General features: G+C 63.3%; 196 protein-coding genes, 3 tRNA genes and 6 pseudogenes (1 of these 205 cut by a window edge). 99 read left to right on the top strand and 106 right to left on the bottom strand.

The genetic code is table 11. The annotated features are described in order from the left end of the window. The first annotated feature begins 241 nt into the window (after positions 1-241). Both EA472_RS04970 and EA472_RS04975 read left to right on the top strand, forming a co-directional pair. Entirely contained in the window at positions 242-559 is a 318-nt protein-coding gene (locus EA472_RS04970; protein ID WP_124190417.1) for a glutathione S-transferase N-terminal domain-containing protein, read from the top strand. Continuing rightward, positions 559-1,074 (top strand): redoxin domain-containing protein, encoded by a 516-nt coding sequence (locus tag EA472_RS04975; protein ID WP_124190418.1) that lies wholly within the window; start codon positions 559-561, stop codon positions 1,072-1,074. The genes EA472_RS04970 and EA472_RS04975 overlap by 1 nt, the downstream gene beginning before the upstream one ends. A 71-nt stretch (positions 1,075-1,145) precedes the next feature. On the opposite strand, the gene EA472_RS04980 is transcribed toward EA472_RS04975, so the two are convergent. Further along, positions 1,146-1,700 carry a hypothetical protein gene (locus EA472_RS04980; protein WP_124190419.1) on the bottom strand — a complete coding sequence of 185 codons (555 nt, stop codon included), beginning with the start codon at positions 1,698-1,700 and terminating at the stop codon, positions 1,146-1,148. A gap of 129 nt (positions 1,701-1,829) precedes the next feature. Here EA472_RS04980 and EA472_RS04985 point away from each other — a divergent pair, with 129 nt between their 5' ends. After that, entirely contained in the window at positions 1,830-2,423 is a 594-nt protein-coding gene (locus tag EA472_RS04985) for an L-threonylcarbamoyladenylate synthase (RefSeq protein ID WP_124190420.1), read from the top strand. Between the two features lie 134 nt (positions 2,424-2,557). Here EA472_RS04985 and EA472_RS22950 read toward each other — a convergent pair. Continuing rightward, positions 2,558-3,540 (bottom strand): annotated as a pseudogene (locus EA472_RS22950) (restriction endonuclease); the annotation flags it as partial. A gap of 438 nt (positions 3,541-3,978) precedes the next feature. Between EA472_RS22950 and EA472_RS05000 the strand changes: the two are divergent. Next, the gene (locus tag EA472_RS05000) at positions 3,979-4,968 is read left to right on the top strand and encodes a hypothetical protein (RefSeq protein WP_124190423.1); all 990 of its coding nucleotides are present in this window, start codon (positions 3,979-3,981) and stop codon (positions 4,966-4,968) included. A gap of 528 nt (positions 4,969-5,496) precedes the next feature. Further along, positions 5,497-7,434 (top strand): MEDS domain-containing protein, encoded by a 1,938-nt coding sequence (locus tag EA472_RS05005; RefSeq protein WP_124190424.1) that lies wholly within the window; start codon positions 5,497-5,499, stop codon positions 7,432-7,434. A gap of 60 nt (positions 7,435-7,494) precedes the next feature. Here the strand turns inward: EA472_RS05005 and EA472_RS05010 are convergent, their stop codons facing one another. The 8 genes from EA472_RS05010 to EA472_RS05050 form a co-directional block, all read right to left on the bottom strand. Further along, the gene (locus EA472_RS05010) at positions 7,495-8,391 is read right to left on the bottom strand and encodes an alpha/beta fold hydrolase (protein ID WP_124190425.1); all 897 of its coding nucleotides are present in this window, start codon (positions 8,389-8,391) and stop codon (positions 7,495-7,497) included. 72 nt (positions 8,392-8,463) lie between these two features. Next, entirely contained in the window at positions 8,464-9,171 is a 708-nt protein-coding gene (locus tag EA472_RS05015) for a sensor domain-containing protein (RefSeq protein WP_124190426.1), read from the bottom strand. Between the two features lie 377 nt (positions 9,172-9,548). After that, positions 9,549-10,910, bottom strand: a complete 1,362-nt coding sequence (locus EA472_RS05025; RefSeq protein WP_124190427.1) for an aminotransferase class III-fold pyridoxal phosphate-dependent enzyme — start codon at positions 10,908-10,910, stop codon at positions 9,549-9,551. Positions 10,911-11,089: 179 nt separating this feature from the next. Further along, positions 11,090-12,751, bottom strand: coding sequence for a BCCT family transporter (locus EA472_RS05030; RefSeq protein WP_124190428.1), 1,662 nt, complete (start codon positions 12,749-12,751; stop codon positions 11,090-11,092). 534 nt (positions 12,752-13,285) lie between these two features. Next, positions 13,286-13,933: a hypothetical protein gene (locus tag EA472_RS05035; RefSeq protein ID WP_124190429.1), complete on the bottom strand. Its 648-nt coding sequence runs from the start codon at positions 13,931-13,933 to the stop codon at positions 13,286-13,288. 283 nt (positions 13,934-14,216) lie between these two features. Next, on the bottom strand, positions 14,217-15,497 hold the full coding sequence (locus tag EA472_RS05040; RefSeq protein ID WP_124190430.1) for an amidohydrolase: 1,281 nt from the start codon (positions 15,495-15,497) through the stop codon (positions 14,217-14,219). A gap of 244 nt (positions 15,498-15,741) precedes the next feature. Continuing rightward, positions 15,742-16,131, bottom strand: a complete 390-nt coding sequence (locus EA472_RS05045) for a Rid family detoxifying hydrolase (protein WP_124190431.1) — start codon at positions 16,129-16,131, stop codon at positions 15,742-15,744. 14 nt (positions 16,132-16,145) lie between these two features. Next, entirely contained in the window at positions 16,146-17,510 is a 1,365-nt protein-coding gene (locus EA472_RS05050) for an aspartate aminotransferase family protein (RefSeq protein WP_124190432.1), read from the bottom strand. Positions 17,511-17,712: 202 nt separating this feature from the next. On the opposite strand from EA472_RS05050, the gene EA472_RS05055 reads away from it, so the two are divergent. Both EA472_RS05055 and EA472_RS05060 read left to right on the top strand, forming a co-directional pair. Next, the gene (locus EA472_RS05055) at positions 17,713-18,564 is read left to right on the top strand and encodes a proline dehydrogenase family protein (protein WP_124190433.1); all 852 of its coding nucleotides are present in this window, start codon (positions 17,713-17,715) and stop codon (positions 18,562-18,564) included. A 101-nt stretch (positions 18,565-18,665) separates the two neighbouring features. Beyond that, a complete protein-coding gene (locus EA472_RS05060) occupies positions 18,666-19,376 on the top strand; it encodes a DUF502 domain-containing protein (RefSeq protein WP_124190434.1) in 711 nt (236 codons plus the stop codon). A gap of 139 nt (positions 19,377-19,515) precedes the next feature. Here EA472_RS05060 and EA472_RS05065 read toward each other — a convergent pair whose 3' ends face one another. The 4 genes from EA472_RS05065 to EA472_RS05080 all read right to left on the bottom strand — a co-directional run bounded on the left by EA472_RS05065 (position 19,516) and on the right by EA472_RS05080 (position 24,492). Further along, the gene (locus EA472_RS05065; protein ID WP_124190435.1) at positions 19,516-20,445 is read right to left on the bottom strand and encodes a branched-chain amino acid transaminase; all 930 of its coding nucleotides are present in this window, start codon (positions 20,443-20,445) and stop codon (positions 19,516-19,518) included. A gap of 78 nt (positions 20,446-20,523) precedes the next feature. Continuing rightward, positions 20,524-22,560: a copper resistance CopC/CopD family protein gene (locus EA472_RS05070; RefSeq protein ID WP_124190436.1), complete on the bottom strand. Its 2,037-nt coding sequence runs from the start codon at positions 22,558-22,560 to the stop codon at positions 20,524-20,526. 3 nt (positions 22,561-22,563) lie between these two features. Further along, complete coding sequence (locus EA472_RS05075) at positions 22,564-23,817, bottom strand: hypothetical protein (protein ID WP_124190437.1); 1,254 nt, start codon at positions 23,815-23,817, stop codon at positions 22,564-22,566. 147 nt (positions 23,818-23,964) lie between these two features. Next, a complete protein-coding gene (locus EA472_RS05080; RefSeq protein WP_124190438.1) occupies positions 23,965-24,492 on the bottom strand; it encodes a winged helix-turn-helix transcriptional regulator in 528 nt (175 codons plus the stop codon). Between the two features lie 408 nt (positions 24,493-24,900). On the opposite strand from EA472_RS05080, the gene EA472_RS23215 reads away from it, so the two are divergent. Next, on the top strand, positions 24,901-25,035 hold the full coding sequence (locus tag EA472_RS23215; RefSeq protein WP_279387169.1) for a DUF7503 family protein: 135 nt from the start codon (positions 24,901-24,903) through the stop codon (positions 25,033-25,035). A 63-nt stretch (positions 25,036-25,098) separates the two neighbouring features. On the opposite strand, the gene EA472_RS05085 is transcribed toward EA472_RS23215, so the two are convergent. The 5 genes from EA472_RS05085 to glpA all read right to left on the bottom strand — a co-directional run bounded on the left by EA472_RS05085 (position 25,099) and on the right by glpA (position 33,015). Further along, entirely contained in the window at positions 25,099-27,174 is a 2,076-nt protein-coding gene (locus tag EA472_RS05085) for a hypothetical protein (protein ID WP_124190439.1), read from the bottom strand. Between the two features lie 213 nt (positions 27,175-27,387). Continuing rightward, complete coding sequence (locus EA472_RS05090) at positions 27,388-28,551, bottom strand: Cdc6/Cdc18 family protein (protein ID WP_124190440.1); 1,164 nt, start codon at positions 28,549-28,551, stop codon at positions 27,388-27,390. Then, a complete protein-coding gene (locus tag EA472_RS05095) occupies positions 28,548-29,924 on the bottom strand; it encodes an anaerobic glycerol-3-phosphate dehydrogenase subunit C (RefSeq protein WP_124190441.1) in 1,377 nt (458 codons plus the stop codon). The genes EA472_RS05090 and EA472_RS05095 overlap by 4 nt, the downstream gene beginning before the upstream one ends. A 103-nt stretch (positions 29,925-30,027) precedes the next feature. Further along, a complete protein-coding gene (glpB, locus tag EA472_RS05100; protein ID WP_124190442.1) occupies positions 30,028-31,341 on the bottom strand; it encodes a glycerol-3-phosphate dehydrogenase subunit GlpB in 1,314 nt (437 codons plus the stop codon). Continuing rightward, positions 31,342-33,015 (bottom strand): anaerobic glycerol-3-phosphate dehydrogenase subunit GlpA, encoded by a 1,674-nt coding sequence (gene glpA / locus EA472_RS05105; RefSeq protein WP_124190443.1) that lies wholly within the window; start codon positions 33,013-33,015, stop codon positions 31,342-31,344. A 300-nt stretch (positions 33,016-33,315) separates the two neighbouring features. Between glpA and glpK the strand changes: the two genes are divergently transcribed. The 5 genes from glpK to EA472_RS05130 all read left to right on the top strand — a co-directional run bounded on the left by glpK (position 33,316) and on the right by EA472_RS05130 (position 38,783). Next, positions 33,316-34,854 (top strand): glycerol kinase GlpK, encoded by a 1,539-nt coding sequence (gene glpK / locus EA472_RS05110; RefSeq protein ID WP_124190444.1) that lies wholly within the window; start codon positions 33,316-33,318, stop codon positions 34,852-34,854. A 174-nt stretch (positions 34,855-35,028) separates the two neighbouring features. Continuing rightward, a complete protein-coding gene (locus EA472_RS05115) occupies positions 35,029-36,186 on the top strand; it encodes an MFS transporter (RefSeq protein WP_124190445.1) in 1,158 nt (385 codons plus the stop codon). Positions 36,187-36,642: 456 nt separating this feature from the next. Continuing rightward, positions 36,643-37,323 (top strand): HAD-IIB family hydrolase, encoded by a 681-nt coding sequence (locus EA472_RS05120; RefSeq protein ID WP_124190446.1) that lies wholly within the window; start codon positions 36,643-36,645, stop codon positions 37,321-37,323. Positions 37,324-37,433: 110 nt separating this feature from the next. Beyond that, the gene (locus tag EA472_RS05125) at positions 37,434-37,895 is read left to right on the top strand and encodes an ArsR/SmtB family transcription factor (RefSeq protein WP_124190447.1); all 462 of its coding nucleotides are present in this window, start codon (positions 37,434-37,436) and stop codon (positions 37,893-37,895) included. Positions 37,896-37,967: 72 nt separating this feature from the next. Further along, on the top strand, positions 37,968-38,783 hold the full coding sequence (locus tag EA472_RS05130) for a hypothetical protein (RefSeq protein ID WP_124190448.1): 816 nt from the start codon (positions 37,968-37,970) through the stop codon (positions 38,781-38,783). Between the two features lie 189 nt (positions 38,784-38,972). On the opposite strand, the gene EA472_RS05135 is transcribed toward EA472_RS05130, so the two are convergent. Beyond that, entirely contained in the window at positions 38,973-40,385 is a 1,413-nt protein-coding gene (locus EA472_RS05135) for an ATP-binding protein (RefSeq protein WP_124190449.1), read from the bottom strand. Positions 40,386-40,530: 145 nt separating this feature from the next. Between EA472_RS05135 and EA472_RS05140 the strand changes: the two genes are divergently transcribed. Both EA472_RS05140 and EA472_RS05145 read left to right on the top strand, forming a co-directional pair. Further along, entirely contained in the window at positions 40,531-40,899 is a 369-nt protein-coding gene (locus EA472_RS05140; protein WP_124190450.1) for a universal stress protein, read from the top strand. A 2-nt stretch (positions 40,900-40,901) separates the two neighbouring features. After that, on the top strand, positions 40,902-41,468 hold the full coding sequence (locus EA472_RS05145; RefSeq protein ID WP_124190451.1) for a GNAT family N-acetyltransferase: 567 nt from the start codon (positions 40,902-40,904) through the stop codon (positions 41,466-41,468). 54 nt (positions 41,469-41,522) lie between these two features. Here EA472_RS05145 and EA472_RS05150 read toward each other — a convergent pair whose 3' ends face one another. Continuing rightward, positions 41,523-41,984, bottom strand: a complete 462-nt coding sequence (locus EA472_RS05150; RefSeq protein WP_124190452.1) for a universal stress protein — start codon at positions 41,982-41,984, stop codon at positions 41,523-41,525. A gap of 98 nt (positions 41,985-42,082) precedes the next feature. On the opposite strand from EA472_RS05150, the gene EA472_RS05155 reads away from it, so the two are divergent. The 3 genes from EA472_RS05155 (at position 42,083) to aglM (ending at position 45,262) form a co-directional block, all read left to right on the top strand. Continuing rightward, entirely contained in the window at positions 42,083-42,535 is a 453-nt protein-coding gene (locus tag EA472_RS05155; RefSeq protein WP_124190453.1) for a universal stress protein, read from the top strand. A gap of 89 nt (positions 42,536-42,624) precedes the next feature. Further along, the gene (locus EA472_RS05160; RefSeq protein WP_124190454.1) at positions 42,625-43,863 is read left to right on the top strand and encodes a DHH family phosphoesterase; all 1,239 of its coding nucleotides are present in this window, start codon (positions 42,625-42,627) and stop codon (positions 43,861-43,863) included. Between the two features lie 58 nt (positions 43,864-43,921). Then, positions 43,922-45,262: a UDP-glucose 6-dehydrogenase AglM gene (aglM, locus tag EA472_RS05165; RefSeq protein ID WP_124190455.1), complete on the top strand. Its 1,341-nt coding sequence runs from the start codon at positions 43,922-43,924 to the stop codon at positions 45,260-45,262. Positions 45,263-45,500: 238 nt separating this feature from the next. Here the strand turns inward: aglM and EA472_RS22955 are convergent. Continuing rightward, positions 45,501-45,584 (bottom strand): annotated as a pseudogene (locus EA472_RS22955) (hypothetical protein); the annotation flags it as partial. Between the two features lie 147 nt (positions 45,585-45,731). Here EA472_RS22955 and aglJ point away from each other — a divergent pair. After that, positions 45,732-46,748 (top strand): S-layer glycoprotein N-glycosyltransferase AglJ, encoded by a 1,017-nt coding sequence (gene aglJ, locus EA472_RS05175; protein ID WP_124190456.1) that lies wholly within the window; start codon positions 45,732-45,734, stop codon positions 46,746-46,748. A 57-nt stretch (positions 46,749-46,805) separates the two neighbouring features. On the opposite strand, the gene EA472_RS05180 is transcribed toward aglJ, so the two are convergent. Continuing rightward, positions 46,806-47,135: a DUF5789 family protein gene (locus tag EA472_RS05180; RefSeq protein ID WP_124190457.1), complete on the bottom strand. Its 330-nt coding sequence runs from the start codon at positions 47,133-47,135 to the stop codon at positions 46,806-46,808. 87 nt (positions 47,136-47,222) lie between these two features. Here EA472_RS05180 and EA472_RS05185 point away from each other — a divergent pair, with 87 nt between their 5' ends. Continuing rightward, positions 47,223-47,432 carry a ribbon-helix-helix domain-containing protein gene (locus tag EA472_RS05185; protein ID WP_124190458.1) on the top strand — a complete coding sequence of 70 codons (210 nt, stop codon included), beginning with the start codon at positions 47,223-47,225 and terminating at the stop codon, positions 47,430-47,432. A gap of 365 nt (positions 47,433-47,797) precedes the next feature. On the opposite strand, the gene EA472_RS05190 is transcribed toward EA472_RS05185, so the two are convergent. Next, positions 47,798-48,220 carry a hypothetical protein gene (locus tag EA472_RS05190; RefSeq protein ID WP_124190459.1) on the bottom strand — a complete coding sequence of 141 codons (423 nt, stop codon included), beginning with the start codon at positions 48,218-48,220 and terminating at the stop codon, positions 47,798-47,800. Positions 48,221-48,541: 321 nt separating this feature from the next. Then, positions 48,542-48,614 (bottom strand) — tRNA-Asp (locus EA472_RS05195). Positions 48,615-48,816: 202 nt separating this feature from the next. On the opposite strand from EA472_RS05195, the gene EA472_RS05200 reads away from it, so the two are divergent. After that, positions 48,817-49,641, top strand: coding sequence for an MBL fold metallo-hydrolase (locus EA472_RS05200; protein WP_124190736.1), 825 nt, complete (start codon positions 48,817-48,819; stop codon positions 49,639-49,641). Positions 49,642-49,826: 185 nt separating this feature from the next. Here EA472_RS05200 and EA472_RS05205 read toward each other — a convergent pair whose 3' ends face one another. From EA472_RS05205 to EA472_RS05215, 3 genes are all read right to left on the bottom strand, one after another. Next, positions 49,827-50,822 carry a DUF5787 family protein gene (locus EA472_RS05205; protein ID WP_124190460.1) on the bottom strand — a complete coding sequence of 332 codons (996 nt, stop codon included), beginning with the start codon at positions 50,820-50,822 and terminating at the stop codon, positions 49,827-49,829. 38 nt (positions 50,823-50,860) lie between these two features. Further along, complete coding sequence (locus tag EA472_RS05210; RefSeq protein WP_124190461.1) at positions 50,861-51,286, bottom strand: hypothetical protein; 426 nt, start codon at positions 51,284-51,286, stop codon at positions 50,861-50,863. A gap of 154 nt (positions 51,287-51,440) precedes the next feature. Next, positions 51,441-52,367 (bottom strand): winged helix-turn-helix domain-containing protein, encoded by a 927-nt coding sequence (locus tag EA472_RS05215; RefSeq protein ID WP_124190462.1) that lies wholly within the window; start codon positions 52,365-52,367, stop codon positions 51,441-51,443. Positions 52,368-52,809: 442 nt separating this feature from the next. Between EA472_RS05215 and EA472_RS05220 the strand changes: the two are divergent. The 8 genes and pseudogenes from EA472_RS05220 (at position 52,810) to EA472_RS05255 (ending at position 60,441) form a co-directional block, all read left to right on the top strand. Beyond that, positions 52,810-54,192 (top strand): annotated as a pseudogene (locus tag EA472_RS05220) (RNA-guided endonuclease InsQ/TnpB family protein). A 187-nt stretch (positions 54,193-54,379) separates the two neighbouring features. After that, positions 54,380-55,618: a translation initiation factor IF-2 subunit gamma gene (locus EA472_RS05225; protein WP_124190463.1), complete on the top strand. Its 1,239-nt coding sequence runs from the start codon at positions 54,380-54,382 to the stop codon at positions 55,616-55,618. 22 nt (positions 55,619-55,640) lie between these two features. Beyond that, a complete protein-coding gene (locus tag EA472_RS05230; protein ID WP_124190464.1) occupies positions 55,641-56,078 on the top strand; it encodes a PIN domain-containing protein in 438 nt (145 codons plus the stop codon). After that, positions 56,079-56,648 (top strand): DNA-directed RNA polymerase, encoded by a 570-nt coding sequence (locus EA472_RS05235; RefSeq protein WP_124190465.1) that lies wholly within the window; start codon positions 56,079-56,081, stop codon positions 56,646-56,648. It abuts the gene before it with no gap. Between the two features lie 2 nt (positions 56,649-56,650). Further along, on the top strand, positions 56,651-56,848 hold the full coding sequence (spt4, locus tag EA472_RS05240) for a transcription elongation factor subunit Spt4 (RefSeq protein WP_124190466.1): 198 nt from the start codon (positions 56,651-56,653) through the stop codon (positions 56,846-56,848). 128 nt (positions 56,849-56,976) lie between these two features. After that, complete coding sequence (locus tag EA472_RS05245) at positions 56,977-57,516, top strand: GTP-dependent dephospho-CoA kinase family protein (RefSeq protein ID WP_243637790.1); 540 nt, start codon at positions 56,977-56,979, stop codon at positions 57,514-57,516. 239 nt (positions 57,517-57,755) lie between these two features. Then, the gene (locus EA472_RS05250; RefSeq protein WP_124190467.1) at positions 57,756-58,847 is read left to right on the top strand and encodes a geranylgeranyl reductase family protein; all 1,092 of its coding nucleotides are present in this window, start codon (positions 57,756-57,758) and stop codon (positions 58,845-58,847) included. 124 nt (positions 58,848-58,971) lie between these two features. After that, the gene (locus tag EA472_RS05255) at positions 58,972-60,441 is read left to right on the top strand and encodes an MATE family efflux transporter (protein ID WP_124190468.1); all 1,470 of its coding nucleotides are present in this window, start codon (positions 58,972-58,974) and stop codon (positions 60,439-60,441) included. Positions 60,442-60,532: 91 nt separating this feature from the next. On the opposite strand, the gene EA472_RS05260 is transcribed toward EA472_RS05255, so the two are convergent. The 5 genes from EA472_RS05260 to EA472_RS05280 form a co-directional block, all read right to left on the bottom strand. Beyond that, positions 60,533-60,928: a hypothetical protein gene (locus EA472_RS05260; protein ID WP_124190469.1), complete on the bottom strand. Its 396-nt coding sequence runs from the start codon at positions 60,926-60,928 to the stop codon at positions 60,533-60,535. Positions 60,929-61,117: 189 nt separating this feature from the next. Then, the gene (locus EA472_RS05265) at positions 61,118-62,641 is read right to left on the bottom strand and encodes a stage II sporulation protein M (protein ID WP_124190470.1); all 1,524 of its coding nucleotides are present in this window, start codon (positions 62,639-62,641) and stop codon (positions 61,118-61,120) included. Between the two features lie 75 nt (positions 62,642-62,716). Further along, complete coding sequence (locus EA472_RS05270) at positions 62,717-62,986, bottom strand: hypothetical protein (protein ID WP_124190471.1); 270 nt, start codon at positions 62,984-62,986, stop codon at positions 62,717-62,719. Positions 62,987-63,076: 90 nt separating this feature from the next. After that, positions 63,077-63,793 carry a hypothetical protein gene (locus EA472_RS05275; protein WP_124190472.1) on the bottom strand — a complete coding sequence of 239 codons (717 nt, stop codon included), beginning with the start codon at positions 63,791-63,793 and terminating at the stop codon, positions 63,077-63,079. 173 nt (positions 63,794-63,966) lie between these two features. Then, positions 63,967-64,518: a DoxX family protein gene (locus EA472_RS05280; protein WP_124190473.1), complete on the bottom strand. Its 552-nt coding sequence runs from the start codon at positions 64,516-64,518 to the stop codon at positions 63,967-63,969. Between the two features lie 788 nt (positions 64,519-65,306). Between EA472_RS05280 and EA472_RS05285 the strand changes: the two genes are divergently transcribed. From EA472_RS05285 to EA472_RS05300, 4 genes are all read left to right on the top strand, one after another. Next, on the top strand, positions 65,307-65,843 hold the full coding sequence (locus EA472_RS05285) for a hypothetical protein (RefSeq protein WP_124190474.1): 537 nt from the start codon (positions 65,307-65,309) through the stop codon (positions 65,841-65,843). A gap of 379 nt (positions 65,844-66,222) precedes the next feature. Continuing rightward, positions 66,223-68,526 (top strand): heavy metal translocating P-type ATPase, encoded by a 2,304-nt coding sequence (locus tag EA472_RS05290; RefSeq protein ID WP_124190475.1) that lies wholly within the window; start codon positions 66,223-66,225, stop codon positions 68,524-68,526. Between the two features lie 161 nt (positions 68,527-68,687). Further along, the gene (locus EA472_RS05295; RefSeq protein ID WP_124190476.1) at positions 68,688-69,044 is read left to right on the top strand and encodes an SHOCT domain-containing protein; all 357 of its coding nucleotides are present in this window, start codon (positions 68,688-68,690) and stop codon (positions 69,042-69,044) included. Between the two features lie 172 nt (positions 69,045-69,216). Further along, positions 69,217-69,966 (top strand): GIDE domain-containing protein, encoded by a 750-nt coding sequence (locus EA472_RS05300; RefSeq protein WP_124190477.1) that lies wholly within the window; start codon positions 69,217-69,219, stop codon positions 69,964-69,966. A gap of 44 nt (positions 69,967-70,010) precedes the next feature. On the opposite strand, the gene EA472_RS05305 is transcribed toward EA472_RS05300, so the two are convergent. From EA472_RS05305 to EA472_RS05315, 3 genes are all read right to left on the bottom strand, one after another. Beyond that, entirely contained in the window at positions 70,011-70,856 is an 846-nt protein-coding gene (locus tag EA472_RS05305; RefSeq protein ID WP_243637782.1) for a sensor histidine kinase, read from the bottom strand. A gap of 540 nt (positions 70,857-71,396) precedes the next feature. Beyond that, positions 71,397-71,624 carry a hypothetical protein gene (locus tag EA472_RS05310; protein ID WP_124190479.1) on the bottom strand — a complete coding sequence of 76 codons (228 nt, stop codon included), beginning with the start codon at positions 71,622-71,624 and terminating at the stop codon, positions 71,397-71,399. Positions 71,625-72,209: 585 nt separating this feature from the next. Continuing rightward, positions 72,210-75,368 (bottom strand): PAS domain S-box protein, encoded by a 3,159-nt coding sequence (locus EA472_RS05315; RefSeq protein WP_124190480.1) that lies wholly within the window; start codon positions 75,366-75,368, stop codon positions 72,210-72,212. A 257-nt stretch (positions 75,369-75,625) separates the two neighbouring features. On the opposite strand from EA472_RS05315, the gene EA472_RS05320 reads away from it, so the two are divergent. Beyond that, positions 75,626-76,774, top strand: a complete 1,149-nt coding sequence (locus tag EA472_RS05320) for a pentapeptide repeat-containing protein (protein WP_165874827.1) — start codon at positions 75,626-75,628, stop codon at positions 76,772-76,774. A gap of 222 nt (positions 76,775-76,996) precedes the next feature. Here the strand turns inward: EA472_RS05320 and EA472_RS23505 are convergent, their stop codons facing one another. Both EA472_RS23505 and EA472_RS05335 read right to left on the bottom strand, forming a co-directional pair. After that, entirely contained in the window at positions 76,997-77,236 is a 240-nt protein-coding gene (locus EA472_RS23505) for a DUF7511 domain-containing protein (protein WP_449289227.1), read from the bottom strand. Continuing rightward, entirely contained in the window at positions 77,205-78,479 is a 1,275-nt protein-coding gene (locus EA472_RS05335) for a GTP-binding protein (RefSeq protein WP_124190484.1), read from the bottom strand. The genes EA472_RS23505 and EA472_RS05335 overlap by 32 nt, the downstream gene beginning before the upstream one ends. Before the next feature lie 104 nt (positions 78,480-78,583). On the opposite strand from EA472_RS05335, the gene EA472_RS05340 reads away from it, so the two are divergent. Next, a complete protein-coding gene (locus EA472_RS05340; protein WP_124190485.1) occupies positions 78,584-79,849 on the top strand; it encodes an FAD/NAD(P)-binding protein in 1,266 nt (421 codons plus the stop codon). Between the two features lie 163 nt (positions 79,850-80,012). Here EA472_RS05340 and EA472_RS05345 read toward each other — a convergent pair whose 3' ends face one another. Continuing rightward, the gene (locus tag EA472_RS05345) at positions 80,013-80,711 is read right to left on the bottom strand and encodes an ATP-binding protein (protein ID WP_124190486.1); all 699 of its coding nucleotides are present in this window, start codon (positions 80,709-80,711) and stop codon (positions 80,013-80,015) included. A 131-nt stretch (positions 80,712-80,842) separates the two neighbouring features. Here EA472_RS05345 and EA472_RS05350 point away from each other — a divergent pair, with 131 nt between their 5' ends. After that, positions 80,843-81,046, top strand: coding sequence for a DUF7511 domain-containing protein (locus EA472_RS05350; protein WP_124190487.1), 204 nt, complete (start codon positions 80,843-80,845; stop codon positions 81,044-81,046). A gap of 11 nt (positions 81,047-81,057) precedes the next feature. Here the strand turns inward: EA472_RS05350 and EA472_RS05355 are convergent, their stop codons facing one another. From EA472_RS05355 to EA472_RS05380, 6 genes are all read right to left on the bottom strand, one after another. Next, positions 81,058-81,873 (bottom strand): NAD(P)/FAD-dependent oxidoreductase, encoded by an 816-nt coding sequence (locus EA472_RS05355; RefSeq protein ID WP_124190488.1) that lies wholly within the window; start codon positions 81,871-81,873, stop codon positions 81,058-81,060. Continuing rightward, positions 81,851-83,551 carry an ABC transporter ATP-binding protein gene (locus tag EA472_RS05360; protein ID WP_124190489.1) on the bottom strand — a complete coding sequence of 567 codons (1,701 nt, stop codon included), beginning with the start codon at positions 83,549-83,551 and terminating at the stop codon, positions 81,851-81,853. Before EA472_RS05360 ends, EA472_RS05355 begins: the two co-directional genes overlap by 23 nt. Then, a complete protein-coding gene (gene nikC, locus EA472_RS05365) occupies positions 83,548-84,426 on the bottom strand; it encodes a nickel transporter permease (RefSeq protein WP_124190490.1) in 879 nt (292 codons plus the stop codon). The genes EA472_RS05360 and nikC overlap by 4 nt, the downstream gene beginning before the upstream one ends. Continuing rightward, the gene (gene nikB, locus EA472_RS05370) at positions 84,423-85,364 is read right to left on the bottom strand and encodes a nickel ABC transporter permease (RefSeq protein WP_124190491.1); all 942 of its coding nucleotides are present in this window, start codon (positions 85,362-85,364) and stop codon (positions 84,423-84,425) included. The genes nikC and nikB overlap by 4 nt, the downstream gene beginning before the upstream one ends. Positions 85,365-85,368: 4 nt before the next feature. Then, positions 85,369-86,928 (bottom strand): ABC transporter substrate-binding protein, encoded by a 1,560-nt coding sequence (locus tag EA472_RS05375; RefSeq protein WP_124190492.1) that lies wholly within the window; start codon positions 86,926-86,928, stop codon positions 85,369-85,371. Between the two features lie 131 nt (positions 86,929-87,059). Continuing rightward, positions 87,060-89,300, bottom strand: a complete 2,241-nt coding sequence (locus EA472_RS05380; RefSeq protein WP_124190493.1) for a VWA domain-containing protein — start codon at positions 89,298-89,300, stop codon at positions 87,060-87,062. Between the two features lie 34 nt (positions 89,301-89,334). On the opposite strand from EA472_RS05380, the gene cobN reads away from it, so the two are divergent. The 14 genes from cobN to EA472_RS05450 all read left to right on the top strand — a co-directional run bounded on the left by cobN (position 89,335) and on the right by EA472_RS05450 (position 104,111). Next, entirely contained in the window at positions 89,335-93,282 is a 3,948-nt protein-coding gene (gene cobN, locus EA472_RS05385; RefSeq protein ID WP_124190494.1) for a cobaltochelatase subunit CobN, read from the top strand. Next, positions 93,275-94,033, top strand: a complete 759-nt coding sequence (locus EA472_RS05390; protein WP_124190495.1) for a precorrin-8X methylmutase — start codon at positions 93,275-93,277, stop codon at positions 94,031-94,033. The genes cobN and EA472_RS05390 overlap by 8 nt, the downstream gene beginning before the upstream one ends. Beyond that, a complete protein-coding gene (locus tag EA472_RS05395; protein WP_124190496.1) occupies positions 94,030-94,836 on the top strand; it encodes a cobalt-precorrin-7 (C(5))-methyltransferase in 807 nt (268 codons plus the stop codon). The genes EA472_RS05390 and EA472_RS05395 overlap by 4 nt, the downstream gene beginning before the upstream one ends. Before the next feature lie 80 nt (positions 94,837-94,916). Beyond that, entirely contained in the window at positions 94,917-95,534 is a 618-nt protein-coding gene (cbiT, locus tag EA472_RS05400) for a precorrin-6Y C5,15-methyltransferase (decarboxylating) subunit CbiT (protein ID WP_124190497.1), read from the top strand. Then, positions 95,531-96,358 (top strand): cobalt-factor II C(20)-methyltransferase, encoded by an 828-nt coding sequence (locus EA472_RS05405; RefSeq protein WP_124190498.1) that lies wholly within the window; start codon positions 95,531-95,533, stop codon positions 96,356-96,358. The genes cbiT and EA472_RS05405 overlap by 4 nt, the downstream gene beginning before the upstream one ends. Beyond that, a complete protein-coding gene (locus tag EA472_RS05410; protein WP_124190499.1) occupies positions 96,355-97,263 on the top strand; it encodes a cobalt-precorrin-4/precorrin-4 C(11)-methyltransferase in 909 nt (302 codons plus the stop codon). Before EA472_RS05405 ends, EA472_RS05410 begins: the two co-directional genes overlap by 4 nt. Continuing rightward, complete coding sequence (gene cbiG / locus EA472_RS05415) at positions 97,263-98,240, top strand: cobalt-precorrin 5A hydrolase (protein WP_124190500.1); 978 nt, start codon at positions 97,263-97,265, stop codon at positions 98,238-98,240. The genes EA472_RS05410 and cbiG overlap by 1 nt, the downstream gene beginning before the upstream one ends. Beyond that, positions 98,237-99,106, top strand: a complete 870-nt coding sequence (locus EA472_RS05420) for a precorrin-3B C(17)-methyltransferase (RefSeq protein WP_124190501.1) — start codon at positions 98,237-98,239, stop codon at positions 99,104-99,106. The genes cbiG and EA472_RS05420 overlap by 4 nt, the downstream gene beginning before the upstream one ends. Before the next feature lie 4 nt (positions 99,107-99,110). After that, a complete protein-coding gene (cobJ, locus tag EA472_RS05425; RefSeq protein WP_124190502.1) occupies positions 99,111-100,196 on the top strand; it encodes a precorrin-3B C(17)-methyltransferase in 1,086 nt (361 codons plus the stop codon). Between the two features lie 37 nt (positions 100,197-100,233). Continuing rightward, on the top strand, positions 100,234-100,500 hold the full coding sequence (locus tag EA472_RS05430; RefSeq protein WP_124190503.1) for a ferredoxin: 267 nt from the start codon (positions 100,234-100,236) through the stop codon (positions 100,498-100,500). Then, positions 100,497-101,207: a cobalamin biosynthesis protein gene (locus EA472_RS05435; RefSeq protein WP_124190504.1), complete on the top strand. Its 711-nt coding sequence runs from the start codon at positions 100,497-100,499 to the stop codon at positions 101,205-101,207. The genes EA472_RS05430 and EA472_RS05435 overlap by 4 nt, the downstream gene beginning before the upstream one ends. A gap of 53 nt (positions 101,208-101,260) precedes the next feature. After that, positions 101,261-102,481 (top strand): CbiX/SirB N-terminal domain-containing protein, encoded by a 1,221-nt coding sequence (locus tag EA472_RS05440; RefSeq protein ID WP_124190505.1) that lies wholly within the window; start codon positions 101,261-101,263, stop codon positions 102,479-102,481. 23 nt (positions 102,482-102,504) lie between these two features. Further along, positions 102,505-102,873: a DUF3209 family protein gene (locus EA472_RS05445; protein ID WP_124190506.1), complete on the top strand. Its 369-nt coding sequence runs from the start codon at positions 102,505-102,507 to the stop codon at positions 102,871-102,873. Next, positions 102,870-104,111 (top strand): outer membrane protein assembly factor BamB family protein, encoded by a 1,242-nt coding sequence (locus EA472_RS05450; protein WP_243637784.1) that lies wholly within the window; start codon positions 102,870-102,872, stop codon positions 104,109-104,111. The genes EA472_RS05445 and EA472_RS05450 overlap by 4 nt, the downstream gene beginning before the upstream one ends. A gap of 116 nt (positions 104,112-104,227) precedes the next feature. Here the strand turns inward: EA472_RS05450 and EA472_RS05455 are convergent, their stop codons facing one another. Further along, on the bottom strand, positions 104,228-105,193 hold the full coding sequence (locus EA472_RS05455; protein WP_124190507.1) for a phosphotransferase family protein: 966 nt from the start codon (positions 105,191-105,193) through the stop codon (positions 104,228-104,230). Between the two features lie 119 nt (positions 105,194-105,312). On the opposite strand from EA472_RS05455, the gene EA472_RS05460 reads away from it, so the two are divergent. From EA472_RS05460 to EA472_RS23380, 8 genes and pseudogenes are all read left to right on the top strand, one after another. Continuing rightward, complete coding sequence (locus tag EA472_RS05460; RefSeq protein WP_124190508.1) at positions 105,313-106,080, top strand: FkbM family methyltransferase; 768 nt, start codon at positions 105,313-105,315, stop codon at positions 106,078-106,080. Next, complete coding sequence (locus EA472_RS05465) at positions 106,077-106,514, top strand: DUF7475 family protein (RefSeq protein ID WP_243637785.1); 438 nt, start codon at positions 106,077-106,079, stop codon at positions 106,512-106,514. Before EA472_RS05460 ends, EA472_RS05465 begins: the two co-directional genes overlap by 4 nt. Next, on the top strand, positions 106,504-107,355 hold the full coding sequence (locus EA472_RS05470; protein WP_124190509.1) for a CDP-alcohol phosphatidyltransferase family protein: 852 nt from the start codon (positions 106,504-106,506) through the stop codon (positions 107,353-107,355). Before EA472_RS05465 ends, EA472_RS05470 begins: the two co-directional genes overlap by 11 nt. A 66-nt stretch (positions 107,356-107,421) precedes the next feature. Continuing rightward, a complete protein-coding gene (locus EA472_RS05475; RefSeq protein WP_124190510.1) occupies positions 107,422-108,492 on the top strand; it encodes a zinc-dependent alcohol dehydrogenase in 1,071 nt (356 codons plus the stop codon). A 39-nt stretch (positions 108,493-108,531) separates the two neighbouring features. Next, on the top strand, positions 108,532-108,930 hold the full coding sequence (locus EA472_RS05480) for a 6-pyruvoyl trahydropterin synthase family protein (RefSeq protein WP_124190511.1): 399 nt from the start codon (positions 108,532-108,534) through the stop codon (positions 108,928-108,930). Between the two features lie 15 nt (positions 108,931-108,945). Further along, entirely contained in the window at positions 108,946-110,100 is a 1,155-nt protein-coding gene (locus EA472_RS05485) for a glycosyltransferase family 4 protein (protein ID WP_124190512.1), read from the top strand. After that, a complete protein-coding gene (locus EA472_RS05490; protein ID WP_124190513.1) occupies positions 110,097-111,062 on the top strand; it encodes a class I SAM-dependent methyltransferase in 966 nt (321 codons plus the stop codon). The genes EA472_RS05485 and EA472_RS05490 overlap by 4 nt, the downstream gene beginning before the upstream one ends. A gap of 518 nt (positions 111,063-111,580) precedes the next feature. Further along, positions 111,581-111,865: pseudogene (locus EA472_RS23380) on the top strand (site-specific integrase); the annotation flags it as partial. 126 nt (positions 111,866-111,991) lie between these two features. On the opposite strand, the gene EA472_RS22375 reads toward EA472_RS23380, so the two are convergent. Beyond that, entirely contained in the window at positions 111,992-112,327 is a 336-nt protein-coding gene (locus tag EA472_RS22375) for a hypothetical protein (protein ID WP_165874826.1), read from the bottom strand. 347 nt (positions 112,328-112,674) lie between these two features. Between EA472_RS22375 and EA472_RS23510 the strand changes: the two are divergent. Together EA472_RS23510 and EA472_RS23385 are read left to right on the top strand one after the other, a co-directional pair. Continuing rightward, positions 112,675-112,899, top strand: a pseudogene (locus EA472_RS23510) (site-specific integrase); the annotation flags it as partial. A gap of 290 nt (positions 112,900-113,189) precedes the next feature. Further along, the gene (locus tag EA472_RS23385; protein WP_165874828.1) at positions 113,190-113,624 is read left to right on the top strand and encodes a putative iron-sulfur cluster-binding metallochaperone; all 435 of its coding nucleotides are present in this window, start codon (positions 113,190-113,192) and stop codon (positions 113,622-113,624) included. A 110-nt stretch (positions 113,625-113,734) separates the two neighbouring features. Here EA472_RS23385 and EA472_RS05520 read toward each other — a convergent pair whose 3' ends face one another. Further along, positions 113,735-114,151: a PIN domain-containing protein gene (locus EA472_RS05520; protein ID WP_124190517.1), complete on the bottom strand. Its 417-nt coding sequence runs from the start codon at positions 114,149-114,151 to the stop codon at positions 113,735-113,737. 9 nt (positions 114,152-114,160) lie between these two features. Next, positions 114,161-114,391: a hypothetical protein gene (locus tag EA472_RS05525; RefSeq protein ID WP_124190518.1), complete on the bottom strand. Its 231-nt coding sequence runs from the start codon at positions 114,389-114,391 to the stop codon at positions 114,161-114,163. 249 nt (positions 114,392-114,640) lie between these two features. Here EA472_RS05525 and EA472_RS05530 point away from each other — a divergent pair, with 249 nt between their 5' ends. The 4 genes from EA472_RS05530 to EA472_RS05545 all read left to right on the top strand — a co-directional run bounded on the left by EA472_RS05530 (position 114,641) and on the right by EA472_RS05545 (position 119,906). Continuing rightward, on the top strand, positions 114,641-115,378 hold the full coding sequence (locus EA472_RS05530; protein ID WP_243637786.1) for a DUF305 domain-containing protein: 738 nt from the start codon (positions 114,641-114,643) through the stop codon (positions 115,376-115,378). 197 nt (positions 115,379-115,575) lie between these two features. After that, on the top strand, positions 115,576-117,843 hold the full coding sequence (locus EA472_RS05535) for a heavy metal translocating P-type ATPase (RefSeq protein WP_124190519.1): 2,268 nt from the start codon (positions 115,576-115,578) through the stop codon (positions 117,841-117,843). A gap of 356 nt (positions 117,844-118,199) precedes the next feature. Further along, positions 118,200-118,556, top strand: coding sequence for an SHOCT domain-containing protein (locus tag EA472_RS05540; RefSeq protein ID WP_124190520.1), 357 nt, complete (start codon positions 118,200-118,202; stop codon positions 118,554-118,556). 336 nt (positions 118,557-118,892) lie between these two features. Then, the gene (locus tag EA472_RS05545) at positions 118,893-119,906 is read left to right on the top strand and encodes a tyrosine-type recombinase/integrase (protein WP_124190521.1); all 1,014 of its coding nucleotides are present in this window, start codon (positions 118,893-118,895) and stop codon (positions 119,904-119,906) included. A gap of 274 nt (positions 119,907-120,180) precedes the next feature. Here the strand turns inward: EA472_RS05545 and EA472_RS05550 are convergent, their stop codons facing one another. After that, a complete protein-coding gene (locus EA472_RS05550; protein ID WP_124190522.1) occupies positions 120,181-121,908 on the bottom strand; it encodes an ATP-dependent nuclease in 1,728 nt (575 codons plus the stop codon). A 513-nt stretch (positions 121,909-122,421) separates the two neighbouring features. Between EA472_RS05550 and EA472_RS05560 the strand changes: the two genes are divergently transcribed. Both EA472_RS05560 and EA472_RS05565 read left to right on the top strand, forming a co-directional pair. Next, a complete protein-coding gene (locus EA472_RS05560; protein WP_124190524.1) occupies positions 122,422-125,148 on the top strand; it encodes an N-6 DNA methylase in 2,727 nt (908 codons plus the stop codon). Beyond that, the gene (locus EA472_RS05565; protein ID WP_124190525.1) at positions 125,145-128,111 is read left to right on the top strand and encodes a type I restriction endonuclease subunit R; all 2,967 of its coding nucleotides are present in this window, start codon (positions 125,145-125,147) and stop codon (positions 128,109-128,111) included. The genes EA472_RS05560 and EA472_RS05565 overlap by 4 nt, the downstream gene beginning before the upstream one ends. Before the next feature lie 27 nt (positions 128,112-128,138). On the opposite strand, the gene EA472_RS05570 is transcribed toward EA472_RS05565, so the two are convergent. Beyond that, positions 128,139-129,572, bottom strand: coding sequence for a GmrSD restriction endonuclease domain-containing protein (locus EA472_RS05570; protein ID WP_124190526.1), 1,434 nt, complete (start codon positions 129,570-129,572; stop codon positions 128,139-128,141). Between the two features lie 281 nt (positions 129,573-129,853). On the opposite strand from EA472_RS05570, the gene EA472_RS05575 reads away from it, so the two are divergent. After that, positions 129,854-130,351 (top strand): hypothetical protein, encoded by a 498-nt coding sequence (locus EA472_RS05575; RefSeq protein ID WP_124190527.1) that lies wholly within the window; start codon positions 129,854-129,856, stop codon positions 130,349-130,351. Positions 130,352-130,604: 253 nt separating this feature from the next. Here EA472_RS05575 and EA472_RS23390 read toward each other — a convergent pair whose 3' ends face one another. The 3 genes from EA472_RS23390 to EA472_RS05590 form a co-directional block, all read right to left on the bottom strand. Further along, positions 130,605-131,735, bottom strand: coding sequence for a tyrosine-type recombinase/integrase (locus tag EA472_RS23390; protein WP_165874829.1), 1,131 nt, complete (start codon positions 131,733-131,735; stop codon positions 130,605-130,607). After that, positions 131,732-132,628: a tyrosine-type recombinase/integrase gene (locus EA472_RS05585; protein WP_124190528.1), complete on the bottom strand. Its 897-nt coding sequence runs from the start codon at positions 132,626-132,628 to the stop codon at positions 131,732-131,734. Before EA472_RS05585 ends, EA472_RS23390 begins: the two co-directional genes overlap by 4 nt. 149 nt (positions 132,629-132,777) lie before the next feature. Beyond that, the gene (locus EA472_RS05590; RefSeq protein ID WP_124190529.1) at positions 132,778-133,491 is read right to left on the bottom strand and encodes a hypothetical protein; all 714 of its coding nucleotides are present in this window, start codon (positions 133,489-133,491) and stop codon (positions 132,778-132,780) included. 341 nt (positions 133,492-133,832) lie between these two features. On the opposite strand from EA472_RS05590, the gene EA472_RS05595 reads away from it, so the two are divergent. After that, complete coding sequence (locus EA472_RS05595) at positions 133,833-135,179, top strand: site-specific integrase (protein ID WP_124190530.1); 1,347 nt, start codon at positions 133,833-133,835, stop codon at positions 135,177-135,179. Between the two features lie 8 nt (positions 135,180-135,187). Here the strand turns inward: EA472_RS05595 and EA472_RS05600 are convergent, their stop codons facing one another. From EA472_RS05600 to EA472_RS23515, 3 genes are all read right to left on the bottom strand, one after another. Next, positions 135,188-135,406 (bottom strand): hypothetical protein, encoded by a 219-nt coding sequence (locus tag EA472_RS05600; RefSeq protein WP_124190531.1) that lies wholly within the window; start codon positions 135,404-135,406, stop codon positions 135,188-135,190. A 179-nt stretch (positions 135,407-135,585) separates the two neighbouring features. Further along, the gene (locus tag EA472_RS05605; RefSeq protein ID WP_124190532.1) at positions 135,586-136,236 is read right to left on the bottom strand and encodes a hypothetical protein; all 651 of its coding nucleotides are present in this window, start codon (positions 136,234-136,236) and stop codon (positions 135,586-135,588) included. Between the two features lie 245 nt (positions 136,237-136,481). Further along, positions 136,482-136,862 carry a DUF7344 domain-containing protein gene (locus EA472_RS23515; RefSeq protein WP_449289228.1) on the bottom strand — a complete coding sequence of 127 codons (381 nt, stop codon included), beginning with the start codon at positions 136,860-136,862 and terminating at the stop codon, positions 136,482-136,484. Positions 136,863-137,046: 184 nt separating this feature from the next. On the opposite strand from EA472_RS23515, the gene EA472_RS05615 reads away from it, so the two are divergent. The 4 genes from EA472_RS05615 to EA472_RS05630 all read left to right on the top strand — a co-directional run bounded on the left by EA472_RS05615 (position 137,047) and on the right by EA472_RS05630 (position 140,615). Next, complete coding sequence (locus EA472_RS05615; protein WP_124190533.1) at positions 137,047-137,283, top strand: winged helix-turn-helix transcriptional regulator; 237 nt, start codon at positions 137,047-137,049, stop codon at positions 137,281-137,283. Between the two features lie 110 nt (positions 137,284-137,393). Next, positions 137,394-137,813: a hypothetical protein gene (locus EA472_RS05620; RefSeq protein WP_124190534.1), complete on the top strand. Its 420-nt coding sequence runs from the start codon at positions 137,394-137,396 to the stop codon at positions 137,811-137,813. Between the two features lie 3 nt (positions 137,814-137,816). Beyond that, on the top strand, positions 137,817-138,770 hold the full coding sequence (locus tag EA472_RS05625) for a hypothetical protein (RefSeq protein ID WP_124190535.1): 954 nt from the start codon (positions 137,817-137,819) through the stop codon (positions 138,768-138,770). 99 nt (positions 138,771-138,869) lie between these two features. Continuing rightward, positions 138,870-140,615 carry a helicase HerA domain-containing protein gene (locus EA472_RS05630; RefSeq protein WP_124190536.1) on the top strand — a complete coding sequence of 582 codons (1,746 nt, stop codon included), beginning with the start codon at positions 138,870-138,872 and terminating at the stop codon, positions 140,613-140,615. Positions 140,616-140,617: 2 nt separating this feature from the next. On the opposite strand, the gene EA472_RS05635 is transcribed toward EA472_RS05630, so the two are convergent. The 5 genes from EA472_RS05635 to EA472_RS05655 form a co-directional block, all read right to left on the bottom strand. Next, a complete protein-coding gene (locus EA472_RS05635; RefSeq protein WP_165874830.1) occupies positions 140,618-141,565 on the bottom strand; it encodes an AAA-associated domain-containing protein in 948 nt (315 codons plus the stop codon). Between the two features lie 38 nt (positions 141,566-141,603). Then, positions 141,604-142,008, bottom strand: coding sequence for a hypothetical protein (locus EA472_RS05640; protein WP_124190538.1), 405 nt, complete (start codon positions 142,006-142,008; stop codon positions 141,604-141,606). Continuing rightward, the gene (locus EA472_RS05645; RefSeq protein ID WP_124190539.1) at positions 141,998-142,399 is read right to left on the bottom strand and encodes a hypothetical protein; all 402 of its coding nucleotides are present in this window, start codon (positions 142,397-142,399) and stop codon (positions 141,998-142,000) included. The genes EA472_RS05640 and EA472_RS05645 overlap by 11 nt, the downstream gene beginning before the upstream one ends. Next, the gene (locus EA472_RS05650) at positions 142,392-142,793 is read right to left on the bottom strand and encodes a helix-turn-helix domain-containing protein (protein ID WP_124190540.1); all 402 of its coding nucleotides are present in this window, start codon (positions 142,791-142,793) and stop codon (positions 142,392-142,394) included. The genes EA472_RS05645 and EA472_RS05650 overlap by 8 nt, the downstream gene beginning before the upstream one ends. Before the next feature lie 571 nt (positions 142,794-143,364). Continuing rightward, positions 143,365-143,472, bottom strand: a tRNA-Ile gene (locus EA472_RS05655). A 224-nt stretch (positions 143,473-143,696) separates the two neighbouring features. On the opposite strand from EA472_RS05655, the gene EA472_RS05660 reads away from it, so the two are divergent. Continuing rightward, entirely contained in the window at positions 143,697-144,005 is a 309-nt protein-coding gene (locus EA472_RS05660) for a DUF7091 family protein (protein ID WP_124190541.1), read from the top strand. A gap of 13 nt (positions 144,006-144,018) precedes the next feature. Here the strand turns inward: EA472_RS05660 and EA472_RS05665 are convergent, their stop codons facing one another. Genes EA472_RS05665 through EA472_RS05680 form a run of 4 tightly spaced genes read right to left on the bottom strand, consistent with a single transcriptional unit; the run spans position 144,019 to position 147,041 of the window. Continuing rightward, positions 144,019-144,222: a CbaC protein gene (locus tag EA472_RS05665; RefSeq protein ID WP_124190542.1), complete on the bottom strand. Its 204-nt coding sequence runs from the start codon at positions 144,220-144,222 to the stop codon at positions 144,019-144,021. Then, on the bottom strand, positions 144,222-146,030 hold the full coding sequence (locus EA472_RS05670) for a b(o/a)3-type cytochrome-c oxidase subunit 1 (protein ID WP_124190543.1): 1,809 nt from the start codon (positions 146,028-146,030) through the stop codon (positions 144,222-144,224). The genes EA472_RS05665 and EA472_RS05670 overlap by 1 nt, the downstream gene beginning before the upstream one ends. Continuing rightward, positions 146,023-146,838 (bottom strand): cytochrome c oxidase subunit II, encoded by an 816-nt coding sequence (locus EA472_RS05675; RefSeq protein WP_124190544.1) that lies wholly within the window; start codon positions 146,836-146,838, stop codon positions 146,023-146,025. Before EA472_RS05675 ends, EA472_RS05670 begins: the two co-directional genes overlap by 8 nt. Next, positions 146,835-147,041: a hypothetical protein gene (locus EA472_RS05680; RefSeq protein WP_124190545.1), complete on the bottom strand. Its 207-nt coding sequence runs from the start codon at positions 147,039-147,041 to the stop codon at positions 146,835-146,837. The genes EA472_RS05675 and EA472_RS05680 overlap by 4 nt, the downstream gene beginning before the upstream one ends. A 100-nt stretch (positions 147,042-147,141) precedes the next feature. Here EA472_RS05680 and EA472_RS05685 point away from each other — a divergent pair, with 100 nt between their 5' ends. Continuing rightward, positions 147,142-147,348, top strand: a complete 207-nt coding sequence (locus tag EA472_RS05685) for a cytochrome-ba3 oxidase subunit (protein ID WP_124190546.1) — start codon at positions 147,142-147,144, stop codon at positions 147,346-147,348. A gap of 83 nt (positions 147,349-147,431) precedes the next feature. Further along, on the top strand, positions 147,432-150,068 hold the full coding sequence (locus tag EA472_RS05690; protein ID WP_124190547.1) for a heavy metal translocating P-type ATPase: 2,637 nt from the start codon (positions 147,432-147,434) through the stop codon (positions 150,066-150,068). A gap of 207 nt (positions 150,069-150,275) precedes the next feature. On the opposite strand, the gene EA472_RS05695 is transcribed toward EA472_RS05690, so the two are convergent. Continuing rightward, on the bottom strand, positions 150,276-150,509 hold the full coding sequence (locus EA472_RS05695; RefSeq protein ID WP_124190548.1) for a CDGSH iron-sulfur domain-containing protein: 234 nt from the start codon (positions 150,507-150,509) through the stop codon (positions 150,276-150,278). 186 nt (positions 150,510-150,695) lie between these two features. Between EA472_RS05695 and EA472_RS05700 the strand changes: the two genes are divergently transcribed. Beyond that, entirely contained in the window at positions 150,696-150,989 is a 294-nt protein-coding gene (locus EA472_RS05700; RefSeq protein ID WP_124190549.1) for a DUF7521 family protein, read from the top strand. A 203-nt stretch (positions 150,990-151,192) separates the two neighbouring features. Here EA472_RS05700 and EA472_RS05705 read toward each other — a convergent pair whose 3' ends face one another. From EA472_RS05705 to EA472_RS05720, 4 genes are all read right to left on the bottom strand, one after another. Beyond that, positions 151,193-154,027 (bottom strand): PAS domain S-box protein, encoded by a 2,835-nt coding sequence (locus tag EA472_RS05705; RefSeq protein ID WP_243637787.1) that lies wholly within the window; start codon positions 154,025-154,027, stop codon positions 151,193-151,195. Positions 154,028-154,148: 121 nt separating this feature from the next. Continuing rightward, positions 154,149-154,826, bottom strand: a complete 678-nt coding sequence (purQ, locus tag EA472_RS05710; protein WP_124190550.1) for a phosphoribosylformylglycinamidine synthase I — start codon at positions 154,824-154,826, stop codon at positions 154,149-154,151. Continuing rightward, entirely contained in the window at positions 154,827-155,078 is a 252-nt protein-coding gene (purS, locus tag EA472_RS05715; protein WP_124190551.1) for a phosphoribosylformylglycinamidine synthase subunit PurS, read from the bottom strand. Positions 155,079-155,154: 76 nt separating this feature from the next. Beyond that, positions 155,155-155,469, bottom strand: coding sequence for a HalOD1 output domain-containing protein (locus tag EA472_RS05720; RefSeq protein WP_124190552.1), 315 nt, complete (start codon positions 155,467-155,469; stop codon positions 155,155-155,157). Between the two features lie 394 nt (positions 155,470-155,863). On the opposite strand from EA472_RS05720, the gene EA472_RS05725 reads away from it, so the two are divergent. Together EA472_RS05725 and EA472_RS22385 are read left to right on the top strand one after the other, a co-directional pair. Continuing rightward, on the top strand, positions 155,864-156,814 hold the full coding sequence (locus EA472_RS05725; RefSeq protein ID WP_124190553.1) for a formyltetrahydrofolate deformylase: 951 nt from the start codon (positions 155,864-155,866) through the stop codon (positions 156,812-156,814). Positions 156,815-156,984: 170 nt separating this feature from the next. Then, positions 156,985-157,158, top strand: coding sequence for a DUF7556 family protein (locus EA472_RS22385; RefSeq protein WP_165874831.1), 174 nt, complete (start codon positions 156,985-156,987; stop codon positions 157,156-157,158). Positions 157,159-157,441: 283 nt separating this feature from the next. Here the strand turns inward: EA472_RS22385 and EA472_RS05730 are convergent. The 3 genes and pseudogenes from EA472_RS05730 to EA472_RS05740 all read right to left on the bottom strand — a co-directional run bounded on the left by EA472_RS05730 (position 157,442) and on the right by EA472_RS05740 (position 159,283). Next, positions 157,442-157,789, bottom strand: a pseudogene (locus EA472_RS05730) (DUF2267 domain-containing protein). 131 nt (positions 157,790-157,920) lie between these two features. Next, positions 157,921-158,127, bottom strand: a complete 207-nt coding sequence (locus tag EA472_RS05735; protein ID WP_124190554.1) for a hypothetical protein — start codon at positions 158,125-158,127, stop codon at positions 157,921-157,923. A 136-nt stretch (positions 158,128-158,263) separates the two neighbouring features. Next, complete coding sequence (locus EA472_RS05740; RefSeq protein ID WP_124190555.1) at positions 158,264-159,283, bottom strand: phosphoribosylaminoimidazolesuccinocarboxamide synthase; 1,020 nt, start codon at positions 159,281-159,283, stop codon at positions 158,264-158,266. Positions 159,284-159,478: 195 nt separating this feature from the next. On the opposite strand from EA472_RS05740, the gene EA472_RS05745 reads away from it, so the two are divergent. From EA472_RS05745 to EA472_RS05770, 6 genes are all read left to right on the top strand, one after another. Continuing rightward, positions 159,479-162,190 (top strand): methyl-accepting chemotaxis protein, encoded by a 2,712-nt coding sequence (locus EA472_RS05745; RefSeq protein ID WP_124190556.1) that lies wholly within the window; start codon positions 159,479-159,481, stop codon positions 162,188-162,190. 330 nt (positions 162,191-162,520) lie between these two features. Beyond that, positions 162,521-165,412, top strand: coding sequence for a methyl-accepting chemotaxis protein (locus EA472_RS05750; protein WP_124190557.1), 2,892 nt, complete (start codon positions 162,521-162,523; stop codon positions 165,410-165,412). Between the two features lie 230 nt (positions 165,413-165,642). Beyond that, positions 165,643-168,354, top strand: coding sequence for a methyl-accepting chemotaxis protein (locus EA472_RS05755; protein WP_124190558.1), 2,712 nt, complete (start codon positions 165,643-165,645; stop codon positions 168,352-168,354). Positions 168,355-168,465: 111 nt separating this feature from the next. Further along, positions 168,466-169,848 carry a 7,8-didemethyl-8-hydroxy-5-deazariboflavin synthase subunit CofH gene (gene cofH / locus EA472_RS05760; protein WP_124190559.1) on the top strand — a complete coding sequence of 461 codons (1,383 nt, stop codon included), beginning with the start codon at positions 168,466-168,468 and terminating at the stop codon, positions 169,846-169,848. 135 nt (positions 169,849-169,983) lie between these two features. Next, on the top strand, positions 169,984-171,927 hold the full coding sequence (locus tag EA472_RS05765; protein ID WP_124190560.1) for a hypothetical protein: 1,944 nt from the start codon (positions 169,984-169,986) through the stop codon (positions 171,925-171,927). 206 nt (positions 171,928-172,133) lie between these two features. Further along, positions 172,134-172,466 carry a VOC family protein gene (locus EA472_RS05770; RefSeq protein ID WP_124190561.1) on the top strand — a complete coding sequence of 111 codons (333 nt, stop codon included), beginning with the start codon at positions 172,134-172,136 and terminating at the stop codon, positions 172,464-172,466. 183 nt (positions 172,467-172,649) lie between these two features. Here the strand turns inward: EA472_RS05770 and EA472_RS05775 are convergent, their stop codons facing one another. Then, positions 172,650-174,836, bottom strand: a complete 2,187-nt coding sequence (locus tag EA472_RS05775) for an elongation factor EF-2 (protein WP_124190562.1) — start codon at positions 174,834-174,836, stop codon at positions 172,650-172,652. A 276-nt stretch (positions 174,837-175,112) separates the two neighbouring features. Here EA472_RS05775 and EA472_RS05780 point away from each other — a divergent pair, with 276 nt between their 5' ends. Further along, positions 175,113-175,868: a DUF5781 family protein gene (locus EA472_RS05780; protein ID WP_124190563.1), complete on the top strand. Its 756-nt coding sequence runs from the start codon at positions 175,113-175,115 to the stop codon at positions 175,866-175,868. A 47-nt stretch (positions 175,869-175,915) separates the two neighbouring features. On the opposite strand, the gene EA472_RS05785 is transcribed toward EA472_RS05780, so the two are convergent. The 9 genes from EA472_RS05785 to EA472_RS05825 form a co-directional block, all read right to left on the bottom strand. Continuing rightward, positions 175,916-176,311, bottom strand: coding sequence for a hypothetical protein (locus EA472_RS05785; RefSeq protein WP_124190564.1), 396 nt, complete (start codon positions 176,309-176,311; stop codon positions 175,916-175,918). Between the two features lie 163 nt (positions 176,312-176,474). Beyond that, positions 176,475-177,083, bottom strand: a complete 609-nt coding sequence (locus EA472_RS05790; protein ID WP_124190565.1) for a 30S ribosomal protein S7 — start codon at positions 177,081-177,083, stop codon at positions 176,475-176,477. A gap of 2 nt (positions 177,084-177,085) precedes the next feature. After that, on the bottom strand, positions 177,086-177,514 hold the full coding sequence (locus tag EA472_RS05795) for a 30S ribosomal protein S12 (protein ID WP_086887596.1): 429 nt from the start codon (positions 177,512-177,514) through the stop codon (positions 177,086-177,088). A gap of 454 nt (positions 177,515-177,968) precedes the next feature. Next, complete coding sequence (locus EA472_RS05800; protein ID WP_124190566.1) at positions 177,969-178,412, bottom strand: NusA-like transcription termination signal-binding factor; 444 nt, start codon at positions 178,410-178,412, stop codon at positions 177,969-177,971. 3 nt (positions 178,413-178,415) lie between these two features. Continuing rightward, positions 178,416-179,609, bottom strand: coding sequence for a DNA-directed RNA polymerase subunit A'' (gene rpoA2 / locus EA472_RS05805; RefSeq protein ID WP_124190567.1), 1,194 nt, complete (start codon positions 179,607-179,609; stop codon positions 178,416-178,418). After that, positions 179,602-182,523 (bottom strand): DNA-directed RNA polymerase subunit A', encoded by a 2,922-nt coding sequence (locus EA472_RS05810; protein WP_124190744.1) that lies wholly within the window; start codon positions 182,521-182,523, stop codon positions 179,602-179,604. The genes rpoA2 and EA472_RS05810 overlap by 8 nt, the downstream gene beginning before the upstream one ends. Before the next feature lie 16 nt (positions 182,524-182,539). Next, positions 182,540-184,369 (bottom strand): DNA-directed RNA polymerase subunit B, encoded by a 1,830-nt coding sequence (rpoB, locus tag EA472_RS05815; RefSeq protein WP_124190568.1) that lies wholly within the window; start codon positions 184,367-184,369, stop codon positions 182,540-182,542. A 6-nt stretch (positions 184,370-184,375) separates the two neighbouring features. Further along, positions 184,376-185,953 (bottom strand): DNA-directed RNA polymerase subunit B'', encoded by a 1,578-nt coding sequence (locus EA472_RS05820; protein WP_124190569.1) that lies wholly within the window; start codon positions 185,951-185,953, stop codon positions 184,376-184,378. Further along, positions 185,954-186,181, bottom strand: coding sequence for a DNA-directed RNA polymerase subunit H (locus tag EA472_RS05825; protein WP_124190570.1), 228 nt, complete (start codon positions 186,179-186,181; stop codon positions 185,954-185,956). 316 nt (positions 186,182-186,497) lie between these two features. Between EA472_RS05825 and EA472_RS05830 the strand changes: the two genes are divergently transcribed. Further along, positions 186,498-186,570, top strand: a tRNA-Asp gene (locus EA472_RS05830). A 482-nt stretch (positions 186,571-187,052) separates the two neighbouring features. On the opposite strand, the gene EA472_RS05835 is transcribed toward EA472_RS05830, so the two are convergent. Together EA472_RS05835 and EA472_RS05840 are read right to left on the bottom strand one after the other, a co-directional pair. Then, entirely contained in the window at positions 187,053-187,844 is a 792-nt protein-coding gene (locus EA472_RS05835; protein ID WP_124190571.1) for an SIR2 family NAD-dependent protein deacylase, read from the bottom strand. An 85-nt stretch (positions 187,845-187,929) separates the two neighbouring features. Further along, on the bottom strand, positions 187,930-188,607 hold the full coding sequence (locus tag EA472_RS05840; RefSeq protein ID WP_124190572.1) for a helix-turn-helix domain-containing protein: 678 nt from the start codon (positions 188,605-188,607) through the stop codon (positions 187,930-187,932). Between the two features lie 162 nt (positions 188,608-188,769). Here EA472_RS05840 and EA472_RS05845 point away from each other — a divergent pair, with 162 nt between their 5' ends. Both EA472_RS05845 and aspS read left to right on the top strand, forming a co-directional pair. Beyond that, entirely contained in the window at positions 188,770-190,107 is a 1,338-nt protein-coding gene (locus EA472_RS05845; protein ID WP_124190573.1) for a cytochrome P450, read from the top strand. 149 nt (positions 190,108-190,256) lie between these two features. Further along, positions 190,257-191,561 (top strand): aspartate--tRNA(Asn) ligase, encoded by a 1,305-nt coding sequence (gene aspS / locus EA472_RS05850; protein WP_124190574.1) that lies wholly within the window; start codon positions 190,257-190,259, stop codon positions 191,559-191,561. Between the two features lie 444 nt (positions 191,562-192,005). On the opposite strand, the gene EA472_RS05855 is transcribed toward aspS, so the two are convergent. The 4 genes from EA472_RS05855 to EA472_RS05870 all read right to left on the bottom strand — a co-directional run bounded on the left by EA472_RS05855 (position 192,006) and on the right by EA472_RS05870 (position 196,435). Next, a complete protein-coding gene (locus EA472_RS05855) occupies positions 192,006-192,833 on the bottom strand; it encodes an alpha/beta fold hydrolase (protein WP_124190575.1) in 828 nt (275 codons plus the stop codon). Positions 192,834-192,944: 111 nt separating this feature from the next. Further along, positions 192,945-193,772 (bottom strand): helix-turn-helix transcriptional regulator, encoded by an 828-nt coding sequence (locus tag EA472_RS05860; RefSeq protein WP_124190576.1) that lies wholly within the window; start codon positions 193,770-193,772, stop codon positions 192,945-192,947. Positions 193,773-193,914: 142 nt separating this feature from the next. Beyond that, positions 193,915-195,228, bottom strand: coding sequence for a glutamate dehydrogenase GdhB (gdhB, locus tag EA472_RS05865; protein WP_124190577.1), 1,314 nt, complete (start codon positions 195,226-195,228; stop codon positions 193,915-193,917). Between the two features lie 28 nt (positions 195,229-195,256). Then, positions 195,257-196,435, bottom strand: a complete 1,179-nt coding sequence (locus EA472_RS05870; RefSeq protein ID WP_124190578.1) for a M24 family metallopeptidase — start codon at positions 196,433-196,435, stop codon at positions 195,257-195,259. A gap of 174 nt (positions 196,436-196,609) precedes the next feature. Here EA472_RS05870 and EA472_RS05875 point away from each other — a divergent pair, with 174 nt between their 5' ends. Beyond that, positions 196,610-197,155 (top strand): CDP-2,3-bis-(O-geranylgeranyl)-sn-glycerol synthase, encoded by a 546-nt coding sequence (locus EA472_RS05875; RefSeq protein ID WP_124190579.1) that lies wholly within the window; start codon positions 196,610-196,612, stop codon positions 197,153-197,155. A 61-nt stretch (positions 197,156-197,216) separates the two neighbouring features. On the opposite strand, the gene EA472_RS05880 is transcribed toward EA472_RS05875, so the two are convergent. Beyond that, positions 197,217-197,588: a DUF5518 domain-containing protein gene (locus tag EA472_RS05880; protein ID WP_124190580.1), complete on the bottom strand. Its 372-nt coding sequence runs from the start codon at positions 197,586-197,588 to the stop codon at positions 197,217-197,219. Positions 197,589-197,755: 167 nt separating this feature from the next. Between EA472_RS05880 and EA472_RS05885 the strand changes: the two genes are divergently transcribed. The 3 genes from EA472_RS05885 (at position 197,756) to EA472_RS05895 (ending at position 200,781) form a co-directional block, all read left to right on the top strand. Beyond that, positions 197,756-198,748 carry an NOG1 family protein gene (locus tag EA472_RS05885; RefSeq protein WP_124190581.1) on the top strand — a complete coding sequence of 331 codons (993 nt, stop codon included), beginning with the start codon at positions 197,756-197,758 and terminating at the stop codon, positions 198,746-198,748. A 3-nt stretch (positions 198,749-198,751) separates the two neighbouring features. Then, positions 198,752-199,069, top strand: coding sequence for a DUF7533 family protein (locus tag EA472_RS05890; protein WP_124190582.1), 318 nt, complete (start codon positions 198,752-198,754; stop codon positions 199,067-199,069). Positions 199,070-199,245: 176 nt separating this feature from the next. Beyond that, on the top strand, positions 199,246-200,781 hold the full coding sequence (locus EA472_RS05895; RefSeq protein WP_124190583.1) for a sensor histidine kinase: 1,536 nt from the start codon (positions 199,246-199,248) through the stop codon (positions 200,779-200,781). Positions 200,782-200,817: 36 nt separating this feature from the next. Here EA472_RS05895 and EA472_RS05900 read toward each other — a convergent pair whose 3' ends face one another. Further along, positions 200,818-202,110 (bottom strand): TIGR00341 family protein, encoded by a 1,293-nt coding sequence (locus EA472_RS05900; protein ID WP_124190584.1) that lies wholly within the window; start codon positions 202,108-202,110, stop codon positions 200,818-200,820. Between the two features lie 136 nt (positions 202,111-202,246). On the opposite strand from EA472_RS05900, the gene engB reads away from it, so the two are divergent. Next, positions 202,247-202,864 carry a GTP-binding protein EngB gene (gene engB, locus EA472_RS05905; protein WP_124190585.1) on the top strand — a complete coding sequence of 206 codons (618 nt, stop codon included), beginning with the start codon at positions 202,247-202,249 and terminating at the stop codon, positions 202,862-202,864. A 150-nt stretch (positions 202,865-203,014) separates the two neighbouring features. On the opposite strand, the gene EA472_RS05910 is transcribed toward engB, so the two are convergent. The 9 genes from EA472_RS05910 to EA472_RS05950 all read right to left on the bottom strand — a co-directional run bounded on the left by EA472_RS05910 (position 203,015) and on the right by EA472_RS05950 (position 212,603). Further along, complete coding sequence (locus EA472_RS05910) at positions 203,015-203,206, bottom strand: hypothetical protein (protein WP_243637788.1); 192 nt, start codon at positions 203,204-203,206, stop codon at positions 203,015-203,017. 66 nt (positions 203,207-203,272) lie between these two features. Continuing rightward, a complete protein-coding gene (locus EA472_RS05915) occupies positions 203,273-203,779 on the bottom strand; it encodes a GNAT family N-acetyltransferase (RefSeq protein WP_124190586.1) in 507 nt (168 codons plus the stop codon). Between the two features lie 2 nt (positions 203,780-203,781). Then, on the bottom strand, positions 203,782-204,723 hold the full coding sequence (gene ddh, locus EA472_RS05920; protein WP_124190587.1) for a D-2-hydroxyacid dehydrogenase: 942 nt from the start codon (positions 204,721-204,723) through the stop codon (positions 203,782-203,784). A gap of 250 nt (positions 204,724-204,973) precedes the next feature. Beyond that, on the bottom strand, positions 204,974-205,741 hold the full coding sequence (locus EA472_RS05925; RefSeq protein ID WP_124190588.1) for an ABC transporter permease: 768 nt from the start codon (positions 205,739-205,741) through the stop codon (positions 204,974-204,976). Then, positions 205,732-206,259, bottom strand: a complete 528-nt coding sequence (locus EA472_RS05930) for an ABC transporter permease (RefSeq protein WP_243637789.1) — start codon at positions 206,257-206,259, stop codon at positions 205,732-205,734. The genes EA472_RS05925 and EA472_RS05930 overlap by 10 nt, the downstream gene beginning before the upstream one ends. Before the next feature lie 266 nt (positions 206,260-206,525). Continuing rightward, a complete protein-coding gene (locus tag EA472_RS05935; protein WP_124190590.1) occupies positions 206,526-207,311 on the bottom strand; it encodes an ABC transporter ATP-binding protein in 786 nt (261 codons plus the stop codon). 519 nt (positions 207,312-207,830) lie between these two features. After that, complete coding sequence (locus EA472_RS05940) at positions 207,831-209,510, bottom strand: thiamine pyrophosphate-binding protein (RefSeq protein WP_124190591.1); 1,680 nt, start codon at positions 209,508-209,510, stop codon at positions 207,831-207,833. 157 nt (positions 209,511-209,667) lie between these two features. Beyond that, positions 209,668-210,609: an ABC transporter substrate-binding protein gene (locus tag EA472_RS05945; protein ID WP_165874832.1), complete on the bottom strand. Its 942-nt coding sequence runs from the start codon at positions 210,607-210,609 to the stop codon at positions 209,668-209,670. 614 nt (positions 210,610-211,223) lie between these two features. Next, a complete protein-coding gene (locus EA472_RS05950; RefSeq protein WP_124190593.1) occupies positions 211,224-212,603 on the bottom strand; it encodes an NUDIX domain-containing protein in 1,380 nt (459 codons plus the stop codon). Between the two features lie 132 nt (positions 212,604-212,735). Between EA472_RS05950 and EA472_RS05955 the strand changes: the two genes are divergently transcribed. The 4 genes from EA472_RS05955 (at position 212,736) to EA472_RS05970 (ending at position 220,526) form a co-directional block, all read left to right on the top strand. Further along, complete coding sequence (locus tag EA472_RS05955; RefSeq protein WP_124190594.1) at positions 212,736-214,793, top strand: hydantoinase/oxoprolinase family protein; 2,058 nt, start codon at positions 212,736-212,738, stop codon at positions 214,791-214,793. Then, positions 214,790-216,472: a hydantoinase B/oxoprolinase family protein gene (locus tag EA472_RS05960; protein WP_124190595.1), complete on the top strand. Its 1,683-nt coding sequence runs from the start codon at positions 214,790-214,792 to the stop codon at positions 216,470-216,472. The genes EA472_RS05955 and EA472_RS05960 overlap by 4 nt, the downstream gene beginning before the upstream one ends. A 278-nt stretch (positions 216,473-216,750) precedes the next feature. Continuing rightward, on the top strand, positions 216,751-218,037 hold the full coding sequence (locus EA472_RS05965; protein WP_124190596.1) for an urea ABC transporter substrate-binding protein: 1,287 nt from the start codon (positions 216,751-216,753) through the stop codon (positions 218,035-218,037). Positions 218,038-218,039: 2 nt separating this feature from the next. Further along, positions 218,040-220,526, top strand: a complete 2,487-nt coding sequence (locus EA472_RS05970; RefSeq protein ID WP_124190597.1) for a methyl-accepting chemotaxis protein — start codon at positions 218,040-218,042, stop codon at positions 220,524-220,526. 134 nt (positions 220,527-220,660) lie between these two features. On the opposite strand, the gene mutL is transcribed toward EA472_RS05970, so the two are convergent. Beyond that, positions 220,661-222,916 carry a DNA mismatch repair endonuclease MutL gene (gene mutL, locus EA472_RS05975; protein ID WP_124190598.1) on the bottom strand — a complete coding sequence of 752 codons (2,256 nt, stop codon included), beginning with the start codon at positions 222,914-222,916 and terminating at the stop codon, positions 220,661-220,663. 84 nt (positions 222,917-223,000) lie between these two features. Continuing rightward, entirely contained in the window at positions 223,001-223,891 is an 891-nt protein-coding gene (locus tag EA472_RS05980) for a dihydrodipicolinate synthase family protein (RefSeq protein WP_124190599.1), read from the bottom strand. Between the two features lie 166 nt (positions 223,892-224,057). On the opposite strand from EA472_RS05980, the gene EA472_RS05985 reads away from it, so the two are divergent. Further along, on the top strand, positions 224,058-224,924 hold the full coding sequence (locus EA472_RS05985; protein WP_124190600.1) for a M48 family metalloprotease: 867 nt from the start codon (positions 224,058-224,060) through the stop codon (positions 224,922-224,924). Positions 224,925-225,164: 240 nt separating this feature from the next. On the opposite strand, the gene mutS is transcribed toward EA472_RS05985, so the two are convergent. After that, the gene (gene mutS, locus EA472_RS05995; protein WP_124190601.1) at positions 225,165-227,939 is read right to left on the bottom strand and encodes a DNA mismatch repair protein MutS; all 2,775 of its coding nucleotides are present in this window, start codon (positions 227,937-227,939) and stop codon (positions 225,165-225,167) included. A 287-nt stretch (positions 227,940-228,226) separates the two neighbouring features. Here mutS and EA472_RS06000 point away from each other — a divergent pair, with 287 nt between their 5' ends. Next, positions 228,227-229,006: a universal stress protein gene (locus EA472_RS06000; protein WP_124190602.1), complete on the top strand. Its 780-nt coding sequence runs from the start codon at positions 228,227-228,229 to the stop codon at positions 229,004-229,006. Between the two features lie 72 nt (positions 229,007-229,078). Here EA472_RS06000 and EA472_RS06005 read toward each other — a convergent pair whose 3' ends face one another. Next, positions 229,079-229,801: a universal stress protein gene (locus tag EA472_RS06005; RefSeq protein WP_124190603.1), complete on the bottom strand. Its 723-nt coding sequence runs from the start codon at positions 229,799-229,801 to the stop codon at positions 229,079-229,081. Further along, positions 229,798-230,686, bottom strand: the 3' portion of a protein-coding gene (locus EA472_RS06010; RefSeq protein WP_124190604.1) for an APC family permease. The gene runs 548 nt beyond the window's last position; the window shows 889 of its 1,437 coding nt (coding positions 549-1,437); the start codon falls outside the window, past its right edge; its stop codon occupies positions 229,798-229,800. Before EA472_RS06010 ends, EA472_RS06005 begins: the two co-directional genes overlap by 4 nt.

Consider the following 230,686-nt stretch of genomic DNA (forward strand, 5'->3'; position numbering starts at 1 on the left):
GAGAAAAATCCCGACAGCGCGATCAGGACCACCACCGCGAGCGCGCCGAAGATCGTCACCGTCGACTCCTCGACCTGGAGGCCCACCACCGGAACCTCGTACGCGGCAATCACCACCTCGACGGGGAGCGAAAACGCCATCGATGGTGGTGATTGGAGTCGGACCGGTTAACCGTTTACCATCTTCGGCGGACGTCGGAGTCGACGACACGTTTACCCGGCCGTTTCCCGAACGAACGCACATGAGCGATCGTTCCGATCCGCCGATTACGTTCTACCGGCTTCAGGGCTGTCCGTACTGCGAACGCGTCACCCGGACGCTCGAGGAGTACGACCTCGCGTACCGCTCGCGGTTCGTCGAGCCGTTGCACTCCGACCGCGACGTCGTCAAGCGCGTCGCCGGCGTCCGGACGGTTCCGGTGATCGTCGACGAGACGACCGGCGTCACGATGGCCGAGAGCGCCAACATCGTCGACTACCTCGAGTCGACGTACGGCGAGAACGGAAGGCTGGAACCGGCGGCTGGCGAGCACCAAACGACGGCGGAGGGCGACGACTGATGCCCGAGTTCGACGTCGTCTCCCTCGGATCCGCGGACGCGCCCGAGGCGGGCGATCGTGCACCGGATTTCACCCGACCGCTGGTGAACCGCGAGTACTGGGAGGACCGCACGCTGTCGGAACTGGCGGGCGAGTCCGACGGCCCGACGATTCTCGTCTTCACGCCGATGATCGGCTCGTTTCTCGCGACGTACCTGTGGGAGGAACTGGCCGAGCGCGGCTGGGACGAGCGTGCGGGCCAGGTCGTCGGCGTCACGGCGGCGAACCCCTACGGAGTCAAGCGGTTTCTCGAGGACGGCGAGTATTCGTTCTCGCTCTTTGCCGACCCCGGAAACGGCGTCGCCGAGTCGTACGACCTCGCCCACGACCTCGACGGCATGGCCGGCGTCGGCGAGCCACGCGTCGCGCTCTTCGCGCTCGCGTCGGATCTGACCGTCGAGGCGTCCTGGATCGCCGACGAGTGGCCCGAGTTTCCCGACTACGACGGCCTCGAGGAAGCGTTCGACCTCTCATAGCTGCCTGATCGCGGTTCCGATACCTCGTTCCTTCGTCGAACGATCCTCCGGCCAGTGATCGGTTCGCCCGGTTAGACGTCGTCCATCGAGGCCCGTCCTCCGTCGTCGTCGAAGACGTCCGTTCCGTCCCGACCGTTCGTAAACGTCACGCGAACCGTTTCGGGGTCCCAGTCGCTCTCGACGCGGACCAGCCGCGCCTGCGGTGCCCAGTCGTCGGTCTCTCCCCGCCGCCGGATGCAGACGTAACAGTGGACGCGGGCGTCCTCGCGGACGACGTGGGTGACGCGCGCGTCGCTCGAGCGGCTCGAGGAGCCGACGACGACGCCGACCGCGAACCCCTCGTCGAAATCCGTTTCGTCGATGCGCTCTCGGTCGTCGCTCGACAGCGCGACGTCGGCCTCGGCCGCGAACTCCGCCGGCGGCTCGAACCGGTCGACGTGTTCCGCCTCCGTCGCCAGTATCGCCCGGTCCCGGCCGATCCACCCGCCGAGGGACTGCAGTTCCAGCGCTTCGTACTCGAGTCGGTCGGCGCGAAACGACGGCCGGGAACACGTCGTCGGAAGGCCCGCCGCACAGCCGGCGAGCGTCGTCGTCCCGACCGCAGCGAGGAGGGCGCGGCGGCGCATATCGAGACCGTCGTCGAGCACGAGTAAGTGTCTTGTCGTGTCTCGGTCGGGCGTGGGCGCGTCTCGTCCCGTATTGCTCCGTCGACCGTAGACGGTACGCTTTTGCCCGCGACGCCGCCACGCGTAGGTATGGAGCCGGACGACATCGATCGGGCCGCGGCGACGATCCGCGAGGGGGGGCTGGTCGTCTACCCCACCGAGACCGTCTACGGACTCGGCGCGGACGCGCTCGATCCCGACGCCGTCGAGCGCGTCTTCTCGATCAAGGGGAGGGATCGATCGAAGCCGGTTTCGCTCGCCGTTCCCCGATTCGAGGCGGCGCTCGAGGCGGGCTACGTCAGCGCGACCGAGCGAGAGCGTCGGTTCGCCGACGACTTCCTCCCCGGTCCCGTCACCCTCCTCTGTGAACGCCGGGACGTCGTCCCGGACGCCCTCACCGCTGGCCGCGACCGGGTGGGGATTCGCGTCCCCGACTGCGAACCAGCGCTCGCGTTGCTCGAGCGCGCCGGCCGACCGATCACGGCGACCAGCGCGAACGTAAGCGGCGAACCGAGCGCCCGCCGCGTCCCGGAAATCTCCGAGTCGGTTCGCGACGCCGCGACGGTGCTCGACGGCGGTGAGACGCCGGGAACCGAGAGCACCGTCGTCGACCTCTCGACGGGGACGATCCACCGCCGCGGCGCGCTGGCAACGGACATCGAGGCGTGGATCGGCGACCGGTAACTCGAGCGACGCGCGATCCGCCACGAGGCGGTTGATGCGGCGAGGATCGTTCGGTCGATCCGTTCGCACTCGGGGTTTCGACGGACGCCCTGAAGGAGGGAGGCGACTCTTCCGACGGGGCGACCGAAGTTCGGTCAGAGCCCGACGCTTCCGACGAGCAGTAACGCGAGCAGGATGGCCGCGAGAACGAACCCGATCGCCAGCGGCACGTTCTCTCTCGCCTTTTCGTGGAGCGCCATCCCCTCGTACTCCTCGCGAAACGCCTCGAGGTTCCCCTCGTCGAAGAAGTACTTCGTCTTCAGCGCGAATCGCTCGGTGACGGCACAGCCGGTACAGACCGGCTCGCCCTCGAGGCGCTCCGTGCGGACGTGGTCGCCGCAGTTGAGACTGCCGCAGTTGTCGCAGTAGGTGATTTCGGCGTCCGCCGTCCCGCAGTGGACGCACCGCCGGAAGTCGTTCGTCACGACGGCGCGCTCGCGACCCGCGGCGACGTACTCGTACCGGTAGTCGTACTCGCCGAGCGACAGCGTCGCGTCGACGCGCGGGAGGGAGACCGGATCGATCGAGCGAACGGTCACGTCGGATCGATTCGGCGTGCAGGTCTTCTCGTAGTCGACGTTGTTATCCCCGGTGTAGTGGACGGTCTCGGTGTGGATCGCCCGGAGCTTGTCGATCGCCCACTCCTTGTAGGCCGTCTCGGTCCGGCCGAACCGCGTTCGGGAGACGTCGTCGAAGCGCTCCTCGAGGTCGGGTCGACGATCTTCGAGGTCGATTCGCGGCCCGTCGTGGTTCTCGACGAGCGACCGAATCGGGCCGCTCGCGACGCGAGGGCGGTCGTCTCGTCCAGCCGGTGGACGACGCCGACCGACGTCTCGAAGGTCGCGTTCGTCCGGGCGGTCACCGTCACGACCGGCTCGAACTCGAGGGTTGCGTCGGGGTCGGGGATCGACGCCGGCTCGAGGTTGGCGACGTCCGCGATCGCGTCGACGAGGGGCGCGCTCGAGCCGTTCGTCGGATGGATGGGCCGGAACCCCTCGTCGCAGAGGATCTCGATCCGTCCGTTGTAGAGGTTCATGCCGATGTCGTCGCCGATCTCCCGGAGGTCGGCGCCGTTGATCGGTAGCGACCACCTGTTCACCGCGTTGGTCATGGACGTCCCCGTCTTCGGTTCGGAAATCGCCGTCGACAAAATATCGCGATACGTGGCGTCAAAGGCGGCGATATAGCCGTTGCGATCAACGGACGCCGGTCATCTTGTGCGCTCGTGATTTTGGGAGCCAACGTGCTTTCGCCCGTGTCAACGGAGGGCGATCCAACCGAGATGTTCTCACATCGGTGTTGCTGTTTAGGTTTTGTTTATGATATATTTATAATCCCTAATATTTTAATATGTATATTATACATTAATAGATGGAAGAAAATAAACCATCCTATGTAGATGGTAGAGCGATATGCTAAGCATAGATTCAAGCAGATGATCCAACATTATTATACATTATTGACTTAATTAAATAGGGATAAGAAATAATATAATTCCATTCGTCGAATTTACTCGATGTCTGAAGATAGAGATGTGGTGAACCGGCGAAAAGTGCTAAAAAAGAGTGCCACCAGCACGGGTATTGGCATTATTGGGTCGAGTCAGTCAGTCTTTGCGGCAAGGAACACGAAATCAAATGAGCAGAAACAGTTAGAGAAATTGGATGAGGTACAGTTAATCCTTAACGAACTTGAGGAGGAGAAATTACCTGGCATAGAAAAGTTTGAAACGATTGAATCCAACTCAAGTGATGTTGTATTAACAAAGGTTGAATTCCCTTACGGGACAATGAGAGTTGGGAAGGTTGGCAATACCATAGAAGCTGCATTTGAATTTTCTGACAGTGAAAATAGCAATATATACAGCAGTAAACCTCCTAAAAAATACCGAGAAATTCCTGGAGAAGGCGGTTGGTTGTTGTCAGATGGTGATGAGATCGTGTTCCGCCGAAATGCAACTAGACAAGAGCAAGAGGCTGCTCTTGCTGAGTCCTCTCTTGAAGAAGATGAAGTAGTAGACGTTTACGCGGAATCTGGTATTGCTGGTCTCAAAATACTTTCCGTTGACGAGTCTGGAGATGAATTCGAAGTAAAAGAGTATATTGTACATTCAGACAGTGATTCTGCCTCTATTGTCTCCACTGAAATATCATCTTTAAAAGATACGGAACTCATTGCACACAGTTCTGCTTCTTCTGATGATCTTTCTACAAATGTTACGCACAACAGCGTCCCGGATCCAAGAGATATCGCAGAAGAATTTATCGAATCAGAGAGTATCGATGATCCAGTGTACGATTGTGGCACCCAACTTACATGGTGCGTACGAAGTATCGCTGTCACTACCTCATCATGCGCTCGATGCGCACCAGGTTGTCTCGGAAGTCCGACTGGTGTTGGTGCGGCAATCTGCGTTATTTGTGTCCTTGCTACCTGTTCTCACCTTATAACTGGAGGTGTGTGTATTGCTGCTATGGACTGTTTAGATGAAAACGGACATATATAGAATCGTTACTTCTCAGGCTTATCTGGCACTCTCTAGTTCAACATCTTTTGATGGCGTCTATCTGTCAGCGCCCACTCATCAAGATACCGTCAATTTTGTTGTGTGCTATAGTAATTAAACTTCTAATTCCTCGGCTTCCTGCTCCGACTGGGTTACGAAATCTGGGAGGTCCGCGACAAGCGAGACGCCTCCGCGACGCTGCAGACGATCGGCGTCTACATCGCCGTCGCCGGCGTCTTCGTCCACGTCCTCCAGCTCGTGATGCGGTACGTCCTCTCGCAGGACTAGCGGTCAGTTCGCTACCGGCGCTCGTCCTCGAGTCACTCACCTCGCGCCGACTCCGTTCGGGTCGTGTGGGCTCCGTTCGTGCGACGGAAATCGACGTCTCCGTCGATCGTCCGCGTGATCGCGTCCTTTATCCGTGCAGATCTTATATAGTGGTTATCCGATCGCCTGCGACCCGCGAGGAGTCTCGTCGGCGGTCTACGGGTTCCGCTACAGCGGACGTTGCTATCCCCTCTTCGCACCATGAGCCATCCAATCCACCGCTCGAGTGACGAGCTGCTCGGACTCGAGGCCGGCCTCGAAGCGCTTCAGAACAGCCCGGAGTTCGGCGGGCTCGTCGAGCCGGTCTCCGAACACGAGTCCTGCGATCACCTGGCGTTCATCTACGACTCGCAGTCCGAACAGTTCGCGACCGCGATTCCGTACATCAAACACGGACTCGAACGCGGAGAACGCTGCGTCTACATCGCCGACGAGAACGATACGTCGGAAGTGCTCGACGCGCTTCGCGAGGCCGACGTCGACGTCGACGACGCACTCGAGTCGGGCGCGCTCGTCGTGTACACCGCCCAGGACTCGTACCTCCGTAACGGCGCGTTCGATCCCGACGAGATGATCGAGTTCATCTCGGAGACGATCGAGGAGGGATCGACCGAGTACGCCGGGGTTCGGATCACCGGCGAGATGACGTGGGTGTTCGGCGACGATCCGCCGCTCGCGGAACTCGTCGAGTACGAAGGAAAGCTCAACGAACTGCTTCCGGAATCGAACGGGATCGCCCTCTGTCAGTACAACCGCACGGCGTTCTCCGCGGAGATCATCCGCGACATCGTCAAGACGCACCCGCACCTGATCTACGACGGCACGGTCTGTCAGAACTTCTACTACACGCCGCCCGAGGAGTTCTTCGGTCCCGATCAGCCCGAACGCGAGATCGATCGCATGATGGGGACGCTCCTGGATCGGACGAGAGCGCGCGTCGAACTCGAGAACCACCAGCAACACCTCGAGCACCAGACCGAGATCGCGGCCGATCCGGATCGCTCGTTCGACGGGAAGCTTCAGGACCTCTTCGAACTGGGCTGCGATCGGTTCGATCTCGAGCTGGGAGGGCTGGCAAAAATCGATCCGGCGAGCAACACCCTGGAAGTCGAAGCGGTCAGCGCCGAGAACGACGCGATCCAGCCCGGTGCGGAGTTGTCCCTCTCCGAGACCTACTGTCGCGCCACCGTCGCGAGCGAGGAGACCAAGGACGTGGTCGATCCCGTCGCCGACGGCTTCGCGGATACGCAGTCGTACGCGGAGTTCGGCTTCGAGACATATCTCGGCACTCGAATCAAGCTCGAGAACGCGTCCGATCGAACGTTCTTTTTCGTCTCTCCGGAGTCTCGCGATCAGACGTTTCCGGACGCCGACCGGGCGTTCCACCACCTGATGGGGCAGTGGCTCAAATACGAACTCGAGCAGAGACATCACGAGCGAAAACTCGAGGCGTCGAACGAACGACTCGAACAGTTCGCCTACGCCGCCTCACACGACCTGCAAGAGCCGCTCCGGATGGTGACGAGCTACCTGCAACTCCTCGAGAATCGGTACGGCGACGCCTTCGACGAGGACGGCGAGGAGTTCCTCGCGTTCGCCGTCGACGGCGCCGACCGGATGCGCGAGATGATCGACGCGTTGCTCGAGTACTCGCGCGTCGATTCCACGGGCGAACCGTTCGAGCCGGTGGAACTCGACGTCGTCCTCGGAGACGTGCTCAACGATCTTCAGGTTCAAATCGACGAGACCGACGCGACGATCACGACCGAGCAACTTCCCCGCGTGATGGGCGACAGCAGCCAGCTTCGCCAGGTCCTTCAGAATCTGATTACCAACGCGATCACCTACAGCGGCGACGAACCGCCGCGGGTTCACGTCGACGTCGAACGACGGGGGCGCGAGTGGGTTCTCTCGGTGGCGGACGACGGAATCGGGATCGATCCCGACGATCACGACCGCGTGTTCACCGTTTTCGATCGGTTGCACAGCCGCGACGAGTACGAGGGGACCGGCATCGGGCTGGCGCTGTGTCGGCGAATCGTCGAACGCCACGGCGGCGAGATCCGGCTCGAGTCGGAGCCGGGCGAGGGTTCGACGTTTTCGGTCACGCTTCCGGCGGTCGACGCTCGCGATCGGTAGCCCAGTCCAGTTCGTTTTTCAACGCCATCCGCTCGGTCTTCGGCTCCCGTCGCTTTCCGATCACCCCTCGAGGTGATCGAGCAGTACCGCCGAGACGCGATCCGGGTGCTCGTGGACGACCCAGTGGGTCGCGTGGGGAAACCGCGCGAGCGTCGCGTCCTCGCAGTACTCGAGGCTCGTCGGAGCGAGTTCGGGAACGAGCGCCTGGTCGTTCTCTCCCCAGACGATCAGCGTCGGCTGGGCGACGCGCTCTCGCGGCGGCTCGTCGTAGTGTCGGGCGCGCGCCCGGTACCAGTTGATCGCCGCGGTCAGCGCACCGGGTTCCGACCAGGTGCGACGATACCGTTCGAAATCCGCCTCGTCGAACGCGCCGTCGTTCGCCGGCTCCCGCATCGAGGTCACCAGCGCGTCGAAGTCGTTTCGCGCCAGCGCCCACTCCGGAAACCGCGGGAGCTGGAAGACGAACGCGTACCAGCTCTTCGAGAGCTGTCTCGGACTCGAGCGAAGGGTTCGTTCGAACGCCGTCGGGTGTGGTACGTTGACGATTCCGAGGCGGTCAACGACTCCGGGGTGGCGAAGCGAGAGGTCCCAGGCGATCGCCCCGCCCCAGTCGTGGCCAATGACGTGGGCTGTCTCTCGACCCTCGGCCTCCACGAGCGAGGCGACGTCCGCCGAGAGCGCGGACGTGCGGTACGATCGAACGCCATCCGGCCTGTCGCTCAGGTTATACCCTCGTTGATCCGGAATCAGCACGCGGTAGCCGGCGTCGACGAACCGGCCGACGTACTCGGACCACTCGTACCAGAACTCCGGAAATCCGTGGAGCAAGACGACGAGCGGATCGGCCGAATCGCCCGCCGCGACGGCGTGGAGCGTGACGCCGTTGGCGTCGACGAACCGACGCTCGGCCGACGGGACGTCCGGAAGCGGCGCGTTTGCCTGTCTCGATTCGGTCATCTCGTTTCCCCGTACTCTTTCGTCCGAGGCGTCATAAGACAACCCAATTTCTCGAGGATCGAACGGCGCGCGTTACGCCGGTTCGGATTCACTTTCGCGTGATCCGGCTTCGCCCTCGAGCGACGTCGCTTCGTCGAGCAGGGCGACCGCGATGCGTCCCGAGACGTGCGCGAACGCGTTCATGACGTGTAAAAACAGCAGGCCAGCGACGACCCCGACCACCAGCGCGGCGAGCGCCTCGGGGAGCGTTTCGATCGACCACGCGATCGGCTCGGAGTTGACGGTGACGAACTCGACCTCGTGGGGGTACCGAAGGGGCGACGTCGCCAGCGAGAGAACGGTGGCCAGCACGAACAGGAACGCGAGCGCGACGATTCCGATCCAGGAGCGCAACACCAGAAAACTCACGCTCTGCCAGGTCGACGGCGCGTCGAGGTAGCGTTTCAGCGTCTCCCACGGACCGGTTTTCGACGAGGAGCGAGCGTCCTCGGGCCGCTGCAACTCGAGGTCCAGCAACGCGTTCGCGAGGACGCGCTCGAACCCCGCGAGAACCCGAGAACAGATGACCGCAACGAGCAAGATTGCGACGCCGACTCCGACGACCGAGAGGATCGCGCCGAAGACGAAGCCGAACACCAACAGGAAGCCGTACGCGAACCCGAGCGGGATCGCGAGCAGGAGGTACCCCAGATTCGCGTACGTCCGACGCTCGAGGACGACCCCGACGAGGTCGACCGCCGAGAAGCCGCCGGTGCGTTCTGAACTCGTCGACGGGGACATACTCGAGAGCTGTCGCCGTACTAACCTGAGTGTTGCGTTAGACGAAGTCCCTGCGCTCGCGTTCGTAACCGCCAGCCTGAACGCGGATCAATACGGTTCGCGGTTCGGTGCGGGTGGTGAAATCGTGCGTGGGTTCGACGCCGATCGGCTCGAGTTCGATCGAACCGCTCGAAACCGACGGCCGAACGTCGGCGTCGAGCGCGTAGACAGATCGAACGCGGCGGGCGATGGAGTAGGAACAGGTGCGATCGACGTAGGAACAGATTCATACGGATTGCTGTAACGATTTACCGGCGCAACCGCCGCACGGGTCGCGGTTGCGCCGGAAATGACTTACAGTAAACCGTATCAGTCGATCTGTGACCGGGCCGGCGGTATCAGGCCCGCGCCGCGGCCGACCCGGTCGCGGCGATCGCCTCGAGGAAGAGTCCGATCCCGAGTTCGATCTCGCGCTCGGTCGAGTCCAGCGGCGGCAGCAGCCGGATGGTCTTCTTTCCGCAGCCGAGCGTGAGCAGCCCCCGCTCGAGTGACTCGGCGACGACGGCGTCGCGGCGCTCGGGCGTATCGAACGTCACCGCGAGCATCAGTCCCTTCCCGCGAACGTCCTCGACGTGGTCGGGCGCGTCGTCTCGAAGCAGTTCTTTCGCCTGCTCGCCGCGGTCGGTCGCGTTCTCGAGCAGGTCGTACTCCGCGATGGCCTCGAGCGTGAACGCGCCCATCATCGAACCGAGCAGATCGCCGCCGCCGAACGTCGAGCCCAGTCTGTTCTTCTCGTCGGGGAAGACGTCCGCGTTCGAGATCGTCGCGCCGACGCGCAACGCCTTCGCGCTGGCGATGACGTCGGGTTCGATCGGGTAGTGGTCCGAGGCCCAGATCTCCCCGGTTCGGCCGACGCCGGACTGGATCTCGTCGACGACCAGCGGGATGTCGTACTCGTCGGTGACCGCACCCACCTCCTTCATGAACGCGTCGCTGGGAAATCGGTAGCCGCCGACGCCCTGGATCGGCTCGAGGACGACGAACGCGATTTCGTCGGGATCGACGTAACCGCCCTCGGGTGCGAGCGCGTTGCGTAGCCGCGAGCCGCCGTCGGCGAAGAAGCCGCAGTCGCAACTGGCCGGCTCGCACGCGCGGTCGACACAGAACGGAACCGTCTCGATTCCGGCGATCTCGGGATAGTGTCTGGTGTAGACCTCCTTGGATTTCGTCACCGACAGCGCGCCGAGCGTGCGCCCGTGGAAGCTTCCCGCGAACGCGACGCCGTACTTCGCGGGCGCGCGACGGTCGTGGCTGATCTTCATCGCGTTCTCGATCGCCTCCGCGCCGGAGTTCGAGAGGAAGACGGTGTCCATCCCGTACTGACTCGAGACCGCCGTCAGTTGCTCCATCAGGTGACTCGAACCCGGCACCGACGATTCGTCGGGCGTCGGACCGGCTCCGAAGTACATGTCCTGTCCCGCGATCTTCAGGGGGTCGACGAGGTCGAACTCCTCGAGTTTCTCGAGGATCTTCTCGTTGTTGTATCCGAGCGGGGCGGCACCGATGTGACAGGTGAAATCCAACAGGACGTTCCCGTCGACGTCGGTGACGAAGGGGCCGTCGGCCGCACGGGTGACGTCCCAGACGAACTCGTGTGAGTACTCGCTGGGAGCCGCGTTCCGCCCGTGGAACTCGACCCACTCGCGTGCGTTCGGACCGGGGAACGCGCTCACGTCGGGCTCCGCCGTATCCCTATCCATACACAGATAATGTATACGTTATACATTAAAACTTGTTATAGATGTTCGTACCGGTTCGACCGACGGCGGGGATCGGACCGGGTGCGAACGCGCTCGGAGGCCGTCTCGAGGGGTGATCGACGCGAGAGACGGGCGACGAAACCGAGGGATCGAACAGTGACGAAGCGAGGAATGGTGGGTCAGTCGTCGCCCGGTTCGGCGCTCGCTGCAGGCTCGTCGCGCCGGTCACGGCCCGATCCGATCAGCACCGTTTCGTCCTGGAGCAACACGCGGCCGCGGTTGGCGCTGAAGTTTTTGATCAGCGAGACCATCGCGAGGAAGCAGACGAACGCGAACGGTGCGCCGGTGATGATCGCCGCCTGCTGGAGCGCGCCGACGCCGTGTTCGCCGCCGAGGATCATGAGGATCGCCGCGGTCATTCCGAGGATCAGTCCCCAGAAGACGCGGTTGATGTTCGACGGCTTCGCCTTCCCGCCGGTGGTCATCATGGAGACGGCGAGCGTCGAGGAGTCCGCCGACGTGATGAAGAACGTCGTCACGAGGATCATGAACGCGAAGATCAGCAGGGTACCGATCGGGATCGAGAGCCCGAGAACGGAGAACTCGAGGGCTTCGAACAGGATAAATCCGGAAACCTCCGCGCCGGCGTCGCCGGCGAGAACGGCGCCGAAGTCGGCGACGCCGTTGTGCTGGGCCCAGACGGCGGTTCCGCCGACGAACGTGAACCACGGAATCGTCGCGGCGGAGGTCGCCACGATGCCGGTGAACGCGACTTCGCGAACGGTTCGCCCCTTCGAGATGCGGGCGATGAACAGTCCCGCGAACGGCGACCACGAGAGCGCCCACGCCCAGTAGAAGACGGTCCAGGTGTTCATCCATCCCGTTCCACCCTCTTCACCGGCGCCGGTGAAGAGGCTCATCGACACGAAGTCGGAGACCATTCCGCCGGTCGCCTGCGTGCCGAGCAGGATCAGAAACAGCGTCGGTCCGGCGACGAACGTCGCGAGCATGAGCGCGACGAACAGCACCATGTTGAAGTTCGAGAGCCGGCGGATCCCCCTGTCGACCCCGAGCACCATCGAGATCGTAAACAGGAGCGTCATGGTCGTCACGACCAGCAGGATACCGGTGTTACCGAGGTCGATTCCGAACTGGAAGTCCATGCCGGTGACGAACTGGCTCCCGATGAAGCCGAGCGAGGTGGCGACCCCGCCGATCGTCGCGAACACCGCGAGGATGTCGATGATCTTCGCGGCCGGCCCGTCGAGGTTCTCGCGCCCGAGCAGCGGCGTCAGCGCCGACGAGACACGCAGCGGGACGTTCTCGTAGTTGTACGCGAAGTAGCCGATCGCGATCCCCATTATCGTGAACACCGCGAGCTGGGGCAACGCCCAGTGGAACAGCGTCTGCTGAACCGCGATCGACATCGCTTCGCTCGAGCCGCCGCTGACGTCGAACAGCGGTGACGGGGTATCGTAGTAGAACAGGGCCTCGGTCGGACCCCAGAACACGACGCCGGCGGCGAATCCGGCGGAGTACAGCATCGCGAAAAACGAAAAGAAGCTGTACTCCGGATCCTCGTCTCCCATCTTGATCTTGCCCCACGGACCGAGGATCAAAAACAGGAGGAAGACGACGATCAGGAAGACGATCACCAGCAGCGCCCAGTTGAGGTACTCGATGACCGCGTCGTGGACGGTTTCGATGCCGCCGGCGACGTAGCCCGGATCGATGAAGAACGCGACGATCACCGTGACCGTGAGTATCGCGCCGAACGCGAAGACGACTGGATCGAGTTCCTCGAAGAACCGACCGACCGCGCCCTCCTCTTCGGCGCTCACGAGTGCTCACCCCGACGATTCGAGCGGTTCGGTAGCGTTCTACGACACCAACCCCGACTGCCGTTTGCCATGCTTCGTAATGGCATACCGAAGTCGATGTGAGGAATTGGTATAAATATTTCCTTTTCGTAACCGAGATACACAGATTGTGTTTATTAAGTTCGGTTGCTGACGGTAACACAGACTACGCTCTCTCGTTGGTTTTTCCGTCCGCGCTGGAAAGAGAAGCCGTCTCTACGGCGGAAACGCGCTCGAACCAGCTCCTACGACGTTCGGATACGTCGGACGTCGTGGCAAACGTCAGTCGATAGTGGGCGTTCGTTCAACCACATCTCGAATCGGTCGCACGAAGCGTCGAGCGCACACGAATCGAACGAAATCGGGGTCAGCTTCTGCTCGGGACGTCGTTCGACGGACACGGTCGAGAAGCGCCAAATGGAGATCCTCAAGGGCTTTACCTGGCGAAATAAGACGATACAGGAGAGCGAAAACGATAATCGAAACGGCCGGAGTCGGCGACGAGTCCGTCGAGAGTCAGTTCGTGAGTTCCTCGAGTTTCCGCTCGCGCGCCGCTGCGCTTTCCGTGACGCGGTCGGTGTACTCGTCGACCCGATCTTTGATCTCCTCGCGGGTCGCCTCCGGCGAGAATTCGTCGGACATCGTTAGCAGTCGAACGAACGCCCGAAGTTCCTCGTCGGTCAGCTGTGCGAACTCCTCGTTCTCGAGTTTCTCGATCACCTCGTCGACGTCGATCTGACCGACGGGATCGACGTTGAACTCGACGTTGACCATCCGGTAGTTCGAGCCCGCGAGACGCTGTTCAGCCTTGCCGACGCCCTCCGAGAGCATGTCCTTGAACGGCGTGTGATACCCCATCGTTCCGAGATGGAGGAAGGCGAGCATGTCCGTGATTCCCTGCGTGTAGGCGTCGCGCTCTTCGTCGTCGGGATCGAAGACCGTGTTCCGGTCGCGCTCTTCCATGTACTCGAAGAGGATGCTGAAATCGAGAATCGCGTTCCGGACACGCCGGCGGATACGGTTTCGTTTCTGTTTTTTCGAGTGGTCGGTGTAGTCCGTCTTCCGACCGAGCAGAAAGTCGCGGTCGGAGGGTGTGAGAATACCGCGCGGCCGATCGGCGTCCGCTGCGGCGCGGAGGGACTCCGGCACGTCGTCCTGGCTCATACAGGGTACACGGGTAGCACCCGAATTAACCCTTCTGATCCGGAAAACGTGACGAGGTTTGGACAGGTTCTCCGGACGTGGGCGTGTCGACGTGCCGTCGGTCGATGACTCGCAGTGGCTCCGCGGGAGCGCCCGAAGACGGACGTATCGTCGGCGGCGAAGTCGATCGCGGAGGGAACAACGAGAACGGAAAACAGCGTCGACGACGAAGCCACTCGAGAGAAAGACGTCAACCGAACGTCGTTCGAGGCCGATTCCCGCGCCAGGACGGTGACACTCCGATCTACGGCTCGCGTCGGGAACACTCGAGAACCGCGTCGCTCAGTACGGAAACGCCGATCTCGAGGCTCTCTTCGTCGACGTCGAACGTCGGGGTGTGGTGGTTGGTCGGGTGATCGGTGCCGACGAGAAGGTAGGCAGCTAGCCCGCCCGACTCGTTGACGCGCTCCATGAGGTAGGTGACGTCCTCGCTGCCGCCGAACTCGGCGGTCTCGATCACGTCGTCGACCCCGGTCGTGCCCCTCGCGACCGCGCCGACGAGGTCTCTGAGCGCGGGATCGCTGTCGACGCGGGGCGACTCGCTGATCACCCGCGGAGTGACGTCGCAGTCGTGCATCTCCGCCGCGGCGTACAGCACCCGCTCGAGTTCGGTCCGCGTGTACTCCATGAGCGCCGTCGTCTCGCCGCGAACCTCCGCCTCGAGGGTGATCTCTTCGGCGACGACGTTGCTCGCGGTGCCGCCCTCGATCCGGCCGACGTTCACCCGGGTCATTCCGTCGCTGTGGCGCGGAATCGCGTAGGCGTTCTGGATCGCGGTCGCGGCGGCCTGCATCGCGTTCGCCCCCTCGTTCGGCGCTTTTCCCGCGTGCGCGCTCGCCCCTTCGAACGTCACCGTCAGGTGTGCCATCGCCAGCGGCTTCTCGACGCCGGCGACGACGGTGCCCGTCGGGTTGCCGAGGCCGACGTGGACGGCAAGCAGGTAGTCGACGCCCTCGAGGTAGCCGCCTTCCGCCATCGCCTTCCCGCCACCCGAAATCTCTTCGGCGGGCTGGAAGAACGTCGTGAACGTGCCCGCGAACTCACTGTCTTTGACCGCCTCGATCGTCCCGAGCGCCATCGCGATGTGGGCGTCGTGACCGCAGGCGTGCATGTAGCCGTCGTGCTCCGATCGGAACCCTTCGGCTGCGGGCCGGTGGTCCGGATCGTCGGATTCGGGAAGCGAGATGCCGTCCATGTCGACCCGGAGCGCGACGTGAGGGCCCTCTCCTCGGTCGACGACCGCGACGACGCCAGTGTGACCGTCCGCGGTCCGATCGAGGACGTCCGGCCGGACGCCCGCCTCGCGTGCGCGCTCGAGCCAGGGCTCGAGTTCCTCCACGTCGGGAACCGCCATGCGGGCGTCGGTCGACAGCACCTCCCGACCGACGGCGATCTCGTCGACGCCGATCCGCTCGAGTTCGGAGACGATACGGTCGGTCGTCCGAAACTCGCGCCAGCCGGGTTCGGGGTGGCGGTGAAACGCCCGCCGAAGGTCGGTCAGCCTGCGTCGTACGTCGTGGGACATCCGTTCCGGGCTAGGGAGAGGAACCACTTAATGCTGATCGATACGCGAATACTGTGTACGCCGACGGGGCGGAGACGACGTCCGCGGTCGATTCACGGATTCCGTCCGTGACGATTCGATCCCGAACGATGCGTCGATACCCGCACTTCGAATACTGAAAATCGGCTGCCGTATCCGGGTGGTGCCGCCGCCGTCGACGATCGGCACCCGCGAACGAGCGACGGCCGTACACGGAATCCGAACGCTACCCCAGATACGCGATGGCGTCCATCTCCACGCGAACGTCCTCGGGAAGTCGCGAAACTTCGACGCAGACGCGAGCCGGCGGTTCGTCCGCGAAGTTCGCGCCGTAGGCTTCGTTGACGCGCTCGTAATCCGAGAGATCGGTCAGGTAGACGGTGACTTTGACGACGTCCGCGAGGCCGTCACCGCCGGCCTCCTCGACGACCGCGGCGACGTTCTCGAGGACGCGGTCGGTCTGGGCCTGAATGTCGCCGTCGACGGGCCCGCCGGTCTCTGGATCGACCGGCCCGTACCCGGAGACGTAGAGCGTGTCACCGGCCCGAACGCCCTGGGAGTAGGGGTTGTCGCTGCGCGGTGCGCCGTCGGTTTCGATGGGGTGTGTGTCGGTCATGAGCGAGCGGAAGTTCAAGCCGCCTCGTCGGCGTGATCGATCGCCTCGAGGACGACGTCGAGGGCGGTTTCTGCCAGTTCGTGGGTGAGCACGAGCGGCGGGAGGAACCGAAGGACGTTCCCGTGTCTGCCGGCGGTCCAGACGAGCACGCCGCGTTCGAAGCAGTACTGCTGGACCGCGTCGACGAAGTCGCCGTCCGGTTCGCCGTCTTCGTCGACGAACTCCGCGCCGATGAACAGGCCCGCGCCCCGAACCTCTCCCAGTCGCTCGCTCGGGGCCTCGCGAAGTCGCCCACGGATGTACTCGCCGAGGTCTCGCGCGTGGGCGAGAAGATCGTGTTCCTGGATGTACTCGATGGCGCGAGTGCCGGCTCGCATGCCGACGACGTGGCCGCGGTAGGTGCCGGCGTGGTCGCCCGATCCCCACGTATCGAGGTCCTCGTGGTAGATCGTCGCCGAAAGCGGGAAGCCGATCCCGCCGAGCGCTTTGGCCGAGGTCATCACGTCCGGCGTGACGCCCGCCCAGTCGGCGGCCCACCACTCGCCGGCGCGTCCAAGGCCGCTCTGGATCTCGTCGAAGACGAGCGGGAGTCCGTTGTCGTCGGCGATGTCGCGAAGTCCCTGCAGGAATCCCTCCGGAGGCGTGACGATCCCGCCCTCGCCCTGAATCGGTTCGACGACGATGCCGGCCGGATTGGCCAGCCCGCCGTACGGATCCTCGACGATCGCCTGAACCTCCTCGAGCGCGTGGTCGACGGCCGCGTCGGGCGATTTGTCTTGTCGGAACGGGTATGGATACGGGGCGTGGACGACGTCGGGCAACAGCGGGGTGTAGCGTTCTTTGAAGCCTTTGTTCGAGGTGAGACTCATCGCGCCCGATGTCGGGCCGTGGTAACCGCCCCGGAAGGCGACGAGGCCGGTGCCGCCGGTGTTGTACTTCGCGAGTTTGATCGACGCCTCGATCGCGTCGCTGCCGGTCGGCCCGCCGAAGACGACGCGGTTTTCTCCGCGGAGGCCATCGGGGGCGATCTCGTCGAGTTTCTCGATCAACTCGAGGCGAGCCTCGGTCGGGAAGTCGACCGTGTGGACGAACTTGTCGGCCTGCTCGTGGACGGCCTCGAGAACGTAGGGGTTCGCGTGGCCGACGTTGAGGACGCCGATACCGGCGAACATGTCGATGTAGGTGTTGCCGTCGGCGTCGCGGACGGTCGCGCCGCGTCCCTCTTCGAACGCGATCGGAATGTCCTCGGGGTAGGCGACCGCGCTGCTGTCGATCTCGCGTTGTTTCTCGAGCAACGACCTGGTCTTCGGTCCCGGTACGTCGTCGACGGTCGGTGCGTCCTCGTAGTGGAGTTCGTCGATCGGCGGTCCTGCCGTCATACCTAGGTCCAGGTGAAACAGATACTAATAATTTGTCCACAGTATCTATGAAGCACATATACAGATATTGAATACGGTTTGGTCGATCGGGGCCGAGGCGTAGATCGGTTCGCAGTCGGTCCGCGCTCGAGGAGCGACGAGCGATCCAATTTCGGTGAGGGAAGTACGAAACGACTTACGTTCGGCTCGTGATGTCTGGAATATGATTCCGCCGATCGCGAACCGGTTCGTCGCGGGGGAGTCCCCCGCGGTGGCGCTCGACCACGTCAGACAGATCAATCAGCGAAACGTCGGGGCGATCGTCAACCTGCTCGGCGAGCACTACGAGGAGCGGCCGCCGGTTCGCTCCGACGCGGCCGAGTACCGGGCGATCGCCGGCGACATCGCGGGTTCGAATCTCGACGCCTGTCTCTCGGTCAAACCCTCCCAGCTGGGGCTCGATATCGGCGAAGACGTCTTCCGGGAGGTGCTCGAGGACATCGTCGAGACCGCCGTCGATCGGGACGTCTTCGTCTGGATCGACATGGAAGATCACACGACCACCGACGCGACGCTCGACGCGTTCGAAGACCTCGCGCGGGAGTACGGCACCGACGGGTCCGACGGACGCCTCGGCGTCTGCGTGCAGGCGAACCTGAAACGGACCCGCGACGACATCGAACGCCTTGCGGACGTCCCCGGAAAGGTCCGGTTCGTCAAGGGCGCGTACGACGAGCCGGCCGACGTCGCCTACGACGGGTCCGACCGTGTCAACCGCGAGTACGAGGCGCTGCTCGAGTACGCGTTCGAACAGTTCGACGGCGGCATCGCGGTCGGCAGCCACGATCCGGCGATGATCGATCACGCGATCGACTGCCACGACGAGTACGGCACCGACTTCGAGATCCAGATGCTCATGGGCGTCCGCGAGGACGCCCAGTACGACCTCGCGTCCGAGTACGACGTCTGGCAGTACGTCCCCTACGGCGGCCGCTGGAAGTCGTACTTCTACCGGCGGGCGACGGAGCGAAAGGAGAACCTCCGGTTTGCCCTCCGTGCGATTTTCGGCCGGTAGGCGAAATTCGACGGCGGTGGGATAACCGCGAGCAGCCGGCGGACGAGAGCCCCGGAACCCAAAGGGAAGGGCTCATTAGTCCCTGGTGTGAGTCAGAGAACATGGCTTCGTGGAAGCGGGACTTCGCCAGCGGGCTGATCGTCCTCGGCCCGATTCTCATTACTCTCTACGTCATCTACTGGATCTACGGGCTCGTCGCCGGGGTGACCCCCGGACTCATCCTCGAGGCCGAGGCGCTCGAGCCGTTCGTTCCGGGCGACGGCGACCAGGCCCAGCAGACGCGCGAACAGCTCGCCCAGTTTCTCCGCGTCATCGTCACGCTGACGGTTTTTATTATTCTCACGCTCTCGGTCGGCTACCTCATGCGGACGACGGTCGGCGGGTTGGTCGAGCGGGTCGTCGATAACGTCGCGAACCGGGTACCGGTGATGCGGGTCGTCTACAATGCCTCGAAGATGGCCGCAGAAACCGCCTTCGGCGAACAGGAGTCGCTACAGACGCCGGTCAAACTCGAGGTCTGGGAGGGGCTCCGAATGACAGCGTTCAAAACCGGCAAAGTGACCGAGGACGGACGCCAGGTGCTGTTTCTGCCGACGTCGCCGAACATCACGACGGGATTCGTCATCGAGGTCGAATCAGATCGAATCGAGGAACTCGACGAGGACGTCGAAGACGCCCTCACTCGCGTCCTGAGCGCGGGATTCGGCGACGCGGACCGAACGCGCGGGATGGACGCCGGCGTCTCCATCGACGTCGTCGACGAGGCCACGGCCGGCAAGCGAAACGAAAAAGCGGACGCCGACGACGACTGATCGCCAGGCAGGGGAGAAACCGAGCCGGGTTCGACCCCAGTTTCGAGCGTTCGGTTGCCGACTCGGCGTCGAAGGCGACGGGCGGAAGTTACAGCGGTAGCGAGACGAAAGCCCACCGGATTTCGCCGTAGTGAGGGCGTCAGACGTAGGTGAACCACTCGTCGTACTCGTCGGTCTCGCGCTCGACGACCTCGAAAAAGCGCGACTGGACCTCCTCGGTGATCGGACCGCGCGAGCCGTCGCCGACGACGACGTTGTCGACTTTTCTGATGGGCGTCACCTCGGCGGCGGAGCCGGTAAAGAACAGTTCGTCGGCCGTGTTGAGTTCGCCCCGCGAGATCGAGACGTTGTCGTGGACCGTGTAGCCGAGGTCCTCCGCGAGCGTGATCACGGTGTCGCGGGTGATGCCGTCCAGGATCGACTCGGAGAGACCGGGCGTGTAGATCTCGCCGTCGCGAACGAGGAAGATGTTCTCGCCGGGGCCTTCCGCGACGTTCCCCTCCTTGTTGAGGACGATCGCCTCGGCGTAGCCGTTGCGTCGAGCCTCCTCGCCGGCGAGCATGCTGTTGACGTACAGACCCGTCGTCTTCGCGTTCGTCGGGATCTGGCTCGAGGCGTGCTTGCGCCACGAGGAGATCATCACGTCGATCCCCCGTTCGATGGCCTCCTCGCCGAGGTAGGCTCCCCAGGGCCAGACGGCGATCGCGGTTTTCGTCGGGCAGTTCCGCGGACTCACGCCGAGGGAGTCGTAGCCGTAGAAGGCGATCGGACGGATGTAACACGAGGGAAGTTCCTGACGACGGATGAGTTCGATCGTCGCCTCGGTGAGTTCTTCCACCGTGTGGTCGATCTCCATCTCGTAGGGCTTTGCGGACTGATAGAGCCGCTCTAGGTGCTCTTCCCAGCGGAAGATCGCGGGCCCCTGTGCCGTGTCGTAACAGCGGGCTCCTTCGAACACCCCGCTTCCGTAGTGGAGTCCGTGCGTGAGCACGTGGATCTGCGCCTCGTCCCAGTCGACGAACTCGCCGTCCATCCAGATCGTGTCGACGTCCATCTCGTCGAATCCCATGATCGAGTGTGTTGAAAGCCACCGTACTAAGTGTTCGCGATTTTCGAGCGCGACCGAGTCGAAATTTGCCAGCCGCCGTCAACCGCGTCGGCCGAATCGGAACGCCTCGAGGACGACTGCGACCGATCCGACGACGGCGACCGCGATCGCGCCGAACTGGAGTCCGATCACGAACGGCGAGTCGGTCGCACCCACCTGGTGGTCGTCGTGATCGTGATCGTCGTGATGGTCTACGTCCTCCACCGCGTGATCGCCGTGGTCGTAATCGCCGGAGGGGACAACGGTCGCGTCGAACCACTCGCTGACGAACTGCCCGTCCGGTGAGGCGGTGACTCGAAGCGCCCACGGGCCGTCGTCCGGAAGCGACTGGACCGTCGCGTACGTGCCGTCGTCGGTCTCCTCGAGTTCGAACTCGATGGTCGCGTCGCCGTTCACCGCGTCCGCGAGTACCCTGACCGTGCGATCGGAGTCGAGGAGGTCGCCGTCGCGGACCGCCGTGGCCTCGACCGCGTCGCTACCGCCGGGATCGTTCGAGAACGCAACCTCGAAGACGATCGGCTCTTCCGCCTGGAGGAGGAATCGGTCGTCTCCCTCCGCCGTCGACCGCACCTCGGCGGGGATCGCGAGCAGCGTCACCGCGACGTCGTCGCCCTCGCGTTCGATCGCAGCCGTCGACGGACCGTCGTCACCGCCGACGACGGCGGCGGTCGGCGCGGACGTCAACAGCCCGGACAGCAACAGGACGACGACGAGCACGACGACCTCGAGACGAACCGTCCGCGCGAACGTGACGATCGAACCGGTAGGGGACTCGAGTCGGCGCAGGAGGACGAACCGGGTGAGTCCGCCGAGGCCGAGCGCCAGCAGGACCAAAAGCGTCTTCGCCGAGAGCGAGCGGCCGTACAGGGTGTCGGCGAGGGCGGACGCGGAGGGGACGTGCCAGGCGGCGAGGACGAACCCCGTCGCGCCAGCGAGGGTGACCCCGGAGAGCGCGAGCAGCGAGTAGCGTCGGACAGTGGCGGCCGCCGCCGCCGTTCGTTCCTCCCGGTCGGTCGCGCGCAGGGCCGGCACCGCGACGAGCGCGAGGACGACGAGGCCCCCGACCCACAGGCCGGCACCGCCCACGTGAGCGACGTCGACGGCACCACCCTGCAGTCGATCGACGGCCGTCGCCGAGTGACTGGTCCACCCGACCGTCACCGCGACGACCGTCGCACCGAAGGCGGTAGCGGCCAGCCACGTCCGGCGAGAGAGCGCGCCGAGAACCGCCGCCGCGAGCACCCCACAGAGTGCGATCGCCGCCGCGAGCTGTACGAGCCACGTGCGACCGAGCGGCGTCTCGAGGAACAGCCCGAGCGTCTCGATCGAGAGCGGCCCGATCGACGCCGCGCGCGCGAGTCCGAGCCCCAGCGCCGACGCGAACAGGAGAACGCTCGCGCCGGCGAGGACGCGCGTCAGTCGACGGTCGACGACGCGCGTCGGACGCGCGGGTGAATCCAGCCGGCGAACGACCGGATAGACCGCGACCGCCGCGGTGATCGGTCCGCCGACGAGACCGACGAGCGCGACCAGCACCAGCCCCTTCGAGCCGACCGCGAGCATCGACAGCTCCTCGTCGGGCCCCTCGTCGTCCTCGTAGGACTCGAGAACGGCGTCCCGATCCAGCGGTTCGTCGCCGACGCTGAAGAAAAACGAGCCGGAGGTCGTGTGGCCGTCGTCGGCGAGGACCTCCCAGTCGACGGCGTACATTCCCTCGACGTCGTCCGCGTCCTCGAGCGGAACGGAGACGACCCGTGCGTCGTCCGGATCGACCGCGGCGTCACCGCTTATCACTTCGCCGTCGGGGTCGGTGACGGTTACGTCGGCGACCTGTACGCCGTCGCCGGAGAACGAGAGCGTCACCGCGTCGGGGAGTTCGTCGACCTGTTCTGCGTTTGCGGGATCGGACTCGCTCAGGTACGCGTGGGCGGCGATCGGGGTCGCGACGCTCGCGAGAGCGAGTATCGAAAGCGCCACGACGACGAGAACCAGCGAGGTGCGGATCGCTCCGGTCGCTCGCGTCGGTTTCGACGCGTCGCGGTGCGAACGACGACCGACGGGTCCGCCTTCGCGCATCGGTTATCGCGTCCGTCCGGTGTATCCGGTTCCGGAGTCGCCGACGTACTGGACGGTGTCGACGCCGTCGCCGACCTCGACCTGCTCGACGAGTTCCCGTTCGGTCATGTCGATCACGGCGACCGTGCCGTCCGCGTCAGCAGGGGTAAAGAAGTAACCGCCGCCCGAAACGCCCGACCGATGGAGGTGGTGTGCGTCGTCCGGACGGACGATGTCGCCCGCGTCGAGACGAGTCACCTCCTCGAGTTCGTCGAGGTCGACGACGACCGCCTCGGGAGTCATCGTGTTCGCGGTGAATCCGTAGAGGGTTCCGTCGGCCTCGTAGTACCGCAGCGCGTCCGGTCCGCCGTCGATCGAGATGGAGCCGATCTCCTCGTTGTCGTCGTCGGTGACGTCGAGTACGCGAATTTCGTCGCCGTCTAACACGCCCATGCGCTCCTCGTCGGGGGTGAGGTACATCCCGCCCGAGAAGTCGAGCTCGTCGACGATCTCGTTCGCGTCGGTATCGACGACGGCGGTGACGTCGCCGTACTCGAAGTACGCGAGTCCGTTTTGGGGACTGTAGGCTTTGTAGTGGGTTCCGCCCTCGTCGCCGAGTTCGATCGAGTCGGATCGTTCGTACGCCTCGAGATCGATGACGTGGACCGCGGGGTCGTTCACGTTGGTCGCGTACCCCGTCGACCCGAAGTCCTCGTGATAGAGCAGTTTCCCGTGACCCTCGCCCTCGAGTCCGGCGTCGACCGTCTCGGCGACGTCGTGGGAGTCGGTGTCGATGACGTAGAACGTCCCCTCGTCGTCGGCGTGCGCCCAGATCTCGTCGTCGTTGGGGTGGTAGATGTGGGTCGCACCCGGGCCGATGTCCACTTCCGAGACGATCTCGCGCGAGTCGGTGTCGATCACGAGCACCTGATTGAGCGAGTCGTCGATGGCGAAAATCTGTGCGTAGTCGTGCGTGATCTGCGTATCTCCCCAGTCGCGGCCGTCGATTCCGTCGGTGAGCACGTCGACGACCTCGCCTTCGTCCGGATCGACGATCGCGACGGCGTCCGGTGCGAACGCGTAGGCGAACCCCTCGCTGCCCTCGCCGTCACCGGTTTCACCGTGATCGTGATCTCCGTCGTCGCTCCCGTGATCGTCGTGCTCGTCGTTCCCGTTTCCGTTTCCCTCTCCGTTGCCGCCCAGACAGCCGGCGACGGCGATCGCGAGTCCGCCACTCACTCCCTGCACGAACCGCCGTCGTTTGACGGGATCACTCATGTGCGATATTTCCCGCTCCTCCGCGTATTTATTTCTGGTTCGATCCTCGAAAAGATGCGTGACTGGACGGATACAGACCTCGATTATCTGAGACGAAAGCGCCGACGAAATTCAGTTCACAGCGGAATCAGTGAGATCCGACGATCCTTACTGGGCTCGATGCCCGCTCTCGAGCAACTCGTCGACGAGTCTGGTGAACCGATCCAGCAACCGATCGGGAACCGTCGGCTCGACGGCCCGCAACAGCTCGGCGGTGCGCTCCGGTTGTGCGAGTCGAAGCGATACCTGATTTCGTTCGTCGTAGGATTTTTCGACGATCCCTCGTTCGACAAGTCGATCGAGGTGGTACTCGAGGGTGCTCCGAGCGACCTCGAGGTCGGCGGCGACGGTCGCGGGGTCGATCGGTTCGCGTTCGATCAGGTGGACGACGATCTCTCGCGTCGTCTCCCGGCGAAACAGCGCCAGGGCGGCGCGCTCCCACTCGTCGTACTCGGGCGGGTAGTAGTGGGTTCGTCCGTAATACTCTCGTCTGACGAGGTCGTTCGCCTCGATCAGTCGGCGGACGTGGTACTGGATCTGTCCCGGGGCGAACTCCGACTCCCTGACCAGTTCGTTGAAGTGGATGCCGGCGTTCGCCCGAACGTGTGCTTCGATCTGTCCTCGTGTATCGCTCATGGGCATCGGAGTGGGTGAGTACGCGGACCTAGCCGTTCGTCACTGATAACCGCTTGCGACCGTTCCCGGCCGATGAGAACGGGTCATATGACGGGCGGCGACGATGGAACGGCCCCGCCCGCGGCCGGCGATCTGATGATCACGCCGGCGGAGGTTCAGCTCCGACGCGTTCTGTCGATCCCAGCGTGGAATGCGTCGCCCGTATCGAGAGGCTGGGTTCCACTCGCGCGCGAGCGTGTGCCAGCTCGAGATGAAAATCAAACGGATTATTCATAGTATATCATATTTCGAGCGGGGATAATCTTGTATCCGCCCTGCTATTCACAATTATAGACCTATCTTTTGGTAAAAATACCTATGTAACTATAAGATAATTATATTACTGTTGGGAACATCCGTTGGAATGTGATGTCCGACAAAGACACCATGAAAGATTACCTCGCAAAGCACCCACGAATGATCGGCGTCCTGTTCACCCTGTTCGTCCTGCTCAGTCAGGCGGGCACGGTCGTCGCAGGAACCAACAGCCAGATGGGACCGTAAGTTCGAGGGTGAGTTAACTCAAGCAGGAAGCGACGCACTTGTTCTAATACGAATTACTCGGTATTACTCGAGAATAGCCGGGCCGATACCGTCGTTCCAGTGAAGCGTACCATCCGTGAGTATCGGTAGCTCCGTCCAAGTCAAGTATTCGTGAATCGGTCGATCCTCGACGACTGTGGCTGGCGTGACCCCTGGTGTGAGATGTCGATCCGCGACTGACTCGAGATCCGAAGCGGTCGACGTTCCAAGTTTGAACTCTTTCGTGGAGTAGGTTCGAATCCCGAAACTAAACGTGTCCTCGTCGTACCGGTCAAGTTCAATAAGCCCAGGTGCGCCACCGTCTGATTGAGCGATGTCCGCTGAACCGTCGCCAACGATGAGATACTGGTCACCAAGGGCAGTGTTCTCCTGGGCAATTTCGAGTGCTCCCCGAAGCGGGAATCCGCGATTGAGCAACCGGGCCATCGTTTCGCCCGCCTCGACCGCGTCTTCGTTCACGACGTCGCTGTACGTACTCACACCACCGAACGCACCGCGCCGAGTCAATGCGAGTCCCTGTTCGTACGAACGACACGCGTTCAGGAAGAAAACGCCGAGATCGACCGATTCGAGTTCTCTCACGTCCAGGTCGCCGTCGGAACATCGGATTCCGTCCTCGGTCGCGTGTCCGATATAATGAAGAAAGTCGTAGCCGCCGTCGGTGAGTAACGATGCAAGACGATTCGATTCGACGCCGAACTCTGAGTGAATTTCGAACGGGAGTTCGTCGCGGATACCGTAGGTATCCCCGAGAATGTCGTGCTCGTCGATCATGCGCACGTCGTTACAGACGAGGAGGATCTCGATCGATTCGTTGCGCTCATCGCGGACCAGTTGGTTTTGATACGCCTCGATTGTCGCCTTGGACGCGTTGTGCGGAACGTTCTTCCCAAACCAAGCGTGTTCGATCGATTCGTCCGTGACGTCGGGGACGACGAACGTCGATCGCTCGTCGAACGACGACGGCGATCGATAGTCGGTCGTCGATCGGACCAGGCCCGCGTTTGCAGTCTCCGGCCGAGGAAGCGTATTCGGCGTTTGGCCGCGAGCCTCGCGGACGATCCCGAGTTCGTTGACGACGAACGGCAGTACTTCGATACTGGCTGGTTCGTCCGGTACGTGCGCCGTGAGGGGCCAGCGCGGGACGTGGGGTTCGAGCAGTTCGTACGGAACGTCGAGAAAACGTTCCAGGCGAACGTCGAGGGACTCGTCGTACGTCTCGGAGAGATCGAACGGAAGCTCGTCCTCCAGGATCGAGCGCTCGAGGAGATCGTACTGAAAGATTCCTTCCGTCCTGGCGAGACAGTCGAGGAGGAAAAAGCGCTTCAACAAGTTGGCGATCTCGTCTCCGAGGGCACCATTCGATCCAAGAGGACGTTCGAACCGGGACGTCTCGAGTCGTGGTCTCTCTCCGGTTTCGATCGTTGCACCAAGAAAAAAGGCGAGCGGCGTTGCCTGATAAATCGCCAGATACTCCCTCGGTACAATTAGCTTCACGTCGCTCGACGGTCGGTCAATGTCTGATGGTACACTCAGTTCCTCACCGAGTTCGATCAACGGCGGATGGCCGCGGAGCGTCGGCCAGGTCCGCTCGGGCGACGTCGTTTTCAGTGCGGACGGGAGCATCGAGACGGCCTCTGCAATCGAGTCAACGTCGGGTAGCGTCGTTATCGTTCCTGCCGGACGGTCGTGGGGTGACCTGGCGCCGAGTTCGACCGTTTCCGTCCCATCGAACGAGATACGCACCGACGAAAGCCCGATATCGATCGTACCCGGGCAGTCGACGCGAACGTAGAGTTTGATCGGGGCGCTCAAACCGATGAACTGTGTTCCTCCCTCGAGCGAAGCCGTTTCTCCGACGTCGAAGTTCGACACTGCCTGTCCAGTCTCGTCGTGAAGTGTCGCAGCGAAGTGTTGATCGAAGAATAGTTCATTCGTCTCGATCGGTGACGACGTATCGACCGGGAACGGGAATTCGTCGCTTTCGGTCGGAGTAAGCGAAACAGGTTCGGACGTTCGGATCTGGAGGTGGCGCTGCTCGAGCGGATCGTGAACCTCGAGCCCAGCGGGGTCTGCGGTTTCTTCGAACTCGATCGTCATGTCTCCTCGTGATGAGTTAGTGATCCATTCGTGTGCACCGGTAAAAAGGGTGGCATCGGATCGAACGCTGTGTCGTCGTCACGCGGAGGCCGAGATCGACCGGGGTGAGAACTCGTAGGAACTATCGGAGGCGTCCAGAATTTCCAGTGATGAACCGAGACTCGGCGTCGAAAGTCGGACTTCGATACCTCCGGTTGGCTCCGATACTCCCTCTCAGCCGTCGTCCGTCGTGGTTGCGGACGAAAGCGACCGGAACGCGGTCGTCGGGAACCGCGGTTCGATCGCGCTCGGCCGTCGACCCGTGCCGTTGGCCGGCAGCGGCACGCGCTCGATCACTCCCCGATCGGCCAGTTCGTACAGAAACCGCTTGACGGTCCCGGCGGTCAGCGACGAACGCGACGCGATCTCGTCGGCGACCTCGCGAATGGGCCGATCGTCCGAGTCGATGGAGACGAGGTGCGAGAGAACCTGCTGGCGCGTCTCCGAGAGCGCGAGCGTCCGATCCACGTGAACGCCGTCCTCCGGAACCGCCGCCTTGGCTCGCTCGAGGTGGTCCGGTTCGATGCGGTCGGCGCCCTCCTCGCGTGCGTACGCCGTCGCCGCGAACACCGCTGCGAGCGCGTCGTGGGCGTTTCCGTCCGCCCACATGGCGAGGTTTCGGACGGACTCGTGGTCGATGACGCCCGGCGCGAGCGCGGTCGACGTCCGATCGGTGACGACGTCCACGAGTTCGTGGTGGCGGTACGGCGGCACGGAGACGGTCGTGGCGCTCCAGTCGTCGGGCGGCATCGCCCCGACCGCCACGGGCGAGACGCTGTCGTCGACGGGCTCGAGCAACTCGCAGACGCGGTCGTACGCGAGGGTCTCCGGCTCGTCGTGGTGGTCGATCGCGACGACGGCTCGGCGGTCGTGGCGGGCGAGTCGATCGCACAGCCGGTCGTGAAGTGCGCCGGTTCCGATTCCGCTTTCGGGGACCGGTTCCGGCGAGATCACGGACAGGAGCGCGCGATAGAACGCGAACGAGCTCCCGACGCGGCGGGCGTCGACGTAGACGAACCACGTCGTCGGTTCGGTGCGTTCGCCGCGGGTCGTCGTCCGAATCGACTGGCTGGACTCGCCGAACCGGTCGTTCATCGCGTCGAAGAGCGCGACGACGATGGCCGACGTTCCGGCTCCCGGCGGCCCGACCACCGCGACGGGTGACGGCAGCTCGCCGTCGAACACCGGCTCGAGCGCGTCGAGCAGCTGTTCGAGGACGGGGCCGCGGCCGACCGGCTCGGGTCGGTGGACGACCGGACTGAGGTGGTCGTGATCGACGACGACTCCCTGGTCCTTGTGTGCGGATCGTCGCCGGGCGATGCGTTCCTGGAGGTTCATTCGTCGGTCCCCGTCTCGACGAGCGCCGCCTCGAGCACCTCGAGGGTGTGGGTGATCTCGTAGCCGGTTCCGTGTTCCATCTGCATCGAGCAGGTCGGACACTCCGTGAGTCCGGCCTCGGCGTCGGCGTCGGCCATGTGCTCGAACATCTCCTCGCCGATTTTCATCGACGTCTCGTAGTTTTCGGCCTTCCAGCCGTACGTCCCCGAAATCCCCGAACAGGAGTCCCCGACGTCGTGAACGTCGACTCCGTCGATCGCGCTCATCACTTCGATCGTCTGTCCATTGAGACCCTGATTACGTGAATGACACGGTGCGTGGTAGGCGAACGAATCGAACTCGTCGTCGACGGACGTCCCCGCGAGTTCGGCCTCGAGGTCCTCGTGGACGCGGAGGTACTCCACGGCGTCCCAGGTGGTTTCGGCGACGGTCTCGGTGTCGGCGAAGTCGAACAGCTCCGGATACTCCTGTCGGATCGACATCGAACACGAGCTACAGGAGGCGACGACGTCGGCTCCGTCCTCGATGGCCGCGGCGAGTTCCGCGACGTTCGTCTCCGCGGCCCGCCGGGCGTCGTCGAGCATGCCGTTTGCGAACATCGGCGTACCGGAACACCGCTGGTCGGGGACCAGCACCTCGTAGCCGAAGTGCTCGTAGACCCGAACGAGGGCTTTGGCGACCTCGGGCGTGTTGTAGTTCGCGTAGCAGCCGTGGAAGTACGCGATGCGCTTTTCGGCGTCGTCCGCGTCACCACCGCGCTTTGCTCGCGCCTCCCGCGCTCGCTTTTTCGAGGCGGCGTTGCCGCCTCGCGTTTCCCACCACTCGCGAAACGTCTCCGTCGCGAACTCGGGGAACTCCCGTTCGCTCGTTACGCCGAGCAGCTTCTCGCCGATCCAACGGGTGATCGACAGTCCCATCACGGCGTTCGCGGTCCTGGGGAACGTCGACGCAAGCGGCGCGAGTCGACGGTAGTTTGCGAGCATCCGGTTGCGGAGGTACTCGCGCGAACGTTTGCTCATCCGCTCGTCGACGTACTCGCCTCGAGCGGTGTTGTGCATCTGTGAGAGCGGCACCGACGACGGACAGGCGCTGTCACAGCGCATGCAGTTCGAGCACTTCATCACCGACTCGTCGACGTCGCGATCGTCCTGCCGTTTGAGCCGCCACTGTTCCGGTCCCTGGAACTTCGGCCCCGGGAACTCGTCGTCGACCGCCGCGACGGGACAGTTGGTGTCGCACGTCGAACACTTGTAGCAGTTGTCCGCCCCCGGCCGGAGGTCCATCTCCTCGGCCTCCGGAAACACCTGGATCGGCTCGAACTCGTCGGTGCTCCCGTCCGGTGCGTCGTCGATCGATCGTTCTGCGTCGCTCATTGTCTCACCTGAATCAGTCGATTGCGGTCGGCGTCGGTCGGCGGCCGTCCGCGCGGGTCGGTCGATCCCGGAGCTCGTCCGCGGACCGACGAGTCGGCCTCGATCATCGGCTCACCTCCTCGGCGGCCCGGGTCCCGGCGACGTATCCCGTCGCGATCGAGACGCCCGCACCCGATTTCTCCGCCGCGAAGTCGTACCCCCCGAGGACGGCACCGGCGGCGCGCAGGTTCGAAAACTCCGGCTCCCCGTTCGGATCGAGCGGTCGGAGGTCACGATCCGGCTCGAGGCCGAAGCGCGCGTACGGCTGTTCCCCGAAGACGTCGTCGACGAACCAGTCGTAGCGGTCGTCGGCCTGTGGAACGTGACAGTCGAAGATCGGCTCGAAGACGCCATCGCGATCGGATTTGACGCCCTTTCCGACCAGTCCGCCGGTCGCGAGCACGTACTGGTCCGCGCGGTGGGGAATCTCGCTGCCGTGGCGGTCGACGACGACGTGATCGATCCGGTCGCCGTCGGACTCGGACGCGCCCCCAGCGACCAGCTCGTAGTCGATCACCGGAACGCCGGCGGTCACGCGAACGCCGTCGTCCGAGAGCGCATCGAACAGCACGTCCTCGAGTCGCATCCCCGCCAGGCTGGGCGGCCCCGTCGGCACCTCGAAGACGTCGACGCCGAGGGCGTCCGCGAGGTACGACCGGACTTCCGCCGGGCGCTCGTCGCCCAGGACGGCGGGAAAGCCGATCCGGGATTCCTCCCCGAGGCGCGCGTCGACGGCAGTCGCGAGGGCCGTCCGAGCGCCCATCCGCCGACCGCTCGTCCGGACCCGTTCGTCTTCGTCCAGGAGGTGTGCGTACCTGACGAGCTTCGCGTCGTCACGGTCGATCCCCGGAAACGAAACCGTCTCGCCCCGTGTGGAAAACGGGACGCCGGCTGCCTCGAGGTGACTCGCCGAACGCGGCGCGTCGAACGCCGGGAGCGTCTCGAAGCCGACAAACAGCGCGTCGCGCTCGTCGCTCGCCAGGCCGGCCGCGGTCGCCGCGGGGTACCTGGCGGTGGGCTTTACGGTTCCCCCGGCCGTCGGAACGAGCGCGTTCCTGTCGGTGTGGTTCCCCGCGTAGGCGTCGCCCGCGACGCCGTCGAAAAACGACAGCGCCTCGCGAACGGCGTCGACGCCGACGCGACGGTACGGGTGACTCTCGGGGAGGTTCACAAGCGCGTCGAAGGGATCGACCAGCGGTCCATCGCCGTCCGGCCCGTACCCGAGGACGTCGATCAGCCCGCTCGCGTGACGCAGCGTGCTCTGTTTGTACGTGACGAGGCGGACCCGCGCGTCGGGATCGGCGTCTTTGGCCGCGAGCGCCGCCGTCGCGCCCGCGAGTCCGCCGCCGACGACGAGCACGTCGTCCTCGATCGCCATCTATCGCCCTCCGTGGTCGAACGCGGCGTACTCGAGCGGTTCCGCCGCGTCGGCTGGATCCTCGTCCCGGTTCATCGTCGTCGCAAACAGCGCGTAGTTGAGCATCGCCTGCGAGAGCTGTTCCCCCCAGAGGGCGTGTCGCTGGCCCTTCCAGCGCTCTTGAATCAGTTCGTCGAGCGCCGCCCTGGCCGTCGGTTCGTCGTACTTCGGGTGGAGTTCGTTCGCCATCGGGCCACAGCAGAAGCCGCCCTGGCAGTTTCCCATCGACGCGCGGGTCCGTATGCGAACCGCGTTGAGATCCGAGCCGGACTGAGACACTGCGTCGCGAACTTCCGCGCGGGTGACCCCCTCGCAGGCGCAGATCACCGGATTCGCCTCGTCGGTCTCGAGCACCTCGCGCGAGCGGCTTCCGAGTCGCTGCTTGCTCCGGCGAGCGATCGGCGATCGGAGCCCGAAGTCGTCCATCCCCTCCTCGAGAATCTCGAGATTCTCGCTTCCCGGTAGCGGTTCCGTCGCGGTCGCACAGGAGGCGTTCACGCCGAGTTTCTCGCAGACGTGATCGGAGATCTCCTCGGCCATCGCCCGGTAGGTGGTGAACTTGCCGCCGACGATGCTCGTGATTCCCGCGACGCCGTCGCGCTCTGCGTGGTCCAGCAGGAAGAAATCGCGCGTGATGTCCGTCGGATCTCGCGTATCCCGCTCCGGCGGTTCGTACAGCGGTCGAACGCCCCAGAACGAGCGGATCGTTCTGGCCTCCGTGAGGATGGGAACGAGTTCCGAGAGCGTGTCGATCATCGCGTCGACCTCCCACTCCTCCTCGGGGTAGTCGTCCGGATCGGACACCTCCTCGTCGGTCGTCCCGAGGATCGCCGTCGTCTCGTGTGGGACGATGATGTCGGCGTCGCCTTTGGGCCGACAGCGGTTGATGACGGTGTCGACCTGTCGCACGTTCATGATCGTCATCACGCCCTTCGACGGACGAACCTCGACGTCGAGGTCGGCCATCGCCCCGATCCGGCCGGCCCACGCGCCGGTGGCGTTGACGACGTACTCGGCGGTGATCTCCTCGGTACTTCCCGGCGTTCGGTGGACGCGCGTTCCGGGCCCCGAGTCGTGGCGCACCTCGACGCCGTAGACGTCGTCGCCCTCGCGCAGCAGGTCGATCACCTCGGCGTGCGTTTCGATTCGCGCGCCGTGAGCGCGCGCGTCGATCGCGTTCGCCACGCAGAGTCTGAAGGGATCGACCGCGCCGTCGGGGACTTCGATCGCCCGTTTCACGTCCGTCGCGAGATACGGTTCGACCTCGCGGGCTTCCCGTCCGGAGAGAACCCGCGCGGGTATGTCGCAGGCGCGACAGCCCTCGAGTTTTTCCTCGAAGTACGCGTCGCTGTCCTCCGGGCGCTGGACGAACAGCCCGCCGGTCAGTTCGACGCAGTGGCCGGCGATCTCCCGGAGGATCTCGTTTTCCTCGATACACTCGGTCGCGCTCGCCCGATCGGAAACCGCATAGCGTCCCCCGCTGTGCAAGAGGCCGTGCATCCGGCCAGTAGTTCCGTCAGTGAGATTGCCCCGCTCGACGAGGGTGACCTCGAGGCCGCGCATCGCCAGATCCCGGGCGATTCCGCAGCCGGTCGATCCCCCGCCGACGACGAGGACGTCCGTATCGGTTGCCATCCCGTTACCGGAACCTTGGTTCCCCCATCCTTTATTTTATCGGTGATGCCCCACCACCCATAACAATTGGTCGGACGACCCCGGAACGCCTGCTCATCGCGACCGCCGACCGAAGTCGACGCAACGGTCGAGCGCTCTCCGGGCCGTTCTCGACGATTTTGCGGCGGTGGGGATCGGTCGCGCGTCCGACGGACGCGGATCGCGGGTATGCGAACGTTTATAACGATCGTCGAAACCATTTACCAGTAATATGGAACCAGCAGTAAATATAGCTCGAGGCGGCCCTCCGGGTGGGAAGCGGTGACCGACGAGACCTACGTCGGCGCGGTCGACCAGGGGACGACCGGGACGCGGTTCATCGTCTTCGACCACGGCGGCCGGGTCGTCTCGAACGCCTACGAGACGCACGAACAGCGGTATCCGGAGCCTGGGTGGGTCGAACACGATCCGCTCGAGATCTGGGAAAATACGAAAGCCGTCATCACGCGCGCGCTCGGGCAAGCCGGTATCGCCCCCGAACAGCTCGAGACCATCGGCGTGACGAACCAGCGGGAGACGACGGTGCTGTGGGACGCCGACACTGGCACCCCCGTCTACAACGCGATCGTCTGGCAGGACCGGCGAACGACCGAGCGCATCGAACGCCTGGAAGAAAACGGCGCGGTCGAGGCCATCCGATCGAAGACCGGCCTCGAGCCCGACGCCTACTTCTCCGCGACGAAAGCGGAGTGGTTGCTCGAGGAGGCCGATCCGATCAAGATGGAACGCGCCCGGCCCGCGGACGTCCGCGACCGCGCCGAGCGCGGCGAGGTCCTGTTCGGGACGATCGACAGCTGGCTGATCTACAACCTCACCGGCGAGCACGTCACGGAAGTGACTAACGCCTCGCGGACGATGCTGTACAACGTTCACGACCTCGCGTGGGACGACGAACTTCTCGAGACGTTTTCGATCCCCAGAGCGATGTTGCCCGACGTGCGCCCCTCGAGCGACGACGAGACGTACGGGACGACCGATCCCGACGGATTTCTCGGGGCGGCAGTGCCCGTCGCAGGGGCGCTCGGCGACCAGCAGGCGGCGCTGTTCGGCCAGACCTGCTTCGATCCCGGCGACGCGAAAAACACCTACGGCACCGGCTCGTTCTTCCTGATGAACACCGGCGAGGAGGCCGTCGCGTCCGACCACGGTCTGCTCACGACGATCGGTTTCCAGCGTTCGGGCGAGCCCGTTCAGTACGCCCTCGAGGGAGCGATCTTCGCCACCGGAGCCGCAATCGAGTGGCTCGAGGACGTCTCGCTGATCGACGAGCCGTCCCAGACCGCAGAACTCGCCCGGAGCGTCGACTCGACCGACGGCGTCTACGTCGTTCCGGCGTTCACCGGCCTCGGAGCGCCCCACTGGGATCAGCGCGCGCGAGGGACGATCGTCGGCATGACCCGGGGGACCCGCAAAGAGCACATCGTCCGCGCGACCCTCGAGTCGATCGCCTACCAGACCCGCGACGTCGCCGAGGCGATGGAGGCCGACTCCGGCATCGAGATGACCGCGCTGAAAGTCGACGGGGGAGCCGTCAAGAACAACTTCCTCTGTCAGCTCCAGTCGGACATCATCGGCACGCGGATCGTTCGGCCGGTCGTCGACGAGACGACCGCGCTCGGGTCCGCCTACGCCGCTGGCCTGGCCGTCGGCTACTGGGACGACCTCGAGGAGCTGCGCAGCAACTGGCGGGTCGACCGCGAGTTCGACCCCGAGATGGACGAAGACCTCGCGGACGAGCGCCACGAGCGCTGGAGTCAGGCCGTCGATCGCTCGCGCGACTGGGCTCGAGACGAACGGTGACGCGGTTTCGATCGCTTCGAGCGTCGACTCCTCGGGCTCGTCGAGATCACCGGTGGCTGTCGGCTCTCGGCGACGTTCTCGGGTCGAACCGACGCGCGCCTCGAGTCGACCTACCAGACGAACGAACGGTTCCGCTTTCGGAACGTTTGATACCGTCTGTCTGAAACCTCCACCGTGACTCGCGCCCGCCTGTTCGCCTCCCTCTGTGGCCTGGTGTTCTTTCTCAATCTCGCCAGAATTATCTTCGCGCCGCTGCTCGACGTCTTCATCGCGGAGTTCGGGATCGGTGAGGCGACCGCCGGGCTGATCGTGACGCTGGCGTGGGTCGGCAGCGCGTCGCTCCGGCTCCCGACCGGGTGGCTCCTCACGAAGGTACCGCGCCACCACATCGTTCTCGCGTCCGGCACGATTCTCGCGGTCTCGTCCGCGATCGCCGCGACCGCGACGACGGTCCCGCACCTGATGGCCGGGGCGTTCTTCATGGGCATCGCGTCGGGCGTCTACTTCGTCTCGGCGAACCCCCTGCTGAGCGAACTGTATCCCGAACGCGTCGGGCGCGCGATGGGGATCCACGGCGGCGCGAGCCAGATCGCGGCGGTGATCGCCGCCCCGCTGGTCGCGCTCACGCTGTTCGTCGACTGGCGGCTCTCGCTGTGGACGATCGCCGTCGGCGCGGCGCTGGTGACGATCTACACCTGGTTCGCCGCGAAACGAACCGAGATGCCCCGGGCTGGTGAGGCCGACCGCGACTTCGTCGCCGGCGCGCTCTCGGAGTGGCGACTCATCGTCACCGCGCTCGCGCTCGTCGGCGCGACGGTGTTCGTCTGGCAGGGCGTGTTCAACTTCTACGAGCTGTACATGCAATCGAAGGGGCTCTCCGGTCGACAGGCGTCGGCGATGCTCACGATCGTCTTCGTCGCCGGCGTCCCCTCGTTCTACGTCGGCGGCGACCTCGCCGACAGGCTCCCCCACGTCCCCTACCTGCTGGGCATCGTCGGCACGTTCTCCGTCTGTCTGTTCGCGCTGACGCTGGCCGAAGGCCTGCTCGCGATGGTCGCACTCTCCGCGATCGTCGGCTTCGTCATCCACGTGCTGTTTCCCGCGGTGGACACCTACCTGCTCGATACGCTGCCCGATTCGACGCGAGCGAGCGCCTACGCCGTGTTCAGCTCGGTCTGGATGCTCACGCAGGCGCTCGGCTCGTCCGTCCTCGGCGCGTTCATCGAGGGCGGATACACCTACGACGGCGTGTTCGCCGCCGCCGCCGCCTTCCTCGCCGCGTCGGTGGTCGTCCTCACCGCCCTCGAGCGGGCGGGGCGACTGCCGAGTTGAGCGGCGGCGAAATCCGAATCGCTCGAAGTGCAACGGGTCGGTGGCCGAAACCGTGCCGGTTGACGACGTCAGATCTCGAGTTCGATTCGCGATCGAGAACGCGAAAGCGAATCGTCCGACGACAGTCAGAGACGCGTTCGGCCCGCGGAGACCGTCAGTACGTCTCGACGTCGACTCCGGGCGGTTCGAAATCGTCGACGGTTCGCGTGAAGACGGGTTCGTCCAGTACGTCGGCCGCCGCGGCGATCTGTGCATCGTTCCATCCGATTCCGCTGTCGACACCCGCGGCGTCGTCCGCCGCCGCGAGAAGTCTACCCGCGACTCGAGCGATTTCCTCGTCGGTGTCTATCAGACGGAGCTACGAAGTTCGCACCGACGAACTGAGCGACCGTGCTGGTGAGCCGCTCACGACGAGAGATGCGACCGCTTTAGGCTGCTCGTCCCCGACGTGGGAGTATGACAGCCGATCCGCCGCTCGTGCTCGACGTCGACGGGACCCTGACCCGCCCCGACGCCTGGGGGATCGATCCGCGCATCTTCGATCCGATCCGCGAGTGGGACGGCCCGATCGTGATCGCCACGGGAAAGGCCTTCCCGTATCCGATCGCTCTCTGTCACTTCGCGGGCATCCCCGAGCTGGTCGTCGCCGAAAACGGCGGCGTCGTCTACACCGGCGACGACGTCTTCGTTACCGCCGACCGGGCGGCCGCGCGCGCCGTCGCCGAGGCCTACCGCGACGCCGGCTACTCGCTCGGCTGGGGCGACGAAGACACCGTCAACCGCTGGCGCGAGACGGAGGTCGCCGTCAGCAGGGACCAGCCCCTCGAGCCGCTTCGCGAGATCGCCGCCGACCACGGCCTCGAGGTGGTCGACACCGGCTACGCCTACCACGTCAAGGATACGACGCCGAACAAGGGCGACGGCGTCGTCCGGATCGCAGAGCACGTCGGGTTCGATCCGGGCGACGCCGTCGCCGTCGGCGACTCCGTCAACGACGTCTCGACGTTCTCGGTCGTCGGCCGCAGCTTCGCCGTCGCCAACGCGGACGACGACGCGAAAGACGCCGCCGACGAAGTGCTCGAGGACGCACACGCCGACGGCACGCTCGCGGTGCTCGAGCGCGTTCGAGGGTCGTGAGTTACTCAAGTTTGAGGGTCGTGAGTTACTCAAAATCGATTTTGAGCGACGGAAGTAGTTACGTACGCCGGGATCGAACGGGGAGGTAACGACCACCGCCGCCCCGATCCATGTCACGACTCCTCCCCACGACGTCGAACGCGTCGACCGACCGGACGGGCCAGCCGTCCCTGCTGTGTATCGACGACGACCGAACGAGCGAAGTCCTCGCCGCGCTCTCGTCGGAGACGGCCCGGACGATCTTCCGGGAACTGAACGACCGTCCGTTGACGGCGACGGCGCTGGCGGACCGCCTCGAGATGTCGATCCAGAGCGTCAGCTACCACCTCGAGAACCTCTCTGCGGTCGGCCTCATCGAGGTCGCCGACACCTGTTACTCCGAGAAAGGTCGCGAGATGGACGTCTACACCGTCTCCTCGGAGCCGCTGGTGTTGTTTCTGGGCACCGAAGACGACCAGCCCGGCCTCCGGGTGGCGTTCAAGAACCTCGCCGTTGCGGTCGGTCCCGTTTCGATACTCATCGCCCTCTGGGAGACGCTGGTCCGACTCGTCGGCTCCGACGCGAGCGGCTAACGGAGGCGGATCGTGTCGTCTCCAGATACATTCCGGAGCGTTTATGATTTCTGGCGCGGGCGTCTCGAGCGGATGGTCGATCGAATCGAGCGCCGCGAGGACGTCGACGGCTGTGCGTGCCTCGAGTGTCGGGGCGTCAGCGCGGGCGTCACGCGGCGGCGAATCGGCGACGTGCTCCTGTGGGCCGTCGGCGTGCTCCGTAACCGGCGCTCGATTCTCCTCGTCTTTCTCGCGGTCGCCGCCGTCCAGTTCGTCGGGTTCGTCGGACCGCCTGCAGTCGAAGTCACGCTCAGTTTCGTCGTCTTCACGGGCGGTCTGTTCGCCCGCAGCTACGCCGGGACGATCGTCGCGGGCGAACTCGTCGACCGACGATACGCGCCGACGACCGCGGCGGCCCACGCGCTCCGTCGGCTGCCGGCGGTGGTCGCGACGCTGCTTTTCACGTTCCTTTCGACGATGGCTCTCACCGTCGTCGGCGTGCTCGCGGGGGCCGCGGTGCTGTTCGCCGACTCGCCGGTCGTCACCGCCGCCGGAATCGTCGCGCTCGCCGTCACCGTCGTCCTCGTGATCGTCGTCCTCGTCAAGTTCATCCTCGCGCCCGAGGCGGTCGTCGTCGGCGGTTACGGACCGATCGCCGCGCTCGCCGTGAGCTGGGGACTCGTCTCGTTCCGACGGCGGACGACGATCGTGCTCGTCAGCCTCGTCGTCGCGATCGCCACCGCATTCGCGATCACCGAGATCAGCGCCGCCACGGCCACCCACCCCGTCGTCGGCTCGCCGCCGACGCGGCTGGTCGTCCTCGCGGGAAGCTCGCTCGCGACGTACCTCTCCGGCGCGATCACCGCGATCGTATTCGCACACCTCTACGTCCAGCGGATTCTCGAGTGATCGGCCGTCCGACGCGAGCGGTCGAAATCGATCGGATCGGCGCTTCCGGTCGGGCCGCATCCGGCGCAGACGACGATCGAACTCGTGGACGTGATCGGTATCGCCCCCTCGTCGTCGATCACGAGATCGCGGTCGGATTCGCGCTCGAGACGGCCGTCGCCGCTCGAGTTCGAAGGGCGCGATCCGGCGTCAGTGATCGTGGTCGTGGTCGTGATCGTGGTCGTGTCCGTGGCCGCCGTCGCTCGCCTTGCCGAGATCGCCGCCGGCGACGAGCGCGTCGTGGTCGCCCTCGATCATGTCCATGTTCTTGAGCGTGTCTCGCTCTTCGAACTCCTCGACGGCGTTCAGCAGGTCCTCCTGGGTCAGTGTCGTCCGATCCTCGGTCAGCGCCTCGAGGACGGCCTCCCGGAGCACCATCCGGAGGTCGCTGCCGGTCAGGCCCTCGGTGATCTCGGCGATGAGCTGGGGATCGAACTCCTCGATTCGCATCTGGCGGGTGATGACCCGGAGGATGTCCGTCCGCATGTCGTAGTCGGGTTTGGGAAAGTTGATGATCTCGTCGAAGCGCCGCCAGGCCGCGTCGTCGAGTTGGTCTGGATGGTTGGTCGCGCCGATCAGCAAAACGTCGTCTTCGATCAGCGAGATGTTGTCGATGCTCTTGAGCAGCGTGTTGACCGCCCGCTTCAAGGCGGCGTGTTCGTCGCTTCGGCGGGTCTTGGCGACGAAGTCGAACTCGTCGATGAACAGAATACACGGAGAAAGTCGCTTCGCCACCTCGAAGGTCTTGTCGACGTTCTTTGCGGTTTCGCCCAGGTACTGGGAGGTGATCATCGAGAGTTTGACCTCGACGAACGGCAGGTCCATGTCCCGCGCCAGCGCCTGTGCGGTCGAGGTCTTGCCGGTGCCCGGCGGGCCGACGAACAGCAGTTTCCCGATCTCGCGCAGCCCGATCTGTGCGAGGTAGTCGCGGTGTTCGATCGCCTTGGAAATTTTGTCGATCTCGGCCTCCTGTCCGTCGGTGAGCACGAGGTCGTCGAGCGTGATGTCGACCTCCTCGGGCGCGCGAACCTCGACGAGGTCGAGCATCTCCTCGTCCTCTTCGTCGTCGAAGTACTCCTCGAGCAGGCCGTCGATCCAGACGCGGTCGGCCTGGATCGGCCGGTTTCGATCGCGAGCCTCCTCGTGGTCGACGTCGAACGCGGAGCCGTACTCGTCGTGTTCGTCGAAGTGTTTCGCCAGCGTGGGATTCTCGCGCAACCGTTCGTCGTCGGCCCGCTCGACGAACCAGCGCTCGGCCATCCCCTGCTCGGCGAGCGTAACTGTTCCGGAGAACTCGTCGCGCTCGGTGAACATCAGCTCCGAGACGGCGTCCCACGGCTGATCGACGCCCGTGGCCGCCCGCGCGGCGCTGTTGGTCGCCGACAGCGGTCGACTGATTCCGGAGCGATCGGGTGCCCCCTGACCGCCGTCGCCGTCGCCGCTCGCGGTCCAGAATACCTGGCGAAACGACGGCGGTAAATCGTTCTCGTCCAGCGTCCTGTCGTCCGAATACACGCTCGTCGTGAGCAGAAACTCCACGACATCGAGCGCCGCATCACTCATTCGGTCCACGTACTCACTACACGCTCTTAACAGCGTCGTCCTGTCGTTCGCCCGACTGTCAGCGTCACCCGTCGTCCAACCACCGCGTTGGGCTCGTCCGGGTAGCGGCACAACGGTTTTCGTCCATCGGCTCACACACAGTGATATGAACGTCCTAGTGGGTCTCGGCGGCAGCGACGAATCGGACAAGACGCTCCGGCGGACGATCGAGCGAACGCAGGAGGTCGGCGACGAGTTGACGGTGGCCGTCCTCGAAAAACCCGAGACGAAACGCTCACAGGACGAGATGTACGACGTCGCAGCGCGGCTGCTCGAGAACGAACGCATCGACGCGGAGATCGTTCGCCTCGAGGGCGATCCGGGCAGCGCGTTGGTCAACTACGCCGAACAGGGCGAGTACGACCAGCTGGTGATCGGCGGCGGCACGCTGAGCCCGATGGGGAAGATTCAGCTCGGACCGATCACCGAGTTCGTCCTGTTGAACGCCCCGACGACCGTCAAACTGGTTCGATAACGATGACGAGAACGCGAACGTACCCCGACGAGTCCGTCGGTTCGTTCCCGTCACCCCCGTCGACGTTCGAGGATCGCGACGGTCGGGCCATCGAGGTCCGGGTTCCCGAGCGATTCGACGGCGACGCCCTCGAGGACGTCGTCGAGATGTACGTCGAGTTCGATCCGACCGATCGCGCCCAGGGGATTCCGCCGACCGGTCGCGAGCGGATCGAAACCTGGCTCGAGGCCATCGCCGATTACAGCGTCAACGTCGTCGCCTCCCACGGGACCGACGCGATCGGCCACGCGATGCTCGTCCCCGACGTCGACGATCCCTCGTCGCTCGAGGACGCCGCCGACGCCGAGTGGGAGCTTGCGATCTTCGTCCTGCAGGAGTACCAGCGAGCCGGCATCGGAACGGCGCTGCTCGAATACCTCCTGGGTCACGCCAGCGACGTCGGCATCCGCCGCGTCTGGCTGACCGTCGAGCGCTGGAACCAGCCGGCGATCGCCCTCTACGAGCGCGTGGGCTTCGAGACGACGGGGGCCGAGAGCTTCGAACAGGAGATGGCGATCAAACTCGAGTAGTTACGCCGGTTCGAGGCGACCTTCTCCGACGGGGGCGTTCTCCGCTCGAGGATATCAGACGGAGAGAACCGGCTGACTCGCGTAGGAGAGGACGTACTCGGCGGCTTTCTCGAGGACTTCGGCGGAGGCGGCGTCGGTGACGGACTCCCGTGGCAAGACGATGAAGTCCGCGTCGATCGCGTCGGCGGTGTCGAGAACCACGTTTCCGGGGTGGCGGGTCTTTCGGCTTTGCGAAAAGCCGTCGTCGACCGACGTCGAAAGCCCGACGTCGGCGTCGGCCGCGGCCTCGCCGACGTCGTCGAAAAACCCCTGGGTGTTCTCCGCGACTGCGTTTTCGTCGACGGTTCCGGCGTCCATCCCGCGCACGACGCCCCGTCCGAGCACGTACAGCGCGTGAACGGACGCCTCGTAGCGATCCGCGACGGCGATTGCGTACTCGACGGCGGTGGCGGACTCGTCGCTCCCGTCGACCGGCGCGAGAACGGTGTCGACGGAAAACGGCTCGCTGTCGTCCATACGAGCCAGTGTGTGGTCCGACCCAAAAAACCCTCCCCCGCCCGGCCGCGGCGGAACGATCGGGAGCGTTTAAGCCGTCCCGGACGCAATTCGGGGGCATGTTCGATACGGTCGTGGTGGCCACGGACGGCTCCGAGAGCGTCAAGCGGGCCGTCGACGTCGCGCTGGATCTGGCCGAACGCTTCGAAGCCGACGTCCACGCGCTCTCCGTCGTCGACGCGAGCGAGGTCGACGCCTCGCCCGAACAGCTCCGGGAGGAGCTCCGAACCGCTCTCGAGACCCACGCCGACGCCGCGCTGGCGACCGTAGAAGGTCGCACCGACCGGCCGGTGACGACGGCCGTCCGCGAGGGCCGACCGGCGGTCGAGATCTGCGAGTACGCACGAGACGTGGACGCGGCTCTCATCGCGACGGGAACCCGCGGACGCCACGGCGAGAACCGCCTCCTGCTCGGCAGCGTCGCGGAACGGATCGTCCGAACGTCGCCGGTGCCCGTGTTGACGGTTCGACAGCTCGCGCCGACGGGTGGGGAAGCCGCGGCCGACGCCTGATCCGCCCGCGCCGTTTCGGTCGTATAATTGAAACCGTACTGACACTCGAGATCGGCGGTTACTTCCCCCGTCGCCGCGGACGGCGGTGTATGTACGACGAACTCATCGACAGCAGCGACTTGTCGATCGCCCGCAAGTCGGTCCTGCCCGGCACCGGGTTCTTTCTTCCCGACACGCTCGAGGAGGACCTCGAAGACGAACGGACGGAAGCGGCGCTCGAGGGGGCAGACGTCGCCGTCATCGCCGATTCCGACGCGGACGGTCTGGCCTGCGTCGCGCTGATCCGGGAGGCCTACGACGACGTGTGCACCGTTCCCGAACCGGCCGTCGACGCGGGCGGGACCGACGGCGAGCGATCCGAAAACGCCGCGGCGGACGAGGTCACCGCCGTCGACGAGGCCGAAAATCCGCTCGAGGAGCCCGAGTCGACGCCTCACTCGGTCGCGCTCGTACCGGCGAGTCCCCACGACGTCGAGGACGCGCTGGCTCGCGTCGCGGAGTACGGCACGGAGGGGGTCGACCTCTACGTCTGCGACCTCTGTCCGGACAGGTACGAGTACGTCGACGACGAGCTCGACGCCGCGCTCGAGACCGCCGACCGGGTATCGTGGTACGACCACCACCAGTGGGGCGAGGACGTCGCCGACGCCGTCCGCGACGCCGGCGTCGATCTCGTGGTCGGCGACTCCGAAGAAGAGTGCAGTGCCGACGTCGTCTACCGATCGCTCGAGTACGAGTTCGATCCGATGTACGAGGAGCTGGCCGCCGTCACGCGGGATCACGACCTCTGGCTGCGCGAGGATCCCCGGAGCGACGACCTGGCGGATTACGCCTACTGGACCGATCCCGCGGAGTACGTCGAAGTCGTCCGCGAGTACGGCGTCGACCTGCCCGCGTGGGTCGAGGAGTTCATCGCCAACCGTCGCGTCGAAAAGGAGGCGCTGATCGAGCAGGCGGTCGCCCGCGCCGAGTTTCGCGAGGTCGGCGAGTACACCGTCGGCGTCACCTACGGCCGGTGCTCGCAAAACGAGGTCGCCGAAGCGATGCGCGAGAAGGGCGCCGACGCCTCGGTGATCGTCAAACCCGCCGGCTCGGCGTCGATCCGCGGCACCGACGCGTTCGAGCGCTGTCACGAGGTCGCAGGGCGGGTAAACGGCGGCGGCCACCCGAAAGCGGCCGGCTGTAAACCCGACATCTACGACGACATGCTCGACTACGCGACCCACTGGACCTCTCGCGGCGCCGTGACCAAGCGAGTCATCCTCGACGCCTTCCAGGCGGTCGTCGACGCGGCGGACGAGGACGGCGACTCGAGCGACGCCGAGTGACGGTCGGTCGCAGGACGAACCCCAAAATAACTAACGCAGACGCACCGTTGGGAGAGCCATGCAGGTTTCCATCGTCGGAAGCGGCTACGTCGGGACGACCGTCGCCGCCTGTCTCGCGGATCTCGGCCACGACGTCGTCAACGTCGAGATAGACGAGGACGTCGTCGACGCGATCAACGCGGGCGAGGCGCCGATCCACGAGTCGGGCCTCGAAGAGCGGATCGCCGAACACGCCGGCTCGAGGCTGCGGGCGACGACCGAGTACGCCGCGGTTCGCGACACCGACCTCACGTTCCTCTGTCTGCCCACGCCCACGACTGCGGCCGGCGGTCTCGACCTCGCACCCATGCGAGCCGGCGCCGAGATGCTCGGCGGCGCGCTCGCGGAGAGCGACGGCGACCACCTCGTCGTCGTCAAGAGCACCGTCCTCCCCGGAACGACGGAGGACGTGATCGGTCCGATTCTCGAGGACGAGTCCGAAATGCAGGTCGGAGGCGGGCTCGAACTCGCGATGAACCCGGAGTTTCTCCGGATGGGAACGGCCGTGCGGGACTTTCTCGAGCCCGATAAGATTGTCGTCGGCGCGACGAGCGAGGACGCCGCCGCCACGATACGGGAACTGTACGACCCGATTCTCGAGGGGGACGCGCGCGCCGAGACGGACGGCGACGGCGAATCCGATTCGATCCGACGACCGGCGCTCGTCGAGACCGGCGTCCGGGAGGCCGAACTCATCAAGTACGCCAACAACGCCTTCCTCGCGTCGAAGGTATCGCTGATCAACGAGCTCGGAAACGTCGCCAAGGAGTACGGCGCGGACGCGTACGAGGTGCTCGAGGCCGTCGGCCTGGACGACCGGATCTCCGAGAAGTTCATGCGCTCCGGGCTCGGCTGGGGCGGCTCCTGCTTCCCGAAGGACGTCGACGCGTTGCGTGCCGGGGCGCGCGAGCAGGGATACGAACCGGAGCTGCTGGACGCGGTCGTCGCCGTCAACGACGCACAGCCCCGGCGACTGGTCGACCTCCTCGAGAGCCACGTCGATCTCGAGGGAACGCGCGTCGCGGTCCTCGGGCTGGCGTTCAAACCCGGAACGGACGACGTCCGCGAGTCGCGCGCGCTCGACGTGATCGAGGCGCTCCTCGAGCGGGGCGCGCGGCCGGTCGCCTACGACCCGGTCGCGGTCGACAACGTCCGAGAGGCCCATCCCGACCTCGAGGTCGAGTACGCCGACTCGGCCGAGGGCGCGCTCGAGGGCGCGGAAGGGGCGGTCGTCGCCACCGACTGGCCCGAGTTCGAGGAGCTCTCGTTCGCGGGGATGGCCCGCCGCGTCCTCGTCGACGGTCGCCGGATCGCGGTCGACGAGGACGACCTCGAGGTGTACGAGGGGCTGACGTGGTGAGGGTACCGCCCATCCGATCCCCCGTCGTGAGTGCCGTCGTCGCAGCCATCGGTATCGTCCGCACGTTTCGTCTCGGACGACGTCGTCTCGAATGTCGTCTCGAATGTCGTCTCGAATGTCGTCTCGAATGCCTCGAGCGCCTCCTGCTGGCGTTCGCCGAGTCCGTCGTTGGACTCGATCGGGATCGCTCGACGAACGGTTCGAGTTCGTCCACCTCCTCGTTCGGTACCGTCCCGAACGTCGCCTCCCAGTCCGGCTCCCACTCGTCCGGTTGATCGACGAGATCGGTAAAACGTTCTCTTTCACGCTTTCGCGCCCGCAATCGCTCGTAGACGTCTTCCCGAAGACCGATCGTCTTCGTCCCTGTGGTTTGTGCGCATAAAGACGTTTTTCCGGCCGAATTTCACTACTGACGGCGAGGAGGTCGGCATCAGTATCCTTTTACAGTCCGGCCAACGAGTGGCTGGCGATGGACAATGGCGAAATCCGCGCGGATTCCCTCGAGCGCGGCGGGGAGGTCATCACGATGACCGAGCGGACGCGCGAGATTTCTGCGGACGAGGTCTGCGTCCTCGTTCCGACCCTCGACGAGGCGGCCACGATCGGCGACGTCATCGACGGCTTTTACGAACAGGGCTACGCGAACGTGGTCATCGTCGACGGAAACTCCGACGACGACACGCGCGAAATTGCGAGCGACCGCGGCGCGCAAGTGCTGGTTCAGTCCGGCGACGGAAAAGGCCAGGCCGTTCGCGAGGCGCTCGAGTACGTCGACGTGCCGTACGTTCTGATGGTCGACGGCGACGGCACCTACGATCCCGCCGACGCCGACCGGATGCTCGAACCGCTCTCGCGCGGCTACGAACACGTCATCGGCAATCGGTTTGCGGACATGGACGACGACGCCATGCGCGCGCTCAACGGCTTCGGAAACCGGCTGATAAACCGCTCGTTTCGGTTCATCCACGGTGCGGATTACGACGACATTCTCTCGGGCTACCGGGCGTTTACGACCGATTCGTTCGAACGGCTCTCGCTGGATTCGGATGGCTTTACGATCGAGACGGAGCTGGCCGTCGAGTGTGTAAAACACGGCGTCGACACCGCGGTCGTACCGGTCAGTTACAGCGCCCGGCCCGAAGAGTCCGAGACGAACCTCCACCCGGTCAAAGACGGCGGGACGATCATCTTCGCGCTCTACTCGCTGGCCAAGACCAACAACCCGCTGTTTTACTTCGGAAGCCTCGGCGTCTCCGGCATCGTCTCCGGCGGATTCGTCGCCGCGTACGTCCTCTGGCGATGGATCCAGTACGGAGCCGGCCACGAGATACTGGCGCTCGTCTCGGCCGCCGCGATCTTGCTCGGCGTCCAGTTACTCATGTTCGGCGTCCTCTCGGACATGCTCGTTACGCTCCACCGCGAACAGCGTCGGCGTCTCGAGCAGATCACGCGCGAGACGAACGGGCGGGACCGAGACGGCGAGTGAACGGGACGATCAGTCCCGCGCCGCTTCGGAGGACGGCAACCGGTTCGTCGCCGCCGGTCAGAACGGAAGCATCGAGCGAACCTGGCGAAAGACGCCGCCCGAGTTCTCCTTCCGGTAGGCTTCGAACGGTTCGTGCAACTCGTTCAGAAGAACCTGGCGCGATCTGAACTCGGTTTCGTCGACCTCCGCGAGCATCTCGCCGAGTGCAACGTCGTTGCCGTGGACGTCGTACGGAACGCGCTCCTGGCCGAGTTCGGTCGCGACCTCGTCTTTCGTCGCCGGAAAGGAGAGATCGGCGTCTTTGAGGCGGGCGTCGAGGGCTGCGATCCCGAACTCCACACTCCTTGGTTCGTCGTCGTCTCCGCTCGATGGTGGCCGGACTCCCATACACACCCGTTGGGAGTCCGGTATGAAAATCGCTACGACCCGCGGTCCGTCGACACGCATTTGGGTCCTGCGACGGAGTACCGACATATGACCGAGTACACGACGGTTTCGATCCCGAAGGATCTGGCCGAGCGCGTCGAGGAGACGATCGAAGGAACGAGCTTCCAGAGCACGAGCGACCTCGTGCGGTTTCTGTTGCGCAGCATCGTCATCCAGCACCAGAAAGAGGGTGAACTCACCGAAGCCGAGTTCGAAGAGATCACCGAACAGCTTCGGGGACTCGGCTACCTCGACTGAGACGGACTACCGTGACTGTGTACCGGCGCGCCCGAACCGAGTCCCCGGGTGCGCCGGAACGGCTCACTGCAGTCCGAACGTCCGCTCGTCGGGTCGTGGACGCGACCGAGGGCGACCCGAGGCTTTTCCGTCTCGAGGTACCTAGAGTCGACTGGAGGCGATCTCCGTGCCACACGTTCCGAACTTTCCATCGGAGGAGTCGGACGACGAAACCGAGTCGAACCGGGGCAGTATCATCGACCGGATCATCGACGACGGAAACTGGCCGACGCCGAGTGGCGGGTGAACGGCCGTCGGCCGACCTCCCGATCGAGTTCGCTTTTTCCCGGCCTCGCGTCACCGACGGCCCGAGGCGGCCACAGCGCTCACCCAGAAAGCGACTGCGACGGCGGTTGTGCGTCGACGATTTCGAGTGGGTGGCGCTGGCCGTCGCGGCCGAACGCGGCGAACGAATCCTCGTCGGCGGTCCAGGGTGGAACGGCGACGAAGATCACCTGCGCGAGGTCGTCCCGCTTGGTCACCTCGAGCTCCCGGACGGGGTGGGAGACGAACTGACCTTGCGCCTGCCGCGCCGGCGTCGAGAGGTCGACGCCGAAAACGGCGTTGACCGAGTTGCCGGGATCGGGAAGGAAGAAGTCGGTGAAGACTGGTGTGTCGGGCGGAAGCGCGTCTGCTCCCTCGAGTTCGCCGGCCGGTGTCACCGAGACGCCGGTCGTCACGCGATCCGGATCGGAGTCGCTGGCCAGATCGAGGAGGACGTCGACAAGCGCACGCGTGATGTAGACCATAGGGAGCGTACGCCCGGCACGTAGTTAGTGGTATGCCTCGTCTGCGTGACCAGTTCGGTCGCCGACCGAAACGACTCGAGCGAGCTGTCGGAGATCGACACCGAATTCGCCAGACGGCCCGGACGGCGGACGTCTCGAGACGGACCGTGATCGCGAAAACACACTCGAAGCGACTCGAGAAGTGTCGGAGCGGGATTCGACAACTCCCCAGAACCCGCTCGTAGAACCTCGGTATCGTTCAAATTCCTCGGTGGCGTTTCGCTGCCGTCGTCGCTCGCTCGTCGCTGTACTCCTCGCTCTCGAGTTGACGGCAGCAGAAGACGCCCGGAGCGGGATTTGAACCCGCGTCACGACCGTGACAGGGTCGTATGATGGGCCACTACACCATCCGGGCAGCAACACAGCGTTGCCCGGACTGGCTCTTAAGGGTTTTGCTCCGTGATTCCCGCGCTGGCGCTGGCCGAACCGACGCTTCGGGCCGGCCCATCGACCTCGAGTCGGTCGGCTCCGGAGTCGCCGTCGACGGGGAACACCCTTTATGTGGCGGGCCAAAAAGGGAACCGATGAGCGATGGATCGCGAGCGGAGAACGCGGCGATGCGCGTGACGCTCCTCGGCACCGGCGACACGACCGGCACGCCAACCGTCGGCTGCGACTGCGAGACGTGCGGGCTGGCGCGCGACCGCGATCTCGAGCGAACGCGATTTTCGGTTCACGTCGAAAACGAGCGGACGGACGAGTCCCTGCTGATCGACTGTAGCCCCGACTTCCGCTACCAGTTTCTGCGAGACGACGTCTCCCTGCCGGACGCCGCCGTCATCACGCACATTCACTTCGACCACCTCGACGGGCTGGGGAACGCGTTTCGGATCTTCGACTCCCTCGACGTGTACGCGGCGAACGAGACCGACCCCGCCACGGGCGAGAGCGTCGCGGAGACGGTCTCCTCGAAGTACGATTACCTCGAGGCGGTGACGGTTCGGCCGACCGAGCCGCTCGCGTCGACCGCGATCTGCGGGTTCGACGTCACGTTGGTTCCCGTCGACCATCCGCCGTTCGTCTGTTACGGGCTCGCGATCGAAGACCCGTTCTCGGGTGCGAAGCTCTCGCTGTCGGGCGATACGAGCTACGACGTGCCCGACTCGTCGCGGGAGGTGTTGGCCGATCCGGACCTCTTTCTCGCGGACGCGATCGTTCCGGCGCACCTCTGTGAGTACCATCCGCTCGGCGGTCGACACGAGGGCGACGACGGCGTTCCCCGGACGTTCGGAACGAAACACATGACTCGAGAGGGCGCGCTCGCGCTCGCGGACGATCTGAACGCCGAACGAACGCGGCTGGTCCACGTTGCGCACTTCTACCCGGCCGACGAAGCGTTCGAGGAGCCGCTCGCGCTCGACGGTGAGGAGTACGTTCTCTGATGCGGTGACACGACGGTTCGTGCGATCGCGTTGGTCGGTCTACCGAACCGGTTCCCTCGCCTGAACCGGTCGCGATCGTCACAGTCGCTCGAGCCGACGGGGACTCAGACGGATTACCGGAACGATGTACCGGTGCACCCGCCGACTGGCTCGCGGTCGCTCCGGACGGTTGGCAGCGGTCGGTATCAGCCGAACCGATCCAGCCCCGACTGCCGTCGTCGCTTCCCCGCCGGATCGGCGACCCAGGACGTCCGCCGGTCGCGCTCGGCGTCGAGGTCGATCGTCGACGCAGGGGCCGGTTCGTGGCCCGGACAGGCGGGCCCACACTCCGAATCGGCGTGGACCGCCCGCCCCGCCCAGCTGCAGTGAGGGAGCGTGGCGCCGTCGGATTCGGCCGGCTCGCAGGCGGCACACGCCGGAAAGTCGTACGTTCGCCACCCTTTTCCGTACGCGCGCTCCGCGAGCCGTCGGCGAGCGCGAACTTTCTCCCCGGCCGAGACGACGGCGATCTCGGTGCGCCCAGGTCGGTATTCGAGCGGCTCGATCCCGGGCCCGTCGACCGGCAGCGACGTCGGTTCACGGATCACCTCGATCTCCAGACCGGTCGGCTCGTCCCGGTGAACGCGCCAGACGCCAACCGCCTCGGGAATCCGGTTCAGGTGCGCCCGCGTCACGTAACTCTCCGTCGCGAGAACGACCTCGTCGACCAGCGCGAGACTCGCGTCCGTTCGTAGCTGGGCCTCGAGGTCGCCCGGCCGATCGAGGTCCGGTTTGTTCTCGATGCCGACGATACGGTCGTACCACCGCGGGTAGCGCGCGACCTGGCGGACGTACTCGCGGCCGTTTCGAAGCTCGCGCTCGAAAAAGCCGATCTCGATCGCGCGCTCGGTCGCCCGCCGGGCGTGGTCGGGGTGGCAGTCGAACGCGGTCTTCCAGTAGCGCGCCCTGCCGGTGCCGACGTCGGATTCGATCGCCGCGTCCGGAATCGCCTCGCTCGTGATCGACGTTCGGTCGCCGAAGTCGGGTCCCGGTTCGACCAGAACGACGTCGAGGATACGGCCGCCGGGATCGGCGACGCTCGCCCCGAGCTGGCGGGCGACGATTCTCCCGGAATCGCTTCCGTCGCGATCCCGCCGCTCGAGGTGGGCACACAGCTCGAGTTCGAACGCGAACTCGGACACGGTCGACCGAAGGGACGCCGGCGAGAAAAGGACCGCGGTCACCCGTCAGCGGGCGACGACGGCTGCGAATCGGCGTCGCGTTTCGGCCGTTCGAAGCGGCGACCGCTCGGGGAAGTCGTCGCGTCGGCGCTCGAGCTGTCGCCGGTAGCGGCGCTCGCTGACCGCGCAGTACCACCGTTCGAAGGGATCCCCGTCGGCCGCTCGTCGCGGCGGCGTTTTCGATTTGCCAGCGCGCGGCCCGCCGTCGGGACGCCGACGGCGACCATCACCGCGGCGACGAGCGCGGCCGCGCTGACCGTGACGACCGACCCTCCGACGAGGTCGAACGTCCAGTACGCACAGAGGCCGGCGACGAGGACGATCCCCGTGCTCGCGGCGCTGATCAGCAGTTCGGAGAGCGGATCGTCGGGAGAACCCGCGCCGTCGGCGCGGGGAGGGACGGACGTGGGTGGGTTCTGTCGCATCGGTCTTCGTTCGAACGGAGGTCGCCGTCGGGAATAAGTGTAATCTGAAAATCATTTCTGTTGGCAATCGAACTGAAACTCGTTTCAGTACGGCGAACGGGCGATCCTCTTCGGAGCAGTTGCCACCGTCGGAGAAGAGGAGGCTGCACCGACGCTACCGGTCGGTTTCGACGCTCGTCTCGAGGACGTTCAACTCGCCGTCCATCGCAACGCTGAGGCGGTCCGCGCCGACCGGGATTCGGACCTCGAGTCGGTACGGGTCGCGCTCGAGGACGCGAGTGTATCGATCGGAGACGCACCAGGGAAGCGTCCAGTACGGTCGCTCGTCCAGGTGGACGCCGCGTTCGCGATGGAAACCGACGACCTCGGAGTGATCGAGCAGTCGGAGGCCGACCGTCGAACAGAGCGCGTGGCCGCACTGGCGACACTCGTGGTCGACGCGGACACCGACGCCGAGACAGCACTCGCCGTCTTCGACGATGGTCGACCCCATCCGGCCGTTGCACTCCGGGCAGACGCCGTCGGCCGCGAGACAGTGCAGGTGTCGCACGCGGTGATCGAACGCCTCGGCGATCTCTTCGGGCGTGCGGTCGTTCAGCCCGCCGGGTGGAAACGGATACTCCCCGTGTCGCTGTCCGCAGTCGAGACACGCGATCGTGAACTGTTCGTCCCGGTACGACGCCCGCAAGGGGCCACCACAGGAGACGCACGCCCCCGTCACCTCGAACGGCTCGAGCGTCGGCGACTCGGTGAACGAGCCCGCGAGGATCGATCGGACGACCTTCTCGCCGGCGTGTCTGAACTCGTAGCCGCCCGCGCCGCCGTCGGGGGTTCCGTCGACCTTCCTGACGAAGTGGCCGGTGAGCTGCTGGAGGTGGTAGTTGAACTGCGCCGAGTCGCGCACGCCGACCGTCCGCCGAAGCTCGGAGAACGACACCGGCTGCTCTTCGGCCGCCCACAGCGCCTCGAGAATCGCGAGCCTCGTGTCGTTGCCGATCAGCGCGAACGCGTCAGCCGGATCGAGACAGTCGGTGCACTCGAGGAGGCTCCGAGAGCGATCCACGTGGTCCGTTCGGCTCATGCGCTGCCGTTGGACGGCTGCAAGGATAATCGTTCGCACAAACGCATTTTTGTAATCCTTCTGTTACTAGTGGCGAGGTAGTTGACATTTTCCGAGCGGGAAGGCGGTGACTCGTCGTTGCCCGTCTCGGGGTCGACGGAACGATCGCGGTCGAGGCCCCCGGTGCGATCGGTCGATCGCGTCGTCACCGAACGCGCCGTTGTCCGTCGGGCTCGCCGTCGCGAACCGACTGAGACGGACTGGCGACCGTCGGTACCGGTGGAATCGCCACCGGTAGGGCTCCCACCGAGGTACAGTTACGGAAGAACGAGGAGAAAGCCTCGCGCTTTAGCGCGGGGATGAATCCGACAATGCATTTCGCAACCCACCGTCGATAGCATCACTGGATATTCCACGTCACAATATCCATGCATTCAAGTAACTATCTCTACATTGGTTACGTATGGCGAAACAGGTCGTCACACGCACTTACACTGCTTCCATTCGGAATCAGCAACAGGTGACTGACGACCTCGACGCCCTTGGGTTCGCCGCCAGTAAACTCTGGAACGTCCTCAGAAATCAAAGATTTCTGATGGGCTGCACAAGAGCTCCGCTCTTGTGAGCGTCGGACGGTGGACAATCAGTCGCGTCTGGGACGAAATCGACTACATCCCAGAACACCAAGAACTCACCGCGTATCTCAAGAGCCACGAACGCTACGATGACCTGCATTCTCAGTCAAGTTCGTTCGAGACGGCGAAGCCGTCTCGTGATGCCAATGAGCTTCGCTCATTGAGCACAGCGAATCCTTCAAGAACTCGCTGAGGCGTTCAACGGCTGGTACGGCAAACGACGCAACGGAGACATACGAGCGAACCCGCCCGGCTACCGTAAGCACGGTGACGAACACCCACGAAGCACGGTCACGTTCAAAGCCGCTGGATTCAAACTCGACACCCAGTACAACCGGGTCAGACTCTCCAAAGGCTCGAATCTGAAAGAATACTGGTCGGACTTCATCCTCTGTGAGTACCAAACTCGTCCCGACGTTGACCTCTCCACCGTGGAGAACGTTCAGCAAGTCCGAGCGGTCTGGACGGGTGACGAGTGGGAACTCCACTTCGTCTGCAAAGTCGAGATAGAGGTGTCCGAGTCGCCCGGCGAGAAGACGGTGGGCGTTGACCTCGGTATCAACAACTTCGCTGCGCTCGCCTACGAAGGCGGTCACAGCGAGCTGTACCCACTCAACTGCTTGAAGCAGGACGACTACTACTTCAGTAAGCGGATTGCACAGTGTGACAACTCGGATTCCGAGCAGGCCACGCGGTTGAATCAGAAGCAATCGACTCGACGCACTCACTACTTCCACACGCTCTCCAAGCAGATTGTCCAGCGGTGTGTTGAGGAAGGTGTTGGAACGATCGTAGTGGGTGATCTCTCCGGCATCCGTGAGGACGAGGAGAACGGCGAGTCGAAGAACTGGGGCAAACACGGTAACCTCGACCTGCACTCATGGGCGTTCGATCGCTTCACTGATCTGCTCGAATACAAGGCCGAGATGGAAGGTATCACGGTTGAGCAAGTGTCTGAGCGTGATACCTCAAAATCGTGTTCGTGCTGTGGTCGGGAACGCAAAGCCAACCGTGTTGAGCGCGGGTTGTACGTGTGTGATGAGTGTAAGACGGTGGCGAACGCGGACGTGAACGGTGCTGAGAACATTCGACAGAAAGTATCTCCGAGTCCTGCCGAGGATAGGAGTAACGGCTGGTTGGCACAGCCATCGACGTTCCTGTTTGACAAGGAAACTGGTGCGTTCGCACCTCAAGAACAGGTCACGTCGTAAACCACAATATCCCAACGCGGTCGGGAATCTTCGCCCTTCAGGGCGGAGAGGATGTCAAACCAGCCCGTATGACTCGTCGCCGTGAAAGACCGCACGCGAAGACGATCCCGGGCGACTCGAGCGGGGTCAGAACAGTAGGTTTATCAATCGCACGGCGGAACTGCTATCTAAGATTACTCACCGTCTTATGGCAGACAAACAACAACCGGAGGTGAACATCGGGCTCGTCGGTCACGTCGACCACGGCAAGACGACGCTGGTGCAGGCACTGAGTGGCTCGTGGACCGACCAGCACAGCGAGGAGATGAAACGCGGTATCTCCATCCGCCTCGGCTACGCCGACGCGACGTTCCGTCACTGTCCCGGCGTGGACGAGCCCGAGTGCTACACCGTTTCAGCGGAGTGTCCCGACGGCTCCGAGAGCGAGCCGTTGCGGACAGTGTCGTTCGTCGACGCCCCTGGTCACGAGACCCTGATGGCGACGATGCTCTCGGGTGCGTCGCTGATGGACGGCGCGGTGCTGGTGATCAGCGCCAGCGAACCCGTCCCCCAGCCCCAGACCGAAGAGCATCTGATGGCGCTCGACATCATCGGTATCGACAACATCGTCATCGCCCAGAACAAAATCGACCTCGTCAGCGCCGATCAGGCCCGACAAAATTACGAGGAGATCCAGGAGTTCGTCGAGGGGACCGTCGCCGAGGACGCGCCGGTCGTCCCGATCTCGGCGGGCCAGGAGGTCAACGTCGATCTGCTGATCGGAACGATCGAGGAGGAGATTCCGACGCCGGATCGCGATCCGGACGCAGATCCGCGGATGCACGTCGCCCGCAGCTTCGACATCAACAAGCCCGGAACGACCGCCGAGAACCTCGCCGGCGGCGTGCTCGGGGGCAGCCTCGTCCAGGGCGAACTCGAGGTCGGCGACGAGATCGAGATCCGTCCCGGCCGCGAGGTCGAGGAGGGCGGCCGCTCCGAGCACGTCCCGATCGAGACGACGATCCGTTCGCTCCAGGCCGGCGGCGAGACGGTCGACAGCGTGACTCCGGGTGGGTTACTCGGCGTCGGAACCGGTCTCGACCCCTCGCTGACGAAAGGCGACGCGCTGGCCGGTCGAATCGCCGGACCGCCCGGGACGCTGCCCCCGACGTGGGAGCAGTTCACGATGGAGGTCGACCTCCTCGATCGGGTCGTCGGCACCGACGGCGGCGAAGCCGGCGAGATCGACGAGATCAGCACCGGCGAACCGCTGATGATGACGGTCGGAACGGCGACGACCGTCGGCGCGGTCACGAGCGCCCGACAGGGCGAATGTGAGGTCAACCTCAAACGGCCGGTTTCGGCCGAGCCGGGTGCGAAGATCGCGATCAACCGCCGAATCGGCGCGCGCTGGCGGCTGATCGGACTGGGAACGTTGCAGGGCTAGGTTCGATGACCGAGTACAGAGAATGAGTACGCGGGTCGCCCTCGACACGAGCGCGCTGATGATGCCGGTCGAACTCGACGTCCGGGTGTTCGACGAACTCGACCGGCTGCTCGGCGGTGCGCCTCGAGCGCCGGACGACGGGGCGGACGAACGGTCCGAAGCGGACGGGTTCGAGCCGACGACACCCCAGTCGGTCGTCGAAGAACTTCGACGCCTCTCCGAGAAGGGAGGGACGGAGGGAACCGCGGCGAACGTCGGCCACGATCTGGCGACCGAACGCTGTCTCGTCGTCGACACCGAGGCGTCGTACGCCGACGACGCGCTGGTCGAACTCGCCCGCGAGGGTACCGTCGATTACGTCGTCACGAACGATCGCCCGCTGCGCGACCGGATACTCGAGACGGATGTACCGGTAATTGCATTACGCGGGAGAAACAAGTTAGCGATCACTCGACCATAGATGTACAAACGGGTCAGATTGAAAGACACGGTGGAAGTACCGCCCGAGGAGCTCGGCGACGTCTCGCCGAACCTCGTGAAGCGACTGCTACAGGACAAACTCGAGGGGCGCATGGACGAGGAGGTCGGCAGCGTCGTCTCCGTCACCGAGGTCCACGACATCGGGGAGGGGACGGTGCTTCCGAACCGACCCGGCGTCTATTACAAGGCCGACTTCGACGCCGTCACGTTCGATCCGCAGATGCAGGAGGTCGTCGACGGCACCGTCGTCGAGGTCGTCGAGTTCGGCGCGTTCGTCGGGATCGGCCCCGTCGACGGCCTGTTACACGTCTCACAGATCAGCGACGAGTACCTCGCTTACGACGCCGAAAACCAGCAGCTGGCCTCGAACGAGTCCAGCCGGACGCTCGGAGTCGACGACGCCGTCAGAGCTCGCATCGTCACCAAGAGCATCGACGAGCGCAACCCGCGCGACTCGAAGATCGGGCTCACGGCCAAACAGCCGGGGCTCGGAAAACACGGCTGGCTCAAAGAAGATCACGAGAAACAGGAAGCGACGGCGGGTGAGTAACGATGGTTGCCGATCGTCTCGTCTGTCGAGAGTGCCACCGGGTCAACGATCCGGACAACGAAACCTGCGACGCCTGTAACTCGTCGTCGCTGACCGAGGACTGGGCCGGCTACGTCGTCATCGCCCACCCCGAAGAGAGCCGGATCGCCACCGAGATGCAGGTGACCGAACCCGGCGCGTACGCGCTCAAAGTCCGGTAGGCGGAGCATCCGTGACGCGAAACGACGATTCTCGGGGCGACCGCGAGCGCTCGCGGGAGTCGGCGCCGGAGGCCGATACGAACAGCGAGCGCAATAACGGGAGCGACCGCGTTCCCGAACCCGAGCGGCTGCTGGTTCTTCCCGACGAGCTTCGCCACGAGCTCAAAGAGCCGATGGGACCGATCGAAACCGACGCCGACAGCCTCATCGCGCGCGTCGAGGGACCGTTGATCGCGGTCGGCGACGTCGTCACCTACCACCTCCTGCAAGCGGGCCGACCGCCGGACGTCGCTGTCGTCGACGAGCGAACCGAACGCGAGGCCGTCGACGGCGAGATTCGCGAGGCGGTCACTGCCGAAACGCACGTCGAGGTCGCCAATCGGCCGGCCGAACTCTCCGAAGACGTCGTTCGGGCGCTGCTCGAGGGGCTCGCGGCCGAGGAGCCGACGACGATCCTGGTCGACGGCGAGGAGGATCTGGTCGCGCTGCCGGCGATCGCCGCCGCTCCCGACGGCGCGAGCGTCGTTTACGGCCAACCCGGCGAGGGAATGGTCCACGTCGAGGTCACCGACGACGCGCGGGCGGCTGTCCGGGCGCTGCTCGATCGTTTCGAGGGCGACCTCGAGCGGTTCTGGTCGCTGCTCGAGAAGACGCCCGCCGAGGACTGAGACGGATTACTGTCCCGATGTACCGGTGCACCCGCCGCCCGTGTCGCGGGTGGGCCGGAACTGACGGACGGTAAACCGTATGAGACGGTCTGTTGTGACGATGGGGAGAGACGACCGAAGGCGGTTGACAGCCTCGCCGAAACCGGCGGACGGATATCCGCGTGAGACGTGACGGCCGAAGGCGACGGGACGACGACCGTCCACCAGACTATTTATCGACGGACGTGAACGTGAGAGACATGTACGATTTCGTCGTCGTGGGGGTCGGGCCGACCGGGGCCCGGTTCGCACGACGGGCCGCCGAAAAGGGGTTCGACGTCCTCGCACTCGAGAAAGGGCGGATCGGCAAGCCCCTGGCCTGTTCGGGACACGTCAGCACCGACGTCTGGGAGTTCACGGGCCCGGGTGCGCGGGAGACGCTGTTTCAAAACGAGATCCACGGCGCGCGCTTTCACGTCGGCGGACCGCACAGCGACGCCTACCCCTTTTACAAGCGCGAAGTCGCCTCCAACGTGATCGACCGGGTCGGACTGGATCGCCACCTCGCTGACCTCGCCTGCGAGGCGGGCGCGGACGTCCGCGAGCGTCACACCGTCACCGAGGTGTGCGAGCGTCGTGACCGGGTCGAGGTAGTCGTCAGCGGGCCGGACGGTACGGACCGGTTCGAGGCGAGGATGCTCGCCGGCTGCGACGGCCCGCGCTCGCGGGTCCGCGACGAACTCGAGTTGCCACAGCCGGGCGAGTTGTTACACGGCGTGCTCGCGTTCTCCGACGAGGGCGATCACGCCGATTTCGTCGACGTCCACCTCACCGCACCGACGTTTTTCGCCTGGCGGATCCCCCGTGGCGAGGCGGGCGTCGAGTACGGGCTGGCGGCCCCGCCCGGCGTCCAGGTGACGAAGCACTTCGAGGAGCTGGTCGACGGCTACGAGATCGACGTCTCGCACCGGTGTTCGGGAGCGATTCCGATCGGGCCGCCGGATCGCGTGACGAGTCGGCGAACGTTTCTGCTCGGAGACGCGGCGGCCCAGACGAAACCGTTCACCGGCGGCGGGATCCTCTACGGGATGACCTGTGCCGACCACGCCGCCAGGGAGATCGATCCCGAACGACCGGCGACGCTCGCCGCGTACGAACACGCCTGGCGCGACGACCTCGAGCGCGAGATGGAACTGGGCCACCTGATCCGTCGGGCGTACTCGCTTTCCGAGCCCGTCCAGCACGTGGGACTGGGCGCGCTCTCGGGCGAAATCGGCGTCCACATGGACCGCCCAACGTCGCTCGCTTCGCCGGCGCACCTGAAGGCGCTGCTCTCGCGGCTGCGACCGTGAGCCGCTCGCAGTCGCGTCGACGCTCGCATCTAGCAGGTGCATCCGAACCCCGTCGCGTCGATAGTCGGCTACGGCGGCCGCCCAAACGACAGACGCAAGAGGGCGGTCGCACAACGACCGCGCAATGACCGGCTGGCAGTCGGCCGCGGTGTCGTCCATTGCGAGCGTGCTCGAGCGTCTGGGCGTCATCGACGCCGAGCGGTTCCGTTCGACGATGGATCTCGCGTGGCCCCGCGTGATTACGGGGTTCGCGATCATGTCCAAACAGACGGCCGACCTCGCGATGGTCGGCCTCGCCGTTGGCACCGCCGGGACCGCGGGACTCGCGTTCGCGCTCGCGTACTGGGGAGTGGTGTCGATGCTGGGGCTCGGACTGGCCGGGGGGACCGTGAGCCTCGTCTCGCAGAACTACGGCGGCGAGGAGACCGAACGCGCGTCGGTCGTCGTCACGCAGAGCGTCGTGCTCGCGGTGGCCTTCGCCGTCCCGATCGTGGTCGTCTTCCTCACGGTTCCCGATCAGTTAATCGGGCTCCTCGGTGCGGGACCCGACTCACTCGCCCACGGCAGCACGTACCTCGCGTTCGTCGCACCGGCGGTCCTGTTCGAGATGCTGAACCTGATCGCCAGTCGAACCTACACGGGCGTCGGCGACACATTTACCGAGATGGTCGCTCGAGCCGGCGGTGCCGTCCTCAACGTCCTCCTCAGCGGCGTCCTCATCTTCGGGTTCGGGATGGGTGTCGCGGGCGCGGCGATCGGCACCACCGTCTCGACCGGAATCGTGACGCTCGTTCTCGGCTGGGGAATGGTCGGACGCGCCTACGGCCACCTCGGAATGGAGGCGAGTCCCGTCCCGATCACGCGATCGGGACTGGGATTCGAGCCCTCGGTCGTCTCCCAGCTAATCGAGATTTCCGCACCCGAGATCGGTCGACGGCTCGCCCAGGGCGTCGTCGTGTTCCCGCTGCTGTGGATCGCCGCCTCGTTCGGGCCGGTGATCGTCACGGCGATCGAAGTCGGTCGCCGCGTCCGGGACCTCTCGAACAGCGTCAACTGGGGGCTCTCGCTGGCCTCGAGTTCGCTCGTCGGCCAGCACCTCGGTGCCGGCGAAGAAACGGAGGCGGGTGCCTACGGCGCGGCGATCGTTCGGCTCGCGGTGGTGGTCTACACCGCCATCGCCGTCCTCGTCGTCGTCTTCGCCGAGCCGATCGCATCGCTGTTCGTCTCCGGCCCGGAGGAAGTGTCACAGGCCGCGATCTTCGTCGCCGTCGGGGCGATCAGCGCGATCGGGATGGGAATCGACGGCACCTCCGCGGGCGTCCTCCTGGGGGCCGGCGACACCAGGCTTCCCTTCGTCGCCTCGCTCGTCGGCCGCTACGTGTTCGCGCTGCCGGCCGCCGCGCTCGGGCTGGTGACGCCGCTGGGTGTCACTGCGCTCTATCTCGCGCTGTTGCTCGAGACGTACGTCCCCGGCGGCATCAACTACTGGCTGTTCCGCCGCGGACGATGGAAGGTGGTGAGCCGACGGTACCGGCCGTCCGCCGCGTCGGCGTCTTCTCCCGAGTCCGACGGGGACGCCGGTCCGGACTCCTAGTACCGCCTCTCACGCGGCCGCTGTCCGTCGGTTCCGGCACGCCCGGAGCGGGCTACGGTCCCGCCGATACGTCGACACAGCAGCGCTCGTATCAGGAGTCCGATCCGATCACGCCGCAGGCGATCGCCGTCGGATCGACGATCTGCTCGCCGTCGACGGCGTCCGGCGCGAGTAACAGCACCGTCTCGTCGGGCATCCGTTCTTCCACCCGAACCGGACGGCCGAGTCGGTCCTCGAGATCCTCGCGGTCGTCGAGGTCGGCTTCTCGCTCGAGCAGGCTGTCAGCGTTGGCTCGCGAGAGCACGAACACGAGATCACCCGGCGGCACGTCCTCGCTCTCGGCCGTCTCGAGCAGCGTCGACAGCGAGCCGGGATCGACCCCCTCGAGCGATCGGATCGTCACGCGCTCGGTGTCCGAGCCGGCGGCGTCTTTCGACTGCGTGCGAACCCGCGAGACGAGCGCCGCGAAGTCGGTACTCGAGTCCATACGGACGCTGGAACGCGGACGGCCGTCAGGCTGCGGCCGGCGGGTTCCGGTCGTCGAAATCCCGTCCGACCCCTGACGATCGAGGCTCGCTCCGTCCCGCACGCGCGTCCGGCGCGCTCGGACGTCGGCCGCTCGCAGGGCCGTCAGTGCGAGGCGACGGCGAACGGAAGAGCGTGGCGGTCGCGGCGGTTACAGGAAAAACTGATAGTAGTACGGGCTCACGAATCCCTCGACGAAGCCGGCGATCGCGAGCAGAATTCCGACGCCGACGAGCACCCAGAACGCCCGCTCGAGCGCGTCCGCGAACTCCTCGCGGTCGAGGCGACCGCGGAACGTCCGCCAGCCGACGACGCCGAGCCAGAGTCCGAGCGCGCTGGCGACGAAGATGGCCGGAATCTCGAATATTCCGTGCGGGACGACGAACGCGAGCAGTTCCATCGGCTCGACCTCGAGGCGCGAGAGCGAGCCCATCATCACGCCGTTGAACAGTAACGACGCGAGCGCGGGGACGACGAGGGCAACGCCGCCGTAGGCCGTCGTGATCGCCACCAGCCAGTTGTTTCCGAAGAACTCGAGCGCCGCGGCCGGCGCGACGTGCCCCTCGAGTCGCGCGGCGATCGAGGTTTCGATTTCGCCGGCGACGGGATCCGCGAGCCGCCAGCCGACCCAGAACGAGCCGACCGCGAGGACGACGACGAGCGCGTGGATGCCGGGCGTCTCCCGGACGAACGCGATCATCTCGGACCAGCCGCGTCGGATCCCGTCCCGAAACTGCGTCCGAACCGATCGCTCGGGGGACGGGGGTGGCGACAATCTGTCACGGTAGCCGCCGTACAGGGCGGTCTTCAGCAGGTCCAGTGCGGGCAACAGGATCGCGACCGAGACGAGCGAGGTGAACGCGACGATCTCGACCATCACGAGCAGGCTCGAGACGACCGAAATCGCCAGAAGCGAGCCGACCGAGATGACGTAGTAGAAGCCGGCGTCGATCGGTCGCCGCCGAACGAAGCCGGCGGTGTTGACGAGCGATCGGAGGATTCCCGCGTCGTCGACGACGACCGCTACCGGCGCGAACGCGAACAGCGCCCGGACGACTGCGAGCACGGCAATCAGGGCGAGCATCAGAAGCAACGCGACCAGCACCGAGAGGATCGGCGAGGCGATGGCGAGCGCGACGGAGGCGAACAGCGCGAACGCACCGATCGCGAGTATCGCGACCCACCACAGGACGAACTCGAAGATCGCGAGGCCGAGAAACCGCAGCGAGTACCGGCGGACGCCCGCGATCCCCGCCGCCGTCCCGCGTTCGTTCCGGAGACGCGCCTCGCAGGCGGCCAGTTGGCCGGCCGAGACGACGACGTAGAGGACGAGTATCGTGAGAATCGTCGCGACGATCGTCGCGGCTGCCAGGGCGACGATCGGGAGCGTCACGACCTGCTCGACGATCGGTTCGAACTGCAGCGCCCACTCTTCGAACGCCTCGTCGCCCGCGTCCGGATCGGGCGGCGTCGTATCGATTCCCGCGAGCTGATCCGTCAGCCCCTCGAGCCGGCCGGTTGCCTCGAGGTATGCGTAGCCGATCAGCAGCCCGAAAAACAGGAACACTCGGGCGATTGCGGGGACGGCTGCGCCGAGCAGATACAGCGGGAGGAGGTCGCTCGGTCGACGACGAAGCGTCGCGACGACGGCGGAGACGGCGTCTGAAAGGACCATACCGGAGAGACGGACTAATCTCAGTTAAACGAACCTATCGGAGACGGTACGTGAGAGGCGTCTCGCTCGAGCCGGTCAGTTGAACGTTCGATCGTCGAACCGATCGCCGTCCTCCTCGTCGATTCCGCCGGAGAGCCGCGGCGTGAATCCGCCGGTGAGGATAACGGCGACGACGATCAGCGCCGCCGCGAGGACGACGTAGTCGGCGCTCGGCTCGTAGCCGGCGAGTCCGGCGCCGGTCGAGACGACGAAGATGGTCACCGCGAAGACGACCGTTGCGAGGAGACCGATGACGACGATTCCGACGACGCTCGCGAGGAGCCCCTTCAGGATGCGACGGATCATGACGTCGCGTGCGGCTTCGCGGGCGGGATACGTAGTGATTGCGTGTTCGGACGACGGAGTCGCCCGGCGGCGACCCCGCGGTCGTCGTGGTCACGACCGCATCGCCGCGAACAGCGCGCGAACCTGGCTCGGTCCGTTTTCGACCACCGCACGGGGAAGTCGTCGCCTGGAGACGGCCAGCGCGTACTCGAGCGCTCGCGTTGCCTCGTCGAAGACGCCCTCGCCGTGGCCGACGAGGACGCGCTCGGGTTCGAGGTCGGCCAGGCGGTCACGCGGCGGGTTCACCCGCCGGATCACGCCGGTTCCGAGTCGCTCGTCGCCGACGGTGTACGTGGGCGCCGTCGCGAGCGACTCGGGGACGTACAACGTGGCGTCCGCCTCGCGGTACAGCATCGCCTCCGACCACCCCGGCATCGGTTCGCATCGCCGCAGTTCCAGCCCCGCGTCACCCGTTCCCGGTCGATCGGCGAACCGTTCGACGGACGCCTCGAGTCGCGCTTCGACTCGATCCATTCCGGGCCAGTCCGGAACCGACACGGGCACGTCGTACCGTCGAGCGAACCGATCGGCGTCTCTCGCGTGCCAGTTGAAACAGACGAGAACGCCCGCAACCGTTCCGAGTTCGTCGATCCGGTCGTCGACGTCGGGTGCCCAGAGCGGATCAACGAGCCAGACGCCGTCGTCACAGCGAACGGCGTGACTGGCTCGCTTCGCCCGCTCGCCGGGGTGGGCGATCCAGCCGAACCCGTCCGCCCAGCGATCGGTCGGTTCGAATCCCGCCGCGTCGGTCCGATCGTAGATGACCATCCTCCTCGACGTTCGGACGTCACTACCAGTACAGTTTCGAAACGCGTAACGAACGCAGCTCGAACTGACGACCTACTCGGTGGGAAACAGGTGTAAAACGAAAAAGTACGGCAGGGAAACGGAGTGGTTCGCCGGGGAAACGCCTCCGCGAATCGGAGCGACCGGAGGGTCGCTCAGCCGAGGAGGTACCGAAGCTTCGGGTACCGCTCGATCAGCGTCCGGCCGCCGACCTCGAGTCGCTCGATGTGGCGGTCGAGACCGAGGATGCGTCCGGCACCGAAGGCGGCGATCGCCAGGAAGACCATCAGGTAGACGAGGTCGCTGTTGACGAACCCGAGCGGCCCGGCGACGTCCCAGCTTCCCAGGTAGAACATCGCCATCTGGATCGCGCCGCCGAGGGCGGCCAGCCGGACGAACGCGCCGACGACGAGCGCGAGGCCGATCATGACCTGCGTCGCCGGGACGACGACGTTGACCACGTCCATCAGCGCCGGATTCGCAGCCATCGCGGCGTACAGTCCCGCGACGGGTCCTTCAGCGCCCATCAGGTAACCGCTGGCGTCGAACGAACCGCCCGCGACCTTCCCGAGTCCCGCACCCAGGAACGCGAGTCCCATCGTCAATCGCAGTGCGACGACGAACCACGCGCTCAGCGCGTGGGGTTCGCCCTCGAGCGTTACGCCACCGAGGCGGCTTTCCAACCGGTTTACCGGAGTCGTTTCCATTGTCGGTCACCTCTTACGGTTAGACGTTGGACGTTCGGCCACATATACTCGGATCGTAGTTCCCATTTTCCAGGAATTGGGTCAGATTGTCGTCACGTGTGCCACCGAATGGCGTGATCGCCGTCTCGTCCCGCACCCGTCCGACGGAACCGCGGATCGAACGGCTTCGCGCGGCGATCGAAACCGCCGGCTAACGGCAGATTTCGGATCGAGTACGGCCGTCCGCGGCTCGAGTTCAGGGGCCGTCCGCGACTCGAGTTGGCGAGATCGTCGTCGCTCGATCGCGAGGGGTCGTCGATTTCACGAGCGGGTCGAACCTCGCGATCGGTCGTCGCGTACCCTACCGGAGCCGAACACCGTTTCGGAGACCGATGGAGCACCGCCGGACACGCGGACGGTGTAAGACGCCCCTTCGGACGCGATACGCGGGGAAGGACGACGATACCGCGCGAACGGTGGGCTATCGTCTTCGACCGGAGACGGGTTACGCCGCATCGAGTTGCGACAGACGAATCCTACCCGTCGCTCTCGTGAGCGGGAGACGGACGATTCGGAACCGTCCCCGTCGAAACCGGCGTGTACCGGTTGTAGCGGAAGATTTCCACGAGAACGTCGCGCGTTCGGGCGAAACGGGTGTTTCAGAGACGTGCAGTGTTGTCACCGCAGAATAGTCTACTGGGTAGCACTTTCGTTAATTACAGTAGTTCACTGATAACAAAACGTCAATCAGATGGAGGTATCGGTACTCGCCAGTTCGACGGTGACACCGTCGCACTGGGGGGAGTACCATGACAGACGACGATCGCATTTCACGACGTGCGAGCCTCAAAGGTATCGCAGCGACCGGTGCGCTGATCGGCGGCTCCGCTCTCGGTGTCAGTTCCGCAAGCGCCGGCGAAAAGAAAGAGAAGAAAGATCACGGCAAAGACAAGAAAGACCACGGCAAGTACAAAAAAGGCAAGAAAGGTAAGAAAAAGAAGGATCACGGAAAGGAGAAAGACTGTAAAAAAGAAAAGAAGAAAGAGCGGCGCAGGCGAAAGAAGGCCCGCGAGGTCGCAGATCAGGTGGCGTTCAACTTCGAGTGCTTCGATCCCGAAACGGAGTACGCGCGGTTCTACCTGCACCACGGCAAAGACACCGACCTGACGTTCACCGTCAAGGTCGTCGAGACCGGGGCGACGGGTGAGATTACGGTCGAGAACACGCTCGCCAGCGCCGAAACCTTCTGGGTCCACGCTCCCGACGGCAACGCGACGGTCAAGCTGTACTACAAGGGATACCACATCGCCACGGCCCAGAGCGACCCCGACGACCACTGCGACTAGAACCGCGAACCGGTTCGATTCGCACCTGAGGTCGGTCACATTTCGTCGCTTTCGTCGCGAGAGTCGGTCCTCTCGTCGAGATTTGCGGTCTCGAGAAAGTCGACGCCCGGAGTTCCGTTGCGGATCGCCGTTTTCGTCACGCCCCTTCGGTTTGCGATCGAGTTCCGGCCGTCCGGTAGTGCGCCCGTTCTTTCGTTCGTCGCTATCTGAACCGGTTGGTGGGTGCGTTCTCGAATCGGAGAACTCATCCCAACAGTTAGGAACCTGTTTCGCGAACGACAGACCCAACGGCCGTCACGAACCGCGTCGTCGATTCCTTCGGTTCGGGATTCCGAGGGTGAGCGAACCGAACCCGGGGACGGCTTCGACGGAGAATCTCATGTCACGGGACGCATCAACGGGAACGTCCGATTCGAACGACGTTCACGAAGCACAAACACGGCGCGAGAAGCCGACCGACCGCGATTGCCCGTGCTGTCGCGTCTGCGGGCTCACCGCCGGGGAGACCGAACGAACCGAGGTACTGTCGGGTCGACGCGACCCTCGAGCGGACGACCGCGAAGACCGGCGGTCGTCGGGCCACGACCACGGCGAGCACGTCGACCGCACCGGCGACGAAGCCCACGTCGGCCACGCCCGCGACGGTCACGACAGCGAGACCGACGTCGACCACGCGGGCCACGAGGAGCTGTTCAAACGGCGCTTTTTCGTCTGCCTCGTCCTCTCGATTCCGGTGTTGTACTACAGCGAGATGCTCCAGGCGTGGTTCGGCTACGCGGCGATCTCGTTCCCCGGAAGCGAGTTCGTCGCGCCGGTGCTCGGCGCCGCCGTCTTCGTCTACGGCGGGGTTCCGTTCCTGCGGATGGGTGCCGTCGAGGCGCGCAACCGGGAACCCGGAATGATGCTGTTGATCTCGCTTGCGATCACCGTCGCGTTCGTCTACAGCGTCGCGGCGGTCGCGTTCGACATCGGAGAGCCGCTGTTCTGGGAACTCGTCACGCTGATCGTCATCTTTCTGCTCGGGCACTGGATCGAGATGCGAAGCGTCCGACGAGCCTCGGGAGCGCTGGACGAACTCGCCGAGTTGATGCCGGATACGGCCGAGCGAATCACCGAGGTGGGCGAGACCGAAGAAGTCCGCGTCGACGACCTCGAGGCGGACGACCTCGTGCTCGTCCGACCGGGAGCGAACGTCCCCGCCGACGGCGTCGTCGAGGACGGCGAATCGAACGTCAACGAGGCGATGATCACCGGCGAATCTCGACCGGTCGAGAAAGAACCCGGCGACGAGGTGATCGGCGGGACGACCAACCGAGACGGCAGCCTCCGCGTTCGCGTCACTGCAACGGGCGAGGAGACGACGCTCTCCGGGATCGTGCGACTGGTCGAGGAGGCACAACAGAGCCGGTCTCGAACGCAGATGCTCGCCGATCGGGCCGCGGGCTGGCTGTTCTACGCCGCGATTGCGGTCGCGGTCGTCACGGCCGTCGCGTGGACCGTCGCCGCGGGATTCGGATTGACGGTCGTCGAGCGGGTCGTCACCGTCCTGGTGATCGCCTGTCCCCACGCGCTGGGACTCGCCGTCCCACTGGTCGTCGCAATCAACACGACGATGGCGGCGCAAAACGGTATGCTCATCCGTGACCGGATCGCCATGGAGGAGGCGCGCAACCTCGATACGATCGTCTTCGACAAGACGGGAACTCTCACCAAAGGCGAGCAGGGGGTCGTCGACGTCGCCACGACCGACGGCTGGGACGAAGCCGAACTTCTGTCGCTGATGGCCGCAGCCGAAGGCGACTCCGAGCACATGATCGCGGAGGCGATCCGCGACGAGGCCGACGAGCGCGGGCTCTCGGTACCGGACGTCCGCGAGTTCGAGGCCCTCGAGGGCCGGGGCGTCCGCGCAACCGTCGACGCGGAACCCGCGGCTACTCCGGACGTGAACGGGGGCCCGGCCGAAGATGGCGAAACGGTATCCGTCGGCGGTCCGAATCTGCTGCGCTACCTCGACGTCGCGCTCGATCCCGACCTCGAGGCGTTCGCGGCGGAAGCGGGTGAGCGCGGACGGGGCGTCGTCTACCTGCTTCGAAACGGCGAGGCGGTGGGCGCAGTCGCGCTCGCGGACGTGATCCGCGAGGAGAGTTACGAGGCGATCGACGCGCTCCACGAGATGAACGTCGAGGTCGCGATGCTAACCGGCGATACCGAAGACGTCGCCCGGGCCGTCTCCGCGGAACTCGAGATCGACACCTACTTCGCCGAAGTCCTTCCGGCGGACAAAGACGAGAAGATCGTCGAACTACAGGAGCAGGGCAAGCTCGTGTCGATGGTCGGCGACGGGGTGAACGACGCGCCCGCGCTGACGCGTTCCGACGTCGGAATCGCCATCGGCTCGGGAACTGACGTCGCCGTCGAGTCCGCCGACGTCGTCCTCGTCGAAAACGACCCGCGGGACGTCGCCCACCTCGTCGGACTGAGTCGGAAGAGCTACCGAAAGATGCAGGAGAACCTCGTGTGGGCGGCCGGTTACAACGTGTTCGCGCTGCCGCTGGCCGCGGGCGTCCTCGCGCCCGTCGGCGTCCTCCTCTCGCCGGCGGTCGGCGCAGTGTTGATGTCTGCGAGTACGGTTATCGTCGCGATCAACGCGCAGTTCCTGCGCCGTGCCGACGTGTCGGCGTGACCGTCTCCGGTGTGTGCGTTCGGATCGACGGCCGTCCGAGACGGCGGTGAACGATCGTCCTGTGGGAGACGCGACGGACGGATACCGAAGACCCTTTCGAGTACTCCCGCTCGCGGGGTCACGCCCACGCACTCAAATGCCGCGTCGACGTATGGTAGTGCATGGCAACCGACGACTCCCTCGTTCGAACGCTACTGATCGTCATCGTCGTACTCCTGCTCTTGCCGTTTCTGGTGATGGCGCTCGCGATGCCGTTGATGGGGATGTGGGGCGGCGGACACATGTGGAACGGTGGGACGTGGGATGCCGCCGGAGGCGGTTGGATGTGGCTTCTCACGGGGATCGTCCCGCTCGTCGTGGCCCTCGCCATCGGATACCTGCTCTACAGCGCGCTCCAGCAACCGGACGCCGGCCGAACCGATCCCGCCATCGAGGAACTTCGGACGGCGTACGCTCGAGGGGAGCTCTCCGACGAAGAGTTCGAGAAACGCCGCGAGCGACTGGAGCGAGATCGGTAGTCCGCTCGTGCGAACCGGGTCGAATCGACCGATCGGCCGGCCGGGATAGCGCTCCGAACGTCGCCGCACGACGGCTCGAACGGAGGCCAGATCGCCCCGGATGCGACCGCCGACCGGGCTTCGAGGGGAAATCGAGCGCAATCTACTCGTTGTTCGAGTGATATGATTCGGTATGGACCTCGTTTCGATACTCATCGGGCTGATCGTCGCCGGCCTCGGCGTCGCCGGCCTGGCCGTCGGAGGGTCGTCGCTTCGGCGCTGGCGGCGACTCGGCGCGGACGATCCGGTTTCGATCGCGTCGGCGATCGCCGAATCCGGAACCGTCGAGATAGAAGGCGACGTTCGCCCCCACGACTCGACGCTCGAGTCGCCTCACTTCGGGGAGGAGTGCGTCGCCTACGAGTACGCGGTCGAAAAGCGCCGAAACCGATCGAGCAAGTCGGGCTCGAGGTCGAGGTGGCGGACGATCGATTCCGGAGGGGCCTCGCGCCCGTTCGTCGTCCAGGACGAGACGGGAACGGCATACGTCGATCCCGAGGGGGCGTCGCTCTCGCTCGAGTCGGAGCGAACCCGCAAGACGAACGCCGGCGGCGAGCCCGTCCGGGACGACGGGGGCTGGAACGTCAGCGTCTCGGCGAACATCCCGGGAATCGGCAGCGCCGGCATCCGGAACCGACGCTACACCGAGAAGCGACTCGACGTGGGCGGCCACTGCTACGCCGTGGGGACGGCGGAGCGGCCGCCGGCGGGCGTCGACGCGGACGTCGCGATCGTCGGCACCGACGCGCCGACGTTCCTGATTTCGGACGCGACCGAAGCGGAGACGAGACGGCGGCTCCTGTTGCGCGGCGTGGGATACGCGCTGGTCGGCATCGCCGGCGTCGCGCTCGGGCTGGGCGTCGTCGGTACGGAACTCGTATAGCGCGCTCGAGCGGATCGGTTCGTTGTCGCACGCCTGATTCGCGGTTACTCGCAGCGGTTGGGTGCGGATTCGTTCGTCGTCTCCGCTAGGTCGGACGGGGTTTTCTCGCCGACACGCTCGACGCCGGTAATCTCGAATCGGGCACCACCTTCGTCCCCCTCGATAACGCGAATCTCCCAGCCGTGGGCCTCGACGATCTGCTTGACGATGCTTAACCCGAAGCCACTTCCCGATCCGCTGGTCGAGTAGCTGGCGTCGAACACGTCACCGCGGTCGGCGTCGGGAATGCCCGGACCATCGTCCTCGACGTAGAAGCCGTCGTCGAGTTCGCCGACCGTCACGGTTACGTCCGCTCCGGCGTGTTCGATCGCGTTGCGAAACAGATTCTCGAACACCTGACGTAATCGACTCTCGTCGGCTTCGATCACCGACCCGACCGCCGTAACGTACGTCGCTCGTTTCACCTCCACGTTCCTCCAGCACTCCCGAACGAGGGATTCGAGATCGACCGGCTCGGGATCGGTTACCGCTTTTCCTTCCCGTGCGAGGGTTAGGAGGTCATCGATCAACGTCTCGATCCGATCGAGAGATTGCTCGGCTATTTTCAGGTGGTCGCTGTCGTGGGTCTCCCGAGCTAACTGAATTCGGCCAGCGGCGACGTTCAGCGGATTTCGAAGGTCGTGAGAGACGACGCTGGCGAACTCGTCGAGTCGGTCTCGTTCCCGCTGAAGTTCCGCTTGACGGAGGCGGACCCGATCCGTCGCGAGCTGTCGATTGATCGCTCTCGCTTCGAGCAGGCCGATACCCAACCCGATGCCGGCACCAATACTGATCGACCATCGAACGGTCCCGATAAGGTGAAGCAGCCGCTCCACTTGTATCGATCGCATGAAGCTGAGATTGACCACCAGGAAAACGAGAGCCCCACCGAAACACCAGAGAGTGATCCGTCCGTACCTGGTCGGCGATAGTTCGCTCCCGACGATCCAGTAACTACCGTAGAGCAAGAAACCGATGGATAGGACGGACGTAGTAGTGGCGATTAGATACTCGAGCCGGAAACTGGCTGAACCGAACCTGATCGCGAGTATCTCCACGCACAGGCTGAGACCCAGGACGCCGCCTAACCCTGCGATCGGCCAGAGCGCTCGCGTATCGGCGGTGGTCCTGATCCGCATCTACGCGGTTATATCAGTATTCGATAATAACGGTGTCGGCCGAAATGTCTGTACGAGCGAAGTAATTATGCAGGATACGACCCACGCGTCCAGTATAACTCACCAACTGAAGTTTTCACCTGACATATTTTCCACTGTCTCTCCCTGATGCGCGCGTCTCGCGACGACCGACGCCACCCAGCGACTGGTGGCGACGGCGATATCCGACCGGTACTCGCGTGATAGTGAGATCGGCGACCGCCGCCGATCCCCTCAGCCCGCTTCGCCGTCGGATCGAGTCTCGAGTTCGAGCATGCCGACGGCGGCGACGCAGTCGGGACAGTAGGGCTTCGTGACGGCGACGTACCGTCCCTCGAGCGCGGGGCAGGGCTCGCTCGAGAGGCGGATCACCCGATCGCGCGAAACGGGGTCGCCACACCGGTCGCAGACGGAGTCGGCGAGGTCGTCGGCGCTTCCGGCGGCGTCGGTGCTGGAACTCATCAGCGTCGGCCCCGCGGCCGCGGCCGGCTTCGGTGTCGTGTGAGTCGACTCGAGTTGTGGGCTGTTCGAAGCCCACTCGAGGTGTGGACGGCTCGAAGCCGACTCGAGTTGCGGGGGACTCGAGTCGCGGTCGAACCGCCGCTGGGCCGACGCCGCGGCTGGTCGATGGCGATACTCCGCTGTCGTGCGAGACCTTTTTGTCTCGGTGGCAGGAACGTAAGCATGGCAACCGAGTCGTAAGCTTGGAAGCCACCGTCTCGGGTGTCATCACCACCCGGGGCATTTCAGTACGCATGCCCCCCGCGTCCGCTTTTGGAGCGCGATGACTTCCATTCTGATCCTCTTTCTGGGAGATAATATAATTTCTGGTGTTCGGTGAAGGAAGCTGCGTGCGGTCCGTTCGGCGTGGAGAACCGGTACTCGGTCAGCCCCGCCCGGTACGGGTTGCTATCGCTGATTCCCGGTGCGACCACGACGGTCCGGGGTCGCACCGACGATGACTGACGGCGGACCGGACGAGCCTCGGTGCCGGTTGCGGATCGCGGCTCGTCGAGACGCGTCCCGTCCCCGAAGACGAGCGCTCGCTCACCCGTCGTGTTCACTCGCCGGCGGGAGCGTGAACGAGAACGTCGATCCCTCGCCGGGCTCCGACTCGACCCGGATCTCGCCACCGTGGCGCTCGAGGATGCGTTCACAGAGGGCGAGTCCGATACCCGTCCCCGGATGTTCCTCGTGCGTGTGCAGTCGCTCGAACACCTCGAAGATACGATCCTGTTCGTCGGGGTCGATTCCGACCCCGTCGTCGTGAACCGAGATTCGCCAGTCGTTGCCGTCGCGTTCGACGGCGACGTCGATCCGCGGTGGCCGGTCGTCGCTGTACTCGATCGCGTTACTCAGGAGGTTCTGGAGGACCTGTCGCAGTTGATCGGCGTCGCCCGCTACGCGCGGCAGATCGTCGGTCGTGATCTCGGCGTCGTTCTCCTCGAGTCGTATCCGCAGATCCTCGCGAACGGCGTCGAAAACCTCGTTCAGGTCGACCGGTTCGAACGGATCTCCTCGCGTTTCGACCCGCGAATACGCGAGCAATCCGTCGATCATGTCGCGCATCCGGTCGGCACCGTCGATGGCGAACTCGAGGAATTCCTCGCCGTCGTCGTCGAGCGCGTCTCGGTATCGGTGGTCGATCAGTCGGAGATAGCTCGAGACCATCCGGAGTGGCTCCTGCATGTCGTGGCTGGCGGCGTACGCGAACTGCTCGAGGCGTTCGTTCGACTCCTCGAGGTCGTCGACCAGCTGTTCGAGCTCCCGCTGGTATCGGTGGCGTTCGATGGCCTCGGCGAGGATGTTGGCGACGCTCTGGACGAAGGTGACGTCCTGGCCGGTGAACGTCCGAGGGTCGGTGTCGTGAGTGCCGAGGATACCCCACGCCTCGTCGAACGGCCCGATGACGGTACTGATCCCGCTACGCACGTCGTGGCTCCGCAGTAGATCGGGGCCGCGAAACCGCGTTTCCGTCTCGAGGTCCTCGACCACGATCGGGTGATCGTTCGCCAGGGTGTACGCGGCCTGGGAGTCCGTTTCGACGGACGACACCGTCGCCTCGCCGACGATCCCGTCTCGCCAGCCGACGCCCTGGCGCAACGACAGCTCCCGTTCGTCGGGATCGAGATCGAGCACCTTGCAGTACTCGTTGTCGAGGACGTCCGCAACCTGCCGGGCCGCCTCGTGCATGAGTTCGTCGAGGTCGTCGGTTTCGAGCGCGAACTGTCCGAGATCGGCGACGACCTGTTGCTGGCGGGCGCGCCGTTCGAGCGCCCGCTCGCGCGCTTTCCGCTCGGAGATGTCACGGACGACGCCGGTGCGACCGATCGATCCGTCTTCGAGTTCGTACGGCCCGAACCGTCCCTCGACCGGGATCGCCCCACCACCGGCGGTTTCGAGGTCGAACTCGAGCGAGGCGTACTCCGCATTCTCTGCGACGACGTCCTCTTTTAACTCCTCGGCGCGCTCGTCGATCATCTCGTCGTGGATGAGCGTGACGGGTTCACCCAGCAATTCGTTCCGCTTGAAACCGCTCATCTCGCAGAACGCGTCGTTGACCATGACGAATCGGCCGTCGGCGTCGATCGTCGCGACGCCGTCCCAGATCGTTTCGACCGTCTGCTCGTACCGTTCCAGTTCCCGTTCGCGCTCTTTGCGCTCGGTGACGTCAGTAAAGTAGACCGACAGTCCCGTCTCGGAGGGGTAGACGTTCACTTCGGCCCAGATACCGAGCGGTTCGGAGTAGCGCTCGAACGCGATCGCCCGCTGGTTTTCCATCGCGTCCGTGTAGTTGTCGTAGAGTTCCGATCCGACGGCCTCCGGGAAAACGTCCCACAAGACCGTTCCGCGTAGTTCGCTTTCCGAGTAGCCCAGGAGGGTTTCCGCATGGGAGTTGACGTGGGTGAATCGAAACTCGTCATCGAGCGTGTAGAACGCATCGGAGAATCGATCGAATATCCGCTGGAGTTCGCGCTCGAGTTCCCGTTCGCGCCGGTGACGCTCGGTCATATCGCGCGTGACCTTCAGGTACCCGCGGTGCGTTCCGTCGTCGTCCCAGACCGCCGAAATCGTCACGTTCGCCCAGAACTGACTCCCGTCTTTTCTGACGCGCCACCCCTCGTCTTCGATCGATCCGTTTTCGGTCGCCCGTTCGAGGTTCCGGGTCGGAACTCCTGTTGCTCGATCGTCTTCGGTGTAAAAGGTCGAGAAGTGTTGGCCGAGGATCTCCGCGCGGTCGTATCCCTTGATCTCCGCCGCACCTTCGTTCCAGCTGATGACGTTTCCCTCCGGATCGAGCCGAAAGATCGCGTACTCCTCGACGGCGTCGACCAGCGACTGAAACTGTTCTTCGCTTTCACGGTGTGCGTCTTCCGATCGTTTTCGATCCGTGATATCGTAGTAGAGTTCGATCCGCCCGCCGGCGTACTGGCCCGATTCGATCGGTTTGCTCTGGTGCTCGAGCCAGCGTTCGTCACGGGTTTCGCCTGCGGTGACGCGACACTCGAACGTCTCGAAGTACCCGTTCTCTTCGTCCGTTGCCCGAACCTTCTCCGCGAACCGTTCCGGGTCGTCGAATCGGTGCTTGATGGTTTCCTCGAGTACGGTTCGTTTGTCCCGTCCGACGAGATCCTCGCGCTCGAGGCCGAGGTACTCTCCGATGGTCTCGTCGGCCCACTCGATCGTGAACTCGTCGTCGACGACGAAGACGCCGATGTTGGCCTCGTCGAGAACGGTCGCGATCGATTCGACCGACGTCCGTCCCGACTCGAGCGACGCCAACCGTTGCGTCTCCTCGGAGAGCGCTCGTGTGACGCCGATCGTTCCTCGAAACTCCCCACCTTCGACCAGCGCGTTGATCCGCAGTTCACAGGGAAACGCGCCACCGTCGGCGGTTTGGACGCCGAGTTCGAAGGGGACGATTTCCGCGTCTTCCGTTCCGATCCGGTTCTCGATTTCACGTTCGATGTGGTCGACGTCGCCATCGGTGAGAACGAGCGAGACGTGTTCGCCGAGAAGATCGTCGCGCGAATGCCCCGTCGCCTCGACGAACGCGTCGTTGGCCGCAACGAACTGTCCGTCCGAATCGAGCTGAAACACGCCGTCGTCGATCGCGTTGACGAGCGTCCGATACCGCCGGAGCGCCACGTCGTCGTCGACGTCGTCCCAAAATGCTCCGCCGGGCGCACCCGATCGCGTACTCATTACTTCCCGAAGGTCATTGACCGTGTTAAAGCACTCGCCGCTCGCACGCTGCAAGGGTCTGCGTTCGCGCCTGGAGAGTACACGGGATCTCGAAGTGGCGTTCACGTCCTTTTCGGCTCGATTTCACGTCTCCGGTGAGCGGACGTCGATTATCGTTTGCGGCGCGCAGAACGTATCGCACACTCCCCGTACCCGTAGAGCCACCGAGTGAGATGGCAATAGAGTTTAGTAATCAAACTACAATTAATCGACAATCTATGAGACAGGGACAGAAGAGCGTGGGAAAATGGTGTGATTACGAGAGGTGCAACCGCTCAACGTGGGAGGATACGGGCTTTTGTTTTTGGCACGCTGAAGTAGCGGAGAAACCGGTAGCGGACCGTGACGAATGGCCAGTCGATATTGAAGGGGCGTATCTGAACGGTGTCGATTTAGAAGGGGCCAGGCTTCCCGAAATACGTCTCTGGGGTGCGGATCTATCCGATGCCTGTTTACGCGGAGCTATCCTACATCGCGCTACTCTCCGGGGAGCTAATCTCACTAACGCAGATTTGACCGGGATCGATCTCGATTATGCTAATCTGATGGATTGTAATGCAGCGTGTGCCGATTTGACCGGAGCCGATCTCTCCTCAACCTGCCTTGCTCACGCCAACCTCGAGAACGCCGTCCTGGCTCGAGCGAAACTCAACGAGGCAGATCTCTGGGCTGCCAACCTGACGGATGCTACCCTTTCTAACGCCGTTTTATCGGGGACGAACCTCGTCGATGCAACCCTCACGGACGCCGATCTTGATGGGGCTGTGATAGCAACGGACATCGATAGAGCGGAATTTGGATACGAATGGGTCACTCCGGACAGGAAACTGACCGACGTTCTTCGACCGACTCCATACACTCCACACACGTACTGGGAATTGCCGAAGGCAAAACCGAACTCGTTTTTCTACTACTTCACGAGCAGAGAGTATCGGCAAGAAGACAGCAAATATCGTCTACTCGACGAAACACTCCTCACGTTCGGGGCGTTTGGCGAACGGAGAGAAGTAGTGACGCTGGATCGAAGCTGTATCCCCAATCCGCTCTGGGACTCGATCCTTGCGGAGTTAGAGATCGACAACTGGCCAGCGCTTGCCATCTCCAAGAAACCACTAGGCTTCGAAAAACTCAGTTCAACGGACACCAGCTTTGCGCTCTCAGAAGATCGTCGTTTCGTGAAATTAGAAAGCGGTGTCATTACCGACCGACTTCTCTCCGATCCGGATGAATTGAAACAGTTTCTAAACTCTCTGCACGAAGGAGCGAAAGAAAACGATCTCAAACGCACTATGCAAAAGAAAAAGTGTAGAGAATTATTGAACATCGGTGGAAAGAAAATCGAAGACGTAGTAATTAACAGTCTGTAAGTATCTTCGTCTCGATTTCCGGGTCGCTCGGCTTCAGATCGGGTCCGTCGAGGGCCTGTCGACGGAACTCACTCCGGAGATCGCTCGTTCGGACGAGTATTGCGAGGTTCGTCGTCTCGCCCTTCCGAGCGAGTGCATCGATCGCTTCGTAGTGGTTCGTTCGTGAAACGTTCGTTTTGACTGCCGTTTGGAAGGTCGTAGACGTCGTCGTTTCGTTGCTGATCATCGGACGTCTCTGAGCGCACAGTACGAACCTTCTCGAGCTGAGATCCACGTCGTTACCAGCGAGTCTTCGGACGCGAGCGAGTAGATCGTACACAGTTTTTCTCCCGTCTCCGTCGGTTCGACGATCGCACGGCACTCGTCCGTTGGATGCTCGGACGGCGAGGGTGGGTCCGTATCGGTCACGTGATCGGTGGTGCGTGATCGATCAATCCGCGAGTCCGATCTCTTCCTGGCCATCGTGTTCGAGGCTCTCCGTTTCGTCTTCGTCGGCTTCTTCGAGGGGTTCGAACGTCGGGAACCGATCCTCGAACGTCGTCCAGTCGGCGTCCATCTCCTCGTCGGTGAGCAGACACAGTTCGAAGTGATCCCGGATCGATTCGTGGTCCATCTCGGTACCGATAACGACCAGGCGCGTTCCGCGGTCGCCCCACTCGTCGTCCCACGTCTCCTCGAGATCCGGGTACGCTTCGAACTGCTCTTCGCGTTCCTCGGGCGGGAGGGCCGCGATCCAGCTTCCGGCGGGTGCGATTCGAATCGACCGCCCGGCGACGTTCAGCGCGAGGGCCGTCTCCTCGCGGCCGGCGAGCCAGAAGTGACCCTTGGATCGAACGACGTTCTCCGGAAACTCGTCGAGGAGGTAGGCGAACCGCTCGGGGTGAAAGGGCCGTCGCGCCTCGAAGACGAACGAGGTCACGCCGTGTTCCTCTTCGGCGGACTCGTGCGGCTGCTGGAGTTCCCGTATCCAGCCGGCCGATCGGCTCGCGTCCTCGAAGTCGAACCGTCCGGTCTCGACGACGGTCTCGGGATCGACTCGACCGTGGGTCGTCCGGACGATCTCGGCTCGAGGCTGGAGCGTCGCGAGGGTCTCTTCGACTTCGGCGAGCGTCGACTCGTCGACGAGGTCGCACTTGTTCAAAAGCAAGACGTCGCAGAACTCCACCTGTTCGACGAGCAGATCGCCGAGGTGTTTTTTCGTCCCGTCGTCGTCGAGGATCTCGTCCGATCGCATCGCCTCGTGGAACTGGTGGGCGTCGACGACCGTCACCGTCGTATCGAGGTGACAGTTCTCGAGCGGCTCGATTCCCGTCTCCTCGTAGAACTCGGTGGGATCGAGGTCCGACTGATCGAACCCGAGCGTCAGCGTCTGGGCGACCGGCAGCGGTTCGGCGACGCCCGTCGACTCGACGACGATGGCGTCGAACTCCCGTTCGCGGGTGAGCGCGTCGATCGCCTCGAGCAGGTCGCCGCGCAGCTCACAGCAGATGCAGCCGTTCGAGAGTTCGATCAGTTCCTCGTCGTCCGCCGAAATGTCGGAGGATTCGGCGACCAGGTCCGCGTCGACGTTCACCTCGCCCATGTCGTTGACGAGAACGGCGAGATCGCGGTCGTCGCTCTCGGACAGCACGTGGTTGAGCGTGGTCGTCTTTCCGGCACCGAGCGTTCCGGAGAGCACGGTCACGGGGATCGTCTGTTCGTCCATGTGATGATAACATAGGAAGATGAGCTAATATAAGTTATTATCTTATCCAAAACTCTTATTAACTATCGGAGGCTGTCTTCGGACACCCGCGCCACGGATCCCGCATGACGCCACACGACTCACCCTCGACGTTCGACTGCACCATCGTCGGCGGAGGTATCCACGGAACGTACCTTCTCCAGCGCCTCCTCGAAGACGCGCCGTTCGATCGGTCCGACGTTTGCGTCGTCGATCCGCACGACCGATTGCTGGCGTCGTTCCGGGAGAAAGCGAGAGCGTGCGGTATGGAGTCGCTCCGGTCGACGTTCGTCCACCACGTCGGTACCGAACCGTTCGACCTCGAGAGCTACGCCGAAGCGAACGATCGCGAGGACGAACTCGTTCCGACGGTCGACTATCCCTCGCGGCCGTCCCTCGATCTCTTTCTGGACTACTCGGCGTCCGTGATCGACCGGAAGGACCTCGAGTCGCTCCATCGTCGGGCCGCCGTCGACGGAATCGGTGAACGTTCCGGTGAGCGGGGACTCCGGCTCGAGACGACTGCGGGCCCCATCGAGACCGACCATTGCGTCCTGGCGATCGGCCACGGCGGTCGGTATCGCCGGCCGGACTGGGCGACCGGCCTCGACGGCGTCGAGCACGTCTGGGACGGATTCGACCCCGACGCGTCGGTCGATCGAACCATCGTCGTCGGCGGCGGGATCACGGCCGCGCAGCTCGCGTGTACGCTGAGCGAAACGCAGTCGGTGGCTCTGCTCTCACGGCACCCGCTCGAGTGGGAGGTGTCCGAAGCGGATCCGCCGTGGATCAACTGGTCGCATATCGAACGGAACCTTCACGTCCACCCGCCGGGCTCGAGGGAGCGGTACGACGTGATTTCGAACGCTCGAAACGATGCAACGGTTCCACCGTACCTCTACGACGAGTTCGAGGATCGAATCGACGAGGGCGGGCTCACGCTCGCACAGGGTGCGGTCGAGTCGGCGACGATCGAAGACGGGTCGGTTCGGCTCTCTCTGGACCACGGACTGGAGTTACTGGCCGATCGCGTCGTCCTCGCGACCGGATTCGAACCGGTGTTCGATCATCCGTTCGTCGATCGCGTCGCCGACGAACTCGAGCTGGCTCGAGGCTATCGAGGAATGCCGGTTCTCGACGACGAGACGCTCGCCTGGCATCGCGACGACGGACGATTCGTTCCGCTGTACGCCTCCGGGGCGCTGGCGCTCGGATCGGTCGGGCCGTACGCGCCGAACGTTCCGGGAGCCAGGCGGGCCGGCGATCGGATCACGGCCGCCATCCCGCGGCGTCTTCGCTCCGACGGTGACGAAACGAGCGCTCCCGTTTGCGAAACGGAAGCATCCGATTGATCCGACGCGGCGTGGCGGCGACGAACGGCCAGGTCGCCGCCGTGAACGCCTCCACCGACGATCGCGATGAGCGCGTCGGAGTCCGTCTCTACGGTCGCCGTTCTACGCTCCATCGACGGGAGAACAGTATTCGGCTCGAGGTGACCCAATTGTCACCGTCCGTTCACCCCCGTCGACGTGCCAGCACGTGTCCGTCGTGGCACCGGCAGTTACACGCGAAGAAGGCCGCGTCGTAGCCGGCCGTTTCGAACGCGTCGACGAGCGAATCGGCGTCGGCTCGCTCTTCGACTTCGACGTTGACGATCGACCGTTCGCCGCGCTCGAGCGCCTCGATGAGTATCGCTTCGACGGTCCACTCCGAAAGCGTCGGTACGTTCCCATCGGCGACCGCCGTCCGGATGGCCTCGTCCTCGTAGAAATACTCCGCGAGTTCCGGCCCGTCGAACGTCCGAAGCCGATTCCTCGCCGGCTCTCGGAACCGATTGACCACGAGGAAACACTCGACGTCGTGGTTGCTGGCACGACGCTCGTACCTCGCGACGCTCTCGAGCGTCTCCGGCGTCGCGACGACGAACGCCGCGTCCAGCCGTTCGGCTCGAGCGCCGATCGCCTCCGCGTCCGGCGGACAGTCGTCGATCGTCCACTCGAGTCCGAGCGCGCCGACGGGGCGGTCGCCGCGGTCGCCGACCAACTGCGCTGCCTCGCCGGTGACGCGCACGCGCGTTCGTTCGGCCAGTCGAGCCGCGACGAGGGCGGCGATCGTCGTCTTTCCGACGCCCGCATCGCCGACGAATGCGACGTGGCGCGTCTCAGACGTGCGCTCGCTCTCGGTGGCTCCGGTTTCCGTTGTCGTCGTGGACACAGGTGGTAGTAACTCTAAACCTTGAGATAATCAAAATTGCTATTATAGATATCTATTTTAACATCGGTCTCGAGGTGCGAGTTAGCGGTGAGACGACACCCAGCTCACACCGACGAGACCACCAGTCCGCCATGAACGAACCCACGCCTTCGACGGCAGAGACGCCAGCCGATCCGCGGACGGTGCCGAGGTCGACGCTCTGCGCGTTCGTTCGTCGTCGCGGCGGCGTCGACGTCTGTACGCTGTATCCGCCGACGGTCGTCACCCCGGACCGAAGCGACGCGTGGATCCGTGCGACCGGCGACGGGTTTCGGTCGCTCGAGGAGTGTCGATGAGTGGACGGTGGCTACGACTCGTCGGTAAACCACTCGCACATCCACGCGCGGCCGCGGTCGGCGCGCGAGCGACGTTCCTCGTGTGAAATCTCTTCGACGCCGACCGGAATCTCCTTGCCGTACCCTTCGTAGTAGCCCGCCGGAGCGATCCAGTCGTTGTAGAACGCCGGGATCAGCTCGGAGATCAGGTTCAGCGCGACTCGAGCCCCGTCGCCCGCGCTCACGAGAGCCTGATGGGGGGTCCCGGTGATCCGACCGGCGGCGTAGAGCCCCTCGACGGTCGTTCGACCCTCCGCGTCGGTAACGATCTCGCCGACGGGTCCGTCTTCCTCCCGTTCGGTTTCGACGCCCAGTTCCTCGAGGTAGTCGCTTTTCGACCACGACGCGGCGAGAACCGTCCGGGTGAGGATTCGCTCTCCGTCGACCACCACCTCGAACCCGTCCTCGCACCGTCGAACCGTCTCGACGGTCGCCGATCGGACGGTACACTCGGTCCGTGCGACGTGTTCGCTCATGAGTTCGAGGAGCTCTCGCGGCGCGATTCCACGCGGAAAGCCGAGGTAGTTCTCGACGTACGCGCACTTCTGGAGCGTCGATCGTCCGTTCTCGAGTTGCAGCGTTTGCAGGCCAGCGCGAGCGCAGAACAGACTCGCCGCACACCCGGCGGGACCGCCGCCGATCACGACGGCGTGATAGCCCTCGTCGGCCGGCGGATCGATCGCGGGCTCGTTCGCCGTTTCTCGCGCCGATTCCGGTGCGGTACAGTTCGTTTCGTTCGTCGATCGTGTGTCGGTTCCGCTCGGTTCAGTCGGATTCGTCGGTGGCATGTGTCGTGTGTGTCCGTGTGTCGGCGGTGGTGTTCGTCCGGGAGTCGGCGGACGAACCGCCGAGCGTCGCGTCGATCAGCGTTCGCGTCTCGGCGTGCGTCGGTTCGGAGAGCAGTTCGCTCGTCGGACCCTCGTCGACGACGCGACCGTCGGCGAGAACGAGCGTTCGGTCGGCCAGCCGTCGCGCGATGTCGAAGTCGTGGGTCACGACGAGCATCGACCGGCTGTTCCGTCGACCGAGTCGTTCGAATAGCGAGCAGAGGCGGTGGGTCGTCACCGTATCGAGCGCGCTCGTTGCCTCGTCGAGCACCAGCAGATCCGGCTCCAGGGCGAGCGCGCGAGCCACGGCGACCCGCTGTGCCTCGCCGCCGGACAGTTCTCGCGGATACCGGTCACCGTATCCCTCGAGACCCACGTGCTCGAGCAGTTCGCGGACCCGCTGGTCGCGACGCGATCGACTCCAGCCGGCCCCGACGAGCGGTTCGGCGACGCTCTCGGCGACGGTGCGTCGCGGATCGAGACTCGACCGAGGCGACTGGAAGACGTAGCCGACCGACGCCCGTTGTGCAGGTCGCCGCTCCGCGACCGGACCGGCGATTTCGCCGCGTATTCGAACCGTCCCCGCGGAGGGGGTCTCGAGCCCGGCGATCAGCCGGGCCGCCGTCGTCTTGCCGGCACCGGAGCGCCCGACGAGGGCGACGCACTCGTCCTCGCGAACGGAAACCGACGCGTCGACGAGCGTGTCCGTCGTCGTTTCGCGCCCGAGGAGGGCGGAGACGAACGATCCGTCGCGGTAGCGCTTGGTCGCGGTCTCGAGTTCGGCGACGATCGCGTCACCGGTGCCCGGAGCCGACGACGTTCCCCCGTCGACGGCCCGTGAAGTCGACCGACGAGCGTCGACGAGCGTCGAGGTGTAGGGATGCGCCGGGTTCGAGAACAACCGATCGGTGACGCCCCGGTCGACGAGTTCGCCCTCGCGCATGACGACGGTTCGATCGCAGCAGTGCTCGACGACGTCGAGGTCGTGGGTGATCAGGAGGACGGCGAGATCGCGTTCGGCCATCACCCGCTCGAGGGTCTCGAGCACGTGCGCCTGGGTGACCGCGTCGAGCGAACTCGTGGGCTCGTCGAGTACCAGCACGTCGGGATCGCCGGCGAGGGCGATCGCCAGCAGCGCCCGCTGATTCTGTCCGCCCGAACACTCGTGGGGATACCGATCCGCGAACGCCGGCTCGAGTCCGACGTCCTCGAGCAGGCGATTCACGCGCGATTCGTGTCGCCGCCGCCACCGCCGGCGTCTCCCGTCGACGCTCTCGGCGATCTGTTCGCCGAGGGTGTACGCGGGGTGGAGGGCGTCGTCGGCGTTCTGGAACGCGAGGCCGACCCGCCGTCGGCGGATCCGTCGGACCGTCCCGTCGTCGGCCCCGACGAGTTCCGTTCCCCCGATCCGAACGGAGCCCGACGCTTTTCCGCCGAGTCCGACGAGCGCGAGTCCGAGCGTCGACTTTCCGGCGCCGGATTCGCCCACGAGACCGACGAACTCTCCCCGCTCGAGGGACAGCGAGACGGTTCGAACGGCGACCGTCTCCCCGTAGCGGACGGTGAGGTTCTCGACGCTCACCATCGCCCGTTCGTCGCGGAGCTCGATCGACGCCGGCTCGGGAGCGGCGGCCGTCATCGGTTCACCTCCGTCGGATCCGTATCGAGCGCGTCGCGGAGCCCGTCGCCGAGCAGGTTGAACCCGACGACGATAACGGCGATCGCGATCCCCGGGGCGTTGACAAGCCACGGCGCTGATCGGAGGTAATCGGCACCGTCCGCCACCATCGCTCCCCACTCCGGCGTCGGCGGCTGCGCACCCAGTCCGAGAAAGGAGAGGCCGGCCGCGGCGAGAACGACGCCGCCGAGATCGAGCGTCGCGAGCACGACGACGGGACCGGCGACGTTCGGCACGAAGTGGGTCCGGATCAGTCGCACGCGGGAGATGCCCGCGAGCTTCGCGGCGTCGACGAACGGCTCCTCGCGGACGGACAGGACCGAACTCCTGACGACGCGGGCGTAGCTGGCCCAGCCGACGACCGCCAGCGCCAGGAGGACGTTGCGGAGACTCGGCCCGAGGATACCGGCGATGACGAGCGCCAGGACGATCCCGGGAAACGCGAGGAGGAAGTCGACGACGCGCATCAACGCCTCGTCGACGAGCCCGCCGCACAGTCCGGCAACCAGCCCGACGACGAAACCGATGACGAGCCTGACGAGGGTGATCGCCACGGCGACGGCGAGGGTGATTCTGGCGCCGTGGACGAGTCTCGTCAGGACGTCCCGACCGAGCGGATCCGTACCGAGCGGGTGAGCCGTCGACGGCGGCTGGAGCCGATTCGACAGCGCGCCGGCGTTCGGATCGCCGACCAGCGCCGGGCCGACGATCGCGACCAGCACAACGAGTGCGACGACGATACCGCCGGCCAGGCTCGCGGGATTGCGTCGCAGTGCCCTCCGGAGGTTCGATCGTCCGACGGCTTCGACGCGACTCGGATCGTCGATCGTGCTCATCTACTCGCCTCCAGGTCGATCCGCGGATCGAGGTACCGATACGAGAGGTCGACGAGGAGATTCGTCGTCACGAACAGGACGGCGGTCACCAGTACGACCCCCTGGACGACCGGATAATCCCGTGCGAAGATCGCGTCGACGAGAAGCGTCCCCAGGCCCGGGCGATCGAAGACGACCTCGACGATGACCGCACCGTTCAACACGTACGCGAACTGGAGGCCGATGACGGTGACGACAGGGATGAGGGCGCTGCGAAGCGCGTGCCGACAGACGACGACGCGTTCGCACAGTCCCTTCGATCGCGCGGTTCGGACGTACGGCTCCTCGAGCGTCTCGAGCAGCGACGCACGCAGCAGCCGGGTGACGACCGCGGCCAGTCCCGTTCCCAGCGTCACCGCCGGCAGGACGAGGTGCGAAACGCCTCCCGACCCGGAGGTCGGAACGGCGCTGAGCGGGAGTGCAACGGCGACGATCAGCAGGTATCCCAGCCAGAAGTTGGGGACCGAGACGCCAAAGAGCGCTCCGAACTGGCTGAGGTAATCGAAAGCCGTTCGACGATACACCGCGCTGACGATGCCCGCCGGAACGGAGATGAGTACCGCGACGAGCATGGCGGCGACGGCGAGTTCGATCGTCGCTGGGAGGTGAGCCGCGATCAACTCGCGAACCGTTCGGCCGTGAAAGTACGACTGACCGAGGTCGCCGGTGAGGACGCCGCTGAGCCAGTCGGCGTACTGCACGTGAAGCGGCTCGTCGAGGCCGTGTTCCGTGCGGAACTGGGCGATCTGCTCGTCGCTCGGCTGACTGTTGAGTTGCTCGCGGAGAATCGTCTCCGCGGGATCGCCCGGCGTGAGCAACACCAGCGCGTACGTGACGACGCTCACCGCGCCGAGGACGACGACCGAACTCGCGAGGCGTTTCAACAGGTACCGGTGCATGGCGTTACGTCGAGAGCGTGGTCCAGTCGGTCATGTGTGGAATCGCGTGGAGGTCGGGACCGTCGACGTCCGCGCCGGTTCCGATGACGTAGTCCTTGTAGTAGATCGGAATCGTCACCCCGTCGTCCATCACGCGCCGCTGTACCTCGCGGTACGCCTCGCGTTTAACGTCCTCGTCGAAGGCCGTGTCACCCCGTTCAATGAGTTCGTCGACCTCCTCGCCGGGGTTGACGACGCCGGTTCCCTCGCTTTCGTACTGATCGACGTTGTCTCCGCCTTCGGAGTGGTACATCACGTACACGAGGTAGTCGGCTGCGCCGTTTATCGATCCGAGCTCCACGAACGCGAGATCCGCCTCGCCGCCGGTGTACTCGGAGAAAAACGCCGCCGACTCGACCTGTTCGATAGCGACGTCGATCCCGAGGTCGTCGTACCGGCGTTGCATCTCCTGAGCGATGAGTTGTTGCTCGGACTGATCACCGTCGATGATAAATCGTAGCTCCTCCCCGTCGTACGCCGACGCCTCGAGGTACTCCCGAGCCCGGTCCGTATCCGTGTGCGCCGACAGCTCGTCGTGGGCCGACCACGGAATCGTCTTCGAGAACGGCGATCGTGCCGGTTCGCCGACCCCGTCGAGTACCTCCTCGACGAGTTCGTGTTGGTCGACCGCGTACTGCAGGGCCTTCCTGAGATCGCGATCGCTCGTCGCCTCGCGGTAGCGATTCACCATCACCATTCCGGTTCGCGGCTCGGTTTCGGTTCGAACCTCGAGGTCGTCGCTCGCGGCGAGTTCCTCGTAGCTCCCTCGCGGGAGGTCGAGGGCGACGTCGGTCTCGCCCGACTCGAGACGAAGCGATCGAGTCCGGGGATCGGTGACGCCTTCGAAGACGAGCGTCGGTTCCGGGACCGTTCCCCGGTAGTCGTCGAACCTCACCGCTTCGACGGGCCGGTCGGGGGTGACGTCTTCCGCGACGTACGGGCCGGTCCCGACCGGCTCGTCCGCCGCTGGATGTTGCAGACTCATCAGCGGATGCGCGAGGTTTCCGGGGGTCGCCGGCTCCGGCTGCGTGGTTTCGATCTCGAGTTCGTACTCGTCGACGGCCGTGAAGCTGTCCGGCGTGAGGCGGGTGAATCCGATGGGGCGGGCCTCGAGGAGCGCCGCTAACGCGTCGGCCGCGAGCGACGCGGTCAACTCGCTGCCGTCGTGAAAGCTCACGTCGTCTCGCAGTGAGAACCGCCACGTCGTCTCGTCGAGCGTCTCCCATTCACGGGCGAGTTGTGGCTCGACGGACTGCAGGTCCGCGGGAGCTGCCGTCAGCGTTTCGTGGAACGGCGTGTGGTAGGGAACGACGCCTCCGTACGCCTCCCAATCGCCGTCGGTCGGATCGCTCGCCAGACTGATTCGGACGGGCGCGTCTCCTGAGGCGTCCGACGTGAGACAACCGGCGACCGAGGCGAAGCTTACACCTGCGACTCCGGTTACCAGCTTTCGACGCGATACCGGCATCCCGGCCGGTTCGTTGCCGTGCGTTCCGTGCGTTTCGTGTGGTGTGGATCGGTTCATACGAGGAACTCCAGTGAGTTGTTCACAATATTAAACACATATTTATTAATCTTTGCTAAATTCATTTGGCAAAATGATATTGTTCACAGTTCGCATTCTCTGGCGGATGGGACGCCGGACGCCCACCCCGCTCACTCCCGGTCATGCGGAATCTGCGCCGTGATCGACCGAATCCGTTCTGCGGTCAACGCCGAAAGCGAAACGCGCTCCCCGCCGGTTTCGGCGACGATCACGTCGGAGAGTCCGTGGCGAGGATCCTCGGCCGCGTCCACCACGAGAACCTCGTCGACCGTTTCGGCGAGACGCCGGGCGGCCGCCCTCGTCGCCTCGGTCGGACTGCCCGCCGCGACGTTTCCCTTTCCGTCGGTTACGAGGAGCACGATCGCCGCGTTCGAACTCTCGTGCTCGAGGACCGAACGCGCCGTCTCGAGGCCCGCCGAAAGCGGCGTTCGGTCGCCGGTCGGGAGCTCTTTGAGGTGACGGGCCGCCAGCGAGACGCTTTTCGTCGGCGGGAGCAGGACGTCGGCGTCGTCACCCGCAAACGCCACGAACGCGATCCGGTCGCGGCTCTGGTAGCTGTCCTGCAACAGCTCGAAGACGACCCCCTTCGCCGCTCGCATCGCCGGTCGCATGGACGCGCTCGCGTCGACGACGAAGACGATCGTCGCCTGCGTCTCGCCGCTTCGAACGGATCGGCGCAGATCCGTCTCGTCGACGCGAGATCGCCCCCGCATCGCGGCCGACCGAACCGACGCCGCGGCGTCGATCGGTCCGTCTCTCGACGCGGGTTCGGTTCGGACGCGGGGTCCACGGTTGTCGACGCTCGGTGCGGCGTTCGTCCTCGAGCCGCTCGTCGATTCACCGCGGGCGCCGCGGCGACCCTCGAGCGACGGCGCGGTGGCGTCGCCGACGCCCGCTCGTCGCTGTCCCGGAAGCAACGGGGTCGCGTCGTCGTCCGTGTCGGGATCGGCGCTCGAATCGTTCGCGTCGGACGCGTCGCGCTCGTCCGATCCGTCCGTCGTCCCGGACGACCGATCGTCGAGCGATCTCGGTCGCGACGTTCCCGTGGAGCCGTCCATCGGTCTCTCTTCGCCGTCGTCTTTGGACGAGTTCGCGTCCGGTGTCCGTCCGCCGTCGTCTTCGGGCGAGTCGGCGTCCGATCTCCGTCCGCCGTCGTGACGATCCTCGGCTGCGCCGTCGTCACCGACGCCGTCGGCGCTTTCGCGCGATCGATCTCCGCCGGATTCGTCGGTCGGGTCGCCTTCGTCGGGGTCGGACCCGTCCGAGTCGACCTCGTCGGAGTCGGACCGCTCGTCGCCGTCGCGCGCCCCCCCGAACTGCTCCTCGAGGATCTCCTCGAGGTCGGGTGCGTCTTCGAACGGCGTGCTCCGAAGGCGGTGTGGGAGCGTGTAGGACGCCGCCTCGAGGACGGTGGATTCGTTCACCGTCGACCGGCCGTCGAGCGCGGCCAGCGCCCTGGCCGTTCGCACCGTGGCGACGTCGCCCCGGTGACCGTCGACGCCCGCCTCGAGACAGAGTCGAGCGACCTCGACCTTCCGCTCGCGGGGAATCGCCACCTCGGACAACCTCGTCTTGGCTTTCGCGAGCCGTTCGCGGAGGGCCCGTACGTCCTCGGCGGCGCGTTCGGCCGATACCGCGTCGCCATCGGAATCGGGATCCGACCGGCCGGACTCGAGGGCTCGATCGATGATCTCGACGCGCGAATCGAGGTCTCGAGCGCCTTCGACCGTCGCCCGGAGGGCGAACCGATCGCGGAGCTGCGGACGGAGGTCGCCCTCCTCGGGGTTCATCGTTCCGATCAGGGTGAACGACGCCGGGTGGGTGACGCTCACGCCGTCGCGTTCGACCGCGTTGATCCCGCTTGCCGCCGCGTCGAGGATGACGTCCACGAGGTGATCCTCGAGGAGGTTCACCTCGTCGACGTAGAGGATGCCGCGGTGGGCCCGCGCGAGCAATCCGGGATCGAATTCGACCTCGCCGTCGACCGCGGCCCCGACCGAAAGCGTCCCGACGACCCGGTCGCGCGTCGCACCGAGCGGCAACGGGACGAGCGGCGGCGGTCGACGCTCGACCGGCGGCTCCTCGCGATTTCGACAGTCCGCACACTGCAGGCTCGGATCGTCGGGCGCGCAGCCGTAGGGACAATCCGTAACCGTCGGCTGTTCCGGGAGGACGTCCACCAGGGACCGGACGGCCGTCGACTTGGCGGTCCCCTTCTCACCGGAGATCAGGGCCCCGTCGAGATCCTCGTCCACTGCGACGGCGAGTAACACGCGTTTGAGTTCGTCCTGACCGACGATGGCCGGAAACGGGAGCGACGATACCTTTTTGGCCCCGCGCTCTGCAACCATACTTGTGCTAATACAACAGAGGTTTAAATAATCGATGATACGCATCGGCATCTACACGGCGACCGAAAACGAACTGGGGTCGCTCGGCCGCGCGGCCGAGCGACTCGAATCCGTCGAACTGGTGGTCAGATCCGAGTCGGACCTCGACGACGAGGCGGCGATCGAGGCGTTCGTCGAGGAACTCGAGACGGCGACGGCGGCGATTTTCTGGCTCCACGGCGCCGAGGACAGCATGCCCGGCTACGAGTACGCGACGGCGAAACTGACCGAGGCGGACGTTCCGCTCGTGGTGAAGTCCACGGGGGACGCGTTCGCCGTCGAGGACACGACGATCTCCGACGCACACCGCGACCTGGCGTACGAGTACCTGGAGAGGGGCGGAACGATCAACGTCGAAAACCTGTGTCGGTTCCTGCGTTCCGAGTACGGGGACCGAACCGTCGAGTACGACGATCCGGTCGCGCTTCCGACGGAGGGGGTCTACCATCCCGATCATCCGGGGATCGCGTACGAGGAACTCCTCGAGACGTTCGATCCCGACCGCCCGACCGTCGCGGTCTGGTTCTACGAATCCCACTGGACGCACGAGAACACTCGCTACGTCGACGCGCAGGTGCGGTCGCTCGAGGCGAAGGGAGCGAACGCGTTGGCGATCTTCTGTAATCCGGTGACGGATTCGGCCGAACGCGCGGACGACGAGGCGTCGGGAGACGCCGAGTGGGTGACCGACAACTGGTTGACCGATTCGGACGGCGAGGCGATCGTCGACGCCGTCTGCTCGTCGTTCATGTTCTCGCTCTCGATGGACGAGCGCGGTCGAAGCGCGAGCGGGGAGGGAACGTCGGCCGAGGACGTGTTTCTCGACCGTCTCGGCGTCCCGGTGATCCAGACGATCACCACGATGCGGTCGCGATCGCGGTACGAAGCCAGCGACACCGGCGTCATGGGGTTCGAACTCGCCCTCTCCGTGGCGCTGCCGGAGTTCGACGGGAACGTGATCACCCACCCGATCTCCGGGAAAGAACGGACCGACGACGACGCGGGCATCGGCACCGCGCCGAAACACCACTTCCCGATCGAGGACCGGATCGATCACGCGACCAGCCTCGCGGTCAACTGGGCGCGCCTGCGGCACACGCCGAACGAGGAGAAGAAGGTGGCCGTCGTTCTCCACAACTACCCGCCGAGCGACGACGGCATCGGGACGGCGTTCGGCCTCGATTCGCCCGAATCGACCGTAAATCTGCTTTCGGAGCTGGACGCTCGCGGCTACCGGGTCGGTGACGCGGTTCCCGAGGACGGGCGGACGCTCGTCGACGAACTGACCGCACAACTGACTCTCGACGATCGCTGGGTTGCACCCGAAGACGTCCGCGATCTGGCCGTCGACGTGGTGTCGACCGACCAGTACCGGGGCTGGTTCGAAGCGGCCGACGAGCGGTTCCAGGAACGCGTCCGCGAGGAGTGGGGCGAGGTGCCCGACCGGCCGTTCGCCGTCCCCGGCGTCGAACTGGAGAACGTTCTCGTCACCGTCCAGCCGCCCCGCGGGTTCGGGATGGATCCGTCGACGGTGTACCACGACTCCGATCTGCAGCCCCCCCACGATTACTACGCGTTCTACGCCTGGCTTCGCACCGAGTTCGAGGCGGACGCCGTCGTCCACCTCGGCACGCACGGCAGCCTCGAGTGGCTGCCCGGCAAGACCGTCGGGTTGAACGGCGAGAGCGCGCCGGATGCCCTGGTGGGCGACCTGCCTAACGTCTACCCCTACATCGTGAACAACCCCGGCGAGGGAACCCAGGCGAAACGGCGCTCCTACGCGGCGATCGTCGACTACCTCACGCCGGTCATGCGAAACGCGGGCACCTACGACGAACTGGCGGAACTCGAGGAACTCGCCGACCGGTACCGTGAAGCCGGCATGGAGGACGCTCGCGCCGACGACGGTGCCCACCTCGAGGCCCTGATCCGGGAGGCGGTCGACGAACTGGATCTCGCGGTCGAACTCGGGATTTCGGGGACGATCGACGAGACGGTCGACGTCCGCGGGCCCGAGGAGGCCGGCTCGACGCTCGCCGAGGGAACGGTCGAGGGCGACGTCGTCGACGCGGACGAACTGGTCGAACGCGTCCACGAGTACCTCACGGACGTGAAGACGACGCAGATCCGCCTCGGGTTGCATACGATGTCCGAACCGCCCGAGGGCGAGCGACTGGTCGAGTATCTCGTTGCCCTCACGCGCCTCGAAAATCCGGGCGCGCCGAGCCTGCGCGAGAGCGTCGCCGGCGTACTCGGCGTCGACTACGAGGCCATGCTCGAGTCGCCGGGAGCCTACGACGAGCAGCTGGGGATGACCTACGCCGAGGCCGCGGACGCGGTGTACGAGACGAGCGTCGAGTTGATCGGGACGCTCGCGGAACGGGACTTCGACGTGCCGGTCTCCGAACGCGAGGGGGGCCGCGACGACGAAGTAAACATCAACCTGCTGATCGTCGACCTCGAGACGATCGGCGACGCGAAGGCGAAACCGGGCGCGCACGACCGGCTGCGCGAAGCGCTGGCGTTCGTCTGTCAGGAGGCACACCCCCGCGTTCGGGGTGCCGAAGACGAGATCCCGCGGACCGCGGACGCGCTCGAGGGCGAGTACGTCCCGCCCGGCGGTTCCGGAGCGCCGACGCGCGGCGGGGTCGACCTGCTCCCGACGGCGCGGAACTTCTACACGCTCGATCCGCGGAAGGTGCCCGCGAAGTCGGCCTGGCACGTCGGCAGCGAGGTCGCCGAGGGCGTCCTCGAGCGCCACCGCGACGAGCGCGCGGCGGCGGAATCGAGCGACGACGGCACGGAGCCGCGAGGAGGTGGCTACCCGGAAGAGATCGGCGTCGTCGTCTGGGGAACTCCGACGGTCCGCACCCGCGGGGAGACGATCGCCCAGGTGCTCGCGACGATGGGCGTCGAGCCGGTCTGGACCGACGCCGGTCGGATCGACGGCGTCGAGCCGATCCCGCTCGAGGAGCTGGGACGGCCACGGGTCGACGTCACCACCAGGGTTTCCGGCCTGTTCCGCGACGCCTTCCCGGCTGCGGCCGGCGTCGTTCACGACGCCGTCGACGCGGTGGTCGACCTCGACGAACCCCACGAGATGAACTACGTCAAAAAACACGTCGAGGAGGAGCAGGCGGCCCTCGAAGAAGACGGACTCGACGCGGGGGAGGCCCGGAACGCCGCGATGCACCGGGTTTTCACGACGAAACCCGGCGGCTACGGGGCCGGGACCAACAAGGCCGTCGACGAGGGCAACTGGGACGACCGCTCCGACCTCGCGAGCGTCTACGTCCAGTGGGGCGGCTACGCCATGGGCTCGCGCGGGCGCGTCTCGGCCGCCCACGGCGCGTTCGAGCGGCGGCTCTCGAGCGTCGAGGCGACGGTGAAGATCGAGGACACGATGGAACAGGACGAGTTCGACTCCTCGGACTGGTACGCCTTCCACGGCGGCTTCATCTCTGCGGTCGCCGAGGTTTCGGGAACCGAGCCCGCGTCGTACGTCGGCGACTCGTCCGATCCGGACAACGTGGACGTCTACACGAACGAAGAGAAGGTGCGCAAGGCGATGCGCGCGCGGGTGCTCAACCCCGACTGGCTCGAGTCGATGGAAGAACACGGCTACAAAGGGGCCGGAGACCTCTCGACGACGGTCGACGTGACTCTCGGTTGGGACGCGACGACGGGCGTCGTTTCGGATCGCCTCTGGGCGGAGGTCGCCGAGAAGTACGCGTTCGACGAAGCGCGCCGGGAGTGGATGCGGGAGGTGAACCCGTGGGCGCTCGAGTCGATCACCGACACGTTGCTCGAGGCGATCGACCGCGGCCTCTGGGACGCAGACGACGGGACGTCCGATCGCCTGCGGGACGTGAACCTCACCGTGGAGGGTGACCTCGAGGCGCGAACGACCAACGACGCGATCGGGGTGGGGACCGATGACTGACGGAACGGAGCCGTCCGACGACGACGCCGAGGAGAGCGGGGAGTACGCTGACCTGGGTGCGACCACCCGGAACGCGATGGAGATCGCCGAGACGAGCATGGACATCGTCCGGCAGTTCGTCCCCGACGAGACGCTCGCCGATCGAGTGCGACAGAAATCCGTCCACTCGATGGGCGACGTCGAGTTCCAGCACCTGCTCGAGTTCACGGGCGCCGACGAACGTGGCGACGACGAGGACGCGCCGGTTCGAGCCGGCGCGAGGGCGGTGCTCGAGGAGGCCACCATCGTGACCGACATCACGATGACGAAAGCCGGCATCACGAGCCGGGGCCACGACTGCGAAAAGCGCAAGGCGATCGGCCACGGCGCGGAGTTAGCGAAGAAAACGGGCATGACGCGGACCGCTGCGGCGGTGCTCGAACTCGACGAACGCGGCGTGTACGACGGGGCGATCGCGTCGATCGGGAACGCGCCCACGGCCGCCTTCGCGCTGGCGGATTGCATCGAGGACGGAACCCGCCCGGCGGTGATCGTCGCGACGCCGGTCGGCTTCGTGAAAGCGGAGGAGAGTCGCGCGCGGATCCGCGAGATCAGCGAGACCTCCGGCGTGCCCGCGATCACGAACGTCGGCCGCCGCGGCGGGAGCGGACTCGCGGCGGCCCTGACGAACGAGTTGATCCACGTCGCCTCGGACGTCCGCGCGGGGGCGGTGGCGCTCGAACCCGCCGAACGCGAGGCGGGTGAGCGATGAGCGACGGCTACGACCTCGAGAGCGGACCGGACCCGGCGACGGCCGCGGCCCGCGCGCCGGAGCCCCCAGTCGACGACGAGGCGGACGTCGCCTACGCCGTCGGAATCGGTCCCGGGAACCTCGAGTACCTCACGCCCCGCGGCGAGCGAGCGATCCGCGACGCCGACGTCGTCGTCGGCTTTTCGACCGTCGTCGAGTTCGTCGAGGACCTGACCGAGGCCGATCCGTTGACCTGTGGCTACCGCGACGAAGCCGAGGCGCTCGAGGCGTTCGGCCGGCGCGTCGCCGCCGGCGAGCGCGGAACGGCGGTCCTGATGGGCGATCCGAACCACTCGGGCTACCAGTTCGTCGGGAAGGTACGGACCGCGATCCGGCGGGAGGCGGCGCACGAGGCGGTCGATCCGCCCCTGTTACGGATCGTCCCGGGGATCTCCTCGCTCCAGGTCGCGGCGAGTCGCGCCCGCACGCCGATGGAAGACGCCGAGTTCGTCACCCTCCACAAGAGCGGCGACTGCTCGGCGGACCTCGAGAGGCTCGCGCGGGCGGCGGGCGATCGACACCTGCTCGTCCTCCCGCGTCCGTTCGATCTGATGCCCGGCGACGTCGCCGACTTTCTCCTCGATCGGGGTGCCGACGGCGACCTCGAGGCGCTCGTTCTCGAGAAACTGACGCACGACGACGAGCGGATTCACCGATTCACGCTGGCAGAGTTGGCGGAACACGCCGGGGGAAGCGGACGCGAGGAGACGCCGTTTTCAGACCTGGTCGTGCTCGCGGTTCGCACGGACGTCGACCTCGAGTGACGGCGGAAACCGATCGATACCCTCTTTTGAAACTCTCATTGGAGTAGTCCAACCCTACTTCAGCAAGTGGACTTGCCGAAATACAAACAAAATTGTTTTACCGGCGGCGGGAGACTGGCCGGACGATGTCCGCTATCGCGCTTCCACACGACGCCAAAGCGGGGCCGACCAAGCCGGAGGTGCGCTCGGTGGTGCTCGGGAAACTCGAACTCGAGCCCGCCGACCACTTCGTCGACGTCGGCTCCTGTACCGGTGCCGTGACCATCGAGGCGGCACGCCGGGCGGGACGAGTCACCGCTATCGAACGAAAAGCCGCTCGACTCGAGGTGACGGAAAAGAACCTCGCGGCCAACGACGTCCGCGCCGAGGTCGACTGCACGAACGCGGAAGCGCCCGCCGGCATTCCGGACGGCGCGGACGCGATCTTTCTGGGCGGCAGCCGGAACTTCGAATCGGTCCTCGACCGAGCCGTCGAAGTCGGCGCGGGACGGATCGTCATGAACGTCTCGCGACTCGAGGTGGCCGGGCGGGCGGTCGACGCGTTTCGAGACCGAGGCCTCCTCGAGGAGGTCCTTCAGGTACAGGTGAGTCGCGGCTACGAACTCGCCGGGGCGACCAGCTTCGACGCGAACAATCCGGTCTACGTCCTCGTCGGCTCGGCGGCGCGAGCCGACGGTGGAGAGGTGACCGGCCGGTGACGCTCTACGGCGTGGGGCTCGGTCCCGGCGACGCCGACCTCGTGACGGTTCGCGGAAAGCGCGTCCTCGAGTCGGCCGACGTGGTCTACTCGCCCGGTCGCCTCTCGAGATCGGTCGCACTCGAGCACGTCTCCGAGTCGACGATCGGGGATCTCGACTTCCCGATGACGAGCGACGAAACGACGCTTCGGCGAGCCTGGAAGGAAGCGGCTGCGGAGGTCGCTCCTCGAGCCAGAGCGGACGACGTCGCCTTCGTCACGCTCGGCGATCCGAACGTCTACTCCACCTTCGGCCACCTCCGTCGGACGCTCGAGGCGTTCCATCCGGACGTCGACGTCGAAATCGTTCCCGGCGTCAGCGCGATGACGGCGTTCGCGACCGCGCTGGGCGTCGAAATCGAGGCCGGGGCGGGACTGTCGCTTCGAGAAGCGGCCGGCGGCGAGAGCCCGACGGGTCCCGACAGGATGATCCTGTTCAAAGTAACCGATGCGCCGGCGACGCACGAGGGACTCGTCGAGGCGGGCTACGACGTTCGCTACGGACGTCGGCTGTTCATGGAACACGGCGAAACGATCGTCACGGACGATCCCGCCGACCTCGCGGACCGCGATTACTACACGCTGGCGTACGCCGAGAAGCGAGACCTCGAGATCGAGTCGGCGACGGCGGCGTTTCAAACGGACGCGCCCGCTTCGGCTGCGGCGGACGCCCCTGACGGCGAACCGACCGCGACGAGCGCAGAGCGGACCGACGGCGGCGTCGCGGATCTCGAGCGCACGGAAGCCTGCGAGGGCGGCGATTGCGGAGGACACACCGACGAATGACGAACGCGACAGACGACGAACGACACGATCCGCAGGCGGCGATCGACGCACAGGGTGATCGACGACGGACCGAGTTGGACGACCGAATCTTCGAGCACGCCGCGGGTGACGACCAGGAGGGAATTCCCTTCGTCGGCGCCGGACCCGGCGATCCCGGTCTCCTGACGGTCACCGGAAAAGAGCTGCTCGAGGGGGCCGACCTGGTCGTCCACGCCGGGTCGCTCGTCAACAGCGAGCTGCTCGAGTCCTACTGCGGCGACGCCGAGTTAGTCAATTCGATCGGCAAGGACCTCGAGGAACTCGTTCCGTTGATGCACGATGCGTACGAGGACGGCCTGTCCGTGGTTCGTCTGCACAGCGGCGATCCCGCCATCTTCGGGGCGGCGCTCGAGCAGATGGACGCCCTCGAACACGAGGGCGTTCCCACCTACTTCGTGCCGGGCGTCACGTCGGCGTTCGCGGCGAGTGCGACGCTCCGGACGCAACTGACGCTCAACGAGGTCGCCAACCACGTCGCGTTCACCCGCCCGCAGGGCAAAACCTTGAGCGAAGACGAGGATCACGTCTCCGAATTCGTCGGGATGGGCGACGTGACGACCTGCATCTACCTCGGCACGCACGCCGTCCGCGACACGATGGAGCGGCTGCTCGAGGACGGCCACGATCCGACGACGCCCGTCGCGGTGGTGTACCACGCCTCCTGGCCGGACGAAGACGTCCTCGTCGGAACGATCGACTCGATCGCCGACCAGGTCGAGGAGGCGGGCTATCGCGCCTCCGCGCTGGTCGTCGTCGGCGACGCCGTGACGGGAGCCGGATACGAGCGGTCCTACCTCTACGGCGACTGGGCGAACGGCGAACCGGAGTCGTCGGATGCGACCGAAACGGAGGCGGGTGACGACTGATGAGTACGAACGACGAGGACGCGGAGGCGGACTCGAGCGGACACTGCTCGACGCCCGACAGCGACGGAGAGGTCGCCGAGGAGATCGCGATCGTCTCCTTCGAGCGAAAGATGGAGACGGCCGAGGCGATCAGAGAGGGGATCGAGGATCGGTACGAGGCGATCGAGATCCTCGAGTACCACGGCGACGTCTTCGACGAACACTGGGGCGAGTACGACTGTTTCGTGGGCCTCATGGCTTCCGGAATCGCGATGCGCAAGACGGCACACCTGCTCGACGACAAGTGGGACGATCCCGCTATCGTCGTCGTCGACGAGGAGTTGACGTGGGCCATCCCGATCACGGGCGGCCACCACGGCGCTAACCAGGTCGCCGGCGATCTCGCCTCGCTCGGTGCGATTCCCGCGATGACCACGGCGTCGGAGGTTGCGGACAAACAGGGCGTCGAGGCCCGCGCGAAGGCGATGGACGCCCACGTCGTCAACGGCGATTCGACGGTGCAAACGAACCTCGCCGTCCTGGACGACGAACTCGGTCCGGTCGCCCGCCTCGACGGGCCGAAAGCGGTACTGGTCGGCGACGACGTGACGGTCCTCAAACGAAACGGCGCGGACGGATGCGTGATCGGGACCGGCAGCGTCTCCGGCGCGAGCGCGGACTCGTTTCTCGCCGCCTGGTGGACGGCCCTCGAGCGAACCGAATACGATCTCGACGACGTCGAGTTCGTCGCCACGGCGACCCGCAAAGAAGACGAGACGGGTCTCCTCGAGGCGGCCCGGGAGCTCGACCTGGGCGTCGTGGTCTTCGATAAGGAGACGCTGCTGGCCAACGAAGGGCCGACCCCGTCGCGATCGAAGGAGTTGATCGGGTGGCCGGGCGTCTCCGAGGCGGCGGCGATCGCCGGCGGTCGAGAGCGGGAACTTGTGCTCGAGAAGATCGGGTACGAAAACGAGGTCACGGTGGCGATCGGTCGATGAGTCCCGACGGTCACTCGAGCGCCGACGGGACGCCGGACGACCACGGCACGCTCTTCGTCGTCGGGATCGGCCCCGGCTTGCCCGACCACACGACCGCGAACGCAAAGCGGGTTATCGAGTCCGCCGACGTCGTCATCGCCTCGAGTCTCTACCAGACCTTCCTGCGGGAGGACGGAACCCTGCCGCCCGAAGACGCGGTCGACGAGAACGGCGTCGTCACTCGCGACGATGGATCCGAACAGGAGATCGTCCGTTCGACGATGGGCCGACAGATCGAGCTGGCGAGGCTCGCGTTCGATCGGGTTCGGGACGGACGGGACGTCGCCCACGTCTCCGGTGGCGACCCGTCGGTTTACGGGAAATCCGACCTCATCTTCACGATGGCCGAGGAGGAAGATGCGACCGACGTCCCGATCGAGATCGTTCCCGGTCTCACCGCCGCCCTCGGCGGCGCGGCGAACGTCGGCGCGCCGCTGTGTAACGACTTCTGTACCGTCTCGCTGTCGGACAAGTGGCGGGGCTGGGACGAGATCGAAGAGAAGCTGCGAGCGGCGGCGATCGCCGACTTCGTGATCGTCCTCTACAACTGTTGGCGCAACTACGAGGAGGCCGTCGAGATCGTTCGCCAGGAGCGGACCGACGACGCGCCGGTCGCCATCGTCAACGACGCCGGCCGCGCCGACGCCGGTCGCAACGGCGAGAGCGAGTTCCTCACCACCCTCGCCGAGGCGGCCGAGCACGACGAGAAAGTGTCCGGGATGGGAACCTCGCTCATCATCGGCACCCACGAGACGAAAACCTGGAGCAACGACGATCGAACGTACCTCGTCACCCCGCGCGGCGGGCGTGACGTCGACAACTTCTGAGCGCATGAACACCGATACCACCGAAGACGCTGAATCGAAATGCGGTGCCTCGACGACCGACTCGAAGTGCGGCGGTTCGTCGACGGACGAGACGACCGACTCGAAGTGCGGCGGTTCGTCGACGGACGAGACGACCGACTCGAAGGCGGACTCGAAGTGCGGCGGTTCGTCGACGGACGAGACGAACGAGACGAAGTGCGGAGACTCCGCTTCGTCGTCCGCAAGTTCGAGTTCACGCACCACGTCTGGTGCGTCCGAGAGCAAGCGCGACTCCGTCGAGGAGCGCGTCGGCGCGACGGTCGCCGACTTCGACGGCGACGCCGGCACGCTGATGGCCGTCGGTCTCGGCCCCGGCCACCCCGAAGGGATGACTCGTCGAGCCAGAGAGGCGTTGCTCGAGGCCGAACACATCGTCGGCTACACGACGTACGTCGAGCTGTTACCCGACGAGATCACCGACCAGGCCGAGGAGCTCTACGACACGCCGATGTGCGGAGAGGTTTCTCGAACCGAGGAGGCGATCGATCGGACGCTGGCGGGAAACGACGTCGCGATCATCGGCAGCGGTGATCCGAACGTCTACGCGCTCGCCGGACTGGCGCTCGAGATCCTCGAGTCGAAAGGAGCGACGGCGTCGATGGTCGACTTCGAGGTGATCCCGGGCGTTCCGGCCGCACAGTCCTGTGGTGCCCGGCTGGGTGCCCCGCTGGTCAACGACACGGTCTCGATCTCGCTTTCGGACCACCTGGTGGCGATGCCCGAGATCGAGTCCCGTCTGCACGCCGCGGCGAAGGAGAACTTCACGATCACGATCTACAATCCCTGGAGCCGAAAGCGCAGGGAGAACTTCGAGAAGTGCTGTGAGATCCTCCTGACTCACCGCGAGCCGACCACGCCGGTCGGTATCGTCCACGCCGCCGGTCGCGAGGACGAAGACGTGATGATCACGACGTTATCGGAACTCGAGGATCTCGGCGAGAGCGAGATCGTCGACATGACGACGACGATCGTCGTCGGCAACGAGGAAACGTACGTCTGGGACGACCGGATGGTCACCCCGCGGGGGTACGAGACGAAATACGACTACTGACCGAGCGGCAATCGACGCAATCCACTACCAGAGATCCATGCCACGATACGAAGTGACGATCGAAACGGACGCTTGCGACGGTATCTTCGCCTGTTTGACCCGCGATCCGCGGTTCGTCGAAGGGGCGGACGGTCTCGCCACGATCGACCCCGACGGCGATCCGATCTACGACGGCGACGGAACGGTAACCGACGCCGACGGGCGCGTCGTCGCGACGTTCGACGACGATCGAATCGACGACGCGAAACGAGCAGCAGCCGCCTGCCCGACGGACGCGATCCTCGTCCGGGAGGTCGGCGAATGACCGAGCGGACGTCGGAGACGTCCGTCGCGTCCGGCGGCGAACGCGAACTCGAGGTGCCGGCCGACCCGGTGGCGGCACATCCCGCGTCGGCGTACTTCTGGGGACACGTCGCCGGTAGCGGAACGGTCGCGGACGACGGCATCGAAGTCGTGACCGCCGACGAGCGATCGGCGACGGTGCTCGCGGCCATCGCCGGCGGCGAGATCGAGCACGAGGCGTCGAGCCGACCGTACGTCCACGACACCTCGATCACGCGCACCGAGGACGAGTACGCGCTCACGATCGACGCCGACGAAGGCGGGCTGCTCGGTCGGACGACCGCGCTCGGCTTGCCGGTCGACGGTCGCGGAAACTACCGGTTTACCGCGTTCGCTGAACACGAACGCGAACTCCTCCGCGGACTGTTCGAGGGCTGTGGAACGATCTGTTACAAATCGAGCAGCGAAACGGTCGGGATCTCGTTCGTCCACGAGGACGAGGCGCTCCTCTCGACCGTTCTCGACCTGCTCGCGGACGCTCCCGTCGAGGCGCCGACCGGTTCCCTCTCGGAGACGGCTTCGGGCGGGTACTGGTTCGGCGTCGACGACGACGCGGCACCCGACGTCGGGAGCTGGCTGTACGAGACGTGCGAGGAAACCGGCCTGTACGCGCCGAGCCGACGGCGAAAACTCGAGCGGAGTCTGGAACGGGCCGACGACGCCGACTGACCGAACCGACCGACCGCCAGACCGGTCGAGCCTACACGGACACGGATTCACACATGCATCACACGACCGACGCCACGCCGTCGTTCGACGACGAAGCCATCCTGCTCGTCGGCCACGGATCCCGTCGCGAACGATCGAACGAGCAAGTTCGCGAACTGGCGGCCGGCCTCGAGTCGCGCCTCGAGATACCGGTCGACGCGGCGTTTCTCGAGTTAGCGCAGCCATCGCTCGAGGACGCGTTCGACGACCTCTCGAGCGTCACGGAAACGGTCACGGTCGTTCACTGCTCGCTGTTCGCAGCGAGTCACGTCAAAAACGACGTGCCGCTCGCGATCGAACGCGCGCGGGCGCAATTCGACCTCGAGATCCACGCCGGCGCTCACCTCGGAATCCATCCCGCGATCGTCGACCTCCTCGACGATCGGGCGGCAGCCGTCGAGCGATCGCTCGGCGTCGACCGGGAGCGAGACGACGTCGCCGTCGTCCTGTGTGCCCGCGGCTCGAGCGACCCGGACGCCAACGCGGACGTCCACAAGCTCGCTCGACTGTTCTACGAAGGGCGGCCGTTCTCGCGGGTCGAGGCGTCGTTCGTCGGCGTCACCGAACCGGTACTCGAAGCGAGCTTACACGCCGTGGCCAAACATCGGCCCGACGCAGTCGTCGTCCTCCCGTACATGCTGGGTGACGGCGTCCTTACCCGGCGAGTTCGGGAGTGGACCGACGAGTTCGACGCGGACTATCCGTACGTCGATGCGGCCGCGGGCGATCCCCTGGGGACGGACTCGCGGTTGCTCGACGCGTTCGCAGACCGGTGGCAAGAAGCGCGGTCGGGGAGCGTCGAGATGTCCTGTGATACCTGCAAGTACAAGGTCGATCTGACGGGGTACGAGGAGGACGTCGGTGGCGCGCGCGCGATGCTGCGAGCGCTGTCACACCAGGGCGCACACGCAGACCGGGAGAACGTCGACGACGAACCCCACTCGCACGACGGGCCGGAAAAACACGTCGCCGTCTGCACGAACCGAACCTGTGCGAACGCGGGCTCGCCGGCCGTCCTCGAGCGGTTGCGACAGGCAACTCGCGACGGCGACCGCCGTGACGTCCGCATTACGCGGTCGTCGTGTCTCGGTCGCTGTGGCGACGGGCCGATGGTCGCCGTCTATCCCGACGGGATCTGGTACGGCGACGTCGATCAGTCGGACGCAGAACGTATCGTTTCGTCCCACCTCGAGCGGGACCGCATCGTGAGCGACATCGTCGATCGAACGCTCTAATCCAACTGATACCCAGCCTACAGATGAGCTGTTACGAACTCGAAGCACTGAAACTCGGACTGTTGAACGTCCTCGGAACCGCCGATCGAAGCGCCCGCGAACACGCCGAAACCGAACTCGAGGGACACCTCGACGGACCGATCGGCGCGCTCGCGGCGGCCGACTCCCTCGCGGAGATCGAACGTCACCTCGACGCGGCGCTGGTCGACCTGGAGGAAGACGTCGCGGCGATGAGCGCGGACGATCCCGAATACGGCTACACCCGCGGTCGGTTACTGGCCGTCAGAGACGCGGAGCGAGCCGTCCATCGACTCACCGCCCAGGGAGAAAGCATCCTCGACGGTCTCGACGATGCACACGACCTGTTGCACGAAACGTTCCCGGACGAATGACGGGCCCACAGCGCGCTTCGGAGTGGCGACGCGTCGCGCTCGGCGACGTCGAACCCGCCCGAAGCCGGCACATGTGGACGCGCTCGAGCGTCCACATCGACGGGGACCACCTCGTCGCTGGACGGTGGGATGGCACGATCGTGGCCGTCGATCGCGAGTCACTCGACCGTCGGTGGGACGTCGACCACCCCGGCCGGCCAGCCAGGATGGACTCCCTCGAGGACCTCCTCGTCGTCGCCAGCCGTGGAGAACGGGGGGCGATCGTCGCGTACGATCCGGAATCGAGCGAAACGCGGTGGAGCTACGACACCGCGTCGGACGTCGGCTCGCCGGCCAGCGACCGGCTGTTCGCTCTGCCGTACGTCGTCGCGCTCGAGACCGACGACGACCGCGGAGTGCTGTACGCGGCGGCTCGACGGTACGAGCGCGTCGACGGGAGCCGCCGGTGGCGAAGCACGATCTACGCGATCACCGCCGACGGGAGCGTTCGGTGGCGGTACGAAACCGACGCGTCGCCGATCGCCCTCGCTCTCGACGCCGACGGCGAACGGCTCGCGGTCGGCTACAACCGCTGTCCGGGCGACCACGACGTCGGACTGGTGGTTCTCGACGCCGCGTCCGGGCACCCGCGCTGGAACTGGGATCCCGGGACGGCGGGGGATCGTCGCGTCGGCGACGTCTCGTTCGGTGGCGACCACCTCGCCGTCTCGAGCCACGGCGACAAGCGCGGCTACCTCCTCGGTCCGACGGGCGAGGAACGGTGGCGAGTCGACCTCGCGACCGAAACCGAAATCGACGGCGAAACGCTGTACGCGTATCCCACCCACGTTCACGCACGTACCGACCGCGTCGCGTTCGTCACGGGGAACACTTACGCCACGGATCGGCGCGAAACCGAGCACCGCCATCCGAACGAACACCGGCTCGCGACGTTCGACAGCGACGGGGCAATGCGCTGGGAGGCGTCGCTCGGGGGGTTCGCCCACGAACTTGCTAGCACCGACGAGCGACTCGTCGTTCCGTCCGCACAGAACTTCCGCGTTCGCGATCCGGATACTCACGCCGTCCGCCGGTTCGGTCTCTCGAACGGCGAGGAAACCCGCGAGCGCTTCGACGGCGTCGCCACCGCGGTCGCGGCCAGCGACGCCACGATCGCTGCGATCGAAGAGCCGGTCGTCTATCACGACGACGGCCGCGTCTGCGGAGCGTACGCGCTCTGGACGACGTCGCTCGAGTGACCGGCCGGCCGCGAGGATTCGAGCCCGACGGCGGTCGGCCGGTGAGGCCACCGCAGACGGCGGCGGAGAGACGGTCGTGTCCGCCCCTCGTCCCGCAAACCGTGCGCGCTTTCTCGCTACTTCGACAGTTGGCGGCGAAGTTGGGTCCGGCCGCGAGCAGTCCGAGCCACGGTCGCGAGGTTGAGAATCGACTGCGCGACCCACGTCCCCTTGTACAGTGGTGCCCGATTCTCGTACCCGGACTCGAGTGGCGCGTGATCCCTGTAGCTCGAGCGAAACGTCTCCCGCAATCGCGATCGTTCGTCGGACGGGATCGAACGAGCGCTATCGACGAAGCGCACTTCCGCTCGCGCAACTGCGTACTCCGCCGGACCGACGTGGGCGTTTCCCCAGTCGAGGAGCGCGGTGATCGATCCGTCGGCCTCGACCAGGACGTTGTCGGGCTGAAAGTCGCCGTGACAGAGGACCGGGCGGGGGGCTGACGAGCAGTCCGACGGCGTTCGAACGGCCGAAGAAAGCGCGTCGACGACGGACGGCGGAGTCGGATCGCAAACGCGGAGCCGCGTCGACTGTTCCGGGGCGCGTCCGAGCCCGCCCGTTCGATCGAAATCGAGTTCGGCCGCCGACCACGCGTGTAATCGACCCAGGATCGATCCTGCGTCGGCGACGAGTCGACGCCGAGCCGCGAGGTCGCACGCCCCCTCCCGACAGACTGAGGGGGGTTCCCCGTCGGCGAACTCGTAGAGGGCCCATCGAGAGCGCGGTGCGTCCGTCTCGTCGAAGTCCTGGAGCTCTCCAGTGGGACGAGTGACGAACCGTCCCGACGCCAGTACCTCGGGGACCGGCAGCGCCGTCCGATCGGCGACGAGTCGACGGACGGCCGGCTCGACTACCTCGCCCGTCCACACGCTCGCCCCCGCGAGTTTGCAAACGGCGCGTCCCGGATCGTCGTCGAGTTCCAGGAGGTACGTCTCCGCCACCGAACCGGCGGTCGGCCGGCGCCACGTCCGGACGGTCGTCCCGAGAACCGCCGAGACGAGACGACGAACGGAGGCGGGAGCCGGATCGTCGACGTCGCTCATCCGTGTGGGAGATCGACGCCGCCCGTCCTAATCGTTGGGTTCGCGCACGTGCCGGGTCGGATGAACCGATCGGGCGGTCGGACGAAACACTCAACCCGAGCGCGGTCGACGTCCCGGCCGTGTCGGTCGCGTCAGTGAGGCGGGCCCTGTACGCCCGGCTGCGGCGGCTGTTTCTCGGCGGCTACTACCGCCTGGTCCACCAGAACTACGACCGGGAAGTACTCGCCACCCGACAACGGACGCTCGGCGGGACCGTCCGCAGCTACGAACTCTACAACCGCCACGGGCGCGACGAGATGCTCGCCGCGGTCGAGTCCCACTGCGGCCCGGAGAGCGTCGTCTACGACGTCGGCGCGAACGTCGGCGTCTACGCGCTCGCACTCGCCGCGGGTGAGCCGGATCGCCGGATCGTCGCGGTCGAACCCGCACCGACTGTCGCCGATCAGTTGACGGCGAACGTTCGGGTCAACGGCTTCGGGGACCGAATCGCGGTTCGGCGCTGCGGACTCGGGGACGAGTCGGGCGAGCGCGACTTCTACGTCTCGACGTACACGGAGCTTTCGGGGTTCGACCGCGCGAGCGCGAGCCGCTGGGAGGCGTCCGTCGCGGCGGTGGAACCGGTCCAGGTCGATCGTCTCGACGACCTCGTCGCCGAGACGTCGCCGCCGGACGTCGTCAAGATCGACGTCGAAGGCGGTGGCGCGTCCGTCCTCCGGGGCGGCCGGGACACCCTGGAGCGCCACCGGCCGACGATCGTACTGGAGCCCCACAGCGACGGGCTCGACGGTACCGAACCGACGGCCTGTCGAACCCTGCTGACGGATGCGGAGTACGAGATCACCGAGCGCGACGACTTCTGGGTGGCCGAGCCGGCGACGTCACCGTGACGGACACCGACGAACCGTTCGACCGACCCGAAGATGCTTTGGGCGCGCCGTCGAAGACGGAGCCGATGGAAATCACCGGCTGGGCGTCGACGGAGAGCGTGTCGGGCCTCGAGTGGCTCGCCGTGGCTCTCGCCGGGATCACCGGAGGTATCCACCTGGTGCTCGGATTCGCGTTCCTCCCGGATCCGATCGCGGTGGCGTTCGTCCTCGCGGGGCTCGGGTTCGCCGGCGCGCTCGCGCTCTTTCTTCTCGAGATCCGTCGACGGCTGCTCTACGCGCTGGGCGTCCCGTTCGTCGCCGCCCAGATCGCCGCCTGGCTCGCCATCGCCCGGCCGGCGGGCGTCGGCGACGTCGGACCGCTCGAAGCCGTCGACAAGGTCGTACAGGTGACGCTGATCGTCGTGCTGCTCGGATTGCTCGCCCGTGACTCCTGACGACCGATCCGCGAGCGGCGAGTTCGAGACTCGAAAACGGGTGGTTCCGAGCCGGTTCGACGCTCGGATCGGTCGGTGGCTCGAGGCGACGGCGGGGCTCGTCGCGCTCACCGCGCTCGTCGCCGGTGCGATCGCCGTCGCGTGGCATCCCGCCCGGACGGCCGCGTTCGGCGGTTCGCTCACCCTCGCGGTCGTCGTCGTGGCGATCGTAACCGGCGTCGCCATCGACCGGACGGCTCGAGGGGGCGATCCCGGTCCGCTCACGGTCGCCTCGTGGATCACGGTGACGCGCGGAGCGCTCCTCGCGTGTTTCGTCGGCGCGTTCTGGAGTACGACGGTCGTCCCGGAAAGCGGAGTCGAGACGCTGACTGAGTACGGAGAACGAACGGCTGAAACCGACGCGTGGCTGCCCGCCGTCCTCTTCGCGGCGGTCGGACTCCTCGACGCCGTCGACGGGATGGTCGCCCGGACGACCGGTGCAGTGACCGACCTCGGCGCGCGTCTCGACGCCGAACTCGACGGGCTCACGGCGCTCGCGGGCTCCGTCGCCGTGGTCGCACTGGGCGCTGCGTCGGTCGCGTTTCTGGCGGTCGGGGCCGCCCGGTACCTCTACGTCGGGAGCCTGTGGTGGCGACGTCGCCGCGAGCGCCCGGTTCGCGATCTGCCCTCGAGTCGGGTTCGAGCGCCGCTGTCGGCGGCCGTTCTGGTATCGATCTGGCTCGCCGTGTCGCCGATCACGACCGCACAGCAGTCGGTCCTCCTCACCGCCTTGGTCGCCGTGCCGTTCCTGGCGAACTTCCTGTGGGACTGGCTCGCGGTGACGGCGCGCGTCTCGCGGTGAGTTCGAGTTTCGGCGCGGGCGAGTTCACACAATACCCAAGTGTTCGCGGGTGGACGAGTCGGTCGAGTGAACAGTTACGATCGAGAGGCGGACGAGCCGGCCGCCGAGGAGCGGGCCGAGTCGCGAACGGTCACGTTCACCGGCCCCCGAACCGTCGAGGTCGAACACGGATCCGTGCCCGAACCCGGTCCGGAAGAGGTCCTCGTCGAGGCGGCCGTGTCGGCCATCAGCGCCGGCACCGAAGGGCTGCTGTACCGCGACGAGGCGCCGACCGAGCTGCCCGCGGACGAGTCGATCGACGCCCTGTCTGGGGACCTGTCCTACCCGCTCGCCTACGGCTACGCCGTCGTCGGTCGCGTCCGAGCCGTCGGTGCGGACGTCTCCGGCTCGTGGCTCGATCGTCGCGTCTTCGCGTACAATCCCCACGAGAGTCACTTCACCGCCAGACCGGCGGACCTCGTCCGGGTGCCGGACGGCGTCGGAACGGAGACCGCGGCCCTGCTCGCGAACGTGGAGTCGGCCGTCACGTTCCTGCTCGACGGCGAGCCGTTGCTCGGCGAGCGGGCGGTCGTCCTCGGTCAGGGCGTCGTCGGCCTGTTGACCACGGGACTGCTCGCCCGGACGCCCCTCGAGTCGCTCGTCACCGTCGATCGCCACGAGAGCCGGCGCAGCCTCTCCGAACGGCTCGGGGCCGACCGGTCGATCCCGCCTCTCGACGACGATGCGGCGGCGGCGCTTACGTCGGTCGGTGCCGATCGGGCGGATCTGACCTACGAACTGACCGGCAGTCCGGACGCCCTCGACGACGCGATCGCGATGACGACCTACGACGGACGGGTGATCGTCGGCTCGTGGTACGGGCGCAACTCCGTCTCGCTCGACCTCGGCGGGCGTTTCCACCGCGAACGGATCGACGTCCGCTCGAGTCAGGTGAGCACGATCGCACCTCGTCACCGGGGGCGGTTCGATCGCGATCGACGCCACGAGATCGCCTGGCGCTGGCTGGAACGCCTGGAACTGGACCCGTTGATCACCCACCGCGTTCCGGTCGACCGAGCGGGCGAGGCCTACCGCCTGCTCGACGAGCGACCGACGGAGGCGCTGCAAGTGCTGTTGACGTACGACGACGCTCGGTGAGGGCCACCGTTTATGGTCAGTTCTCCTGTAGGTAAGATCATGTACACCGTGTCGGTTTCGCGATCGTTCGTCGCCCAGCACTTCCTCACGGTTCCCGATCCCGGCCCCGAAGGCGAGCTCCACTCTCACCACTACTCCCTCGAGGTGACGGCCGGCTCGCCCGACCTCGACGCGTACGGGTACGTCGTCGACATCGACGACCTGACGGCGGCCGTCGACGACGTCACCGACGAGTTCCGCGATCGAACGCTCAACGACCAGTCCGCCTTCGACGGACTGAATCCGAGCGTAGAACACTTCGCCCGCGTCGTCGCCGACCGGCTGGCTGCGGATGCCCGGATACCGTCGGACCGGGTACGCACTCTTCGGGTCGCGATGGACGAAGACGACGTCGCACGCGTGAGCTACGAACGGGAGTTGGCCGCGGGGCCGATCTAGCGGGCGTGGTGATCCGTGCACGTCGGACTCGTCGTCTACGGCGGCCTCGAGGAAACCTCCGGCGGCTTTCGCTACGACAGGCGACTGGTTGCACACCTCGAGCGGCGAGACGACGACGTAGAGGTCGTCGCGTTGCCGTGGCGATCGTACCCGCGGCACTTGCTCGACGGGTTCTCGCCATCGATCCGAACGCGGCTCGATCGACCGTTCGACGTGCTCGTTCAGGACGAACTCTGTCACCCGTCGCTGTGGCGTCACGTCGACCGACTCGACCGGCCCGCGGCGGTCGTCTCGCTCGTCCACTTGCTTCGATCCGGCCGGTCGGAGCGATCGCGACATCGGCTCGATCCGCGGCGAATCGTGGACGCGAGCGTCGAACGTCGCTATCTCCGGGGCGTCGACGCGGCGATCTGTACGAGCCGCGATACGCGCGACCGGGTCGCCGAACTCGCCGACGTGCCGACGCTCGTCGCACCGCCCGGTGGACGCGCCGAGGGACCCGCACTAGACGACGACCGAGTCGAGACGCGTGCACGGACGATCCATCCGCTTCGGATCGCATTCCTCGGAAACGTGATTCCGAGAAAAGGGCTCCCGACGCTCCTCGAGGGGCTTCGCCGGGCAGACTGCGCCTGGAACCTCACCGTCGTCGGGAGCCTCGAGACCGATCCCGCCCACCGGGAGTCGGTGCTCTCGACGGTGCGCGAGTCCGGCCTGGACGACCGCGTCACGCTCACCGGGGAGGTGACCGACGAGGAGTTGGAGCCGATCCTCGAGCGCCAGCACGTCCTCGCAGTTCCGTCGACCTACGAGGGGTTCGGGATGGCCTACCTCGAAGCGATGGAGTACGGCGTCGTCCCGATCGCGAGCGCGGTCGGCGGAGCCGGCGAGTTCGTCGAGCACGGCCGGAACGGCTACCTCGTCGAGCCCGGCGCGGCGGGCGCGATCGCGGATATCGTCGACCGACTGGCGGCAAATCGCGACGAGCTCGCGGCGCTCGGCGCGAACGCCCTCGAGACGGCCGCGTCCCATCCGACGTGGGAGGAGTCGATGGCGTCCGTTCGGCGATTTCTCAAGGAGCAGGCCACACGGAAGCGGCGGGATCGGTCGTCCGGAACGCCGAGTGGCGGACGGCTCGAGCGTGGATCGCACAGGGGTGATCGCTCGTGAGCACGTTCCACGCATATCTCGAAGCCAGGCGACCGGTCGACGATCGGGCGCTCGACGACCGCGCGTTCGAGGCGTTCGCGGACGGACTGGCGGCGCGCTCGACGGGGACCGACGAGCCGCTTCGGATCGTCGAGGTCGGCGGCGGCGTCGGGACGATGATCGCCCGTCTCGTCGAACGGAACGCGCTGTCCGGGCCGGTCCGGTACCGGTTGATCGACCGCGACGCGGACGCCGTCGACCGGGCGCGGGAGCGACTGCCCGACTGGCTCGAGGCGGCCGGCTGTACCGTCGAGCGGACCTCGACGGGGCTGGTGGCGCGCTCGAGCCGTCCCCGATCCGGAGCGACGGACGCTCCGTTCGGGCTCGAACTCGAGGTGACCTTCGAAATCGGCGACGCCTTCGCCGCCTCGATCGATCGAGGGGCCGACGCCGTGATCGGTTCGGCGGTCTTCGACCTCGTCGACCTCGACCGGGCGCTGCCTTGGGTCGCCTCGGTACTCGAACCGGACGGGCTCCTGTACGCGCCGCTGACCTACGACGGCGCGACCGGATTCGCGCCCGTGGACCCGTTCGACGACCGCCTCGAGGAGTTCTACCACCGCCACATGGACGAGGTTCGGGACGAGCCGGGTGGAAGCCGGGCCGGCAGACGGCTCGTGGGGGCGCTCGAGGGCGACGACCTGTCCGAGGTGCTCGCGGTCGGCGGATCGGACTGGGTCCTGCGACCGCACGATCGACCGCCCTCCGTCGAGTCGGCCGAGCGAGTCGTCCTGGGCCACGTACTCGAGACGATCGACGACGCGCTCGCGGATTGTTCGGCGGACGCGATCGATCCGCGCGACCGACGCCGGTGGCTCGACCGGCGAGAAGACGAACTCGAGGCCGGCGAACTCACGGGATTCGCGCGTCACGTCGACGTGCTCGCTCGGGCCGACTCGACTGGCCGCGACGACCGGTCGTGACGGGACGCGTCTCGCTCGACTGGTTAGTATCCTAACGTTCTTTACGATTGGTTTCGAACGAGTAAGCGCGCACGAAAGTGCGCAGAGCCGGAGCGCTCTGCTTGGAGGCGGACACTCCGGCTCGAGCGACTCCCGCGTAGCGGGAGCAAATCACGATTGACACCCCCGAAATAAAGACCTGCCGACGTCCGCTCGAGCCGATCACGGACTGGTCCGGGTCTCGAGTCGATCCGCTCTCCGCTGCGTCGGATGCGGACACCACCACGACGCATGCCTACACCAGCGACTATCCACTGCGACTGCGGTACCGACCTCCGATCAGAACCGACCGACGGCAGGGTCTCCTGTCCGGACTGTGAATCAGCGTTCGCCGTGAGGATCGTCGAACTGCCTCGAGCGCACGACGACTCGAGTCCGTTCTCCGGCACGCACTCGACCCGCGGTCCGTGAGGAACGCGGTCGAGTCGGATTTTCGGTGCGCTCGAGAGACTCGCCCGCAACCGGACCGAGGAGTTTTGTTTGTACAGTGGTGTGCAAGCGAGGAAATCGACAATCTAAACGACTTCTCCGCGCGCGACATTCATCGCTTCCGAGTTAAGCGGCAAAACGAGGACGAACTTGCAACGGCGTCGATGAAGGGACAGTTAGCAACGTTGCGTGTCTTCCTCCGGTTCTGTGTGAGTATCGATGCAGTGCAAGCAGAACTCGACGGGAAAATCATCCTGCCGACTACCACAGCTGACGACGCACGCGACGAGTTACTCAGCAGGGATCGCGCTCAAAAGATCCCGGACCACCTCGAGTGCGGCGGGCTTCGCGAGCGCAGTCCGGACAACTCGTCGCGGGAACGGACCCGTCACACCGCTCACACTCGGTAGAATCGACGAGTCGGCTCATCGGGAATCACCGTCGCGGTCACTACCCGCGCTCTATTTTCGGAACCGTTCCCCGCAGTCGGTACACTCGCCGTAGTTCCCGATACGGAGGATTCGACCGTCACAGAACGGACAGCGGAGTTCCTCGCGTTTCTCGTCCCACAGTTCGTAGTTCTCTGGGGGAACAGTACCGTCACTCGACATTCCGATCGCCTTCCGTGTGTACTGATCGATGATCGAGTAGATGCCTGTTATCAGATAGTTGTAGAGAGGTGGTTCAACATCGTTATCCGCGTTCGGGAGGTAGTATAGAGTATGAATCCCTCCACACAACCTGTCGACCAACCCCCACCTCGGAAGACGACGCTCTATTGCTTCAATTGCGGTCACGAAAGCACCGTCGACGGAGACTGGGAGATTCGAAAGTACGGTAGGTGCGCTGACTACGACTGTCCCGAGTGCAAAACGACGATTACCACCCGTCCACGTACGTCGGACACCCTGACCGCAGGTAACGGAGTCTCCTGCTATTGTTCGGGGGACTAATTTTCGGCGGTCGCGTTCAGTATCACTCGTAGAGTTGACGCTCACGCGGTTTCACCTCGATTCTCGAGGGCACGGTGAACGTCGGCGGCGTCGGCCTGGTGAGCTGAATGGACAATCGGCGTTCGACTTCCGACGTCGTACAACTCGCTTGCAGGGACGAACAGCGGTTTACGCATCCGGCTCACCCCCCGGAGTGTGACGCTGTACCTACTGAGCGTTCACATGCGTGCCCTTCCTCGTTGAACCCACACCCAGTCCGACGTGGCGCGATCACTCATTTTCTGTAATCTGACGTTCCCGAGAGCGTTGTGAGCGATCGGATGGATGCCAGCGAAGCAGTTCTTGACCGCCACTATGACCAGCGATCAGAACGCGAAAAGCTACGACAGCGACGACGCTACCTCCCCGAAAATTAAGTGCATGAACTGAAGCGATTCAATGGCTACCCTACGATTTTACCAATTTGCGACCTTGCTGATCGGTGTGGCGCTATTTGCAGTTGGCGTGCTCGGCCTTACGAGCAGCCTCTCGATACAGACGATATTGATGCTACTGATCCTCACTGCGGTGTCATTGGTGTCGTTTTATTTTGGACAAACTTCTGCGTCCCAATACCGCCAGTGATCAAAACTATCCGTTATGTGTAAATGTAAACTGACCGCCCATCCGCGTCGGTACTTTATGTGCTTGCGTCCTATCGAGACGTATGCCCGAGGCGACTCGCCCGTGTCCTGAGTGTCGGAACGACGCAAAGCAAGTGTACACGGAAACGGTTCGGAATATGCTACATCCATTTACGAACCAAGAGGTCGAAGACGAACCGCAATATCGTCTCTGCCAAACGCAGGACTGTGAGGTCGTGTACTTCTCCGACGAAATCGACCAACAGTTCGAGACAGATAATGTACGGGTTCCAGTAAACTTCAAACTCAATAGTGACGAGCGTCCGTATCCGCTGTGCTACTGTTTCGGGTACGGGAAAGAGGACGTAGCTACCGAGCTCGACCAGACGGGCGAAAGTAGCGTCGTCGAGTGGATTACCGAACGGGTTCAGGCCGAAGAATGTGCCTGTCGGTGGAAGAATCCTCGGGGTGGCTGTTGTCTCAGTGACGTACGCAATGCCGTCGAAGAGTTCCAGTAACGGCCCGATATGTGAGTTCTCTGTACTGAACGGTTGGGGACTCGGTTTGCAGGCAATCACTATTCATCTCTCCGTGGGCGCTCGTGATACTGTGAGACGGATCTACCGAATTAGAGCGTGTCAAATGAGTTGATCACGTCACTTGTCGAATAGGTCTCGACCAGATTCTGTTCGTCGAAGTCAGAATCGTCGCTCCAGATGGCAGCATCGTTGGCGATCGCACACGCGAGGTACAAGACATCGTCGGGGTCGGTATCTCCGATCGCCGATTCCGCTGTCTCGATAGCCGGATAGAAGTCGTCGGCAGGGACGACCTCAATGTACTGAAACAGGAGGTCGATAAATTGTGCCACTCGATCCGGTTCGAGTCCGGATTTCTCTACGATTAGGTCTTCGTAGTTCTCTACTTCGTCGTGGACAAACGCTGGCGTCAAGAGATCCGGTTCAAGTGTAACGATGAGTTCCCGCGTTTTCGAATCAGCGATGAGTGCAGAGATGACGACGTTGGCGTCGATGACCAGCTTCATTCGTCGAGTCTACTCCGATTCTTCTTCGACGCGCTTGCGTCCACGTTCGTTGATCCTATCGGCGATTTCCTGAACGTCGCGCTCGGTGAGTTCGCTCTCGCTGGTGAGTTCGTCCATCATTTCGAGCGCCTCGATCTTCTCCTGGATGGCCTGTCGCGTGACCTCGCTCCAGTTGATCTCTGGATGCTGTTCCATTCGCTCTTTGAGGTCGTCGTCCACGTTAACCGTGATACTGGGCATACAGGAATCTATGCAGACACAGAATACTGTGTCTTCCGGTGCGTCCGTTTCCTTGCACGCAGAAGTCTCACGGCACAAAAACCAATCCGTTCGACAGTCGAACTGGATCCGCTGTTCGCGTTTTGTCCGAATCCAGGTACTGTGAACTCGAATTCCGGTAGTACCATCGCTCACGAATAGCCGATCACGACAACAGGTTGCGTATTCCAGTCCGCGTTTTACTGGATAGGTTGGTGGGATCATAGAACGATGGTGGATAACCCAACACGACGGCAGATGCTCTGTGCGACTGGTGCGGCGAGCACGGCCGGATTCGCGGGCTACGTGACCGTCGGTACACAGGACGACGAGGATCAGGACGAAGATACCGAATTCAACGCCGTGGACGTCATGTTCGTACGGATGATGATTCCCCATCACGAGGGAGCGATCCAGATGGCCGAACTCATCCCGGAGAGAACCGACCGGGAGGAATTGCTCGATCTTCGGACAGGGATCATCGAGGAGCAAGAAGCAGAGATCGATCTCATGTGTGAATTACTCAACGATGCTAACGTCGCCGGTTGTGACGAGGTGGGGAGTATGATGCCCCATGAGATGGGAGGGATGATGCGCGGCGACGGGATGGGGAACGGGATGCACGATAACGATGACGAGATGCACGACGATGAGATGGGTAACGGAATGCACGACGACGATGAGATGGGTAACGGAATGGGTCCCGACGAGATGGAGGAGATGATGCCGCGAGAGCACATGATGACCCACGACGACAGGCGTGAACTCCGTCGCGCCGAAAACGAGGAGTTCGATTGCCTGTTCGCCGAACACATGATCCGCCACCACGAAGGTGCCGTCGCAATGTCAGAACACGTCTTGGACGAAGGTGAATCCGAGCGCGTTGCCGACCTGTCGGATGATATTATCGATGCCCAGCAGGAAGAGATTGAACTGATGGAGGAGTGGCGAGACGACTGGGATTGTTGATTTACAATCCTCAACTTGGTCTCGTTCGGAGGTGTTTCTGTCCTTTCAAGGAGATAACACACCCAATAATTAGAATTCTGTGTGACGAACAACAAGAACAGCGGCCGTCAACGAATCGTTCCGTTCGTCCCTCGCGGACGTCTCTCCAGTGAAGGACCCGACGACTCCGGAGAACGGCTGCAAGGGAGGCACTACCCATGTCACAATACGATCCCGCGGACACGCCCGATTCGAATCACGTCCACGAAGAGCAATCACGCGATGAAAAGCCGACCGACCGTGATTGCCCGTGCTGTCGAGTCTGTGGACTGACCGCCGAGAGGGCCGACCGTTCTGAAAAGCCGCCGGCTCGACACGAATCTCGTGAGGAACAGCATGCGGAACACGCTCACGAGCCGTCTGACCACGCACACGAAGATCACGCTGACCACGATCACGAGGCGCACGTCGATCACGCCGGTCACGAGGAGATGTTCAAGCAGCGCTTTTTCGTCTGCCTCGTGCTCTCACTCCCGGTGTTGTACTACAGCCCAATGCTCCAGGAGTGGTTCGGCTACGCCGCCATAACGTTCCCCGGGAGTCAGTTCGTCGGGCCGGTTCTTGGTACGATCGTCTTCCTCTACGGCGGGATTCCGTTCCTGCGGATGGGTGCAGTCGAGGCGCGGAACCGCGAACCGGGGATGATGCTGTTGATCTCGCTGGCCATCACCGTCGCGTTCGTCTACAGCGTCGCGGCGGTCGCGTTCGGGATCGGTGAGCCGTTCTTCTGGGAACTCGTCACGCTGATCGTCATCTTCTTACTCGGCCACTGGATCGAGATGCGCAGCGTCCGACGCGCCTCGGGCGCGCTCGACGAGTTAGCCGAGCTGATGCCGGACACAGCCGAACGGATCACCGAGGACGGTGGGACCGAAGAAGTCCGCGTTGACGACCTCACTGAAAACGACCTCGTGCTCGTGCGACCGGGTGCGAACGTTCCCGCTGATGGCGTCGTCGAGGAGGGCGAGTCGAACGTTAACGAGGCGATGGTCACCGGCGAGTCCCGGCCGGTCAAGAAAGAACCGGGCGACGAGGTGATCGGCGGGACAACCAACCGCGACGGTAGCCTCCGGGTGCGCGTGACCGCGACGGGCGAGGAGACGACGCTTTCGGGCATCATGCGGCTGGTCGAGGAGGCCCAGCAGAGTAAATCACGGACGCAGGTGCTCGCCGATCGAGCGGCGGGCTGGCTGTTCTACGCCGCGATTGCGGTGGCAGCTGTCACTGCCGTCGGGTGGACCGTCGCTGTCGGGTTCGGATTGACAGTTGTGGAACGGGTCGTCACCGTACTCGTGATCGCCTGTCCACACGCACTGGGACTTGCCGTTCCACTGGTCGTCGCCATCAACACGACGATGGCAGCGCGCAACGGGATGCTCATCCGTGATCGGATCGCCATGGAAGAGGCACGTAACCTCGATACGATCGTCTTCGACAAGACGGGGACCCTCACGAAAGGGGAACAGGGGGTCGTCGATGTGGCCACGACTGACGACTGGGATGAAGACGAGTTGCTGGCAGTGATGGCTGCCGCCGAAGGCGACTCCGAACACATGATCGCGGAGGCGATCCGTGAGGAGGCCGATGAACGAGGGCTTTCCGTACCAAGTGTGCGAGAGTTCGAGGCGCTCGAAGGCCGCGGGGTCCGTGCGACCGTTGAAGTCGAAGCGGCGGCGACTCCCGGCGTGGACAGGGATAGCGTGCGAGACGGCGAGACGGTCCACGTCGGTGGACCCAACCTGCTACGCTACCTCGATGTTGAACCGGACACCGACCTCAAAGCGTTCGCAGACGAGGCTGGGGAACGCGGCCAGGGAGTCGTCTACCTGCTTCGAAACGGCGAGGCCGTGGGCGCAGTCGCGCTCGCGGACGTGATCCGCGACGAGAGTTTCGAGGCGATCGATGCGCTCCACGAGATGGACGTCGAGGTTGCGATGCTCACCGGCGATACGGAAGACGTCGCCCGCACCGTCTCCGAGGAACTCGACATCGACACGTACTTCGCCGAAGTCCTTCCGGAAGACAAGGACAAGAAAATCGTCGAACTCCAAGATCAGGGTAAACTGGTAGCGATGGTTGGCGACGGGGTGAACGATGCACCCGCACTGACGCGTTCTGACGTCGGCATTGCGATTGGCTCGGGGACTGACGTTGCCGTGGAATCCGCTGATGTCGTCCTCGTGGAGAACGATCCGCGAGACGTCGCACACCTCGTGCAGTTGAGCCGGAAGAGCTACCGGAAGATGCGGGAGAACCTCGTGTGGGCGGCCGGCTACAACGTGTTCGCGCTGCCGCTCGCTGCTGGCGTGTTGGCTCCGATCGGCATCCTACTTTCACCAGCTATCGGTGCCGTCCTGATGTCGGCGAGTACTGTTATCGTCGCAATCAACGCCCAACTCCTGCGAGGGGCTGATCTCACAGTATGAGTTGGCCTCCGATCAGTAGCTTACTGGCGAAGAAGACCGTTGAGAGACGGTGAGAGACGCTCACAAATTCATTAGCCGGGATGGTGTAGTACTTCCACTATACAGGCACGTATCACGACGGAATTGGAGTGTACGCCAGAACGAGCGTGGGTTGAAGTACTCCGACCCGAGTTGCTGCTGTTCGTCTCGTGGCCGCTGATGACGTTCTATCCGCTCGATCCGGAGTCGTTTCGACCGTGCTTATCGACGAACTTCCGGAGTGAGATATTGATCATAATCATATCTGATCGCACTACGTTTCCTGATGCGTGGGATTCGGGGACTAACTAACATACTTGGACAGCGTATCTCTGAATATGACAACCGATGATTCGGTAGTTCGGACGGTCCTGATCGTCATCGCTGCGATCCTGCTTTTGCCCTTCCTCATGATGGTAGTGATGATGCCGATGATGGGCGTATGGGGATGGGGACACATGTGGGACGGGAGTATGTGGAACGGCACAGGAGCCACGTGGATGTGGCTTCTCATGTCGGTGGTGCCTTTGCTCATAATTCTCGGGGCCGGGTACCTCCTGTACAGTTCGATTCGCCAGTCCAGTACTCAACAAAGTGATACTGCACTCGAAGAGCTGAGAACGGCCTATGCCCGTGGCGATATTTCGGATGAAGAGTTCGAAGAACGCCGCGAGCGACTCCAAAGCGAGGTGTAGTCTCTAGGAAAATCAGTTCAGAAGTCTCATTGATTCTTGAAAGTGGATCCAGTTTCTCAGGATCGAAGTCAGTAAATCAGACACGTGTCACCGTCCCGAATTCGGCTGGCTCAGAACCCCGCACATTTTGGATGCTCTCCTCAGGTCGAAGTATTCTGTAATCGAATAAGTGCCGTTTTTGGCCTCCTGAGTTGGTCTTACACCAAATATCTCAAACCATGGGCCCTGACGGGGAACGTCCAGAATCTTCGGGGCTCTCAGCCAGCTGTTATAGCATGCGAGAAACGCTCTTACGAGTGTTTAGAACTCGCTGTCTTCGGTCTTCAATGAGAGACCATGACAGACAACCTCGAACCACTCGCCCCAGCAGAGGGAATGCAAATGTACCTTGACGAACGACGGCACGAACTTGCGGACGCGACAATCCAATCTCACCGCTATCGTCTCAAGCAGTTCGTCCAGTGGTGTGAACAGGACGGCATCGACAACCTCAACGAATTTAGCGGGCGAGACGTCCATCGGTTCCGTGTGAAACGTAGAAATGAGGACGGGCTCGCAACAGCCAGCATGAAGGGACAGTTGGCAACCCTGAGAATGTTTCTCCGCTTCTGTGCCACGATCGATGCGGTCGAACCAGGACTCGACGAGAAGATCATTCTTCCAACGACGACCGAGGAGGATGCTCGCTCCGAATTGCTGAATCCTAAACGAGCTCAGAAGGTCCTCCAGTTTCTCGACCAATACCGCTACGCGCGTTTAGAACATGCGCTAATAGAGGTCCTCTGGCACACTGGACTTCGTATCGGCGCAGCGATTGGGCTCGATATTGGGGACTACAACGCTGACGAGCAGTATCTCACCCTCGTTCATCGGCCTGAGGAAGGTACCTCACTAAAGAATGGACGAAAGAGTGAACGACTCGTCGCACTGAGTGACCCAGTCTGCGAGGTATTAGATGACTGGCTCTCGGTCAATCATCCGGGGGTCGTTGATCAGTACGACCGAAAGCCTCTGTTTGCGACGAAAATCGATCGCTTGAGTCGGACCCGTGGTCGGACGATCATCTACCAGTACACGCGCCCGTGCGTCTACACCGATAGCTGTCCTCACGATCGAGATCTCAACAGTTGCGATGCCCTACCTACTGAGCGTTCACATGCGTGTCCTTCCTCGTTGAGCCCACACCCAGTCCGACGTGGCGCGATCACTCATTTTCTAAAATCTGACGTTCCCGAGAACGTCGTGAGCGATCGGATGGATGCCAGCGAGGCGGTTCTTGACCGCCACTATGACCAGCGATCAGAACGCGAAAAACTACGGCAGCGACGACGCTACCTTCCCGGCAATTGAGTCTGTGAACTGAATCAATTCAATGCCTATTCTCCGATTTCACCAGTTTGCGACCTTGCTGATCGGAATGGCGCTATTTGCAGTTGGCGTGCTCGGCCTTACCAGCAGCCTCTCGATACAGACCGTATTGATGCTGTTGATCCTCACTGCCGTGTCACTGGTGTCGTTTTACGTAGGTCAAATTTCCGCACCCTAATACCACAAGTGATCAGAACTATTCGTCTCATGTAGACAGGAACTGTGTGCGTAGCCTAATTGGATCTCTGAGAAACAACTAATTGTTGAGATTCATGCCATCGCGGATATCCTGTATACAATTGATCCATCGATCACAGTCCTCCTGATCTGCATTTTCACTCACCCAATTCGCAAAATCCACTTTAGCAGAAGAGCTAATTTCCACATGCTTTCTTCCGTTCCCTCTTTTCTTCCATCCGTCAACCGCAGAGTCTCCATATGCCGCAATAAATTCATCGACAATATTTGTGGAAAACAGGTCTTCTGCCTCCACATCTGCGCCTTTTCGAGGTTGCCACTTTCTGTAAGTGAATACTTCACTATTTCCCTGAAATCCGAGTTTATCAGTTAGCGTAGAGTATGCACTCTTCCCATGTTCATCGTCGTCAAGCAGAGCACATACTGCCTTTTCGTTCCCATAAATTGATTTCATTACCACGGCGTCTTTCATCGCCTCACTGGCTCCTCCCGAGTCGAGTATATGTAGGTCTCGGAGTGGGGAGTCTAAACTGCTTACTTCGGCAGCAGTTTCTAAGAACGATTTATCAGTCCAACCTTCAACGATCAGGATACCCCTGCACTCATCGTTAATGGAGTCGATGACATCTGTGGTGTCCGGAACATCATCTGCCCCTGTCAGAAGTTTCTTTGCGTTGTTTATGGCGAGCTGCCGCACTCGCTCTGTTTTGACCTGTGTCCTGCCGTCACCTGTCTTGCTTGCAGTGAATACTGCCGCATTAGTGTTGTTCGTCAGAATGAAGGGTGAGTGTGTCGTGACTAATAGACTGATATCCGATTGAGTGGTGAACGATTCAAGGTTGTGTCCCAGTTGTTCGTGCCTCTCCGGATGGAGGAATGCCTCTGGTTCCTCAACGGCGAATATTATTGATCTCCTCGATGCATCAGCAATGAACGCCATAATCATCTGAATAAGAGCGCTCCTCACACCAGTCCCCTTTGATGAAAGGGGAGTATGTACGGAGTCATCCATTTCAATAGATAGATCAGCAAGAGCTTCATCAACAGCTTTTAGATTCGGTTCAAATTCTACTTTATCAATACCCGACAAGTGCCTACCCAGCTCCTCTGTGATATACTCGTCTACTTCACCGAGAACATCCTCAGAGAGGAAATTAATATAGTCACCCCGGAGTCGCTCAGCCTCCGAAATTTCACTTCTAAACCGTTCAGACAACACACGAGTGAATAACTCGTTGAACCCTCTCTGAAGAAGACTGTCCAAGTCCTCACCGCTCTCGATATCCACTAGCCTTACTGTTTCGTGGAACTGCACAAGCGCTTTCTCAAGCAAATCTTCGTCGCCCTTGATAGCACCCTCTCCTTTCGCTTGGAATCGTTCATCGCGGCTATTTTCTTCTACACCGTATTGTACGTAGAAACGAACTCGGTCATTTTCAGCGAACGTTTCTGCGTCTTCACCGACGATAGACCGTTCGTATTCCTCGACGTATCTAAGTAGTGTTTTATACGGACCTCGCTGCCGTTCCATTTTAAAATCCAGGGTGATAGTGGGATACGCCCAATCCATCTGTTTGGGCTGATCTAAGTCCGGTTCATACTCCGGAGCACTCTCCGGCCGTAACGCTAACCTCAATGCCCGCAAAATATTAGATTTGCCGACATTATTTGGACCTACTATATAATTTCCATCAGGAGATAATTCCATAGTGAGATCTTCATACCCCTTATCATCATCCGTGTATATTGAACGAAAATTCTTGATTCGGATTCTTCTTAATCTCATTAATCGGCCTGTTGGAGGGGAGTCATATAATGTTGTATCACTGAAGCAGTTTATTAGCGGATATTACGATACCTCTTGTGAGGCACACTGGGACTTCCGTAGAGAAGCGTTGAGAACGCGTTTAAGTGCTTTCGCTCAGATGTCATATAGAATTATTTGGCTGGAAGGCTGCAACCGTAATGATTAGACCCCTAGCGTGCACCTTCTGATTCAATGCGGCGATTTGAAGCCGGGGATCGCGTACGCATTGATATCCCCGACGAAACCGATCTGGATCACGAACGGTTACACGGTTTGCATGGAACCATAGTAGACATCATTGAGGATGACGCTGGTCAGGAAACTAATGATCCGAGAGATTCGTACATTTTCTGCGTGGAAACTACGGATGGCGACGTCGTTCACCTACGATGGCGTGACCTTCGCCCTGCGTCTGAACAATAATCCAACCGGCTGTCGTTCGACGGACCCTCCGCACCACTTAAGAATCCTCAATGAACACATCTCTCGTAGATGGTCGAGAACTTTAGAGAGAAGGCTGATTTCATTTGGTCTATCGCAGACCTTCTCCGTGGGGATTACAAGCAGTCCGAGTATCAAAAAGTCATTCTGCCGCTGACGGTACTTCGTCGCCTCGACTGCGTAACGCAGCGCAACAAGGAAGACGTTTTAGAGCGCTACGAACAGCTCCAAGAACAGGGTATCGAAAACGTCGCGCCCGCATTGAAGAAGGCGTCTGGTGAGAAGGTGTACAACACCAGCGAGTACACCTTCAAGTCGCTGTGCAACGACCCCGACCAGATTGCTAGTAACCTTCAGTACTACATCAACTCGTACGACGAGGAGACGAAGGAAATCTTCGATAAGTTCGATTTCGACCACCAAATTCAGCGCCTCGATGAGGCTGACCTCCTGTACCAGGTCATGAAGGAATTCAAGGAGATCGACCTGCATCCAGATGAGGTTCCCAACGAGGAGATGGGGTACATCTACGAGGAACTCGTCCGGAAGTTCAACGAACTCAGCAACGAAACAGCTGGGGAGCACTTCACTCCCCGCGAGGTTATCGAGCTAATGGTGAACCTCATTTTCGACGAGGACGACGAGGTGTTGACCGAGGAAGGTGCAGCACGTACGGTCTATGACCCTGCCTGTGGAACCGGTGGGATGCTTAGCGTGGCACAGGAACACGTACGAAGTTTTAACGAAGAAGCAAGCCTCCACGTCTTCGGCCAGGAACTGAACCCGGAGAGTTACGCCGTCTGCAACTCCGACATGCTGATCAAGGGCCAAGAACCCGGGAATATTGCGTATGGAAACTCTTTCACCGAAGATGGGTTTAAGAATGAAAAATTCGACTACATGTTGTCGAATCCCCCCTTCGGCGTTTCCTGGAAGAAAGTCAAGGACCAGATCGAAATGGAGCACGAAGAGCAAGGGTTCGGTGGCCGCTTCGGAGCGGGTACGCCGCGCGTCAATGATGGTGCCTTCCTTTTCCTCCAGCACATGATCAGCAAGATGAAATCCCCAGAGGAGGACGGTTCGCGGATTGCAATCGTGTTCAACGGCTCGCCACTGTTCAACGGAGCACCAACCAGTGGTGAATCAGCCATCCGTCAATGGATTATCAAGAACGACTTGCTGGAGGGTATTGTCGGTCTACCAAAGAACCTATTCTACAATACAGGTATTCGGACGTACATCTGGGTCCTCTCGAATAATAAGCCGGCACACCGCGAGGGCAAAGTCCAACTCATCGATGCACAGGACCTGTACGAGGAGATGGACGAGAGCCTAGGCGACAAGCGCCACAGACTCACAGAGGAACACATCAAGGAGATCACGCGCATCTTTGGCGACTTTGAGGCCAACGGGCGGTCGAAAGTCGTCGATGGTGAAGAGTTCGGATACCGGCGCATCGTCATCGATCAACCACTTCGACTCCGCTTTCAGGTCAGTGAGGAGTGTATCAAGGATCTCGACGACGAACAGGCATTCACAAATCGTGATGAGGATGTCCAAGAGCGTATTAAGGACGCTCTGTCGGAGATGGATAAGGAGAAGGTTTGGATGGACCGCGAGTCATTCCTGAACGATGTCGAGCTCCAATTGAATATGGCAGGTCTCGATGTTCGGGACAGTGTGTACAACGCCATTGAGCGCGTAATGGGTGAACATGACCCAGAAGCAGAGATCTGCCGTGATGGAAATGGCAATCCAGACTACAACAGTGATCTAAGGGAGAAAGAACGGGTTCCATTGGGAGTAGATCCTCATGACTATTTCGAGGAAGAAGTGGCTCCGTATTTAGAAAACGCTTGGATTAACGAGAGCAGTAAGTATCACGATGACAAGGACGGTAAGTTGGGAATTGTCGGTTACGAAATTAACTTTGACCGGTTCTTTTTCGAGTACGATAATTCAGGTGGCCTTCAAGAGGTTGATAATCAATTGGATCTGATTGGGTCAGATGTAATTGATGGCATTGAAAGCTTGATCTCAGGTGATAACCGAGTTCACCAAGCAGTCACAAAAGGACTTGAAGACGATATAGAGATGAAAGAGTCTGGGGTTGGCTGGATTGGTGAAGTCCCTGAACATTGGGATGTCGTCAGAACTCGCTTTATTGCTAGGCTGGAATCAGGCCACACTCCTGCCCGCTCCGAAGATGAATACTGGGAAGATACGGATATCCCTTGGGTGACTACTTCCGATATCAAGCCATTCCGGAAAGGAAAGAAGATTTATCTTCACGACACTGAGAACAAAATCAGCCAATTGGGTTTGGAGAACTCCGGTGCGCGACTTCTTCCAGAGGGAACAGTATTTCTCTCACGTACCGCTTCCGTAGGATTCTCCGGCATTATGGGTCAAGAGATGGCAACATCTCAGGATTTCGCTAACTGGGTATGTGGTGATGAGATTATCCCCGAATACCTTCTTTATGTTTTTCGTTCCATGGATTCGGAATTCGAACGTCTCACACAGGGCTCCACACATCAGACAATTTATATGCCTGATATCCGGTCATTCAAGACACCACTACCACCTGTTGATGAACAACGAGAGATTGTTAAACACGTCCAGGCCGAGACAGAGAAGCTCTGGGAACTCATCGAGAAGACTGAAGAAACATTAGACCTACTAGAAGAAAAACGGAAGGCATTGATCAATGCGGCAGTAACGGGTCAGATTGATGCCATCAAAGACCAAGATGACGAATTAGAGACTACCACATGAGTAAGATTCACGACGAAGGGAACTTTGAGGATTTCATTGCGTCCCACCTCGTAGAGCACGGTGGGTACGAGCGCTTGCCATCCGAGGAGTTCAACCGGGAGCAAGGTATCTTTCCGGACGTCGTCGTGTCCTTTGTCAAGGAGACGCAGCCAGAGAAATGGGAGAAGCTGGAAACCGCATACAAGGGTAACGCGCGGAAGCGATTCCTACAGGACCTCACGAGTGCGATGGAGGGGCGTGGCACACTGGAACTACTCCGTCACGGCCTTCGGACTACTGGGACGACGATCGACCTCGCGGCTTTCAAGCCGAACACCGGACTGAACCCTGAGGTCCAAGAACGCTACGAAGCGAACCGTCTGGGTGTCACGCAGCAGTTCTACTACTCGACGACAGACCCAAAGAAGAGTATTGACCTCGCGTTGAGCGTCAACGGGATTCCAGTGGCCACTGCGGAGCTGAAGAACAAGTTCACTGACCAAAGTGTTATCAACGCAAAAGCTCAGTACAAATCCGACCGCGATTCCGGTGAACCTGCACTAAAATTCAAGCGAGGCGCGCTAGTGCACTTCGCTGTTGACCAAGACGAGGTCGAGTACACGACCGAGCTGGACGGCGATGATACCCACTTCCTTCCGTTCAATAAGGGGCACGATGGTGGGGCCGGGAATCCCCCGCGGGAGGATAGTCATCGGACGGCCTACTTATGGGAAGAGGTCTGGGAGAAGGACAGCTGGATGGAGATTCTCCAACGGTTCATCCACATCGACACTGAGGAGATTAGGAAGGGCGGTGTGAAGGTAGACGAAGAGGAGACCATTATTTTCCCCCGGTACCACCAGCTGGAATGTGTTCGACAACTCGTGGACGCCGCACAGAAAAGCGGCGCTGGCGAGGACTACCTGGTTCAACACTCTACCGGAAGCGGGAAGAGCAAGTCCATCGCATGGCTCGTCCATCGACTTGTCTCACTCCATAATGATGCCGATGAGGCGGTCTTCGACGGCGTCGTTGTAGTCACGGATCGTACCGTACTTGACGAGCAATTACGGAACACGATATACGAACTGGACCACAAGACCGGTGTTGTCCACGCGATCAAAGGCGAACAGGGATCGAAGTCCCAGGAACTCGCGGAAGCTATCGAGGCTGGTAAACCAGTCATCATCACTACGCTCCAGACGTTCCCTCATGTCATCGAACACGCGAAACGACTTCCCGAACGTGATTATGCCGTTGTAGTGGACGAGGCACACAGTAGCCAGTCCGGCGAGATGGCTCATGAGATGAAGCAGATCCTCTCCGGCATCGATATCGACGAAGATGACGATGCAGAGGATCTCATCGTGAAGAGCTCAGAGACACGAGGCAATCAGGAGAACCTCAGTTTCTTCGCATTCACGGCGACGCCAAAGGGGAAAACGCTGGAAGCCTTTGGAACCGTTCCTGAGGGGGGGGACAAGCCTGAACCGTCCCATCTGTACTCGATGCGCCAAGCCATCGAAGAAGGATTTATTTTGGACGTCCTTCAGCACTACACGACGTACGATACGTTCTACAACGTAGCGAAAGTCATCAAGGAGGATCCGCAAGTTCCCCAAAAGAAGGCGGTCAAGGCAGTTTCGAAGTTCCTGAAACTGCATCCTCACAATATCTCTCAGAAGGTCGAGATCATCGTTGAGCACTTCCGCGAACACGCGCAACACAAGATCGGTGGGAAGGCAAAGGCGATGGTCGTGACGTCGTCACGCGTACACGCTGTGCGGTATAAGAAAGCGATCGACGAGTACATCGAGAAGAATGGCTACGATCTGAGTGCCCTGGTTGCGTTCAGCGGGACTGTCGAGGATGACGGCTTCGAGTACACTGAACGTGAAATGAATGACGGGATCAAGGAGTCAGAACTCCCCAGTAAGTTCGATACCCCAGAGTATCAGGTTCTCGTCGTTGCCGATAAATACCAGACGGGATTCGATCAGCCGCTTCTGCACACGATGTACGTAGATAAGAAACTCTCTGGTATCCAAGCCGTGCAGACATTGTCCCGTCTAAACCGAACTCATCCTGGCAAAGAGGATACCTTCGTCCTTGATTTCGAAAACGACCGAGAGGACATCTATGAGTCTTTCGAGCCCTATTACGAAAAGACGACTCTCGAAGAGACGACCGACCCGCAGCACATCTACCAGTTGGAGTCGGATCTGAATGCGTCTCAGATCTACACTCAACAGGAGGTAGATCAATTTGCGGAGGCGTTCTTCAGTCCGGAGAACAAGGGAACTGAGCAAGCACACGCGAAGCTAAGTAGTCTCATTCAGCCGGCACGTGACCGATTCATGGTGGCTAATGAGGAGACACAGGACGAGTTCCGTTCTCAGCTCCGTTCGTTCCTCAGGCTGTACAAGTTCCAATCACAGGTGGTGAACTATTCAGATACTACCCTGGAAAAGCTCTACACCTTCGGACGTTTCCTCTACAAGGAACTCCCACGGGATTCGCGTGAATCGAGGGTAGAGTTTAACGACGAACTCGCTCTCCAATACTATCGATTGGAAAAATCGGACGAAGGCAGTATCGAGCTTGATTCCAGCGGCGGGGGCGTATCTTCACCGACTGAAACCGGTACAGGTAGTCAAGAGGACGAGGAAGTCGAACTCTCAACAATTGTTGAGAAAATCAATGAAAAGTTGGGTACGGACTTTACGGAAGCGGACCAGCTTTTCCTCGACCAAATCAAAGAGGACGCTCTCGAAGATGACCACATCCGGCGATCGGCCCAAGTCAACAGTAGAGAGAATTTCGCGCTGGAGTTCGATGACGTATTGACCGGGATGTTCATCGACCGAATGGACCAAAACCAGGATCTTTTTGCTAAATTCATGGACAACGACGAGGTTCAAGAAGCGATAACAAAACACCTCCGCCGCGAGGTGTACAAAGAAAGCCAACAGGCTAATAGCTAATTTCGTGAATGGGATTTTCGGGTTCGGCTAAATGATATTGTCACTCCGATTGTGAGCCGGGCATCGGACTTGGCCGTTCTCGATGCTAGTTTCACCACCTTCAGCGTGCATCACAATGTGATCTGCGTCCCAATCACTCCAGTCTACCCGGGCACGCTTCTTTGCTTTCGCTTTATCATCGTTTGGACCAAGAGCCTCCAGTTCTTCTTCCAGACACTGCCCACAAATACGGTCGTCTCGAAGGAAGATAGCTACCCGTTGGGCGTGACTGAACAACCGCTGGTTGTCTAGTTCGATGATACCGGGGTCGTATTCCCAGAATTCATTCATCATGATCCAGTGACGGGCAGCAACCGGGTCATCGCTCTGCTGGCTGTTCGACTTGAATCGCAGTACAGCTCCGTCACCACTCGGTTCGTTCTCTACGCGATTATAAAACTCACGCACAAACTGCCGGATCTCGTCGTAGTGACTGGAGGTGAATCGGTAGTTACCGAATTGGAGTTCCCGAATGAGAGTGTAAAGCGTGATAATAAAGTACTCATTCTCGAAGTAGACGACCTTGCCGTCGCTGGTCATCATCTCCGCGTCTTTGAAGATGTCGTAAAGTAGGTCCAGCATCTCATCGGCTCGCTTGACAATTTTCCGATTACGGAACGCGGTTTGGTCCTCCTTCGGGTTCAGCGATCCCTTCTCACAGTCGAACAGTTGGGTAACACGAGTGCCTGTGACATATGCTGGTCCGTCAGCAATCTCAATGAGCAGGAACCGGGCAAGCAGTCCGAGGTGCTTTAGCCGGTTATTGCCATAATTGAGTAACCCAAAGAAAGGATGCCGGTTCTCGTTGTTATCAAGACTTCGGTAGTCTTCGTAGTCGAAACTGATGTCATCAGCGCGTTCAACAATGTAGTTTCGTACCGGACTCGTGATTTTTGAGTGATTCTCCTCAAGTGTATTTAGCGACTCACCTTGCTGAAGTCGCCAGAATACCTGCGTAGCAAGTCGCTGGTGCTCGGGGTTCTTAGGGTCGTTGATACCCTGAAGGATATCTACCGTGAGCGTGCAATCGTCACTAATCACGGCTTGGTCATCTTCACTGAGATCCTCATAATAGTTCCCCGCAAAGTTGCGGTCATGCCGCTCGTCAAGTTCCCGAATGCGTTGGCTGTCCGCTAATTTGTACTCGTTGTTGAGATATTCTTGGATAGCGGTGATACGTTGTTGTCCATCAACTACCTCGTACTTCTGCACCGTGTCGTGCGTGATGGAACGCAAAACGACTGGCGGGACGTACAGGTCCAGGAGGAAACTCTCCATCAGACTTTTTTGTTTTTTCCGCTTCCAGACACTCTTCCGCTGGTACGGCGGGCGCTTAATGAAGTCTTTACGAGGATTCCCGAACTGCCTGAGTTGCCAGTTCTTTTGCTGTTGAATCAGGGCATTCTCATGTTGCAGAGCCATGCTCCAGACTTACGAGACAACTACTTGAAACCTCACATTGTTTCCTATAAGCTTGCATACGTCTCTCAACGGTTGCTCCATCATTGAGGAGGTGAACGAACGCTGTCCGCCTGCTGAATACTTCCTAATCTGCGGAAGTGATGGTTGATAAGTACAAAAGTTGATGGGAAGTCCGCGCCTGGCATGTTCGTAAGATATCTGATCAAGGGTTTACAGGTCGAGAATCATGATTATCGATGGTCGTCGCAAAACATATTGGGCTGGGCGTCGGACTTACGCGGATGCCTCAGGACGTTTCCTCGTCTACGACGCGCTTAGACAGCAAAGACGCGTCAGGGAAAGTGGTGGAGCATGAGGTGAATCCCGACCGTCTTGCTGCCCTACGGGCGATCCTGGTCGAGCCAAAAGTTCGACTTCTCCAGCAAATCCTGGCAAGCCCGACGGGGGCGTTGAGCGCCGTTGAGTTAGCGGCGCGGAACGAGATTACCGAGAGCACGATCCGTGACCATTTACGCGATCTCCAGAACCAGGACCCAGAGATTGTGACGGTTCTTGAGGCTAATACCTCGCCAGTACCGAACGGGATCCCGCGAAAATACTACGCGGTCACTGAATGTGGGGTTGACCTGTTAAAACAGGTAAATCTCTATGAACAGATCGGGATTCTCTATGATATGTACGAGGCCGCTGAGTTGGAACTCCCCGACAGCGATGAGCGCCCTGTCACGATTACAAATATCGAGAAGTTCGAGCATCGCCCGTCGCCTACCTGGCTCTGACTTCTACACGCGTCCTTATCCATCAAAACCGAGTGAGTACTATATTTTTACATCTACTGACGGGGTGATTCAGTGCAAATCCTTCCGAATGAGTTCTGTTTTGTTGACTACAAACTCTTAGTCTTGCACGCCGTTGCTATCAATCGACAGTTCCGATCTACCACTGCATGGATGTTGCTACTCACAAGCCGAGGGTTGAAGCACCAATAACGACTTTAGCTAATCACTTATCGAAGGCTCGGTGAAACAACACTCACCAATCCGGCCAAGCACATCGAACTGCCTCGGAACGATCTTTTCGTCGTTTTTCCTTCGTTCTTGGGTCGTAATGCTTTCGCAGAGTGCGAGGAGAGACGTTGAATCTCTGACTAGCTAGATCGAGGCGAAGTCCTCCACTCAAGTGGTTCACTATTGCACCACGCCGAATCGCGTGAGGATAATAAGAATATGGACAGACACTCGAATCAGGGTCGCAATTCCCATCACAGGTTGATTTATTCATCACTTCAGTCGCCCAACGGCAGCTCGTTGCCTCGTACACCCATCGACGAAGTGTCGATCGCACTGCGCGTCCGTGAGTTGTAGCAAAGAGTGGTTCTCTTCCGTATTTGTCGGTTATTTCAGGTCGCTCGTTTTTTATATACAACTGAAGCGCATCAGCAACGCAGTCATTTATTTCGACGTTTCGTTCTCCGTCTCCAGGAGTACTATCGTTCTCACGGCCGTTTTTCAGCCGAGTTCCAGTTTCTGGTCGATGTCGCAACCGTATAATATTCTCATCGGGATCGAAGTCACAGGTGTCAAGTGAGTAGATACCCCCGATACGAGGACCACAGTTCCACAAGAGCTCGATAAGAGCGTGCATTGCAGATCCTCGGCGTTGTTGACGGAGTTTTTGGATAATGATCTTCGCTGCTGACTCTGGTAGAGCTACATCACGAGCTTTAGGAGTCAAGCCGAGTTCATTTTTATCAAGGATCCGGCACACTACCTCGTCACAATGTTCGCGCTTGGCAAGCCAACGGAGCCAACCACGAACGTTCTTTGTGTACGTGAGGATCGTCGCATCAGCGTCGTACTCCGCTCTAAGTTCGTCTACATACTTATCAACTAATTCTATCGTAATTTCGACAGAGATTGTGACACCATGGCTTTCTGCAAAGTCTATGAAATGTGGGATCGTCCGTCTGTATTGAGCTCGCGTTGACGGACTACGGTTTTGCCGTCGAGACAGGTACCGTTCATACAGAGTAGTGAGTGATGGCTGATCCGTCTCAGTGACATGCTGATGTGAGATTTTATCGACTGTTTTTACTTCGAGAAGTTGCTCGACTACTTCTGGATCGTCAACTTGCGCAATCGCTTCAGCCAATGCTGTCGTCATTTATATTCAAGCCAAGATTTGATCGCCGCCCACCGAATATCCGATAGAGAGACGTTTCGCTGAGCGGCTGTACGATCATTTTGGTCGGCAGGACCGGGATATTCGAGCGCAACCGATTGGGGAGGTAGGACTGATTTGCTCTCGCGTTGAACGGCTTTTCGGAGTGTAGACGCCCCAACTCTCCCCTCACGGGTAGTGAAAAGCGGATCCGGATTCGAGTCATGGGTTTCTTTTCGTTCATATCTTAGATATGTCTTTATCGCGTCAAGCGTGTTTTTAGAAAGGTTGGCTGTTCGTGTGGCAAGGAGGTCTGCTACGAGGAACTGGTCAGGGACCGTAATCTCGACAGTACCTCTCTCTTGATCCAAATCATCGATGTTTAAGTTGCGGGTCGGTTCTATTCTTCCTTTGGTATCCAAAAGAACTTCTGTGACCACATGCGTGCGGCACCCATAGTGGCGCTCACGAAGATGTGCGACCAGTTCTTTGACAGCTTTAGCAGACGTCCCGCTTGGGCTAGTGGCCGCAGAAAACTGGTCACAAATGCGCTGTCGAAGTGCCTTTCCAGAGGGAGAAGACGAGACATCAATGTGTGTCACAATCCGAATCTTCTCTAGTTCCGGATCAGCACGTTTTACAACTGCGTGAAAGTTCGATAGCGTGCAGAGGTGCCCATAGGCGGTTTCGAGACTGTAGTCGCGGTTGAGGTACCGCGATTCTAAAAATCTGGCAACCTGTGCAGATTTCCCCTCTTTGGGTGAAACATCTTTTGAGGCGCACCAGCGTTCGTACGCTACAAGCACAGTCTTATGCGACCGATAAGTGGTCGCTCCAACAGACTTTGACAGTTCTGCCAGATACTCGGTGATTTCGGTCCAGTTTGGGTCGTTCATCACGTTTTCCGATCAATTACGAATACGAACGAAAGGTGAATCTATCTTATTGCGCCAATTATCACTGGAAATGTACTATGTGGGACTATAGTTGCCGCTGTTTAAATCAAAACCGTGAATTTTGTGACTAGCAAATTCTGGTCAACGCTTTACTCAAGTTGGCGATCCATCCCCTTGATGTCTGCCGTCGCGTGACGACGACTAATTGCTTGAGAAACAGCCAAGTCGATTTGTACTGCTACATCGGAGTTGAGTGGTTCTGGATCAAGAATTTTGTTATCAGAGACGTTTGCCGCACCCTGTCGCTGTTCGTTACCTCCTTTATAATTTTCAGTCCCATCTAAATCCCCTTTTATTGGCGGCTCGTATAAACGCGTGTTCGAGTTGACGAGAACGCGTTCGGGGATATCATCATTGTCTAGATACTTATCATTTTCAGATGGTTCAAGCTTCTCTCGACCAAGTTTGATACCGTCAGCAAGGGCCTCTCTAAACGCTAATAAGTCATCAATAGGCTGGATGTTTCCAAGAGAGCCATCTGAATTCAATTTTGTTTCTTTTGATATGGACTCATAATCAATTGAATCATTAACCATCATATAAGCTACTGCAATAAGATGTGTAGCAGCCTCACGGTGATCAAATTCCTCACCACCAATATGGTCTTCTGAGATTTTCTCAAACAATGTTCCAAACGAATCCAGATTGGAAGTGGTATCGGTATTTAGTTCACATAGGAATTTAATATCTGTCATCGCCATCGCAAGGCGCTCCTGACATTCCCTTTTGCGGTTGGACTTGTTCTTTTCCGCACCACTCAGCCAATTCCGGTCAGTGTCAGTAAGCAGCCCATTTGCTGGCATACAAATGAAAACTCACGGCTTGCTTAATAAAGAACGGGCCGTCCACCTATATTCCCAAGAAATCTGTGATAAAAACGGCGATAAAATACACTGAAAATAGACGCCTATGGATGATTGCATGGAACGACAAACTTCATATGGCTCACACCAGTGGATTGATTCCAACTGGTGGGGTCTGCATCGCTCTAGTACCATTGAAATGAACAGAAAGCATCTTCAACAACAAGACCAGAGTGAAGGTGTTTCTTTAAATAACCCAAACTCCAATCAATCCTTTGATCCTCCCGCCGAAGGGTCGAAAGAAAGATTAGACATTGGGGCATATAAAGAGGTGATGGATTGTGGCAACTGACCAAGAAAAGGTAGAAGAAGTCCGCAACCGAATAATGGACTCAGAATCGCTCTCGAAAGCAAATCGAGACGTTCTGGTTCAGTATGATGAGGTATTAACCCGACGGCGTGGAACTAACATCAAAGCAAATAGGCACTATAAAAATCTTTATTGTGTTCTAGACTTAGCGAACCACGGTCTGGACTTAAATAAACTCATTGTGCCACGCGAATGTCAGTACGAAAATGGGTTAACTAAGAGTGAGCGCGAGGCGGAAGAAGCAATCAAAGAAATTGACACACATGTGAGAAACCGCGGATTCAACGACTCTGTAATTGACGACCGGTTTATCAAACTTCGAACATTCATCAATGCACTGGGAGATACTAACAGGATTCCCAACATGAGTGAATATGCGAAGACAAGTCATTACAACCCAAGGGAAAATGTCCCTGATGTTCATGAAATCCTCTGGTATGAAGATGACGTCACGCCGATGATCGAAAACCGGCGTCAATATAATTACCGTGACAGCGCTTGGCTCGCAATGCTGTGGGCTTCTGGAGGGCGACCTGAAAGCGAAATCTATAAATTGGACATGTCAAATATCGAAGTGAGAAAAAATCGTATTGAACTTCGTATCCCAGAAGATACCAAAACAGGATACCGAACAAGAGAAATTTACACGGGAGTTCCATACGTCAGAGAATGGTTAAAAGAGCACCCCACGGCAGAGATGGACGAGCATTCAAAGACACCAGTATGGGTAAAATTGAAGGGCGATCAATCACAGCGTGTGAGTTATTCTCGATTGGGTGACATAACGAGGGATGCCGCAAAAGAGGCAGGGGTCGATAAGCCGTGTAATCCACAGTGGTTCAGAAAAAGTCGGGCGAGTGTCGCAGCACTTCGTCAAGGATACAGTATTGATGATATGCGCCAGACGTTCGGGTGGAAGCAAAGAACAGCAACTCCCGAATATTATGTGGCGAAATTCGGCAAGCAAGCGTCGCGTGATCTCGCAGAAATCGAAGGCGCAACCATAGAGGATGATGAACGAACAAAGGCGATTGCTCCCGTGAAGTGTCCTGAGTGCTCACAATACACTTCTCGATTTCGAGGGCCGTGTCTCTGGTGTGGTACTGATATCGATCCCGATCAAGGACGTGCCGCGGACGAAGCTGCACGTGCTATGGCAGAAACTGCTAATGAATCTTGGAACGCGCTTGTCAGAGCGGTATCAGAGGGGGAAATTGATAAAAAGAATTTGGAAAGAGGAGAGATGATGGCCGAGGTTGCTCTTAACCATCCTGAAGCGATTGGACGTCTTCAAGACCTCTTCGATATGTACGAATAGATAGCGGACTAATTCCACCGATCGCTCACTTCTGCTGCTATTTCGATTTCTCGTTTTACTTGAGTGAGTTCCGCCGTTCCGCCTGCTTGAATAAGTGCAGCAATTGCGAGAACACGTATAAAGTCGTCTCCATGAAGTGCGAATTTGACAAGGTCTGTTCGATGATTATTTACAATCTCATCTACTGAACTACAATCACATGGACCGTGATGGTTGTTGATTTTCATTTTGAGGAATGGGTCAAATTTTGGTCAAGGAATATGGGTTTGGTCTCCTTCTAAGCCACAACTGCATCAATGAGGCCAAGCCGTTTCATCAATCGGTGATTGGGTTACTAGCGAAATCTGATCTTAGGTGACTTATCCTACATTTGGGGGGTTGAAATAGCTGTTATATCAGACTCTTACTACTGAATGTACCTTGGTAGCCGTTCACGGTTATACTGATTGAGCTTTACTTGTTCCTCAGTGAATAGGTCTCCGAGCGTTAATTCCAGAGTCCCCGGATTGAATCGTCCAACCCTGAGTGGGGCTACTCGCTGGATATACTGTTCAACCCGATCAACATCATGACGTCCGGCGGTGTGGAAAATCAGATACGTACGATATCCATTAGAGAACATTCTTTTGAGACGGCGATACAGGGCAAGCTTCGCTGCCTTGTAATAAATTTCAGCAGCAATCTGTACAGGACTCGTGACCCTCACATCTGCAATCACGAAGTCTGACTGTGTCCCGATCCACTTTTCAACGCTGATCTCAACTTGTTCGCCGGTGACTTCCTTGATACGGTTGTGGAGAACTTTTACAGTTATCTCAGTGGCTATCTGATGTTCTCCGGATATCGATTCGGCTGCAAAGCAGTCCGACGTTCCATCCTTATGAACGAAGAATTCGAACAGATAATTTGTTGACAAGCCATTATATTCAACTTCCCTATTACAAATAGGGCAGCTAAAATTGTATTCCAAAGTTGGATGATAACTTTCACTGATTAGCGTCTGGATTTCTTTACCCGTGTAGATGTGGTTGATATCGTTACGTTTAGCTACGAACATTGGCTATTGCATACGAATGATTGTATGGTCATTTCTGGTCCATAGACAGAACCAGTATTGTGTTGGCACTATCCTTTATCCGAGAATGATTTTTTCAGATTCTCATGCTACTGTGTACGTTGAAGGTCAGATACTTACTCAATCGCTGCTTGATGTCGATCGCAATATCTTCGAAGATCGCCACTTACCTCATGCACCTTCCGGACCCTCCCGGAACCCATAATGGGTTGGTAATTTCAACAGAGTCACCAATCCGTACTCGCATGTTCCTCGCTCTGTAACGTCTGGAGCGCAGTCTCATTGAGATTGCTCAATAGAAGGGCAATCATGAGATTAGATCCAGCAGTAACAACCTGTCTCTCGGAGTCATAGATGATGATATTGGCGTCTGATAGGGTCGATAAATGCGTCTGAGAGAGTGCATTGTACACGTTCCGATACGGCTCACCAGTCGCTCGATCCGACGGAATGCCTTGTTCTCGCGCAGTGATTTCCTTAGCGAGAATTCGAACCGAGAGGTCATCATCGCACTCGGCCACCAACTTAATCACATATCGACGGCGCTGTGCTCTGAGCGAGTGATAGACCTGCGAGAGAAAGTCATCACTGTCGTTATCGTATACCATGGTGAACTTGTAGAGTCAGCTCTGGACTCTCAAACACCTGTACTCCCAAGACGTGCCTGCGAGCGATCATCAACATAACCATGTACAAAATGGACCCAAAATTAGTTCTTTTGAAAGAACTAATGATGGTTAGTTCTTTCAAGAGAATAAATGGCTAACTACCATCTGGTCAGCGATTTTCATAATGAGCGATGGACCTGGCCGGAAGCCGACTATCTATGATGAGGATATCCTTGACGTGTTTCGATCATCTTCTGATCCCGTCCTAACTACGTCCGAGGTCGCTTCTCATTTCGATATCACGCATCGAGGAGTTCGAGATCGATTAGAGAAGCTTGAGGAGGAGAATGTAATTGAATGTAAGAAGGTTGGTGCTAGAGGAATGGTTTGGTGGTATCCAGGGCATGCATCAACTCCGTAAGTTCGTTACCCGGTTATCGGTAACCTTTCTTATCAATTTCACAACTCTGGTCTCGTCACCTGTCTATCCTAATGGGTAGTTTCAATAGAGACTAATGTTTACACCCCAACATGAGCTCAGATGACAAGACCGACGAAGACTCAAATCCTCTTGAAGACCTATACGTAGACGCTAGCTCCATCGACCGAGAGCGAATCCGTGACGCACTCAAAGATCTAGTAGCGATTGACCGCGACAGTGGAAACCCACGTTTCTATCAAAAGTTCGAAAATCTGAATTCCAAGGAAAAGTTTACTGCTGTACTCCTCTATCGACGCGCTCTCGCAGCACTAGACGACCTCGAAGAAGACGAAACCGTAGGAGAGGGATCCAACTACTTTGCAGACTTAATCGACGTAGATGGAAGCACTATCCGACATGCTGCCAACGATCTTGACTTTGTCAAAAATGAAGACGAACAAGGCGGATACCTCATCCCTGTCCACAATATCAAGAGAGCCGCTGAATACTTAGAAGATACCGATTCATAATCTATGAATTTTGACAGTCCCCCCAAAGATGCTTCCGACGAAAATCTCCTTGAGCTGTGCGAAGTGCTTCGTGAAAGCGACCACACTCGTGAAGAACTCTATGATGCAGTTGATCAAGGCAAAACACTAGTCCGCGATAACATACGGCTCGGAGTAGGGCTCGGATTTTTAGAAGAATCCGAGGAGGGAATCTCAGCTACTCCACGAGGAATAGAAGCTAGCTATAATCAGGACGATCCCAACGATCTAGCAGATCAATTCCAAGCCGGAATACAAGAGTATCAGCTATATAACATCGTACTCAAGGAATTAGTCGTCAACGGTGTAACAGACGAAGATTCCATCACAAAAAGTGACATTTTGCAGGTATTTCGAACAGAAATTGGCCTGGAAGGCAGCGAAAATACACTAGGCTCAGCTGCAACTACTTTTCTCCAAATACTGGAAGCAGCGGGCTTAGGGGACTATATTGTTGGTAGAGGAGGAAACGAAACGCGGCTCGAACTTGATGAAGAGTTTGAGGACTTGGCTAACCCGATAATCGAGGACAAACCAGAACAGCCGGACACACCAGACTCTCAGACCGAGCAAGAAAACACTGAGATCCGAACTAGATCCAAAACAACGGATACTCCGGTTCCAGAAGTGCAAGCTAGCAATCCCTTCCAGATCAGCTTAGAGTTGTCTGGTGACGAAGATCCAGCCAAAGTTGAAGAACTGATCGTTGCCGTGCGCCGAGGTCTCAACCGTGACCTTGAGATTTCTGATTTGGATCTGGACAGTGAATCAGAAGATATCGAAGAAAACCTTGGATCCGATCAAGAAGATTCTGAAGAGGAATTAGAATTCTCTGAGAAGGAGAATGATGCTGAAGGTGAAAATGAATCTGAGTCTGACTCTTCTGATAGTTCTTTAGACACGTTCATGGGCTCAGAATCAGAAGCAGACGAAGAATGAAAGCTGTTCCGCTGAAACCGTTTTAAGTAGCATAAATATGACAATAAGGAGATAAATTTATGTGTTTTGGAGAAACTAGTCCTATACAGAGACTGGCCTATGTCTAACCAGGCCGACCACGGGAGTCAGACTACAAGCTCCCCCGACACTATTCCGATCAACGACGCTGGTGAATCTCTTCCCGTTGTAGAGGTGTTAACCGGTAGAGGAGTTGTATTAGGAAAATCAGGGAGCGGGAAGAGTAACAGCGCCAGCGTTATTGTCGAAGAATTACTTGATGATGGCTTTCCCGTCCTCATCGTCGATGTGGACGGGGAATACTTCGGACTAAAAGAAGAGTACGAGCTGCTTCACCTAGGGGCAGACGAAGAGTGTGATCTCGCCGTTGGTGCAGAACACGCTGAAAAAATCGCCGAATTAACTCTTGAGCAGAATATCCCCGTTATTCTTGATGTATCTGGCTATCTCCATCAGGGGGATCAGAAGGAGTTAATCAAAGAAGTTGGACACCATCTTTTCGCTAAACAAAAGAAGCTCAAGAAACCCTTCTTACTGCTTGTTGAAGAGGTTCATGAGTATATCCCTGAATCTGGTCTTGATGAGGTTGGTCGGATGCTGATCAAAATCGCAAAACGTGGGAGAAAACACGGCTTGGGTCTTTGTGGTATCTCTCAGCGACCAGCCGATGTTAAGAAAGATTTCATCACCCAATGTGACTGGCATATTTGGCACCGCCTCACCTGGGATAATGACACTAAGGTTGTTCGCCGTGTTCTCGGGTCAGAGTATTCTGATGCTATCCAAGAATTAGATGATGGTGAGGCGTTTCTGCTTACAGACTGGAACGATCAGATTCGACAAGTCCAATTCCGGCGGAAGCATACCTTTGACGCTGGTGCAACGCCGGGACTTGAGGAAATTGAGCGCCCTGATTTGAAATCAGTTAGTGAGGATATTGTTTCTGAGCTTGAAACCATTTCTGAACGCCAGCAGGCAGAGGCCAACGAGATCGAACGGCTTCGTTCGAAACTTGAGGAACGCGAGGAGCGTATTGATCAGCTTGAGGAAGAGCTGGAGAAGGCGCGTGATGTGAGTGAGCTTGCGGAGCGGTTTACTGATGCTCTTGCACAGAATGAGGCAGATAGTACTCCCACAAAGAATTTAGAGGATACGGTTGAGCAGATTCGAAAGGAGAAGAACGGGGAGATTCGTGATCTCCGTCAGGAAAACCGGCGGCTCCGTGAGGAAAACAAGGAGCTTCGAAGCCGGGTTGAGGAGCTAGCAGAAACTGTTGAAAGAGCAGAACGTTTCGAGAATCTTAACGAGAATATCGAAGAGATTGCGGAAGCGTATATTAGGATGGGTGAAGCTCTCGGTCTTGATCCGCAACATGATGAAGCTGAGCGTCTTCGTGAGCGTGTTGAGATGCTTCAAGGCACAGTAGAGGATCTCCGCGAGCAGCAGGAAGGCCACCCAAAGCAGGATACACAAGATCCAGAAGTCGAGATTTCGGTATACCGGGAGTTCCTTGAGGATGAAGCGGTACAAGATGCGATAACTGCTGCTAAGAGAGAGGCGTCTTCCCCTCGATACGTAGAAGGAGTTGTCACCGCAGTGATGGCTGAAAATGAGTCTGTCACTTACGATCAAATCGCTGATGAGCTCGATATTAGCTCAACGGGTCATGTCGCCTCTGCCGTGAACGCGCTCTATGAAAGAGACATTGTGACGAAGTCTAAAGACGGTCGCGTGACTAAGGTGGACCTCAATATCGACGAACTAGACGAGATACGAGCAACTGCGCAGCGTCGTGCAACCTCGCAGGAACTGATGAGTAGTATCTAAGGCTACGACGTAGCTACTTCACTGGTTTCAGTTGTTTCTGCCGGCTCCAGATACCCGGTCTCCTGTTCTTCAGCGATCCCCGTGAACAACAGCCAGGAGTAGAGTCTTTTTGCCCGGGTCTGGATCGTAGAGTCACTCCACCCTTTTAGATAGTCCTCGGAAACCTGCCTCATTACGTCCTTGTTCCGGAACTCGTCTTCCGGCATTCGCTCGCAGTAGGCTTGAGCAAGAGGAATCTCTAAGAGAGCCTCGCGGAGTATTCGCTTGCGTTGACCTACACTCGTCTGCTGTAGTTCCTTTCCTCGCTCTGTCAGCTCCGGACCATTGCGCGTAGACTCAGCGATCCCCAACCCATAACATGTAGTCAGAATTTTTGATGTATATCGGTCAGAGTAGTCAGACCGCTCCTGAAGCTCTTCGCGCGACTCGATCCGGCTAATCAAAGGTAGAATCTCGAAAACCTTCTCCGGCGGTACTCGCGGATTGTTCGGTCCACGCGGATTTTCCAGCGGTTCGGAGGCCTCAGGAAGTTCATCAATTTCCCCAGCTGCGACGACTCCGTTCGAGTAGGTGCCCAAGTCGAGATAATCAATCCACTCCCCGTAAACCCTACCGTAGTTTCGGAAAGTGCTTTCAGCCGCAGCGTTGGATCCCGTTTCGAAGCTGATCAGACGGCCAATCTCTTCCACTTCGACAGACCCACCCTCAATCCGATCCAAAACCTCCGATACACCCGGGAGCTCTCGGAATGCATTTTCCAACGGCGAGGTGTCCTTGAGTTGGATCACTCTTCGCGCATCTTCTGACACCGAGAGCTGGTTGTCATCTCGGTCAACCAGACCGAGAATGGTTGGATCATGAACCTTGTTTGACGCCGTTTTGGGTGCGATATCGAGACCTTCAGCAAGATCTTCGACAGTCGAAGCACCGCTGGTAGCTTCTCGTAGCACATCCTCGGTGTGCTCGGGAGGGCAATATAAGCGTCCAGTCATGCAGTAGCCCCTCCAACAGCCTCTTCTATGTCATTCAGGGCATCGGGAAGGTTTTCAGCGATTAATCGGTGCTCGCTCTGCCCCTCTTTCTTGATGTAGCCTTCCTCACGGAGTTCCTGCAAGTAGTTCCGGATCGTACGATCACTCTTATCGATCCGGTCGTAAAAAAACGAGGAAGTGAGGGAGTCCGTCTCGGACAGTTCGCCCTCGTAGGCGAACCGTTGACCGATGAAGTAGATCAGAATCTGGAGTCTAAGGTCGAGACTTCGATATTCTCCTTGAATATTGACCGTTCCATCTTCATGAAGACGGAATAGCTTCTCCACACGCTTGAAGTTCGATTCCAAGATCGTCTCGTCGTCCGTAACCATTCGGTCTTGGATTTTATCTTTAAGCGCCATTGTCGATCTCCTCCTCAACCGTTTCTAAAGCGGTACCTGTAAGCCGCCACAGCTGAGTCTGGCCGTCCGTCCCATTTCGAAGTAGCCAATCTCGATCTTCCATCCGGCCTAGGACGTCGCTCATGTTGCCTGCTGGTTTCATCCGGCATTCTCGATATCCCTCTTCAATATCGCCAACATCGAACGTCTCTTTCCCACGGTACGGCTCAAGGTAATATGCTACGTAGAGTGCCCGCTCTGTGTGGCTGGATGGATCCAACGATTCAACGAACTCGCGGATTCCTTCTTTGGTCTCAAGTTCTTCGTTGCCATCTAAACGCTGCTCAAGTTCGTTGACACGCTCTTCCAGCTGGTTCACCTGAGTTCGAAGCCCCTCGACTTCATTACTCATCATCTTCACCTCCGTCGATGTACTCGCGTGCTTGGTTGATACTGTGAGAGGGGATCCGGTAACTCCCGTCGTCATCTTCCACTAGACCTCCGTTATTGAGCTCTCGAACCGTCGGGTAGATCGTCCCCTTCTTTACACCGCTTTGTTCGCTGATCTCTGTCGGGGACAGCCATTCCGTCTCAACCATGTCGAGTTCCTGTCGTGCGCGTTGTGAGAGAAGTACGATAACGGCTTTCTGTTTTGCCGTTAGCTCATGGAATCCGTCTTGGGGTATAAGGTCACCACTTTGCTTACCGATACGGATGTAGTTGTTGAGGAGATCGTGAAGGATCTCTTCGCTAATCTCCTGCTCGTCTACGAGCAGATTTTCGAGAGTTTGCTGATTATCGGACATCTCCATCTCCACCAATGAACTCTTTGTATAAAAAGATTGGTGTCCTTGTGATAGTCAATACTATTTTCGATGTTGGCAACACCACGGTATATAAACGATTCCAAGATTCCAAAAGAGGTAGGAAATTCCAAGGAACCAAAGGAGATATTCATGCCGTCTCTTTAAGTCAACCTGGTGATTAGGCGGAACACTTGCCCATTCTATCTTCATATGGAGGCGTGGCAAACACATAGAACGGGCCGATATTAACAGTGGTGGTATCCTTGATTCAATAACCCTAGCTTGATGGAACAGTCGAGGCAATATCGACAGGAGATGAGAGTTGGGATATTGAAATATTATCTTCTTATTCAGTAAGCCTTTGAAAGAGGATAGTGGATCAATCGCTTGTTGATTAAATGATTCCCGAGCGTCGGTTATTAGAGAAGGCACGACGACAGTGACCCGCGTCTAACAGCTAGATGAACTCCAAACACGACCCGAGGGCCAATCACCACCCGAAATCAGAAAATAAGGTACACAAGCCTTGTACCTTACAGATTCATTGGCTCAGAACCGTGCAGAATCTGGATGGGCCCTGACGGATTCGAACCATCGACCACTCGGTATCCCACACAACCGCACTGGTGCACGATCGCGTTATGAGCCGAGCGCTCTAACCAGACTGAGCTAAGGGCCCGATGCGTATCTAGGAGAAAATCCCGATCCCAATTAACCCTTGCTGTCTGTTCCGTTCGTCAGCCGGGACGGTCGCCTCGAGACTCCGGACCTGAGCGCTCGAGTCGTCGGTCGCGCCTCGGTCCGCGTCGAGGTCCCCGAACGTGGCGGGAATCCGACCGCGATCTACTGCCGGCCCGTCGACGGCGACGGGACTATGTGGCCGGCCGACGAACGAATCGGTCGATGACGGATCGCCGCCTCGAGCGTTTTCTGCGCTCGACGCTTCGCGACGCCGGCGAGGGCTACCAGCAGATGCGTGAGTCGACGGACACGCAACTCGAGCAGGCCCGCGAGGCCTACCGAACGGCCAAGCACGCGAGGGGGCTGCCGACGGACGACGACGGCCGGGTGCGAATCGTCTGTCGTCGGCACGTCGAGCGTCGGGCGGCGAAACTCGACGACGAGTATCGGCCGGCGTGTTTCGAGGACGGCCACCCCGACTGCGAGGGGTGTGCGGAGGACGTCCGCGAGGGACGGATCGAGACCTGGTAACCGCGCGAGTCGATTAGCCCGCGTTCGAGGAGTCGGGTCCGTCGGATTCGGGCCACAGCGCCCAGACGAGGAGCGCCGCGATCGCCACGGCGGCCAGCGCGACCGACTCGAGGACGGTGAGTTCGACGCCGACCCACGAGAGCACCGTCCGCAGTTCGACGAACAGCGGAACGGTGAACGCGACGACGACGAGCAGCGCACCCATCGAGATTCGCACTATCGCACCACCTCCGCGATGGCGATCCGACCGGGCTCGAGCGCTCCGGTGACGGCGGACGCAACGCCGTCGACCGTCGCGAGGCCGCCGTACTCGAGTGCGGCCGCGATCGGCGCGAGCGACTCGAGGCTGACGGGGAACGTGATGACCTCGGGACCGAACAGGCCGCCGCGCTGGACGATGCTCAACAGGGGGAACGTGTACGCGAAGATCACGAGCACGATGGCGATCGCGGTCCACAGTTTGAGGTTGTCGAGAACGAGGGGGGCGTCCTCGGGACCCGAGAGGGCGTCGGCGTAGCCGTTCGACGGCAGCTCGTCGCTTCGGCCGTTGAACCCGGTGGCGATCACGTTCGCGAAGAACAGGACGAGCGAGATCGTGAGGATCACGCCGCCGAGTGCGATCTGGGCGTTGAGTTCGCCGACGGAGCCGACGGCGGCCTCGAACGTCACGCCCTCGTACTGGGGTTCCGCGGTTCGGCGCGGAACGCCGAGCAGGCCGGCGCGATGCATCGCGTTGGACATGAACGTCATGCCGACGAACCAGAGCACGACCTGGACGAGCGCGACGGGTCGGCTCCACAGCGCCTTCCCTGTTATCTGCGGGAGGAACCAGTAGGTGACCGCCATGAACGTCAGCGCGACGGCCGTGCCGACGGTGAGGTGGAAGTGACCGACGACCCAGAACGTGTTGTGGACGAGGTAGTTGATGTTCATGCCGGCGTTGACCATCCCGGAGAAGCCGGCGGCGGCGAACATCAGTCCGGCCAGCGCCATGCCGGTGAACACCGGATCGCGCCACGGGAGCGCCTTAAGCCAGCCGAAGTAGCCCGTTCCGCCGCGCTGGCGGGCACCGTGTTCCATGCTGGCGACGACGGTGAACGCCGTCAGCAGGCTGGGCAACAGCAAGAACATGGTGTTCGTCATCGCGATGAACTTGAAGCCTTCAGCGATACCCGGATCGAGGTACTGGTGGTGAATTCCGGTCGGCACCGAGAGGATCAGAAAGAGCACGAAGACGACGCGTGCGAGCGGATCGCTGAACAGCTTTCCGCCGGAGAACTTCGGGAGCATGACGTACCACATCATGTACGTCGGCATCAGCCAGAAGTAGACGACCGGGTGGCCGAAGAACCAGAACAGGGTTCTGGTGAGCAGCGGGTTGACGCTCTCGATCAGGCCGAGCGACCACGGGAGCAAGAACAGCAAAATCGCGGCGGCGACGCCAAGCGTCGCGATGTACCACATGATCGTCGTCGTCAGCACCATGAACGTCGGAAGCGGGATGCGCTCGTCCGGGTGCTCCGCTTTCCACGCCCGCCACGATCGGAACCAGTCGACGCCGGCGAGCCAGGTGCCGACGACGAACAGTACCAGTCCGAGGTAGAACAGCGGGTGGCCCTGCAGCGGCGCGTAGAACGTGAACAGCACGGAGGCGCTCATGTCGATCGAGTCGGTGAACCCGGCGAAAATCGGGATCGCCGCCATCGCCGTTCCGATCACCATCAGTCCGTACCACGCCCAGGTGAACCGGAGGTTCTCGACCCCCCGGTCGAGGCTGGTCGTCACCGCCCACGTAAACACGCCAACGAGGAAGAAGATGGTGAACGTGATCGCGAGCAAGACCCCGTGGGCGGTAAGGACGGTGTAGTAGTCGGCCGAGTCCATGAATCGGTAGACGTCGGTCCGGTGGAGCGTCTGGACGATCCCGAACAGCCCGCCGATGGCGAGCGCGAAAAACGAGCTGTAAAACGCCGCGCGGACCACTTTTGCTTCCGCCGGGAACTGATCGAGATACGTGTTACTCATCCGTTTCACCTCCGTCGTCGCCGCCGTCCTCGTCGCCGGCGTCGATCACCGTCACCGTGCCGCGCTCTTCGTGATCGTCGACCGTGACCGCCCACTCGACGTCGGAGTCGTCCGCCTCGAGCGTCTCCGGATCGACGGTGAACGTCACTTCGGTCGCTTCGCCGCCCTCGAGTGCGACCTCCTCGACGGACGTCTCGCCGCCGATCTCGAGTTCGGCGGTCGTCTCCAGACCGTCGAGCATGCGGTTTTCGACCGTCACGTCGACGGTTGCACTCTCGCCGGCGTCGACTTCGTCGGGCGCGTCCACGCTCACCTCGGTGAGGTCGAACTCGTCTTCCGGAACCACGTGGACCTGTCCCTCCATGTTGTGGTGATCCGGACCGCAGTACTCGTTGCAGACCACGCCGTACACTTCGGGGTCGTCGAACTCGACGGTCATCTCCGCGACCTCGCCGGGAATGACCATCGTGTTGACGTTGGTTCCGGCGAGGCTGAAGCTGTGGATTACGTCCCTGGCGGTCACGTGAAACGTCACCTGACTGTTCTCGGGGACTTCGATCGGATCGGGTTGAAAGCTGAACGTCTGGGCGACGACGTACACTTCGTACTCGTCGTCGCCGATCTGTTCGACGCGCGGCTCGCCGAAGCGCTCGTCGTCCGCGAGTTCGGTCGGCTCGACCGTCTCCTGCTGGTCCCCGACCATCGCGATGCCGAGCCCGACCGAGCCGTACGTGATCGTCGCGATGAAGCCCACGATCAGGACCATCGCCGCGATCAGCCACAGCTTCTCGTAGGTGTGGACGTTCATCGGTGACCGACCCCCGCCAGTAGCAGCGCGCTACCGGTCACGACCGTCGGATCGTTGCCGAGGAACTCGACGAAGTACACGAAAATCCACAGTGCGACCAGGATGAGAAAGTACAGTCCGATCAGGGCGAGCGTCCCGACCGGATCGTACTCGTCGTGACCGATTTCCGTCGTTTGGGTCGACTCGTCGATCGACTGGCTCATGGGGCGACGTTAGGATAGGTATCGCTTAATCGCTCTACAGATTCTCACGCCGCAGGAACGGTGTCGGTATATTAAACGCCTCGAGCGCCGAACACGAGCCATGGTACTCGAGGGAGTCTCTCCGCGCGCGGCGCTTCCCGTCGGACTGCTCGCGCTCGTGCCGCTCGCCTGGTACGCGCTCGGGAGTTCGCCGGTCGCCGGCATCGTCTCTGCGATCAACGTCCTGCTCGTTCTCTCCTGTCTGTACGTCGCGTTCTCGCCCGTCGACGATCCCCACGACCACCCCCCGGGCGGCACCTCGTCGTGACTCGAGGACGAACGATTACGGCTGTGGAGGGGGACGGAAACGAACGCGCCGCGACACCCGTGAACTGACGAGGACGGACACACATGGACCGGTCTTCAATCGACGGCGGCTCCGGTACGAACGACGACCGTGGCACGCGCGCGGACGAATCGACCGCGTCGACCAGTGTCGACGACCGGAGCGTACGGTCCGCGGATCGAGCGGTCACGTCACCCGATCCCGACGAACGTGACGTGACGGAGCGTGACGACGGCGCGTGCTCGCTCTGCTCGCTCCCGACGCCGAATCCGCCCGTTTCCGACGACGAGGTCGACGGCGCGTACTGCTGTCTGGGCTGTCTCGAGGTCGCGCGGACGCTCGACGGGATCGACGACGAAATCGACGACGCGACCGTTCTGGATCGACTCGATGCGGACGACGGGGGGAGGGTCGAATCGAACCCGCTCGAGCGATCGTCCGACGAACCGGGCGTCGAAGACGCGTTCCTCTCGGTCGAGGGGATGCACTGTGGCACCTGCGAGGCGTTTCTCGAGGCCGCGGCGACGTCCGCCGACGGCGTGCTCGACGCCGAGGCCAGCTACGCGACGGAGACGCTCCGGCTCGCGTACGATCCGGACCGACTCGACCGATCGGAACTTCCCGAACTCGTTTCCGGATACGGCTACACGGCTCGCGAGCGCGACGACGACGGAGACGACGCGACCGCCGACCAGGCGCTCGTAAAGTTCCTCGTCGGCGGCGGGCTGTTCGGAATGATGGTGATGGTCTGGTACGCCGTCTTTCTCTATCCGACCTACTTCGGCTACGAGCCGGTCGTCGACTTCGGCGGCTTCGACGGCTACTACCTCGCGGTCAACATCTGGCTGATGACGTCGTTCGTCCTCTTTTACACGGGATTCCCGATCCTCCGGGGTGCCTACGTCAGCCTCAGAGCGAGGATGCCGAACATGGACCTGCTCGTGGCGACCGCCGCCGGCGGCTCCTACGCTTACAGCACGCTCGCGATGGTGCTCGGACGAACCGACCTCTACTTCGACGTGACGGTCGCGGTCGTCCTCGCCGTCACCGCCGGCACGTACTACGAAGAGCGGATCAAGCGACGCGCCGCCGGATTGCTCTCGGATCTCACCGAACAGCAGGTCGATCGGGCGCGTCGCGAAAGCGGTGAGACGGTCCCGCTCGAGGCGGTCGAACCCGGCGACAGGCTGCTCGTGCGACCGGGCGAGCGGGTTCCGCTCGACGGCCGACTCGTCTCCGGATCCGCCGCCGTCGACGAGTCGCTCGTGACCGGCGAGTCGCTGCCCGCCGAGAAGGAACCGGGCGATCCCGTCCGAGGTGGGACGGTGGTGACCGACGCGCCGGTCGTGGTCGCCGTCGGCGAGAACGCAGAGAGCACGCTCGATCGGCTCGTCACGCTGCTGTGGTCGATCCAGAGCGCTCGACCCGGCGTCCAGCGTTTTGCGGACGCGCTGGCGACGATCTTCGTCCCGCTGGTCCTGATCCTGGCCGGCGGCGCGACGGCGCTCGCGCTCGCGGCGGGCTCGAGTCCGTCGACCGCGGTGTTGATCGGCCTCACCGTCGTGATCGTCTCCTGTCCCTGCGCGCTGGGTCTCGCGACGCCGCTCGCGGTCGCCGCCGGCGTCCAGGCGGCCGCGAAGCGAAACGTCGTCGTGGCGGCGGAGACGTTGTTCGAAGACGCCCCCGACGTGGACGTCGTCGTTCTCGACAAGACGGGAACGCTGACGACGGGGTCGATGACGGTCGGCCGGATTCACGTCGATCCGGACGGTGAATCCGACGGCCGACGCGCCGATTCGAACCGCAGTGACGGTTCGAATTGCGATCCCGTCTCTCGATCCGGGACGGACCGCGACCGCCGCGCGCTCGTTCTGGAACGAGCCGCCGCCGTCGAGGCGCTGTCGGAGCACCCGATCGGGGCGGCTATCGTCGACGCCGCGTCGGAACGCGAAGACGGCGGGGACTCGCCTCCGGCCGACGTCGACGACTTCGAGCGCGACCGCCGCGGGGTCAGCGGCGTCGTCGACGGCCGACGGGTCGTCGTCGGCCACCCCGACCTGTGTCGCGATCGCGGGCTCTCGATCGCCGGGTTCCTCGAGTCCCTGATCGACGACGCTCGCGCGGACGGCGACGTTCCGGTCGCCGTCGGGTGGGACGGCCGCGTCCGGGGCGTGATCGTCGTCGGTGACGCGCCGCGCGAGGAGTGGCGTGATGCAGTCGCGACGCTCGCTGTGGATCGGGAGGTCGTGGTGCTCACCGGCGACGAGGGCGCTGCTGCCGATCGGTTTCGCACCGTCGACGGCATCGGTGAGGTCTTCGCGGGCGTTCCGCCGGAGGCGAAAGCCGAAACCGTCCGGCGTCTCCGTGAGCGCGGAACCGTCGCGATGGTCGGCGACGGGAGCAACGACGCGCCCGCCCTCGCCGCCGCGGACGTCGGAATCGCCATGGGCGGCGGAACGAAACTCGCGACCGACGCGGCCGACGTCGTGCTGGTCGACGACGACCTGTCCGCGGTCGCGGAGACGTTCGACCTCGCCGCCGCCACCAACCGGCGGATCCGCCAGAACCTCGGCTGGGCGTTCGTCTACAACGCCGTCGCGATTCCCCTCGCCGTGTCCGGACTGTTGAACCCCCTCTTTGCGGCCGCCGCGATGGCCGCGAGCAGTCTGCTCGTCGTGGCCAACTCGGCGCGCTCGCTGTGACGGTCGGTGCCGATCGGGCGGGCGGTTCGACTCGAGATCCGTCGTCGGCCGCTCGTCTTCTGCGACTCGCCGCTCCGACCGCTCGTCTTCTGCGACTCGCCGCTCCGACCGCTCGTCTTCTGCGACTCGCCGCTCCGACCGCTCGTCTTCTGTGGCCCGGTCCGGGGTTCGACCGACCGTCCGCCCGACGTCGCCCCGCCGTTCGAACTATCCGTCTTCGTCGACGGTGACGATCCGCTCGACCGCCTCCCGTTCGCCGTCGTCGTAGACGTACGTTACGCCGTCGGCTTCGTCCTCCGTTCGTCGGTGGGTTCCGTCACAGAACGGAAACGACGCCGAGAGGCCGCACTGACACACCGCGACGTCGCCTTTCTCGTCGTCGACGTCGTCGGGATCGACGATTCGCGGACCGTTCGCATCGAGTTCGACCAGTCGCGTCATACCCGACTCTCGGGGGTCGTGAAGAAAAACTCCCGGGAAACGAGGATCCGCGCGGAAGAGCGTCTTCGAGGCGGGCAGCGATCGGTACCGGATCGCCGCGAACGACGAGACGAGGGACACAACGGGTGAGACGCCGGGGAACGGAAGCTACTTGTCCGTCGTCACGAATCTGATGCTACCGCAGTGATGAGTCCGGACGCATCCACGACGGGAGTCGAGATCGCACTCGCGGTCGTCAAGACGCTGTTGCTCGTCGTCGGGGGCGTCATCACCTTCTTCGCGTACCGGGCGTACCGACGGACTCGCCAGTCGCCGCTCGGCTATCTCGCAGTCGGATTCGGGCTCGTGACCGCCGGACTCGTCCTCGCAGGGATGCTGTACGAGATTCTAGGCGTTGCGCTCGGGACCGGACTGTTGCTCGAGAGCCTGCTGATGCTGGCGGGCTTTCTCGTGATCGCCTACTCGCTGTACGCGCCGTGACAGTCTCCGCGCGACCGACGACGCGGCCTCGAGCGCGTTTCGGTCTCCTCGAGCACCGTCTCGAGGTCCTTGTCGCCTCGGCCGGAAATCGCGCTCCCCGTTCGAGCGTCTCGTCGGCCCGCTCGTACGGTCTGCCGTGCCGATGTGCCGGAGAAACCGCCGGACGACCCCAGTCCCACCGGAACTGACGACGGCAGTCCGTTTCACTCGAGCGTCCGATCGGCGTCAGTGCCGGGTTCCGTCTCATCGTCCGTGCGGGGGAGATCGACGACGACGGTCGTTCCTTGCGGATCGTTCTCTCGGAATCGAAGCTGGCCACCCGATCCGACGACGATCCAGTTGACGAGCCACAGACCGAGACCGCTGGCGTGGCGAAGTTGGGTGATCTCCCGGTTGCCCTCGAGCAGTTCGCGTTCGTCCTCGGGGATGCCCGGCCCGTCGTCGGAAATGGTGAGCCGAACCAGTTCGCCGTCCGAATGCTCTCGGACCGACACGTCGACGCTCGGAGTCGGTGAGTCGTTGTGTTCGACCGCATTCTCGAGCACCTGATAGAGCGCCCGCTCGAGGTAGGCGTCGGCCCGAACGAAACACCGGTCCGGAACCGACCGGCTCACGTCCACGTCCGGGTACTCGTTCTCGAGGCGGGCGCTCGTTCGACGGACGGCGTCGCAGAGGTCGATTGGCGCGTTCGTCGTTTCTCCTCCCTGGTCGAACGTTCGCTCGGCTGCGCGCGTTTTCTCGGCGAGTTCGACGAGTTCGTCGGCTCGTCCCTGGATGATTTCGGCGTACCGGCGTTCGTCGTCGGCCACAGCATTCTCGAGCATCTCGGCGCAACCGCGGACGATGTTCATCCCGTTTCGGAGATCGTGTCGGAGCACCCGGTTGAGAATTTCGACGCGCTTTTCGCGTTGCTTTCGTTCCGTGACGTCCGTGTAGAGGCCGACGCTCTCGGACGTGTCCTCGCCCTCCATCGGAACGACCCGCAGCATGAAATCGCGCAGTCCGTCGACTGCCCTGCGTCGGACCTCCGCTTCGAGGACCTCGCCGCGGTTCGCGAGACGGTTGAACGTTTTCGCCTCCGAGGAACGCCCGGGCGGAACGATGAACCGCTCGAGGCGCTCGTCGAGCAGTTCGGACTCGTCGTACCCGAAGACGCGCTCGAAGGCCGGGTTAACCGCGTCGACGATCAGGTTGGACTCCGCGTCGTGGCGGCCGACGACGACGGCGTCGGGAACGTTCTCGAACAGCGCGGCGAATCGGTCCCGCTCCGTTCGGAGCTGCTCTTCGAAGTCGATTCGATCGAGCGCGTCCGTCACGTGAGAGATCAGTAACTCCGCGAGTTCGACGTCGTCGTCGTCGAACGCGCTCGGTTCGGTCGAGACGGCCTGGAACACGCCGCGGTCTCCGAGCGGGACGCTCACTACCGAGCGAAACTCCTCGCGCGCCGGCGAGACGTCGTCGTCGGCCGAGAGGTCGTCGACGCAGTACGTGCGGCCGTTACGATAGGTTTTCCCGGCGACGCCGGCGTCGATCGGCATTTTTTCGAGCTCTTCGCCGTCGAGTTCCGCGGAGATCGCTTCCTTGACGAGATAGCCGTCGCGGGCGATATCGACGACGCAGACGTCGAAGTTTAACACCTCTTCTGCGGCTTCGACCGTCAGCTCGTACACATCCCGATGGCGCTTGCAGTCGTCGAGTCGGGACGCGGTGCCGTGGAGGCTCTCGATCTTTCCCTTTCGGGCGGCGAGTTCGCGACTCGTCCGCTCGAGCTTTCGATCGCGTCTCGCCCGATCGAGCGCCGCTTCGGTCGTCGCCGCCAGAACGTGAATCAGGTGGATGTCCGTCCCGTCTAGCGCACCGTCGCTCGACGGCGCGACCGAAATCAACCCGTGATCGCCGAGCGGATGAAAAACCGCGTTTCCGGCGGTCTCGTCTATCCGGTACGGAAGTTCGATCGTGTCGGTGTCTTCGACGACCGTCGGCTCGTCGGCGGTGAACGCCTCCCAGAGGGAGTGATCGCCCGGTTCGGCGTCCGGAATCTCCCCGGTGGTCTCCTCGAGGCGAACCGACGTGGCGGCGACCTCGAGTCGCGTCGCGTCCTCGTCGGTGAGTCTGACCGCCGCCAGCGGTCGATCGAAAATCCGCTCGGTGGCTTCGATCACGATCTCGGCCATCTCGGTCGCGGATTCGGCGCGAAGCAGATCGCTCGTCGTCCGGTGAAGCTGTTCGAACGCGCGGACGCGCCGGCGCTCGTCGGTGACGTCTCGAACGAACGATCGGACGCCGGCGACGTCGCCGGCGTCGTCGACGATCGGGACGTCGATCCACTCGCAGGTGATCGTGGTCCCGTCTTTACGAACGGCGCGCCCGACTCGTCGGCGGTCGGTTCCCGAAGCGTCTTCACCCGCCGTCGCGATCGTCCGCCAGTACTCGAGGACGTCCGTTCGGTCGTCCGGTGGAACGACGAGTTCTGTCGCCGGGCGACCGATCGCCTCCGCGGTGGTGAAGCCGAACAGTTGCGACGCCGCGTCGTTCCAGGCGCGAACGTCGAACTCGGGTGTCCACTCGACGATCGCGATCGGCGACCGTTCGAGCGCACCGGCGAATCGGGTCGGTTCCTCCCTCACCCGTTCGTCCGCCTCGGAGAACGCGGCCGTCGACTCCTCGCCGTCCGCCGGGAGGAGTTCGTCCACGCGGGCGACCAGCGTTTCGACCCCCTGGGACTGGGGGACGTATCCGCTCGCACCCGCGGCCACGAGTTCCCCGGCGAGCGCTTCGGTCCCGTCGGCGGGATACGCGACGACGGGGACGTCGAGACGTCGCGATCGAATCCGCCTGCAGAGTTCGACGGTGGTGGCGCCGGGGAGGGCGTCGGTCGCTACGACGCAGCCGACGGTCGGATCCGCCAGCAGCGAGAGACAGCCGGCTGCCGTATCCACGACGTCGACCGTCTCGCCGAGACGAGACAGCGCCGTCCGGACCTCGTCGGAATCCCCGTGGTCGACGTAAACGACGGTGATATCGATACCCAGACGCAATAGTCACTTGACTCTATCGGGAGCAGCGCGGACTGCGGGCGTCGTCAGCATCGGACGAATCCTTTCGGTCGACAGTCGCCCGCGCCTGAAAACGCGAGAATACCGTTTCGAACGCGTCGCGTTACGCCTCGAACCCGCGAAGAACGCCTTGACCGTCGGTCGGACCGACGTCCGGAAGCGTCGCGCGTTCGGGGTGGGGCATCAACACCGCGACGGTGTCGCGTTCGCCCAGCACGCCCGCGACGTCGTGCTTCGAGCCGTTGGGGTTCGCATCGTCGGTGACCGAACCGTCCTCGTCGCAGTACCGAAAGAGCACGCGATTGCCGTCCTCGAGTTCGGCGAGACGGTCGTCGTCCAGTTCGTACCGGCCTTCGCCGTGTGCGATCGGAATTTCGATGACGTCGCCTTCGTCGTAGGCGGCCGTCCACGGCGTGTCGTCGCGTTCGACGCGGAGGTAGACGTGCTCACACTGAAACCGCGCGCTCTCGTTGGTCGTAAACGCGCCCTCCGTCAGTCCCGATTCGCAGCCGATCTGAGCGCCGTTGCAGACGCCGAGCACCGGAACGCCGTCGGCCGCGACCTCGCGAACCTCGGCCATGATCGGCGAGCGCGCGGCCATCGCGCCGGCACGGAGGTAATCGCCGTAGGAGAAGCCGCCGGGGAGGACGACGCCCGACGTCTCCGCCGGGAGCCCGTCCCCGTGCCAGACGATCTCGGCGTCGATCCCGAGGTGCCCGAGCGCGCGTTTGGCGTCGCGGTCGCAGTTCGAGCCGCCGAAGCGGACGATCGAAACCGTCATCTACCGTTCGTCGACCTCCACGTCGTAGTCGTGGATGGTCGGGTTCGCGAGCAGTCGTTCTGCCATCTCGCTGGCGCGCTCGCGCGCGCCGTCTGCCGAGTCGGCCTCGAGGTCGACCTCGAACCGGTCCGCAGAGCGGAGCCCCTCGAGTTCGAAGCCGAGACGCTCTAAAGCCTGCTTGGTCGTCTCGGCCTCCGGATCGAGGACGCCGTGTTTGAGTCGAACCGTCACCGTCGCGGTGTAGGCGGTCATCACCTGAACCCCCGTATCCGTGCTCAAAAACGCTTTCGCCTTTTCGGCGTGATACACGTTCGTGGATACGTCCCTCTTACGCGGCGTCCGTCACGACGATCGTGCCCGACCCGTGGACGGTAACGGAGTAGCCCTCGAGTCGAAACGACACCGTTCCGCCGTTTCGGCCCGCGGTGTCGCTCGTCGGTTCGAAGATCGCCTCGAGGCTGTCGGGATCGATCCGGTCGTAGAGTCGCTCCATCTCCTCTGGTTCCCTCCCGGAGAGCGTCGCGACCGTCGTGACGATCGCCCGAGAGAGCGATTCACCCGCCGTCCAGTCGTGGGACAGCAGTGCGGTCTCCGCGTCGGGATCGATCCGGGATCCGCCGTGGTCGTTCGTTGTAGCCGTCATCGGACTCACCTGTGGAATGCTGACAGTCACTGATCGTGACTGAAAATTCGTTCCACGGTCGAGGGTATAAATCCCTGTCAGACATTTTTCATCCCGATGTACGACAAAATAAAGTTCGGTCGAAGACGGGGGCGGGATGGAGTCGGTGGCGACGTCATACGCTCGAGCGAACGTCGGACGCCGAGCGAATCCCGGGCGCATCACGACCACTTCCGTGAGAGTATCGGAGTCGGTACCGATCGAGCGGTGTGGCACCGATCGGAAACGGCGGCGTGCGAGGGCCGTCTCGAGCGGAAGGGGTTCTTTCGCGGTCGCGGAAAGCAGCATTTTTAGCCACTCGGGAACTGAAAGCCGTAGTAATGGAACGAAATCCGCTCGAGCGGAGGTGGCCTCGATGACGACCGACGTAACCGAAATCACGGTGATCGGAGACGACGACACCGGTCTCGTCGCCCGGGTGACGAGTCTCCTGTTCGAGCGCGGAATCAACATCGAAGACCTCGATCAGGCGGTTCGCGACGGCGTCTTCCGGATGTACCTCGCGGTGGACACCTCCGAGATGGTCTGTACGGAGGAGAAACTTCGCGCGGACCTTCACGATCTCGGCGACGACCTCGGTCTCGACGTCCAGGTTCGGTTCCCGACCGACCGCGACACCCAGCAGATCGCCGTCCTCGTCACCAAGGAGAGCCACTGCCTCGAGGCGCTGTTCGAGGCCTGGGCCAACGACGACCTCGGCGCGGACATCGGCGTCGTCATCGGTAACCACGACGACCTCCGGCCGCTGGCCGAACACTACGGCGTGCCGTTTCACGACGTCGGCGACGAGCGAGGACAGCAAAACGAGGACGAACTCCTCGAGGTCCTCGCGGAGTACGACGCCGATCTGATCGTCCTCGCGCGTTACATGCGCATTCTCAGCCCCAACGTGGTCTTTCGCTACGAGGACCGCATCATCAACGTCCACCCCTCGCTGTTGCCCGCGTTCCCCGGTGCCGAAGCCTACCGGCAGGCCGTCGAGGAAGGGGTTCGCGTCGCCGGCGTCACCGCTCACTACGTGACCACCGACCTCGATCAAGGGCCGATCATCACCCAGCGGGCGTTCGACGTCCCCGACGACGCCGACGTCGAGGAGATGAAACGCCGCGGTCAGCCCCTCGAGGCCGACGCCTTGCTCGAGGCCGTCAGGTTGCACCTCAACGGGGACGTCTCGGTCCATCGCGGCCGGACGACGGTCCGCGAGAACGGAACGAACTACCAGCTCGGCCTGCCCGAAGAGATCGACGACGTCACGCCGGATCGACCCGTCGACGGAATCGCGAGCGTGGTCGCGGACGACGGCTAACCGTCCAGCTCCGTTACTTCTGAAACTGGTCTGCGTCGAGCAGCGACGTCGTACATTATTATTCACGTCTGTTCGTGGTTGTCCAACTATATCCGGAAACACACGCATACTTGGCTATATATCGGATTGTTATCGAAACGTTCATACTCGGCTAGGCGGTATCGTGAAACATGATGCCTCATCGACGGTCGGTCGAGAGGGGGGACGAATCGCCCCGTGAAGTGACCGCGGCGACCGACGAGATCGGCGGGCGCCGACACCTCGTCATCGCCGACCTGACTCGAGATGAGGCGTGGCTTTCGATGCCCGAATCCGAAGCGTCGATGCTCGCCGAGTGGCGATAGCGACGCAGCACCTGATGGTTTTCCAAGCCCGAACGAGTGAGTCGAACCGATAGCGGTTGCCTGGTTCGACTCATACGATTTACTGTACGTCATTTTCGGCGCACTTGCGACTCTGGCGGCGGGTGCACCGGTACATCGTCCAGTAATCCGTATCACGCGTCGACGCGTGACGCAGTACTAGACGCTCTCCCTGTCGATCGAGACCCCTTCGAACAGCGGCTGGAGGTCTCCCTGAAGCTGTGCTTTCAGCGCTTGCAGTTCTCCCTCCGGATTCATCCCCGCGCTAAAGCGCGAGGCTTTCTCCTCGTTCTTCCGTAAGCGTCATCGCGAGGGCGTCGGTTACGGCGTCGGCGTACCGGTCGGCGTCGTGGGGCTCGAGGTCGGTGTCGTGAAGGCGTTCACCGACGCGGTCGACGAAGGCGTCTCGGTCGTAGCCCGCGCCGTCGTGATCGCCCTCCCGGACGACCGCCGCGAGGCCGTCGGGCAACTACCTCGCAACGTCTCCCGCCTGGCCGCCGGTTACGGTTTCCGCGAGGGTTTCGAGGACCGCTTCGGTCGCGACGCGCGTCCGGTCGGTCGTACCGAGGTGGCTTCCCTCCTGAACCAGTCCGTAGAACTCGTCTTCCTGCATGGGCGGCGTTTGAACGGCGAGGCGTATCGTAATTCGGCACGCAGATGCAACTCACGGCTCGACCGACGGCGGAGACGGCCGATGCTCGCGAGCGGGCAAACGAACGGGAAAACGACGTCGAGTCGGGCAGTTCAGTCGGCTTCGTTCGTCTCGAGCGACGCGCTACCGGCCTGGCTCGCGTCGAGTTGCTCCGTCCACGTCGAGGAGACGAGGGGAGCGATCGCGAGGAACGTCATCACTGCGACGAAGACGACTAGCATGGTGCTGGCGACGGCGGCGATTGCGATGGTCGGATCGAACGGAACGATACTCGATGCGACGATGCTTGTGAGCGTCATTTGCTCTCGAATCGAACTCGGGTCTGCCACCATATGAGGATTGCTGAATCGATTCGAGGATCGGTCGAATTCGCGACCGTCGAGGCCTGTTCCGTGGTACCGAAGGACAATGAAGCGAGCGGAGTAGACGAGCGAGCTACAGCCGGCTGACGGCGCCGATCGCACTCGACAGCGGCGGAGCGTCGAACAGGTCGCGTCGAACGTAGGCGTTCGTTCCGGCGCAGTACATGTCGCGGGCGACCTCGAGCACGTCGTCGTCGAGCGGCTCCGGATCGCGATCGCAGCGGGACCTCCAGTCCGCGATCCCCTCCCGTTTGGCCTGGGCTTTGGCAGCTTCGACGGCCTGAACCCACTCGGGCTGCGTGCGCTTGTGGTACTGCCTGAGCACTTCCTTCGAGAGCTGGGTTCCCTCGTAGCTGAACCGGTTCTCGTCGAACGTGCCGACGACGTCGGCGACGCGAATCTCCCCGTCGACGTACAGACACTCGATCTTGCCGTCCTGGTGGTCGAGACCGGCCTCCTCGGCCTGTTTCGTCACGATTCGATTGACCTGTCGTGCCAGCGACTCGAGATCCTCGATCCCGGCGCGCCCGGCGATGACGTCCGCCTCCTCGCGGTCGAGGTACCGATCGCTCTCTTCGTACTTCGTCGAAAACTCGACGACCGGCTCGTCGAGGTCGACGGCCTCGTCGGGCCACTCCTCGAGATCGAGGCCGTGATCGACCGGCTCGGTGCGTCGCCGCAGGCTCGATCCCTCGGGAACGCGGTTTCGGAAGACGATCTCGAGTGGGATCAGGTAGTTCTCGCCGGCGACGTCGTGGTAACGGTCGTAGTCGTACGTCCGACCCTCGTTGGGGAGGTCGGGAACCTGCGTGAGGTCGATCGCCATCTCGACGGGCGGTTCGGTCGCCGCCTCGAGCGGGCGCACGTCTCCGCGTTCGACGACGCCGCGGTAGTGAGTCGGCACGCCCGCGGACTCGAGCAGTTCGAAGTTGAACGCCCCCATCGTACAGAGGCTCGCCCCCTTCTGCGGGATCTGATCGGGCATCTTTCCCCAGTCGAACACCGAGTAGTCGTCGGTGAAGACGAACGCACCACGTCCGAGCGAGTCGTCGGTCGGCTCCGACTCGATTCGAAACTCCTTGACGCTCGTCACTGGAGCCACCTCGAGGCGGAACGGGTACCGTCGTTCATATCCCTATTCGTGGTGCGGTTCCCCATGAAGGTTTCAGTATCGGTTTCCGAGATTCGCGCTCGCTCTCCGGAACGACCGTTTGAGCCCGTCAAAACGCGAATTTGGCGAAAATAACGGCCACAAGTGATTTTGAGGGGGCCACGCATCTTCCGGAAGATGTCAGTAATACCGGATTCTCTTTCGAAAACACTTCGCGAATACGGAACCCGAGTTTCCTCGATCGATCTCAGAAAGCGAGGTACCCGGCTCGCTCCCGACCGGCTCCGACGGAGCTACGTTGCGAAGTTCGGGCTCGTGCTCGTCGCCGTGCTCGTCGTCACCGCGCTCATCGCGGCCTTTTTCTACCTCGCGATATCCGACGAAATATCCGAGAGCGCCCAGAACGAACTCGCGACCGACGCCGAACTCCAGGCCCAGGAGCTCGCACATCTGATAGACAACTACCAGCACATCGCGAACGGGGTTTCCACGCATCCCAGTATCGTCGACAGTTCGGAAGACAGGCGTGAAGCGCGGTTGAGATACGAACTCGCACGCGACGAGATCGACGCGATTCACTACGTCGACCTCGAGACCGACACGGTTTCCGTGAGTACGGAACCCGACGGCGTGGGAACCGACGTCTCGGCGCTGGATCTGACCCTCCACTTCGACGGTGACTGGGAGTTTACCGATCAGCAATACGACGATGTCGATCTCTCCCAGGCGGAGGCGGCGTTCACCGAAACGTACCTGGACGACGGAGACGGTTACGTCGCGTTTCTCAGCCACGTCGACAACTCGGACGGTGAGGGTGCCGTGATGGTCGTCGTCTCCGTCGAGACGCTGTTGAACCAGTTCGCCACGTCCGTCGACGACGGTTACACCGAGGTCGTCGACAGCGGCGATCAGACGGTACAGGTCTCTCCGAACGACGAAGCTCTGCGCTCGACGTACCGCGACGGCGAACGCGCCCAGGTGATCGATCTGGGACGAAGCGGATCCGGAGCCACCGACTTCGACGACACCGACGAGGTCGCCGCCTACGCGCCCGTTCCGAACACGAACTGGGTACTCATGTCGCACATGCCCCAGTCGAGCGCATACGCGACCGTCGACAACGTCGCGAACTCCCTGATCGCGCTGATCGCGGTCACGATGGTCGGCTTTCTGGTGATCGGCGCGACGACCGGTCGCTCGACCGCCACCGCACTCGAGACGCTGGCCGACGACGCCAGTGATCTCTCGAACGGAAACATCGACATCGAGATCGACGACGACGGGCGAATCGACGAAGTCGGGCAAGTGCGCGATTCGTTCGACGACATTCGGGCCTATCTCGAGACGGCAACCGCCCAATCCGACGCGATCGCCCGTCAGGAGTTCGACGACCCCGTCCTCGAAGAGGACGTTCCAGGAACCCTCGGCGACTCGCTCGCGGCCATGGGGGACGATCTGGAGAGCTACATCAGCGACGTCGAAGCCGCCAAAGCCGAGGCCGAACGGTCACAGTCGGAAGCGGCCGAAGCCCGTCGCGAGGCCGAAGCACTCGCCGAGCGCCTCGAGCGAAAGGCCGGCGAGTTCGGACGCGTGATGGGGATCGCCGCCGACGGCGACCTCACCCAGCGCCTGGACGACGACGTCGACAACGAGGCGCTGGTCGAAATCGCCACCGCGTTCAACGAGATGCTCGAGGAACTCGAGGGGACCATCGTCGACATTCAGGCGCTGTCGGCGGACGTCGATCGGATCAGCCGCGACGTCACCAGCCGCGTCGAGGAGATCGAGAACGCAAGCGGTGAAGTGAGCCGGTCGGCCGAAGAGATCGCGACCGCAACGTCGGATCAGAGCGACCGGTTCCAGGAGGTCTACGGCGAGATGAACGACCTCTCGGCCACCGTCCAGGAGATCGCTTCGACCGCCGACGACGTCGCCACCGTCTCGAGTCAGGCGGCGACCAAAGCCGAGGTCGCCGGCGAGGCCTCGAGCGAGATCCGCACGGAGATGGACCACCTCGAGCGCCGGGCGGAGTCGATCAGCGAGCAGATCGGCCGACTGGACGAGGAGATGGACGAGATCAGCGAGATCGTCGATCTGATCGACGAGATCGCCGACCAGACCAACCTGCTGGCGCTCAACGCCTCGATCGAGGCGGCCAGCGCCGGCGCGGAGGGTGACGGCTTCGCCGTCGTCGCCAACGAGGTGAAGTCGCTGGCGGAAGAGACCGGCGACGCCACCCAGGAGGTCGACGACCTCGTCTCGAGCGTCCAGGAATCGGTCGACGAGACGGTCGACGAAATCGAGCGGATGCGCGAGCAGGTCGACGAGGGCGCGACGGTCGTCGACGAGGGAATCGAGGCGATCGAGGCGATCACCGAGCAGGTCGAGACCGCCAACGAGAGCATCCAGTCGGTCAACGACGCCACCGACGAGCAGGCCCGAGCTAGCGGCCGAGTCGTCGAGATGGTCGACGAAGCAACCGAGATCAGCGAGGAGACCAACGCCGAAACCGAGACCGTCGCCGCGGCCGCCGAAGAGCAGACGGCGACGGTCTCGGAGGTCGCGACCGGCGCACAGTCGCTGACCGAGATGGCCGACGATCTCCGGGCCTCGCTCGCGGTCTTCGACGTCGACGAGCGCGATTCGACCGAGGTCGACGTCGTCGAATACGACGAAAACCGCGTCGGTGATGGAGTCGAAGCGGACGCCGACGTCGACGAACGAGCGGACGCCGACGAGACGCCGACGTTCGGAGACGACGAGAACGGAGATTCGGACGCTGGTGACGAGAACGGAGATACCGGCGGTAACGGTCTGGAGGACGGTGAATACCTCGGTCCCGAGACGAACGAGGTGGAATCGGACGTCGAGCGAGGATCAGACAGCTGAGCGGTCCGTCGGTGTCTCCGACCGATTGGGTTTCGACGTCGCGTTCGACTCCGGCGGCGCGTTCTCGAGTCGTCCACGGGTCGACGATCGGTCGGGACGGCCGTCTCTCTGGACGCGGTGGCGGTTCGCTTTCGCCGGAATCTTCGTCCGAATCGCCCGCCGCGTGCCCCTTTCGGGACTGATTTCGACCAAATATAGCCGCCGACCGGACGGTGGATGGAGACGGTGCGCTCAAATTACCGTTGGCTCGATGAAACAATCCGTGGAGAGCGCGTCGGTTTATAAACGTGGCCACAAGCGCTTTCGAGTCGAACGGTCAGCCTTCTGTAAATGGTACCTGATCCACGGCGCATTCTCGATCGGCTTCGGGAACAGGACATTACGGGGCACGTCCCCGACCGGATTCGGGAACGGGACAGTACGAAGTACGTGCCCGACTGGCGATGGGAACAGTACGTGCCGGAGCGTATTCGACGCAGCTACGTCGCGAAGTTCGGACTCGTCATCCTCGTCGTGCTCGTTTTAACGATCGGCAGTGCAGGGTTCTTTTACGCCGGAATGTCCGACGAAATAACTCAGGACACCCACGAACGGTTGCAGTACACGGCAGAGGTCGAATCGCAGGAGCTCCACGGGCAACTCGACACGCACGAGCAACTCGCAGAGCGGATCGCAAACGACGACCGGATCGTCGACCAACTCGGAATGGAGATTGGATCGAGGCTGAGCATCGAAGGTGCACAGACGTCCCAGGAAGTGAGGGCGATCCACTACGTCGACCTCGAGACGAATCGAATCACCCAGAGCTCCGAACGCGGTGTTGGTGGTGACGACGTCTCGGAACTCGGTCTGCAGGTCCACGCGTGGGAGGGCGATTCGATCGCGCAGTACGAGTACGACGAGGTCGATCTGACGGACCTCGAGACGACGCACACGGACACGTTCGAACACGACGGTCGGAACGTGATCGCGTTTCTCAGCCACGTCGATCACTCGGACAGGGACGGTGCGATCATGGTCGTCGTCTCGGCGGATTTGCTAGCCCAGCGGTTCCACGAGCCGCTCGAGGGAAGTTACACCGAGGTCGTCGATACGACCGACGGAAACGTGATGATCAGCGCGGACGAGACGTCGACTCTCACCACCTACCGCGAGGGTGCCGACCAGCGAATCGTCGATCAGGAGATCAGCGGGTCGGCCGCCACGGAGTTCGACGACACCGACGAGGTCGCCGCCTACACCACCGTACCGAGCACCGACTGGGTGCTCGTCACCCACGCGCCGCAGTCGAGCGCCTATGCGCTCGCGGACAGCGTCATGACCTCGTTGGCCGCGCTGATCGCGGTCGCACTCGCGGGCTTTCTGGTGATCGGCGCGACGATCGGTCGCTCGACCGCCAACGCACTCGAGACGCTATCGGACAATGCGACCGCGCTCTCGCGGGGCGAGACGGACATCGAGATCGACGACGACGAGCGGATCGACGAGGTCGGGCAAGTGCGCGATTCGTTCGACGACATCCGGGCCTACCTCGAGACCGCCACCGCCCAGTCGGACGCGATCGCTCGCCAGGAGTTCGACGACCCCGTCCTCGAAGAGGACGTTCCAGGGACCCTCGGCGACTCGCTCGCGGCCATGGGGGACGATCTGGAGAGCTACATCAGCGACGTCGAGGCCGCGAAAGCCGAGGCCGAACGGTCACAGGCCGAAGCCGCCGAGGCACGACAGGAAGCAGAGGAGTTAGCCGAGCGCCTCGAGCGAAAGGCCAGCGAGTTCGGGCGCGTGATGGGGATCGCCGCCGACGGCGACCTCACCCGACGCCTGGACGACGACGTCGACAACGAGGCGCTGGCAGAGATCGCCACCGCGTTCAACGAGATGCTCGAGGAACTCGAGGGCACCATCGTCGACATTCAATCGCTGTCGGCGGACGTCGATCGGATCAGCCGCGACGTCACCACCCGCGTCGAGGAGATCGAAAAAGCAAGCGGCGAGGTCAGCCGCTCCGCGGAGGAGATTGCGACCGCAACGTCGGATCAGAGCGACCGGTTCCAGGAGGTCTACGGCGAGATGAACGACCTCTCGGCCACCGTCCAGGAGATCGCTTCGACCGCCGACGACGTCGCCACCGTCTCGAGTCAGGCGGCGACCAAAGCCGAGGTCGCCGGCGAGGCCTCGAGCGAGATCCGCACGGAGATGGACCACCTCGAGCAGCGCGCCGAATCGATCAGCGAGCAGATCGGTCAGCTAGACGAGGAGATGGACGAGATCAGCGAGATCGTCGATTTGATCGACGAGATCGCCGATCAGACCAACCTGCTGGCGCTCAACGCCTCGATCGAGGCGGCCAGCGCCGGCGCGGAGGGCGACGGCTTCGCCGTCGTCGCGAGCGAGGTCAAATCCCTCGCAGAGGAAACGGGTGATGCGACTCAGGAGGTCGACGATCTGGTGACGAGCGTGCAGTCGTCGGTCGACGAGACCGTTACGGAGATCGAGCGGATGCGCGAGCAGGTCGACGAGGGCGCGACGGTCGTCGACGAGGGGATCGAGGCGATCGAGGCGATCACCGAGCAGGTCGAGACCGCCAACGAGAGCATCCAGTCGGTCAACGACGCCACCGACGAGCAAGCCCGAGCCAGCGGGCGGGTCGTCGAGATGGTCGACGAGGCCACCGAGATCAGCGAGGAGACCAACGCCGAAACCGAGACCGTCGCCGCGGCCGCCGAAGAGCAGACGGCGACGGTCTCGGAAGTCGCGTCGGGCGCGCAGTCGCTGACCGAGATGGCCGACGACCTCCGGGCCTCGCTCGCGGTCTTCGACGTCGACGAGCGCGATTCGACCGAGGTCGACGTCGTCGAATACGACGAAAATCGCGTCGGCGACGAGCTCGAGCGATCGGAGACCGGACTCGTACTGAAACACGACGAAGCCGAAATCGACGAATCGGCCGAACCGGACGAGCGCGGCGATTCGCCGACGGATGACGATCACGACGGTGCCGACGAGACTGACGAACGCAGCGACGCGGATCGAGGAGCGGAACCGTCTGACGACGAAGGAGCCGACGACGGTTCGGTGGACGGGACCGTCACCGCGTCGGCTGACAGAGCAGAAGTCGACGACGAAGCGGACGAGACCGGGGAGTCGGATTCGTCGTCCGAAGGGACGGAGCCACACGAGCAAATCGGAGCCGGAAACACTGACGAGACGAACGGAATGTAGCACGACGAACCGTCGGATCGCCGACCGCCGCGGAAACGTCCGTCGCAGTCGTTCGTTGTGGGAACCTCGACGACCGGTCGTGCGATCCAGTCGTGTGAACGGCTTCGGTTGAATTTACCGCGTGTTCGACGCACGATAGTGGCGGTAAGATCTATCCGCGCGAATCCAACAGGATTAATGATTATGGGCCACAAATGATATAATGAGCTGGCAACACATCGTCAGCAGAAATGATTTCGCTGGCGAGATTCGTGCCGGACCGAATTAGAAAGAGTTACGTGGCGAAGTTCGGACTCGTCATCGTCTCCATTCTGATCTCGACCGCCATCGTTGCTGGATTCTTTTACGTGGGGATATCCGGCGGCATAACCGAAGAGACGCAAAATCAGATGGAACTCACGGCCGAGTTCGAAGCCGACGACCTCGGTAACCAGATGGATAACTACGAGCAGACGGCCAACATGCTCTCGTCGCACGAGAATCTCGCTAACGAATCCGACAATCGAATACAGAACACGCTCTCGACCGAACTGATGTGGATGATCGGCGAGGTCGTAGCGCTTCACTACGTCGACCTCGAGACGGATACGATCGCCTACAGCACCGAGTACGGTGAGGTCGGAACCGACGTCTCCGAGCTGGGCCTCGAGTTACACGTTCGAGAGGGGAGAACGATCAACGAGTACGACTACGACGAGGTGAATCTCGAGGATCTCGAGTCGACGTACACCGACACGTACGCCCAGGACGACGACGAGGTCATCGCCTTTCTGAGCCCGATCGAGAACCCCGACAGCAGTGCAGCGGTGATGGTCGTCGTCTCCGTCGAAGACCTGGCCCAGCGGTTCAGCGATCCGATCGACGGAAGCTACACCGAGGTCGTCGACGTGAGCGACGGCGACGTGATGATTTCGCGCGACGAGTCGTCGCTTCTTTCGCCCTACCGCGACGGCGGCGGCGACGACGTTATCGCGCAGGCGGTGGAGGGAACGGGAACGAAAGAACTCGACGCCTCCGACGAGGTCGTCGCTTACACCCCGATTCGGGGGACGGATTGGGTCCTCGTCACCCACGCGCCGCAGTCGAACGCCTACGCGCTCGTCGACAACGTCGCGAACTCCCTGATCGCGCTGATCGCGGTCGCACTCGTCGGCTTTCTGGTGATCGGCGCGACGATCGGTCGCTCGACCGCCACCGCACTGGAGGAACTGGCCGGCAACGCCACCGCGCTCTCGCGGGGCGAGACGGACATCGAGATCGACGACGACGGCCGGATCGACGAGGTCGGGCAAGTGCGCGATTCGTTCGACGACATCCGGGCCTACCTCGAGACCGCCACCGCCCAATCCGACGCGATCGCTCGCCAGGAGTTCGACGACCCCGTCCTCGAGCGAGCGGTCCCCGGCACTCTCGGCGACTCACTGCGAACGATGCGCACCGACCTCGAGAGCTACATCAGCGACGTCGAAGCCGCCAAAGCCGAGGCCGAACGGTCACAGGCCGAAGCCGCCGAGGCACGACAGGAAGCAGAGGAGTTAGCCGAGCGCCTCGAGCGAAAGGCCGGCGAGTTCGGACGCGTGATGGGAATCGCCGCCGACGGCGACCTCACCCAGCGGCTTGACGACGACGTCGACAACGAGGCGCTGACAGAGATCGCCACCGCGTTCAACGAGATGCTCGAGGAACTCGAGGGGACCATCGTCGACATCCAGGGGCTGTCGGCGGACGTCGATCGGATCAGCCGCGACGTCACCACCCGCGTCGAGGAGATCGAGAACGCAAGCGGTGAAGTGAGCCGGTCGGCCGAAGAGATCGCGACCGCAACGTCGGATCAGAGCGACCGGTTCCAGGAGGTCTACGGCGAGATGAACGACCTCTCGGCCACCGTCCAGGAGATCGCCTCGACCGCCGACGACGTCGCCACCGTCTCGAGTACGGCCGCAGAGCGCGCGGACGTGGCGGGTGAAGCCTCGAGCGAGATCCGCACGGAGATGGATCACCTCGAGCGCCGGGCGGAGTCGATCAGCGAGCAGATCGGCCGACTGGACGAGGAGATGGACGAGATCAGCGAGATCGTCGATCTGATCGACGAGATCGCCGACCAGACCAACCTGCTGGCGCTCAACGCCTCGATCGAAGCCGCCGCGGCCGGCGAAGAAGGTGACGGCTTCGCCGTCGTCGCGAGCGAGGTCAAGTCGCTGGCGGAAGAGACCGGTGATGCGACTCAGGAGGTCGACGACCTCGTCTCGAGCGTCCAGGAGTCGGTCGACGAGACGGTCGACGAAATCGAGCGGATGCGCGAGCAGGTCGACGAGGGAGCGACGGTCGTCGACGAGGGAATCGAAGCGATCGAGGCGATCACCGAGCAGGTCGAGACCGCCAACGAGAGCATCCAGTCGGTCAACGACGCCACCGACGAACAGGCTCGCGCCAGCGGGCGGGTCGTCGAGATGGTCGACGAGGCCACCGAGATCAGCGAGGAGACCAACGCCGAAACCGAGACCGTCGCCGCGGCCGCCGAAGAGCAGACGGCGACGGTCTCGGAAGTCGCGTCGGGCGCGCAGTCGCTGACCGAGATGGCCGACGACCTCCGGGCCTCGCTCGCGGTCTTCGACGTCGACGAGCGCGAGGAGTTTGGGACCGACGGGATGGCCGCGGTCGACGAGACTGATGCGGTCGACGACCACGACGACGGTCCGTCCGTCGAGGGAGAGTCGACGGACGCGACCGTCGACGTCGTCCTCGAGCACGACGAGGCCGCGGTTCTCGAGTCTGGCGACGAGTCGTCCGACGAACTGTCTGAGAAGCCGAAAAGCGAGCCGTTCGACGAACTGGCGGACGAACCGACCGAGGAATCCGAGGACGAACCGACTGTCGAACCAGCGGACGAGCCGCAGGACGGATCGGTCGACGGATCGACGGACGGATCCGACGACCGGTGATCCGATCGACGGGATTTCGGCCCTGACGGTCTCGGCGATCGTTCGCCTCAGTATCGTTTCGTTCCGGCCGATCCACCATACTTTTCTCGCTGTACTGGTATCGTTGCCACGATGGAGCGATCGGTGACCGAGGCAGACCTCACGTTCGAGCACGTTCCCGAGACCGATCAGTCGTTCGAGAACGCACTGGCCAAAGCGCGCGACGGCGACCGGCTGACGGTCGACGACGCCGTCGAGTTGCTGACGACGGGAACCGACGTCGAGGGGATCGACCGCCTGCGCAAAGAGCGCGTGCTCGAGGCCGCCGACCGCCGACGGGCGGACGTCGTCGGCGAGGAGGTCACGTTCGTCGCCAACCTGAACAACAACGTCACGACGGCCTGCAACGTCGGCTGTCTGTTCTGTAACTTCAAAGACGCCGCCCACACCTTCGAGAAGGGGTCCGCGGTAGAGACGGCCGGATTCACGAAGACGCCCGCCGAGTCCCGCGAGATCGTCGCCGACGCCGTCTCCCGCGGCATCTACGAGGTGACGTCGGTCTCCGGTCTCCACCCCGCGTTCGCGCTGGACGACGAACACCGCGAGATCCTCGAGGCTCACCCCGATCCGAAAGCAGTCAACTACAGCCCACCCGAGCGCTACGAGGTGAGCCCGGGAACGTACGCCGAGCAGATGCGGGCGATGAGCGTCGACGGCGTTCACGTCCACTCGATGACCCCCGAAGAGGGCTACCACGCTCGCCGCGGGACCGACTGGTCGTACGAGGAGGTCTACCGGCGGCTCGCCGACGCGGGCCTCGACACCGTTCCCGGCACCGCCGCCGAGATCCTCGTCGACGAGGTTCGAGACGTGATCTGCCCGGGGAAGATCGGCACCGACGATTGGCTCGAGGCGATGGAGGCCGCCGCCAACGTCGGTCTCGGGCTGACGGCCACGATCATGTACGGCCACGTCGAAAACGAAGCCCACCGCGCGCTCCACCTGAAACGGATCCGCGATCTGCAAGCGCGCGTCGACGGCGCGATCACCGAGTTCGTTCCGCTCTCGTTCGTCCACCAGAACACGCCGCTTTTCGAACGCGACGTCGTCTCCGGCGGCGCGAGCACGGACGAGGACGAGCTGATGATCGCCGTCTCGCGGCTGTTTCTCGACAACGTCGATCACGTCCAGTCGTCGTGGGTCAAGTACGGCGACGAACAGGGGCTGAAGATGCTCTGTTGTGGTGCCGACGACTTCATGGGAACGATTCTTTCCGAAGAGATCACGAAACGGGCCGGCGGCGAGTACGGGGAGTTCCGATCGTTCGACGACTACGTCGAACTGATCACGTCGATCGGACGAGTTCCGGTCGAGCGCTCGACGGACTACGAAACCCGTCGCGCGATCGATTCCGACGATCCGCCGTTCGGCCCTCGACTGGGGCCGAAAGCGGACGGAACGCCGCTTTTAACCCGGTCGGAACGTTCGAAGCGGGCGATTCACGCTGACGATTGAACCGGGGCGATCGAACGCCGCCTGCGACGGTGAATCGTACCGTACGACGCACCCATATATAAGGACTCGAGAGCGTATTCGAAGTCGGAACATCCGAACAACGTATATATCGCGTCCGTTTCAACGGTCGGACACATGACGCGATGTCCCCGCCGGACGCTCCTCCGTGGTATCGGTGCGACTGCCGCCGTTTCGATGGCCAGCGTCGCCGCTTCAGCCGCCGAAGACGACGCCGAGAGCGCGGATCGCTCGTTCGAGTCGTTGCGTTCGTTCCTCCCTGCGAGCGTCGAGTCCGAGACGATGACGGTCTCGATCGTCGATTTCGAGCGCCAGCTCGAGGCGGACGAGCCCCACGAGCGCGCTCCGCTCGGCGGCCAGTTCCGGATCGAGCCGGAGACCGTCTCGAAGAGCGCTCTCGTCTACACCCTCGACGAGAGCTATTCTCGACCGATCAAGGTGCTCACCGGAGACGTCGAACTCGAGGGTGACGCGGAGTCCGAACGGTCCTACGCCGGAATCGAGTACGAACGCTACGAAACCGACGACGCGGTCGCCGCGGTGACCGACGACGTCGTTGTCATCGCCGAGGACGCGGAGACGATCGAGAACGCGCTCGCGGCGGGTGCCGGCGACGCCGATCGTCTCCTGGAGGCGAAACCCGTCCTCGAGGAGGGACTCGAGGCGGTCGAGAACGCCGATAGCCGGACGATCCACGTGACGGACGACCACCACGTGGTCGACGACGATGTCGAAACGGAGTACGTCGTTCACGCCTCGACGGTGCTCGATCCCGATACGATCGAGATGACGGTCGGAATCGAACTCGCCGACGCGGCGGCCGTCACCGACGAATTGGTCGAGACGCTCACAGCCGAATTGGCGTACACGCCCGCGGAGCCGTCGGTCGACGTCGACGGATCGTTCGTCGCGATGACCTACGAGCGCGACCTCGAGGCCGAACGCGCCGCCAACGAACACGACAGCCCCGGCTTCCTCCGCGTCGATCGCGACTTCGATCTGGACGACGAGTATCTCGAGATCGAGATCGGCCGCGGCGATCCGACGCCGATCGAGGACCTCACGCTCGAGGTCGACGACGAGGAGTACGATCGCGACGTCTGGGCCGACGGCCACGGAACCCTCGAGGAGGGCGATACGATCCGCATCGAGATGGACGACGTCGAGCCAGCCCTCTCCGTTCGACTGAGCCACGATCACGAACTCGGCTCGAGCGGGAGCGGAACGACGATCCTCAACCACTTCCGGTTCGAGTTCGCACACGACTTCCGCGACGAGACGCTCGCGGTGGAGTACGCCGACGACTTTCCGCTCGACGGCGACCGGGTCCACCTCGCCGTCTACGATCACGACGACGCCGGATGGGTTCGACCCGACGAAGACGAACCCGAGCCGCGGATCACCGCACAGCCGTGGGACGGCGAGACGGTGAGCGAGGGCGACCGACACGTGCTCGAGGACGTTCGTCCCGGAGACGAACTCGTCGTCGGCTGGGACGGAACGAGCCGGCGAGACGGTGTGGGTCGCTACCAGGTCGCACCGCCGGGAACCGCGGCGTTCGAGTACGACTACGACGACCGCACGCTCTCGGCGACGCTCGAGCCGCCCGCCGAAGACGAAAGCGACGATCCGCAACCGGCGGCCGGGTACGAACTCCGGATCGACGAGGAGCAGGCGACGAGCCAGTGGGCCGACGACGTCGAGTTCGTCCCCGCGGAAGGGACGACGATCACGGTCGACGACGTCGACGTCGGCGCGCACGTTACCGCAGTGTGGGGCGACGACGAGCTTTACGTCAGTGGAACGAGGGCGATGCCGTCGGTCGAACTCGAGGTCGACGACGGAACGGTCGAACACGTCGGCGGGGACGCGCTCCCGGCGTCGAGTCTCGAAGTGGAGGGGTGGACGGAAGACGAAACCGTCACGACGTCCCTCGCGGACGAAGTCGACGGGGAGTTCGACGAAGGATCGGCGTTCGAGGTCGACGACGACGTCCAGCACCTGACGCTCGTCTACGACGACGAGCACCGAATCGGCTGGGCGAATACGACCCGGGAGTGAGAACTCCGCAACTGACCTCGGACGTGTCCCCCTCGAGCACTGAGCCAGATCGGATCGCCGACGACGTCGTTGGTCTTTTACCCGCGTGAAACTGCGCGAGCAGTCGATAGCGACCCACACGACGTCCTTCCGCTCGGCCGGGTCGCGAACGTTCGACCCGAACGTCGATGAGCAAGACGTCGAATTGGATACAGTAATTACGGGCGGTGACGTCGAACGACGTCACGGACATGATGGACATCCACTACGTGAACTTCGCGTGTCGGAACCCGGACGAACTGGCCGCGTTCTGGGCACAGGCGCTCGAGGGCGAACCGCAGCGGGTCAACGACGAGATCGTCGTCGTCGAGCGAACCGGCGGTTCGCCGTCTCTCATGTTTCGAGAGGCACCACGAGGCACCGACAGGGATCTCCCGATCCACCTCGATTTCGCGGTCGACGAGCGCACGGACGCCGTCGAGCGCTCGAGGAACTCGGCGCGAGCGCCCGCGAGACGAAGGCGATCGAAGACGACGGCTACGAACTCACCTGGACCGTGATGGAGGATCCGGCCGGCAACGGGTTCTGCGTCAGCGCCCGTTCGTGATCGAAGCGCTATCCAGCCCATTTCTGATCCGGATTTCTCCCGGTGCCAAACGAAGATAATGCCGATTTGGAGTCTCTACCCCTTTACTTCGAAAGTCGAAGTAGTAACGAAACGATCCGAACTCGCTCGACGCCGATTAGATGTAGTCGATCGACGGCGGCAACTCGAGTTTCATACCTTTGCGCTCGCGGATCTCCATGATATGCTCACGCTGGAGTGAGTCGGACATGACCTCGAAGCCGGCGTTTTCGGTGTTCCAGGATGCACGCCCCTCGGTCGCGCTCCGAATGTCGCTTGCGAAGCCGATCATCTCGCCGACGGGTGCGATACCCTCGACGACCATGAGGTCACCCTCCTGGTACATGTCGTCGACGCGGCCACGACGACCCTGGATCTCGCCGGATGCAGCCCCCATGTGGTCGTTGGGGACGTCGATGCGGACGTCCTGCATCGGCTCGAGCAGCTTGATCTGGCCGTCGATCAACGCCTTGTGGAGGGCGTTGCGGGTCGCAGGGATAACCTGTGCCGGACCGCGGTGGATCGTGTCCTCGTGGAGTCTGGCGTCGTGCAGGCGGATGAGGGTCCCCTGGACGGGCTCGTTCGCGAGCGGGCCGTTGTTGAGGGCGTCCTCGAAGCCTTCGATCACGAGTTCCATCGTCTCGTTCAGGTGCTGAATCCCCTTCGTATCGTCGATGAGGATGTTCGTCCCGTGGATGTGCTCGACTTCCTGAGAGTCGTCCTTGTCCATGCCGGCCTCCTGTAAGGCCTCACGACGTTCCTGCTCGGGCATGTCCATCGAGGCCTCGCCCATCTGGATCGTCTCGACGAGTTCGTCCGACATCGGCTCGATGGAGACGTAAAAGCGGTTGTGGCGGTTCGGCGAGATGCCCTCGATCTCGTCGCTCGGCCGCTGAGGCTGTTCGCGGAAGACGACGATCGGCTCGCCGGTGTTGACCGGAATCCCCTGGTTCGCCTCGATACGCTGGGTGATGACCTCGAGGTGAAGCTCGCCCTGTCCGGAGATCAGGTGCTCGCCGGTGTCCTCGTTGATGGTGATCTGGATCGTCGGGTCCTCCTTGGAGACCTGGCGAAGCGTCTCGATGAGCTTCGGGAGGTCGTCCATCGTCTGGGCCTCGACGCTTTTCGTGATGACCGGCTCGGAGATGTGCTCGATCGACTCGAACGGCGTCATATCGACGCTCGAGACGGTCGAACCGGCGATGGCGTCGCGCAGACCGGTGACGGCTGCGATGTTCCCCGCGGGAACCTCCTCGACTTCCTCGCGCTCGCCACCCATGTAGATGCCGACGGACTGGACGCGGTTTGTGCCCGCGGTGCCGGAGACGTACAGTTCCTGTCCCTTCTCGAGGGAGCCGGAGAAGACGCGGCCGGAGGCGATTTCGCCGGCGTGTGGGTCCATCGAGATGTCGGTGACCATGAAGACGACCTCGCCGCTCTCGTCGACGAGTCGCATCCCTTCCGCGAGGTCGGACTCGGCGTCGCCGCGCCAGATGCGCGGAATACGGCGGGGCTGGGCGTCGACAGGGTTCGGGAAGTGCTCACAGACCATGTCGAGCACGACGTCCGAAAGCGGCGTCTTCTCGTGGAGCTCCTGGCGCTTGTCCGCGCGCTCGAGTTCCATGATCTCGGCGAAGTCCATGCCGGTCCGCTGCATCGAGGGCATCGAGACGCCCCACTTGTACAGCGCGGAGCCGAATCCGACGGTTCCGCCCTCGACGCTCACGGTCCAGTCCTCGACGTCGTCCATGTCCTGGGTCATGCCCCGGATGAGTTCGTTGACGTCGTGAATGACCGAGAGCAGGCGCTCTTGCATCTCCTCGGGACCTTCCTGCAGTTCGGAGATGAGACGGTCGACCTTGTTGATGAACAGGGTCGGCTTGACGCCCTCACGGAGCGCCTGTCGAAGCACCGTCTCCGTCTGGGGCATGGCACCCTCGACGGCGTCGACGACCACGAGCGCGCCGTCGACGGCGCGCATCGCGCGCGTGACGTCGCCACCGAAGTCGACGTGGCCCGGCGTGTCGATGAGGTTGATGAGGTGGTTGGTGTCCTCGTACTCGTGGGTCATCGAGACGTTCGCCGCGTCGATGGTGATTCCTCGTTCCTGTTCGTCTTCCTCGGTGTCCATCGCGAGCTGTTCGCCGGCGGTCTCGTCGGAGATCATGCCGGCACCAGCGAGGAGATTGTCAGAAAGCGTCGTTTTTCCGTGATCGACGTGAGCGGCGATGGCGATGTTCCGGATGTTCTCCGGTTCGTCCATCAGCCGTTCACACTCTTGGACGATCTTTTTGCGTCGGCCCATATACACCCAGTTACCGCCAGCGGGGTCAAAAGGGTAGTGTTTCGCATCCGACGGCGTCATTTCGCCGGATACGAAGCTCGTCGGGCCTGAAAGGTCCGACTGCGTTTCGTCGCCGGGAGAATTCGACGCGTATCCCGCTTCGTAGGCGTAAATCTCCAGTTTGCGTGAGTGAATGCCACGCAACAAGCCGATCGATTCGCCACTGCCGTCTCCGCCTCGCGATCGCGGAGAAGGGGCGTAAAAGACATACAGTCACAACCCCTGGGACGTATACGCATGGACATCCGAGTACAGGGTCCCGGTCCGACCTCGCCGTTCCTCAGCGCTCGAGATCTCTTCGAAACCGAACACGATCTCTCGCTTCCGGTGTACGTCCACCTGCGGGACGACCCCGACGAGCGCACCTGGGCCGCCCACTACGACGACCATCACGTCCTCAACATCTCGAGACAGGCCGCCTCGAGTGCGATGGCTCGGGAACTCGCCCTCCACGAGTTCGCCCACATGGCCCGCCACGAGCAGGAACACCCCTCTCACACCCAGTCGACGGCGGAGGTGCTCTACCTCGCGCTTGCCGGCAGGCGCGTCGAACAGCGCAAGCTCTCGCACTGCTACCAGATCGCAAATCACATGAAAGACATCTACGCCGACGACATCACCCTCTCGGTCGGTCCCGGCGAGAAGCTGCTCGCGTTTCTCGAGTCGAGTCTGGCGACGGCGATCGCGGACCGGCCGAACGCACCGGCCCGACCGGGACTCGAGCGACTCTCGCCGAGCGCCGACCCCGAGATCACGGCCGTCAACGCCGCCTTCGCGCTGGCGCTGGCGGAGCGACACGACCTCGTCGACGACGACCACCGGCTGTACGACCTCGCACACGCGGCGGCGATGGACGCACCGGGCGTGGACTTTCAGGGGTTCAAGCGACGATTCCGCGAACTCGCCCGCGAACCGGACTCGAGTGCGTACCGACAGGTGCTCGTGGACGCGACCCGCTCGTACGTCGGCGGCGAGGGGCCGGCGGCCGACTGACCTTACCGACCGACTGCGGTTCGCGTGCACCGTTCTCCCCGACCAGATCACTCGCGGTCGGTCGGCGGAACGAACCGTTCGCTCGTCGAGGACGACCGCGAGTATCCCGCCACCGCGAAAACGATCGCGAAGCCGCTCGAGCCGACTCCGATGAAACGGAGACTCGCCGACTCGAGGACGACTGCGGTCGGTATCGCGACCAGCGCGAGCGCGCCACAGCACAGCGCGAGAACGACGTACTGCGCGCTCCGAACGCCGAGTCGGCCGAGGACGAGCCCGACCAACCCGCCGTAAGCCGCGGCCGGTCCGGCGAGCGAGACGGTTCCGAGGACGAACCGCCGGGTGCTCTCGACGGTGAGCAAGACGCCCAGCAGTATCGCTGCGGCGACCACTACGACCTCCCGCCACGTCACCCGGCGAAGCGAACGAATCCACGAACGCACGTCGTCGCTATCGCAGGCACACGAGTTAGATTTTTTGCACGAGCGCCGAACGCCGACAGCACGTCTCGCGGGGTCGGGCGAGCGGATCGAACCACCGATAACCGAACGCGCGGCTGTCGGTCGAGTGTCGAACGAGAAACGCCGAGAGAAAAATCGACTCGAGTTAGCGTGCAGCCGCCGCGACGCGCTCTTTCTCTTCTTTCTGGCTGATCGCGTACGTCTGGACGTCGTAGTTGGCCGCGCCGATCAGCTGGGTGGCGATGGCCTCCTCGACGGGAGTGGCCGTCTTGAACGAAGCGTTGTGAACGCCCTCGGCGATGAACTTCAGGGCCTGGTCGACCCGCCGCTGCGGAGCGACGTCGACCGCCTTCGGAACCGAGATGCCACCGTACTTCAGGCGGACGGTTTCCTCCCGTGGAGCGGCGTTCTCGACGGCCGTCACGAGCACCTGCACCGGGTTCTCCTCGGTGCGGTCGTGAACGATCTCGAACGCCTCGCGGACGCTGTTGAGGGCCTGTTGCTTTTTGCCGGTGTTCTCTTCGGTCTGCATCAGCCGGTTGATGAGCCGCTCGACGATCGAGATCTGGGATTTCTGGAACTGCTTGCTCGCGTGTCGACCGGCCGTGTGGGCGACCGGCGTCACCGCGATGTAGCGTTCCGTCGAGGGGTCGCCGTACTCGATCTCGTCGATCTCCCACGTGCCGAACAGTTTCGCGCCGACGTCCGTTCCGCCCGCGGGGGCGTCCGGGTCGGGTTGATCTTCAGCCGCCATGGTTATCGCACCGGTTTCTCCGCGTTCCCGCGGACGAGTTCGAGCAGTGCGACGCCGTTTACCTTGTCGACTTTGTAGTTGACGCCCGAGAGGTCGCCCATCGCACGACCCTTCGCTCCGCCGATGCCGGCGATGGTGACCTCGTCGTGTTCGTCGATGAACGAAATCGCGCCGTCGCCGGGACAGAACGCCGTGACCTGCTTGCCGTTTTTGATCAGCTGCACCCGGACGCACTTTCGAATCGCCGAGTTGGGCTGTTTCGCTTCGATGCCCACCTTTTCGAGTACGATACCTCGAGCCTGCGGGGCACCCTCGAGGGGGTCGGATTTCTCGCGGAGGCCCCGTGCGCGGCGCGCGTAGTCGGAGTCGGACCACCGCTGGTTCTGGCGGTCCTTCTTGAGCTTGCGCGCGGCGTACTTGCCGTTTGCCATGGAAGTCGGTATCCGACGGAGGCACTTAAACGGCCCGTTTTCGACTTCCTCGAGACGGCTCGAGAGCGATCTAACAGGGTGTAAAAAGAGATGTGAGCGCGTTTCGCTCCTCGAGAATCCGTGTCCGGCCGTGCCGGCCGGTCGGACGTGTTTCGACGGCACGCGTCGAGGTCGCCGATCGTGCTCGGTTTCGTCGAACGGCCACAGCCGTCCATCGGAAACGTACGGCGAAAGCACGACGCCGACGAACACGGCCGTGAGCAGAACCGTCGCGGCGCAGTTGGAATCGAGAACGGAACCGATTCGCGTCCGTCAGGGGCGCGAGTATCACCAGAACCGGGGGAACGGAGACGAACAGCGCCCGGAGTCAGTTCGTTCGACTACCATCAACCGAGTAACAAATCGCGCGCTCGAGCTGTGCGACGGACTCGCTAATTTGGCTGCCGGATGTACTTTAGATGAGCTGTACGTCGTCGATGTCGAAGTGCCGGTCGGCGAGCGTCCGCGCGGAGTCGATCGTCCGACCGTTCGTCCCGATCGCGACGCCGCGGTCTTCGTTTGCGACCTCGACGTAGGCGACCGTGTCCTCGTTCTCGCTCAGGGTGACGTTGTAGACCGCCGCCGGCGCGAGCGCGTTCGCGACGAACTCCGCGGGATCGTCGGCGTTCTCGACGAGCCGAACGGGCGCGTCGACGCGTTCTTCGTACCGCTTGATCGTCCGTCCGCCGGGACCGATCGCCTCGCCCATCTGGCCGCTCGAGACCACGACGATCAGCCGCTCGTCGACGTCCGCGTCGGAGGGCGGTTCCTCGTGCAGACAGTCGACGCCGTCCGCGCCGGTGACGTCCTCGAACAGCGCGAGGTAGCGGCGCGCGTCGTCGTCGAGGGAGAGTGCCATCGATCAGTCGGCCTGTCGTCCGCCGGTCGTCGATCCCATCCGGAGGTCGACGTCGCCGGTGCCGAGTTTGATCGGCTTGCCGACGATGACGTTCTCGGTGACGCCGTTCAGGTCGTCGATCTCGCCGTGGATGGCGGCGTTGAGCAGGTGGTTGACCGTCACTTCGAACGCCGCGCGCGCGAGGACGGACTCCTTCGAACCGGAGATGCCGTGACGACCGATGGACTCGATCTCGCCGTTGTTCGTCATGATGTCCGCGACCAGCATCAGGTGGCGGACGTTGACGTCGTCGAGACCCTGCTCGGCCAGCGTGTTGTTGGTCTCCTCGATGATCGCCTCGCGGGCCGCTTCGATGCCGAGGTTGCGGTGGATCTCGTGGATGTTGTTACACGTCGTCCGCGAGGCGTCGACGCCTTCGATCTCTAAGACGTCGCCGAAGGCGGATCCTTCGGTGTAGAGGACGAACTCCTCTTCGCCGTGGTCCATCTCTTCGCGGCGGATGACGACGCGGGAGATCTCCTCGATCCCTTTGAACGTGATGTCGCGCAACTCCTCGACCAGCTGGAGCAGATCGCGGTAGGACGGTTCCTCCGGCCCGAACTGGATCTCGGTGCCGTTCTGGACCGTATCCACGCCGAGGCTATCCTCGATGATCTCCGCGACCTCCTCGGGCGTGATCATCCGTTCGTCCAGGGTATCCTGGTTGAGCGAGATCTGGACGCGCATGTCCGCGACGTTCGTCGAGACGTCCCCAAGCGCGAGGATTTTCGTCGCCTCGATGTTCCAGACGACCTCGTGGGCCATCTCGCGTTCGGTGGCGTACTCGTCTTCCAGGTGGACCGTCATCATCGGCGTATCCGGCGTCTTCCGGGCGTCCACCAGCTCGATGAGACGGGGAAGCCCCTGGGTAACGTCGATCTCCGCGACCCCGGCGTAGTGGAACGTGTTCATCGTCAGCTGCGTTCCCGGTTCGCCGATCGACTGCGCGGAGACGGTACCGACGGGATCGAGCGGATCGACGCGCGTGTCGAGATACCGGTTCTCGACCGCCTTCGCGAGCTCGTCGGCGTCCTGAACCGTGGCGTCGCCGCGTTCTTCGAGTACCTCGTACACCTCGTCTTTGAGTCGACGTGGGAGGTCGGTGTCCTCGACGACCGCGATCGCGTCGTCGTCGACGTCGTACTCGACGCTAGTCATCGGAGCTCACCTCCGTGCCCTGGGCGAGTCGGTGATCCGCGTGCTCGGAGAGGTTCGTCGGCTGGCGTTTCCGGCCGAGGAATTCGCGACGCTCCGCTTCGGATTCGAACTCCGAATCGAGAACGCGGTCGGCGATCTGCGCGACGTCGATCGTGTTGTCGTCGCCCGAGGACACCTTGACCGGCGAGGTACCGTCCTCGCCGAACTCGAACTGGACGATGGTGTCGCTAGTGTCGCGCACCGTACCGTCGTACTGCGTCTCGAGTTCGGACAGCGCGTTGATCAGCCGCCGCTGCAGGTAGCCGGATTTCGACGTTCGAACCGCGGTGTCGACCAGCCCCTCGCGGCCGCCCATCGCGTGGAAGAAGAACTCTCGCGGGGTGAGACCGCTGGTGTAGGAGTTCTCGACGAAGCCGTGGGCTTCCGCCGAGAGGTCGTTCGGTTCGTAGTGCGACAGCGTCCGATCCTCGTAGCCGCGGTTGATGCGTTCGCCCCGAACCGCCTGCTGGCCGACGCAGCCGGCCATCTGGGTCAGGTTCAGCATCGATCCACGGGCACCCGAGGAGGCCATGACCACGGCGGGGTTGTCCTCGGTGAAGTGCTCGTCGGCGATGTTACCGGCGTTGTCTCGCGCACGCGAGAGGGTCTGCATGATCTTCATCTCGAGCGTCTCGTCGATCGTCCGTCCCGGAAGCGACTCGAGCTCGCCGCGCTCGTAGGCCTCGATCAGCTCCTCGACGCGGTCGTTCGCGTCCTCGATCGTCTCGTCGATGCGGGCCTGGGCCTCTTCGGGGATCGTCTCGTCGTCGATTCCGATCGAGAACCCGAAGTGCATGATCGCACGCATCGCGAGCGTCGAGACCTCGTTGATGAAGATCCGGGCGCGGGTGTTGCCGTAGACCTTCGTGATCGTGTCGACGATCTCGCCGCCGAACTCGCCGACTTCGTCTTCGGCGATGGTCCCCTCGACGAGCTGGCCGTCTTCGATGATCACGTCCTCGCCGATGGTGCCGGTGAACTCGAGGTTCAGATCGTCGGGCAGGAGTTCGGAGAAGACGTCGTGTCCGGTCCAGAACGGCTCGCCCTCGTCGTCGATACCGCTTGGCTCCGGCAGCTCGTCGATTCGGGTCGCCCGGAGCAGATCGAGCGCTTGCGTCTCGTTGAACCGCGGGTTGTCGTGGGTAAGCAGGTAGGTCCCGGAGATGTGGTCCTGGATCGCGCCGATGATGTTCTCGCCGAAACGCGGCGAGAGGATCTGTTCTTGGACGCGCATCAGGACGCGGGCCTCGGCGCGGGCCTCCTCGTTCTGGAGGGCGTGCATGTTCATCTCGTCGCCGTCGAAGTCGGCGTTGTAGGGCGGACAGACGACGGTGTTGAGCCGGAAGGTCTTGTACGGCATGACCACGACCTCGTGGGCCATGATCGACATCCGGTGTAGCGACGGCTGGCGGTTGAAGATGACGATGTCTCCGTCGACGAGGTGGCGGTTGACCTCCCAGCCGGCCTCGACCTTTTCGGCGAGCTTCTCGCAGTTCTTTTCGGTCACCTTCAGTCGGCGGCCGTCCGGCCGGCGGACGTAGTTCGCGCCGGGGTGGCCCTCCGGTCCGTTCGAGACGTAGCGCCGAGCCTCCTCGACGTTGCGTCCGGTGACGTTCATCGTCTGGGTCATCTCCTTTGCGACGCGGTCCGGAACGCCGACTTCGTTGAGCGAAAGCGTCGGGTCCGGCGAGATGACTGTCCGGGCGGAGAAGTTGACGCGCTTTCCGGACAGCGAACCGCGGAAGCGACCTTCTTTCCCCTTCAGGCGCTGGCTGAGGGTCTTGAGGGGGCGACCGGAGCGGTGTCGCGCCGGGGGCGTTCCCGAGATTTCGTTGTCCATGAACGTCGTCACGTGGTACTGCAACAGCTCCCAGAGGTCCTCGATGATCAGCTGGGGTGCGCCCGCTTCGCGGTTCTCCATGAACCGCTGGTTGATCCGGATGATGTCGACCAGCTTGTGAGTGAGATCGTCCTCCGAACGCTGACCGTTGTCGAGCGTGATCGACGGCCGAGCCGTCACCGGCGGCACCGGCAACACGGTGAGGATCATCCACTCCGGACGCGAGCGCTCGGGATCGATGCCGAGCACCTCGATGTCCTCGTCGGGGATCGCTTCGAACCAGTCCCGGATGTCCGAGGGCATCAGCTTGTTCGTGTCTTCCTCGGTGAGGTCGATGTCGAGGGCCTTCTCGATGGCCTTGCGCTGGTTCTCGCGCGGGCGGAACGACCCCGAAAGGATCTCGTTGATTCGCGAGAGATCGATCTCGGTCTCCTCGGCGAGTTCGTTCGGGCCCATGCGCTCTCCCTCCTCGTCGCCCTGCATCGCGGCTGCGATGCGCTGGGAGTACTCGCTGGTGAGCACCTGCTGAACCTCGTAGTACGTGGTGGGTTTCTCGTGGTCGATGTCGTACTGAATTTCGGCGCAGAACGGACAGCGATCCTTCTTTCTCGCCTGACGGATCGCGGCCTTCGTCACGTCGTTCAGATCGCGGCCGAGCTTTCGCGCCTCGTCGATCTGATCGCGGAACTCCTCGCGTTCGTCCTCGGTCAACAGGAGCCGCGAACACTCCCGGCAGGTTCCGCGCAGGAGCCGCCGAATGAGCTTCGTAAAGCCGACGTGGATCACGGGTGCGGCGAGTTCGATGTGCCCGAAGTGGCCGTTACACGAGCCGGAGTGCTTTCCGCAGGTCTTGCACTCGAGGCCGGGATCGATGACCCCCAGTCGGGGATCCATCAACCCCATGTCGATCGGGAACCCGTCGTCGTCGTAGGTGTCCGCGGTGATGATTTTCGTCGCGCTCATCTCCCGATACTCCTCGGGCTCCATGAGCCCGAAGTTGATCGATCCGATGTCCTTTGGTGTGCTGTTTCGCATCATGTCGTGGTCGTGTTCAGACGGCGTCCTCGAGTTCCAGTCGCGGCGCGATACCCAGCGCTTTCATCTCGTCTAACAGGAGCTTGAACGCGTAGCTCATCTCGATCTCGTGGATGTCCGTTTCCTCGTCGCAGTTGGGACAGTAGACCCGGCGCTGTTCGACGTTCTCGACCGCGCTCATGCCGCAGTTTCCACAGATGTGGATGAACTCGCGGTCGGATTCGTCGAGCAGTCGTTCTTTCAGCGTCATCGCCGCGCCGTGGCCGATGAACACGTCCCGTTCCATCTCCCCGATTCGCAGTCCGCCCTCGCGGGCGCGTCCCTCCGTGGGCTGGCGAGTCAACACCTGCACCGGCCCGCGCGAGCGAGCGTGCAGCTTGTTCGAGACCATGTGGTAGAGTTTCTGGTAGAAGATGATCCCGACGAAGATCTCGGCCTCGATCTTCTCGCCGGTGACCCCGGAGTACATGGTCTCCTTGCCGGCGGAATCGAACCCGTTCTCCTCGAGTCCTTTCCGGAGTTCGTCCTCGTCCTCGCCCAAAAACGGCGTCCCGTCGACTCGACGGCCCTCCATCGCCCCGAGTTTCCCGCCGATCATCTCGAGGATGTGTCCGACGGTCATCCGCGACGGCAGCGCGTGGGGGTTGAGCACGAGGTCGGGGACGACGCCTTCCTCGGTGAACGGCATGTCCTCCTGCGGTGCGAGGTGGCCGACGACGCCCTTCTGTCCGTGTCGCGAGGCGAACTTGTCCCCCAGTTCGGGGATCCGCTCGTCTCGAACCGAGACCTTCGAGAGCTTCGAGCCGTCCTCGCCTTCCATCAGCGTGACCGTGTCGACGACGCCGGACTCGCCGCTTCGCATCGTCACGGACGTCTCCCGGCGCTTCTGGGGCGAGAGGCCGCCCATGTCGTCGGGCTCTTCCAGGAACCGCGGCGGACTCGTCTTGCCCAGCAGAACGGAGTTCTCGTCGACCGGCGTCTCGGGATTGACGAGACCGTCCTCGTCGAGGTGGTTGTACGCCTCTTCCCCGCGAGCGCCGCGAACGTCCTGGCTGGGGATCTCGAAGCGGTCCTCCTGGCCGCCCGGATACCGACGTTCCTCGCCCTCGTAGGTCCGGAAGAAGTGCGACCGCGCGAGCGCCCGTTCGACCGACGCCTTGTTCATGACCAGCGCGTCCTCGATGTTGAACCCCTCGTAGCTCATCACGGCGACGACGAAGTTCTGTGCGGCGGGTCGGTCGTCGAAGCCGATCTGCTCGGTCGTTTGCGTTTTGACCATCGAGAGCTGCGGGTAATGCAGCAGGTGCTGGCGGGTGTCCGGTCGGATGCGGTAGTTGGCGCTCGGAAGTCCGAGCGACTGCTTGATCATTCCCGCCCCCATCGTGATGCGCGGACTCGCGTTGTGTTCGGGGTACGGAATCATTCCCGCACCGATCCCGAAGATGAGCTGGGGATCGATCTCGAGGTGGGTGTGTTTCTCGTCGAGATCGTCCTCGTCGACGGCGACGTAGATGTCCTCTTCTTCTTCGGCGTCGATGAACTCGATGTAGCCGTGGTTGACAAGATCCTCGAACTCGAGTTCGCCCTCGCGGAGCGCTTCGATCTCGGTTTCGGAGATGCGCGGCTCACCGTCCTCGACGACGAGCAAGGGTCGTCGTGCGCGGCCGGCGTCGGCGTTGACGATCACCTCCCGCGTCCGATCTTTCACCGAGACGTTGACCATCTCGGAGATGTCACCGATGCGTCGCGCTTCGCGGATCTGTTCTGCGAGTTCGTGCGGATCGGGATGGGTCCCCACCAGCGACCCGTTGACGTAGACTTTGGCTTCTCGTTGTTGGCTGCTCATGATTGATTAGTCGTCCGCCGGAGTCGATCGTTCGATACCTTCGATGCCCGGAATGCCCTGGACGCCCATCGACGCCAGTTCGCGTTTGAGCTGTTGTTCGTCCTCGACGTTCTGTGAGAGCTCCATCGCCTGCGCGAAGTTTTTGACCAGTCCACAGTTCGGCCCTTCGGGCGTCTCCGACGGGCAGATGCGTCCCCACTGGGTCGCGTGCAAGTCCCGCGCCTCGAAGTGGGGCTGCGAGCGAGAGAGCGGGCTGCGCAGCCGCCGAAGGTGTGAGAGAACGCCCATGAAATCCGTGCGGTCGACCAGCTGGGAGACGCCGGAGCGGCCGCCGACCCAGTTGCCCGTCGCGATCGGGTGCTCGAGGCGTTCGGTCAACACGTCCGACCGAACGACCGTCGACACCGACAGGTTCCGGTTTCGCATGTTCGCACGCTCGAGCTGGTACTTCACGTCGCGTGCGAGCTTGTTCAGCGCCGTCCGGAAGAGATCTTTCATCAGGTCGCCGCTGACCTTCAGGCGCTTGTTGGCGTAGTGGTCCTTGTCGTCGGCCTCGCGCCGGCCGAGCGCGAGTTCGAAACACGCCTCCGCCATCCGACAGAGGTAGTGAGCCTTGTTGATCCGAACGTCCTCCTCGTCGACGCCATCCTCGTGGAGGTGTGGCAGGAGGTACCGATCGATGACGTAGTTGGCGCGTTTGAGCTGGTAGTTCTTGCCCTGGCCGGAGGCGACGCGCTTGCCCAGGGTCTCGATGGCCTCCTCTTCGGACTGGACTTCGGCTTCCTCGAGGTTCTCGAGCATGTACTTGACGACCTCGGGATCGTTCGAGACCTTGTGAACGATCTCCTCGTCGGACTCGAGCCCGAGCGCCCGCACGAGGGTGACGAAGTTGATCGATCCCGAAACGGAGGGGAACGACACCTCGAGCAGGCCGTCGCGCGTCCGTTCACAGAGGACGAGCGCGCGGTAGCCCCGACGCTGGGAGAAGGTCTTGGCGACCTGGATCTCGTCGCCGTACTTGGTGTCGTACTCCGCCAGGATCTTGTTCGGTGCCAGGTCCTCGCTGGTCATCAGTACGCGCTCGGAACCGTTGACAATGAAATAGCCGCCGGGATCGGCGGGGTCCTCGCCGATCTCGATCAGTTCCTCGTCGGAGAAGCCGGCGATGTTACACTTCTCGGAGCCGACCATGATCGGCATCCGTCCGATCTTGGTCTCGGTGGAGTCGACGACGCGCTGGTCGCCCTCCTCGCCGATGACGATCGACATCTCCATGAAGACGGGCGCGGAGTAGGTGATGTTTCGCAGCCGCGCCTCCTGGGGATACAGCAGCTCCTCGGAGCCGTCGGCTTCACGGACGCGCGGGGTGACGACGCGAACGTCGCCCAGCTCGACGTGGACCGGCTCTTCGCCTTCCTTGTCGCCGATGTCCGTGTCGATGGTCGCCTTCTCGTCGACGACCTCCTGCATTCCGCGGCCGAGAAACGCGTTGAACGAGCGGTAGTGGTGTTCTGCGAGCCGTTCCCTCGAAAAGTATTCGCGCGAGATGTCCCGTCGTTTGTCTCGGTCGAGTTCCATTGCCATTTATTCCACCACGAGTCGGTATACGACTGCCTGATCGGTCGTCCGCGAGTTTCGAACGATCTTGATGACGTCGCCGACCTCCGCCTCGTCGGGTAAGGCGGGATCGCTTCGTTTGATTTTCGGGAGGTCTGTACGGTCGATGTTGTACTCCGTGAGGACGTCCTCGAGGACGTCCTCCTCGAGTACGGTGTGCTCCGGAACGAGTTCGTGTTGGCTTACGTCTACCATGTGTTGGTGTTGGTGTCGGTCTGCGTGTGGGCTACCGGGAGAGAAGTGGCTGTCACGAGATACTACAGTTAGATAGCGGGGGCACCCATTTAACGGTTACTAACTCGATCCAGACGCAACGCTAACCGACCGGGCAACCCGGACCGGAGGTGCCGATCACACCTGTCACTACCCGACTAACCGTTAAATTCCTTGTGGGTCGTGCGAAATTGTAGCACGAATCCCGTTCGAGCGAGCCGTCGTGGATGGGTCTCGCCTACCACACGCCTCCCGATTGGAAAGCCTTAATACTGCGACCGGGCAACCCTGAGTCACAGCCCGGATGGTGTAGTGGCCCATCATACAACCCTGTCACGGTTGTGACGCGGGTTCAAATCCCGCTCCGGGCGTGTTTTTCCGCGAACCAATTCGACGAGCACCGCGTCGCGTGTGCTCGTCACACGTGAGCGGAAAACACCCAACAAGGGATTTGAAGGACGGAACGAGCGAGCCGTGCGAGCGAGTTCAGGTGGTTCAAATCCCGCTCCGGGCGTCTTCTGCTGCCGTCGACTCGAGAGCGAGGAGTATAGCGACGAGCGAGCGACGACGGCAGCGAAGCACAAACAGCGGGATTTGAATCAGAGAGCAGCTTTGCTGCGACCGTGGTTCAAATCCCGCTCCGGGCGTCTTCTGCTTCCGTCAACTCGAGAGCGAGAAGTACAGCGACGAGCGAACGACGACGGCAGCGAAGCACAAACAGCGGGATTTGAATCAGCGAGTGAAGCGAGCGTCGTGAGCGAAACGACCGTGGTTCAAATCCCGCTCCGGGCGTCTTCTGCTGCCTCACCTCGAGAGCGAGGAGGACAGCAACGGCCGAACTCACGATCGAGAATTACGACTCCTCGAGTCGCTCGTACAGCGCGGGGAGGACGTCAGTTACGTCGCGTCGAAAGACGACGTCGGCGAGTTCGTCGAAGGGCGTCTCCTCGAGCGTGACGACGGCGACGGTCGCCCCGGACCCGGTGGCGATTCGCGGGAGCGACGCGGCGGGTTCGACGACGAGCGAGGAGCCGATCGCGAGGAAGACATCGGATTCGCGTGCGAGCGAGCGGGCGCGCTGGATGGCTGCGCCGGGAAGCTGTTCGCCGAAGAGGACGACGTCCGGCTTGAAGAGACCGCCGCAGTCACACCGCGGCGGCAGTTCGCCGGCGGCGGCGCGTTCGAAGATCGGATCCGCTTCGGCCCGTTGGCCGCAGTCGACACACCGGACCCGGCGAGCGTTGCCGTGGAGTTCGAGAATCGAGGGACCGTCGAGTGGAGTCTGCAATCGGTCGCCGTCGGAAATCGCCTCGGCTGCGTCGTCGTGCAGTCCGTCGGTGTTTTGCGTGACGATCGTCTCGAGGCGGCCGGACTGTTGGAGTGCGGCGAGCGCCTCGTGGGCGACGTTGGGCTCGTGGTCGTCGCCGAACAGCTCGCGCTGGAGATCGATCCGAGCCGCCCAGAAGCCCGCCGGATCGCGCTGGAACCGGCCGTGGGTGAACTGTCCCTCGTCGAAGCGGTCCCAGACGCCGCCGTCGCCTCGAAAGGTCGGAACGCCCGAGGGTGCGGAGATGCCGGCCCCGGTGAGCGCCACGGCCGTCTCGGCGGTGCGGAGGTCCGCCGCGAGTCGCTCGAGGTCGTCCATATCGGGATCTCGAGACCGACGGGCAAAAGTCCGGAGGTCCGACAGCCGATCCCCGGTGGAACTCGGAACGGGCGTCGCGGGCGGACTATCGAGCGGTCGAGGAGTACGACGCCGCGAGCGTGGCCTCGATCCGCTGGAGGTGCTCGCCGACCGTTCCGGCCGAGATTCCGAGCTCCGCCGCCAGTTCTCGGTGGGTCGTTCCGCGCGGAACGTCGTAGTAGCCCCGCTCGTGGGCCAGGTCGAACACCTCCCGTTGACGATCGCTCAGCGACGGCGCTGGACCGCCGGACGGATCGTACTCGCCGAGCCGTTGCAGGTCGAGTTCGATCCCGTCCGGGAGATCCTCCACGGCGCGCTGAATCGAGCGGTTCGTTCCGAGAGCCGTCACCTCGAGGCCGCGGCCACCGAAGCCGTCAGCTTCGACGTACTCCATCGGCCAGTCGAGGACGATTTCGTGCTCGCGGAGGATCGACAGGAGGTCGGTGACCGGACCGACGCTTCGGCAGTGAACGTAGGCGACGCCGCGACCGTGGCGGTCCTCGCCGGCCACGTCGAACTCGAGCGCGTCGGGTGCTGCAGCCAGCAGCGTCCGGGCTCGCTCGAGGTCGCCGCGGAGTTCGAGGAGTTCGACGTACCGGCGTTCGGAGACGGGATTGACGTGGCGAATCGCATCGATCGACACCGCGTCGCTTCGGGCGAACGCGTCGTCGATCGCGTTGATCCGGCCGTCGGTCCACGTGAGCACGACGGTGGCGTATCTCACGGTCGACCACCGGGCCGACGATGCGGCTCGTCCTCGAGTCGATCGTTCGAGCGGTCGAACGGGTTCGCGTTCATACTGATGGGGCGACACGAGCACATATAAAAACACCTCGCATGATCGGATACAAGCGGAGGTGATCGGACGCCGTACCTCTGGCTAGCGATGAGCAACGACGCGCAGGGAGTCGACGAACGCCCGCCCGGTCCGGACGGATTGCCGATCCTTGGAACTCAGCTCGCGTTCCTTCGCGACCCGTACGGCTTCATGACGGAGACCGCCCGCGAGTACGGCGACGTCGTTCACTGGCGGGATCCCGGCGGCGACGTCTACCAGCTCAACCATCCGGACTACATCGAGCACGTGCTCGTCCAGCACAACGAGAACTACGTCAAAGGCGACGAGTTTCAGAACGTTCTCGGGCCGATCACGGGAAACGGCATCCTCAACAGCGAGGGGGAAGTCTGGCGGCGAAACCGCCACCGCATCCAGCCCGCCTTCCACCCCGACCGCATCCGGGAGTACGCCGAGATGATGGTCGAGTTCACCGAGGACGCCCTCGAGACGTGGACCGACGGGGAGATCCGCCACGTCCACGAGGACATGATGGCGGTGACGCTGAAGATCGTCGCGCGGGCGCTGTTCGGTGCCGACGTGGACGACCACGTCGACGCCGTCGGATCGGCCCTCGAGACGTTCATGGACGCGACCGAGAACCTGCCGCACCTGGCGTTGCCGCCCTCGATCCCGACGCCGGCGAGGCGACGGATCAAGCGCGCGCGGCGAGAACTGGACGATGTCGTCTACCGGCTGATCGAGGAGCGGCGTGCGAATCCGACCGACCACGACGTCATCTCGAAGCTCCTCGAGGGCGAGGAGGGGAAGGCGATGTCGACCGAACAGATCAGAGACGAGGTCGTGACGCTGCTGTTGGCCGGACACGAGACGACGGCGCTGGCGCTGACGCTCACGTTCTACCTGCTCTCGAGAAACCCCGCACCGGAGGAGACGCTCCTCGCGGAGCTCGAGGCGGTGCTCGACGGCCGACCGCCGACGATGGCAGACGTGTCCGATCTCGCGTACACCGAGACGGTGATCAGAGAGTCGATGCGGCTGTATCCGCCGGTCCCGGGGATCGTTCGCGAACCCGTAAAACCCGACGTGATCGGCGGCTACGAGATTCCTGCGGGCGCGACGGTTCGGATGCACCAGTGGGTCGTCCACCGCGATCCGCGGTGGTACGACGACCCGCTCGCGTTCCGTCCCGAGCGCTGGACGGACGAGATGGAATCGGATCTCCCGAAACTCGCGTACTTTCCGTTCGCGGCGGGCCCGCGCCGATGCATCGGAGACCGGTTCGCGATGCTCGAGGCTCAGCTCATCCTCGCCGCGGTGTACCGACGGTATCACCTCGAGCTCGTTCCGGGGACGGACCTCGATCTGATGGCGACGATCACCGCCCGACCGAAACACGAGATACCGATGATCGTTCACGAGCGGTGACGGATCGTGCGATGGCGATCGAAGCAGGCGATCACGTCGCGGCTCGAGTCGCCGATCGTCGGCGACCGAACGTCGCGGTGACGCTCTGCCGTCCGCCGTCGCGAGTCCGAACGGTTGCGCTTAAGTTTCGGCTGCGAGAATCGAGGGGTATGCAGGACAGAACTTACACGGCCGACGCCGAGCCCGGCGACCACGTCACCGTCTCCGGCTGGATCCACGAGATCCGCGACCTCGGCGGGATCGCCTTCCTGATTCTCCGCGATTCGACCGGCAAGATCCAGATCAAATTCGAGAAGGACGAAATGGACGACGACCTCGTCGAGACGGGACTGGGGGCCGCACGCGAGAGCGTCGTCAGCGTCTCGGGGTCGGTCGAGGAAGAGCCGCGCGCGCCGACCGGCGTCGAGGTCGTCCCCGAGGAGGTCGAGATCGTCTCCGCGGCCGACCCGGAACTGCCGCTCGACCCGTCGGGGAAAGTCGACGCCGATCTCTCGACGAGACTCGACAACCGAACCCTCGACCTCCGCAAGGACGACGTGCAGGCCATCTTCGAGATTCGGGCCGAGATCATGCGCGCCGTTCGCGAGCGGTTCCGCGAGTTCCGCTGTACGGAGATCAACACGCCGAAGATCGTCGCCACCGGTACTGAAGGCGGCACCGAGCTGTTCCCGATCACCTACTTCGGCGAGGAGGCGTTCATGAACCAGTCGCCACAGCTGTTCAAGCAGCTGATCGCCGGCTCGAACGTCGAGCGCGTCTTCGAGATCGGTCCCATCTTCCGCGCGGAAGAACACAACACGCCGCGACACCTGAACGAGGCGACCTCGATCGACTTCGAGGGCGCGTTCTGCGACGAGAGCGACGCGATGGACGTCGCCGAAGGCATCGTCAAGGCGGCCTACGAGGCGGTCGAGCGGAACTGCGGCGAGGAACTCGAGGCGCTGGGCCTCGCCGACGAGTTCGCGGTTCCCGAAGGCGAGTTTCCGCGGCTCAGCTACGAAGAGGCCATCGAGCGTATCAACGCGACCGGCGAACTCGACGAACAGCTCGTCTGGGGCGACGACCTCCCGACCGAGGGGGAGAAAGCCCTCGGGGCTGACGTCGGCGGCCACTACTTCATCACGGACTGGCCGAGCGAGATCAAGCCGTTCTACATTCAGGACCACGACCACGACGAGCAGCTTTCGACCGGATTCGACCTGATGCATCCGCGCATGGAACTGGTCTCGGGCGGCCAGCGCGAACACCGTCACGAGAAGCTCATCGACGGATTCGAACAGCAGGGACTCGACCCCAACGAGTTCGAATACTACACCAAGATGTTCAAATACGGCATGCCGCCCCACGCCGGCTTCGGCCTCGGCGGCGAACGACTCGTCATGACGACCCTGGGCCTCGAGAACATTCGCGAGGCCGTCCTCTTCCCGCGAGACCGTCAGAGGCTGAGCCCATAGGGCGAAGTCTCTGAGAGCTAGCAAGTCGTTGCGAGCGCTAGCGAGCGACGTCTCGCGAGATCGCCAGCGGTTGTCGCCGTAGGCGAGGACGCGACCGATGGGAGCGTCCTCGAAACTGCGAGCGGGAGCATAGCGACACGCGAGCGGCGACAAACCTGAGAGCCAGCAAGACTCGAGCATCGCTCTCGATCGACGACCGGACGCGTTCGGCGTCCGCTCCGGTCCGACCGTCGCGATTCGGGCCCTACCGCCGCGATCACTCGCCCCGGGGTCGGGCGATCCGTCTCTCGAGCGAGCCTTGTCCCGCGCTCGAAGAGCGGTACGCGGCCGTCGCCGAGACGAACTGTCCTAACTGCGTCGCCGCCGTCGGCGTGCTCGCGCTCGCGCCTCGAGGGACCTCGCCGGCGGGATCCGACTGACGGGGGCTCGAGGACGGACTTTCGTTCAGTCCGAATCGCGAACCGTCGTACGCACCGCCTCGACGAAGCGATCCGGTGCGGTGAGCATCGCCTCGTGGGCCTGCCCGTCGAGGGAAACGATACGGCCGTTCGAAAGCGCATCGTCGACCGCTCCCGTGGCGTCTTTCAGATACGACGGACTCTCGTTCCCCGTCAGCAGCACGGTCTGCGTGGTCACGGTTGCAAAACGGGTGCGGTCGAACTCGTACTCCCGAATCCCGCGGACGCTGCGGACCCAGACGTGGGCCGTGTCCACCAGGTCCGGCCACTCCGGTGTCGCGCGCTGGGCGTCGATTTCCTCCGGCGTGGATTGTGCGATCTCCTCGAGGAACAGTACGAGGACCCGTTCGTTTTCGCCTGCCTCGAGCAGCCCCGCCAGTTCGGCGAGCACCCGCTCCGAGCAGAGTTCGTGATCGCCGACGGGAATCGGCGGCTCGTACAGGACGAGTTCGCGCAGGTTGTTGGTCCGGAGGGCCGCCTCCAGCGACAGGAGCGCTCCCGAAGAGTGCCCGAGCAGCGTCACCGGTTCGTCGATCGAATCGACGACGGCGGCCACGTCCTCAAACTCGCGTTCCAGCTCGTAGTCGGCGGCGTCACCGCTCTCGCCGACGCCGCGACAGTCCATCGCGCGGACCGTGTACTCCTCGGCGAGGGTCGAACGGACGTCGGAGAGGTCCCAGAATCGACGATCGCAGGCGCCTCCGTGGACGAGTACGAGCGGGGGTCCGCTGCCCGTTCGTTCGAACGCGATCTCGGTTCCATCAGCGGATTCGATGAATTCCACTTCTCCGTTGATTGGTGTAGTGTCTGCCATGATTTCGTCAACCCGTCCGCACGTGAACCGGCGACGGGTGCGATGATGTAACTATCTAGTGAAATATTGCACGCCGTGCACGGATCGAACCGGGTCGGCCGACGCGTCCGCCTAGGGGGTCGTGAACTCTTCCGGTACCGGGACGGCTAACGCGGCCTCGTCCACCGGTCGCGCCTCCTTGCGACACCGCCGAAAGACGGAGAGTGCCCACTCCCGAGCCTCGGGCGCGGCGGTATCGACCCAGGCGCGCAAGTCTCTGGTTTCGGCGTCGTGACAGCAGATCGCGACTCGATCGTCGAAGATGTCGACTCCACACCGCGTCCGGTCGGGGAGGTCGTCGTGGACGAAAATCGTGCAGCGATCCGACGCGGCCGCCCTCTCGAAGCGGTCGGGATTCCAGTCGACGGTCGCCGCAAGAACCGACGGCGAGTAGATGAATTCGACGTCCATCCCCTCGATGGCCTCCCGACAGAACACCTCGTTTGCGGCCGCCTTAAACACCGTCGCGCCGAAGCCGCGAATCGAATCGCTCCCTTCGACCAGTTCGACGACGCGCTCGACGGGTTCGTACGGGTAACCGGAGGGGAGAGAGGCGACGACGGCGTCGGTGAACAACTCCACGGAGAACCCCTCCATTTCTCGCGGAAGCCACTGCCAGACGTCCCGGAGTTGCGTCTCGAGTTCCATCGCGCCGCGCAGGTTCGCGAACCGTTCTGCGACGAACTCGCCGAGCGGCGTGAGTTCGTACGTCCGACCGTCCCGTTCGATCCACCGTCGCTCCTCGAAGTCACCGAGGACGCGTCCGACGGTCGAAGCGTGTGCGCCGGTCATCGATCGCAGGTCGCGCCGATCGCAGCCTCCCTCGGCGAGTGCGTCGAGCACGCGGACCCGATGGGTCGAACTGGCGATAAATGCGATCTCGTCTATCGACGATCCCATGTTAGTTGATAACACAGGGTCGCTCTTAACGTCTGCCGTTGGGTTCGGACGAGAAGCGACTCGAGCGGCGGAAAGAGACTCGAACGAAGAGCGCGATCAATCGACAGTCGAAGATCGGGAGCTCGATCTCGAGTCGGCGAGTTCAGGGCCAGAGGCCCCGGACCGCCTTCGCCTCCGCGATCCGCGAGAGCGCGACCACGTAGGCCGCATCGCGCCAGGTGAGGTCCTTCCGTTCGACCTCCGTGCGGACGTCCTCCCAGGCCGCGAGCATCTTCACCTCGAGTTCCTCGTTGATTTCCTCGAGGGTCCACTGACGGCGGTTGATGTCCTGGAGCCACTCGAAGTAGCTGACCGTGACGCCGCCGGCGTTGGCGAGGATGTCTGGAATCACCGAAATGCCGCGCTCTTCGAGGATGGTGTCGGCGGCGAACGTCGTCGGGCCGTTCGCGCCTTCGACGACGATATCCGCCTGAACGTCGTCGGCGTTGTCGTCCGTGAGCACGTTGCCGACGGCGGCGGGAATCAGGACGTCGACGTCGAGTTCGAGGATCTCCTCGTTGGACAGCGTGTGGGGGGCGTCCTGTTCGAGGACGGCTTCGGGTTCTTCGTCGTGGGTCGGGATCGCGTGCGTGTCGAGGCCGTCGGGATCGTAGATCGCGCCGTTGACGTCGCTGACGCTCACGATCGTCGCGCCCCAGTCCTCGAGCAGCCGGGCGGCGTTCGCGCCGACGCTGCCGAAGCCCTGGATCGCGACGGTCGTCTCGGAGAGGTCGCGGCCGTAGTGATCGATCGCCTCCCGCGTGATGATCGCGGTCGATCTGCCCGGAGCCTCCTCGCGGCCGTGGGAGCCGCCGATGACGGGCGGCTTACCGGTGACGACGCCCGGAATCGTCTCGCCCTGTTGCATCGAGTAGGCGTCCATGAACCAGGCCATCGTCTGGGCGTCGGTTCCCATGTCCGGCGCGGGGACGTCCCGCGTCGGGCCGACGATGTCGCGGATCTCCTCGGCGAACCGGCGGGTGAGACGCTCGATCTCGTCGTGGCTCAGCGACTTCGGATCGACCGCGATGCCGCCTTTGCCGCCGCCGAAGGGGAGATCAAGGACGGCGCACTTCCAGGTCATCCACATCGAGAGGCCGATGCACTCGTTGGCGTTCACTTCGGGGTGGTAGCGCAGTCCGCCCTTGTAGGGGCCGCGAACGTCGTCGTGCTGGGAGCGATAGCCGGTGAACACTTCGACGGTTCCGTCGTCGCGCTCGAGGGGAACCGACACGCGCTGGACGCGCGTCGGGTGTTTGAGGCGCTCGACGACGCCGTCGTCTACGTCCGCGTGAGTTGCGGCGCGCTCGAGCTGGCGGCGGGCGGTGACGAGCGCCGAGTCCGTCTCGCCGGCGGCCGTCGTCGTTTTGGTGGATGATTCGACGTCAGTTGCGTGATCTGAGGTGTTCGGAGTCATGGATTCGGTGTCGCATCGCGGTCGACGGTCAGGCGGTAAACAGCCGTCTCGGGAAGTCGGCGAGGGGCTCGGCACCGTCGCCCGTGACGAGAAACGTCTCGCTGATCTCGACGCCGATATCTTCCGTCCAGATACCGGGTATCATGTGGAACGTCATATTCTCTTCGAGAATCGTCTCGTCGCCGGGTCGGATGCTCGCGGTGTGTTCGCCCCAGTCCGGCGGATAGCCAAGCCCCATCGAGTAGCCGATCCGATCCTCCTTCTCGAGGCCGTACTGCGAGATCGTCTCGCGCCAGGCCGCCTCGACGGCCTCGCAGGTGACGCCGGGTTCCGCCGCCTCGAGTGCCGCTTCGATCCCCTCGACGACGATCTCGGCGTTGCGTTCGAGTTTCGCCGGCGGGTCGCCGACGAACGTGGTGCGTGCGAGCGGCGAGTGATAGCGGTGGCGACAGCCCGAGAGTTCGATGATGACCGGGTCGCCGTCCTCGAACCGCCGGTCGGTCCACGTGAGGTGGGGCGTCCCCGTGTGCTCGCCGGCGGGCATCAGCGGAACGATCGAGGGGTAGTCGCCGCCGAACTCGTCGGTGCCGGTGATCAGTGCGTCGTAGATCGCGGCGGCGGCCTCGTACTCGGGGACGCCCGCCTCGATCGCGTCCAGTCCCGCCTGCATGGCGTTCTCGGAGATGCGCGCCGCCTGGCGCATGTACTCGAGTTCGGTCTCTGACTTTTTGATCCTGACCCAGTTAACCAGCAGCGTCGCGTCCTCGAACGTCGCGTCCGGCAGGTTCTCCTGCAGGCGCGTGTACGACCGGGCGGTGAAGTACGAGGCGTCCATCTCGAGACCGATCCGGCCGTCGTCGACGTCGAGTTCCTCGAGGACGCCGGCGACGTAATCCATCGGGTGCAGATCGTACGGCGAGTGGACGTGATCGTCGCTGTACGAGCGGATGCTCGACTCCGAAAGACGGGTCGTCGCCCGCGCGCCGTCGGCGTCCATCGCTCGGCCGACCCAGACCGGTTCGTCGCGCTCGAGGGTGACGATGACCGCCTGGTGGACGTAAAACGACCAGCCGTCGTATCCCGTCAGGTAGTTCATGTTCGCCGGATCCGCGACGACTATCGCGTCGAGGTCGGCCTCGCGGATGCGCGCTTTCGTCCGGCTCACCCGGCGGTCGTACTCGGCCTCGTCGAAGACGTCTCGTGACATGGTACCAGGTCCTCCGTCCGAACCGTCGATCAGCAGTTGTAAAAAATTTTCGTATACAATGATAACAGATAGTGTGTACGTGCTTATCAACACCTCTCGGTCGGGGGATCGGAGGGCCGACGCGCCGGTTCCGGAACCACCCCGGTTAAGAGACGCCGGTCCGTCCGGGCGGACATGGCAGTACTCGAGACAGTCGTGATCGCGTTCTGGGCGATGTTGCCGGCGTACGTCCCCAACAACGCGGCCGTGCTGGCCGGCGGCGGCAAACCGATCGACGGCGGCCGCACGTGGGGCGACAAGCGGGTGCTCGGCGACGGGAAAACCTGGCGGGGGACGGCCGCCGGGATCGCCGCGGGTCTCGCGCTCGCGGGCGTGCTGAGTCTGATCGCCGGCGACGTGAGCGAACTCGTCGGCGTGGACGTGCCGGCGTTCTCCCTCGGTGCCGCGGTCGGACTGGCCGCCGGTGCGATGCTCGGCGACATCCTCGCGTCGTTTCTCAAGCGCCGAACCGGCCGAAAGCGGGGCGCGATGTTCCCCGGACTCGACCAGCTCGACTTCGTGGTCGTCTCGCTCCCGCTGACCGCGTTGCTCGCGACCGAGTGGTTCCTCGCGGTGTTCACCTGGCAGGTGATCCTCGTCGTCGTCGTGTTGACGCCGGTGTTGCACGTCACGACGAACGTCGTCGCGTACAAGCTGGGCCTGAAGAACGAACCCTGGTAAGCGCCGAAAGCGGGCGTTGCCGGTGACGTCGGCGGGTCGAATCAACCGAGGGGGCCGGGAACTAGTCCGCGAGCGCCCCGCCGACCGCGCCGGCGATCGCACTCTCGAGCGCCAGCACGAACGAGACGATCACGGCGACGGCGAAGATGCCGACGCCGGCGATGCCGGTGACGAGTCCGCCCGCCGGACCGCCGGCCCAGCCGGCGATGCCGACGACGAGCGCGACGAGCAAGCCGGCGACGATTCCGCCGAACGCGCCCGCGAGCAGGCCGTGCCAGAATCCGCGGCCGAGTCCGCCGCCGGCGAGATATCCCGCCGCGAAGCCGCCGATCAGACCGGCCGCGAGCTGGCCGACGACCGGCAGCGTCAGCCCGACGATTCCGAGGACGACGATCAGGAGAAAGCCGACGATCACGGCGCGCCAGTTCGTCATAGTCGAGCAAGGCCGCGAGCGAGGATAAACGCTCGGTCGAGCCGCCGTCGTGGATCCGTCGCGATCGCTCGGACGGCTGCTCGACGCGAAAAATCCGCCGTCCGTCCCGTCCGACGCGCGCCGAGAGAACGAACGACCTTTTACCACCGCGCGCCCTACCGTCGACTATGATTTTCGAAGACCTTCCGACGACGCCCACGTCGGAAGAGCTGATCGACAAGGCGTTTTCCCGGGCGGCACGGGCAGGCAAGGCCAAAGGCGGCCTCGAGGCCCAGCAGTCGATGCTCCAGACGGCGGCGAACATCATCTCGGACAATCTGGAGAACGTGGTGACGGCCTGGCCGGACTTCGCGTACGAAGACGACGTTCACCCGTTCTACTACGAACTCGCGGACGCGATCGTCGACGTCGACGAACTCCGGCAGAGCCTCTCGGAGGTGATGTGGGCGAGCCGAAAGTCTCGCGAGATTCACGAGGAGTACCAGTCGAAGCTCCGAAAGACGGACGTCGACACGGCACGCAAACACAGAAAACAGGCCTTCGCGCGGCTGGCCGACATCGTCGAGCAGGTCGACGACGATCTGCTGTACATCAACCGATCCCGCAACGACCTTCGCGACCTGCCCGACATCGACCCCGAAGAGCCGACGATCGTCGTCGCCGGCTATCCGAACGTCGGCAAGTCGTCGTTCGTCAACGACGTCACGAGCGCCCGCGGCGAGACCGCCTCCTACCCCTTCACGACGAAAGGGATCGGCGTCGGCCATTTCGAGCGAGATCACGTTCGGTATCAGCTCGTCGATACGCCCGGGTTGCTCGATCGCCCACCCGAAGAACGAAACGAGATCGAGACGCAGGCGGTGAGCGCCATCGAGCACCTCGCCGACTGCATGCTCGTCGTCCTCGATCCCAGCGGCGAGTGCGGCTACCCGCTCGAGTCCCAGCTCGAGCTGCGCGATTCGATCGCCGCCCAGTTCGAGACGGTGCCGGTGCTCACGGTGGCGAACAAGATCGATCGCGCCGAGGCGTGGGACGAGCTGGCCGACGAGATGGACGCAGACCACCACATGAGCGTCGAAACCGGCGAGGGCGTCGAGACCGTCCTCGACGCCGCGATCGAGGCGGTCGACTACGAGCCGAAGTTGCCGTTCGAGAGCTGAGCCATGAAAGGGCCGGGAATCCTCTGGATGCTCCAGACCGCTGCCGGACTCTCGATGGCCGGCCCGATGTTCGTCGTCGGCTTCGAGTTTCTCCGCACGGGGCGGCCGCTCGCCGGCGTCGGCTTTCTCGCCCTGGGTGCGGTGGCACTTTATTTCCCGACGTACCTCGTCAACAAGATCGGCGGACCGAGAGCGTGGATACGCCGTCGGTTGGGCCGCTCGACCGACCGAGACGACGACGCAAACGTCGACGAACGGGATCCGAACGCCGGACGCGAGGAGACGCGTTCGAATCCGCTCGATCGAATCCTGGGACGGTAACTCGGATCGAAGTCGACGAAACTAGGTCGATAAATCGAATCGAAGTCGACGAAACTGCGACGATTGATCGGATCGAATCCGACGCAATCGGTCTCGTGTAGTAGCGGTGACGAAATACCTATTCGACCGCAGCGGTAGCTCCAGTGTAAGCGCATCTCGAGGCCTACGTACCAACGATGGACGAACGTTCTACACCGAGGGACGACGACACGCGAATCGATCACCAGCTGGCGATCTCGAAGCTCCACGCGACCGCTCAGCGGGTGCTCGAGGCGACGGCCGACGAGGAGGTCGCCGAGATCGTCGTCGAGTCCGTCCGGGACGTCCTCGAGTTGCCGATCAACGCCGTCTGGTTGACCGACGCCGACGGAACGGAACTCCGGCCGATCGCCTGGACAGACCACGCCGTCGAGACGGTCGGTGAGATACCGACGTTTCGCGCGGGTGATTCCCTCGCGTGGGACGCTCTTGAACGTGGCGCGGTCGAACAGTACGACGACGTCTCGACCGTGGACGGGTGTTACAACCGCGAGACGCCGATACGAAGCGAGATCATTCTCCCGCTGGGCGATCACGGCGTGCTGACGATCGGTTCGACCGACGCCGCCGCGTTCGGCGAACTCGACGTCGCTCTGGGGGAACTGGTCGCGACGTACGCGTCGACCGTCCTCGACCGAATCGAAAGCGAACGGAAGTTACGGGAAGCGAACGACCAGTACGAAGCGGCGATCCGGGCCGGTGCGGTCGGTACCTGGGAGTGGTCCATCCCGGACGACGAGTTCGTCACGAACCCGAAGTTCGCCAGGACGTTCGGCGTCGATCCCGACGCCGCACGGGACGGGGTGGCACTCGACCGGTTCGTCTCGGCGGTTCACGAGGACGACCGTGAGCACGTCGAACGCTCGATCGAAGAGGCCATCGACTCCTGTGGCGAGTACGAGGCCGAGTATCGCGTCCGAAACGACGATGGCCGGATGCGGTGGGTCGTCGCTCGCGGCCACGTCGAGTGCGACGAGGACGGCGAGCCGGTCCGATTTCCCGGTGCGCTGACCGACGTCACCGAGCGTAAACGGTACGAGCGCCAACTCGAGCGACAGAACGAGCGACTGAACGAGTTCGCGAGCGTCGTCTCCCACGACCTTCGAAACCCGTTACAGGTGGCTACCGGACGACTCGAGCTCGCACGCGAATCGACCGACGATCCCAATCTCGACGAGGTTGCCGCCGCACTCGAACGGATGAGCGTCCTGATCGACGATCTCCTCACGCTGTCGCGAAAAGGCGACCGGGTGGGCGAGACGGAACCGATCGATCTCGCGACGCTCGGCCAACAGTGTTGGCAAGCCGTCGCCACGAGCGAGGCGACGCTCGCCACTGCTGTCGACTGTACGATTCTTGCCGACCGGGGCCGCCTCCGACAGCTGTTCGAGAACCTCTACCGGAACGCGATCGATCACGGCGGCGAGGACGTTACGGTGACGGTCGGCCGCCTGGAGACGGGCTTTTACGTCGAAGACACCGGTTCCGGCATCCCACCCGCCGAGCGCGAGCGGGTGTTCGAGACCGGATACTCGACGTCCGAGGAGGGGACGGGGTTCGGACTGCGTATCGTCGAACAGGCCGCCACGGCTCACGGCTGGGAGATCGACGTTGCCGAGGGATCCCGGGGTGGTGTACGATTCGAGATCACCGGCGTCGAGTTCGTCTCGTGAGAGGACGGTCGCGACGGTGCGATCGGCTTGCAGTCGCTAGCGTTCGACGAGGCCCACGAACCGGACTTCGACGCCGACGGTGTCCGCAGCGTGTTGATTGATACGTTCGTGTAACGTCCTCGCCAGCGCCGGATCGGGGTCCTCGCCCGGTCCGCCGATCGTGATCAGCACTCGTTCGGGCCCCCGAAACGGATAGTCGTCGTCCATGACCACCTCGAACTCGAGCAGCTGGTACTGGACGAACTCGTCCTCGTCGAGGGTGCGTTCGACCTCGCCGCGGGCGTTCTCCTCGAACGTCGAGGTGACGAACGACGAGTACGTGATCGCGCCGAGAAAGAGCGCGAAGACGGCGACGATCAGCGCGAGTCCGACGACGCGCCGCCGGACCCGCTCTTCGGTCGGGCCTACCGAGAACAGGTTCTCCGGCCGGTAGCCGGCGTACCACAGCGTCACCAGTCCTGCGAGATTGACCGAGAGAACGTTGACGAGTACGAGCGCCGTCGAGCCGATGGCCGCCGAGGGCTGTCCCCACGCGATGGCGATTCCGGCAGCCGCAGCGGGCGGGATCAGCGCGGCCGCGATCATGACGCCGACTAGCGCGACCGACGTCCCCGTCGCGATACTGATGATACCCGCGACGCCGGCGCCGAGTGCGATCACCAGCGACAGCAGGTCCGGTGCCAGCCGTTCGGAGATTTCGTCGACCTGAGCGATCTCGAGTCCCGGCGGGACGACGTTCGTTATTCGAACCGTCCAGGCGAACACCGCCGCCGCCGCGATCGAGAGGACGATCCCGACGATCTGATAGAGGGCGCTCTCGAGAAACAGTTCCTCGTCGTCGATCACCGTGCCGACGCTCGCTCCGAGCGCCGGGCCGATCAGCGGCGCGATCACCATCGAGCCGACGACGACCGCCGGGGAGTCGAGCAACAGCCCCGCGGTCGCGACGACGGCGCTGATGATCGTCATGATCGAGTACACCGCGAACGTGGGCGTCAGCGACTCGGCTTCGGCCTGCAGTTCCTGTCGCGAGATGCGATCCGACTCGACGTCACCGTTTTCGTACTCCTCGCGAAGCGCTTCGAACTTTCGAGAAACGACCGTCTCGGCGTCGACGACGACCGTGTAGGCGTCCTCGTCGATTCCCGCCTCCTGAAGCTCGTCGAGGACGGCCTCGACCGCCGGCGAGGGGAGCGGAAAGTAGACGACGGCGGTGTACTCTCGCTTGCTGTCCTCGTCGGTTACCACGTAGTCGATCCCACGATCGTCGAGCGTCGCGAGGATGGTCTCGCGTTTTCCCGTCGGAACCGTCAGCTGTACGAGCCGCACACCGATTCCTGAGACGGCGAGGGGTCATAACTGTCGGCCATCGACCGCGACCGATTCGCGAACCGACGAGAGTCCACCGCGACGTCGCCTCGAGCCGTGACGCCACATATATCCTCGAGAGGATCCAACGAGGGGTATGTTCGATACGCGTCCCGACCGCGAGGCGGAGGTCGCCCTCGTCGGCCGCTCGAACGTCGGGAAATCGACGCTCATGCGCGAGTTGACCGGCCACGGATTCGACACCGGCGGCAAACCGGGCGTCACGCGGGAACCCAACCACTACGACTGGGCACCCGAGGACTTCGTCATCACCGACCTGCCCGGCTTCGGCTTCATGAGCGGCGTCGAGGAAAATTACCGCGAGGAGATCAAGACGAACATCGTCCGGTACCTCGAAGAGTACGCAGAGCGCGTCCTCGTCGCGATCCTGGTCGTCGACGGAAAGAGCGTCGTCGACATCATCGACCGCCACTCGGGACCCGACGAGATCCCCTACGACGTCGAGATGTTTCACTTCCTGCGGGAACTGGGGATTCCGACCGTCGTCGCCGTCAACAAGATGGACAAAGTCGACGACCGCGACGAGCGACTCGACGAGCTCTGCGACCGGCTGGGGCTCTATCCTCCGTGGCAGCAGTGGCGAGAAGTGATCGCCCCGATCACCGCCAAAAACGGGCAAATCGAGCCGCTGAACGAGGCCGTCCGCGAACACCTCCACGAGGAAAACCGGGACGACCTGTTCAAATTCTTCTGAACCAAACTTTTGCGCTGCGTGCGGTCGCTTCGCGACCGCACTCGGCAAAACTTTGATGAAAAGCCTCCTCTCCGTTCCGGACGCGTAGCGGCCTTCACATCGGTCGTCGGCCCGCTCGCTCCCACGGTCGCTCGCGGTCGATGGTGGTCACTAGCCTGACCTTCCCCGGAGCGCACGACTCTCGTCATACTCGGCCTCCGTCGAAAACAGGTGGGTGATCGGCTCCCTGAACTGGCCGGCCGAGCGAACGACGTCGGCGTTCTCGACGGCGGAGCGTCGGTTCGCGGTCGAGTGCTCCTCGAGCGGTTCGACGACCTGGGTCTGCCACTCGTCGCCGGTCATCGACGACAGGCTGTAGGCGGCGACGTAGTCGTGATCGAGCTCGAGCAGCGTGTCGTGGCCACGCCGTCACAGTCGCGTTCGCATCCGGATCGCCTCGAGCGCCACCCCTTCCTGTAGCTCGAGTTCGACCGTTTCACGTCCATCGTACCCCTGCTCCCGGTAGAACGCGATCGCGTTTTTCGAAGCAAGGAGCTCGAGCGCCTCAAGTCCGGCCGCGCGGGCGATCGACTCGAGGCGCTCGAGGATCGCCGCGCCGATCCCCTCGCGACCGTGGTCGGGGTGGACGTAGACGGCCACGACTTCGCCGACGCCGTCGTCCGCCGTGGCTGATTCGCAGTCGAGCCAGCCGAAGCCGACGACCTCGCCGTTTCGTTCCGCGACGACGACGAACAGCCCGTCGTCCGTCTCCCGTATCGGATACCGCTCCGGATGAACGTTCGCGAGCCACGCGCCGAGCTGTTCGTCGTCGTAGGCCGCGCTCGCGAGTTCGCGGACCGACGCCGCGTGCACGGCGGCGACGGACTCGGCGTCGGCCGGCGTCGCTTCCCTGACTCGAATGCGCGAGCCGACCACCGTTACACCACCCGATTGTGAAACGGCTCGCCGGCCGCGAGTCGCTCGACGTTCTCCCGAACGATGTCGCCGACGTCCCGGAAGTAGTCGACCGTGAAAGAGGCGGCGTGTGGCGTGAGAATCACCTCGTCGAACTCCCACAGCGGCGACGACTCCGGGAGCGGTTCGGTCTCGAAGACGTCGAGCGCCGCGCCCGCGATCGAACCCGACTCGAGGGCGTCGATCAGCGCGTCCTGGTCGACGACCGAACCGCGGCCGACGTTGACGAGGTACGCGTCGTCGCCCATCGCGTCGAACGCCGCCGCGTCGAGGAGGTGGTGAGTCCCGTCGGTCAGCGGCAGCGTGACGATCACGAAGTCGACGTCGGAGACGGCCTCGAGCAGCTCGCCGGTCGGATGGATCGTTTCGAAGCCAGGGACGGGATCGACGGATCGTCGGACGCCGACCACGCGAACGCCGAGCGCGCCGAGGACCTCGGCAACGCCGCTTCCGAGGGTTCCGGTGCCGAGCACGCACGCCGTGGTTTCCGAGAGCGTGAACGCGTCGTCCCACGCGGGCTGATCCCAGCGTTTTCGCTCCTGATTCGCGACGGCCTCGTGGAGGCGGCGGGAGAACGCGAGCAGGTAGCCCGCGACGGCTTCGCCGACGGCTCGCCCGTGTATTCCCGTGCTGTTCGTCAGCACCACGTCGTTGGCCTCGAACGCATCGAACGGAAACCGATCCACGCCCGCCTGGATCGAGTGGACCCAGTCGACCTCGAGAAACGCCTCGCGGTGGGCCAGCGTGACGACGGCGTCGCACGCCGAAATTCGGTCGTCGCCGATCACGTCCACGTCGACGACGGTCGGCAGTCGGCGGTCGGACAGCCAGCTCGCGAGTTCGGCGGGTGGAAAGACCTGCTCGACGGATTCGTGGACGCCGAGGTGCTCGAGGGAAAACTGCACGACCGGCGGTACGGACGACTCGAGGTTGAAGGTTTTCCCGGTCGCCGACGAGTCGTTCGGGCGCGAGGCGAAGTCGACTCCGGTCACGCGGAAACGAGTGAGAGATCGGTCGCGCCCGTGTCGATTTCGAACGACGAGAGACCTCCGAGGGGTGTGCCGCAGGCTGGGGAGACAGTGCGGACGAGTGAGTTCCGACTCGATCGTGAACCGGCCGCTACAAACGGCCGTCGCCAATCGAGAGTCCGTCGTCTCACACCCACCGGAGGTAGTGATTCCGAAGGAGTCGAAGTGCTCGGTCGAGGGCGATGCCGATCAGCATGATCGCGATGATCGTCGCGTATACCTGGGTCGGATCGAACGTTCGGACGCCCTCGATTTCCAGTGCGCCGAGTCCGCCGCCGCCAGCGACCATCTCGAAGACGAACGTGATGATCAGCGAGAGTGGGAGCGCGATCTGAAGCCCCGTAACGATGCCCGGCGACGCCGCCGGGAAGACGACTCGCCAGAGGAGGCGTCGGTCGCTCGTCCCCATCATTCTGGCGGACCGAATGTAGTTCTTGTCGATCCGTTGTGCGCTGTTTCGCGCGTTGACCGCGATCGGCCAGAACGTTCCGATGGCCACCATGATGATCTTGGATTGATCCCCGATTCCGAACCAGAGCATGAACACTGGGACGAGCGCGATGATGGGGATCGGGTACCCGATCTTGATGATCGGATCGAAAAACCACTCCGCGACGGCGTTTCTCGCGATGAGGATTCCGACGAGTATCCCGAAGACGGTACCGATCACCAATCCGACGAGCGCCCGGCGAAGCGTGAGGTACGAGTGATAGGGAATCTCGCCGGACAGGGTTAGTTCGACGAATCGTGCGAGGACGTCCGACAGCGGCGGAAGGTAGTAGTAGTACACGAGCCCCATCTGGGCGACCGCTTCCCAGAGGACGAGAAAGATAATCAGTGAGTAAATGGATTTCGTGAACGTCACTACGTCGTCTCTGGCGTACGTTACGTCCATACGACCACCCTGTCACGAGCGATTTCGAACCCGGTGACGAACGCGTACGCGACCGCGGAGATGACCACGATGTTGGCGAACATCAAAGAATAGTTCCCGACCTGTCCGGCCTCGAGAATGAGGTACCCGATCCCCTCGTACGACGCGACGAGTTCCGCGCTCACGAGCGCGATGAACGCGATCGGAATGGCCTGTCTGATCCCGGTGAGAATGTGCGGAATCGTCGCCGGAATCACGACTTTTCGAAGGAGTTCCCATCCCTCCGTTCCCATCATCTTCGCCGACCAGACGAGGTTCTGATCGACGTCGCCGGCGGCGTTGTATGAGTTCATAATGATCGGAAGCAGACACGCGAGAAAGACAACTAATACCGCGGGCCCGGTCCCAACGCCGAGCCAGAGCATCGCCAGCGGAACCAACGCGACCTTCGGAATCGGATACAGCATCGACAGGAAGACGTCGAAGAAGTTTTCGATCGGAGCCGAGCGTGCCATTCCGATTCCCAGGACGACTCCCACGGCTATGCTCAGGCCCAGTCCGACTCCAAATCGGAACAGCGAAACGAAGAGGTGCGAGAATATCTCACCGGTAGCGAGCAGATCGGCGATCTGTACGGAAACTGTAACGGGGGACGGCAAGACATCGGCGGGAACGGCGGTACCGCTCGCGAATTCCCAGAGGACGACGACGATCGCGAGGGGAATCCAGTCGACGATAAGCCGGGTAGCGTGTTGAAAACGTCGCGGAAGTACGCCGAGCGAACCGGTGTCTGCGTGGGCCACGGCTACGGTTGCACCTCTGGCTGGGTTTCCTCTCGGAGTGACTTCCAGACGGAGTTTTTCGTCGTCACGAACTTATCCGATGTGATGATCTCCTCTCGGTCGAGCGACCGATCCAGATCGAACGGTACGACCGTCTTTTTGGTCCCCGGACGCCGCGTCATAATCATCACGCGTTCGGAGAGATACACGGCCTCTTCGACGTCGTGGGTGATGAACACGACCGTCTTCTCGAGATCCCGCCAGATATCGAGCAGCTGATCCTGCAGGGACTCTCGAAGCGGCTGATCGAGCGCTCCGAACGGCTCGTCCATGAGAAGGATCTTCGGATCGTACGCCAGGGTACGTGCGATCGCGACGCGCTGTTTCATTCCGCCCGAGAGTTCCTTCGGGTACCGGTCCTCGAACCCCCCGAGATCCATCATGTCGATGTATCGCTGTGCGGTCGATCGGCGTTCCTCCTTCGACACGCCCTGCTCTTCGAGTCCGTAGGTGACGTTTTCCATCACCGTCCGCCAGGGGAACAGTGCGTAGTCCTGAAACACGACACCTCGATCCGTTCCCGGACCGTCGATCGGTTCGCCGTCGACCGAGATCGTTCCGTCGGTCGTCTCGAGAAACCCGGCGATCAGATACAGTAACGAACTCTTTCCACACCCGCTCGGGCCGACGACGCCGACGAACTCGCCGCTGTCGATGTCGAACGAGAGATCTTCGATCGCTTTCGTCTTCTCGGCTCCGTCGTCGTAAACCTTCTCGAGGTTTGAGATGGAGATGTCTCCGTCACTCATCGACAACCATTTTGATTTTCGAGAAGACAGCTGAATTGTCTATTCCAATAGATGAAATGACATCTTGGGATGTAATTCCGTATCACGGTCCTATCGTTCGAGAGACGCTCTATAAAAGATTTCCCCGAGCGACCTTCGAATCGCCGGGTATCGTGATAGATAAAACCATTTGGTCGGGAATCGTGCCGCATCGGCCGGCACGTTCTGGAGTCAATCGACGGAAAATTACGTTCCGCTGAAACGAACCATGATATTCGTAACGTCGGTGTCGACGATCGGTACGCGGCGACCCGTGATCGAAGCGGATCCTCGGTATTAGCGATGTGTACATCGAGAAATGATGGATTCCGTTCCATAATAATGTATTTATCTTCCGGCGGGATTTTGAGGACCGGGGCGACTTGAAAGGTTAATTGAACCTACTCTTGTTTTATTATCGTACGACGCGCCGGTCCTGTGACGAGCGAACTCGCGTGCCGCTTCGGTAGTCCGGTGATAGCTGACGAGCACACCGCGGGCCTAGTCGATCGACATCTCGCCCATCGTTCGGTGGCGAACCTCCGGATTCACCCTGCAATCGACGACAACGGGTCCATTCAACTCCGCGGTTAGTTCCGCTTCGATCGCTTCGACGTCGTCCACCGAACGAACGGTGTGTGCCTCGGCGCCCATGTCGATCGCGAGCTCCTCGAAGTCTGGCGCCCGAATCTTTCCGACCGAACCGGAGTAGCCGCGCGTTTTCCCCATGTGATACTCGGCCCCGAGCGCGTCGTCGTTCATCACCACGACGATCATCGGGACGTCGTGTCGAGCCGCCGTATCCAGTTCCGGGAGGGACATCATCAGCCCGCCGTCACCGCAGAAGACGATGCACGTTCGGTCGTCCTCGGCGAGTGCGGCGCCGATCCCGACCGGAAGTCCCTGTCCGAGCGCGAGGAAATCGACCAACCACGTCAGTCGATCCGTCGGATCGATCGTCAAACCATCGAAGACCCACCCGCAGAAGTGGCCAACGTCAGAGTACACGAGCCGGTCGTCCGGCAACGCGTCGTCGAGCGCCCCGATCAACTCGCGTGGATCGACGGTTCCGGGTCGGTCTTCGAACGCCCGATCCGTCGTGGGCGAGCTGTCCTCGATACGCCGTCGAACCCGGTCGGTCCAGAACTCCCCCGAACGATCGATTCCGAAGCTCTCGAGTTGCTCGCGGAATGCCTCGGCCGTTATCTTCGCGTCACCGACGATCCCCACGTCAACGTCGGTGTAGCGGCCGATGTTGGTCGGTTCGGTATCCACGTGGACGACGTTCGCGTCCTCCGAAAGGAGGTGGCCCTTGTCGACCGTGTGGTGATTCAAACTGCACCCGAGCGCGAGCACGAAGCCGGTTTCGCTCAGGTACTCGTTCGCGAGTCCGGTTCCGAGATCGCCCGCAAACCCGAGCGAGTAGGGATGGTCGGAGAAGTAGCCATTGGCCTGAAGGGTGGTTACCAGGTAGGCGTTCATCCGTTCCGCCAGTTGTTCGATCTCGGCTTTCGCGTTGGCGCGAACGGCTCCCCGTCCGGCGACGATGATCGGCGCTTTCGTCGCGTCCGAGTCGAGGTACGCGTCGAGAGCCTCCTCGAGTTTCGTCTCGTCGGGATGGGTCCGTGCGTCCTGACGTCCGGTCCCAGGCGTGGCGTACTCCTCCAGGATGGACGTCTCCGAGAGGTCGCTCTCAAGGACGTCGATCGGTACCTGGACGGCGATCGGACCGTCGCCGGCCCGGATGCGCCGAAACACGTCCGCTAGCGCCGAAAGGAGCACGTCGGGAGATCTGATCGACTCGACCTCACCAGCCATCGATCGTAGAAACGCCTCCTGTTGAAACCCCTTTCCGTCGTGGGTCGCGGTGAGACGAGTCTCGGGGACCAGATACAGCACGTCGGAGCCGTAATTGTTGGCCCCCTGTAACGCCGTGCCCGTCTGGGCGATCGCCGGACCACGACCGACGATACAGACGCCGATGCCGTCGTCGGCTCGAGAATAGCCGTCGGCCATGGCGGCGGCACCCTGTTCGTGCCGGCAGTGAACGACGCGAATCCCGTCCCCCCGGTTGTCCTGGATTTCGGAGAGGATCGGAATGATCTCCTCCGAGGCGAGGGAAAAGACGGTGTCGACGCCTTCGTTTTCGAACAGTTCGACGATTCCCTCGTGCGCCTTCATCGAATATCACCACGTCCGGATGGGGCGACGAGTTCGATTCGAGCGCGGGTGTTTCGGTCGGGTTTGTGAGTTCGAAGTGTCATAACGCAGTATACCGCGTGCAGTTTCGATCAGTGCCTGTCGAGGTCGATCCGGTGACGTCGTCAGTTCGTCACGTTCACGGCAGGTACTCGTTCGTAACGTGGTCGTCGACGGTGATTCCCTCGTCGATGAACTCGGATTCGACCAGCCGGTCGACGACCTCTTGCAATCGCGGGATGTCGAGTCGTCCGTCCTGTGGCCGGTAAAAGTCCTCCTCGGTGAGGTAGTACAGGTCGAGCAGGTCCTCAGGGATGTCGAACTCCTCGCTCACCAGCGAGACGACATCGTCACGATTGTCGTCGTCGTAAATGTACTCGAGGAGGTTGACGTAGTCTTCCAGGAAGTACTCCACGACGTCTTCGTTACCGTCCAGGAACTCGTTTCGCGCGGCGAGGAACGTGAAATCGTACTGCTCGTCCCAGACGTCCGTCGAATCGAACACGAGTTCGACGCCGCCTTCCGCCTCTTCTGCGTGTGCGAAAATCGGGACGAATATTCCCGCGTCGATCCGACCGTCCCGAAGGGCCGAACCGATCGCGGGGAACTCGATTTCCACCCACTCGACGTCTTCGTCCGGGTCCAGACCGAACTCCTCGAGGCCCAGTTCACAGATCGCGTGAACGCCGGTCCCGACCGCGTTAACGCCGAACTCGGCCCCCTCTAGATCCTCGGGTTCGGAGATGTCCGAATCTTCGAGCGTGAGTATCTCCCACGGCTTATAGTCCGGGTGCGCGTCGCGCGCCTCCGTTACGATTCCGGTTAGCCCGCCGGGAACCGCTTCCTGCGAGATCGACTGGGGAAAGCTCGCGTAGGCGACGTTTCCGATCTGCAACTCGCCGGCCGAAAGCTGGTTGATCACCTGAGGCGATCCTTCCGCCGCGTTGACGGTCAGGTCGTACTCTGACCCCATGTTTTCGCCCACCGCATCCGCGATCTCGTCGATTTCGAACAACGAAACCGGCTCCGTGAGAGGATCGACGATACCTACCTGTAGTTCCGTATCGTCATCACCACCCATACAGCCAGCAATAACACTAGAGATACCAACAGTTCCACCGAGTGCGGTTCGCTTCACGAACTGTCGCCGATTGGTTGGCATAGGTGGAAAGTCATGATTGATATAGTTATAAGTATGGTGTGCTTTCCCACCTCAGCCTCTGAAATTAGACCAGAGCTGAATTTGTGTGTTGATAGTCCAACCACTTCCCATTCAGTCAAGTAAAACACACTTCTTCTGCTTCGACGAAACGGGACGGTACGAAGAAGGGAGATCGAGTTCGATATTTGACAAATGTTCGTTTGTATCGTAGAAGGTCAGCTTCTCAGACGGATTTTGCTCCCTCCTCGAGGCGACGGTCGCCGTCGAAACGGCGGACGGATCCGCTACGCGATAGCGTAATCGCTGACCGGAACAATCGAGACGGCGGCTCGGGGAAAATCCCTCGTCACAAGGGGCTCGGAGGGGGTAACTTTTCGTCACGGCCGCCGACGGATCGTAGTCGACGGAGGGGTTTCGGTCTGTCGCTTCCCCGCTCGAGGGCGCGACGCATCGGCGGAAGGGCCGCGCCGTCGGACGGCGGAGACTCGAGCCGGTCGTGCGGACGAATCCGGCGACGGCGCCGAACCAGCCGGTCACCGATCTCGCCAGCCCTCGAGTTCGCGCAACTCGTCGACGACGGCGGTCACGTCGTCGGTCTCGAGTGCGCCACGTTCCGTGACGAGTTCGGTGACGCAGTCGGCGGGCGTGACGTCGAACGTCGGGTTGGCGACGTCGATCGCGGCGTCGCCGTCGTAGATCGCCGATCGATCGCCCGACTCGAGGTTCACCGCGTCCCGCGTCGAGAGCTTGTCGGTCGCGGCGACGACCGTCACCGGGACGCCCTCGCGCGCGGCGGCGACGGCCACGCCCCTGGTTCCGGTCTTGTTCACCACGCTCCCGTCCGGCAGGACGGTGTCCGCGCCGACGACGACGCGGTCGACGTCCGCGGTCGCGAGGACGTGCGCCGCCGCGGCGTCGGCGTGGAGCGTCACCGGACAGCCGATTCCGTCGTCGTCAGCGAACGACTCGGCGACCGCGGTCCCTTCCCCTGCGGGCCGGGATTCGGCGACGAAGATCCGGGACGGCTCGCCCGCCCGGAGGGCCGAGCGAACGGTTCCCGATCGCGAGAGCGTCAGAACGCTCCCCTCGAGGCGGTCGCCGGCGGCCGCCGCCGCGTCGTCGTCGGCCGCGAGCGCGCGTTCGATCCCCGAGAGAGCCGACGCGAGGACGTCGGCAGCGTCGGCGGGGGCGGCGGTCGCCGCCGCGTCGGCCGCGTCGTTCGCGTCCGTTTCGTCCGCGTTTCGATCCGTCGCGTCGGCCATCGTCCGGTTGACCCGGTTTCGAAGGACGGCCATCGAGGGGCGTGCTTCGAGCAGGCGGCCGGCGAGTTCGGCGAGTTCGTCCCACTCGCCCGCCGGGTCAACGCCGAGTTCCGCTCGCTCCGCAAGGAGCACCCCCGCCCGATCGCGAAGGACCTCGAGCGCCCGGATCGACAGCGCCGCCGCGCCGCGTTCGTCGTCGGCTGCGATGGTGCGGACGGTCGGCGCGACGCGCTCGTAGGCCGTCCAGAGACGCGGAACGGTCGTCCGATCGTCGGTCGAATCGACGATCGCGGTCGGATGGACCCACTCGCACTCGTCGTGTTCGTCGCTCAGTTCGACCGCGCGCGAGTCGCACTCGAACAGGAACGGGTGGACGATCCACTCCCGTCCGAGCTCGTCGTCTTCGAACGTGACCGGCCGTCCCGACCGGACGAACGCGACCCCGTCGGCGAGTCCGGTCTCCTCGCGAATCTCAGTCCGGACCTGTTCGTCGGGCCGTCCCTCCGCGAAACCGGAGACGCCGCCCCACTGGCCGGCGTACGTGCCGACGACATCGCTTCGTCGCAGGAGCAACACCTCCGCACCGTTTCGCAGGAAGGCCGTGACGACGTGGCTCGCCCCCGCGTCGTCTCCGTCCGTCGAATCGTTCATACCTGAGCCGACGACGGCTCGCGAGGAATCGCTTTCGGGACGACGACGGACGGGCGTGGTGTGGAGCAGTCGGTAATTTCCGGGCGACGACATGCACGATTTAAGCCCCTCGACTCGAAAGCGAACGTATCGATGGTACGTGAGGAACTGACCGGCGACGATGTGACAGCGCTCGAAGCCGGCGACGACGTCCGGATCGGCGTCGACGTCGGCGGGACCTTCACCGACGTGGCGCTCTCGCTCGAGGACCGGCTCGTCACCGCGAAGGTGGCGACCACAGCCGACCAGCACGTCGGCGTCCTCGAGGGAATCCGAAAGGCCTGCGACGACGCCGGCGTCGAGCCCAGCGAGGTCGACGACTTCGCTCACGCCACGACCGTCTCGGTCAACGCGCTGCTCGAGCGCGGCGGAGCGAACACCGCGCTGGTCACCACGGCCGGCTTTCGCGACGTCCTCGAGATCGGTCGTCAAGATCGGCCGAGCCTGTACGACCTCGAGGCGGAAAAACCGGAACCGCTGGTGCCGCGGGAGCGGCGCTTCGAGGTCGACGAGCGGACGACGCCGGCGGGCGTCGAGCGGGGGGTCGATCCCGAAGACGTGCGCGCGCTCGCGGCGACGATCCGCGAGCGCGACGTCGAGGCAGTCGCCGTCTGTCTGCTTCACTCCTACGCCGATCCCGAGAACGAGCGTATCGTCGCGGAGACGCTCCGCAAGGAGGTCTCGGTGCCGGTGTCTGCCTCTCACGAGGTGCTCGCGGAGTTTCGTGAGTTCGAGCGAACGTCGACGACGACCGTCGACGCCTACGTCCGGCCGGCGATCGACGACTACCTCGGTCGACTCGTCGAGGCGGCCGCGGACGACGGCCTTCCGGAGCCGCGGATCATGCAGGCCAACGGCGGCGTCGCCGATCCCGAAACGGTTCGGACTCACGCGGTGACGACGACGCTTTCGGGTCCCGCCGCCGGCGTCGTCGGCGCGGCGGCGACCGTCGACGACGCGACGGTCGAGGGGCTGGTCACGTTCGACATGGGCGGCACCTCGAGCGACGTGAGTCTCGTTCGCGACGGGCGGGCCGAGCGGACGACCGACGCCGAAATCGACGGACTGCCGATCCGGACGCCGATGGTCGACGTGAACACCGTCGGCGCGGGCGGGGGCTCGGTCGCCTGGGTCGACGGCGGCGGCGCGTTGCGCGTCGGGCCGCATTCGGCCGGTGCCGATCCGGGCCCGGCCTGCTACGACCGGGGCGGCACGGAGCCGACAGTCACCGACGCGAACGTCGTTCTCGGCTACATCGGGCCGGAGACCGCCCTCGGCGGCGAGATGACGCTCGAGGTCGAGGCGGCCCGCGACGCGATGGCCGAACTGGCCGACGACGCCGGCCTCGAGGGACCGCTCGAGGCGGCTCACGGCGTCTACCGCGTCGCGAACGCGACGATGACGCGAGCGATCCGGTCGGTGACGGTCGAGCGCGGCCACGATCCCCGCGAGTTCGCGCTCGTGGCCTTCGGCGGCGCGGGGCCGATGCACGCGGCGGCGCTCGCCGAGGCGCTCGAGATCGACCGCGTCGTCGTCCCGCGGCCCGGCGGCGTCCTCTCGGCGTTCGGCCTGCTCGCGGCCGACGAGAGCTACGACGCCGTTCGGACCGTCGGCGTCGAACTCGCGTCGGCCGACGTCGACGACCTCGAGGGCGTCTACGAGGAGCTGATCGACGACGTGCTCGCGGCGGCGTCCGATCCCGATCGGGCCCGTCTCGAGCGGGCGGCCGACTGTCGCTACGGCGGCCAGAGCTTCGAGTTGACCGTGTCGGTCGACGACGCGTTCGATCGCCGAACGATCGCGAGGCGGTTTCACGACGCTCACGAGCGAGCGTACGGCTACACCATGGACGAGTCGATCGAGGTGGTCAACCTGCGCGCGACCGCGACGGTTCCGGGCGGCGATCCGGCCGTTCGCCACGACGGAGACGGCGGCGCGATGGCGGGAACCCGACAGGTCCACTTCTCCGAGACCGGCGCGTGGCAGACGACCGTCTACGACCGCGATCGCCTCGAGACCGGAGCGACGCTCTCGGGGCCGGCGATCCTCGAGCAAGCCGAGAGCACGGCGGTCGTGCCGCCGCGGTGGACGGGCGAGATCGGCGCGGACGGCGCACTCGAGATGCGGCCGACGGAGGTGGACGACCGATGACGCGAAACGACGACCGGGACGACGGACCGGTCGAGGGCGCGACGTCCGACGAGGATAGCACGACCGTCGAACTCGACCCGGTGACGCTCGAGGTGCTTCGCAATCAGCTCGAGAGCGTCGCCGAGGAGATGGGAACCACGCTGATCCGGGGGGCGTACTCCCCGAACATCAAAGAGCGGCGGGACTGCTCGACGGCGCTGTTCGACGCCGAGGGACGGATGATCGCCCAGGCCGAACACATTCCGGTCCACCTGGGCGCGATGCCCGCCGCCGTCGAGGCGGTCCGCGAGCGCGACCCCCGACCTGGTGACGTCTTCGTCCTCAACGATCCCTTCGCGGGCGGGACCCACCTGCCGGACGTGACGATGGTCTCGGCGCTGGCTCCGTCGGCCGGCGACGCCGCTGCAGACCGTGACGACGAGATCGTCGGCTACGCCGTCTCTCGAGCGCACCACGCGGACGTGGGCGGAATGGTGCCGGGCAGCATGCCCGCCGGCTCGCGCGAGATCTACCAGGAGGGACTGCGACTCCCGCCGACCCGGCTGGTCGTCGACGGAACGGTCCGCGAGGAGATCCGGTCGCTGGTGCTCGCGAACGTTCGCAATCCGCGGGAGCGACGCGCGGACCTGCGGGCGCAACTCGCCGCGAACGAGCGAGCCGAACGACGACTCGCCGCCCTGTTCGACGAACACGGTCGCGAGACAGTCACGAGGGGGTTCGACGCGGTTATCGAGTACTCCCGCGAGCGGATCGAACGCGAGATCGCGGCGCTGCCGGACGGCACCTACGAGGCGACGGACGTCCTCGAGGGCGACGGCGTGATCGACGAGGACATTCGGATCGCGGTCGCCGTGACCGTCGACGAAACGACGATCGACGTCGACTTCGACGGGACGGCTCCGCAGCTTCAGGGGAATCTCAACGCGCCGCTCGCGGTTGCACAGAGTGCGGTCTACTTCGTCGTTCGGTGTCTCACCGACCCCGAAATCCCGCCGAATCACGGCTGTTACGAGCCAGTCTCGGTCCGCGCGCCCGCCGGTTGCCTCCTCAACCCGGAGCCGCCCGCGGCGGTCGTCGGGGGGAACGTCGAGACCAGCCAGCGCGTGACGGACGTCGTCTTCGCCGCGCTCGCCGAGGCCGTTCCCGGTCGCGTTCCCGCACAGGGACAGGGAACGATGAACAACCTCACGATCGGCGCACGCGACGGCTCCGTCACCTACTACGAGACGATCGGCGGCGGCTTCGGCGCGCGGGCCGACCGCGACGGGATGGACGGCGTTCACGTCGGCATGACGAACACGCTCAACACCCCGATCGAGTCGCTCGAGACCGAGTATCCGCTCCGGGTCGAACGATACGCGCTCCGTCCCGACAGCGGCGGTCGCGGTGAGTACCGGGGCGGACACGGTCTCGTGCGTGCGGTCACCGTCGAAACCGACGCGACGGTGTCGCTGCTCACCGAGCGACGCCGGTACGGCCCGAAGGGGATCGCGGGCGGCGAGGACGGAGCGCCCGGCGAGAACCTGATCGACGGCGAGGTCGTCCCTGCGAAGACGACCGTCGACGTCGAGGCGGGGACGACGGTGACGGTTCGAACGCCGGGCGGCGGCGGACACGGCTCTCCGAGCGACCGCGATTCGTCGACGGTCGAAAGAGCGGATTCGGCGGAGGACGACTGAGTCGTCGGTCGACACGCCGGTTCGACGGCGGCTCGAAAGTGGGCGATACGGCGACCGACACGTGCTAGCAAAATTTTGATAGTACTCGATTAATAAATTGATTGTATAGAGAGATACGATGTATCAGCATCAGTATTATTAATACACTATTTTCAGCCACATAGACGTTTCAGCGGCCAAAAACCATATTAAGAGATGTTCTGGAGATGTTTTAGCTCAAACAATTCACGCGATATCGGCCCAAGTGCTTTTGTAATAGCTTTTATATAACCTACGACATGTCACGGAGTGATTCAGAGGTGGTGACGACCGACGTGGTGTCGCGGCGGGCGGTTCTCGCGACGGGGGGCGCCGGCCTCGGCGCGACGGTGGCCGGCTGTACCGACGTGGTCGGCCGTGCGGCCGGCGAATCCGAGCCCGTTACGATAGCCGTACTCGAGGACCGATCGGGTGCGTTCGAAGCGTCGGGCACGCCGAAGTGGCAGGCGAGTCGTCTCGCGATCGACGAACTGAACGACGACGGCGGAATTCTCGGGCGCGAAATCAAACTCGTCGATCCGGATCCGGAGTCCGACGACAACCGGTACCAGCGACTGACGCAGGACCTGCTTCGGGACGGGAACATCGACGCCCTCTGGGCCGGATACGCGAGTTCGGCCCGTGAGGCGATTCGGCCGCTGGTAAACGATTACGAGCAGCTGTACTTTTACACGACGCTGTACGAGGGCGGCGTCTGCGATCGGTACACGTTTTTGCCCGGCGCGACGGCGAGACAACAGCTCGGGATCATCGTCCCGTACCTCATCGAGGAGTACGGCGGTCGGATCTACTCGATCGCGGCGGACTACAACTACGGACACCTTTCGACCGACTGGGTCAGAGTGCTCGCCGCAGAAAACGGCGGAGAGGTGATCGAACGCGAGTACGTTCCGCTCGCACAGGACGAGTTCGGCGATCTGCTCGATCGGATCGAGACGGCCGATCCGGACGTCGTCGTCTCGAATCTGGTCGGAGGAGCTCACGCTTCGTTCTACGCACAGAACGCCGAGCGCGAGTACGACGTTCCGATCGGAACGCCGCTGATGCTCGGCGACGGGGCACACCGGCAGTTCGATCCGCCGACGTTCGCGAACGTGTACACCGGGGTCAACTACATGGAGGAGCTGCCGACCGACAGGAACGAGGCGTTCGTCGAGCGGTTCTACGACGCCTTCCCCGACGCAGCGTACGTCTCCCAGGAGGCCCAGAACAACTACTTCTCGACCCACCTGTACGCGCAGGCGGTCGAAGCGGCCGGCACGACCGACCAGCAAGCGGTCATCGAGCAACTCGAGACCGGAATGGTGATCGAGGCACCCCAGGGCGACGTCGAGGTCGACGGAGCGACTCACCACATGAACCACACCATGCGCATCGCACGCTGTGACGCGAACCACGAGATCGAGTTCCACGACGACCAGCGGGTCGACGAGACGTTCCTCTCGGACACCGTGGGCTGTGACCTCCGGGAGATCGCCGAGACGCGACAGTACACGCCGACGTGGTACTACCGGGAGGTGCAGTGATCATGACGTCGAAACTCGATTCGATCAGGAAGGCGATTTCGGTGCCGGATCCCGTCAAGAAAGCGGTATCGGTGCCGGATGCGGTACGGAACGTGGTGTCGGTGCCGGACGCGATTCGCAAGAGCTATCTGCGACAGTTCGCCACCGTCGTGCTCGTGGTGATCGCGATCATCGCCGTCACCGGCTTCGTCTTACAGGGGATGGCCGCCGACAACCTCACCTCGCAGGCCGACGCCGAAGTCGAACGAACGGCCACAACGCAAGCCGACGAACTCCAGTCGTGGATCGAACGGACCGAACACACGACGCTGATGATCTCCGACTACGAGGCGTTCGAGGGCGACGATCCCGACGAGATTCGGTCGCTGCTCTACCAGCGACTCAACGAGCTTCCGGGCGAGTACGCTGCCATCCACTACGTGAATACGGACACGGGTGAGATCGAGGAAACGACGGATCAGGCGTCCGCCGGCGACGACGTCTCCGATCACGGGTACACCTGGCGCGACAACCACGGCGAGACCCACGCGACGATTCCGGTCGGCGACACCTCCGGAGTCGTAATGTCGGACGTCAGCGACGTCGGCGGTACGGCCCAGCTGGCGTTTGCGGCACCCGTCGACGGCAGCCACGCCATCGTCCTCGTGTCGAACGTCAACGAGCGCGCGCTGAACTTCGACGCCGCGTTCGAGGGGAGCGAAGTGCAGGTCGTCAACGAGGACGGCGTCGTCCAGATCGACCGACAGGCCGACGTCATCGGCACGTCCGTCTCGGAGACCGAACAGCGGGCGGTCGAGCGGGGCCTCGGCGGACACGTCGGCATCCTTCCGGCCGAAAACGACGTGTTGCTCGGGTACACCCCCGTCGAGGGAACGAATTGGGCGTTGCTCGTTCACACGCCCGAGTCGGCGGCCTACGGGGTCAACTCGGACATCACGCAACTGCTCGTCATCCTCGTCGCGATCAGCCTCGGCGGGTTCGTCTTCGTCGGGGCGACGATCGGTCGATCGACGGCGAACTCGCTCGATCGGCTGACCGACGACGCTCGGGCGCTCTCCGACGGCGAACTCGACGTCGAGATCGAAACCAGCGACCGCATCGACGAGGTCGGCCGCCTCCAGGACGCGTTCATCGACATCAGGTCGTACCTGGAGACGATCGGCGCCCAGGCCGACGCGATCGCCCGACAGGACTTCGACGACGAGGCGCTCGAGCGGGAGGTGCCGGGCGTCATCGGCGAGGGACTGAATACGATGCAGGCGGACCTACAGGCGTTCATCGACGACCTCGAGTCCTCACAGCGCCAGGCCGAACGGGCGCGAGAGGAAGCCGAGGAGGCCAAAACGGAGGCCGAACAGCTCGCCGAACAGCTCGAGCGCGAGGCCGACGAGATCGGCGACACGATGGCGGCCGCAGCCGACGGCGACTTCTCACGGCGCCTCGGGACCGCGTTCGACAGCGAGGCGATGAACGAGATCGCGGACTCCTTCGACCAGATGGCGGCGGAACTCGAGGCGACCATCCTCGACATCCAGCAGCTCGCGGAGGAGGTCGACGCGGTTAGCCAGGACGTCTCGACCAGCATCGAAGAGGTCGATCAGGCCAGCGAGGAGGTCAGCCGATCCGGCGAACAGATCGCCGCGGCGACCGCGGAACAGACCGAACGGTTCCGGGAGGTGCTCGGCGAGATGAGCGACCTCTCGGCGACGGTCGAGGAGATCGCGTCGACCTCCAACGAGGTGGCGTCGGTCTCCGATCGCGCCGCCGATCGCGCAGACGACGCGAGCGACGTCGCGACGGACGCGCTCGACGAAATGGAACGACTCGACGACCGGGCGGAATCGATCACCGACCAGGTCGAGACCCTCGACGACGAGATCGGCGAGATCGGCGAGATCGTCGACATGATCGACGAGATCGCCGACCAGACCAACCTGCTCGCGCTCAACGCCTCGATCGAGGCCGCCGCGGCCGGCGAGGAGGGTGACGGCTTCGCCGTCGTCGCCAACGAGGTCAAATCGCTCGCCGAGGAGACCGCCGACGCGACGCGGGAGGTCAACGACCTCGTGACCGGCGTCCAGTCCTCGGCGGACGACGCTGTCGAGGAGATTCGCGAGATGCGCGAGGACGTCTCCTCGGGCGTCGACAGCGTCGAGGAGGGACTCGAGGCGATCGACGAGATCGCCGACAGGATCACGGACGCCAACCAGGGGATGCAGTCGATCAACGAGGCGACCGACGAGCAGGCCGGCTCGAGCCAGCAGGTCGTGACGATGCTCGACGACGCGACCGACAGCAGCGAGGAGACCAACGCCGAGGCCGAGAACGTCGCGGCCGCGGCCGAAGAGCAGACGGCGTCCGTCTCTCAGATCGCAGATCGGATCCAGTCGCTCTCCGAGCAGTCCCAGCGGCTCCGAGACGAGATGGACCAGTTCGAAGTCGATGGCGGCGGCGAGGCCGTCCACTTCGAGTCGAGCGTCGACGACTGAAGCGGATCGCTGCGAGCCGATTTTTCCGCCGAACGGAAACAGTCGTTCGCCGGGCCGAGGAAAAGCCGGCGAGTGGAACCTGTGACTCGAGTCGTCGAGCGAACCGCACCGTTGAATACGAACTGTTCGACGTTCTACCCGCCGTGGCCGGGATAGTCCCGCTCGAATCGCTCGTCGATCTCGCGCGCGTCGAACTGGACGATCACCGGCCGACCGTGGGGGCAGGCATACGGGTTCTCGCAGTCGTCCAGGGAAGCGAGCAGGTCGACGACGGACCCTTCGGTCAGCGACGTGTTCCCGGTCAGCGACGGATAACAGGCCAGGTCGCCGAGGAACTCGTCGGCGAGCGCGTCGACCGTCTCGCCGCCGGTCTCGCGATCGCCGTCGACGAACGACGCGAGGACGTCCCGCAACTGCGTCGGCTCGAGCGTCTCCTCGAGCACCGCGGGAACGGTCGTCACCGCGACCGTCCGATCGTCGATCCGATCGGCGTAAAAGCCAAGCCGCGAGAGCGCCTCGCGGTAGCCCTCGAACGCCTCGGCTTCGCCGGCCGTGAGCTCGAGTTCGACCGGTTCGGCCAGCGCCTGTGCGGTCGGGTCCTCGGCGAACGCCGTCCGCAATCGCTCGTAGTTCACCCGCTCGTCGGCGGCGTGCTGGTCGACGAGCGCGAGCCCGTCGGACGTCTCACAGACGAGGTACGTCTCCGAGAGCTGGCCGAGCACGCGAAGCGGCGGCAACGAGTCGTACTCGGTGCGCTCGTCCGCGACCGGCTCGCCCTCGAGCGTCCGTTGCTCCGTGGCCGAGGCGAACTTTCGGTCGGGGTCGAGGTCGTCGATCCCACCGCTGTGATCGGCTTCGCCGGTCGAATTCCCCTTGCTGACGACTTCGGAGTTCGACTCGGTTCCGGTCGACGTCTCTGCCCTCGCGCTCGCCGTCGAGTCCGCCTTCGTCGCCTCGGCCGATCGAGCGCTCGAGTGAGGTGGATCGCCCTCGGAACCGGTCGTCGGTCCGTCAGCGGCCGATTCGGAGTCAGCGTCGGGCTCGAGGGACGACGACGCGTCGGCCGTCGAATCCGCGACCGCGGACGACTCCGCCGGCACCGATCCGCTCGAGTCGCCGTTCGTCGACGTCTCGGAGTCGATTTCGTCCGGCGGCGCCCCAGGGCGGACGTCGTCGGTCGGCGTCGCGGACCCGGCGTCGCCAGCCCTCGCCGCAGATTCTCCGTCGTCGTCGCCCGAGCGGCGATCCCGATCCCGCGAGCCCTGCGGTCGCACCGCCGTCTCGCCCGGAGCGGACCGCCCGCGGGGTGCGCGAGAGCGAAGCAGTCCGTGCTCGAGCAGTGCCGACTCCACCGCGGCGTCGACCTGCCGGCGGACCGCGTCGTCGTCGTCGAAGCGCACCTCGCGCTTTCGCGGGTGGACGTTGACGTCGACCGCGTCGCCGGGAACCTCGTGAAAGAGAACGGCGAAGGGGTAGCGATCGCCGCCGAGTTGCGTCCCGTACGCGCCCATGATTCCCTCCCGGATCGCGTCGGCGGTCACCGCACGACCGTTGACGTACGTCGCGAGGTACTCCCGACTCGAGCGGTTCGTCTCCGGGTGAGAGACCACTCCGGTCACGGACTCGAGCGGACCGGGCGGCAACTGCTCGTCGACGTCGACGGGGATCATCGACGAGGCGACCTCGCGGCCGTAGACGGCCAGTACGGCGGCCTGGAGGTCGCCCTGTCCCGTCGTCGCGAACACCTCGCGGCCGTCGTGGCTGAGCGAGACCGCGACGTCGGGGTTGGCGAGCGCGTAGCGGGTGACGACGCGGTTGACGTGTGCGAACTCGGTCGCCGTCGTCTTCAGGAACTTCCGGCGGGCGGGCGTGTTATAAAAGAGGTCCTCGACCTCGACGACCGTCCCCTCGGGACAGCCCGTCGGCTCGACGGAGACCACCTCGCCGCCCTCGTAGACGAGTTCCGTCCCGACGTCAGCTTCGCCTCCGGACCCCGTCCCCGAGTCCCTCGAGTCCGCCCGCGGGCGCGACCGGATCGTCGTCCGCGAGACGGAGCCGATCGTGTGGAGCGCTTCGCCGCGAAAGCCGAGGGTCGCGACGCCGGACTCGAGGTCCTCGAGGCTCTCGATCTTGCTCGTCGTGTGCTGGCGGACGGCGGCGCGCAGGTCGGCCTCGGACATGCCTCGGCCGTCGTCGGCCACCCGAACGAGTTCGGTCCCCCCCGCTTCGACCGCGACGTCGACGCTCTCGGCGTCGGCGTCGAGGCTGTTCTCGACGAGTTCCTTGACGGCGCTGGCGGGTCGTTCGACGACCTCGCCGGCCGCGATCCGCGCGACGGTGTCGTCGTCGAGCTGGCGGATATCGGTGCCGCCCGGCGTCTCGTCGGTCATACTGCGCTGTCGTTACCGCCGGACGTCAATAGGTGTTACGCGCCGAGGCGGTCGAACAGGGCGCTCCCGGACGAGCGGCCGATCTCAGGCCTCGAGTAGCTCGTCGAGTTGCGAATCGATCGCGTCCCGTCCCTCGTCGGGAACCGAAACGAGCGGCGGCCGAACCGTCTCCGCCGAGACGACGTCCCGACTCGAGAGGGCGACCTTCGTCGAGGGTGCGAACCCGTACTCCGCACAGGATTCGAACAGCGGCGCGATCGCGTTCTGGATCGTCCGGCCGCGTTCCTCGTCGGCCGCCTCGAACAGTTCGAGATGGCGTTCGGGCACGACGTTCGACAGAGCGTTCACCCCCCCGTCGCCGCCCATCCGGAGCGACGCCAACAACAGCGTGTCGAACCCCTGGAGCAGGAGGAAGTCGTCCGGCGTCCGCCGCAGCGCGGACAGGAAGTACTGGAGGTCGCCGCTCGAGTCCTTCATCCCGATCACGTTCTCGCGGGCGGCGATCGACTCGACCGTCTCGAGGCCGATCGGCCGACCGGTACAGGACGGGATGTTGTACAGCAACAGCGGCAGCGGCGACTCGTCGGCGACGGCCTCGAAAAAGCGCATGTTACCGGCGGGATCGCTCGCCGTGTGGAAGTACGGCGGGACGACGACCGCGGCGTCGGCGCCGACCGCGGCGGCCGTCTCGACGTGACCGAGCGTCTCCTCGACGGTCGTCGCACCCGCGCCGGCGAGCACCGGAACCGAACCGTCTGCGTACTCGACCGCCAGTTCGTGAAGGCGACGGCGTTCGTCCGCCGTCAGGCTGGCGAACTCGCCCGTCGTTCCGCAGGGAAACAGGCCGTCGACTCCGCGCTCGACCAGGAACTCGATAAGGGTTCCGAACGCCTCCTCGTCGACGGTCGTTCCATCCTCCTCGAACGGCGTAACCAGCGGCGGCGTAATACCCCGAAGTTCGTCTCGAAGGTTCATATCGGGGTAGTTTCCCGGCGGTTCCAAAAACGTACCTACTCGTCGCCCGCCAAACGGGCTTTCCGGAGGCGCTCGGGGTCGGGGGCAGTTGCATCGATCGGCTCGAGGCGCCTCCGGAAACGAGTCAATTGAGTAACTATTAGGGCGCGCCCGGAGAAAGGGTCGTATGGACTGGTCCCCGGATCGTCGCCTCCAGGGTCGAATGCTCCTCGCACTCGCACTCACCCTCGTCGGATACGCCGCACTCCTGTGGATCGCGTTCTCGACCGTTCCGACCGCGGTCGCACTGCTCATCTGTGGCGCGCTCGCGGTCGCGTTGATCGCGAGCGTCACGCGAGCGGATCTGATCACCTACGTGGCGACAGGGGCGGTCGCCATCGACCGCGACCAGTACCCCCTGTTGTACGAGACGACCGAACGGTTGGCCCGGCAGGCGGATCTGCCGCGGCCGCCGATCGCCGTCATCCCCGCCGACGAAGCGAACGCCCTCTCGGCGGGAACGGGAAACCGGACGGTCGTCTGCGTAACGACCGGACTCCTACGATCGCTTTCCGAGGACGAACTCGAGGCGGTGCTCGCACACGAACTCGCCCACCTGAAAAACGAGGACTCGACGGTGATGACCGTCGCCGGCTTCCCGATGGTCGTCTCGGCCGTCGCCCTCTCGACGGCCAGGCGGACGTTCACCCCCGCGTCGTTCCTGCTCGGTATCCCGCTGTGGATCGGCCTCACCCTGCTGTTCGTCGGGCTTCCCGTCTACCTCGCGAGCCTCCCCGGGACCCTCGTGCTCTCGCGATACCGCGAGTACGCCGCCGACCGCGGGGCCGTCGCGATCACGGGAAAGCCGTTCGCGCTCGCCAGTGCGCTCGCGACGCTCCACGCGGAGTCGTCCGCTCCCGAGACCGACCTTCGGTCCGTGGCGGGATTCAACGCGTTCCGTATCGTCCCGACCGACTCGATGAGCCCGTTCTCGACGCATCCGCCGACGCACAGACGGATCGAGCGACTCCGAGAACAGTTCACCGACCGGTAATCTACGACGATCTCGATCGTCGTACCCCACCTGGCGTTCCGACGAGACCTACCACGGCGGTGATCGCGTGACCCACGACTGGTCGGTCTGGGAGGCCCAGTGGTGGACGCGGGGCTAGGAGCCCGAACCGGATGTGGCGGTCTGGGACCGCGTCGACTGAACGGTCTCGCCGCCGCTTGCGGACTCGACAGCCATCATCGCGGCGCTCTCTCGAGCGAGCGCGTTCTACCGGTTCTGGCACTACCGATCCCGGTCGTCGTTAGCCCCTTCGTCATCTAGCCGTTCCTGCCACTCCTGGACCGTCGCCAGTAGCTCGACCGGCGGCGTCTCGTTGACGTCGATCGACGCGAGTTCGTCGACGATTTCGCGGATCCCGGAATCGAGTTCGGTCTCGCCGCTCGCCTTGCCGCCGTCGGTCGTGGCCGGCGCGCCGTCAGTGCCGTCGCTGGTCGTTCCCGCGACGCCGTCGCCCGCCGCTGGTCCGCCGTCGTCCGCGGTCGCTCCGCCGCCCGAACCCGCCGTCCGCATCGTGCCGCTCTCGAGGTCGAAGACGGCCTGCACGGGTTCGCTCGAGCCGCCCCTGGCTTCGATCGCCTTCTCCTCGCGCAGGCGCGCGAGGACGTCCCTCGCGCGGTCGACGACGGGTTCGGGAACGCCGGCCAGATCGGCCACGTGGATGCCGTAGGAGCGGTCGGTCGGACCGTCCCGGATCGTCCGGAGGAAGGTGACGTCGCCGTCTCGCTCGTCGGCCGCGACGTGGACGTTGGCGACGCGGGGGAGGTTCTCGGCGAGTCCGGTCAGTTCGTGGTAATGGGTCGCAAACAGCGTCTTCGCCCCAACCTCGTTGTGCAGGTACTCCGTCGCCGCCCAGGCGATCGAGATGCCGTCGTACGTCGCGGTGCCGCGGCCGACCTCGTCTAAGATCACCAGCGAGTCGTCGGTCGCCGCGTGCAGGATGTTCGAGAGTTCGCTCATCTCGACCATGAACGTCGACCGCCCCTGTGCGAGTTCGTCCAGCGCGCCGACGCGGGTGAAGATGCCGTCGACCAGACTGATCTCCGCGTCGTTCGCCGGCACGAAGCTGCCGATCTGTGCGAGCAAGACGATGCAGGCGACCTGTCGCATGTACGTCGACTTCCCGGACATGTTGGGCCCGGTGACGACCAGGAAGCTCCGGTCTCCGTCCATCGCCACGTCGTTGGGCACGAACTCCGTCGTCTGCTCGACGACCGGGTGTCGCCCCTGATCGATCTCGAGCCGGTCGTCCTCGCGAAGAGTCGGCTCGACCCAGCGGTTCTCGGCGGCGTGGGTCGCCAGGCTCGCGAGGACGTCCACCGTCGCGAGCGTGCGGCCGACGTCCTGGAGCAACTCGGCCCGGTCTGCCACGTCCTCGCGGAGCGTTTCGAACAGTTCGTACTCGAGGTCGCCGCGTCGCTCCTCGAGTCTGAGAATTGCGCGTTCTTTCTCCTCGAGTTCGTCGGTCGTAAAGCGCTTCGAGTTCTTCAGCGTCTTGATCTGCTCGTAGTGGTCGGGGACGCCGTCGGCCGCGGATTTGCCGACCTGCACGTAGTAGCCGTCGGTCTTGTTCCGGTCGACGGTCACGTGCGAGAGGCCGTGCTGGCGCTTTTCGCGCTCCGCGAGGCCGTCGAGCCACCGTTTTAGTTCCTCGTGGCGCTCGATCACCTCGTCGAGTTCGTCGTCGTACCCGCGCCTGAAGAGGCCACCCCGAGTCACCGTCGACGGCGGGTCCTCGGCGATCGCCGCCTCGAGCGTCTCGCGCAACTCGCGGGCACGCTCGCGGTCCGGCCGCTCGACGATCTCGGCGAGCGGCGAGTCCGCGAGTTCCGGCGTGGACTCGATCGCGTTCGCGATCGTCGGAAGGACGGCGAGCGTCTCGGCGACCGAACGCAGATCGCGCGCGTCGGCGCTGCCGTGGCTCGCCTTCGAGGCCAGCCGCTCGAGGTCGTACGCATCGCCCAGGACGTCCCGGAGTTCGTCTCGGACGAGCGCGGCCGACGAAAGCGCGGCCACCGACGCCTGCCGGCGCTCCAGCGTCTCGAGCGACCGACGGGGACGACAGAGCCACTCCTTGAGCCGTCGCCGACCCGCGCTCGTCTCGGTGTGATCGATCGTCGCGAACAGCGAGCCGTCGCTGCCGCCGTGCATCGTTTCGGTCAGTTCGAGGTTTCGCTGGGTCGTCGCGTCGAGCGTGACGTGGTCGTCGTCGTGGTGGGTCTGGATGCGCGTCATCGACGCGAGCACGCCGGAGCCGGTCTCCTCGACGTACGAGAGAACCGCGCCGGCTGCCGCGAGGGTCGCCTCGCCGACGCCGAGGCGGTCGACCGTCTCGCGGCCGAACTGCTCGCGGACCGCGTGGTCGGCGCGTTTCGGCGCGAACGCTTCCGTCTCGTGCAACGTCAGCGCCGCATCCACCCGTTCCCGGACCTCCGCCAGGAGGTCGTCGTCCGATCGAACGTCCGGCCCCGGCAACACCTCGACGGGATCGAACCGGTACAGTTCCGTCAGCGCCGCCTCGAGGTCCTCGGCGTCGGCGACGAGAAAGCGTCCGGTCGTGACGTCCGCGAACGCCAGCCCGTATCCCGCCCCGTTCGAGTCCCCACGGCCGCTCGAGGAGACGGCGTCGCAGACGACGGCGGCGAGGTACTGGGCGTCCGCGTCGGTCGTCTCGAGCAGCGTGCCCGGCGTGACGACGCGAACGACTTCTCGCGCGTGGCCGGAGTCGGTCTCGTACTGGTCGGCGACGGCCACGCGGTAGCCGCGTTCGACGAGCGCCTTGAGGTAGGGCGTGAGGTCGTCGACGGGGACGCCCGCCATCGGGTACGACGAGCCGTGCGAGGACTTCTGGGAGACGTTCAGGTCCAGTTCGTCGGCGACGACTTCGGCGTCGTCCGCGAAGAACTCGTAGAAGTCGCCACACTGCATCGCCAGCAAGTCGGCGTCGGTGTCTTCCTTGAGCGAGAGGAACTCCCCGACGATGCCCGTCGCCTCGGTCATGTGCGGTGACTGGCGGGCCACGGCAAAAACCCTGCGGGATCCGCGGTGGAAGTGATACTGTCGGACAGAAGTCAGTGAGACGTCGGTCGCGAATTCGCGGCCGTCGACATCGGAGACGGCCGCAGGAGAGCGACCGATCGTCAAATAGTTCTGGCCGACGGTCTGAACGTGGCGAGCCGCCGTCGGTCTGGACCCACCCTACGTATCGGAAGCCGTGACACTCATCGCGACGTTCGTACCGGGTTCTATTACGACCGCCGTCCTATCTCGTGGAACGAGCCCCCACAATGGCTGCACCTCGCGACCACCGCGTACTGATCCCGATCGACGTCCTCGGTGGCGAGTCCGTTCCCCGGACGGTCGTCGACGCGTTCGCGTCGGTTCCCGTCGTCCTGCTCGGCTATCGGGAGGTTCCCGATCAGACCGGCACCGACCAGGCGCGTGACCAGTACGAGGCGCGCGTGCGGAGCGAACTCGACGACGTGCAGCGAACGTTCGAAGACGCCGGCTGCCTCGACGTCTCCACTCGAATCGTCTTCACGCACGACCGCCTCGAGACGTTCGAACGCGTCGCCGTAGAGACCGAATGCGACGGCGTCTTGCTGGTCAACCCCGCACCCGTTCTCGAGTCGGTCCTCGTCGCGATCCGAAGCGACGTCAACCTCGAGTACATCGCCCAGTTACTCGGCGCGCTCGTGGCCGATACCGACCTGGAGGTGACCTTCTTCCACGTCGTCTCCGACGAAGACGACCGAAAACGTGGTGGCGAACTCCTCGACGACGCGGCCGAGGAACTGATCGAAGTCGGAGTCGATCGCGACCGAGTCGACACGACGCTCGGCGTCGACGGCTCGCCGACGCGAGAGATCCTGAGGGCGGCGAGCGAGCACGACCTCCTCGTGGTCGGCGAGAGTCGCCCCTCCATTCGTCGGTTCATCTTTCGGGACCGGGCGAAGACGCTCGCCAGGAAGACCGTCGATCCGGTTCTGGTCATCCGCGGGGAGTACCTCGAGCGCGCCGACGTGGACGAATCGACCGGCGGTGAGGACGAACGCGACGACGCCTGATTTAGCGACCGGCGACGCGCGAGCGGTTCGCGGAGATCTGTCGACCAGCGTTCCTCGGTACTCGCGGGTCGACTAGCGTTCCTCGGTACTCGAGGGTCGATCAGCGTCCTCGTCGCGACGTCGAACGACGAGTACCGGACCGACCGACTCGGCGGCGACGCGTTCGGCCTCCTCGCCGAAGACGAGCGTCCGGAGCGACGGCGCACGTTCGCCCATGACGACGGCGTCGTGGTCGACGGCGGCGGCGACGAGCGCCTCGAGCGGCGGCTCGTCGATCGCGAGTTCGGTTCGAACCGCGATGCCGTCTCCGGAGAGCACTCGAGCGCTCGTCTCGAGCAGTTCCCGACCGGCGGTTTCCTCGTCGGTCGCCAGAAAGAGCGTGACGCCGATCTCGCGGTCCCCGATCAGTTCCGCGACGAACGAGACGATCCGTTCGACGGCGACGTCGCCTGTCAACGCGACGAGGAGCCGCTCGATCGGACCGGTCGCTCCCGGAATTGCGTAGACTGCCGAGTCCGTCGTTTCCGCGACTCGATCGAACGTCTGCTTGCGATCGTGCGTGAAAACAAGGCGGTAGTCGGCGGTCCCGTCTTCCGCCCCGAACTCCGTCGCGAGATCCTCGAGTGCGTCCGTGGCGCGGTCTTCGTACTGCAGTCGCGCCTGGTCCGGCGGCGTCTGTTCGGGCAACACGTGATAGCCCAGTACGGTTACGTCCATCGGCGCGAGCAGCTCCGTGAGCCCGGCCGAGACCGATTCTCCCTCGAGTATCGCCAGTGGAACGAGTATGCGTGTCATAATGCACCTCTCAGATCGACGTCGCGGGCGTAGTAGAGGTACCAGCCGACGGTCAGGAGCATGATTCCGACGCCGACGTACAGCGAGGCGCGTTGCATGAACCCGATGAGAGCGACGCTGCAGAGCGCACCGAGTGCCGGGACGACCGGATAGCCGGGAACCCGAAAGTCGGGGTCGTACCACTCCGGTTCGTCGCGACGTAAGGCGATGAGCGCCACGCAGATCAGCCCGTACATGATGAGATGGAGGAACGACGCGACCTCGGCGAGCAGTTCCACGCGCCCGGTCCACGTCAACACCAGAATCGGCCCGCCGGCCAGCCCCAGTGCGACGTGGGGCGTGCCGTACCGGAGGTTGATCCGGCTCGCGCGCCGGGGCAAGAGCGCGTCACGGGAGACGGCGTAGATGGCTCGAGAGGTGCTGAGCACCGACGCGTTGGCACTGGACATCGTCGCGAGCAGGCCGCCGAAGACGATCGCGAACGCGCCGATCGGGCCGAGGTAGTGGCGACCGACTTCGACCATCGCCGTCTCGCCGAACTGCTCGAGTTGCTCGCTTCCGAACGCGCTCGTCGCGACGAAGATCGTCACCACGTAGAGGACGCCGACGATGACCACCGATCCGACCATCGCCAGCGGCAGGTTTCGGCCGGGATCTCTCATCTCGCCGGCGACGGTCGCCACCTGTGCGAAGCCGAGATATGAGGTGAAAACGAGCGCCGCCGTCGTAAACACGGGGAAGATTCCTGCCGGGGCGAACCGTTCGGGAGCCGTCGGCTCACCCAGGAGCCCGACGGCGTCGAGCCCGCCGTATCCGAGGAACACGAGCAGTATCGACAGCAACAACGCGACGACGCCGTTCTGGAGTTTCGCCGCGTTTTCGGTC

Source organism: Natrarchaeobius oligotrophus, from assembly GCF_003841465.1.
In the GTDB taxonomy this organism is placed as follows: domain Archaea; phylum Halobacteriota; class Halobacteria; order Halobacteriales; family Natrialbaceae; genus Natrarchaeobius; species Natrarchaeobius oligotrophus.

Bases quoted from the DNA above. Each gene is read 5' to 3' on its own strand.
- EA472_RS04970 (WP_124190417.1), top strand. From the start codon at position 242: ATGAGCGATCGTTCCGATCCGCCGATTACGTTCTACCGGCTTCAGGGC.
- EA472_RS04975 (WP_124190418.1), top strand. From the start codon at position 559: ATGCCCGAGTTCGACGTCGTCTCCCTCGGATCCGCGGACGCGCCCGAG.
- EA472_RS04980 (WP_124190419.1), bottom strand. From the start codon at position 1,700: ATGCGCCGCCGCGCCCTCCTCGCTGCGGTCGGGACGACGACGCTCGCC.
- EA472_RS04985 (WP_124190420.1), top strand. From the start codon at position 1,830: ATGGAGCCGGACGACATCGATCGGGCCGCGGCGACGATCCGCGAGGGG.
- EA472_RS05000 (WP_124190423.1), top strand. From the start codon at position 3,979: ATGTCTGAAGATAGAGATGTGGTGAACCGGCGAAAAGTGCTAAAAAAG.
- EA472_RS05005 (WP_124190424.1), top strand. From the start codon at position 5,497: ATGAGCCATCCAATCCACCGCTCGAGTGACGAGCTGCTCGGACTCGAG.
- EA472_RS05010 (WP_124190425.1), bottom strand. From the start codon at position 8,391: ATGACCGAATCGAGACAGGCAAACGCGCCGCTTCCGGACGTCCCGTCG.
- EA472_RS05015 (WP_124190426.1), bottom strand. From the start codon at position 9,171: ATGTCCCCGTCGACGAGTTCAGAACGCACCGGCGGCTTCTCGGCGGTC.
- EA472_RS05025 (WP_124190427.1), bottom strand. From the start codon at position 10,910: ATGGATAGGGATACGGCGGAGCCCGACGTGAGCGCGTTCCCCGGTCCG.
- EA472_RS05035 (WP_124190429.1), bottom strand. From the start codon at position 13,933: ATGAGCCAGGACGACGTGCCGGAGTCCCTCCGCGCCGCAGCGGACGCC.
- EA472_RS05040 (WP_124190430.1), bottom strand. From the start codon at position 15,497: ATGTCCCACGACGTACGACGCAGGCTGACCGACCTTCGGCGGGCGTTT.
- EA472_RS05045 (WP_124190431.1), bottom strand. From the start codon at position 16,131: ATGACCGACACACACCCCATCGAAACCGACGGCGCACCGCGCAGCGAC.
- EA472_RS05050 (WP_124190432.1), bottom strand. From the start codon at position 17,510: ATGACGGCAGGACCGCCGATCGACGAACTCCACTACGAGGACGCACCG.
- EA472_RS05055 (WP_124190433.1), top strand. From the start codon at position 17,713: ATGATTCCGCCGATCGCGAACCGGTTCGTCGCGGGGGAGTCCCCCGCG.
- EA472_RS05060 (WP_124190434.1), top strand. From the start codon at position 18,666: ATGGCTTCGTGGAAGCGGGACTTCGCCAGCGGGCTGATCGTCCTCGGC.
- EA472_RS05065 (WP_124190435.1), bottom strand. From the start codon at position 20,445: ATGGGATTCGACGAGATGGACGTCGACACGATCTGGATGGACGGCGAG.
- EA472_RS05070 (WP_124190436.1), bottom strand. From the start codon at position 22,560: ATGCGCGAAGGCGGACCCGTCGGTCGTCGTTCGCACCGCGACGCGTCG.
- EA472_RS05075 (WP_124190437.1), bottom strand. From the start codon at position 23,817: ATGAGTGATCCCGTCAAACGACGGCGGTTCGTGCAGGGAGTGAGTGGC.
- EA472_RS05080 (WP_124190438.1), bottom strand. From the start codon at position 24,492: ATGAGCGATACACGAGGACAGATCGAAGCACACGTTCGGGCGAACGCC.
- EA472_RS23215 (WP_279387169.1), top strand. From the start codon at position 24,901: ATGTCCGACAAAGACACCATGAAAGATTACCTCGCAAAGCACCCACGA.
- EA472_RS05085 (WP_124190439.1), bottom strand. From the start codon at position 27,174: ATGACGATCGAGTTCGAAGAAACCGCAGACCCCGCTGGGCTCGAGGTT.
- EA472_RS05090 (WP_124190440.1), bottom strand. From the start codon at position 28,551: ATGAACCTCCAGGAACGCATCGCCCGGCGACGATCCGCACACAAGGAC.
- EA472_RS05095 (WP_124190441.1), bottom strand. From the start codon at position 29,924: ATGAGCGACGCAGAACGATCGATCGACGACGCACCGGACGGGAGCACC.
- glpB (WP_124190442.1), bottom strand. From the start codon at position 31,341: ATGGCGATCGAGGACGACGTGCTCGTCGTCGGCGGCGGACTCGCGGGC.
- glpA (WP_124190443.1), bottom strand. From the start codon at position 33,015: ATGGCAACCGATACGGACGTCCTCGTCGTCGGCGGGGGATCGACCGGC.
- EA472_RS05120 (WP_124190446.1), top strand. From the start codon at position 36,643: ATGACAGCCGATCCGCCGCTCGTGCTCGACGTCGACGGGACCCTGACC.
- EA472_RS05125 (WP_124190447.1), top strand. From the start codon at position 37,434: ATGTCACGACTCCTCCCCACGACGTCGAACGCGTCGACCGACCGGACG.
- EA472_RS05130 (WP_124190448.1), top strand. From the start codon at position 37,968: ATGGTCGATCGAATCGAGCGCCGCGAGGACGTCGACGGCTGTGCGTGC.
- EA472_RS05135 (WP_124190449.1), bottom strand. From the start codon at position 40,385: ATGAGTGATGCGGCGCTCGATGTCGTGGAGTTTCTGCTCACGACGAGC.
- EA472_RS05140 (WP_124190450.1), top strand. From the start codon at position 40,531: ATGAACGTCCTAGTGGGTCTCGGCGGCAGCGACGAATCGGACAAGACG.
- EA472_RS05145 (WP_124190451.1), top strand. From the start codon at position 40,902: ATGACGAGAACGCGAACGTACCCCGACGAGTCCGTCGGTTCGTTCCCG.
- EA472_RS05150 (WP_124190452.1), bottom strand. From the start codon at position 41,984: ATGGACGACAGCGAGCCGTTTTCCGTCGACACCGTTCTCGCGCCGGTC.
- EA472_RS05155 (WP_124190453.1), top strand. From the start codon at position 42,083: ATGTTCGATACGGTCGTGGTGGCCACGGACGGCTCCGAGAGCGTCAAG.
- EA472_RS05160 (WP_124190454.1), top strand. From the start codon at position 42,625: ATGTACGACGAACTCATCGACAGCAGCGACTTGTCGATCGCCCGCAAG.
- aglM (WP_124190455.1), top strand. From the start codon at position 43,922: ATGCAGGTTTCCATCGTCGGAAGCGGCTACGTCGGGACGACCGTCGCC.
- aglJ (WP_124190456.1), top strand. From the start codon at position 45,732: ATGGACAATGGCGAAATCCGCGCGGATTCCCTCGAGCGCGGCGGGGAG.
- EA472_RS05180 (WP_124190457.1), bottom strand. From the start codon at position 47,135: ATGGGAGTCCGGCCACCATCGAGCGGAGACGACGACGAACCAAGGAGT.
- EA472_RS05185 (WP_124190458.1), top strand. From the start codon at position 47,223: ATGACCGAGTACACGACGGTTTCGATCCCGAAGGATCTGGCCGAGCGC.
- EA472_RS05190 (WP_124190459.1), bottom strand. From the start codon at position 48,220: ATGGTCTACATCACGCGTGCGCTTGTCGACGTCCTCCTCGATCTGGCC.
- EA472_RS05200 (WP_124190736.1), top strand. From the start codon at position 48,817: ATGCGCGTGACGCTCCTCGGCACCGGCGACACGACCGGCACGCCAACC.
- EA472_RS05210 (WP_124190461.1), bottom strand. From the start codon at position 51,286: ATGCGACAGAACCCACCCACGTCCGTCCCTCCCCGCGCCGACGGCGCG.
- EA472_RS05215 (WP_124190462.1), bottom strand. From the start codon at position 52,367: ATGAGCCGAACGGACCACGTGGATCGCTCTCGGAGCCTCCTCGAGTGC.
- EA472_RS05225 (WP_124190463.1), top strand. From the start codon at position 54,380: ATGGCAGACAAACAACAACCGGAGGTGAACATCGGGCTCGTCGGTCAC.
- EA472_RS05230 (WP_124190464.1), top strand. From the start codon at position 55,641: ATGAGTACGCGGGTCGCCCTCGACACGAGCGCGCTGATGATGCCGGTC.
- EA472_RS05235 (WP_124190465.1), top strand. From the start codon at position 56,079: ATGTACAAACGGGTCAGATTGAAAGACACGGTGGAAGTACCGCCCGAG.
- spt4 (WP_124190466.1), top strand. From the start codon at position 56,651: ATGGTTGCCGATCGTCTCGTCTGTCGAGAGTGCCACCGGGTCAACGAT.
- EA472_RS05250 (WP_124190467.1), top strand. From the start codon at position 57,756: ATGTACGATTTCGTCGTCGTGGGGGTCGGGCCGACCGGGGCCCGGTTC.
- EA472_RS05255 (WP_124190468.1), top strand. From the start codon at position 58,972: ATGACCGGCTGGCAGTCGGCCGCGGTGTCGTCCATTGCGAGCGTGCTC.
- EA472_RS05260 (WP_124190469.1), bottom strand. From the start codon at position 60,928: ATGGACTCGAGTACCGACTTCGCGGCGCTCGTCTCGCGGGTTCGCACG.
- EA472_RS05265 (WP_124190470.1), bottom strand. From the start codon at position 62,641: ATGGTCCTTTCAGACGCCGTCTCCGCCGTCGTCGCGACGCTTCGTCGT.
- EA472_RS05270 (WP_124190471.1), bottom strand. From the start codon at position 62,986: ATGATCCGTCGCATCCTGAAGGGGCTCCTCGCGAGCGTCGTCGGAATC.
- EA472_RS05275 (WP_124190472.1), bottom strand. From the start codon at position 63,793: ATGGTCATCTACGATCGGACCGACGCGGCGGGATTCGAACCGACCGAT.
- EA472_RS05280 (WP_124190473.1), bottom strand. From the start codon at position 64,518: ATGGAAACGACTCCGGTAAACCGGTTGGAAAGCCGCCTCGGTGGCGTA.
- EA472_RS05285 (WP_124190474.1), top strand. From the start codon at position 65,307: ATGACAGACGACGATCGCATTTCACGACGTGCGAGCCTCAAAGGTATC.
- EA472_RS05290 (WP_124190475.1), top strand. From the start codon at position 66,223: ATGTCACGGGACGCATCAACGGGAACGTCCGATTCGAACGACGTTCAC.
- EA472_RS05295 (WP_124190476.1), top strand. From the start codon at position 68,688: ATGGCAACCGACGACTCCCTCGTTCGAACGCTACTGATCGTCATCGTC.
- EA472_RS05300 (WP_124190477.1), top strand. From the start codon at position 69,217: ATGGACCTCGTTTCGATACTCATCGGGCTGATCGTCGCCGGCCTCGGC.
- EA472_RS05305 (WP_243637782.1), bottom strand. From the start codon at position 70,856: ATGCGATCGATACAAGTGGAGCGGCTGCTTCACCTTATCGGGACCGTT.
- EA472_RS05310 (WP_124190479.1), bottom strand. From the start codon at position 71,624: ATGAGTTCCAGCACCGACGCCGCCGGAAGCGCCGACGACCTCGCCGAC.
- EA472_RS05315 (WP_124190480.1), bottom strand. From the start codon at position 75,368: ATGAGTACGCGATCGGGTGCGCCCGGCGGAGCATTTTGGGACGACGTC.
- EA472_RS05320 (WP_165874827.1), top strand. From the start codon at position 75,626: ATGAGACAGGGACAGAAGAGCGTGGGAAAATGGTGTGATTACGAGAGG.
- EA472_RS23505 (WP_449289227.1), bottom strand. From the start codon at position 77,236: ATGGCCAGGAAGAGATCGGACTCGCGGATTGATCGATCACGCACCACC.
- EA472_RS05335 (WP_124190484.1), bottom strand. From the start codon at position 78,479: ATGGACGAACAGACGATCCCCGTGACCGTGCTCTCCGGAACGCTCGGT.
- EA472_RS05340 (WP_124190485.1), top strand. From the start codon at position 78,584: ATGACGCCACACGACTCACCCTCGACGTTCGACTGCACCATCGTCGGC.
- EA472_RS05350 (WP_124190487.1), top strand. From the start codon at position 80,843: ATGAACGAACCCACGCCTTCGACGGCAGAGACGCCAGCCGATCCGCGG.
- EA472_RS05355 (WP_124190488.1), bottom strand. From the start codon at position 81,873: ATGCCACCGACGAATCCGACTGAACCGAGCGGAACCGACACACGATCG.
- EA472_RS05360 (WP_124190489.1), bottom strand. From the start codon at position 83,551: ATGACGGCCGCCGCTCCCGAGCCGGCGTCGATCGAGCTCCGCGACGAA.
- nikC (WP_124190490.1), bottom strand. From the start codon at position 84,426: ATGAGCACGATCGACGATCCGAGTCGCGTCGAAGCCGTCGGACGATCG.
- nikB (WP_124190491.1), bottom strand. From the start codon at position 85,364: ATGCACCGGTACCTGTTGAAACGCCTCGCGAGTTCGGTCGTCGTCCTC.
- EA472_RS05375 (WP_124190492.1), bottom strand. From the start codon at position 86,928: ATGAACCGATCCACACCACACGAAACGCACGGAACGCACGGCAACGAA.
- EA472_RS05380 (WP_124190493.1), bottom strand. From the start codon at position 89,300: ATGGTTGCAGAGCGCGGGGCCAAAAAGGTATCGTCGCTCCCGTTTCCG.
- cobN (WP_124190494.1), top strand. From the start codon at position 89,335: ATGATACGCATCGGCATCTACACGGCGACCGAAAACGAACTGGGGTCG.
- EA472_RS05390 (WP_124190495.1), top strand. From the start codon at position 93,275: ATGACTGACGGAACGGAGCCGTCCGACGACGACGCCGAGGAGAGCGGG.
- EA472_RS05395 (WP_124190496.1), top strand. From the start codon at position 94,030: ATGAGCGACGGCTACGACCTCGAGAGCGGACCGGACCCGGCGACGGCC.
- EA472_RS05410 (WP_124190499.1), top strand. From the start codon at position 96,355: ATGACGAACGCGACAGACGACGAACGACACGATCCGCAGGCGGCGATC.
- cbiG (WP_124190500.1), top strand. From the start codon at position 97,263: ATGAGTACGAACGACGAGGACGCGGAGGCGGACTCGAGCGGACACTGC.
- EA472_RS05420 (WP_124190501.1), top strand. From the start codon at position 98,237: ATGAGTCCCGACGGTCACTCGAGCGCCGACGGGACGCCGGACGACCAC.
- cobJ (WP_124190502.1), top strand. From the start codon at position 99,111: ATGAACACCGATACCACCGAAGACGCTGAATCGAAATGCGGTGCCTCG.
- EA472_RS05430 (WP_124190503.1), top strand. From the start codon at position 100,234: ATGCCACGATACGAAGTGACGATCGAAACGGACGCTTGCGACGGTATC.
- EA472_RS05435 (WP_124190504.1), top strand. From the start codon at position 100,497: ATGACCGAGCGGACGTCGGAGACGTCCGTCGCGTCCGGCGGCGAACGC.
- EA472_RS05440 (WP_124190505.1), top strand. From the start codon at position 101,261: ATGCATCACACGACCGACGCCACGCCGTCGTTCGACGACGAAGCCATC.
- EA472_RS05445 (WP_124190506.1), top strand. From the start codon at position 102,505: ATGAGCTGTTACGAACTCGAAGCACTGAAACTCGGACTGTTGAACGTC.
- EA472_RS05450 (WP_243637784.1), top strand. From the start codon at position 102,870: ATGACGGGCCCACAGCGCGCTTCGGAGTGGCGACGCGTCGCGCTCGGC.
- EA472_RS05455 (WP_124190507.1), bottom strand. From the start codon at position 105,193: ATGAGCGACGTCGACGATCCGGCTCCCGCCTCCGTTCGTCGTCTCGTC.
- EA472_RS05480 (WP_124190511.1), top strand. From the start codon at position 108,532: ATGTACACCGTGTCGGTTTCGCGATCGTTCGTCGCCCAGCACTTCCTC.
- EA472_RS23385 (WP_165874828.1), top strand. From the start codon at position 113,190: ATGCCCGAGGCGACTCGCCCGTGTCCTGAGTGTCGGAACGACGCAAAG.
- EA472_RS05520 (WP_124190517.1), bottom strand. From the start codon at position 114,151: ATGAAGCTGGTCATCGACGCCAACGTCGTCATCTCTGCACTCATCGCT.
- EA472_RS05525 (WP_124190518.1), bottom strand. From the start codon at position 114,391: ATGCCCAGTATCACGGTTAACGTGGACGACGACCTCAAAGAGCGAATG.
- EA472_RS05530 (WP_243637786.1), top strand. From the start codon at position 114,641: ATGGTGGATAACCCAACACGACGGCAGATGCTCTGTGCGACTGGTGCG.
- EA472_RS05535 (WP_124190519.1), top strand. From the start codon at position 115,576: ATGTCACAATACGATCCCGCGGACACGCCCGATTCGAATCACGTCCAC.
- EA472_RS05540 (WP_124190520.1), top strand. From the start codon at position 118,200: ATGACAACCGATGATTCGGTAGTTCGGACGGTCCTGATCGTCATCGCT.
- EA472_RS05545 (WP_124190521.1), top strand. From the start codon at position 118,893: ATGACAGACAACCTCGAACCACTCGCCCCAGCAGAGGGAATGCAAATG.
- EA472_RS05550 (WP_124190522.1), bottom strand. From the start codon at position 121,908: ATGAGATTAAGAAGAATCCGAATCAAGAATTTTCGTTCAATATACACG.
- EA472_RS05560 (WP_124190524.1), top strand. From the start codon at position 122,422: ATGGTCGAGAACTTTAGAGAGAAGGCTGATTTCATTTGGTCTATCGCA.
- EA472_RS05565 (WP_124190525.1), top strand. From the start codon at position 125,145: ATGAGTAAGATTCACGACGAAGGGAACTTTGAGGATTTCATTGCGTCC.
- EA472_RS05570 (WP_124190526.1), bottom strand. From the start codon at position 129,572: ATGGCTCTGCAACATGAGAATGCCCTGATTCAACAGCAAAAGAACTGG.
- EA472_RS05575 (WP_124190527.1), top strand. From the start codon at position 129,854: ATGCCTCAGGACGTTTCCTCGTCTACGACGCGCTTAGACAGCAAAGAC.
- EA472_RS23390 (WP_165874829.1), bottom strand. From the start codon at position 131,735: ATGACGACAGCATTGGCTGAAGCGATTGCGCAAGTTGACGATCCAGAA.
- EA472_RS05585 (WP_124190528.1), bottom strand. From the start codon at position 132,628: ATGAACGACCCAAACTGGACCGAAATCACCGAGTATCTGGCAGAACTG.
- EA472_RS05590 (WP_124190529.1), bottom strand. From the start codon at position 133,491: ATGCCAGCAAATGGGCTGCTTACTGACACTGACCGGAATTGGCTGAGT.
- EA472_RS05600 (WP_124190531.1), bottom strand. From the start codon at position 135,406: ATGAAAATCAACAACCATCACGGTCCATGTGATTGTAGTTCAGTAGAT.
- EA472_RS05605 (WP_124190532.1), bottom strand. From the start codon at position 136,236: ATGTTCGTAGCTAAACGTAACGATATCAACCACATCTACACGGGTAAA.
- EA472_RS23515 (WP_449289228.1), bottom strand. From the start codon at position 136,862: ATGGTATACGATAACGACAGTGATGACTTTCTCTCGCAGGTCTATCAC.
- EA472_RS05615 (WP_124190533.1), top strand. From the start codon at position 137,047: ATGAGCGATGGACCTGGCCGGAAGCCGACTATCTATGATGAGGATATC.
- EA472_RS05620 (WP_124190534.1), top strand. From the start codon at position 137,394: ATGAGCTCAGATGACAAGACCGACGAAGACTCAAATCCTCTTGAAGAC.
- EA472_RS05625 (WP_124190535.1), top strand. From the start codon at position 137,817: ATGAATTTTGACAGTCCCCCCAAAGATGCTTCCGACGAAAATCTCCTT.
- EA472_RS05630 (WP_124190536.1), top strand. From the start codon at position 138,870: ATGTCTAACCAGGCCGACCACGGGAGTCAGACTACAAGCTCCCCCGAC.
- EA472_RS05640 (WP_124190538.1), bottom strand. From the start codon at position 142,008: ATGGCGCTTAAAGATAAAATCCAAGACCGAATGGTTACGGACGACGAG.
- EA472_RS05645 (WP_124190539.1), bottom strand. From the start codon at position 142,399: ATGAGTAATGAAGTCGAGGGGCTTCGAACTCAGGTGAACCAGCTGGAA.
- EA472_RS05650 (WP_124190540.1), bottom strand. From the start codon at position 142,793: ATGTCCGATAATCAGCAAACTCTCGAAAATCTGCTCGTAGACGAGCAG.
- EA472_RS05660 (WP_124190541.1), top strand. From the start codon at position 143,697: ATGACGGATCGCCGCCTCGAGCGTTTTCTGCGCTCGACGCTTCGCGAC.
- EA472_RS05670 (WP_124190543.1), bottom strand. From the start codon at position 146,030: ATGAGTAACACGTATCTCGATCAGTTCCCGGCGGAAGCAAAAGTGGTC.
- EA472_RS05675 (WP_124190544.1), bottom strand. From the start codon at position 146,838: ATGAACGTCCACACCTACGAGAAGCTGTGGCTGATCGCGGCGATGGTC.
- EA472_RS05680 (WP_124190545.1), bottom strand. From the start codon at position 147,041: ATGAGCCAGTCGATCGACGAGTCGACCCAAACGACGGAAATCGGTCAC.
- EA472_RS05685 (WP_124190546.1), top strand. From the start codon at position 147,142: ATGGTACTCGAGGGAGTCTCTCCGCGCGCGGCGCTTCCCGTCGGACTG.
- EA472_RS05690 (WP_124190547.1), top strand. From the start codon at position 147,432: ATGGACCGGTCTTCAATCGACGGCGGCTCCGGTACGAACGACGACCGT.
- EA472_RS05695 (WP_124190548.1), bottom strand. From the start codon at position 150,509: ATGACGCGACTGGTCGAACTCGATGCGAACGGTCCGCGAATCGTCGAT.
- EA472_RS05700 (WP_124190549.1), top strand. From the start codon at position 150,696: ATGAGTCCGGACGCATCCACGACGGGAGTCGAGATCGCACTCGCGGTC.
- purQ (WP_124190550.1), bottom strand. From the start codon at position 154,826: ATGACGGTTTCGATCGTCCGCTTCGGCGGCTCGAACTGCGACCGCGAC.
- purS (WP_124190551.1), bottom strand. From the start codon at position 155,078: ATGACCGCCTACACCGCGACGGTGACGGTTCGACTCAAACACGGCGTC.
- EA472_RS05720 (WP_124190552.1), bottom strand. From the start codon at position 155,469: ATGACGGCTACAACGAACGACCACGGCGGATCCCGGATCGATCCCGAC.
- EA472_RS05725 (WP_124190553.1), top strand. From the start codon at position 155,864: ATGACGACCGACGTAACCGAAATCACGGTGATCGGAGACGACGACACC.
- EA472_RS22385 (WP_165874831.1), top strand. From the start codon at position 156,985: ATGATGCCTCATCGACGGTCGGTCGAGAGGGGGGACGAATCGCCCCGT.
- EA472_RS05735 (WP_124190554.1), bottom strand. From the start codon at position 158,127: ATGACGCTCACAAGCATCGTCGCATCGAGTATCGTTCCGTTCGATCCG.
- EA472_RS05745 (WP_124190556.1), top strand. From the start codon at position 159,479: ATGTCAGTAATACCGGATTCTCTTTCGAAAACACTTCGCGAATACGGA.
- EA472_RS05750 (WP_124190557.1), top strand. From the start codon at position 162,521: ATGGTACCTGATCCACGGCGCATTCTCGATCGGCTTCGGGAACAGGAC.
- EA472_RS05755 (WP_124190558.1), top strand. From the start codon at position 165,643: ATGATTTCGCTGGCGAGATTCGTGCCGGACCGAATTAGAAAGAGTTAC.
- cofH (WP_124190559.1), top strand. From the start codon at position 168,466: ATGGAGCGATCGGTGACCGAGGCAGACCTCACGTTCGAGCACGTTCCC.
- EA472_RS05765 (WP_124190560.1), top strand. From the start codon at position 169,984: ATGACGCGATGTCCCCGCCGGACGCTCCTCCGTGGTATCGGTGCGACT.
- EA472_RS05775 (WP_124190562.1), bottom strand. From the start codon at position 174,836: ATGGGCCGACGCAAAAAGATCGTCCAAGAGTGTGAACGGCTGATGGAC.
- EA472_RS05780 (WP_124190563.1), top strand. From the start codon at position 175,113: ATGGACATCCGAGTACAGGGTCCCGGTCCGACCTCGCCGTTCCTCAGC.
- EA472_RS05790 (WP_124190565.1), bottom strand. From the start codon at position 177,083: ATGGCGGCTGAAGATCAACCCGACCCGGACGCCCCCGCGGGCGGAACG.
- EA472_RS05795 (WP_086887596.1), bottom strand. From the start codon at position 177,514: ATGGCAAACGGCAAGTACGCCGCGCGCAAGCTCAAGAAGGACCGCCAG.
- EA472_RS05800 (WP_124190566.1), bottom strand. From the start codon at position 178,412: ATGGCACTCTCCCTCGACGACGACGCGCGCCGCTACCTCGCGCTGTTC.
- rpoA2 (WP_124190567.1), bottom strand. From the start codon at position 179,609: ATGACTAGCGTCGAGTACGACGTCGACGACGACGCGATCGCGGTCGTC.
- EA472_RS05810 (WP_124190744.1), bottom strand. From the start codon at position 182,523: ATGCGAAACAGCACACCAAAGGACATCGGATCGATCAACTTCGGGCTC.
- rpoB (WP_124190568.1), bottom strand. From the start codon at position 184,369: ATGAGCAGCCAACAACGAGAAGCCAAAGTCTACGTCAACGGGTCGCTG.
- EA472_RS05820 (WP_124190569.1), bottom strand. From the start codon at position 185,953: ATGGCAATGGAACTCGACCGAGACAAACGACGGGACATCTCGCGCGAA.
- EA472_RS05825 (WP_124190570.1), bottom strand. From the start codon at position 186,181: ATGGTAGACGTAAGCCAACACGAACTCGTTCCGGAGCACACCGTACTC.
- EA472_RS05835 (WP_124190571.1), bottom strand. From the start codon at position 187,844: ATGGACGACCTCGAGCGACTCGCGGCGGACCTCCGCACCGCCGAGACG.
- EA472_RS05845 (WP_124190573.1), top strand. From the start codon at position 188,770: ATGAGCAACGACGCGCAGGGAGTCGACGAACGCCCGCCCGGTCCGGAC.
- aspS (WP_124190574.1), top strand. From the start codon at position 190,257: ATGCAGGACAGAACTTACACGGCCGACGCCGAGCCCGGCGACCACGTC.
- EA472_RS05855 (WP_124190575.1), bottom strand. From the start codon at position 192,833: ATGGCAGACACTACACCAATCAACGGAGAAGTGGAATTCATCGAATCC.
- EA472_RS05860 (WP_124190576.1), bottom strand. From the start codon at position 193,772: ATGGGATCGTCGATAGACGAGATCGCATTTATCGCCAGTTCGACCCAT.
- gdhB (WP_124190577.1), bottom strand. From the start codon at position 195,228: ATGACTCCGAACACCTCAGATCACGCAACTGACGTCGAATCATCCACC.
- EA472_RS05870 (WP_124190578.1), bottom strand. From the start codon at position 196,435: ATGTCACGAGACGTCTTCGACGAGGCCGAGTACGACCGCCGGGTGAGC.
- EA472_RS05875 (WP_124190579.1), top strand. From the start codon at position 196,610: ATGGCAGTACTCGAGACAGTCGTGATCGCGTTCTGGGCGATGTTGCCG.
- EA472_RS05880 (WP_124190580.1), bottom strand. From the start codon at position 197,588: ATGACGAACTGGCGCGCCGTGATCGTCGGCTTTCTCCTGATCGTCGTC.
- EA472_RS05885 (WP_124190581.1), top strand. From the start codon at position 197,756: ATGATTTTCGAAGACCTTCCGACGACGCCCACGTCGGAAGAGCTGATC.
- EA472_RS05890 (WP_124190582.1), top strand. From the start codon at position 198,752: ATGAAAGGGCCGGGAATCCTCTGGATGCTCCAGACCGCTGCCGGACTC.
- EA472_RS05895 (WP_124190583.1), top strand. From the start codon at position 199,246: ATGGACGAACGTTCTACACCGAGGGACGACGACACGCGAATCGATCAC.
- engB (WP_124190585.1), top strand. From the start codon at position 202,247: ATGTTCGATACGCGTCCCGACCGCGAGGCGGAGGTCGCCCTCGTCGGC.
- EA472_RS05910 (WP_243637788.1), bottom strand. From the start codon at position 203,206: ATGACCGGCGACGAGTGGCAGACCCAGGTCGTCGAACCGCTCGAGGAG.
- EA472_RS05925 (WP_124190588.1), bottom strand. From the start codon at position 205,741: ATGGACGTAACGTACGCCAGAGACGACGTAGTGACGTTCACGAAATCC.
- EA472_RS05935 (WP_124190590.1), bottom strand. From the start codon at position 207,311: ATGAGTGACGGAGACATCTCCATCTCAAACCTCGAGAAGGTTTACGAC.
- EA472_RS05940 (WP_124190591.1), bottom strand. From the start codon at position 209,510: ATGAAGGCGCACGAGGGAATCGTCGAACTGTTCGAAAACGAAGGCGTC.
- EA472_RS05945 (WP_165874832.1), bottom strand. From the start codon at position 210,609: ATGGGTGGTGATGACGATACGGAACTACAGGTAGGTATCGTCGATCCT.
- EA472_RS05950 (WP_124190593.1), bottom strand. From the start codon at position 212,603: ATGAACGATTCGACGGACGGAGACGACGCGGGGGCGAGCCACGTCGTC.
- EA472_RS05955 (WP_124190594.1), top strand. From the start codon at position 212,736: ATGGTACGTGAGGAACTGACCGGCGACGATGTGACAGCGCTCGAAGCC.
- EA472_RS05960 (WP_124190595.1), top strand. From the start codon at position 214,790: ATGACGCGAAACGACGACCGGGACGACGGACCGGTCGAGGGCGCGACG.
- EA472_RS05965 (WP_124190596.1), top strand. From the start codon at position 216,751: ATGTCACGGAGTGATTCAGAGGTGGTGACGACCGACGTGGTGTCGCGG.
- EA472_RS05970 (WP_124190597.1), top strand. From the start codon at position 218,040: ATGACGTCGAAACTCGATTCGATCAGGAAGGCGATTTCGGTGCCGGAT.
- mutL (WP_124190598.1), bottom strand. From the start codon at position 222,916: ATGACCGACGAGACGCCGGGCGGCACCGATATCCGCCAGCTCGACGAC.
- EA472_RS05980 (WP_124190599.1), bottom strand. From the start codon at position 223,891: ATGAACCTTCGAGACGAACTTCGGGGTATTACGCCGCCGCTGGTTACG.
- EA472_RS05985 (WP_124190600.1), top strand. From the start codon at position 224,058: ATGGACTGGTCCCCGGATCGTCGCCTCCAGGGTCGAATGCTCCTCGCA.
- mutS (WP_124190601.1), bottom strand. From the start codon at position 227,939: ATGACCGAGGCGACGGGCATCGTCGGGGAGTTCCTCTCGCTCAAGGAA.
- EA472_RS06000 (WP_124190602.1), top strand. From the start codon at position 228,227: ATGGCTGCACCTCGCGACCACCGCGTACTGATCCCGATCGACGTCCTC.
- EA472_RS06005 (WP_124190603.1), bottom strand. From the start codon at position 229,801: ATGACACGCATACTCGTTCCACTGGCGATACTCGAGGGAGAATCGGTC.